214 protein-coding genes, 1 other RNA gene, 39 pseudogenes and 1 riboswitch (1 of these 255 cut by a window edge) are annotated in these 224151 nt (G+C 38.7%); of the genes and pseudogenes, 105 read left to right on the forward strand and 149 right to left on the reverse strand.

The features are described 5' to 3' along the window. The 5 genes and pseudogenes from V8V91_RS26520 to V8V91_RS26540 form a co-directional block, all read left to right on the forward strand. Nucleotides 1–784: pseudogene (locus V8V91_RS26520) on the forward strand (tol-pal system YbgF family protein); it begins 415 nt to the left of the window's first position. A gap of 208 nt (nucleotides 785–992) precedes the next feature. Then, nucleotides 993–1475, forward strand: a complete 483-nt coding sequence (locus tag V8V91_RS26525) for an Lrp/AsnC family transcriptional regulator (RefSeq protein WP_074223680.1) — start codon at nucleotides 993–995, stop codon at nucleotides 1473–1475. Between the two features lie 55 nt (nucleotides 1476–1530). After that, nucleotides 1531–2072: pseudogene (locus V8V91_RS26530) on the forward strand (NUDIX domain-containing protein). Between the two features lie 3 nt (nucleotides 2073–2075). Continuing rightward, on the forward strand, nucleotides 2076–3434 hold the full coding sequence (locus V8V91_RS26535; RefSeq protein ID WP_373398009.1) for an MATE family efflux transporter: 1359 nt from the start codon (nucleotides 2076–2078) through the stop codon (nucleotides 3432–3434). Nucleotides 3435–3502: 68 nt separating this feature from the next. After that, a pseudogene (locus tag V8V91_RS26540) lies at nucleotides 3503–4854 on the forward strand (M24 family metallopeptidase). A gap of 55 nt (nucleotides 4855–4909) precedes the next feature. Here V8V91_RS26540 and V8V91_RS26545 read toward each other — a convergent pair. From V8V91_RS26545 to V8V91_RS26610, 14 genes and pseudogenes are all read right to left on the reverse strand, one after another. Next, nucleotides 4910–5422 (reverse strand): MFS transporter, encoded by a 513-nt coding sequence (locus V8V91_RS26545; RefSeq protein ID WP_373398010.1) that lies wholly within the window; start codon nucleotides 5420–5422, stop codon nucleotides 4910–4912. Beyond that, complete coding sequence (locus V8V91_RS26550) at nucleotides 5374–5970, reverse strand: MFS transporter (RefSeq protein ID WP_373398011.1); 597 nt, start codon at nucleotides 5968–5970, stop codon at nucleotides 5374–5376. The genes V8V91_RS26545 and V8V91_RS26550 overlap by 49 nt, the downstream gene beginning before the upstream one ends. Before the next feature lie 128 nt (nucleotides 5971–6098). Next, a pseudogene (prfB, locus tag V8V91_RS26555) lies at nucleotides 6099–7199 on the reverse strand (peptide chain release factor 2). A 67-nt stretch (nucleotides 7200–7266) separates the two neighbouring features. Continuing rightward, entirely contained in the window at nucleotides 7267–7773 is a 507-nt protein-coding gene (locus V8V91_RS26560) for a hypothetical protein (RefSeq protein WP_373398012.1), read from the reverse strand. 91 nt (nucleotides 7774–7864) lie between these two features. Next, entirely contained in the window at nucleotides 7865–8932 is a 1068-nt protein-coding gene (locus tag V8V91_RS26565) for a branched-chain amino acid aminotransferase (protein ID WP_373398013.1), read from the reverse strand. A gap of 43 nt (nucleotides 8933–8975) precedes the next feature. Next, nucleotides 8976–9523 (reverse strand): annotated as a pseudogene (locus tag V8V91_RS26570) (cob(I)yrinic acid a,c-diamide adenosyltransferase). A 57-nt stretch (nucleotides 9524–9580) separates the two neighbouring features. Beyond that, a complete protein-coding gene (locus V8V91_RS26575) occupies nucleotides 9581–10297 on the reverse strand; it encodes an ABC transporter ATP-binding protein (RefSeq protein ID WP_373398014.1) in 717 nt (238 codons plus the stop codon). A gap of 86 nt (nucleotides 10298–10383) precedes the next feature. Further along, nucleotides 10384–11058: a hypothetical protein gene (locus V8V91_RS26580; protein WP_373398015.1), complete on the reverse strand. Its 675-nt coding sequence runs from the start codon at nucleotides 11056–11058 to the stop codon at nucleotides 10384–10386. Next, nucleotides 11055–11567, reverse strand: a complete 513-nt coding sequence (locus V8V91_RS26585; protein ID WP_373398016.1) for a hypothetical protein — start codon at nucleotides 11565–11567, stop codon at nucleotides 11055–11057. The genes V8V91_RS26580 and V8V91_RS26585 overlap by 4 nt, the downstream gene beginning before the upstream one ends. A gap of 50 nt (nucleotides 11568–11617) precedes the next feature. After that, nucleotides 11618–13162, reverse strand: a complete 1545-nt coding sequence (locus tag V8V91_RS26590; protein WP_373398017.1) for a tetratricopeptide repeat protein — start codon at nucleotides 13160–13162, stop codon at nucleotides 11618–11620. After that, a complete protein-coding gene (gene gatC / locus V8V91_RS26595; protein ID WP_373398018.1) occupies nucleotides 13162–13449 on the reverse strand; it encodes an Asp-tRNA(Asn)/Glu-tRNA(Gln) amidotransferase subunit GatC in 288 nt (95 codons plus the stop codon). Before gatC ends, V8V91_RS26590 begins: the two co-directional genes overlap by 1 nt. Then, entirely contained in the window at nucleotides 13446–14177 is a 732-nt protein-coding gene (locus V8V91_RS26600; RefSeq protein WP_373398019.1) for a lysophospholipid acyltransferase family protein, read from the reverse strand. Before V8V91_RS26600 ends, gatC begins: the two co-directional genes overlap by 4 nt. Next, nucleotides 14170–14424 (reverse strand): hypothetical protein, encoded by a 255-nt coding sequence (locus V8V91_RS26605; RefSeq protein ID WP_373398020.1) that lies wholly within the window; start codon nucleotides 14422–14424, stop codon nucleotides 14170–14172. Before V8V91_RS26605 ends, V8V91_RS26600 begins: the two co-directional genes overlap by 8 nt. Before the next feature lie 150 nt (nucleotides 14425–14574). Next, nucleotides 14575–15923: pseudogene (locus V8V91_RS26610) on the reverse strand (nodulation protein NfeD). Between the two features lie 165 nt (nucleotides 15924–16088). On the opposite strand from V8V91_RS26610, the gene V8V91_RS26615 reads away from it, so the two are divergent. The 4 genes from V8V91_RS26615 (at nucleotide 16089) to V8V91_RS26630 (ending at nucleotide 18759) form a co-directional block, all read left to right on the forward strand. Continuing rightward, nucleotides 16089–16487 carry a LysM peptidoglycan-binding domain-containing protein gene (locus V8V91_RS26615; protein ID WP_373398021.1) on the forward strand — a complete coding sequence of 133 codons (399 nt, stop codon included), beginning with the start codon at nucleotides 16089–16091 and terminating at the stop codon, nucleotides 16485–16487. 14 nt (nucleotides 16488–16501) lie between these two features. After that, a complete protein-coding gene (locus V8V91_RS26620; RefSeq protein ID WP_373400821.1) occupies nucleotides 16502–17320 on the forward strand; it encodes a LysM peptidoglycan-binding domain-containing protein in 819 nt (272 codons plus the stop codon). Nucleotides 17321–17554: 234 nt separating this feature from the next. Continuing rightward, the gene (locus tag V8V91_RS26625; RefSeq protein ID WP_373398022.1) at nucleotides 17555–17992 is read left to right on the forward strand and encodes a hypothetical protein; all 438 of its coding nucleotides are present in this window, start codon (nucleotides 17555–17557) and stop codon (nucleotides 17990–17992) included. Beyond that, nucleotides 17992–18759, forward strand: a complete 768-nt coding sequence (locus V8V91_RS26630) for a TIGR02757 family protein (RefSeq protein WP_373398023.1) — start codon at nucleotides 17992–17994, stop codon at nucleotides 18757–18759. Before V8V91_RS26625 ends, V8V91_RS26630 begins: the two co-directional genes overlap by 1 nt. Here the strand turns inward: V8V91_RS26630 and V8V91_RS26635 are convergent. The 4 genes and pseudogenes from V8V91_RS26635 to V8V91_RS26650 form a co-directional block, all read right to left on the reverse strand. Next, nucleotides 18671–19789, reverse strand: a complete 1119-nt coding sequence (locus V8V91_RS26635) for a M17 family metallopeptidase (RefSeq protein WP_373398024.1) — start codon at nucleotides 19787–19789, stop codon at nucleotides 18671–18673. The two genes, V8V91_RS26630 and V8V91_RS26635, sit on opposite strands and share 89 nt — an antisense overlap. After that, a complete protein-coding gene (locus tag V8V91_RS26640; protein ID WP_373398025.1) occupies nucleotides 19780–20037 on the reverse strand; it encodes a hypothetical protein in 258 nt (85 codons plus the stop codon). Before V8V91_RS26640 ends, V8V91_RS26635 begins: the two co-directional genes overlap by 10 nt. Nucleotides 20038–20219: 182 nt before the next feature. Beyond that, entirely contained in the window at nucleotides 20220–20987 is a 768-nt protein-coding gene (locus tag V8V91_RS26645) for a bifunctional isocitrate dehydrogenase kinase/phosphatase (RefSeq protein ID WP_373398026.1), read from the reverse strand. Nucleotides 20988–21007: 20 nt separating this feature from the next. Further along, a pseudogene (locus V8V91_RS26650) lies at nucleotides 21008–21945 on the reverse strand (isocitrate dehydrogenase kinase/phosphatase AceK regulatory subunit). Nucleotides 21946–22261: 316 nt separating this feature from the next. Here V8V91_RS26650 and V8V91_RS26655 point away from each other — a divergent pair. The 5 genes from V8V91_RS26655 (at nucleotide 22262) to V8V91_RS26675 (ending at nucleotide 25141) form a co-directional block, all read left to right on the forward strand. Beyond that, nucleotides 22262–22945 (forward strand): hypothetical protein, encoded by a 684-nt coding sequence (locus V8V91_RS26655; protein ID WP_373398027.1) that lies wholly within the window; start codon nucleotides 22262–22264, stop codon nucleotides 22943–22945. Nucleotide 22946: 1 nt separating this feature from the next. Further along, nucleotides 22947–23141, forward strand: coding sequence for a hypothetical protein (locus tag V8V91_RS26660; RefSeq protein WP_373398028.1), 195 nt, complete (start codon nucleotides 22947–22949; stop codon nucleotides 23139–23141). Further along, entirely contained in the window at nucleotides 23138–23581 is a 444-nt protein-coding gene (locus tag V8V91_RS26665; RefSeq protein ID WP_373398029.1) for a CoA pyrophosphatase, read from the forward strand. The genes V8V91_RS26660 and V8V91_RS26665 overlap by 4 nt, the downstream gene beginning before the upstream one ends. A gap of 63 nt (nucleotides 23582–23644) precedes the next feature. Next, nucleotides 23645–24898, forward strand: a complete 1254-nt coding sequence (locus V8V91_RS26670; protein WP_373398030.1) for a DUF819 domain-containing protein — start codon at nucleotides 23645–23647, stop codon at nucleotides 24896–24898. Next, nucleotides 24899–25141, forward strand: coding sequence for an NAD(P)H-dependent oxidoreductase subunit E (locus V8V91_RS26675; protein WP_373398031.1), 243 nt, complete (start codon nucleotides 24899–24901; stop codon nucleotides 25139–25141). 17 nt (nucleotides 25142–25158) lie between these two features. Here the strand turns inward: V8V91_RS26675 and V8V91_RS26680 are convergent, their stop codons facing one another. Further along, nucleotides 25159–25479 carry a YbjQ family protein gene (locus V8V91_RS26680; protein ID WP_074223701.1) on the reverse strand — a complete coding sequence of 107 codons (321 nt, stop codon included), beginning with the start codon at nucleotides 25477–25479 and terminating at the stop codon, nucleotides 25159–25161. A 359-nt stretch (nucleotides 25480–25838) separates the two neighbouring features. On the opposite strand from V8V91_RS26680, the gene V8V91_RS26685 reads away from it, so the two are divergent. The 12 genes from V8V91_RS26685 to metF all read left to right on the forward strand — a co-directional run bounded on the left by V8V91_RS26685 (nucleotide 25839) and on the right by metF (nucleotide 36284). Further along, nucleotides 25839–26345 carry a PAS domain S-box protein gene (locus tag V8V91_RS26685; protein WP_373398032.1) on the forward strand — a complete coding sequence of 169 codons (507 nt, stop codon included), beginning with the start codon at nucleotides 25839–25841 and terminating at the stop codon, nucleotides 26343–26345. 44 nt (nucleotides 26346–26389) lie between these two features. Next, a complete protein-coding gene (locus tag V8V91_RS26690; protein ID WP_373398033.1) occupies nucleotides 26390–27172 on the forward strand; it encodes a GAF domain-containing protein in 783 nt (260 codons plus the stop codon). Then, entirely contained in the window at nucleotides 27172–27633 is a 462-nt protein-coding gene (locus V8V91_RS26695) for a PAS domain-containing protein (protein ID WP_373398034.1), read from the forward strand. Before V8V91_RS26690 ends, V8V91_RS26695 begins: the two co-directional genes overlap by 1 nt. Nucleotides 27634–27814: 181 nt before the next feature. Further along, nucleotides 27815–29515, forward strand: coding sequence for a PAS domain S-box protein (locus V8V91_RS26700; RefSeq protein ID WP_373400822.1), 1701 nt, complete (start codon nucleotides 27815–27817; stop codon nucleotides 29513–29515). Nucleotides 29516–29547: 32 nt separating this feature from the next. Then, nucleotides 29548–29973, forward strand: a complete 426-nt coding sequence (locus V8V91_RS26705; protein WP_373398035.1) for a response regulator — start codon at nucleotides 29548–29550, stop codon at nucleotides 29971–29973. A 160-nt stretch (nucleotides 29974–30133) separates the two neighbouring features. After that, nucleotides 30134–30550 carry a hypothetical protein gene (locus V8V91_RS26710; RefSeq protein WP_373398036.1) on the forward strand — a complete coding sequence of 139 codons (417 nt, stop codon included), beginning with the start codon at nucleotides 30134–30136 and terminating at the stop codon, nucleotides 30548–30550. A 65-nt stretch (nucleotides 30551–30615) separates the two neighbouring features. Further along, complete coding sequence (locus V8V91_RS26715; protein WP_373398037.1) at nucleotides 30616–30975, forward strand: hypothetical protein; 360 nt, start codon at nucleotides 30616–30618, stop codon at nucleotides 30973–30975. 29 nt (nucleotides 30976–31004) lie between these two features. Further along, entirely contained in the window at nucleotides 31005–31145 is a 141-nt protein-coding gene (locus tag V8V91_RS26720) for a hypothetical protein (protein WP_373398038.1), read from the forward strand. A gap of 14 nt (nucleotides 31146–31159) precedes the next feature. Continuing rightward, nucleotides 31160–31345, forward strand: coding sequence for a hypothetical protein (locus V8V91_RS26725; protein ID WP_373398039.1), 186 nt, complete (start codon nucleotides 31160–31162; stop codon nucleotides 31343–31345). Nucleotides 31346–31427: 82 nt separating this feature from the next. Next, nucleotides 31428–31525, forward strand: a riboswitch (SAM riboswitch). A 58-nt stretch (nucleotides 31526–31583) separates the two neighbouring features. Beyond that, nucleotides 31584–32633 (forward strand): homocysteine S-methyltransferase family protein, encoded by a 1050-nt coding sequence (locus V8V91_RS26730; RefSeq protein WP_373400824.1) that lies wholly within the window; start codon nucleotides 31584–31586, stop codon nucleotides 32631–32633. Nucleotides 32634–32637: 4 nt separating this feature from the next. Further along, nucleotides 32638–35334 (forward strand): methionine synthase, encoded by a 2697-nt coding sequence (metH, locus tag V8V91_RS26735; RefSeq protein WP_373398040.1) that lies wholly within the window; start codon nucleotides 32638–32640, stop codon nucleotides 35332–35334. After that, nucleotides 35331–36284: a methylenetetrahydrofolate reductase [NAD(P)H] gene (gene metF / locus V8V91_RS26740; protein ID WP_373398041.1), complete on the forward strand. Its 954-nt coding sequence runs from the start codon at nucleotides 35331–35333 to the stop codon at nucleotides 36282–36284. The genes metH and metF overlap by 4 nt, the downstream gene beginning before the upstream one ends. Nucleotides 36285–36372: 88 nt before the next feature. On the opposite strand, the gene V8V91_RS26745 is transcribed toward metF, so the two are convergent. Then, nucleotides 36373–36876 carry a hypothetical protein gene (locus V8V91_RS26745; RefSeq protein ID WP_373398042.1) on the reverse strand — a complete coding sequence of 168 codons (504 nt, stop codon included), beginning with the start codon at nucleotides 36874–36876 and terminating at the stop codon, nucleotides 36373–36375. Between the two features lie 304 nt (nucleotides 36877–37180). Here V8V91_RS26745 and V8V91_RS26750 point away from each other — a divergent pair, with 304 nt between their 5' ends. Beyond that, the gene (locus V8V91_RS26750; protein WP_373398043.1) at nucleotides 37181–38035 is read left to right on the forward strand and encodes a hydroxymethylglutaryl-CoA lyase; all 855 of its coding nucleotides are present in this window, start codon (nucleotides 37181–37183) and stop codon (nucleotides 38033–38035) included. Beyond that, nucleotides 38036–38587, forward strand: a complete 552-nt coding sequence (locus V8V91_RS26755; protein WP_373398044.1) for a PepSY domain-containing protein — start codon at nucleotides 38036–38038, stop codon at nucleotides 38585–38587. On the opposite strand, the gene V8V91_RS26760 is transcribed toward V8V91_RS26755, so the two are convergent. The 4 genes and pseudogenes from V8V91_RS26760 to V8V91_RS26775 form a co-directional block, all read right to left on the reverse strand. Further along, entirely contained in the window at nucleotides 38584–38778 is a 195-nt protein-coding gene (locus V8V91_RS26760; RefSeq protein WP_373398045.1) for a hypothetical protein, read from the reverse strand. The genes V8V91_RS26755 and V8V91_RS26760 overlap by 4 nt on opposite strands. Continuing rightward, a pseudogene (gene dprA, locus V8V91_RS26765) lies at nucleotides 38775–39529 on the reverse strand (DNA-processing protein DprA). The gene V8V91_RS26760 and the pseudogene dprA overlap by 4 nt, the downstream one beginning before the upstream one ends. Nucleotides 39530–39679: 150 nt before the next feature. Beyond that, on the reverse strand, nucleotides 39680–40033 hold the full coding sequence (locus V8V91_RS26770) for a MerR family transcriptional regulator (protein ID WP_205644558.1): 354 nt from the start codon (nucleotides 40031–40033) through the stop codon (nucleotides 39680–39682). Between the two features lie 146 nt (nucleotides 40034–40179). Next, nucleotides 40180–40824, reverse strand: a pseudogene (locus V8V91_RS26775) (16S rRNA (uracil(1498)-N(3))-methyltransferase); the annotation flags it as partial. Nucleotides 40825–41022: 198 nt separating this feature from the next. Between V8V91_RS26775 and V8V91_RS26780 the strand changes: the two are divergent. From V8V91_RS26780 to V8V91_RS26790, 3 genes are all read left to right on the forward strand, one after another. After that, the gene (locus tag V8V91_RS26780) at nucleotides 41023–41361 is read left to right on the forward strand and encodes a PadR family transcriptional regulator (RefSeq protein WP_373398046.1); all 339 of its coding nucleotides are present in this window, start codon (nucleotides 41023–41025) and stop codon (nucleotides 41359–41361) included. Then, nucleotides 41354–41476, forward strand: coding sequence for a permease prefix domain 2-containing transporter (locus V8V91_RS26785; RefSeq protein WP_373398047.1), 123 nt, complete (start codon nucleotides 41354–41356; stop codon nucleotides 41474–41476). Before V8V91_RS26780 ends, V8V91_RS26785 begins: the two co-directional genes overlap by 8 nt. Nucleotides 41477–41565: 89 nt before the next feature. Beyond that, nucleotides 41566–43959: an ABC transporter permease gene (locus V8V91_RS26790; protein ID WP_373398048.1), complete on the forward strand. Its 2394-nt coding sequence runs from the start codon at nucleotides 41566–41568 to the stop codon at nucleotides 43957–43959. 142 nt (nucleotides 43960–44101) lie between these two features. Here V8V91_RS26790 and V8V91_RS26795 read toward each other — a convergent pair whose 3' ends face one another. From V8V91_RS26795 to V8V91_RS26855, 13 genes and pseudogenes are all read right to left on the reverse strand, one after another. Further along, nucleotides 44102–45835, reverse strand: coding sequence for a DEAD/DEAH box helicase (locus V8V91_RS26795; protein WP_373398049.1), 1734 nt, complete (start codon nucleotides 45833–45835; stop codon nucleotides 44102–44104). A gap of 204 nt (nucleotides 45836–46039) precedes the next feature. Next, a pseudogene (locus V8V91_RS26800) lies at nucleotides 46040–46830 on the reverse strand (queuosine precursor transporter). Continuing rightward, the gene (locus V8V91_RS26805) at nucleotides 46827–47213 is read right to left on the reverse strand and encodes a hypothetical protein (RefSeq protein ID WP_373398050.1); all 387 of its coding nucleotides are present in this window, start codon (nucleotides 47211–47213) and stop codon (nucleotides 46827–46829) included. The pseudogene V8V91_RS26800 and the gene V8V91_RS26805 overlap by 4 nt, the downstream one beginning before the upstream one ends. Before the next feature lie 20 nt (nucleotides 47214–47233). Beyond that, nucleotides 47234–47755 carry an MBL fold metallo-hydrolase gene (locus V8V91_RS26810; protein WP_373398051.1) on the reverse strand — a complete coding sequence of 174 codons (522 nt, stop codon included), beginning with the start codon at nucleotides 47753–47755 and terminating at the stop codon, nucleotides 47234–47236. Beyond that, the gene (locus tag V8V91_RS26815) at nucleotides 47752–48132 is read right to left on the reverse strand and encodes an STAS domain-containing protein (protein ID WP_373398052.1); all 381 of its coding nucleotides are present in this window, start codon (nucleotides 48130–48132) and stop codon (nucleotides 47752–47754) included. The genes V8V91_RS26810 and V8V91_RS26815 overlap by 4 nt, the downstream gene beginning before the upstream one ends. Before the next feature lie 13 nt (nucleotides 48133–48145). Next, nucleotides 48146–49084: a phosphoribosylaminoimidazolesuccinocarboxamide synthase gene (locus tag V8V91_RS26820; RefSeq protein WP_373398053.1), complete on the reverse strand. Its 939-nt coding sequence runs from the start codon at nucleotides 49082–49084 to the stop codon at nucleotides 48146–48148. 62 nt (nucleotides 49085–49146) lie between these two features. Next, on the reverse strand, nucleotides 49147–50004 hold the full coding sequence (locus V8V91_RS26825; RefSeq protein ID WP_373398054.1) for a toxin-antitoxin system YwqK family antitoxin: 858 nt from the start codon (nucleotides 50002–50004) through the stop codon (nucleotides 49147–49149). Continuing rightward, nucleotides 49959–50237 carry a hypothetical protein gene (locus tag V8V91_RS26830; RefSeq protein ID WP_373398055.1) on the reverse strand — a complete coding sequence of 93 codons (279 nt, stop codon included), beginning with the start codon at nucleotides 50235–50237 and terminating at the stop codon, nucleotides 49959–49961. Before V8V91_RS26830 ends, V8V91_RS26825 begins: the two co-directional genes overlap by 46 nt. Nucleotides 50238–50279: 42 nt before the next feature. Next, nucleotides 50280–51461: an acetyl-CoA C-acyltransferase gene (locus V8V91_RS26835; protein WP_373398056.1), complete on the reverse strand. Its 1182-nt coding sequence runs from the start codon at nucleotides 51459–51461 to the stop codon at nucleotides 50280–50282. Nucleotides 51462–51627: 166 nt separating this feature from the next. Then, complete coding sequence (locus V8V91_RS26840; protein WP_373398057.1) at nucleotides 51628–52251, reverse strand: hypothetical protein; 624 nt, start codon at nucleotides 52249–52251, stop codon at nucleotides 51628–51630. Further along, nucleotides 52241–52369, reverse strand: a complete 129-nt coding sequence (locus tag V8V91_RS26845; protein WP_373398058.1) for a hypothetical protein — start codon at nucleotides 52367–52369, stop codon at nucleotides 52241–52243. Before V8V91_RS26845 ends, V8V91_RS26840 begins: the two co-directional genes overlap by 11 nt. After that, on the reverse strand, nucleotides 52369–52887 hold the full coding sequence (locus V8V91_RS26850) for a hypothetical protein (protein WP_373398059.1): 519 nt from the start codon (nucleotides 52885–52887) through the stop codon (nucleotides 52369–52371). The genes V8V91_RS26845 and V8V91_RS26850 overlap by 1 nt, the downstream gene beginning before the upstream one ends. Continuing rightward, nucleotides 52887–53852: a VWA domain-containing protein gene (locus V8V91_RS26855; protein WP_373398060.1), complete on the reverse strand. Its 966-nt coding sequence runs from the start codon at nucleotides 53850–53852 to the stop codon at nucleotides 52887–52889. The genes V8V91_RS26850 and V8V91_RS26855 overlap by 1 nt, the downstream gene beginning before the upstream one ends. A gap of 144 nt (nucleotides 53853–53996) precedes the next feature. Between V8V91_RS26855 and V8V91_RS26860 the strand changes: the two genes are divergently transcribed. From V8V91_RS26860 to V8V91_RS26895, 8 genes are all read left to right on the forward strand, one after another. Further along, nucleotides 53997–54626, forward strand: a complete 630-nt coding sequence (locus V8V91_RS26860; protein ID WP_373398061.1) for a carboxypeptidase-like regulatory domain-containing protein — start codon at nucleotides 53997–53999, stop codon at nucleotides 54624–54626. 26 nt (nucleotides 54627–54652) lie between these two features. Then, complete coding sequence (locus tag V8V91_RS26865) at nucleotides 54653–55921, forward strand: TonB-dependent receptor plug domain-containing protein (protein WP_373398062.1); 1269 nt, start codon at nucleotides 54653–54655, stop codon at nucleotides 55919–55921. Nucleotides 55922–55979: 58 nt separating this feature from the next. Continuing rightward, nucleotides 55980–56393, forward strand: coding sequence for a hypothetical protein (locus V8V91_RS26870; protein WP_373398063.1), 414 nt, complete (start codon nucleotides 55980–55982; stop codon nucleotides 56391–56393). 1 nt (nucleotide 56394) lies between these two features. Next, entirely contained in the window at nucleotides 56395–56988 is a 594-nt protein-coding gene (locus V8V91_RS26875; RefSeq protein ID WP_373398064.1) for a DUF4249 family protein, read from the forward strand. Continuing rightward, on the forward strand, nucleotides 56985–57194 hold the full coding sequence (locus V8V91_RS26880) for a hypothetical protein (protein WP_373398065.1): 210 nt from the start codon (nucleotides 56985–56987) through the stop codon (nucleotides 57192–57194). The genes V8V91_RS26875 and V8V91_RS26880 overlap by 4 nt, the downstream gene beginning before the upstream one ends. Before the next feature lie 222 nt (nucleotides 57195–57416). Next, nucleotides 57417–57884 (forward strand): DUF6428 family protein, encoded by a 468-nt coding sequence (locus tag V8V91_RS26885; protein ID WP_373398066.1) that lies wholly within the window; start codon nucleotides 57417–57419, stop codon nucleotides 57882–57884. Nucleotides 57885–57914: 30 nt separating this feature from the next. After that, nucleotides 57915–58145: a hypothetical protein gene (locus V8V91_RS26890; protein ID WP_373398067.1), complete on the forward strand. Its 231-nt coding sequence runs from the start codon at nucleotides 57915–57917 to the stop codon at nucleotides 58143–58145. Continuing rightward, nucleotides 58136–58519: a hypothetical protein gene (locus tag V8V91_RS26895; RefSeq protein ID WP_373398068.1), complete on the forward strand. Its 384-nt coding sequence runs from the start codon at nucleotides 58136–58138 to the stop codon at nucleotides 58517–58519. Before V8V91_RS26890 ends, V8V91_RS26895 begins: the two co-directional genes overlap by 10 nt. A 12-nt stretch (nucleotides 58520–58531) precedes the next feature. Here the strand turns inward: V8V91_RS26895 and V8V91_RS26900 are convergent, their stop codons facing one another. From V8V91_RS26900 to V8V91_RS26935, 8 genes are read right to left on the reverse strand one after another with little or no spacing between them, the layout of a single operon-like run. Beyond that, complete coding sequence (locus V8V91_RS26900) at nucleotides 58532–58903, reverse strand: response regulator (RefSeq protein WP_074223725.1); 372 nt, start codon at nucleotides 58901–58903, stop codon at nucleotides 58532–58534. A 3-nt stretch (nucleotides 58904–58906) separates the two neighbouring features. Next, on the reverse strand, nucleotides 58907–60106 hold the full coding sequence (locus tag V8V91_RS26905; RefSeq protein WP_373398069.1) for an ATP-binding protein: 1200 nt from the start codon (nucleotides 60104–60106) through the stop codon (nucleotides 58907–58909). A gap of 59 nt (nucleotides 60107–60165) precedes the next feature. Beyond that, nucleotides 60166–60390 carry a hypothetical protein gene (locus V8V91_RS26910; protein ID WP_373398070.1) on the reverse strand — a complete coding sequence of 75 codons (225 nt, stop codon included), beginning with the start codon at nucleotides 60388–60390 and terminating at the stop codon, nucleotides 60166–60168. A 34-nt stretch (nucleotides 60391–60424) separates the two neighbouring features. Beyond that, the gene (locus V8V91_RS26915) at nucleotides 60425–61297 is read right to left on the reverse strand and encodes a two-component regulator propeller domain-containing protein (RefSeq protein ID WP_373398071.1); all 873 of its coding nucleotides are present in this window, start codon (nucleotides 61295–61297) and stop codon (nucleotides 60425–60427) included. 8 nt (nucleotides 61298–61305) lie between these two features. Beyond that, nucleotides 61306–61980: a hypothetical protein gene (locus V8V91_RS26920; RefSeq protein WP_373398072.1), complete on the reverse strand. Its 675-nt coding sequence runs from the start codon at nucleotides 61978–61980 to the stop codon at nucleotides 61306–61308. Then, complete coding sequence (locus V8V91_RS26925) at nucleotides 61977–62549, reverse strand: hypothetical protein (RefSeq protein ID WP_373398073.1); 573 nt, start codon at nucleotides 62547–62549, stop codon at nucleotides 61977–61979. The genes V8V91_RS26920 and V8V91_RS26925 overlap by 4 nt, the downstream gene beginning before the upstream one ends. 55 nt (nucleotides 62550–62604) lie before the next feature. Then, nucleotides 62605–63489 (reverse strand): sensor histidine kinase, encoded by an 885-nt coding sequence (locus V8V91_RS26930; protein ID WP_373398074.1) that lies wholly within the window; start codon nucleotides 63487–63489, stop codon nucleotides 62605–62607. Next, the gene (locus V8V91_RS26935) at nucleotides 63486–63947 is read right to left on the reverse strand and encodes a nuclear transport factor 2 family protein (protein WP_373398075.1); all 462 of its coding nucleotides are present in this window, start codon (nucleotides 63945–63947) and stop codon (nucleotides 63486–63488) included. Before V8V91_RS26935 ends, V8V91_RS26930 begins: the two co-directional genes overlap by 4 nt. Nucleotides 63948–64434: 487 nt before the next feature. Between V8V91_RS26935 and V8V91_RS26940 the strand changes: the two genes are divergently transcribed. The 8 genes and pseudogenes from V8V91_RS26940 (at nucleotide 64435) to V8V91_RS26975 (ending at nucleotide 68321) form a co-directional block, all read left to right on the forward strand. Further along, nucleotides 64435–64812 (forward strand): BlaI/MecI/CopY family transcriptional regulator, encoded by a 378-nt coding sequence (locus V8V91_RS26940; protein WP_074223727.1) that lies wholly within the window; start codon nucleotides 64435–64437, stop codon nucleotides 64810–64812. Then, nucleotides 64805–65200 carry a hypothetical protein gene (locus tag V8V91_RS26945; RefSeq protein WP_373398076.1) on the forward strand — a complete coding sequence of 132 codons (396 nt, stop codon included), beginning with the start codon at nucleotides 64805–64807 and terminating at the stop codon, nucleotides 65198–65200. The genes V8V91_RS26940 and V8V91_RS26945 overlap by 8 nt, the downstream gene beginning before the upstream one ends. Continuing rightward, nucleotides 65197–65721: a M56 family metallopeptidase gene (locus V8V91_RS26950; RefSeq protein WP_373398077.1), complete on the forward strand. Its 525-nt coding sequence runs from the start codon at nucleotides 65197–65199 to the stop codon at nucleotides 65719–65721. Before V8V91_RS26945 ends, V8V91_RS26950 begins: the two co-directional genes overlap by 4 nt. A 50-nt stretch (nucleotides 65722–65771) precedes the next feature. Next, nucleotides 65772–66083, forward strand: a pseudogene (locus tag V8V91_RS26955) (energy transducer TonB); the annotation flags it as partial. 165 nt (nucleotides 66084–66248) lie between these two features. Next, the gene (locus V8V91_RS26960) at nucleotides 66249–66593 is read left to right on the forward strand and encodes an energy transducer TonB (protein ID WP_373398078.1); all 345 of its coding nucleotides are present in this window, start codon (nucleotides 66249–66251) and stop codon (nucleotides 66591–66593) included. A gap of 162 nt (nucleotides 66594–66755) precedes the next feature. After that, nucleotides 66756–67087: pseudogene (locus V8V91_RS26965) on the forward strand (BlaI/MecI/CopY family transcriptional regulator). 5 nt (nucleotides 67088–67092) lie between these two features. After that, nucleotides 67093–67590 carry a hypothetical protein gene (locus V8V91_RS26970; protein WP_373398079.1) on the forward strand — a complete coding sequence of 166 codons (498 nt, stop codon included), beginning with the start codon at nucleotides 67093–67095 and terminating at the stop codon, nucleotides 67588–67590. Beyond that, nucleotides 67587–68321, forward strand: a complete 735-nt coding sequence (locus V8V91_RS26975; RefSeq protein WP_373398080.1) for a M56 family metallopeptidase — start codon at nucleotides 67587–67589, stop codon at nucleotides 68319–68321. The genes V8V91_RS26970 and V8V91_RS26975 overlap by 4 nt, the downstream gene beginning before the upstream one ends. 106 nt (nucleotides 68322–68427) lie before the next feature. Here V8V91_RS26975 and V8V91_RS26980 read toward each other — a convergent pair whose 3' ends face one another. Continuing rightward, nucleotides 68428–69402: a hypothetical protein gene (locus V8V91_RS26980; RefSeq protein WP_373398081.1), complete on the reverse strand. Its 975-nt coding sequence runs from the start codon at nucleotides 69400–69402 to the stop codon at nucleotides 68428–68430. After that, nucleotides 69392–70969: a M14 family zinc carboxypeptidase gene (locus tag V8V91_RS26985; RefSeq protein ID WP_373398082.1), complete on the reverse strand. Its 1578-nt coding sequence runs from the start codon at nucleotides 70967–70969 to the stop codon at nucleotides 69392–69394. Before V8V91_RS26985 ends, V8V91_RS26980 begins: the two co-directional genes overlap by 11 nt. A 129-nt stretch (nucleotides 70970–71098) precedes the next feature. On the opposite strand from V8V91_RS26985, the gene V8V91_RS26990 reads away from it, so the two are divergent. Beyond that, nucleotides 71099–71866 carry a DUF1080 domain-containing protein gene (locus V8V91_RS26990; RefSeq protein ID WP_373398083.1) on the forward strand — a complete coding sequence of 256 codons (768 nt, stop codon included), beginning with the start codon at nucleotides 71099–71101 and terminating at the stop codon, nucleotides 71864–71866. A gap of 73 nt (nucleotides 71867–71939) precedes the next feature. Next, nucleotides 71940–73279, forward strand: a pseudogene (locus tag V8V91_RS26995) (Gfo/Idh/MocA family protein). A 51-nt stretch (nucleotides 73280–73330) separates the two neighbouring features. Here the strand turns inward: V8V91_RS26995 and V8V91_RS27000 are convergent. From V8V91_RS27000 to V8V91_RS27015, 4 genes are all read right to left on the reverse strand, one after another. Continuing rightward, on the reverse strand, nucleotides 73331–75175 hold the full coding sequence (locus V8V91_RS27000) for a prolipoprotein diacylglyceryl transferase family protein (RefSeq protein WP_373398084.1): 1845 nt from the start codon (nucleotides 75173–75175) through the stop codon (nucleotides 73331–73333). 257 nt (nucleotides 75176–75432) lie between these two features. Next, nucleotides 75433–75756 (reverse strand): S8 family serine peptidase, encoded by a 324-nt coding sequence (locus V8V91_RS27005; RefSeq protein ID WP_373398085.1) that lies wholly within the window; start codon nucleotides 75754–75756, stop codon nucleotides 75433–75435. Nucleotides 75757–75764: 8 nt separating this feature from the next. Next, complete coding sequence (locus tag V8V91_RS27010) at nucleotides 75765–76127, reverse strand: S8 family serine peptidase (protein ID WP_373398086.1); 363 nt, start codon at nucleotides 76125–76127, stop codon at nucleotides 75765–75767. Further along, the gene (locus V8V91_RS27015) at nucleotides 76103–76969 is read right to left on the reverse strand and encodes a S8 family serine peptidase (protein ID WP_373398087.1); all 867 of its coding nucleotides are present in this window, start codon (nucleotides 76967–76969) and stop codon (nucleotides 76103–76105) included. The genes V8V91_RS27010 and V8V91_RS27015 overlap by 25 nt, the downstream gene beginning before the upstream one ends. Nucleotides 76970–77455: 486 nt before the next feature. Here V8V91_RS27015 and V8V91_RS27020 point away from each other — a divergent pair, with 486 nt between their 5' ends. The 5 genes from V8V91_RS27020 (at nucleotide 77456) to V8V91_RS27040 (ending at nucleotide 80269) form a co-directional block, all read left to right on the forward strand. After that, nucleotides 77456–77581 (forward strand): hypothetical protein, encoded by a 126-nt coding sequence (locus tag V8V91_RS27020; RefSeq protein ID WP_373400826.1) that lies wholly within the window; start codon nucleotides 77456–77458, stop codon nucleotides 77579–77581. A gap of 96 nt (nucleotides 77582–77677) precedes the next feature. Further along, entirely contained in the window at nucleotides 77678–78010 is a 333-nt protein-coding gene (locus V8V91_RS27025; RefSeq protein ID WP_373398088.1) for a hypothetical protein, read from the forward strand. 71 nt (nucleotides 78011–78081) lie between these two features. Further along, complete coding sequence (locus tag V8V91_RS27030; RefSeq protein ID WP_373398089.1) at nucleotides 78082–78429, forward strand: transposase; 348 nt, start codon at nucleotides 78082–78084, stop codon at nucleotides 78427–78429. Nucleotides 78430–79007: 578 nt separating this feature from the next. Further along, complete coding sequence (locus V8V91_RS27035; protein WP_373398090.1) at nucleotides 79008–79466, forward strand: hypothetical protein; 459 nt, start codon at nucleotides 79008–79010, stop codon at nucleotides 79464–79466. A gap of 5 nt (nucleotides 79467–79471) precedes the next feature. Next, nucleotides 79472–80269 carry a M14 family metallopeptidase gene (locus V8V91_RS27040; protein ID WP_373398091.1) on the forward strand — a complete coding sequence of 266 codons (798 nt, stop codon included), beginning with the start codon at nucleotides 79472–79474 and terminating at the stop codon, nucleotides 80267–80269. A gap of 73 nt (nucleotides 80270–80342) precedes the next feature. On the opposite strand, the gene V8V91_RS27045 is transcribed toward V8V91_RS27040, so the two are convergent. The 5 genes from V8V91_RS27045 to V8V91_RS27065 form a co-directional block, all read right to left on the reverse strand. Then, a complete protein-coding gene (locus tag V8V91_RS27045; RefSeq protein WP_373398092.1) occupies nucleotides 80343–80732 on the reverse strand; it encodes a hypothetical protein in 390 nt (129 codons plus the stop codon). Between the two features lie 55 nt (nucleotides 80733–80787). Then, a complete protein-coding gene (locus tag V8V91_RS27050; RefSeq protein WP_373398093.1) occupies nucleotides 80788–81291 on the reverse strand; it encodes a DUF937 domain-containing protein in 504 nt (167 codons plus the stop codon). 334 nt (nucleotides 81292–81625) lie between these two features. After that, a complete protein-coding gene (locus V8V91_RS27055) occupies nucleotides 81626–82516 on the reverse strand; it encodes a metallophosphoesterase (protein WP_373398094.1) in 891 nt (296 codons plus the stop codon). A 14-nt stretch (nucleotides 82517–82530) separates the two neighbouring features. After that, the gene (locus V8V91_RS27060) at nucleotides 82531–83244 is read right to left on the reverse strand and encodes an HAD-IA family hydrolase (protein WP_373398095.1); all 714 of its coding nucleotides are present in this window, start codon (nucleotides 83242–83244) and stop codon (nucleotides 82531–82533) included. 24 nt (nucleotides 83245–83268) lie between these two features. Continuing rightward, nucleotides 83269–84354 carry a zinc-binding dehydrogenase gene (locus V8V91_RS27065; RefSeq protein WP_373398096.1) on the reverse strand — a complete coding sequence of 362 codons (1086 nt, stop codon included), beginning with the start codon at nucleotides 84352–84354 and terminating at the stop codon, nucleotides 83269–83271. Between the two features lie 352 nt (nucleotides 84355–84706). On the opposite strand from V8V91_RS27065, the gene V8V91_RS27070 reads away from it, so the two are divergent. Continuing rightward, nucleotides 84707–85051: a DUF5690 family protein gene (locus tag V8V91_RS27070; protein ID WP_373398097.1), complete on the forward strand. Its 345-nt coding sequence runs from the start codon at nucleotides 84707–84709 to the stop codon at nucleotides 85049–85051. Between the two features lie 28 nt (nucleotides 85052–85079). After that, nucleotides 85080–85893: pseudogene (locus V8V91_RS27075) on the forward strand (DUF5690 family protein). A 69-nt stretch (nucleotides 85894–85962) separates the two neighbouring features. Here the strand turns inward: V8V91_RS27075 and V8V91_RS27080 are convergent. The 5 genes from V8V91_RS27080 to V8V91_RS27100 form a co-directional block, all read right to left on the reverse strand. Next, nucleotides 85963–86547, reverse strand: coding sequence for a helix-turn-helix domain-containing protein (locus V8V91_RS27080; RefSeq protein ID WP_373398098.1), 585 nt, complete (start codon nucleotides 86545–86547; stop codon nucleotides 85963–85965). Nucleotides 86548–86633: 86 nt separating this feature from the next. After that, entirely contained in the window at nucleotides 86634–86801 is a 168-nt protein-coding gene (locus V8V91_RS27085) for a hypothetical protein (RefSeq protein ID WP_373398099.1), read from the reverse strand. Beyond that, nucleotides 86798–87256: a hypothetical protein gene (locus V8V91_RS27090; RefSeq protein ID WP_373398100.1), complete on the reverse strand. Its 459-nt coding sequence runs from the start codon at nucleotides 87254–87256 to the stop codon at nucleotides 86798–86800. Before V8V91_RS27090 ends, V8V91_RS27085 begins: the two co-directional genes overlap by 4 nt. A gap of 11 nt (nucleotides 87257–87267) precedes the next feature. Beyond that, nucleotides 87268–88251, reverse strand: a complete 984-nt coding sequence (locus V8V91_RS27095; RefSeq protein ID WP_373398101.1) for a hypothetical protein — start codon at nucleotides 88249–88251, stop codon at nucleotides 87268–87270. Between the two features lie 62 nt (nucleotides 88252–88313). Then, nucleotides 88314–88844 carry a GNAT family N-acetyltransferase gene (locus V8V91_RS27100; protein ID WP_373398102.1) on the reverse strand — a complete coding sequence of 177 codons (531 nt, stop codon included), beginning with the start codon at nucleotides 88842–88844 and terminating at the stop codon, nucleotides 88314–88316. A 139-nt stretch (nucleotides 88845–88983) separates the two neighbouring features. On the opposite strand from V8V91_RS27100, the gene V8V91_RS27105 reads away from it, so the two are divergent. After that, entirely contained in the window at nucleotides 88984–90099 is a 1116-nt protein-coding gene (locus V8V91_RS27105; protein ID WP_373398103.1) for a pentapeptide repeat-containing protein, read from the forward strand. Nucleotides 90100–90151: 52 nt separating this feature from the next. On the opposite strand, the gene V8V91_RS27110 is transcribed toward V8V91_RS27105, so the two are convergent. From V8V91_RS27110 to V8V91_RS27165, 12 genes and pseudogenes are all read right to left on the reverse strand, one after another. Beyond that, nucleotides 90152–91120: a transketolase family protein gene (locus V8V91_RS27110; RefSeq protein ID WP_373398104.1), complete on the reverse strand. Its 969-nt coding sequence runs from the start codon at nucleotides 91118–91120 to the stop codon at nucleotides 90152–90154. A gap of 34 nt (nucleotides 91121–91154) precedes the next feature. After that, nucleotides 91155–91939, reverse strand: a pseudogene (locus V8V91_RS27115) (transketolase). 74 nt (nucleotides 91940–92013) lie between these two features. Further along, nucleotides 92014–92463: a thioredoxin-dependent thiol peroxidase gene (bcp, locus tag V8V91_RS27120; protein ID WP_373398105.1), complete on the reverse strand. Its 450-nt coding sequence runs from the start codon at nucleotides 92461–92463 to the stop codon at nucleotides 92014–92016. Nucleotides 92464–92493: 30 nt separating this feature from the next. Next, the gene (locus tag V8V91_RS27125; protein ID WP_373398106.1) at nucleotides 92494–94362 is read right to left on the reverse strand and encodes a M23 family metallopeptidase; all 1869 of its coding nucleotides are present in this window, start codon (nucleotides 94360–94362) and stop codon (nucleotides 92494–92496) included. After that, on the reverse strand, nucleotides 94349–94960 hold the full coding sequence (locus V8V91_RS27130; protein ID WP_373398107.1) for a fumarylacetoacetate hydrolase family protein: 612 nt from the start codon (nucleotides 94958–94960) through the stop codon (nucleotides 94349–94351). Before V8V91_RS27130 ends, V8V91_RS27125 begins: the two co-directional genes overlap by 14 nt. Before the next feature lie 300 nt (nucleotides 94961–95260). Beyond that, nucleotides 95261–95596, reverse strand: coding sequence for a DUF4377 domain-containing protein (locus tag V8V91_RS27135; RefSeq protein ID WP_373398108.1), 336 nt, complete (start codon nucleotides 95594–95596; stop codon nucleotides 95261–95263). A 79-nt stretch (nucleotides 95597–95675) separates the two neighbouring features. Further along, on the reverse strand, nucleotides 95676–96299 hold the full coding sequence (locus V8V91_RS27140) for a GDSL-type esterase/lipase family protein (protein ID WP_373398109.1): 624 nt from the start codon (nucleotides 96297–96299) through the stop codon (nucleotides 95676–95678). A gap of 6 nt (nucleotides 96300–96305) precedes the next feature. Beyond that, a pseudogene (locus V8V91_RS27145) lies at nucleotides 96306–97348 on the reverse strand (LD-carboxypeptidase). A gap of 304 nt (nucleotides 97349–97652) precedes the next feature. Next, nucleotides 97653–98174, reverse strand: a complete 522-nt coding sequence (locus V8V91_RS27150) for a D-alanyl-D-alanine carboxypeptidase (RefSeq protein WP_373398110.1) — start codon at nucleotides 98172–98174, stop codon at nucleotides 97653–97655. Between the two features lie 226 nt (nucleotides 98175–98400). Continuing rightward, complete coding sequence (locus V8V91_RS27155) at nucleotides 98401–98961, reverse strand: D-alanyl-D-alanine carboxypeptidase (protein WP_373398111.1); 561 nt, start codon at nucleotides 98959–98961, stop codon at nucleotides 98401–98403. Beyond that, a complete protein-coding gene (locus V8V91_RS27160) occupies nucleotides 98939–99334 on the reverse strand; it encodes a DUF423 domain-containing protein (RefSeq protein WP_373398112.1) in 396 nt (131 codons plus the stop codon). Before V8V91_RS27160 ends, V8V91_RS27155 begins: the two co-directional genes overlap by 23 nt. An 86-nt stretch (nucleotides 99335–99420) precedes the next feature. Then, a pseudogene (locus tag V8V91_RS27165) lies at nucleotides 99421–100093 on the reverse strand (YggS family pyridoxal phosphate-dependent enzyme). A gap of 48 nt (nucleotides 100094–100141) precedes the next feature. Between V8V91_RS27165 and V8V91_RS27170 the strand changes: the two are divergent. Next, nucleotides 100142–101692 (forward strand): GH3 auxin-responsive promoter family protein, encoded by a 1551-nt coding sequence (locus V8V91_RS27170; protein WP_373398113.1) that lies wholly within the window; start codon nucleotides 100142–100144, stop codon nucleotides 101690–101692. Beyond that, nucleotides 101689–102312: a LysE family translocator gene (locus tag V8V91_RS27175; protein ID WP_373398114.1), complete on the forward strand. Its 624-nt coding sequence runs from the start codon at nucleotides 101689–101691 to the stop codon at nucleotides 102310–102312. Before V8V91_RS27170 ends, V8V91_RS27175 begins: the two co-directional genes overlap by 4 nt. 115 nt (nucleotides 102313–102427) lie before the next feature. Here V8V91_RS27175 and V8V91_RS27180 read toward each other — a convergent pair whose 3' ends face one another. Further along, on the reverse strand, nucleotides 102428–102715 hold the full coding sequence (locus V8V91_RS27180) for a DUF302 domain-containing protein (RefSeq protein ID WP_373398115.1): 288 nt from the start codon (nucleotides 102713–102715) through the stop codon (nucleotides 102428–102430). Between the two features lie 139 nt (nucleotides 102716–102854). Between V8V91_RS27180 and V8V91_RS27185 the strand changes: the two genes are divergently transcribed. After that, the gene (locus V8V91_RS27185) at nucleotides 102855–103454 is read left to right on the forward strand and encodes a hypothetical protein (protein ID WP_373398116.1); all 600 of its coding nucleotides are present in this window, start codon (nucleotides 102855–102857) and stop codon (nucleotides 103452–103454) included. Nucleotides 103455–103482: 28 nt separating this feature from the next. Here V8V91_RS27185 and V8V91_RS27190 read toward each other — a convergent pair whose 3' ends face one another. The 3 genes from V8V91_RS27190 to ald all read right to left on the reverse strand — a co-directional run bounded on the left by V8V91_RS27190 (nucleotide 103483) and on the right by ald (nucleotide 105504). Next, a complete protein-coding gene (locus tag V8V91_RS27190) occupies nucleotides 103483–103866 on the reverse strand; it encodes a DUF502 domain-containing protein (RefSeq protein WP_373398117.1) in 384 nt (127 codons plus the stop codon). Further along, nucleotides 103863–104180: a hypothetical protein gene (locus V8V91_RS27195; RefSeq protein ID WP_373398118.1), complete on the reverse strand. Its 318-nt coding sequence runs from the start codon at nucleotides 104178–104180 to the stop codon at nucleotides 103863–103865. Before V8V91_RS27195 ends, V8V91_RS27190 begins: the two co-directional genes overlap by 4 nt. Nucleotides 104181–104385: 205 nt before the next feature. Then, nucleotides 104386–105504 carry an alanine dehydrogenase gene (ald, locus tag V8V91_RS27200; protein WP_074223759.1) on the reverse strand — a complete coding sequence of 373 codons (1119 nt, stop codon included), beginning with the start codon at nucleotides 105502–105504 and terminating at the stop codon, nucleotides 104386–104388. 432 nt (nucleotides 105505–105936) lie between these two features. Here ald and V8V91_RS27205 point away from each other — a divergent pair, with 432 nt between their 5' ends. After that, a complete protein-coding gene (locus V8V91_RS27205; RefSeq protein ID WP_373398119.1) occupies nucleotides 105937–108351 on the forward strand; it encodes a thiamine pyrophosphate-dependent enzyme in 2415 nt (804 codons plus the stop codon). 32 nt (nucleotides 108352–108383) lie between these two features. Here V8V91_RS27205 and V8V91_RS27210 read toward each other — a convergent pair whose 3' ends face one another. Continuing rightward, nucleotides 108384–109055 carry a hypothetical protein gene (locus tag V8V91_RS27210; RefSeq protein WP_373398120.1) on the reverse strand — a complete coding sequence of 224 codons (672 nt, stop codon included), beginning with the start codon at nucleotides 109053–109055 and terminating at the stop codon, nucleotides 108384–108386. A gap of 66 nt (nucleotides 109056–109121) precedes the next feature. Between V8V91_RS27210 and V8V91_RS27215 the strand changes: the two are divergent. Continuing rightward, a pseudogene (locus V8V91_RS27215) lies at nucleotides 109122–110116 on the forward strand (acyl transferase). Between the two features lie 185 nt (nucleotides 110117–110301). Here the strand turns inward: V8V91_RS27215 and V8V91_RS27220 are convergent. Continuing rightward, the gene (locus tag V8V91_RS27220) at nucleotides 110302–111459 is read right to left on the reverse strand and encodes a sigma-54-dependent transcriptional regulator (RefSeq protein ID WP_373398121.1); all 1158 of its coding nucleotides are present in this window, start codon (nucleotides 111457–111459) and stop codon (nucleotides 110302–110304) included. Nucleotides 111460–111476: 17 nt separating this feature from the next. Continuing rightward, nucleotides 111477–111891: RNase P RNA component class A (rnpB, locus tag V8V91_RS27225), an RNA gene on the reverse strand. Between the two features lie 254 nt (nucleotides 111892–112145). On the opposite strand from rnpB, the gene V8V91_RS27230 reads away from it, so the two are divergent. Together V8V91_RS27230 and V8V91_RS27235 are read left to right on the forward strand one after the other, a co-directional pair. Further along, nucleotides 112146–112592 carry a DUF4442 domain-containing protein gene (locus V8V91_RS27230; RefSeq protein WP_373398122.1) on the forward strand — a complete coding sequence of 149 codons (447 nt, stop codon included), beginning with the start codon at nucleotides 112146–112148 and terminating at the stop codon, nucleotides 112590–112592. Nucleotides 112593–112641: 49 nt separating this feature from the next. Beyond that, nucleotides 112642–113205, forward strand: coding sequence for a DUF3109 family protein (locus tag V8V91_RS27235; RefSeq protein ID WP_205644499.1), 564 nt, complete (start codon nucleotides 112642–112644; stop codon nucleotides 113203–113205). 87 nt (nucleotides 113206–113292) lie between these two features. On the opposite strand, the gene V8V91_RS27240 is transcribed toward V8V91_RS27235, so the two are convergent. From V8V91_RS27240 to V8V91_RS27265, 6 genes are all read right to left on the reverse strand, one after another. Continuing rightward, nucleotides 113293–115578, reverse strand: a complete 2286-nt coding sequence (locus tag V8V91_RS27240) for a DPP IV N-terminal domain-containing protein (RefSeq protein WP_373398123.1) — start codon at nucleotides 115576–115578, stop codon at nucleotides 113293–113295. Between the two features lie 96 nt (nucleotides 115579–115674). After that, a complete protein-coding gene (locus V8V91_RS27245) occupies nucleotides 115675–116229 on the reverse strand; it encodes a DUF4287 domain-containing protein (protein WP_373398124.1) in 555 nt (184 codons plus the stop codon). Nucleotides 116230–116240: 11 nt separating this feature from the next. Continuing rightward, nucleotides 116241–117092 (reverse strand): hypothetical protein, encoded by an 852-nt coding sequence (locus V8V91_RS27250; protein ID WP_373398125.1) that lies wholly within the window; start codon nucleotides 117090–117092, stop codon nucleotides 116241–116243. Next, nucleotides 117080–117232: a hypothetical protein gene (locus V8V91_RS27255; protein ID WP_373398126.1), complete on the reverse strand. Its 153-nt coding sequence runs from the start codon at nucleotides 117230–117232 to the stop codon at nucleotides 117080–117082. Before V8V91_RS27255 ends, V8V91_RS27250 begins: the two co-directional genes overlap by 13 nt. Before the next feature lie 331 nt (nucleotides 117233–117563). Beyond that, nucleotides 117564–118235: an acyltransferase family protein gene (locus tag V8V91_RS27260; RefSeq protein ID WP_373398127.1), complete on the reverse strand. Its 672-nt coding sequence runs from the start codon at nucleotides 118233–118235 to the stop codon at nucleotides 117564–117566. A gap of 23 nt (nucleotides 118236–118258) precedes the next feature. Further along, nucleotides 118259–118453, reverse strand: coding sequence for a hypothetical protein (locus tag V8V91_RS27265; RefSeq protein WP_373398128.1), 195 nt, complete (start codon nucleotides 118451–118453; stop codon nucleotides 118259–118261). A 122-nt stretch (nucleotides 118454–118575) separates the two neighbouring features. Here V8V91_RS27265 and V8V91_RS27270 point away from each other — a divergent pair, with 122 nt between their 5' ends. Both V8V91_RS27270 and V8V91_RS27275 read left to right on the forward strand, forming a co-directional pair. Then, nucleotides 118576–119454 carry a PPK2 family polyphosphate kinase gene (locus V8V91_RS27270; RefSeq protein WP_373398129.1) on the forward strand — a complete coding sequence of 293 codons (879 nt, stop codon included), beginning with the start codon at nucleotides 118576–118578 and terminating at the stop codon, nucleotides 119452–119454. Nucleotides 119455–119706: 252 nt separating this feature from the next. Continuing rightward, nucleotides 119707–120990, forward strand: a complete 1284-nt coding sequence (locus V8V91_RS27275) for a S8 family serine peptidase (protein WP_373398130.1) — start codon at nucleotides 119707–119709, stop codon at nucleotides 120988–120990. Here the strand turns inward: V8V91_RS27275 and V8V91_RS27280 are convergent, their stop codons facing one another. Next, nucleotides 120991–123195 carry an adenylate/guanylate cyclase domain-containing protein gene (locus V8V91_RS27280; protein ID WP_373398131.1) on the reverse strand — a complete coding sequence of 735 codons (2205 nt, stop codon included), beginning with the start codon at nucleotides 123193–123195 and terminating at the stop codon, nucleotides 120991–120993. A 319-nt stretch (nucleotides 123196–123514) separates the two neighbouring features. Here V8V91_RS27280 and V8V91_RS27285 point away from each other — a divergent pair, with 319 nt between their 5' ends. Next, nucleotides 123515–124777: a S8 family serine peptidase gene (locus tag V8V91_RS27285; RefSeq protein WP_373398132.1), complete on the forward strand. Its 1263-nt coding sequence runs from the start codon at nucleotides 123515–123517 to the stop codon at nucleotides 124775–124777. A gap of 88 nt (nucleotides 124778–124865) precedes the next feature. On the opposite strand, the gene V8V91_RS27290 is transcribed toward V8V91_RS27285, so the two are convergent. From V8V91_RS27290 to V8V91_RS27305, 4 genes and pseudogenes are all read right to left on the reverse strand, one after another. Then, nucleotides 124866–125189: a hypothetical protein gene (locus V8V91_RS27290; protein ID WP_373398133.1), complete on the reverse strand. Its 324-nt coding sequence runs from the start codon at nucleotides 125187–125189 to the stop codon at nucleotides 124866–124868. 74 nt (nucleotides 125190–125263) lie between these two features. Beyond that, the gene (locus tag V8V91_RS27295) at nucleotides 125264–126937 is read right to left on the reverse strand and encodes a c-type cytochrome domain-containing protein (RefSeq protein WP_373398134.1); all 1674 of its coding nucleotides are present in this window, start codon (nucleotides 126935–126937) and stop codon (nucleotides 125264–125266) included. A gap of 56 nt (nucleotides 126938–126993) precedes the next feature. Next, a pseudogene (locus tag V8V91_RS27300) lies at nucleotides 126994–128445 on the reverse strand (DUF1501 domain-containing protein). Nucleotide 128446: 1 nt separating this feature from the next. After that, nucleotides 128447–130762, reverse strand: coding sequence for a PSD1 and planctomycete cytochrome C domain-containing protein (locus V8V91_RS27305; RefSeq protein WP_373398135.1), 2316 nt, complete (start codon nucleotides 130760–130762; stop codon nucleotides 128447–128449). A 343-nt stretch (nucleotides 130763–131105) separates the two neighbouring features. Here V8V91_RS27305 and V8V91_RS27310 point away from each other — a divergent pair, with 343 nt between their 5' ends. Together V8V91_RS27310 and V8V91_RS27315 are read left to right on the forward strand one after the other, a co-directional pair. After that, nucleotides 131106–131441, forward strand: coding sequence for a hypothetical protein (locus tag V8V91_RS27310; RefSeq protein ID WP_373398136.1), 336 nt, complete (start codon nucleotides 131106–131108; stop codon nucleotides 131439–131441). A 1-nt stretch (nucleotide 131442) separates the two neighbouring features. Beyond that, a complete protein-coding gene (locus V8V91_RS27315; protein WP_373398137.1) occupies nucleotides 131443–131889 on the forward strand; it encodes a hypothetical protein in 447 nt (148 codons plus the stop codon). Nucleotides 131890–131965: 76 nt separating this feature from the next. Here V8V91_RS27315 and accC read toward each other — a convergent pair whose 3' ends face one another. From accC to pdxA, 7 genes are all read right to left on the reverse strand, one after another. Next, nucleotides 131966–133315 carry an acetyl-CoA carboxylase biotin carboxylase subunit gene (gene accC / locus V8V91_RS27320; RefSeq protein WP_373398138.1) on the reverse strand — a complete coding sequence of 450 codons (1350 nt, stop codon included), beginning with the start codon at nucleotides 133313–133315 and terminating at the stop codon, nucleotides 131966–131968. A gap of 27 nt (nucleotides 133316–133342) precedes the next feature. Continuing rightward, a complete protein-coding gene (gene accB, locus V8V91_RS27325; RefSeq protein WP_373398139.1) occupies nucleotides 133343–133816 on the reverse strand; it encodes an acetyl-CoA carboxylase biotin carboxyl carrier protein in 474 nt (157 codons plus the stop codon). 94 nt (nucleotides 133817–133910) lie between these two features. Next, complete coding sequence (gene efp, locus V8V91_RS27330; protein ID WP_373398140.1) at nucleotides 133911–134474, reverse strand: elongation factor P; 564 nt, start codon at nucleotides 134472–134474, stop codon at nucleotides 133911–133913. Between the two features lie 29 nt (nucleotides 134475–134503). Further along, the gene (locus V8V91_RS27335; protein ID WP_373398141.1) at nucleotides 134504–135502 is read right to left on the reverse strand and encodes a beta-ketoacyl-ACP synthase III; all 999 of its coding nucleotides are present in this window, start codon (nucleotides 135500–135502) and stop codon (nucleotides 134504–134506) included. A gap of 230 nt (nucleotides 135503–135732) precedes the next feature. Continuing rightward, a complete protein-coding gene (gene rpmF / locus V8V91_RS27340) occupies nucleotides 135733–135924 on the reverse strand; it encodes a 50S ribosomal protein L32 (protein ID WP_008201274.1) in 192 nt (63 codons plus the stop codon). Nucleotides 135925–136001: 77 nt separating this feature from the next. Then, on the reverse strand, nucleotides 136002–136508 hold the full coding sequence (locus V8V91_RS27345) for a DUF177 domain-containing protein (protein ID WP_373398142.1): 507 nt from the start codon (nucleotides 136506–136508) through the stop codon (nucleotides 136002–136004). Between the two features lie 109 nt (nucleotides 136509–136617). After that, nucleotides 136618–137640, reverse strand: a complete 1023-nt coding sequence (gene pdxA / locus V8V91_RS27350) for a 4-hydroxythreonine-4-phosphate dehydrogenase PdxA (RefSeq protein WP_373398143.1) — start codon at nucleotides 137638–137640, stop codon at nucleotides 136618–136620. Between the two features lie 119 nt (nucleotides 137641–137759). On the opposite strand from pdxA, the pseudogene rsmA reads away from it, so the two are divergent. The 5 genes and pseudogenes from rsmA to V8V91_RS27375 all read left to right on the forward strand — a co-directional run bounded on the left by rsmA (nucleotide 137760) and on the right by V8V91_RS27375 (nucleotide 141903). After that, a pseudogene (gene rsmA, locus V8V91_RS27355) lies at nucleotides 137760–138544 on the forward strand (16S rRNA (adenine(1518)-N(6)/adenine(1519)-N(6))-dimethyltransferase RsmA). After that, nucleotides 138531–139897 (forward strand): annotated as a pseudogene (mgtE, locus tag V8V91_RS27360) (magnesium transporter). The pseudogenes rsmA and mgtE overlap by 14 nt, the downstream one beginning before the upstream one ends. An 8-nt stretch (nucleotides 139898–139905) precedes the next feature. Then, complete coding sequence (locus V8V91_RS27365) at nucleotides 139906–140835, forward strand: 2-hydroxyacid dehydrogenase (RefSeq protein WP_373398144.1); 930 nt, start codon at nucleotides 139906–139908, stop codon at nucleotides 140833–140835. A 162-nt stretch (nucleotides 140836–140997) separates the two neighbouring features. Then, nucleotides 140998–141470, forward strand: a pseudogene (gene greA, locus V8V91_RS27370) (transcription elongation factor GreA). A gap of 40 nt (nucleotides 141471–141510) precedes the next feature. Further along, complete coding sequence (locus V8V91_RS27375) at nucleotides 141511–141903, forward strand: HIT family protein (protein ID WP_373398145.1); 393 nt, start codon at nucleotides 141511–141513, stop codon at nucleotides 141901–141903. A 69-nt stretch (nucleotides 141904–141972) separates the two neighbouring features. On the opposite strand, the gene V8V91_RS27380 is transcribed toward V8V91_RS27375, so the two are convergent. The 3 genes and pseudogenes from V8V91_RS27380 to V8V91_RS27390 form a co-directional block, all read right to left on the reverse strand. Next, nucleotides 141973–142845, reverse strand: coding sequence for a carbohydrate kinase (locus V8V91_RS27380; protein ID WP_373398146.1), 873 nt, complete (start codon nucleotides 142843–142845; stop codon nucleotides 141973–141975). Nucleotides 142846–142848: 3 nt separating this feature from the next. Continuing rightward, nucleotides 142849–144182: pseudogene (locus V8V91_RS27385) on the reverse strand (sugar porter family MFS transporter). Between the two features lie 67 nt (nucleotides 144183–144249). After that, nucleotides 144250–145543: pseudogene (locus tag V8V91_RS27390) on the reverse strand (acetyl-CoA hydrolase/transferase family protein). A gap of 234 nt (nucleotides 145544–145777) precedes the next feature. On the opposite strand from V8V91_RS27390, the pseudogene V8V91_RS27395 reads away from it, so the two are divergent. From V8V91_RS27395 to V8V91_RS27425, 7 genes and pseudogenes are all read left to right on the forward strand, one after another. Continuing rightward, a pseudogene (locus tag V8V91_RS27395) lies at nucleotides 145778–149151 on the forward strand (methylmalonyl-CoA mutase family protein). A gap of 56 nt (nucleotides 149152–149207) precedes the next feature. After that, nucleotides 149208–149623: pseudogene (locus tag V8V91_RS27400) on the forward strand (OsmC family protein). Then, nucleotides 149620–149859: a hypothetical protein gene (locus tag V8V91_RS27405; protein ID WP_373398147.1), complete on the forward strand. Its 240-nt coding sequence runs from the start codon at nucleotides 149620–149622 to the stop codon at nucleotides 149857–149859. Before V8V91_RS27400 ends, V8V91_RS27405 begins: the two are co-directional and overlap by 4 nt. A gap of 23 nt (nucleotides 149860–149882) precedes the next feature. Next, a complete protein-coding gene (locus V8V91_RS27410; protein ID WP_373398148.1) occupies nucleotides 149883–150887 on the forward strand; it encodes a hypothetical protein in 1005 nt (334 codons plus the stop codon). After that, nucleotides 150888–152471 carry a PAS domain-containing protein gene (locus V8V91_RS27415; RefSeq protein ID WP_373398149.1) on the forward strand — a complete coding sequence of 528 codons (1584 nt, stop codon included), beginning with the start codon at nucleotides 150888–150890 and terminating at the stop codon, nucleotides 152469–152471. Further along, nucleotides 152435–152950 carry a histidine kinase dimerization/phospho-acceptor domain-containing protein gene (locus V8V91_RS27420; protein ID WP_373398150.1) on the forward strand — a complete coding sequence of 172 codons (516 nt, stop codon included), beginning with the start codon at nucleotides 152435–152437 and terminating at the stop codon, nucleotides 152948–152950. Before V8V91_RS27415 ends, V8V91_RS27420 begins: the two co-directional genes overlap by 37 nt. A gap of 38 nt (nucleotides 152951–152988) precedes the next feature. After that, nucleotides 152989–153738, forward strand: a complete 750-nt coding sequence (locus V8V91_RS27425; protein ID WP_373398151.1) for a response regulator — start codon at nucleotides 152989–152991, stop codon at nucleotides 153736–153738. Nucleotides 153739–153771: 33 nt separating this feature from the next. Here V8V91_RS27425 and V8V91_RS27430 read toward each other — a convergent pair. From V8V91_RS27430 to V8V91_RS27465, 8 genes and pseudogenes are all read right to left on the reverse strand, one after another. Further along, nucleotides 153772–155070 (reverse strand): annotated as a pseudogene (locus V8V91_RS27430) (dihydrolipoamide acetyltransferase family protein). A 94-nt stretch (nucleotides 155071–155164) separates the two neighbouring features. Then, complete coding sequence (locus V8V91_RS27435) at nucleotides 155165–156415, reverse strand: competence/damage-inducible protein A (RefSeq protein WP_373398152.1); 1251 nt, start codon at nucleotides 156413–156415, stop codon at nucleotides 155165–155167. A gap of 36 nt (nucleotides 156416–156451) precedes the next feature. Continuing rightward, a pseudogene (locus V8V91_RS27440) lies at nucleotides 156452–157023 on the reverse strand (SDR family NAD(P)-dependent oxidoreductase). 65 nt (nucleotides 157024–157088) lie between these two features. Beyond that, nucleotides 157089–157217: an SDR family NAD(P)-dependent oxidoreductase gene (locus tag V8V91_RS27445; protein WP_373398153.1), complete on the reverse strand. Its 129-nt coding sequence runs from the start codon at nucleotides 157215–157217 to the stop codon at nucleotides 157089–157091. Beyond that, the gene (locus tag V8V91_RS27450) at nucleotides 157214–157720 is read right to left on the reverse strand and encodes a dihydrofolate reductase (RefSeq protein ID WP_373398154.1); all 507 of its coding nucleotides are present in this window, start codon (nucleotides 157718–157720) and stop codon (nucleotides 157214–157216) included. Before V8V91_RS27450 ends, V8V91_RS27445 begins: the two co-directional genes overlap by 4 nt. 69 nt (nucleotides 157721–157789) lie before the next feature. After that, a complete protein-coding gene (locus V8V91_RS27455) occupies nucleotides 157790–158572 on the reverse strand; it encodes a DUF4412 domain-containing protein (RefSeq protein WP_373398155.1) in 783 nt (260 codons plus the stop codon). Nucleotides 158573–158812: 240 nt separating this feature from the next. Further along, nucleotides 158813–159737, reverse strand: a pseudogene (fmt, locus tag V8V91_RS27460) (methionyl-tRNA formyltransferase). A 66-nt stretch (nucleotides 159738–159803) separates the two neighbouring features. Continuing rightward, nucleotides 159804–160949 (reverse strand): exo-beta-N-acetylmuramidase NamZ domain-containing protein, encoded by a 1146-nt coding sequence (locus V8V91_RS27465; RefSeq protein ID WP_373398156.1) that lies wholly within the window; start codon nucleotides 160947–160949, stop codon nucleotides 159804–159806. A gap of 84 nt (nucleotides 160950–161033) precedes the next feature. Here V8V91_RS27465 and V8V91_RS27470 point away from each other — a divergent pair, with 84 nt between their 5' ends. Together V8V91_RS27470 and V8V91_RS27475 are read left to right on the forward strand one after the other, a co-directional pair. Beyond that, nucleotides 161034–161732, forward strand: coding sequence for an ABC transporter permease (locus V8V91_RS27470; protein WP_373398157.1), 699 nt, complete (start codon nucleotides 161034–161036; stop codon nucleotides 161730–161732). Then, nucleotides 161711–162250 carry an ABC transporter permease gene (locus tag V8V91_RS27475; protein WP_373398158.1) on the forward strand — a complete coding sequence of 180 codons (540 nt, stop codon included), beginning with the start codon at nucleotides 161711–161713 and terminating at the stop codon, nucleotides 162248–162250. Before V8V91_RS27470 ends, V8V91_RS27475 begins: the two co-directional genes overlap by 22 nt. Here the strand turns inward: V8V91_RS27475 and V8V91_RS27480 are convergent. Then, nucleotides 162228–162977 (reverse strand): polyprenol monophosphomannose synthase, encoded by a 750-nt coding sequence (locus tag V8V91_RS27480; RefSeq protein WP_373400827.1) that lies wholly within the window; start codon nucleotides 162975–162977, stop codon nucleotides 162228–162230. The two genes, V8V91_RS27475 and V8V91_RS27480, sit on opposite strands and share 23 nt — an antisense overlap. Before the next feature lie 105 nt (nucleotides 162978–163082). Between V8V91_RS27480 and V8V91_RS27485 the strand changes: the two genes are divergently transcribed. Together V8V91_RS27485 and V8V91_RS27490 are read left to right on the forward strand one after the other, a co-directional pair. Next, nucleotides 163083–163526 carry a hypothetical protein gene (locus V8V91_RS27485; RefSeq protein ID WP_373398159.1) on the forward strand — a complete coding sequence of 148 codons (444 nt, stop codon included), beginning with the start codon at nucleotides 163083–163085 and terminating at the stop codon, nucleotides 163524–163526. Continuing rightward, nucleotides 163523–163951: a hypothetical protein gene (locus tag V8V91_RS27490; protein WP_373398160.1), complete on the forward strand. Its 429-nt coding sequence runs from the start codon at nucleotides 163523–163525 to the stop codon at nucleotides 163949–163951. The genes V8V91_RS27485 and V8V91_RS27490 overlap by 4 nt, the downstream gene beginning before the upstream one ends. Here the strand turns inward: V8V91_RS27490 and V8V91_RS27495 are convergent. The 6 genes from V8V91_RS27495 to V8V91_RS27520 all read right to left on the reverse strand — a co-directional run bounded on the left by V8V91_RS27495 (nucleotide 163911) and on the right by V8V91_RS27520 (nucleotide 169491). Then, nucleotides 163911–164618 carry a tetratricopeptide repeat protein gene (locus tag V8V91_RS27495; RefSeq protein WP_373398161.1) on the reverse strand — a complete coding sequence of 236 codons (708 nt, stop codon included), beginning with the start codon at nucleotides 164616–164618 and terminating at the stop codon, nucleotides 163911–163913. The genes V8V91_RS27490 and V8V91_RS27495 overlap by 41 nt on opposite strands. Before the next feature lie 218 nt (nucleotides 164619–164836). Continuing rightward, nucleotides 164837–165934 carry a bifunctional histidinol-phosphatase/imidazoleglycerol-phosphate dehydratase HisB gene (gene hisB / locus V8V91_RS27500; RefSeq protein WP_373398162.1) on the reverse strand — a complete coding sequence of 366 codons (1098 nt, stop codon included), beginning with the start codon at nucleotides 165932–165934 and terminating at the stop codon, nucleotides 164837–164839. 17 nt (nucleotides 165935–165951) lie between these two features. Then, nucleotides 165952–167013, reverse strand: a complete 1062-nt coding sequence (gene hisC, locus V8V91_RS27505) for a histidinol-phosphate transaminase (protein WP_373398163.1) — start codon at nucleotides 167011–167013, stop codon at nucleotides 165952–165954. Next, complete coding sequence (gene hisD, locus V8V91_RS27510) at nucleotides 167010–168305, reverse strand: histidinol dehydrogenase (RefSeq protein WP_373398164.1); 1296 nt, start codon at nucleotides 168303–168305, stop codon at nucleotides 167010–167012. The genes hisC and hisD overlap by 4 nt, the downstream gene beginning before the upstream one ends. A 37-nt stretch (nucleotides 168306–168342) precedes the next feature. Next, the gene (gene hisG, locus V8V91_RS27515) at nucleotides 168343–169203 is read right to left on the reverse strand and encodes an ATP phosphoribosyltransferase (RefSeq protein ID WP_074223810.1); all 861 of its coding nucleotides are present in this window, start codon (nucleotides 169201–169203) and stop codon (nucleotides 168343–168345) included. A 96-nt stretch (nucleotides 169204–169299) separates the two neighbouring features. Further along, entirely contained in the window at nucleotides 169300–169491 is a 192-nt protein-coding gene (locus V8V91_RS27520) for a hypothetical protein (RefSeq protein ID WP_373398165.1), read from the reverse strand. A gap of 70 nt (nucleotides 169492–169561) precedes the next feature. Between V8V91_RS27520 and V8V91_RS27525 the strand changes: the two genes are divergently transcribed. Further along, nucleotides 169562–169981: a hypothetical protein gene (locus V8V91_RS27525; RefSeq protein WP_373398166.1), complete on the forward strand. Its 420-nt coding sequence runs from the start codon at nucleotides 169562–169564 to the stop codon at nucleotides 169979–169981. A gap of 55 nt (nucleotides 169982–170036) precedes the next feature. Here V8V91_RS27525 and V8V91_RS27530 read toward each other — a convergent pair whose 3' ends face one another. The 6 genes and pseudogenes from V8V91_RS27530 to V8V91_RS27555 form a co-directional block, all read right to left on the reverse strand. After that, entirely contained in the window at nucleotides 170037–170390 is a 354-nt protein-coding gene (locus V8V91_RS27530; RefSeq protein ID WP_373398167.1) for a translation initiation factor, read from the reverse strand. A 55-nt stretch (nucleotides 170391–170445) separates the two neighbouring features. Continuing rightward, nucleotides 170446–171297 carry a universal stress protein gene (locus V8V91_RS27535; protein ID WP_373398168.1) on the reverse strand — a complete coding sequence of 284 codons (852 nt, stop codon included), beginning with the start codon at nucleotides 171295–171297 and terminating at the stop codon, nucleotides 170446–170448. Between the two features lie 70 nt (nucleotides 171298–171367). After that, nucleotides 171368–172279 (reverse strand): 1,4-dihydroxy-2-naphthoate polyprenyltransferase, encoded by a 912-nt coding sequence (locus V8V91_RS27540; protein WP_373398169.1) that lies wholly within the window; start codon nucleotides 172277–172279, stop codon nucleotides 171368–171370. Between the two features lie 15 nt (nucleotides 172280–172294). Continuing rightward, nucleotides 172295–172884, reverse strand: a pseudogene (locus V8V91_RS27545) (glutathione peroxidase). Nucleotide 172885: 1 nt separating this feature from the next. Then, nucleotides 172886–174674, reverse strand: a pseudogene (gene argS, locus V8V91_RS27550) (arginine--tRNA ligase). 124 nt (nucleotides 174675–174798) lie between these two features. Then, nucleotides 174799–175749 (reverse strand): arginase, encoded by a 951-nt coding sequence (locus tag V8V91_RS27555; protein ID WP_373398170.1) that lies wholly within the window; start codon nucleotides 175747–175749, stop codon nucleotides 174799–174801. Between the two features lie 200 nt (nucleotides 175750–175949). Here V8V91_RS27555 and V8V91_RS27560 point away from each other — a divergent pair, with 200 nt between their 5' ends. The 6 genes and pseudogenes from V8V91_RS27560 (at nucleotide 175950) to V8V91_RS27585 (ending at nucleotide 182045) form a co-directional block, all read left to right on the forward strand. Further along, complete coding sequence (locus V8V91_RS27560) at nucleotides 175950–177101, forward strand: methionine aminotransferase (RefSeq protein WP_373398171.1); 1152 nt, start codon at nucleotides 175950–175952, stop codon at nucleotides 177099–177101. 130 nt (nucleotides 177102–177231) lie between these two features. Beyond that, nucleotides 177232–177666, forward strand: coding sequence for a hypothetical protein (locus tag V8V91_RS27565; RefSeq protein WP_373398172.1), 435 nt, complete (start codon nucleotides 177232–177234; stop codon nucleotides 177664–177666). 127 nt (nucleotides 177667–177793) lie between these two features. Then, nucleotides 177794–179181, forward strand: a pseudogene (locus V8V91_RS27570) (arginine decarboxylase). A gap of 121 nt (nucleotides 179182–179302) precedes the next feature. Beyond that, on the forward strand, nucleotides 179303–181036 hold the full coding sequence (locus tag V8V91_RS27575) for a carboxypeptidase-like regulatory domain-containing protein (protein WP_373398173.1): 1734 nt from the start codon (nucleotides 179303–179305) through the stop codon (nucleotides 181034–181036). Beyond that, complete coding sequence (locus tag V8V91_RS27580) at nucleotides 181033–181320, forward strand: hypothetical protein (RefSeq protein ID WP_373398174.1); 288 nt, start codon at nucleotides 181033–181035, stop codon at nucleotides 181318–181320. The genes V8V91_RS27575 and V8V91_RS27580 overlap by 4 nt, the downstream gene beginning before the upstream one ends. Continuing rightward, nucleotides 181317–182045 (forward strand): hypothetical protein, encoded by a 729-nt coding sequence (locus V8V91_RS27585; protein ID WP_373398175.1) that lies wholly within the window; start codon nucleotides 181317–181319, stop codon nucleotides 182043–182045. The genes V8V91_RS27580 and V8V91_RS27585 overlap by 4 nt, the downstream gene beginning before the upstream one ends. On the opposite strand, the gene V8V91_RS27590 is transcribed toward V8V91_RS27585, so the two are convergent. The 6 genes and pseudogenes from V8V91_RS27590 to V8V91_RS27615 all read right to left on the reverse strand — a co-directional run bounded on the left by V8V91_RS27590 (nucleotide 182046) and on the right by V8V91_RS27615 (nucleotide 188689). Further along, nucleotides 182046–182816 (reverse strand): 3-ketoacyl-ACP reductase, encoded by a 771-nt coding sequence (locus tag V8V91_RS27590; RefSeq protein WP_373398176.1) that lies wholly within the window; start codon nucleotides 182814–182816, stop codon nucleotides 182046–182048. It abuts the gene before it with no gap. Next, nucleotides 182813–184258 (reverse strand): NADH:flavin oxidoreductase, encoded by a 1446-nt coding sequence (locus V8V91_RS27595; protein WP_373398177.1) that lies wholly within the window; start codon nucleotides 184256–184258, stop codon nucleotides 182813–182815. Before V8V91_RS27595 ends, V8V91_RS27590 begins: the two co-directional genes overlap by 4 nt. Then, a pseudogene (locus tag V8V91_RS27600) lies at nucleotides 184255–185634 on the reverse strand (glycosyl hydrolase). Before V8V91_RS27600 ends, V8V91_RS27595 begins: the two are co-directional and overlap by 4 nt. After that, nucleotides 185624–187030: a sodium:solute symporter family protein gene (locus V8V91_RS27605; protein WP_373398178.1), complete on the reverse strand. Its 1407-nt coding sequence runs from the start codon at nucleotides 187028–187030 to the stop codon at nucleotides 185624–185626. The pseudogene V8V91_RS27600 and the gene V8V91_RS27605 overlap by 11 nt, the downstream one beginning before the upstream one ends. Next, nucleotides 187031–187243, reverse strand: coding sequence for a hypothetical protein (locus V8V91_RS27610; RefSeq protein ID WP_373398179.1), 213 nt, complete (start codon nucleotides 187241–187243; stop codon nucleotides 187031–187033). It abuts the gene before it with no gap. Nucleotides 187244–187492: 249 nt separating this feature from the next. Beyond that, on the reverse strand, nucleotides 187493–188689 hold the full coding sequence (locus V8V91_RS27615) for a DUF418 domain-containing protein (RefSeq protein WP_373398180.1): 1197 nt from the start codon (nucleotides 188687–188689) through the stop codon (nucleotides 187493–187495). Nucleotides 188690–189046: 357 nt separating this feature from the next. Here V8V91_RS27615 and V8V91_RS27620 point away from each other — a divergent pair. Together V8V91_RS27620 and V8V91_RS27625 are read left to right on the forward strand one after the other, a co-directional pair. Next, a pseudogene (locus V8V91_RS27620) lies at nucleotides 189047–190131 on the forward strand (DPP IV N-terminal domain-containing protein); the annotation flags it as partial. Nucleotides 190132–190338: 207 nt separating this feature from the next. Continuing rightward, complete coding sequence (locus V8V91_RS27625) at nucleotides 190339–191040, forward strand: alpha/beta hydrolase family protein (protein WP_373400828.1); 702 nt, start codon at nucleotides 190339–190341, stop codon at nucleotides 191038–191040. Between the two features lie 314 nt (nucleotides 191041–191354). Here V8V91_RS27625 and V8V91_RS27630 read toward each other — a convergent pair whose 3' ends face one another. The 7 genes from V8V91_RS27630 to V8V91_RS27660 all read right to left on the reverse strand — a co-directional run bounded on the left by V8V91_RS27630 (nucleotide 191355) and on the right by V8V91_RS27660 (nucleotide 197603). Beyond that, nucleotides 191355–191771 (reverse strand): DinB family protein, encoded by a 417-nt coding sequence (locus V8V91_RS27630; RefSeq protein ID WP_373398181.1) that lies wholly within the window; start codon nucleotides 191769–191771, stop codon nucleotides 191355–191357. 235 nt (nucleotides 191772–192006) lie between these two features. Then, on the reverse strand, nucleotides 192007–192348 hold the full coding sequence (locus V8V91_RS27635) for a hypothetical protein (protein ID WP_373398182.1): 342 nt from the start codon (nucleotides 192346–192348) through the stop codon (nucleotides 192007–192009). A 148-nt stretch (nucleotides 192349–192496) separates the two neighbouring features. Continuing rightward, nucleotides 192497–193378 (reverse strand): MBL fold metallo-hydrolase, encoded by an 882-nt coding sequence (locus tag V8V91_RS27640; RefSeq protein ID WP_373398183.1) that lies wholly within the window; start codon nucleotides 193376–193378, stop codon nucleotides 192497–192499. Nucleotides 193379–193616: 238 nt separating this feature from the next. Continuing rightward, nucleotides 193617–194774 (reverse strand): esterase, encoded by a 1158-nt coding sequence (locus V8V91_RS27645; RefSeq protein WP_373398184.1) that lies wholly within the window; start codon nucleotides 194772–194774, stop codon nucleotides 193617–193619. Between the two features lie 45 nt (nucleotides 194775–194819). Then, complete coding sequence (locus tag V8V91_RS27650; RefSeq protein WP_373398185.1) at nucleotides 194820–195692, reverse strand: alpha/beta hydrolase; 873 nt, start codon at nucleotides 195690–195692, stop codon at nucleotides 194820–194822. Nucleotides 195693–195851: 159 nt separating this feature from the next. Continuing rightward, the gene (locus V8V91_RS27655; RefSeq protein ID WP_373398186.1) at nucleotides 195852–196925 is read right to left on the reverse strand and encodes an esterase; all 1074 of its coding nucleotides are present in this window, start codon (nucleotides 196923–196925) and stop codon (nucleotides 195852–195854) included. Nucleotides 196926–197174: 249 nt separating this feature from the next. Next, on the reverse strand, nucleotides 197175–197603 hold the full coding sequence (locus V8V91_RS27660; protein WP_373398187.1) for a hypothetical protein: 429 nt from the start codon (nucleotides 197601–197603) through the stop codon (nucleotides 197175–197177). Nucleotides 197604–197614: 11 nt separating this feature from the next. Here V8V91_RS27660 and V8V91_RS27665 point away from each other — a divergent pair, with 11 nt between their 5' ends. Continuing rightward, complete coding sequence (locus V8V91_RS27665) at nucleotides 197615–197746, forward strand: hypothetical protein (protein ID WP_373398188.1); 132 nt, start codon at nucleotides 197615–197617, stop codon at nucleotides 197744–197746. 65 nt (nucleotides 197747–197811) lie between these two features. Here the strand turns inward: V8V91_RS27665 and V8V91_RS27670 are convergent, their stop codons facing one another. The 6 genes from V8V91_RS27670 to V8V91_RS27695 all read right to left on the reverse strand — a co-directional run bounded on the left by V8V91_RS27670 (nucleotide 197812) and on the right by V8V91_RS27695 (nucleotide 201372). After that, nucleotides 197812–198441: a DUF2306 domain-containing protein gene (locus V8V91_RS27670; RefSeq protein ID WP_373398189.1), complete on the reverse strand. Its 630-nt coding sequence runs from the start codon at nucleotides 198439–198441 to the stop codon at nucleotides 197812–197814. 74 nt (nucleotides 198442–198515) lie between these two features. Beyond that, on the reverse strand, nucleotides 198516–198764 hold the full coding sequence (locus V8V91_RS27675) for an alpha-ketoglutarate-dependent dioxygenase AlkB (protein ID WP_373398190.1): 249 nt from the start codon (nucleotides 198762–198764) through the stop codon (nucleotides 198516–198518). Nucleotides 198765–198828: 64 nt separating this feature from the next. Beyond that, on the reverse strand, nucleotides 198829–199095 hold the full coding sequence (locus tag V8V91_RS27680) for a hypothetical protein (protein WP_373398191.1): 267 nt from the start codon (nucleotides 199093–199095) through the stop codon (nucleotides 198829–198831). Nucleotides 199096–199127: 32 nt separating this feature from the next. Continuing rightward, complete coding sequence (locus tag V8V91_RS27685; protein ID WP_373398192.1) at nucleotides 199128–199610, reverse strand: SRPBCC domain-containing protein; 483 nt, start codon at nucleotides 199608–199610, stop codon at nucleotides 199128–199130. A 72-nt stretch (nucleotides 199611–199682) separates the two neighbouring features. Further along, on the reverse strand, nucleotides 199683–200261 hold the full coding sequence (nudK, locus tag V8V91_RS27690; RefSeq protein WP_373398193.1) for a GDP-mannose pyrophosphatase NudK: 579 nt from the start codon (nucleotides 200259–200261) through the stop codon (nucleotides 199683–199685). A 79-nt stretch (nucleotides 200262–200340) separates the two neighbouring features. Next, nucleotides 200341–201372, reverse strand: coding sequence for an alanine racemase (locus V8V91_RS27695; RefSeq protein WP_373398194.1), 1032 nt, complete (start codon nucleotides 201370–201372; stop codon nucleotides 200341–200343). A 400-nt stretch (nucleotides 201373–201772) separates the two neighbouring features. Between V8V91_RS27695 and alaS the strand changes: the two are divergent. The 3 genes and pseudogenes from alaS (at nucleotide 201773) to V8V91_RS27710 (ending at nucleotide 206994) form a co-directional block, all read left to right on the forward strand. Then, nucleotides 201773–204396 (forward strand): annotated as a pseudogene (gene alaS, locus V8V91_RS27700) (alanine--tRNA ligase). A gap of 21 nt (nucleotides 204397–204417) precedes the next feature. Beyond that, a complete protein-coding gene (gene gatB, locus V8V91_RS27705; RefSeq protein ID WP_373398195.1) occupies nucleotides 204418–205878 on the forward strand; it encodes an Asp-tRNA(Asn)/Glu-tRNA(Gln) amidotransferase subunit GatB in 1461 nt (486 codons plus the stop codon). 3 nt (nucleotides 205879–205881) lie between these two features. Further along, nucleotides 205882–206994 carry a redoxin domain-containing protein gene (locus tag V8V91_RS27710; RefSeq protein WP_373398196.1) on the forward strand — a complete coding sequence of 371 codons (1113 nt, stop codon included), beginning with the start codon at nucleotides 205882–205884 and terminating at the stop codon, nucleotides 206992–206994. A gap of 246 nt (nucleotides 206995–207240) precedes the next feature. Here the strand turns inward: V8V91_RS27710 and proC are convergent. Next, nucleotides 207241–208082, reverse strand: a pseudogene (gene proC, locus V8V91_RS27715) (pyrroline-5-carboxylate reductase). Between the two features lie 181 nt (nucleotides 208083–208263). Between proC and V8V91_RS27720 the strand changes: the two are divergent. The 5 genes and pseudogenes from V8V91_RS27720 to rfbB all read left to right on the forward strand — a co-directional run bounded on the left by V8V91_RS27720 (nucleotide 208264) and on the right by rfbB (nucleotide 212377). Continuing rightward, nucleotides 208264–208680, forward strand: coding sequence for a hypothetical protein (locus tag V8V91_RS27720; RefSeq protein ID WP_373398197.1), 417 nt, complete (start codon nucleotides 208264–208266; stop codon nucleotides 208678–208680). Between the two features lie 83 nt (nucleotides 208681–208763). Continuing rightward, nucleotides 208764–208964: a helix-turn-helix transcriptional regulator gene (locus tag V8V91_RS27725; RefSeq protein ID WP_074223845.1), complete on the forward strand. Its 201-nt coding sequence runs from the start codon at nucleotides 208764–208766 to the stop codon at nucleotides 208962–208964. A 90-nt stretch (nucleotides 208965–209054) separates the two neighbouring features. Then, a complete protein-coding gene (locus V8V91_RS27730) occupies nucleotides 209055–210221 on the forward strand; it encodes a glycosyltransferase family 4 protein (protein ID WP_373398198.1) in 1167 nt (388 codons plus the stop codon). Nucleotides 210222–210258: 37 nt separating this feature from the next. Next, entirely contained in the window at nucleotides 210259–211311 is a 1053-nt protein-coding gene (locus V8V91_RS27735) for an NAD-dependent epimerase (RefSeq protein WP_373398199.1), read from the forward strand. Nucleotides 211312–211322: 11 nt separating this feature from the next. Further along, nucleotides 211323–212377 (forward strand): annotated as a pseudogene (gene rfbB / locus V8V91_RS27740) (dTDP-glucose 4,6-dehydratase). Nucleotides 212378–212485: 108 nt separating this feature from the next. Here rfbB and V8V91_RS27745 read toward each other — a convergent pair. From V8V91_RS27745 to V8V91_RS27775, 7 genes and pseudogenes are all read right to left on the reverse strand, one after another. Beyond that, nucleotides 212486–213553 carry a DUF4249 family protein gene (locus V8V91_RS27745; RefSeq protein ID WP_373398200.1) on the reverse strand — a complete coding sequence of 356 codons (1068 nt, stop codon included), beginning with the start codon at nucleotides 213551–213553 and terminating at the stop codon, nucleotides 212486–212488. Between the two features lie 36 nt (nucleotides 213554–213589). Beyond that, nucleotides 213590–214558 (reverse strand): annotated as a pseudogene (locus tag V8V91_RS27750) (DUF4249 domain-containing protein); the annotation flags it as partial. A 103-nt stretch (nucleotides 214559–214661) separates the two neighbouring features. Continuing rightward, nucleotides 214662–215123, reverse strand: coding sequence for a hypothetical protein (locus V8V91_RS27755; RefSeq protein ID WP_373398201.1), 462 nt, complete (start codon nucleotides 215121–215123; stop codon nucleotides 214662–214664). Beyond that, nucleotides 215120–217138: a TonB-dependent receptor domain-containing protein gene (locus V8V91_RS27760; protein ID WP_373398202.1), complete on the reverse strand. Its 2019-nt coding sequence runs from the start codon at nucleotides 217136–217138 to the stop codon at nucleotides 215120–215122. The genes V8V91_RS27755 and V8V91_RS27760 overlap by 4 nt, the downstream gene beginning before the upstream one ends. A 446-nt stretch (nucleotides 217139–217584) precedes the next feature. Continuing rightward, nucleotides 217585–218670: an APC family permease gene (locus V8V91_RS27765; RefSeq protein ID WP_373400829.1), complete on the reverse strand. Its 1086-nt coding sequence runs from the start codon at nucleotides 218668–218670 to the stop codon at nucleotides 217585–217587. Continuing rightward, nucleotides 218571–218891 (reverse strand): hypothetical protein, encoded by a 321-nt coding sequence (locus tag V8V91_RS27770; protein ID WP_373400866.1) that lies wholly within the window; start codon nucleotides 218889–218891, stop codon nucleotides 218571–218573. The genes V8V91_RS27765 and V8V91_RS27770 overlap by 100 nt, the downstream gene beginning before the upstream one ends. 91 nt (nucleotides 218892–218982) lie before the next feature. Continuing rightward, nucleotides 218983–222113, reverse strand: a pseudogene (locus V8V91_RS27775) (WD40/YVTN/BNR-like repeat-containing protein). A 56-nt stretch (nucleotides 222114–222169) separates the two neighbouring features. Between V8V91_RS27775 and V8V91_RS27780 the strand changes: the two are divergent. Beyond that, nucleotides 222170–222412, forward strand: coding sequence for a hypothetical protein (locus V8V91_RS27780; RefSeq protein ID WP_373398203.1), 243 nt, complete (start codon nucleotides 222170–222172; stop codon nucleotides 222410–222412). Further along, nucleotides 222397–224130: a M1 family metallopeptidase gene (locus V8V91_RS27785; RefSeq protein WP_373398204.1), complete on the forward strand. Its 1734-nt coding sequence runs from the start codon at nucleotides 222397–222399 to the stop codon at nucleotides 224128–224130. The genes V8V91_RS27780 and V8V91_RS27785 overlap by 16 nt, the downstream gene beginning before the upstream one ends. Nucleotides 224131–224151 lie beyond the last annotated feature (21 nt).

A 224151-nucleotide genomic window follows, 5' to 3' on the forward strand; every position in this document is an offset into this window, starting at 1 on the left:
TTTCCAAAGTAGACTCTATTCTGAAAGAAAGAAATGGACCAAAGCGGCTTGGGGAGGAAAGAACGCGTTGAAATACATGGAATTGAGTAGAGGGGAGGAAGAATTCAACCCAGAGTTGCTATTGGGAGATGCTCTTTTCAATTATTTCTCAGTTTGGATCCCAGAACATTATCCATTGCTTCGACCTGTCATGGCTTTATTCCCAAAAGGAAGTAAAGAATTAGGACTCCAGCAATTGGAGCAAGTGGCGACAAATGCATTTTATACTAGAGTGGAGGCTCAGTATTTTTTATTCAGGCTGTATGCTTCTGAGGAGAAGAAACCTTATGAAGCATTACGGATTTCAGAGTACTTACATTCCAAATTTCCAAATAACCCTTATTTTCATCGTTCCTATGCGAGGCATTTATATACGGTTGGTCGTTGGACTGAATCCTTGGATCAATCCCTGGAAATCCTAGATAGGATTGCTGCCAGGCAAGTGGGGTATGAAGCAAATTCTGGGAGGTACGCATCCTTTTATGCAGCAGAATATTATAGGAGGATTGGAGATATGGCTGAAGCAAAGAAGTATTATTTACAAACCATTTCTTATGGAGAGGAATCTGAGTCACAAGAAAGTGGCTACTATTTGCATGCTTTAGTTCAACTAGGGAAAATGGAGACAGCGGCAGGAAATAAATCTTTAGCTAAAAAATACTTTAAAGAAGTTAAACGTTACGCAAAGCGAAAACACCCCGCTCATCAGGAAGCTAGGGATTTTATAAAAAAGAATAAACTTTAAATTAAATTCTCTCGTAATGTTGTGTGTGATACAGGAGATAATTTGAATTTTTTGAGAGACCGAGGGATTTTGAAAGGATTCTTTGCTTAAACCCACCGATTTCTTAATAAAATTTCGAATTGCGGTATTAAATTATCATAAATCACTTTAAAATTTTAAGCAAATATTATAATTTTGCACAACAGAAAATTTTGTAAAACCAGAGATCATGGATAATAGCGTAAGAATAAAATTTGATAAAATTGATAGAAGAATTTTAGAAATACTTCAGGGGAATGCTAAAATCACAAATGCTCAACTATCAAAAGATATAGGTCTTTCGCCTGCACCAACTTTGGAGCGAGTGAAAAAGTTAGAGCAGTCTGGGATAATTAAAAGCTATCACGCTAAACTTGATCCAGAGAAAATTGGCTTAGGAGTAAGTACCTTCGTTCTTGTTAGTTTGATTGGACATAACAAAGGAAATATTGATGCTTTCATGAGAGAGATCAATGGTATTCCTGAAGTAATTGAGTGTCATCATATTACCGGTACAGGAGACTTTATTTTAAAAATCATTTCTAAAGACATCACAGCCTATCAAAAATTGATGCTTGAAAAAGTTTCTGAGATCAAAGAAGTAGATTCCATGCAGTCTATGGTGATTTTATCTACTTTCAAAGACTCTAAAGTATTGCCAATCCCGGCTTAATTAAATTAAAACGGAAAATTTTGGGGTGGCTTTGGTCACCCTTTTTTTGAATACAATGAAAGGAAACCCTTGGAAAACAGAAGAAGTCAAAGAGATTTATCAAAATCCTTGGATTAAAGTGGAAGAACATCGTGTAATCAATCCAGCAGGGAATTTGGGGATCTATGGAAAAGTGCAGTTTAAAAACAAAGCACTTGGAATTATTCCTTTGGATTCGGAAGGCTATACTTGGATCGTAGGTCAATATCGCTACCCCTTAGAGGAATATTCGTGGGAAATCCCCATGGGTGGGGGACCAATAGGAGTTGATATTTTGGAAAGTGCCAAAAGGGAGTTGAAAGAGGAAACCGGGCTTACTGCCAAAAAATGGACGGAAGTAATGCGTATCCATACTTCCAATTCGGTGACAGATGAAGAAGGGTTTGTTTTTTAGCAGAAGAACTTACTGAGGGGTTAACGGAATTTGAGGAGACGGAAGTGTTGGCGATTAAAAAATTACCATTTAAGGATCTGGTAACCATGGTGATGAATGGTGAAATCACCGATGGGATCAGTATTGCAGGAGTTCTTAAAGTTGCCCGGATTTTGGGATTATAAGCCATGACAATCAAGGATCATTTTAAAATTACATTTAACCTGGCTTTTCCGGTGATGTTGAGTCAGTTGGGACAGGTTTCCGTTGGGGTTGCAGATTCCATGATGGTGGGAAGACTTGGGGCACTACCCTTAGCAGCTGCATCACTTGGAAACAGCATCTTTTTCGTGATTTTGATGTTCGGAATGGGGGTTTCAATGGGAATAACCCCTTTGGTGTCAGTTGCGGAAGGTAAAGGGAAGCCCAACCGAATCTCGCGTTTGTTTCAACATGGGCTTTGGATCAATATTATTGCCAGTTTCTTGTTGACCTCGATCGTCTTGATTCTTGCGCAGGGCTTGCACTTTCTAGATCAACCAGAAGAGGTAGTTTCCTTGACGATTCCTTACCTGTTTGTGATCACCGCATCTCTGTTGCCTTTTATGGTTTTTCAAACCTTTAAACAGTTTGCAGAAGGCTTATCGCAGACTAAGCAGGCGATGTACATCACCATCTTTTGTAACCTTGTCAACGTATTCCTGAACTGGGTATTGATATTCGGTAAGCTTGGTGCTCCGGAAATGGGCTTAATGGGAGCGGGGTGGGCCACCTTACTATCTAGAATATTAATGCCATTGATGATGGGCTGGTATGTATTAAAAGCAAAAAGGTATCAGGTTTTTCAACTTTCCATGAATTTAAAGAAATGGAGTTTACCCATGTTTAGCCGAATTCTAAATGTAGGTATTCCCACAGGCTTTCAATATATTTTTGAGGTAAGTGCTTTTAGTACAGCCGCAATCATGATGGGATGGCTGGGGGTGAATGCACTTGCAGGACATCAGATTGCAATCAATTTGGCCTCTATAAGTTATATGATGGTGGCAGGTTTGTCCACTGCAGGAATGATTCGTGTGAGCAATCAAATCGGAAGGGCAAATTTCAAAGCGATGAAAGAAGCAGGAATGGTGGTATATGCCATGTCTATGATTTTCATGGCTGGTACCGCGATGGTATTTATCACGTTCCGGAATTTCCTTCCTACTCTTTATATTGATGATCCAGCAGTGATTTCCTTGTCCTCTTCCTTATTGGTCATAGCAGGCCTGTTTCAATTATCGGATGGGGCCCAAGTAATTGGTTTAGGGGTATTGAGAGGGATGGAAGATGTGAAAGTTCCCACTTACGTAACCCTGATTGCTTATTGGATTTTGGGTCTGCCTTTAGGCTATTTATTGGCTTTTGAATTTGGATTTGGAGCAAAGGGAATTTGGTATGGACTTTTAATAGGCTTAAGCGTGACCGCATTTTTGCTTTACTTTAGGTTTAGAAAATTAAGCAGAGAAAGATTTCAACTATCAAAACCAACGCTCCCTGTAGTTTGACCATTTACCAAATGAAAGAAGGGTTAAATTGAATAATGAATTATATTCAAGAATTAATAAATCTGAATATGATCAAAAAAATACTCTCTCTTTTACTGGTAGTGATAGGTGCACAAAGTATCTATGCCCAAGATTTTGCTGTTTTAACCCAAAGGGAACAAGCTCAGGTTATTGATAGTTGGTTGGATGATAGAATCACCAATCTATTACCCGAGTTGATGACAGAAACCGGAATAGACATGTGGGTAGTAATATCCCGAGAATACAATGAAGATCCGGTCATTCGAAAATTGCTTCCTGCCACCTGGATGGCTGCGCGTAGAAGAACCATTTTAGTGATGTATCAACCTGAACCAAATGGGTCAGTGGAGACCTATGCTGTTGCCAGATATGATGTGGGAAAAGCATTTAAAAGAGCTTGGGATCCAGAATTCCAACCGGATCAATGGGAGGCTTTGATGGATTTAATCAAAGAGAAAAATCCAAAAGCCATTGGACTGAATTATGCCAAGGATTATGGGCATGCAGATGGGTTGACCATGAATGAATACCAGATCTTCCATGAATATTTGCCGGATAACTTAAAATCAAAGATCGTCTCCGCACAGACATTAGCCGTAAGATGGTTAGAAACGAGAACCCCTGCGGAAATGGCTACCTATCGCCATATTCAAGAAATAGCACATCAAATTGTTCAACAAGGGTTATCTGAGCAAGTGATAACCCCAGGTGTAACCACTACGGATGACGTAGTTTGGTGGTATAGAGAAAAAATCAAATCCATGAAGCTGGACACCTGGTTTCACCCATCTGTAGATATTCAGCGTCCTGACCCTGCTTCTCAGGATGCAAATCGATCTTTTGCCTCGACACCAGCTTCACAGGTCATCATGCCTGGGGATTTGCTCCATATAGATTTTGGGATCACCTATCTACGATTGAATACAGATACGCAGGAGATGGCTTATGTTCTGAAATTGGGAGAAACAGAAGTTCCCGAATATTTGCAGAAGGCATTTGAACAAGGAAACAGGGTGCAGGATTTGTTGACTCAGAATTACGTTTCCGGAAGAACGGGCAATGAAATTTTGAGAGAGACCAGAAAACAGATGGAGGCTGAAGGGATCAAAGGGAGTATTTATACACACCCACTTGGATATTATGGGCATTCGGCAGGCCCTACCATTGGCATGTGGGATAATCAAGGGGATACTCCAGGAGCAGGAGATTTTCCGCTACATGCCAATACAGGCTATGCGATAGAACTCAATGCAGTGGTTTTTGTGAAAGAGTGGAATAAAGAAGTTCGAATCATGCTGGAAGAAGGGGCATTTTTTGATGGAGACAAAGTAAATTATTACAATGGCCGACAAAAAAGATTTTAGCCATTCCAAGACCCACTGGATATCTAGGAAATTAAAACCAAAGAGCCCGAATCTATTCGGGCTCTTTGGTTTGGTAGGTATCCTTTTTAATCAACATGAGATAAAGGAATGCCAAAAAGCCATCCCGGCACTGACTACGAAAACCCATGGAAAGTTTGCCGGATTGTTTCCATAGACCCAACCTGAAACCAAAGCTCCCACGCCAATTCCCGCTTCTAGAAAAATATACATGGTAGCCAGAGCTCGACCTCTATAATGATTCAGTGAAAGATCAACTACCCAAGCAGCTGTAGTGGGACTGTACATTCCAACCGCTGCGCCATATAAAACTCCTGACAGCATTAATACGGCTTTTGACTGCACAAATGCGATGGAAAGCATAGCAACTATTAACAGAAAGCAAGCAACCCGCATCACAGGTATTCTCCCATATTTATCTGAGGCTCTTCCTGCCAAGAGGCGAATTCCCAAAGAGGACAGGGTAAAGACCGCAAAGAATAATCCCTTGTTTTCAATCTGTAGATGACTAGATAAATCTGGGATAATGGTTAATACTACTCCGAAGGAAAAGACAGATAGAAAAAGAATAGTAGAAGGGACCAACACTCGTTTTTCGATGAGTTCATCTTTTTTAAACGGAAAAGGCTGAAGGAGAATTTTTCCTTTTCAGGTAAGGTCTCTTTTAATCTAATCAAGATTAAAATTGAAAAAATAGAAGTAAAGGCAGAGGTATAGAATAACGTATTTAGCTCCCAATGGGTAGCAATCCACCCGCCTATAGCTGGACCAGCAGCCATTCCCAAAGATCCAAATAAGGATTGGATTCCCATCGCCTCTCCTCTTTTTTGAAAAGGTACAATGTCGGCTACATATGCTGAGGTACCTGTTGGTTTGAATCCGGTTGAAAATCCATGGATAAAACGAAGAAATAGAAAGCCAGCTACAAAATTGAGAATGGGATATAATAGGCCAACAATAAAGCAAATGGAGGTCCCAAAAATCATGACTGGAATCCTACCGATTTTGTCGGCAAGTTTCCCACTAAAAGGTCTAGATAGGCCTGCCGAAAGCGTAAATAAGGAGATTATCAATCCTTTGTATTCCTCTCCTCCCAAGGAACTCAGGTAGTTTGGTAGCTCCGGAATGATCATGTTGAATGAGGAGAAAAACAGGAACGAACTCAGGCAAAGGAGAAAAAATGGAGCGTAAAAAAGGAAGGGATTAATTTCATCTAGGTTTTGAAGATCAAAAAAGGCCAGAAATTAATCTGGCCTTTTCATTAGTTTTTATTCGCTTCTTCCTCACTTTGAGCCAGCAGGTAGGCTTTCATGAATTCGTTTAGGCCACCATCCAATACGTGTTGTGTATCTGAGGTTTCATAGCCTGTTCGGGCATCCTTGACAAGTTTGTATGGATGAAGTACATAGTTTCTAATTTGAGAACCAAAGTCAACGCGCAACTTGGAAGATTCGATTTTTGCTATTTCTGCATTTCTTTTCTCCACTTCCAATTGGAACAACCTTGATTTCAACATCTGCATTGCCTTTTCTCTATTGGCTAATTGAGAACGCTCAATTTGACAAACTACGACGATCCCAGTAGGCTTGTGAGTCAGCTGAACTTTGGTTTCCACTTTGTTCACGTTCTGACCTCCAGCTCCTCCTGATCTAGAAGTATGCAATTCAATATCTGCCGGATTGATGTCAATTTCAATGGAATCATCCACTTCAGGATAGGCATATACTGAGGCAAAAGAAGTATGCCTACGTCCTCCTGAATCAAAAGGAGAGATACGTACCAAGCGGTGCACACCAGTTTCTGATTTTAAGAAACCATAGGCAAGCGGTCCCTCAAATTCCAAAGTACAGGATTTAATACCTGCTACGTCGCCTTGTTGTACGTCTACTTCACGGACTTTGTAACCATTTTTCTCTCCCCACATGATGTACATTCTCATGAGGATAGAAGCCCAATCATTACTTTCTGTTCCACCGGCACCAGGATTGATCTCCAATACAGCGTTGAGTTGATCCTCCTCTGAAGAAAGCATTTTCTTCAATTCGAGTTCTTCAACCACATTTTTGGCTTTTTCATACTCTGTTTTGATTTCCTCTTCTGAAACCTCGTCTGCACTATAAAATTCATAGAGCACATCCAGGTCTTCCATTATTTTGTTGAGGTTCTCAAAAGCGGTGGTCCAAGTTTTTCTTGCTTGGATCTGCTTCATGGTTTTTCCGCTTCTTCCGGATTATTCCAAAAGTCGGGTTGGGCTGATACAGCCTCAAAATCTTCTATTTCTGCTTTCTTACGATCGTAGTCAAAGATACCTCCTTAAAGCCGAGGTGCGAGCTTTCAAGTCTTTCAGTTGTTCTGAAGTCATCTGTCTAGGTGTAAAATTTAGGATGCAAAATTCCGAAAAAAAGTCTGTTAATACTAATGGATTTCAATTAATCCATTCGCATCAGGATAATTTGAATATGATTTCTCCCTTGGTGCTTGAAGGTTTTGTATCTCAAGGGCAACATTGCCAGTCCAGTAGCCAGTAAAACACCTGAGGTGATTCCAACTCCTTTGTCCACGGTCACCTCCCCGTCATGGTAAAGGCTGTTGATCATATCTACTGAGATCAAAATGATTCCTGCACCTAGGATCAAGGAATTGAATGCTCTTAATGTCCCATTTCGTTTATCTTTTCTACGGATATCAATCTCTTCTATATCCATGGGAGAGATGATATTTTCGGTCATATAGATATAATCCTGATCGACCTTTTCGATCACATCCGTAATAAAATACCCTATTTTTTTGCTCTTATAGGTGATTTCTTCTCCTGGATAATAACGGATTTGGGATTTCTGATTCGCACCACGTTTCAAAAGGATAAAATCTCTTGACTGAGCTTGGACCAGCAAGGATAAAGTGATCAAGAAAGAAAAAAGTAACAGCTTTTTCATTTAGCCTAAATAACTAATTTACGAAGTCAAAATAGGAACTTTTTAAAGTCTTTTAATAAAAAAAGCGGGAATTAATAATTCCCGCTTTCATTTAAATCTTGATGATCCAATCATGGGGATCTGCTACAGTCCCATATTTAATCCCATCTAATTCTGCGAGCACTTTGTTGGAAAAGGCATCAGAGGATTTTGTAGGTAAAATATAATCAGTTCCGTTCACATTGATTCTTTCAATATGTGCGATCGTTGCGGCAGTACCTGTACCAAAAGCTTCCTCAAGAGTTCCGTCTTTCAAGGCCGTTTCAAGTTCAGATACAGTCAAGAATCTTTCTTCAACAGGCTGACCCCAGTCTTTAGCCAATTGAAGCACTGAATTTCTAGTGATTCCCTTCAAAATGGTGCCTGAGTTAATAGGGGCAGTGATCAAGGTTCCATTGATTTTGAACATGACATTCATGGTGCCACTTTCCTCTATTTTACTATGACTTTTTCCATCCGTCCAAAGTAATTGGTCATAACCGGATTTCTGGGCTTTTTGGGCAGGATATAAAGAAGCAGCATAATTACCAGCTGTTTTTGCAGCACCAGTTCCCCCTTCAGTTGCCCTGGTAAATTGGGTTTCCACTTTGACACTTACCGGCTTGCTATAATAATGGCCTACAGGGCATGTGAAAATGATGAATTTATAGGTGTCGGAAGGCTTTACTCCGATGTAGTCATCTGTGGCAAACATAAAAGGCCTGATATAAAGAGAGGAACCCTTTGCATCCGGAACCCAACCCTTGTCAAGTTCTAATAATTGAATTAAACCTTCCATAAATATATCTTCTGGAATGGCTGGCATGCACATTCTTTCGGCAGATTCATTCATTCTGGACCAGTTTGCATCCGCTCTAAATACCAAGACTTCACCTTTGTCATTTTTGTAAGCTTTTAAACCTTCAAAAATGGACTGTCCATAATGAAGGGTAGCGTTTGCAGGACTCAGGACCAAAGGAGCATAAGGTTCAATTCTTAAATCTGTCCATTCTCCATTTTTGTAATCAGCCACAAACATGTGGTCACTAATTGTTTTACCAAATACCAGATTAGAGAAATCGGTTTTGGGTAAACGAGAGCTGGTGGTAGCTTCTACAGGGATGGCAAGTGATGTTTTCATAAGTTATGCCTTTAACTGGTTCAAACCAGTGTGAAATACAATGTTAAATTCGCGGCTTCCAGGTAATTTCCTCAGCGCCTAATTCCTGACTCATAGCTCTTCCCAACACAAAGAGAAAATCCGAAAGTCTATTTAGATATTGAATTATCAAATCTGAAACTTGTTCGAAAGATGCTAATTCAACGGTGATCCGTTCCGCTCTCCTACAAACTGTTCTCGCCAAATGGCAAAAAGAAACAGCTTGATGTCCTCCCGGTAAGATAAATGCTTTTAAAGGAGGAAGCTCCATTTCCATCAGATCCATCTCTTTTTCCAAAAGAGCAATATCCTCCAGATGAAGGTCCGGTTTTTTTACTTTTTCCTTGCCTGGAACAGTGGCTAAATCTGACCCAATGGTAAATAACCTATCCTGAATTTCTTTTAAAAGATCCCCTCTTTTTTGATTTACGGGTTGATCTCTAACTAATCCAAGGTAAGAATTTAACTCATCGATTGTCCCATAAGCATCTATTCTTAAATCAGATTTTGGGACACGAATACCCCCAATAATGAGGTGATTCCTTTGTCTCCTGTTTTTGTATAGATTTTCATCGGCAATCATTTGATCTTCCGACAAAAATAAGAATCTATTTGTAAAAAAATGGATAATTAGGTGTGCATCGCAACTCCACGTGTAGGATTTGGATTTATTGTGTCAGTTTCTACCAGTCCATCCCTTAATCTCACAATTCTATGCGCATAATGGGCGATATCATCCTCGTGTGTAACCATGATGATGGTATTTCCTTTGGCATGTAACTCATGAAACAATTCCATGATTTCATAAGAGGTTTTGGAATCTAGGTTACCTGTGGGTTCATCCGCTAAAATAATACTTGGATTATTTACCAAAGCTCTAGCGATTGCCACACGTTGGCGTTGACCACCTGAAAGTTCATTAGGTTTATGTTTCGTTCTTTCTCCAAGTCCCACATTGGAAAGTGCTTGAAATGCTAATTCTTCTCTATCTTCTTTGCTATATCCGGCATAGACCAATGGCAAGGCAACGTTTTCTAAACAGGTTGCTCGTGGAAGAAGATTAAAAGTCTGAAATACAAATCCGATTTCTTTGTTTCGAATCTCTGCCAGTTCATTTTCTGTCATATCACTGGCATCTTTATTATTTAAAATATAGGTGCCAGAAGTAGGGGTGTCCAAACATCCAATGATATTCATCAAGGTAGATTTACCCGATCCAGAGGGACCCATAAATGCTACATATTCACCTTTGTCTACTGTAATGGATACAGACTTAAGAGCCTGAATCACTTCAGCTCCCATTTTATAGGTTTTATTTATTTCATGGGTTTCAATTACTCTGCTCATGGATGCTATTTTTTGCTGAAGATAAATTATATGCGTTAAAAAATTAAAAGTAGACTAGTGAAATTACGTGAAATATATGGCTAAGTTCAAAAATTAAGTTTTTCCAGTTCAGAATCAGATACCCATTCTTTCAGTTTTGCTAATGCATCATCCGCGTAATTATCCAGATTAACCCTTCTAGCAGCCTGGATTTTTCGGATCCATAATAAAGGGTCATGATTAAACTGGGACACATCATTCAATAATTCATATTGAGTGAGTGGATCATTAATCCTTTCTGCAGCAGCTAAGACCAAAGGAGTAAAATAAGGATTAGCCGTTAATTCCTCGCCAAGGCCCAGCCAATGAGTGAAAGAGGTTAAGCTTTCCTCCTTTTGCCAATTTGGATCGGTAAGGAATTTTGCTAATTCTTCCGTGTTTTCTAAATGGTCTACTAAATAGGCTCCGACTTCTTGGATTTGATTTACTTCCAAACCATGGGCCTTGTAACTAAGGAGTCTAACAGACAGATCCAATTTTAATTCAGAATCAGGGAATGATTTCCATTCAGAGAATACCTTCTGAGGTAATGATTCATGAAGGTTTTTGATCAAGTCAAAATACGCTTTGCTGATTCCTGCTGATTCTAATAAAAATTCAGGCGAAATAACTTGATATTCATTTTTGATTTCTTCGGCATTCCCACTGTATCCTGAGAGAAGCAAAATCGCAATATGGTGGGGTTGAAATGCCTTGAAGCCTTTTTCTTCCGCCACAATCAACTCTCTAGCTGCTTTTTGAAATCAAGGTTTTGAGCTAATATTTGAGAAGAAAGATTTAAATAATAACCTGCAGAACCTGGGTTTCTAAACGCTAACCCATTTAAATTTTTGACTGCTTCAGAGATTCTTCCCGCACCTAAACTTCTGATGACTGCTGTTTCCTGAATATCCATTAAATAATCTACCATTTCTGGCTGCTTACTGAGGCTATCCAAAAAGGTAAGTTCATGGCCAGGGTCGGATCGGTCTCTATCCGAAAGTAAATTTCTCCAGCCTGCATGGATGAGCATGGGGCTTTGTTCTTTTTCTAATCCGGATTTGATGGCATTTTTTAGCTCATTACCGGATAAATTGGCAGATGCATTGTTTAATGCCAATTGATTGATTTGCCCAATTAAGTCTGTTGGATTTTCATTCATTTCACCCTTATAACCCAATTTTGTCCGCAAAGCCGATAAATTAGATAGCAGGGTAGGATGGTTTTGAGCATGTGTCTCAAGTGTTTGCACAGCTTTTTCTTCCTGCTTTATTTTGACATAGAAAAGCGCGAGATTATTGGCTAAATAAGGATTGGAAGGAAAATGTCCAGCCCTTTTTCTAAGTAAAAGATCGATTCAAACAGTTTGTCTTCCCGATGTAACCGATTACTTAAAAGGATGATATTGTCTACTTGGGGATATTCTGCAAAACTCTCTTCCAAATGTTGCTTCGCCAAAGTAGGTTGGTTTAATTCGAACAGGAGCTGTGCAGTGAGGTGTTTTGCCTTGTTGTTTTTTCTGTATTTAGCCCAGGAGTTTTCATAGAGAATGCTTGCCTCCAGCTGTTGACCTGATTGGTAATAATAATCTCCCATTATATTATTCGTCAGGGCATTCAGCTGCACCGAGATGATCCCTTCTGCGTAGATGGTCAGCACCAAGATAGCCATTAGCCCCCCAATGCGAAGATGATAATAGGGGAGCGAATACGGTTTATAAAGAATTTCATCAATGGCCTTTCCAGAATCCATGATGGACAAAAAGTTACTAAAAAGGTATACGATGAAGAAGAGCGTAAATCCTATCTGGCTATAGAGAAATAAATGCTTTACTAGTTCTTCTCCCGGTTGATTGCCGCTTAAGATAAGTTTCCAGCAAAGCCATAAGGTCAGTCCAAAACCTAAGAGATGGAGCATTTTTAGGGTTTTTCCATCTGCGGCCAAATTCGGAATTTGCTTGATTTTGGAATTGAAAGATACCCATCCCAATGCTCCGACTGGAATCAATAGGTATAGGGGAGAAAACCCGAAAAATGGAGTGACTAAATCTCCTGTCATCTCCATAAACAATAAAAAAAGTGAGGCAAGATATCCTATGGAAATAATTCCCATTTGGTACGAAATTTTCATGCCTAAATCCTTATTCGCTCTTGCCAGAAGAATATAGATTCCCGAAACAAAACTATGTCCATTCCAAAATATCCAGGCAATACATAAACCCAAGGCCATAACCGTTGAATATTCTGATATAAATAGGATTGGTTGGGTAATGGGACTAAGCTTAACCAAGATAAAAATGGCCAGCCCAAAGCTGGTGGTAGTGATACACCATTTAAGGATCAATGATAAATTTTGACCCCAGATATGAAGAATAATCACAGGACCCAAAGAGCCCACTAATACAATAATCAAGGGTAAATTAGCACTTGCTCCCCCGATATTTAACCCATTGAAATTACAAAGTGTAACCAATACGATCCAACCGATCCCTCCAGCTACAATTGCCATTTTATTGAATCCCGAGAGTATGGTTAAAAAAGAGGAGGCAATTAGAAAGACCAATCCAAAAAAGAAATAGGACTCCATTGGATTAATTGCCATGGGTAAGGAATGAAATTCCTGAAAAATCAAAAAGTTGTCAATGTTGATGGGGTAGGCAAGCGGCCCTATTTGAACCCAATCAAATGGCACGGCAATCCTGTCCAAAAATGTTGCGCTTTCTATCACCTCATAAGGCATGGGATCCAATACCAAATAGTAAAGTGCAAAAAGCCCTCCAGCTATCAGAAGTAGGAGGGCAAACAGACTAGTAATTTGATCGCCTTGATTTGAATTTTTTAGACTCATTATTCTAATACTTTCGGAACTCTAAAGTATTCTGCATCTCTTTTTGGAGCATTTTTTAAAGCGGCCTCATGATTTAAATGTGTGCCACTGATATCTTCTCTCATATCATTTACTTCGGAAGACATCGTGGTTAAGGGTTCTATATTGTCAGTGTTTATTTCATTGAGCTGTTCTACCCAGTCCAAAATCTGACTCATGTCACGAGACATTTTTTCAGCACTGTTTTCATCAAATTCCAATCTGGCTAAATGAGAGATTTTTTTGATGGTGGTTTTATCGATTCTCATAAGTTTTCGGCATCTAAATTCAATTGATTCTGAATGACATCAAAACATTTTTGTTTCAAGGTTTCTTCAGTGTCTTCCTCAGTAGGTAAGATCACTTCATGGATCACCATTTTTGCAGGCCTCCAATTTAGCAATAACTTACCGTCATCAGGCAAAATTATATGATTATAAGATAAAGTGACCGGGATAATGGGGATTTGTTTGGATATGGAAATTTTGAATGCTCCGATTTTAAAAGGAATCATCTGAGGTGGGTTTTTAGTGTAAATACCTCCTTCAGGGAAAATGATCAATCCACTTCCTTGTTCAATGGCAGCAATAGATCTTCTCATAGTTTCCGCTCGGCTTTTAAGTCGCTCACGATCCACAGCGATATGTAGCTGTTTGAAGTAATAACCAAATAATGGAGCTTTTCTGATAGAAGCTTTCCCCACAAACTGTACATCTCCGGGAATAAACCCCATCATGGGAATGTCTAAGTAGCTGAAGTGGTTTGCTACGAAGATATAAGGTTGACCCCTTTTTGTTTTAGCTCTATTCTCGATTTTAACAGGCAGAAAAATCAAAGTGAAATATACTCTGGCCCAATATCTATTGATTTTTCTTCCAAATTTTTTAAAACCTGGAATCCAAATACAGATCAGTATAAAAGGGAAAATCAGAATAAAGCTCAGAATAAAAAGAAGCCCTGCATATCCTGAATAAATTCTTCTCAAAATCTTATTCATGATTGATCATGTGGTTGGCCACTTTGATAAAGTATCCCAGCATCAACTCTTTGACATTAGGATCTAGGTCCATTTGATCTAAAGCAGTCATCATGGCATTGAGCCAGTGGTTTCTCATTTTGCTGTCGATCTTCCAATTGAGATGCCTCATCCTCAATCTTGGATGCCCTCTTTGTTCGGAGTAGGTCTGAGGTCCTCCGAAAACCTGAAGTAAAAATAAGAATAGACGGTCTTCGGCAGGAGCCAAATCCTTTTCAGGATACAGGCTTCTTAACGCTTCATTTTTTTAACTTCTAGATAAAATAAGTGGGAGAGATGACGGATTTTTTCTTCTCCTATCTCTTCATAAACAGACTGAAATGGGTTCATGGTGCAAACTTAAGGAATTCCAAAAAGTTTAAGCCTCTGATTTTTTGACTTTCAGAGAAGTTCCTTCTGTCGAAATGACAATGATGGGCTCTCCCTTGTCTATAAATTCCCCTCTGGAATAAGCATCATAAATTTCACCTTCAATTTCCACCCTTCCACTAGGTCGCAGTCTGGAATGTACAATCCCTTTTTGTCCTTGTAAACGCTCTGAATAGAAACTGGAAGTATAACCATCGCTTTTTTGCTGGGTTCCTGCTAGGGAAATGGCACTGAATGCCTTCCATTCATTGACTTTTGGAGTGAGCCAAAAAACGATCCCCACAGATGCAATAGCCGCCAAGATCACCGTCAGTAAGGCGGCAAATAATTCAGAGGCCGGGACAAATTCAAAGTCAAAGTTTTCATTGGGGAGCATGCCCAATACCAATCCGGAAAGGATACAGGTAATCCCCAGAATCCCAAAAATCCCAAAACCAGGAATGACAAAAAGCTCTAGCGCCAAGAGAATAATTCCCGCCACAAAAACGATGATTTCCCAATTGTCGGCCAAGCCATTTAAGTAATAGGGAGTAAAATATAATACGACTGCAATCAAAGATGCTACTAAAGGAAAACCTACTCCAGGTGTTTGCAATTCAAAATAGATTCCACCTATGATGATGAGGATTAAAAAACCACTTACCGCTGGACTAAGAAAAAAGGCAATGATTTTCTCGGTAAAGTCGGTTTGATAGGATATGAGGTTGGCTTCTGAAAGGTTTTGATCTTGTATAAGTTGGTCTATGGAACTATACTCACCATCACAAAACCCATATTTTTTTGCTTCAGAAACAGAAAAAGTAACTACAGAACCAGCCTCACTTATCCCCTCGATTTCTATATTCTCATCTACCATGGCTTCCGCAATTTTTGGATCCCGTCCCTTGGCTTCAGCCGTACTTCTCATCATGGACCGCATGTAGGATTGATATTTGTCTGGTGCAGCGGCTCCATCCATGCCATTTACCACGGTGGCTGCCCCAATACTTCCCCTGGGGCCATAAATATTTTATCACTGGCAATGGAGATTAAAGCTCCAGCTGACGCAGCATCCTTATTGATAAAAACATAAATAGGGATGGAAGATTCCAAGATCATAGTTCTGATATCATCGGCATCATTGACTGCCCCTCCATAGGTATCCATTTCAATGATGATAAGATCTGCAGACGCTTCTTTTGCTTGTTCTAGTGCCAACTTTACTTTTCGATTCATGGCAGGGTCAATATCCTCATCGATTTTAAATGTAAACACGGTATTTACAGCTTGGTCCTGAGCTTTCAAGAGCAAAGGAAAAAACACTAGTAAGGTAAAGAGATGTCTAATTAGGGTCTTCATATAGATTTGTACGCAATTGCAAGGAAAATATACGAAAAGGCAGCGGAAACTGCTGTTTTTAACAACTTTGGTTTAAAAAACTCTCATCTTTGTATTCTCAAGATTAATCACAGGATTATTGTTTTCTAGCATAATTCTTGTTTCTACTGCAAATCGAAATTAATCTTGTATTTAGAATACATCAATTATTCAATCCCAACACGTATTATGATTTTCGGATCTAAATTCCATGTAGCCATATTCTCAGGTTTTCTAATGATTTCAAGTGCTTCCATTGCTTCAGAAATGACAAGTATAGATTCAGTAGGAGTGGAGAGAGTTGGTGATAAGACTTATATCCTTCATGCTGTAGAGCCTAAAGAAACTCTTTTCGGAATTAGTAGACGATATGCAGCTCCGGTAAGTGAAATTATTGAGTCAAATGCGGTCCTTAAACAAGGACTGAAGATTGGTCAGACGATTCGGGTTCCTTTTATTGCTAAATCTGAAATTCCTGATGGGGCAAGTCTTCATAAAGTAGTCCCTGGAGAGACCCTTTTCTCCATTTCAAAAAATATGGAGTGACTGTGAGTGAGGTGATGCAATGGAATGAGTTGAAAGGAAATGACTTAAGCGTGGGGCAAGCGCTTATTATTAAAAAGCCTGTGGCGGCAGCTCAACCCAAAGTTGAACCAGTTGTTCAAGATAGCCCAAAGACGGAAGTTGCAGTAGTCACTACTTCCAACACTACTACTTCTGCTCCCGTGAAAAAAACGGAGTCTGAAAAGCCAAAAGTGGTTGAAAAGGAAGCAGAAAAGCCAGCTCCTGCACCTGAAAAAGTTGAAGTGAAAGAAGTGGCAGAGAAAAAGGCGGAGGAAAATGCAGTGCCTATTGCACCTGGAGAATGGGTGTCCCATGAGGTGAAATCTGGTGAAACCTTATTTTCCATTGCCAATCAATACCAAGCAAGAGTGGAAGATTTGATTACCTGGAATGCATTAACCTCCAATAATGTTAGAGTAGGACAAACCCTGAAGGTGGGTAGAGGAGAGGTAGGTCCTTCTACAGTGCCAATTGTTGGGACACCAAGAGTGGTTTCCGATGCGGATGAAATGAACATCCCTGCCAATCCAGATAATGCTTCCGGAGGTTTTAAAAATATTAAGGAAACTGGACAAGCTGAATTGATCGAAGGGACTGGTGGTCATAAAAAATATTTGGTTCTCCATAGAACGGCTCCTGTTGGGACGATCATGAGAATTAAAAATGAAGAAAACGACGTAACTATTTTTGCCAGAGTGGTGGGTACACTTCCTGAGACGGGAGATAATAGCAAACTTGTGATCAAGTTATCTCAAGCTGCTTATGATCAACTTAAAGCTGTGAATCCAAGATTCCCTGTGGAAGTGATGTACTAATAAGGTCTTTTAGGGAAAGAATTTATCAATGTACCCCGGCCTTGTCGGGGTTTTTAATTTTCCTCATTTGGTCCATATTTTTTGATTATACTTTATAGAGGGCTAATTTTGTGGCTGATGAATAAGGCTCAACTCATTTTCCACCACATATTCCGCTTTATCTGGAATGCCATTTTTGTCATTTCCTATCCAATCTTGGCAAGCTTTGGGTTACTTTTTATTGGACTAACGTATTTGTTTTCACTACTCTCCAGATTCCTTACACGCTTGAAACCAGAAGGATCCAAAGTGGTATTGAAAGAGGAGGAATGGGAAACACTACCTTTTTCCAACGACCTTTTGGAAGCGAAACTCTGCAAACAAATTATGTTCGGACCCTCAGGTTTCAAATTGAGAAGGAAAGATGGGGTGCCTACCGTCTTAAGTGATTATGTGTTTGGAAATAAAGTCAGGATATTAGAAGAAGGTTTTCTTCTTGAAAAATGGAATAGCACGGAATCCAAGAACTTACCGGATTTTGATATTTGTCTTTATAATCCTGATGCAGATTCCTTAAAGCCATTGACGAATATTAAATGTTTTGATTGGCATGTTTCTGAAAAGGTGGACAATGAACTTTCCTTCAAATGGTTTGACGGAACGCAGGGAGGAGAAGTGAAAGTTGCCCTTTGATGCATAATCTGAAAGAATTTTTAGATGAAAAAGTAGTTCAATATAACCAGGCTGGTTTTATTGAAAATGATCCGGTGTCGATTCCCCATCAATATTCCAAAAAGGAGGATATCGAGATCACTGGTTTCTTTGCCGCTATTTTGGCTTGGGGTCAGCGAAAGACCATTATTAATAAGTGTAAGGAGCTGTTTCAGATGATGGATCATGCCCCTTATGACTTTTTAATCCACCATCAGGAACAGGACTTGAAGCCGTTTTTAAACTTTAAACACCGTACCTTCAATGATATTGATACCCTGTATTTCATTCATTTTTTAAGTTGGTTTTATAAAAATCATCGCTCACTCGAAGAAGCATTTTTGTTAGGATGGAAAGAAGGGAATGAGGCTATGGAGCCTATTTTGAAATCATTTCATGACTTTTTCTTCCATCTCCCAGAAGCTCCGCAAAGAACCAGAAAGCATATAGCCACTCCAGCTCGAAAAGCAGCATGTAAAAGGATCAATATGTATTTACGTTGGATGGTTCGGAAGGATGATCTGGGAGTAGATTTCGGGATTTGGAATCGGATTCACCCTTCTCAACTCATATGTCCTTGTGATCTCCACGTAGACCGAGTGGGACGGAAGTTAGGTTTGATTACCAGAAAACAAACCGATTGGTTGACTGCCATAGAGCTTACTGAAAGGTTGAGGGAATTTGATCCAAAGGATCCTGTGAAATATGATTTTGCACTTTTTGGCTTAGGAATAGAAGAGAAATTTTAAGGCGTTTAGATTTCGTTGATCTTTTTTCCACAAAATCTAAAATTAATCCCATTCCGAATGCAGTGCCGGTTTTGGTTTTTGCAAATTCTGAATCTTTAAATGAAACCCCAGGGATATCGATATGGGCCCAGGAAGGGTGCTCGTGAATGAAAGCTTCCAGAAATTTTGCTGCCGTAATAGCTCCTGCATAAGGTTTGCCATGGTAATTTTTAATGTCTGCTATTTCGCTGTCCATTTCAGATCTGTAGGCATCCCAGATGGGAAGAGGCCAAATTTTTTCTCCGCTTCTCAATCCAGATTCCTGAAGGAGAGCAGAGAATTTTTCATTATTGGAAAAAAGTGCCCCGCACTCATATCCAAAAGTTCCTAAGGCACTTCCTGTTAAGGTTGCTAAATCCAATAGATGATCCGGTTGATAAGTTGAAACCATGTAGGATAGACCATCAGCTAGGATCAATCTTCCTTCTGCATCTGTATCTATTACTTCTATGTTTAACCCCGAATGTGAGCCGATGATTTCACTGGGTAGATATGCTTCTTTATCAACTGCATTTTCCACAGATGGAACAATGGTGGTTAGGTTTATTTCAAGCTTTAAATCGGCAATCAGTTGAGAGGCAGCTAAAACTCCTGCAGCTCCTCCCATGTCAGATTTCATATCTACCATTCCAGAGGTTTTGATATTAAGCCCTCCGGTATCAAAGGTGACACCTTTCCCTACTAGCCCTAAGTGAAATTTCGCATTGGGATGACGATATTCCATGATGATGAATTTAGGTGGTTTAGCACTTCCTCTTCCCACTGCTAAAAATGCTTTCAGGCCTCTTTCTTCTGCTTTCTTTTGATCAAAAATGATTGTTTTCGAATTTGGTATGTTAGCCCATTCTTTTGCCCAGGTAGCCAAGTATTCAGGAGTCAGTACATTGGGAGGCAAATCGACCAATTTAAATCCTTCCATTTTTGCCTTGGCAATTTTTCCTGCCCTGGATAAAATTTGTTCAATTTCAGGATGGTTGGTTTTTATTTCCACTTGTAGGTCTTGGTAATCCCTGGGTTTTTCTTTTTATAAAATCCAATGGAATAAGATCCTAGTTGAAAGCCTATCAACGCACTTTCAATTAATTGTTTGGAGCAAGAATCCGGAAATTCTAAAATGATTTGATCCTTTACCAACTCCTTGTTTTTTGTCAAAACTCTTCGAAAACAGGTTTCAACCTCATAGGATTCAGCATGCTTTCCCAAACCGATTAATAGAAGTATATCCTGCTTGGACTCCACTAAAAAGTACTGTCTTTTTTTCCTGAAAATAAGGACGGGTTGACCGGTATTCCTATATTTTCTTGAAGAGTTTGATTCAGCAAGTCTTCTTGGACTGGGATGACTTTTAGACCTTGGCTTTTTGATGAGATGGGTTGAATATGAAAATTCATGGTTAATAGCAATTAGAAGGAGTAGTTAAATTAGATTCTTTGCTCAGGTCTAAAACGGATTTCTTCCGGGTAAGGGAAGGCATGGATCAACTCACCTTTCATGATTCGTTTTTGTACCTCTTGCCAATATTCAGGCGAAAATAAGTCTTCATGGTAGGTTAAAAAATGTTCCTTTAAATCTTTTCTTCCAATCATCCATCTTTTAAAATCTTCAGGGAATACATCATTTTTGGCAATAGAGTACCAGGGTTCAGGAGCATAGATTTGTTCATAAGTTTCCGCTTTCGGCTTGACTCTGAAATTCATGTCCGTCAGAAACTCAATTTCATCGTAATCATAGAAAATAACCCTTTTTTGCCTAGTCAAACCAAAGTTCTTGGTCATCATATCCCCAGGGAAAATATTGGCCTGTGCCAGTTGTAAAATTGCTCTTCCATAATCTTCGACCACTTTTTTACCTTCTTCCGTATCACAATGTTCCAAGTATAGGTTTAAGGGTTCCATTTTTCGCTCCGTGTAGAGATGTTTAAGGACCAAATGGGTGTCCGTAAACTTCAATAAGGAGTTGGTTGTATTTCGAAGTTCAGTAAGCAATTCTGGGCTAATTCGATCTTTGGGTATTTTAAAATATTCAAATTCATGGGTGTCAGCCATTCTTCCGACACGGTCATGAAGGGAAACAAGCTTGTACTTTTCCCTCACTTCTTGACGTGTCATATTTTTAGGAGGCTCAAAATGATCTTTGATCAATTTGAAAACAATGTTTAAGGATGGGAGGGTGAACACCGTCATAACCATTCCTTTGATTCCAGGTGCTATTACAAACTGATCCGTACTATGACCAAGGTGATGTAGAAAATCCCTGTAAAAAGGGTTTTTCCATGTTTGTTAAATCCGATGGCATTATACAATTCATGGATTTTTTTATGGGGAATTACTGAACTTAAAAAAGCAACAATTTCAGAAGGAACTTCTGCCTCTACCATAAAATAGGATCTGGTGAAGCTAAACATATGACTCATAAGGTTTGGGTCAAAAATCAGGGTGTCTACAAACAACCCTTTTTTTCCATTGAGAACTGGAATAATAAAAGGCATCCATTTCTTTCCGACAAAGGTCCTTCCTATTAAATAAGCTGCTTTATTTCTATAGAAAACAGACTTCAGAATTTGGGTCCTGGTTTCGGGATCTATGTTGTAGCGGGTAAGAATTACTTTTTGGACTCCTTCAATCAGGAATTGAATGTCCCTTTCTTTGTCCATAAATGGAGCGCCAAAGTCAAAGTCATCTAATATCTGGCGTATAATTTTATCCAACCCTAACCCTTCAGGGTAATTTCGGATCAAATCTGAGTTTTCTCTTATGCTACAAAAGTCATGGCCTTCCATCACAAACATGAGTTCTTCGTCAATGGAAATATTATCAAAGGTTTTGCGGATCACCGAATTAAAAAAGGTTTCCGCGATTTCCAGTTCGGGCTTGTCAGCGATTAAGGTGGTGTAATGAAACTTGATTGTTGCCCATAGTACTCGGTCTGTACTTTTTCTCCCATTAAGGCTTTACAAGTAGCCGCTAAAGGAAACAGTAAATCCTTATATAAACGAAGTCGCTGTTTATGATTGAGTTGGATTGCTTTCCAATTTCTTTCACTAAAATATGTTGGAGTTAACCTGGTGTAAGCGTTGAAAGAGTGAATGTAAGTATTGAACCCATCTAAAATTTTATGTGCTACCTGTTTAACAAGGTTTTTTGTCATGCTTAAAGAATATTGCCGAAATAGATTTGGACAAGATACTAAGGATAAAAATATTTTAGATTTGAAATAGATTATTTGTCCTGATTTTTAGGCCTTTAACATAAAAAATAGGGGAGGAAATAAAATTTTGAAAATCTTTCGCAATCGATTGTTTGGAGGATATGAAAACATTTTCTACTTTTCGCAAGTATTCATGAATTGAATATCTACAATAGGTTTAATAGGTTTGAGAGCAGGAAAAGGCCAGGATTTTATCCAGGCCTTTTTTGTTTTTTACTAACTCTAGATTAGTTTCAACTTCTGCTACAAGATTTCTATGAAAGTATCCATTTCGTATACACTTCGAATCCTCGCATTATTGGCCTTAACAGGTTTTTTTTATTCCTGCGAAAGTTCTGATTCTGAAACTGAAGGGGCAATACCTGCTATGAGTGTTGATGAGGAGGAATCAAGAAAGTTGAGAAGTTTCTTGGAATTTGGGCTTGGTGAAAAGTCCGACTGGAAAGCTCATTGGATGGAACAAATTGGAAATTTTGAGGGAATTGATTTTTCTTTAATTCAGACAGATTCTATTGATCCAATGGAAATGCCAGAGAAAAATCCAATTTTACCAGGAGACCCTCTTTTTCCTTATCAAATCCCACATCCTGAAGGGAATGGAACGATGGATATATATAGTTACAAAGTGGAAGCCCAAGAAGGATTGGATTCACCATTTTTAAATCCTGATTCCGAAGTAATTTGGTATCGAGAGGACGGGATGAAGGAACGTCTGCTATTTATGGGGCCATCTGGTATGTTTGAGGAAGGGTTGTGGTTAAATAATACCACTTTTGTCGTGTTTGGGTATTTTCAAGAAGAGGCTGGATTTAGACCCATGGCCTGGATTATTGATTTAGATACTCACCAACTCCATCGGTATCAGTTGAACAAGGTGGCATCCGAATATGCTCCTGAGTCCTATATAAATAACAAGATTAAGAAAGTTGACCTGAGTTGAAATGGAGTTTCTCGAAGTCATAGAAATTCTAACATCTGGTTTAAAAAACCCACTTCCAGGAATAGATGCTCATTTGGCCATGTCCCCAAGGCCTATCAATATGGCGCGGTTTAACCCAGAACGACCCAAAAATCACAGGAAAGGTGCTGTACTTCTTCTTTTTTATCCAGATCAAGGAGAAGCTTTTTCCCATTGATCAAAAGGCCTGTCTATGAGGGAGTGCATAGTGGACAGATTGCATTACCTGGGGGTAAAATGGAAGAAGAAGATCCTGATTTGATCCATACCGCTTTGAGAGAAGCATCTGAAGAGGTGGGAGTGAACCCTGAAAAGGTGGAAGTAATCGGGACCATGACAGACCTTTATATAGCTCCTAGTAATTTTTTGGTTACTCCTGTTATTGGATTTTCAACCCTCAAGCCAAATTTTATACCTGAGGAAAAGGAAGTAGAAAGAATTATTCAAACTACGGTGAGGCATTTGACAAGCCCGGTGGTTAAAAAGCAGAAAACCCTTGAAATCAGTAAGTCATTTAGATTAGACACGCCTTATTTTGACATCGATCAAGAGGTGGTTTGGGGAGCTACAGCCATGATTTTAGGGGAATTGCTTCAAATTTTAGAGAAAGGAAAATAGCCTGCCGGTGTTTTTCTCAAATTTATTATAGGTATTATTGAAAATCACTCCGTATTTCGAAGCATGGAAGAACACAGCCCTTTATTTACTAATGATGCAGTAGTTTTTGGAATTTTGATGGCTATTTTGGCTATTGTATTTGCTACATCTGCTAGTGAGAATCGTTTTTTTAGAAAGTTTTATAAAGTAGTCCCTACTGTCTTGCTGTGTTACTTTATACCAGCCTTATTTAATTCATTTGGGTGGATTTCGGGAGAAAGTTCAGGGATTTATAGGGTAGCGAGTAGGTATTTATTACCTGCTTCATTGGTACTTTTTACCATCAGCATTGATTTAAAAAGCATATTAAAGTTAGGGCCAAAGGCTTTGACTATGTTTTTGGCAGGTACATTTGGAATTATGATAGGAGGACCTCTAGCATTGGCAACAGTAGGTTTTATCCAACCAGAATTGTTGGGAGGAAGTGGACCCGATGAGATTTGGCGGGGATTAGCGACCATCGCTGGTTCTTGGATTGGAGGGGGAGCAAACCAGACCGCCATGCTGGAAGTTTTTGGAGCAAGCCCTTCTTTGTTTAGTCAGATGATTGCAGTGGATGTGTTGGTTGCCAACCTATGGATGGCTGTTTTGTTGTATTGGGCTGCTAAACCAGAAGTATTCGACAAAAAGTTTAAAGCGGACAGTTCTGCGATCTATGAGCTTCGAGATAAAATTGCAGAGTTTAGGGCTGGGATCATGAAAATTCCCAATTTGGCTGATACCATGTTGATTCTTGGGGTTGGATTTGGGGTAACTGGTTTCTCCCATTTGATAGCCGATGCCATCGCTCCATTTATAGGAGAAAATTATCCTCAATTGAGCCAATATTCATTGGATTCAGCCTTCTTTTGGATTGTGGTGATTGCCACAACAGTTGGCTTGCTACTTTCTTTCACCAAAGCTAGAAATTTGGAAGGGGCAGGAGCCTCTAGAATGGGCAGTGTTTTATTATACATCTTGGTAGCATCGATTGGGATGCAAATGGATTTGGGAGCAGTCTTGGATTCACCTATTTTATTTTTAATAGGAATTTTATGGATGTTTTTTCATATCCTAATTATGCTGATTGTCGCCTATTTCATCAAAGCCCCCTTTTTTTATGTGGCAGTTGGATCTCAGGCCAATGTGGGAGGAGCAGCTTCAGCTCCGATTGTCGCCTCAGCTTTCGATTCTTCGTTAGCACCAGTAGGAGTATTGCTTGCGGTATTAGGATATGCTGCAGGTACTTATGGCGCTTATTTATGTGGTTTAATGATGCAGGCTGTATCAGGAGGTTAAATGGAATCCAAAAGAAAACTTGTTTTTGTATGCGGGGGATCTGATTGTAAAAAAGCAGGTTCAAAAATTCTGAATAAGGAAATAGCCAAAGAGCTTAAGTCTTCAGAACTGAAAGGTCAATGCAAGTTGATTAAAACCAAATGCATGGATTTTTGCAAATCAGCACCAGTGGTTATTGTGGGTGAATTTGTTTGCAAAAAAGCGAATCTCGAGAAAGTTACCCAGCAAATAAAAAAGTCCTGAAATCTCAGGACTTGATGTTACAATTTTGTGGTTTTTACTGCTGTACCACTGACAGTGACCATGAGCATACCATCCCTGATGGTTTCATAATCCAAGTCGATTCCTACTACTGCATTTGCCCCAAAAGCTCGAGCTTGCATTTCCATTTCTGAAGTTGCAGTAGCTTTTGCTTCACGTAATACTTGCTCGTAGGAAGATGCTCTTCCTCCAACGATGTCAGTAATGCTTGCGAAAAAATCTTTAAAAACATTGGCGCCAATGATTGTTTCCCCAGAAACAATACCTAAATACTCAGTGATTTGATAGCCTTCAAGATTTGGGGTGGTTGAAATGATCATAGATTGAATTTTGATTTATAAACTTATTAATTGTCATTTTATCACGAATTAAATCTGATGGAGGTTTTTCTTTTTGATTTTTTGTTGGAAAAGACTAATTAGTAATAGCCAAAAATTAATAGTTAAATTGAAAGTATGTCATTTAGAGGTTAGTTTGTAAGCCTTCTTTTAGCCATATTAGCTAACATTTTTTGAATTAAGGGGAGCTCTTAATGATAAAATGAGTAGTAGAAAAGTATGACAAAGTTTCAACAATTTGATATTTCCAATTTTTTTGATCAACTAAGGGAGCCGCTTTTTTGATCGATTCGGAGGAAATTATTTTTTTCAATGAGTTCTTTAAATCCAACTTTAATTCGTTGAATGAACATTGGAAGGAATTCGTTCAAGATCCTGAAGTTATTGGGTTATTAAAAAGTTATTTTGATGGGAATGAATTAGAACCTATTACATTTTTAAAGTCTCTTCAAACAAAAAACGATGAAGATCTTCTGTTTGAATGGAGTTTTACTCCGCTTCCGTCCAGCTATCAAGATCGTTTTATAATTGTTAAAGGGGTACGTTCCACTTTTACCCAAGAAACCCAATCTGATTTCAGCTTAAAATACCTGGAGAGCATTCTGACAAATACGCATGATTTAATCACTGTTTTAGACAAGGAGGGGCGATATAAGTTTGTTGGGCCCACGGTCGGTCAAAAACTTGGATTTAATGCAAATGATCTCCTTGGGAAAAATTTTAGGGAACTGATTGATGCAGGGATTATAGAAATTATAAAGGGGAGTTTTGAGGAGGCATTGGAATCAGATCAAGAGGTCAATATTGATTTTTGGGTTCACCAAGGGAATGGTAAAAAGTCTACATAGAAAGTTTTGCCAAAAACCTTCAGCATCATCCTCAGATCAAAGGAGTGCTTTTTAGTGCTAGAGATATTACGGAATATATTCAAACCGACCTATCCCTTCAAAGACGTTTTGAACTAGAAAATATCATCAATAAAATTTCTTCTCGCCTGTTGAATGGAAACCCAAAAGATCTCAGTAAGAACTTTCAGGAGTCCTTGGAGATTTTAAGTCCATTTTTGAACGCTCGAAATTCAACTGTCCTATTTTTAAATTCAGAGGATAAGGGATTCGAAGAATTAAGTAAATGGGAAAAGGAAGGTGAATACTCCATTCCAGATGCCCAATTAGTATCAATAGTTGACTTGGTGAAAGAATCAACAAAATCCGGGGATTTTGGAAAAGTGAAACTCGTTCGATCCACGGAGGAATCTTTTTTCATTTTAGTTCCAATAATTTCCTCTCATAAACTGAAAGGGGTATTAGTTCTTGAGATTGATAATTCAGCCAGTTATTTAGAAGAAAACGAACTTCAAATTTTGAGGCAATTGGGGGATATTCTATCCGGAGCTTATCAGGGAGGCCAATTACTTCGAAAAATAGAAAGAAATGAAACCTTACTTGCTACCACCGAGCTTCTGGCCAAGTCAGGATCCTGGAGGTACATTCCTGCTAGAAAGAGTTTTCATTTCTCAGGAGGTTTAGCCCATATGTTTGGTATGGGGGAAAATCCAACCTATGCAAAATTTTCCAAGTTGATCTACAGCATGGAAAAAGAGTACCGACAGGGGTTTATCCATAATCTGAAAGAAACAGTTGCCACCCATAAATCTACTTCGGGGAATTTGTAATGCTCTCACCTGAAAAGAAGAAGGTGGTGATCCAATACGAAATAGATGCGAGGAAGCACTTTTTCAATCAACGTGTGGAAGTGGTAGGTTTTTGTACAGATATTACCCATAAAAGGGCCTCTGAGGAAAATCTACTGCTTCAATCTCAAATTTTAGCGCAGGTAAGCGACCCCATTGTTGTGACCGATCCAGCCCTTAATTTCATTTATTTAAATGAAGCTGCAAGAGGGTTGTTGGGACAAAGTGGGAAACAAACTATATCAGGAAGCATCAAAGAGTATTTCAAATTCGAGGACAAGGATGCGAGTTTGAATGAATTTTTAACAAAAAAGGGAGAATCTTCCTTATGGAAGAATGAAGTGTTCATTAAAATTCTTGACCGTCCATTAGAACCATTTGATATTTCTATCCAGACTATTTTTCGGAAACAAATGAAAAAATTGGGTTTTCATTTGTCTTAAGAAATCTAACTGAAAAATATGAAACCGAAAAGTTGGCTCGAAGGGCTCAAATGATTGTTGAAAATAGTCCAACCATTCTTTTTAGGACGGACCCCAACAATGATTTTGAATTGGTTTATATCTCAGAAAACATCAGTCGCTTTGGCTATGATTCCAAGACCCTTTTAAAAGAAAAAAGTCTATACTGGATTTATTGTACCCTGAGGATGCACGTCAATTTAGAGAGAAAGCAAAATCGATTAAAACTGAGAAAGGGATCCAATCATTTTCGGGAGCTTATCGGTTTAGGAACGCCAATGGGAAATATACCTGGGTAGAAGATCAGACGCAAGATGTACTAAATGATGCAGGAGAGATTATTTTGCATGAGGGAATTTTTCAAGATATCAATGATCGGAAAAACCTTGAGGTAATCAATGAAGAGCGAGATAGGCAATACCGAATCTTGGCCTCCAACATACCTGGTACCAATATCTTCTTGCTGGATAAAGAGAGAAAATACATCGTGGCAGAAGGAACCAATTTTGAGAATTGGGGAATGTCAAGTGAGGATTTTGAAGGAAAATTTTTATGGGATGTGCAGCTTACTTCTTATGAGGAAGTGAATGAATTGTTGGATAAGGTTTATTATGAAAGAGAGATTATAGAATCTAAACTTCAAATAAACGGTCGGTATTATTCCAGAATATTTAGACCTATCATTATCAGAGATGAGGTGGAATTTGTCTTGAGTATAATTCGGGATATTACGGAGGAACACCAAGCTAAAATTGATCTCTTACAATCGGAAGAAAAGTACAGAACCCTGGTAGAAGAGTCTACTGAAATCATTTTCTCTTTGACCGAGTCATTTGATCTGAAATACGTTTCTCCGAATGTGCAGCAGTTTTTAGGTTACCAGGCAGAGGAGGTAATTGGAAGGTCAATTTTTGAATTTCTGAACCCAGATGACATGGGTAAGTTTCAAGAAATGCTCGAAACCACTGAGGATTTTCTTTCAGTCAATCAATACTTGGAATTTCGTTTGAAGCATAAGAATGGTGAATTCAAAGTTTTCAATTCCAATGGAAAGCTGGTTAAAACCAAAGATGGAAAGGAGAATTATTATACCGGGATTGCGAGAGATATTTCTAAGCTAAAAGAGGCTCAAAAAGAATTGTTAAAAGCCAAGGAAAATGCTGAGCAGGCTTCACAGATCAAGTCTCAATTCTTATCCGTGATGAGCCATGAAATCCGTACCCCAATGAATGCGGTGATCGGACTTTCACATTTGTTAGTGGAAGGAAACCCACGTCCTGATCAATTGGAGAATCTTAAAACCTTGCAATTTTCTGCAGAGAACTTAATGGCTCTGATTAATGATATTTTAGATTACAATAAAATTGATTCCGGTAAAGTGGAGTTGGAGTCAGTTCCTTTTGATCTTCAAAATGTGGTTTCTCGAATTGTACATTCTCATAGTTTTCAAGCCCATGAAAAGTCAGTTACAGTAGAATGTGTATTTGATCCAAACCTTCCAAATCAAGTGGTCAGTGACCCGATCAGGTTAGGTCAAATTATCAATAACCTCTTATCCAATGCCATTAAATTTACCGAACATGGGTTTGTAAAAATAGTGCTTGAAGAAATTCATAAGGACCATGAATTTACAGAGATAGAATTTAGGTTTGAGGATAGTGGGATTGGTATACCTGAAGATAAAAGGGAAAGTATTTTTGAGGCTTTCACACAAGCTTCTTCTTCCACCACTAGAAAATACGGTGGTACTGGTCTGGGATTAGCAATTGTTAAAAGGTTGGTAGAATTATTTGGGGGTGAAATTTCTGTGAGCGCAAGAGAGGGGGAGGAAGTATTTTTAGGTTTACTTCTAAACTACAAATAGGAAAACTACATCAGGTATCAAATAAGGGGTCTTTGGGTGGTTTTGGCAGGACTCTTCAAGAAGCTTCTATTTTAGTAGCAGAAGATAATTATGTCAATCAAATTCTCATTCAAAAATTTCTTAAGAAATGGGATGTTGGGAGGATAGTCATCGTTTCTGATGGGGAAGAAGCTCTCGAAAAATTTAAAGAAGAGGATTTTAATTTGGTCTTATTGGATCTTCAAATGCCGGTGTTGGATGGCTTTGAAGTAGCCCGATCTATACGATCCTATCAGAAAGGAATGAAACGAAAAACTCCGATATTAGCCTTGACAGCGACTTCACTTCAAGAGGTGAAAGATCAGTTAATAGAGATAGGATTTAATGATTTTATTCCAAAGCCATTTGTCCCAGAGATACTCTACGAAAAATTAATTTTGCATCTAAGTGGTAAAGATCACTCTGAAATGTCGGTTTAGCATTACTTTTGCCTAGTAAGGATTCAGGCCAGTTGGCCTATTTCAAATAGCGTGATTAAATGCCTTTTTTTCAAGATTATTTCTGTTAATCCTGTGTTTTGGGATTTCCTTCTATGCTTCCGCCCAAAGACTCGTAACTAAAAGACCCTCTTTTTATTTCATGGTAGGTACTTCTGGGGCGAAGTTGAATCAATTCGATGAATTACTGGAAGAAAGAGGGCTTACAGGCCTTAGAAATAGGTATAATACCATTGGCTTGGGGTATCAGGTCAGGTATAATGATTTTGTCATCGGGATGGAACTATACCATAATAGAGGTTCTAAAAGTGAATTTGATGACTACAAATTATATTATAGAACTTCCAGAGCCTTATTGAATGTGGGATATGCCTTTATAGAAGAGTCAAGATTTCAACTCATTCATTATATGTCGGTGGGAGCAGGTTTCTTGAATTTTCAGATGTTACCTCAACATCCCAGTGAGAATTTAGGAGAGTTTTTGAATGATCCATCCCAGGGATATATCTTAAGAGAAAAGGATATCCAAAAAGGCACCAAGCATTATGGGAATTTTTAACGGAAATAGGTTTTCAGCTGAGTTATGATTTCGATATTCTTGGCAGAAACGAAGCCTTGGAAGTTTTGATGAAATTAGGATATGGATTTAGCCCTTTTGAGGGGAAATGGAACCTTAACGGAATTTCATTTGACAATGCTCAAAGTGGTGCATTTATTAGGGTAGGCGCCGGATTGACCTTACCGGATAGGAATTTCTTTTATAAGGATGCAAGTATTGGAGTCTCTATGATTAGTGGAATTCATTTTACTTCTCCAACAGAATTTAATGAGCAGTTGGAGGCAGCGGGTTTTAATGCCTTGGATGGGACTCCTTCCAATTGGGGACTTCGAATTTTAGGGGAAAGTGGAAATCTGCTTTATGGTTCGGATGTCTATAATTTAGCTATGAATGGGGCAGCGACAATATCAGAAACCATACTTTGAATAGTCTTCGGGTATATGGGAATCTTGGGATGAAATTTATCCAATATAGAAATATGTCTCTAGGGGTATTGGGAGGAATTGGTTATGGAAATATCCGATATACGAATACCCAAAAGGAAAAACCGGATTTTCCAGAACTTTTGAAAAGCCTCGTTTTGATGGATACCTGAAGAATAGTGGTTTGATGGCCAAACCAGAAGTTTTTCTGGAATATGGGGTTCCTATAGGAAAAAGGAATCTATTTGATGTGATTCTTACAAGTTCATTTGGCTATGAGTTGCCACTGGCTAATTACAAACTAGGAGACTTTAACATGTCTGGATATATGTCCGCTCCTTATTTGAGTTTTGGAATTGGGATCAGGCCTTGATAGCAAAGCAATAAAATTTAATCCACCTAGCAAATTTGACCAGACAATCTGTTTTATTGGTAAAATGATATTACCTTTGGTCTGCTTATCGAGAAAGACCGAGGGAAGGGCCCTAAGACGTCTTAGCAACCTGTAGCCAAGGTGCTAACTCCCATCCCGATTTTCGGGAACAGATGAGCGGATAAGTCCAGGTACTTTTTTCCGTGTTTTGCTCGATTAGCTGTATAAAAAAATAATGATGCAAAACAGAACCGAACTTCTACTTCAGCAATTTTCTAAAAGAATTCTAATTCTGGATGGTGCGATGGGGACCATGATCCAACGTTATACCCTTACAGAAGAAGATTTTAGAACACCTGAATTGGCTAATCATCCCAAGGCCTTGAAGGGCAATAATGACTTATTGTCTCTTAGCCGGCCAGATATCATCAAGGCAATTCATGCAGAGTATTTAGATGCTGGTGCAGATATAATAGAAACCAATACCTTTTCAGGGACCACTATTGCGCAAGAAGACTATGATCTTCCTCATTTAGCCTATTCTATCAATTTTGAATCGGCAAAATTGGCCCGTGAAGTTGCTGAAGAATATAGTGCTAAAACTCCTGACAAACCAAGGTTTGTAGCAGGAGCAATCGGCCCTACCAATCGAACCGCCTCGCTATCTCCAGACGTCAATGATCCAGGATATCGAGCCATAACCTTTGACCAGCTTGCGGCAGCCTATGCAGAGCAGGTCAGAGGATTGCTTGATGGAGGTGCTGATATATTATTGGTAGAAACGATTTTTGATACCCTGAATGCGAAAGCCGCACTTTATGCAATCCAGGATGTTTATGAAGAACGTGGAATTCCATTGGATCCTCGGGATGGAGGAATTCCAATCATGATTTCTGGAACGATTACAGATGCTTCCGGGAGAACCCTTTCAGGCCAAACCACCGAGGCATTCTTGATTTCTGTATCCCACGTTCCTTTGCTGTCTGTAGGTTTGAATTGCGCGTTGGGAGCAAAGGAATTAAGACCTTATTTGAAAGTATTAGCCCAAAAGGCGCCATTCTATGTGAGTGCTTATCCCAATGCGGGATTGCCCAATGAATTTGGAGCATATGATCAGGGTGCGAATGAAATGGCTGATCAAGTAAGAGACTTTTTAAAAGAGGGCATGCTCAATGTCTTAGGAGGTTGCTGCGGGACTACTCCTGAGCATATTGCCGCACTGGCAAAGCTTGCAGCAGGCTACGAACCAAGAAAATTACAACAAGAAGTAGAAGAAACCCTGGATTGAGGCGATGGAAACGAATCATTACATGAAATTATCTGGGTTAGAACCATTGGTTTTGACTCCCGAAATCAACTTTGTCAACATAGGTGAAAGAACCAATATTACAGGTTCTAAAAAATTCGCAAGATTGATCTTAAATGGTCAATATGATGAAGCACTTGAAGTAGCATTGGATCAAGTAAGAGGTGGTGCGCAGGTTTTGGATGTCTGTATGGATGAAGGGATGCTTGATGGAGAAATGGCCATGGTCAGATTTTTAAATTTGATAGCCTCCGAACCAGAAATCAGCAGAATTCCCATCATGATTGATAGCTCTAAATGGGCTATTATTTTGGCTGGATTAAAATGTATTCAAGGAAAAGGGATCGTAAACTCTATTTCCCTGAAGAATGGGGAAGAGGAGTTTATCAGCCAAGCAAAAACAATCAAGAAATTTGGAGCGGCAGTGGTGGTCATGGCCTTTGACGAAGATGGTCAGGCTGATACTTATGACCGTAGAATTGAAATTTGCGAACGGAGTTATAAAATCCTGGTGGACCAAGTCAAGTTTAATCCCCAGGACATCATTTTCGATCCTAATATATTTCCAGTAGCAACAGGAATGGAGGAGCATAGAAGAAATGCTTTGGACTTTTTCTTAGCTACTAAATGGATCAAAGAGAACTTACCGGGAGCCAAGGTGAGTGGAGGGGTTAGTAACGTCAGTTTTTCTTTTCGAGGAAATAACCCGGTAAGGGAAGCCATGCATGCGGCCTTTTTGTACCATGCTATCCATCATGGGATGGACATGGGTATTGTCAATCCAACCATGTTGGAAGTCTACGATGATATTCCTAAGGACTTGCTTGAAAAAGTAGAAGATGTTCTTTTTGATCGAAGAGAAGATGCTACTGAGCAATTGTTGGATTTTGCTGAAACTGTAAAAACTTCGGGCAAGAAAGAAGTGGTCAATGAAGCTTGGAGATCTGACCCTGTTGCCAAAAGAATCGAGCATGCATTGGTCAAAGGAATATTAGACTTTATTATCGAGGATACTGAAGCTGCAAGATTGGAATTGACGAACCCATTAAAGGTGATTGAAGGACCATTGATGGATGGAATGAATGTGGTAGGCGATTTATTTGGAGAAGGTAAAATGTTTCTTCCTCAGGTAGTTAAGTCTGCTAGAGTGATGAAAAAGGCAGTTGCTTACTTGGAGCCTTTTATGCCTTTACCAGAAGAGGGGCAAGAAGAAAGCTCCTTGAAGAAAATTTTGATGGCAACAGTCAAAGGAGATGTGCATGATATTGGGAAAAATATCGTTGGTGTTGTCTTAGCTTGTAATAGCTACCAAATCATCGATTTGGGAGTGATGGTGGATGCACAGAAAATCATTGACGAAGCGATCAAAAATAAGGTGGATATCATAGGTTTGAGTGGATTGATTACCCCTTCTTTAGATGAAATGGTCAATGTGGCTTCTGAAATGGAAAGACAAGGGTTGAAAATTCCTTTGTTAATTGGAGGAGCTACGACTTCTAGAATCCATACCGCAGTTAAGATCGATCCGGTATATAGTGGAACTGTTGTTCATGTGACAGACGCTAGTAAATCCGTACCTATTGCGGGGGAAGCAATTTCGGAGGAGACAAAAGAAGCCTACAGATTAAAGATAAAGGAGACATACGCTCAATTGAGAGTAGAGCATGAATCCAAGCAAGCTGTAAAACAGTTGGTTTCTTATGAAGAAGCAAAAGCCAATCCAGTAGAAATAAACTGGGAAAGTTTTGTTCCGGTAGAGCCGAGCCAGCTAGGGAATACTGTTTTAAAAGAATTAGATCTCAATGTTTTGCGAAATTACATTGATTGGACTCCTTTCTTTAGCACTTGGATGCTAAGTGGTAGATACCCGAAGATTTTAGAAGATCCGATAGTGGGAGGAGAAGCCAAAAAGTTATTGGCTGATGCCAACCAAATGTTGGATAAACTAATTGAAGAAAAGTGGCTTTCAGCAAATGCAGTAATTGGGATATATCCTGTAAAACGAACAGGTGATGATATTCAAGTACTCAATAAAGAGGGGCAAAGTATCGGCAAGTTTCATTTTCTTAGACAACAAGGTAAAAAAGGAAAAGGAGTGCCCAATCGTTCCTTAGCAGACTATATCCATCCTGAGAAGACAGATTACTTGGGTTGCTTCGCAGTAACGGCAGGAACAGGAATGGAAGCGAAACTAGCTGAATTTCAGAAAGCTGGAGACGATTATAATGATATTCTGTTTAAAGCTCTAGCTGATCGATTGGCAGAAGCTGGTGCGGAATACCTTCATGAAATAGTAAGAAAAGAGTATTGGGGATATTCGAAAGGAGAAGCGCTTTCCAATGACTCTTTGATTCGAGAAGAATACCAAGGAATACGACCAGCTCCTGGGTACCCTGCATGTCCAGAGCATTCAGAAAAAGAGGAGATTTCCAGATTACTTGAAATGGAGAAAAATGCCGGGATCACACTTACTTCGAGCTATGCAATGTATCCTACTTCTTCAGTTTCTGGATTTTATTTTGCCAACCCGGATAGTAAATATTTTGGATTGGGAAAAATAGGAGAAGATCAAGTAGCCAGTTATGCGCAGAGAAAAGGAATATCCCTGAAAGAAGCAGAAAGTTTACTGTCTCCAAACTTAGCTTATCAACCCAAAACAAATCTTGCCTCACAACCTATATGAAAATAACGGAACACTTGAAAAAAGCAGATCAAACGCTTTTTTCCTTTGAAATATTACCCCCTTTGAAGGGGCAAAGCTTAAAAGAATTGCTGGAGGGAATCGCTCCACTGATGGAGTTTAAGCCTCCATTTGTAGATGTGACCTATCATCGCGAAGAGTATATTTATAAAAAGCATCCCAATGGCTTGTTGGAAAAGATCAGTACGAAAAAGAGACCTGGAACAGTGGGGATCTGTGCTGCGATAATGAATAGATTCCAAGTGGATGCTGTTCCACACTTACTTTGCGGTGGTTTCAATAAGGAAGAGACAGAAAATGCACTGATAGATTTGAATTTTATCGGGGTAGAAAATGTCTTGGCTCTTAGAGGGGATGCCCCAAAGACAGAGGGTAAGTTTATTCCTGAACCAGACGGGCATCACTTTGCCAGTGAATTGGTGGAGCAAATTGTACGAATGAATAATGGGAAGTATTTGCACGAAGAGACTGAAACGAGTTTCCATACTGATTTTTGTGTTGGAGTAGCGGGCTATCCTGAAAAGCATTTTGAGGCACCTTCTATGAAATTTGACTTGAAAAGGTTGAAAGAAAAAGTAGAAAAAGGAGCCGAATACATCGTTACTCAAATGTTTTTTGACAATCAAAAGTATTTTGAGTTTGTGGATCAAGTTCGAGAAGCAGGAATTACCGTGCCGATTATTCCAGGTATTAAACCAATTACGACGGTAGGTCAAATTACCATGTTGCCAAGGACTTTCTTTTTAGACCTTCCTGATCCGCTGATGGATGAACTGGAAAAGTGTAAAACCAATGCGGAAGTGAGGGAGGTAGGAATTGAATGGGCAATTGAACAATGTAAAGAATTAGTAAAAGCAAAGGTGCCTTCCTTGCATTTCTATACCATGAGTAAAGCCGGTACTACTTACGCAATTGCAAAAGAGATTTTTTAATGCTCTTTCACTAAAAATAGAGAACCCTTCCCTATAGTTGGGAAGGGTCTTTTTTTAGAGGGACTTGGTGATTAATCCTTCTCTAATCCTATTCGAATCTCTTCGACTTTTTCTTCGACTCTGTACTTAACTTATCAAAGTCTTTTTCGAGCCAATCCAAACTTTCTTGAGTGGCATCTTCCATATCTTCAATGGTTTTTTCTGTACCTTCTTCCACGTCACTTGTGGTTTTCTCCCACCAGACCTCTATGTTTTTCATATGCATATCGGCAGTTTCTTCAAACATTTCCTGATCAGTTTTACCTTTTTCCACGATGGTTTCATATCGTGTTTCGATCAATTCTATTTGTTGATCATCTGCTTTTAAGTCTTTATAGATAATCTCTGCTTTATGGTCTAGGCTATCATACTTTTGATCGATTGCTGACCAATTGTGAACCGGAACAATTTTGACGGCAGTTTCAATACTATCTACATAATTTTCCAAATTGATGGTGACTTCAATCTTATCTTGTTCATCATATTGTTTTGTTTGACATGCTAAAACAGAAAACAAAATGGATCCAAATAATAAAGTTGATTTAGTTTTCATAGTTAATTGTGGTTGGTTTTGATTAGTTTGAAGCAATCACATGACCAAAAATCAGGTTGGAAGGGAATTGGGCTGTAAATGGCCATTTTAAGGTTTCTTGGGGCCGTTTTTCCGTTTTTTAGTACTGATTATCAATTGGTTGTGAATTATTTTTCATGGAATTATCTCCCCATTTTATCCCTTTCTTCAACATGTTGGAGTGAAAATTTAGTTGAAGGCCATTTTCAGCTACCATCAACTCAAAAGAAAGGGACTTTCAAATAATTTTCACGGTTTGCCTTCTTGAACTTTATTAAATTCACGGATGATTAAATTAATCGAGTGCCCACGTGATGCCATGCAGGGTATCCCTCATTTTATTGATACTGCTATCAAAGCGGCCTATATCAATCAATTATCTGAGGTAGGCTTTGATACCATTGACTTTGGAAGCTTTGTAAATCCCAAGGCAGTTCCTCAAATGAAGGATACCGAGGAGGTATTGAGCCTCTTGGATTTGCATCATTCCAAATCAAAATTATTGGCCATTGTGGCTAATTTAAGAGGAGCGGAAGATGCCGGGCACTTTCCTGAAATAGATTACTTGGGCTTCCCGCTCTCCATTTCTGAGACTTTTCAGCAGAGAAATACCAATAAATCCATATCGGAAGCTTTCAATGAACTGGAGGAAATACAAAATCTTTGTGAGGTAAAAGGGAAAACCCTGGTGACCTATTTAAGTATGGGCTTTGGAAATCCCTATGGAGAGGAGTATTCTCCGGAAATGGTTTTAAACTTCGTTGAACGTCTTGACCAATTAGGGGTAAAAATTATCTCTCTTTCAGATACCATAGGAGTCGCCAATCCGGCATTGATCACGGAGCTATTTGAGACTCAAATTCAGGCTTTTCCTAACATTGAATTTGGTGCGCACTTACATAGTACCAGAGAGACCATTGGTGAAAAAGTATTAGCTGGATTAAAAGGGGGATGTACTCGTTTTGATGGAGCTTTAAATGGTTATGGGGGATGTCCCATGGCAAAGGATGACTTAGTTGGAAATATGGCTACAGAGGTGATGGTAGAAACGCTTGAAAAAGCAGGTCATGATTTAAAATTGAATAAATGGGAGTTGAAAGAAGCCATGAAATTGACTCAATTTGTTTTTACTGAAGTTTAAATGTCGTATAAAATACAATCAAAAGTTAAAGCACTAAGGCTCTACCGGGTTCTTCACCGATGGTTAGGTATACCTTTGATTATCTTCTTTTTTATCATTGGCATCACTTCAATCTTATTAGCCTGGAAGAAGAAAGTAGAGTTATTACCGCCTACCACAAAATCCCAATCTGAACAAAAAGAGAACTGGATCTCGCCTACCGAGATGATTGCAGTGGCACAAACGGTCATGGATAGTTTGGGCGAATCTATCGAGGTGGACCGAATCGATATCAGGCCGGATAAAGGCATTGCTAAGGTGACCTTTAAGACCCATTTTTCAGAAGTGCAGGTAGATGGTTATTCAGGAGCGGTTCTTTCAGTAGATACCAGACATTCTGATTGGATAGAAAAAGTTCATGATGGAAGTATTGTTGATTATTATTGGACCGGGGAGGAGGGAGCCAAACTTACCTATTCCACGTTGACTTCTTTGGGATTGATTTTTATGAGCTTGAGTGGATTTTACCTTTGGTATTTTCCAAAGCGAATACGTAAACTCAAGAATTCTTAGGCAAGGAGTTTATATTTCTTTCCAGGTAGAGACTTGACAATTCCTTCAAACTCTAAAGCAAGTAACTTGGAGGAAAGCATTCCTAGAGGAATTTCAGTTTTCAAGCTGATCAAATCAATTTCTGATTCACCTTGGTCTTTTAATAAATTCAAAATTTTGACTTCTTCCTGATCTCTATCAGAAAAATTCAAGACCACTTTTTTGAAATTTCTTCTCCGGGTTTGGACCAAAACAATGCTTCTGCAATATCATTGGGGCCTGTATAGATGTTGGCCTTCATTTTTTTGATCAATTGATTACAACCTTCACTATAAGGAGATTGTAAATTACCTGGTACAGCGAATACTTCTTTGTCATAAGAGAATGCAATTTCGGCTGTAATCAATGCTCCGCCTCTCTCAGCTGCTTCGACCACAATCAAGGCATCCGAAAGTCCAGCAATGATCCGGTTTCTGGCGGGGAAATTACCAGGCCCCATCGAAGTGCCTGGAGCATATTCACTTACAATTCCTCCTCGATCTAGCATTGCTTCCGCTGTTTTTTGTGAACAGAAGGATAAATTTGATTGATTGGAGATCCCATTATGGCAATGGTTGGAAGATTTGCCTGAAGTGCTGCTCTATGCGCTTCGATGTCTATCCCATATGCCAAACCAGAAATGATAGTGGGTTGATATATCGCCAAGTCTTCAATGATTTTCCGGGTGGCAGTTTTACCATAGGGGGTAGCGCTTCTTGTCCCTACGATACCTACTGACCTTTCAGGGTTGAAGTCGAGCGTTCCTCGTGTGAAAACAAGTGCTGGACAATCTTCATGGAGCTTAAGCCTTTGGGGAAAAGAGGAGTGAAGCAAAGTGTGAATCTGATACCCTTTTTGCTTGCAAAGATTGATCAATTCATCTGCCTTTCGAAGCAGTGATTCCTTCTGATTTCTAATTTCCAACAGTTTTTCACCAACCCTAGGTGTTTTGGCAGCCTTTCCTTTCGGTATTTCAAAAATCGTTTTGCTGAGCCTGAATAGGCTATTATTGCTTTAATTATTCCAGGTCCTATTTTAGGAGCTGACCAAAGGGCTATAAAATACAGTAGCTCTTCATCTGTCGGTTTTTGCATTGAATTCTTCCCTGATATTGATTAAAAAATCTTTGATTTGCTGAAGCTTTTGAACAGCTGCAACCTTATCAAATCCTTGCTCTTTTCCAGATTTTATAACTTCTTGAGCGCCTTGCAGGGTATAGCCTTTTTCCTTGACCAGATGATAGATGTATCTTATTTTCTCGATATCATCTTTGACATATCGGCGATTTCCTTTTTTATCCTTTTTAGGATGAATAATGTCAAATTCACCTTCCCAATAGCGAATAAGCGAAGGGGCCACTTTAAACATTTGGGCTACCTCACCTATGGAATAATACTTCTTTTCTATTTCTCGCTCTTTGTACGGCACAGTAAAAATTTATTTAACACTAAATTAATCAAAATGCGAAACAATGCTCAAGCATTGCTTTAAGGTTTCTAAAAAAAAACGAAAAAATTAACGATTTAGTACTTGTAGCATGTGTACAGCTGCTAAACCGGCGGTCTCAGTCTTTAACCTGCTTTTTCCCAGAGATACTGGTTCAAATCCATGTGTAAATGCATGGTCTATTTCCTTTGGGTCAAAGTCACCTTCCGGCCCGATCAGAATTAAATAATTCCCTTTTGGTTTTGCCAAGTCCATCAAATGATGATCATGATTTTCATCTACATAAGCGATGAGTTTTTGAAAATCATTCCATTCAGGATAGGTTATAAAATCCTTGATATCAATGGTTTGGTTGATTTTTGGTGTGTGATACTTTAAACTTTGTTTGCATGCTGAGATCATCTTTTTTGAAGCCTTTCAGTCTTTAGAAAGCTCCTTTCTGAATTCATGGTCGAAAGCAAAGTCATTTCGTGAAAACCGATTTCCGTAATCTTTTCAATCATCCATTCCATTCGATCAGGACTTTTAGTTGGTGCAACCGCAAGATGAATATAAAAGTCATCCGCAGGAACCTGCTCACTGGAAATCACCTGGAGTATAGATTTTTTGGGATTGGCATCTGTCAACCTGCATTCATACAAATTGCCTTCTCCATCTGTGACATGAACGATATCTCCAACGGATTTTCGAAGTACCCGGGTCAGATGCTTGGATTCATCGGGTTCCAGATATATGGTAGGAGGTAATATATCCTGTTGAAAAAAGAGCTGCATATGACCAAAATTAAAATTTATTAGTTGAGTAAGCACCTATTGAATCAAAGTTAATCGCATATCTATTTAGATAATAAGGTTTCTATGAAAAAGGAAATTCAGAAAGTTAATTTTCTGAGGAAAAAATATTTTCAATTTTAATTTACAAATGTGAATGAAATATATTAGATTCATATTTGTAAATATAATATTCATGATATGAAAGGATATCATTTAGGGGAATTAGAAGAGCTTGTCTTATTGGTTGTAGGTATTTTGGATCAAGAAGCTTATGGAGTTTCTGTAGCTGAGGAAATCAAAAGTCAAACAGGTAGGAAAGTCAATATAAGTGCGATCCATACAGTTTTAAATAGATTGGAGGAAAAGGGTTTCGTGAAATCTCATATGGGAGGAGCTACTGAAGAAAGGGGAGGGAGAAGGAAGCGATTGTTTAGTCTTTCGGCAAATGGTAGAGCTGCCATTAATGAAGTGAAGATGATGAGGAATAGACTGTATGATCAGTTACCACCATTAGCATTAGATTTTTCCCATGGATAAGAAGCGCTACCATTATCCGCCAAAACTAGCAGATAGATTTCTGGAGTTTTATTGTATCCCAAATCGACTGGAGCAGATCCAAGGAGATGCCTATGAGATTTTTATCTGGATTTAGAAGAGAAAGGACTGACCTACGCTCGCTTAAGATTTATTTTCCATGTGTTTAGTTTTTTCAAATGGAGCAATATCGGGTTCAGCAAATTCATGAATTTAAAAACTAATAACACGGTGATGATTAGAAGTTATTTTAAAATCGGTTGGAGAAATATTCTTAAGCAAAAAGGTACCACCTTTATTTCTGTTTTTGGATTGTCCTGTGCAGTGGGTTGCTGTATAGTAGCTTATTTGTTTATTGCAAACATTTGGTTTAAGGGATTGAATCAACCCAACAAAGATGAAATTTATCAGCTGGTATATACTTCAGAAGAAGCTGAAGGACTGGTGACTTATGGAACTGTTGCTGAACCAGTCTCTGAATTAATTCCGAATACGCTAAACCAAGTAAAGAACCAGACGAAGGTATTGTATGAGTTTCCATTAGTGATTCAAGATAATGAGAGCTTTTATCAGCGGTCCATTTACGTGGACCCTTCCTATATGGAAATGTTTAAATACCGAATGGAATACGGGTATCCTGGAGCTTTGAAGGAGCCTGATCAGGTGATTTTAACCCATCAGCTATCGGAAAAATTATTTGGTGATATGCATCCTATTGGTCAGGAACTATCCTTGGTGATCAATGGGCAAGAAAAGCTCTTCAAAGTTGGAGGTGTTTTGGAGGATTTGAAAGACATGGATATGTTTACTTTTGACCTCATTGTCAATTTTGAATCTCATCCTGATACAATCACAGATCTTCCTTTGAAAGATGCTTGGAGCAAAGAACTGTGGACCTTTATTCAATTGGAAGAAGGAGCAGATCTTTCAAGAATTGAGTCCGAGTTGGAGGGTTTCACCCAAATTCAAAATCAAGTGAACCCTGAAAAACCTTATGTCAGTATGGGGTTGATTGCTTACCCGGATATTATTTATCATGTCGGGAAAATAGAAAGAGGAGTGAGGGATTTCTTGGGAATTGGCCCTCAGATTCTATTAGGCACAATTGGACTTTTTATCCTTTTGCTAGCGGTATTTAATTATATTAATTTATCCGTATTAATGGCTTCTAGAAGGCTAAAAGAGATGGGAGTTCGAAAGGTAATTGGAAGCAAGAGAAGTCAATTGGTTTTCCAGTTTCTCAGTGAAAACCTCCTGATCTGCTTTTTTGCAATTTTTCTGGGATGCCTTCTGGCTGGGTTTATTTTTCTACCAGGATTCAATGATATCGCTTCCAAAAACCTCCAAATCGATTTATTTCGAGACAAAAACATCTGGATATTTCTAGGGTCCATGTTGTTAACTATTACTTTAATTACAGGGTTGTATCCAGCCACCTATTTATCCTCATTTAAACCGATCGGTATTTTAAAAGGCAATCAAAAAATTGGGAGCAAAAGTGTATTCACCAGTGTGCTATTATCCTTCCAGTTTACCTTGGCTATTATCAGTATGGTGGCAGCGATAGCCTTTGTGCAAACCAATTATATCAATGCTAATCGAGATTGGGGATACAGTTCTGCGGATAAGATTATTGTCAATGTACCGGAGTCCAAAGATTATGTACCACTTAAGAACAAGCTTTCAGCGCTCTCGGCGGTGTTAGAAGTAAGTGGAAGCCAGGATTACGTGGGAAATTGGATTAGAGAGGAGGAGGTGGAAATAGGAGATGAGAAGTATCATGTCAACTTTCTGAATGCGGAGGCCAATTATCCTGAATTACTGGATTTGGAATTGAAGCAAGGGCGGATGTTTAATCCCGATCTGATTACAGATACTCAGGAATCACTATTGGTAAATCAAACTTTTCTGGACCAGTTTGGATTGGAATTTCCGCTTGATCAAACCGTCGCCATCGATAGTGCTACATACCATGTCATTGGGGTGGTAGCGGATTTTCATACCACATTTTTCAAAAATGCCATTGAACCCATGGCGATTCGCGCTTCCCCTAATTCAGTGTTTAATTACTTGACATTGAAAATGAATCCCGGTTCAGCGGAAGGTTCTATGGAATCGGTTAAGAAAATTTGGCATGAAACGGTGCCGTTAGGCCTATTTGAAGGGAAGTTGCAGACCGAGGTATTCGAGCGAGAAATTGCAGATGTGAATGGGGTTGCGAAGTTAATTTCCTTTTCAGCCACACTTTCTGTCATCCTAGCGCTATTGGGTCTTTTCGGTTTGGTATCCCTGAATATGACTGCCCATATCAAAGATTATTGTATCCGAAAGGTTTTTGGAGCAAATATAGAGGACCTATCCAAGAAATTACTGAAGCGATATTTGATTATATGGGGTATTGCCGCAGTGATTGGAAGCGTTTTCTCTGTCTTCTTCATTTCATCTTTCTTGGATAGTTTTTTTGCTTTCCATGCTGGAGTGGGGATTATACCTCTAGGGTTTGCCCTAATCATTTTATTGGCCGTGATCTTTACTACTGTTGCTTCGCAAATTTGGAAAGTGGTCAAAGCAAACCCGGCAGTGATTCTTAAGTCTGAGTAGATTCGACGCTGGTTTTTTCTGAAAGAAGCATTTATAGCGTTCAACTTGTAAAGGGTTGAACGCTTTTTTATGATGGCAATGAACAAAAAAAGCACATTTCTTATTAGAAATGTGCTTTAAACCAAATAACCTTATAACCAATTTACCCTTTTGAAATTTCCATATTGACGTTCTTGCCTTTGATGGTATTGTGCTTCATTACTTTGATCACGTGATCAGCATCTTTTTGAGGCACATCCACAAAGGAGAAGTTGTCATATATATCGATGCCTCCAATAGATCTTCCTGGAACGCCGGCTTCACCAGCAATTGCTCCTACGATATCATTTGGACGGATTCTATCTCTTTTACCTAAATTGATGAATAAACGAGCCATGTTGGCATCTCTAACTCTTTCAGGCCTTCTTCCACCTTCTCTTCTTCCGCCTCTTTCTCCTCTTTCGCCACCGCGTCTATCACCTCTTTCGCCACGTCCGAATCTATCTCTTCCTCCATCACGACCACCTTCACGGCCGCCTTCCCTTCTTCTGTCTCCATAGGAGCTTAAGCTGAAGTCCTGGTCTCTCATTTCTTTCACTACATCTCCCATCTGAAGTTTCATCAAACCAAGGGCAATCTGTTCGATAGAAAGTCCTTCTGTCAATAGTTGACCTACAGTAGCTTCGAAGATTTGATTATCCTCTTCTTTGCTCAATATTTTATGCACGTCTTTTACAAATTGAGCCTTCTTCAACTCAATCAATTCAGCAACAGACGGAGGAGTCATCTTGGTGATCGTAGCTTTGGTAAATCTTTCCAAATCTCTGATCTTTCCAAAATCTCTTCTTCCAGTAACAAAATTGATGGCAATACCTGATTTTCCAGCACGTCCAGTTCTTCCGATACGGTGTACATAAGACTCATCGTCCAATGGCAAATCGTAATTGAAAACCGCTTCCACATTGTCAACATCAATTCCTCTTGCAGCAACATCAGTTGCAACTAGAACGGTACATAGACCTTTACGGAATTTGTTCATTACTTTATCTCTTTGTGCTTGAGATAAATCTCCATGAAGTGCTTCAGCAAGGATACCTTTTGAACCAAGAGATTCAGTAGCCTCATCTGTCATTCTTTTGGTATTACAGAATACTACGCTCAATGCATAGTTATTTACGGTCATCAATCGAGCCATCAATTCCAATTTCAATGAAGGTTTCACTTCATAGAACACTTGCTCGATACGATCTACCGTCAATTCTTTCTTAGCAACCTTGATGATTTCAGGGTTGTTTTGATATTTTCTTGTTAAATCTAGAATAGGCTTTGCCATGGTAGCGGAGAAGAAAACAGTTTGTCTTTCTTCAGGCATTTCCTGCAAAATTGCTTCAATATCATCTCTGAAGCCCATATCTAACATTTCATCCGCTTCATCCAATACGATGATTCCGGCGTTATCCAATTTCAAAGTACCACGGTTGATGTGATCTTGTACACGACCTGGAGTACCTACTACGATCTGAACTCCTTTTCTAAGGGTTCTGATTTGCTTGTCAATTGATTCACCTCCATAGATCGCCACAGAATTGATCCTTCTATGGAATTTAGCCAACTTCTGGATTTCACCTTCTACTTGAACTGCAAGTTCACGAGTAGGGCAAAGGATGATAGCCTGTGGGTGATTTAGATCTGGATCTACCAAATCAATAATTGGAATAGCAAAAGCTGCAGTCTTTCCAGTACCGGTTTGAGCTTGTCCGATGACATCTCTACCTTCTAGTACGAAAGGAATAGCTTGTGATTGAATTTGGGAAGGTTGGGTATAGCCCATCTCTTCCACGGACTTAAGAATTTCGTCAGAAATTCCCAAGTCAGAGAACTTGAGTGTATTTTCCATGATGTTTCCTTACTTTTCTTGCCATGTACTCCTAGTGATTATCCCAGACAAGCGACAGTAAGGATTTCACGGCTCAGAAAAATTGTTCTTCGTCTTATTGACGGTGCAAAAGTAGAGTAAATTATTTTGAAAACAAAGCTTTCTTCAAAAATTTCTATAAATACAGCTATAGGATCAAGCTTTAGAGCAAAATAAATTTGGTTTTTAGATAAATGACTTGTCTTTTGCTGCCTCAGTGGTCATTTCCTCAGCTAATTCTTTTCCTAAATAATTATCAATCAAACTGTGTCCCAAATACAGTAGGGAGTCAAAACCAAGGCAACTACGAATTTGTAGATGTAATTCATGATGCCTACAGCAATAATTTGACTTAAACTCCAATTTCCAAAGACATAAAATGCGATGCCAAGAACTACAAATGAGTCAATAAACTGAGAGACAAAGGTAGAACCTGTTGCTCGCAGCCAAATCATTTTTTCACCAGTAATAGCTCTTAATTTTTGAAATACATAAACGTCGATTAATTGACCCAATAAGAATGCGGTCAATGACCCGATGATAATTCCTCCTCCCTGCCTGAATAGGGTATTGAAGGCATAATCAATGTTAAAAGGAACCCCTGAAGGCGTTTCTGAATTTACTTCTAACCAAAAATCCGCGGGTACTAATCTTGTAACGACCATGATGACTAAAAATGCATATCCTATCAGTCCTGCTGTTAAAAAACTGATTTTTCTTACTCCTTTCTTTCCAAAATATTCATTGATGATGTCCGTGGTGATAAATACCACTGGCCATATAATCGCTCCAGCTGTCAAGTTAAAGTCAAGGACAAATTCCCCAAAAAAGGTCCAGTTAACTGGTTCAAAACCAAGTGTTTTTTCACCGGAAAAAATCTTTACCCCGATAATTTCAGCCAAAATGGCGTTTGTCAAAAAGATACCTCCTAAGATGATAAATAGGTTGGTTTTTCTAGAGTTTTGAGATTTATTCATACGTCTGGGTTCACAGGATAAGTTTGACCTTCTTCACTAATGATACTGTTTGGAAAAACTTGTATCGCCTCTTGATGCATTTGACCCAACTCTTTATATCTGGAAGAAAAGTGTCCTAATAATAAGCGCTTTACACCGGATAAAGAAGCAATTTGAGCAGCTTGAGCGCTTGTACTATGGAATGTTTCAGCAGCGCGAGCTACCTCTGCGGTCAAAAATGTGGATTCATGGTAAAGCAAATCCACCTGATTCAGGAATTTGGTAATACTTGGATCAAAAATAGTATCGGAACAAAATGCATATTTCCTCATCGAATGCAAGGGGTAAGTATATTCCGAAACTTGGATGAGGTTCCCGTTTTCCATCATAAAGTCATTTCCCAATCTAAGGGATTGGATTGCCTCTACAGGAATGGGATTTTCTTCCAGTTTTTCTTGATTAAACTTCTAAGACCGGGTTTTTCAGTAATTAAAAATCCTGTAGTGGGAAGACGATGTTTTAATGGGAAGCTTGATACGGTAAATAATGGGGTATCCAGCAAGATATTACTTCCTCCAGTTGAGGTCTGGACAAATGTTAAAGGGTATCCTAATTTGGTATTATTCCAACGGAAATGAGTTGTAATAATCTCGTTTAGTCCTTTAGGCCCATAAATGGTCAATGGACTGGTTCTTTTCGAAAGATTATAGGAGGAGATTAGGCCTATTAAGCCCAAATAATGATCGCCATGCAGGTGGCTAATAAAAATGTGATTAATGCGGGAAGTTTTGATTTTGTACTTCCTGAGTTGCATTTGGGTTCCCTCTCCGCAATCCAGGAGCAAAAGCTCCTGGCCAAAACGGATTACTTGAGAGGTATGATTTCTTCCATGTACAGGAATGGAAGAAGTGTTTCCTAGTATGGTGACATCAAAGTCTGGAATCAATCTTCCTCCTCTTCTTCTTCACCACTTTCAATCTCATGCATGAAGATCGCTTCACCAGCTTCTTCCAATGTGCTTACTAAGTTGAGCTTTTTATCAAGCATAGAAATTTTCAACAATTTCATGACATGGTCCTGGATTCCGGAGATAACGAAAATTCCTCCGTTTCTTCCAAATTCACGATCCCCTACAAGTAGAGCACTTAATCCACTGGAGTCTACGTATTTAACCTCGCTGAGATCAAGCACCATGTGGGGATAGCCTTCCGCATGGATGGTTAAAATCTCAGATTTTAATGCAGGAGCAAGCAAGGAATCGATCTTCTCTTCTTGTGGGGAAAAGACAACGTATTGTTTTTTTTTATCTATTGAGTATTTCATAACATTTATAATATTAACCCAAATGGGCAAGTATTGCTTTTTCTATTCTTTTAGAAATTTGACTGGTCTCAGCTTTTTGGAATGATTCGCCGGTGATTTTTTCAAACAGCTCAATATAGCGATCAGAGATGCTATCTACAATTTCATCTGTCATTTCGGGAACAGTTTGTCCTTCTTTGCCTTGAAATCCGTTAGAAATCAACCATTGTCTCACAAATTCTTTAGACAATTGTTTCTGTGGAAGTCCTTTTTCCTGATTCTCTTCATAGCCTTCTGCGTAGAAATATCTGGAAGAATCGGGGGTGTGAATTTCATCAATCAGTAAAATTTCGTCTCCAAACTTTCCAAATTCATACTTGGTGTCTACTAAAATCAATCCCATGGCATTGGCCATTTCTTGACCTCTTTTGAAAAGTGCTCGCGTATATTTTTCAAGTACCGCATAATCCTCTGGACTCACGATTCCTTGTTCCAGAATAGCCTCTTTAGAAATATCCTCGTCATGACCTTCAGAAGCTTTGGTAGTTGGAGTAATTATGGGTTCCGGAAAAGGATCGTTTTCACGCATATTTTCTGGTAGCTCTACTCCACATAGTGTTCTTTTTCCAGCTTTGTATTCCCTAGCTGCATGTCCTGCCATGTATCCTCTGATTACCATCTCCACTTTGAATGGCTCACATTTTTTACCAATCGTCACATTAGGATCTGGGGTAGCAGTTACCCAATTAGGAACGATATCAGAGGTAGCTTTTAGGAATTTTGCGGCAATTTGGTTTAATACCTGACCTTTGAAAGGGATGGGTTTAGGCAACACTACGTCGAAGGCCGAAATTCTATCGGATGCTACGACTACAAGTTTTTTTTCAAAAATATATACATCACGTACTTTTCCCTTGTAAAATCCAATCTGTCCTGGAAATTTAAATTGAGTTTCTTTGATAGCGTTGCTCATGCGAATTCAGTTTTGGCAAAAATAGAAAAGCTTTTGCTTTCTTCTCTTTCGATTTCTATTATTTATGATCTTTGGTTTCTATTTTCATGAACCTCAGTCCGGATTAAATTTCCATTTTCATCAAAAAACTCCTGCTTGCCTGAAAGTAATCCCTTTTGATATCGTCGAATTTCTTCGAGTGAGCCATCCTCTCTAAATATTTTTACTTCACCTTCTAGATTTCCATTGAGGTAGTTCAGCTCAAAGTTTACCTGTCCATTTTCATGATAGGTGACCTCTTTGATGATATTTCCCTGTGAATCAAAATTCTTTTGTGCTTTGAGTTTCCCAGATGGATAGTATTCTTTATAGGGTTCTAAAGCGACACCTTTTTTGAAAATTCCTTTTTCCTTGATTTCACCTGATTGATAATAAATGACAAGTTCGCCTTCTGAAAGTCCTTTTTTATAGGTGCTTCTTCGCAAAGGCTCTCCGGTTTCATAGTTGAGATCATAGGAACCATGGAGCTCTCCTCTTTTATAATCTCGGATGGCTTCAATTTCTCCATTTGGAAAATAGACGGTTTCACGGCCATCCAAATCTCCTTCAATATAATAGGCAGTAATCTGAGGTGTTCCATCCTCGTAAAATGCCTCATAGGTACCATCGAGTGTTCCGTCCTGGTAATATATTCTTGAGGCTAAAACCCCAGATTCATAGTATTTTTCACTTAAACCATTGGGTTTATTGTTCATGAATACCGTTTTGTCCTGAACTTGACCATTTTCAAAATAGGAAGTCACTAAACCTTCAATTTGATTCCCTTCAAAAGTCAATTCCTGACGGATTTGTCCATTAAGATAAAAGCTTTTGCTTGGGCCTGATCGCTCATTATCTACAAATTGAGTGATTCGGGTAGTGTCACCTGTTCTTGGGTCCAAATCGTAAAAAGTCCCTCTTTTTTATCATCCTTTAGATGTCCTATTAAAATCAGGTTGCGCTCTTCATCGTATCGTTTGACGACACCTTGAGCTACTCCATTGACTTTAATATAGACTTCTTTAAGAGTAGGGAAGTCCCCACTGTAATAAGTCCTTACTGTGTCTTGTCCAAAAACGGAACTATTGATGAGTAATGATAAAAAGAAGAAGATGACTGGAAATTTCTTTCCCATATTCAATTATTCCGATTAGATGTCTAGGACTAATTCCAACGATTAGAGTTTTTCAATAACGATTGCTGATGCTCCTCCGCCTCCGTTGCATATTCCTGCTACTCCGATTTTCCCCGCTTTTTGGTGTAATACAGAGTTTAAGGTAGCAATAATTCTAGCACCGGAAGCACCCAGTGGATGACCTAATGAAACTGCCCCACCAAAAACATTCAGTCGATCATTGTTAAGGTTCAATTCTTTTTGATTTGCCAATGCCACTGCTGAGAAGGCTTCATTAATTTCATAATAATCTACTTCCTCTTCTGAGACACCAGCATGTTTGAGCGCCTTTGGTATAGCCAAAGCTGGTGCAGTGGTGAACCAAAGTGGGTCTTTGGCAGCATCTGCAAAACCTCGGATCTTAGCAATAGGAGTAAGGCCAAGCGTTTCTAATTTTTCTTTACTTACTAAAATCAATGCGGATGCTCCATCATTCATAGTACTGGCATTTGCTGCTGTGACGGTGCCTTCTTTATCAAATACAGGGCGCAGAGAAGGGATTTTGTCAAACATGACATTTTTATATTCCTCGTCTTCGTCTATGACGATTGTCTCACCCTTGCGACCTTTCATCTCTACAGGAACCACTTCCTCTTTGAAATAACCTTTTGCCCAAGCGTCTGCAGATCGTTGATAGGATTGAATTGCATAGGCATCTTGTTCTTCCCTGCTGATATTCATTTCACGCGCAGTATTATCAGCACAATTGCCCATTGGGAACTTATGGTAAACCTCGAAAAGTCCGTCTTTAACCAAGCCATCTACGAATTCGGCATTTCCATATTTGTATCCAAAACGAGCTTTAGGAACATAAAAAGGAACATTAGACATGCTTTCCATTCCTCCAGTTACTACTACATCATTGATTCCAAGCATAATGGACTGCGCTCCAAACATGACGGCTTTCATTCCTGAAGCGCAGACTTTATTGACCGTGGTGCAAGGAACATCATACCCAATTCCAGCCCCTATTGCTGCTTGCCGCGCAGGAGCCTGTCCTAAATTAGCAGAAATCACATTTCCCATAAACACCTCATTTACCTCCTCGGAACTTACCCCTGATTTGGCCAAAGCGCCTTTAATAGCTGTACTACCTAATTCAATTGCGGTTAAACCTGCTAATTTGCCACCAAAACTTCCTAAAGGAGTTCGAACTGCGGCAACTATAAATACTTCTTTAAACATGCTATTTGGGTTTTAATAAATCTAAGAATAAACTGAGGAAATTGGACGAATAAGAATGATTCGAATGGCCTAATTAATTGGAATTGAAAGTCAATTAAAATCTGCAAATCGGAAACGAAAGATCAGTTCCAAGGATTGAAATATTAGGTCTATGCCATTAGTCGATTTACCAATCCGGAATTCCTCTTTTTGGTCTTTGAGTTGGCTTTTTCTTATTCTGCTGAATGTAACGCAATTCTGCAGCATTCATACTTTCCAAAATTTGGGCAGCTTGTTCGGGAGTCAAATTCATGGCTTTAAGTTTTTCTTTAAACTCTTCCATGGCCTTTTGTCTATCCTCTAAATTGGCGTCCATTTGATCGTTGGCATTTTCGCCTACCTCATCTTCTGTTTGCTCGGATGGCTCTCCTTCCTGTCCCTCTTTTGCTTGATCTTCCTGGGTCTTTTCTCCTTGATCTTTTTGCTGTTGCTGTTCAGATTGTTCTCCTTCTCCCTGCTGATTATCATCTTTTTGCTGTTGATCCTGATTTTGCTGAGGGTCTTGGTTTTGTTGTTGTTTATCCTGTTCTTCCTCTTGTTCTTTTTCCAGTTTTTCTTTCAAAGCCTGAAGCTTTGTGTCTCCTGGATACTTACCAAGTCCTTCATTTACAGTGTTTAAGGCTTGTTTTTTTTCCGTTTTCACATAAGACCTTGCCGCTCTATTGAAATAATCACCAGAAGTCTGTGCACTTACTGGAAACCATGTAAGCATGAAGATTAATCCAAGAAATGTTAGTATTCTAGTTTTCATCGATTTCCGTGACTTCAGTTAAGGTACTAATAAACTCTTGATAGGCTGCAACAGTTTCATCTTGCTGTAATGCCTCGTTCATTAAGTTCAACGCATCTTTAAATCTAAATTGTTCCACTAAGCGATCGGCTTCTGCTTTTTGCGTTTGGCAAACTCGGATGGCTCGGGCTTATTTTGATCTTCATTTTTGCGCTCCTCATCTCTCTGCAACCAGCGAGCCAACATTTCATAATTATAACGGGCCACTTCATTGGTGGGGTCTTTGATCAATGCAGACTGAAATTTATTTAATGCAGCCTCATATTCCTGCTTATTTCCAAGTAGCACTCCGGATTGATTGAAGGAAAACGAAGAAATGGTTTTATCGGGAGAGATTGAAGCCTTGTCAAAAGAGGCAGCCGCTTCATCCGGCTTCTCAGAATATTGATAACTTAATCCAAGATCAAAATCCAAATTTGGGGAAGCATATTGAAAGTTTTCAATCAAAGCCAAATGCTTTTCAACAGAAAGTTCATACTCCGTCTTTGAGTAACTTTCTTCCGCTTCCTCAATAGCAGTATTGAGGCGTGAAACCCGAGTCCAGGAGGCAGGAATTAGCATCAAGGTTGCCAATAAAACTTTGCTCCAACTCATCATTATAACTTAATGGTTTTTATGGGTAAAATCATATCTATTAAAGATAGGGCTAATGCAGCAAGAAGAAAATAGAAATACTTATTTGCTGAGGCTTCCACAATTCTGGAGCCTGTCACTCCACCTTCTAATCTCTCTAAACTGTTAATCAATTCACCGATCTCCTGAACTTGATCAGAAATCTCAAAATACTGACCGTTTGTTTCAGCAGCAATTTGTTGGAGAGGAGTTCTCTCGAGGACGGACCTGGCAGGTTCTCCGGTCTGTGGATCGATTACCACGCCATTTCCTCTTGGGATGGTGCTTCCTGCTTCCGTTCCTATGCCCAGGGAAAATACCTTCACTCCTAGGTCATTCAATTGACTGCCTATGCCTTCCAATTCATCACCAAAGTTTTCACCGTCTGAAATCAAAATGACTGATTTGGATTTTACCTCTTGACTTTCATCTTTTTCAAAACGATCCAAGGCAATTCGAAGTGGGGAGTTTAGGTCTGTTCCAAAATTAGGAACCAAGCCGGTATTCAATCCATCAATATAAAGTTGGAGTACGCTTTGGTCAAAGGTCAAAGGGCATTGTAAAAATGCCTCTGAGCTAAATATAATCAATCCTATTCGGTCTGAAGGAAAGCTTTTGGTAAGTTCTTTTAATTCAAATTTCACTCGCTGAAGTCTACTAGGCCCGATGTCAGTGGCATTCATGGATTGAGAAAGGTCCACCGCAATGAATATATCTTTGCCTTCTTCCTTTATCTCTTTGGTAGAAGTACCAATGGAGGGCCCTGCAAATGCAATAAGAAATAAAACAAAATAAGTAGTCCTAAGTACCATTTTGGTAAATAGTCTTCTTTTTTCTACTTCTAGCCGCTTATTGATTGACCAATACCTAGTTAGGTAAACGAAATATAACAAGCCAAAAATACCGGCTAATAAGAGTGTGAGTTTTACGTCGGGATATGCCCAAATCATGGCCTGAAATTATAAAATAAACCTTACTTTAAAAGCGGCTAATAAACGAGTGGTCGGATGCATGCCTAAAGAATTGAGAAAATTAACAAACATTAATTTTAATTATTAGTATAAGAATGAAGTTAATGCACTAAAGATCGAAGAATGCAGCTTTTCCGTAAGGATTTCATTTTTTTATTTGTCTGGGTACTATTTGGGATATCAGGTACGCTTTCGGCTCAAAACAATTCTATACTAATTGGAGAAGTCCTGGACGCGAGTAATTCAGAGCCATTAATTGGAGCAAGCGTATATTGGGAAGAAGATGTTTCTTCTGGGGTAGTAACTGATTTAAATGGAAAATTCCGACTAAAAAGCCGGGAATTACCTTCAAGATTAGTGGTGTCCTATGTTGGATATGAACAGTCAATCCGAACTATTTCGAAAATTGAAGAAGGGAAAGATGTTCGATTTTTCTTAAAACCTTCAGAGCTTTCTTTGGATGAAATCATCATTCAAGAAAGAAGGCCTGATGAACAGGTCCGAAACTTGGAAACAGGGAAATCAAGGATTCCTATTGAAACCATCAAGAACATCCCTGCATTATTCGGAGAAGTGGATTTGCTCAGGAGTTTGCAACTTCTTCCAGGAATCCAGACTGCCGGTGAAGGAACCACGGGATTATTTGTACGTGGTGGATCTGCAGACCAAAACTTGGTTCAGGTGGATGGTGCCCCAGTTTATAACCCTTCCCACTTTTTGGTTTCTTTTCAGTCTTTAGTCCGGATGCGTTAGATCAGGTAGATTTATACAAAGGCAATATGCCTGCTAGTTATGGAGGGCGTCTTTCCGCTTTGGTGGATGTTTCTTTAAAAGAAGGGAATAATGATCAAATTCACGGGCAGGGAGGAATTGGAACGATTTCTTCTCGATTGATGCTGGATGGTCCACTTTTTTCTGAGAATTCGACTTTTGCGATATCGGGAAGGAGAACTTATGCGGACCTATTTTTAAAACTCTCTAATAATGAGGATGTAAGGAATAATAAATTAAACTTTCATGATTTAAGTGCCAAATTCGCCTTTCGCTTAGGTGACAAAGATAAACTGACGCTTTCCAGCTATGAAGGAAGTGATTTTTTAGGGTTGGATGACCAGTTCGGGTTAGGCTGGAGAAATTGGGTGAGTTCGGCTGCCTGGGGACATATCATTTCTGAGAATTCTTTCTTTGATTTAGAAGCATACCACTCCAGATATAATTATCAAGTAGATTTTGAAGATCCCGATAATGGTTTTAGTTGGAGGAATAAGCTTTCGGAATCTGGGATGAAAGGACAATGGAGTTGGAACAAAACAGACCGATTCCAATCCTATTGGGGATTTCAAAGTCAATATTACCATTTTGCACCCATCGGTTTAGATCCAAAAGGTGGGAGTGCCATTGAACCAATCACCACCAATCCGAAAAACGGAATTCTAACTAGTGTCTTTGCAGGAATGACAAAGGAGTTAAGCCCTAAATTAAGTGCTGAATTGGGATTGAGATGGGGATTTTACCATCAGATAGGAAAGGGGGTAGATTACTTCTATGAAGGTGGAATTCCAGATGAAGAAGCTGAAGTGGACAGTATTGGATATGCTAGTTTTAAACCCATGCATTTCTATCAAGGACTAGAGCCAAGAATAGCCTTTAGGTATTTGGTAAACGATGAATTTTCAATCAAAGCTGCCTACAACCGAAATTTTCAATACGTACAAATTGCGACCAATAGTTCAGCTGGGCTTCCTATTGACCGATGGATATTAGCTGGGAAATATATGGCTCCTTTGAGATCAGATCAGGTGTCTATTGGGTTTTACAGGAATTTCTTAGACAACAAATGGGAGGTTTCAGTAGAAACCTATGCCAAGGATATCAGAAATATTATTGACCTAAAAAATGGGGCCTCTGTGCTTTTTACAGATCAGGTTGAGACGGAGATTCTGACAGGAGATGGCTATGCTTATGGAGTGGAATTTTTAGTAAGAAAAATTAGGAAAGACCACAGGTTGGCTTTCATATACTTATTCAAGGACCTGGAGGAAGATTGATGGAATAAGTTTAGGGGAGCGATATAACCCGCGATATGATAGACCGAATGATGTTACTTTGGTATTGAATCATGAGTTTTCTCCTGCATGGTCTGCAGGCTTAACTTTTGTGTATACTACTGGACAAGCGGTTTCATTTCCTATAGGGACCTATGAGGTAGACAATCAAGTGATTCCTCTATATTCTGAATACCGAAATAAAGATCGTTTTCCTGATTATCATCGAATGGATGCTTCTATCACGTGGAAAAACCCGGATAAAGGGAGGAAATGGAAAGGGAGTTGGAATTTTAGTATCTATAATTTGTATGGAAGAAAGAATCCTTTTGCCTATGAATTCAGAGAGCTATTTAATGGCCAAATAAATTATGATCCTGATGTGGATGGCCCCGTAGTGTCCAAAGAGCAAGGGATTGTCATGACTTATTTATTCACTTTTTTACCATCCATCACCTATAACTTTCAATTTTAAGATGAAAAAGTTAGGCTACTTACTAGTATTAATTGGACTTTTTTCTTGTCAAGAAGAGGTTACACTTCCTTTAACTACCTTGGATGAGCTTGTGCCTGTGATCGAAGCAACTTGGACTGATAGACCATTTTTTAATGAAGTGAAAGTTTCCTTGGCTGAAAACTATTTTGATACGACAGATATAACCATCATTTCTGAAGCAGAGGTATCCATATTGGTGCCTGGAACCCAAGAGCGGATTCCCTTTCGGTTTAATAATGAAACCAAAAGTTATAAACCTATTTCAGATAATTATGTGGCAAAAGTTGGAGTGACCTATGAAGTACAAGTGAGATGGAAAGATGAATTGTATTCCGCAAGAGGGTTGATGCTAGAAGCGCCAACTTTAGATAGTTTGACCTATAGCTACCAAGAAGAACGATTGTTCAGGGATGAGGGATATTATATCAAAGTTTATGGGAAGATCCCTTTTGAAGAAGATAATTTTTATAGGATTCGGGTAATTGAAAACGACACTTTAAGAAATGATCGGGATGATTACCTATTGTTTGACGATACCTTTGGATTGAAGTTTTTGAAGAAGGCTTGGAGTTGAATTATCCTTTTGAAGAAGGGGATAGGGTGAGACTTGAATTGTTCCGTATGAATAAAGACACCTATGATTATTTCACGCAATTGGTAGGGTTGTTATTCAATGACGGAGGATTGTTTAGCCCCCTCCACAAAATCCTGAAACCAATTTTAAGGTGGATTCGGGCAAAGGAAAAGTATTGGGTTATTTTCTTGTTTCTCCGGTATTAAACGAATCTATTTTTATAAAAAAGGAATAATCCTTTTTTTATTTATCGTTTAATCGTAATATTACGATGTATTAAAAAGCCACGTCCATGTATTCCTTTTTTAATGAACTATTTTCAAAACCATGTTCGCCCAAAAGATAGTGTGCAGAGGTGGTGTTAGTTAGTTTTTATTGAGAGAGAAAAAAATTTGAATTTATTTATCGTAATATTACAATTAATAGCTATGAAACTATCAGAGTTAACCGCAGAATTGAAAGGATTGGAAGAGTTAAGGTTTGTTCTTCCGAATGGTGAGCTGATTCCTTCCCATTTTCATGTAACTGAAATTGGCCAAATCAATAAGAAATTTATTGATTGTGGTGGAAAAATCAGGGAGGAGAAATCAGTATCATTCCAGCTTTGGGAAGATGGGGATTTTAATCATAGATTAGGGGCCAAGAAGCTTTTACATATCATTGATTTGTCCATACAAGCTTTGGGCTTAGAGGATCATGAGATTGAGGTAGAATACCAAGGCGATACCATCGGTAAATATGGTGTTCAAGTCAGGGATGAAAACATATATTTGACTAGTAAACAGACCACCTGTCTAGCCAAAGAAACGTGTGGAGCTCCAAAATCAAGTACCGAATTATCAATAAAAGACATAGAGGCAGCAATTTCTTGTTCACCAGAAGGAAGCTGTTGTTAAATTAAGGTCATGGAGGTTTATCCAAAACTAGTGCAAACCCTTACTGAGGTTCAACAAACTCCTATTCATGAGAACCGAAAACTGGAGTTAGCTCCTTTGATCCAGTATATCACTCAGAAGCTGAATAATGGAGATCCGGTCAATTTGAACTTTATATGTACTCATAATAGCCGGAGGAGTCAGTTCTCTCAAGTTTGGGCTCAGGTGGCTTCAGATTATTATGGGATTGATATTGGAAGTTATTCAGGGGTGTGGAAATAACCGCATTTAATCCAAGGGCTATTAACTCTTTAAAAGAAATGGGCTTTGAAATTCAATCAAGTCCTGGATCAAATCCTACTTACGAGATTAAATATGCCAAGGACCGGTCTGCTATCATTGCGTTTTCGAAAATTTTCTCTGATGAAATCAACCCAAAGATTGATTTTGCAGCCGTAATGACCTGTGACCATGCGGATAAAAATTGTCCATTCATACCTGGGGCAGAAGTTAGGCTTCCTTTGAAATATGAGGACCCAAAATTATTTGACGACACTGAACTAGAGCGTCAAAAGTATAGGGAACGATCCATTCAGATTTCCTCTGAGCTATTTTATGTTTTTGGGATGGTTCAAAAACAAGTAGCCCAAACATGAAGGAACCAGGTTTTAATTTAATTGAAGTTTTTCTTTCAATAGTTTAAAATCTACAGGTTTAGTCAAAAACTCATCAGCCCCCAAACTTTTGGCGGTATTGTAATTTTGCTCGTCTCCATAAGCTGATATCATCATGACGATGGGCTTTGGGACGAGCTCTTTTTGCTTAATCTCTTTCAAAAGCTCCAAGCCGCTCATGCCGGGCATGTTGATATCAGAGAGAATTAGAATTGCTTCGTGATTCAATTGATCAATGTACTGCAATGCCTCTTTTCCTGAAAAAGCGAAGACAAAGTCTACTGCTTTAGAACGAATTTCCTTTCTGAACCGCTGTTCAAATAAGGTTTTCACGTCTACTTCATCGTCTACAACAAGAATTTTCATAATCTAAAGTTTTGGAATAATAAGTTTGAATTGTGCTCCTGAACCAAGTTCCGAATCCACTTGAATTTCCCCTCCATGAAATTTAATGATATCATAGCTGAGAGATAGTCCCAGGCCTGTACCTTGGCCTGTAGGTTTAGTCGTGAAAAATGGTTGGAAAATCTTTTGTTTAACTGAATCGGAAATACCATTTCCATTGTCTTTGATCAAGATCTCGATATGGTCCTGATAATTTTTGGTAGTCACTTTTACAGTGGGAATGAATTCGCTGCCATTTAACTTTTGCTTCTTTTCGGAAGCTGCATGGAAGGCATTGGTGATGAGGTTGAGGATTACTCGCCCTACATCCTGAGCAACCACATTAATTTTAGGCAAAGTTGGGTCAAAATCCGTTTCCATATTTGCATTGAAGGATTTGTCTTTTGCTCTTAATCCATGGTAGGAAAGCCTTAGGTATTCATCCGCCAAAGCATTGATATCCGTAGGGTCCTTCTGTCCATTACTGGATCGGCTATGTTGAAGCATGCCTTTTACAATGGCATCGGCCCTTTTGCCATGTAAGTTTATTTTTTCTTCGTTATCAATGATGTCTTTGATGAGTTCCGCAACTTCCTCTTGGTTGCCAGCATCCATTTCTTCTTTTAATTCAACCAATAACTCAGCATTTACCTCTGAGAAATTATTTACAAAGTTCAGTGGGTTTTGTATTTCATGCGCTATACCAGCTGTCAATTCACCCAGTGAGGCCATTTTCTCAGACTGGATTAATTGGGTTTGTGTGTTTTTAAGTTCCTCGATTTTTTCTTTCAGCTGAATAGTCCGATGATTTACCTTTTCCTCTAAAATTCTATTCTCTTTTTGAAGCCATTGCGAACGTAAATACACGATGGTATATGTCAAGCCTGAGAATATTGTGAAAAATAGGAGATAAGCCCACCAGGTTTGCCACCAAGGAGGAAGAATGGTGAACTCAAAGGATGCCGGATCACTCCAAACTCCATTGAATCCGCTTGTTGCAACTTTAAATTTATATTCTCCAGGAACTAAATTATAATAGTTTTTGGAGTTGCTGATAGGAGATGGGGAAGACCAAGAATCATCTGCTCCTTCCAATACATAGCGGTATAGAATTTTATCCCGGCCCTTGATGGCAGGATTGTTGAATGAAAAATTAAAGGAGTTTTGGTCATAGGGCACTTTCATGCCAATTGGTAAACCACTTGCCAGGTTTAAGCTGTCCCATTTTATTTTTTCATGGTTAATTAGTCCTGAGTCCAAAGGCAAGGTGCTTTTGGTATATAGAATAGATTGATCGGGACTATAAATTGAATCTGTGTCGGAAAGCTGGTTTTTAAATAGGAAGAGTTTACAAATTTGGGACTTTCCCCCATCACATTAACCGAAGAGATACTCACAGTCGGTTTGATGGTATCTATTTCAGCATTTTGTTCTATCACGGAAAGAATAGGCGCTGCTGCCCACCACATTTGTCCGGTAGAGGTGTAAATGGCAGTTGACTGGTTATAATCGTTGAAAACCTTCTTCGGGTTTACCGAACCTAGTAAATTTCCATGGTTTATCCGGGTTTGTGGAAGTTGGTCTAACCACTTTTACAATTCCATTTTCAGACCCTACATAAATATCTTCACCTACGGCAAGCATATCATACATAATAGGAGGTACCATTCCGTTTTCAGGAAGAACATTGGTGATTCTCATGGAGTCCAGATTAAGGATTGAAAATCCATTGTCACCTCCAAAAACCAATTCCTTTTGTGGCGTTTGAAGAAGCATGGATACATAATCACTCGTTAAACCATTGAACCTCCCTAAATAAGTAACGGTATTATTTGAGGGATCCAATACATTGATTCCTAAGTCATTTCCTAACCAGAGTTTCCCGTTTTTATCTTCTTCAATGAGCCAAATTCTACTGGAAGAAAGCCCTGAGAATTCATCTATTTTGTAAAAACTATTTTCAGCCGGTTCATATTTGATCAATCCATCGAGAGTTCCCATCCAAATAGATCCATCATTTTTTTCATGAGCCTTCCAGAATATTCTAGAAACCTCCGCTTTAAATTGAAATAGTTCTGCACTATTTTGTTCTAAATCAATAATTACATATCCTCTAATTCCTCCTATAAACAATCTGTCGTTTTTGAGTTTACTTATTGATCTGTAATTGTTTACGAGTAAGTCATTTGGGAATTTTATTAAGTAAAGTTTTTCTAGGTCAGGATCATATACATTGATTCCTTCATAAGTAGCCAGCCAGATTTTTCCGTTTTTATCTTCTGCCATACCCCAGGTGTCATTGCTGGCCAGACCATTTGATTTATCAAAATGCTCTGCAAGAATACCTGTAGGATTGATTAATAAGGTTCCAACCAACGTAGTTCCTACCCAGAGATTTCCTTTTGAATCCAGTAAAGAAGCACTAGGAATTCCAGCACCTCTAACTTCTGCTCCTGTTGGAATTTTTTCATCAGGTTTTTATGGGGGTCATATAAGGTAATGGTGTCATTGTCTACTATCCACAACCTTTCTTTTGAGTCAATTTGAAAAGACTTCCCTTGTCCAAAATACCCTTGTTTGTTGCCCAATGTCCATAACTCTTCACTTTCTAAAGAGATTCCTTTGGCTTCATCAGAAAAATTCCCAATCCAAACCACTCCATTGGAATCTTCTTTGAAATTGGCAGCAACTGATTTTATATCATATCCGCTTTGTTCGTCCAGTATTCTAATGACGTTTCTTTGAGGGTTTAGTATGCCGATTTTTCCAATGAAACCTATCCAAATATTTCGATTTGAATCCATAAATAGACCTGCCGAAAAAATCCCGGTCTTTTCTGTCAAGGCAGTTAAAAACTTGATCGTTTTGGTTTTTCTATCAATGAATGAAACTCCCCTTTGGGTATTGGAAAACCAAATAAGTCCTTTTTCATCTTCCATTAACCTAATGAAATCGGAGCCGATTTTATATTGTTCAACCAGTTTGATTTGTATATCCAACAGATACAATCCTGTTCCATTGGCTATCATGGCAATTTTTCCATCAGAAAGTAAAATCATTTCTGAAATTGATCCTGATTTCCATCCAATGTTCTTTGGGTGAAATTATAGTTTTCAAACTGGTCTCCAGTAAACCGATGAATTCCTTTCTCTGTGGAAAACCAAATGGATCCTTGGAGATCGTCAAGTATGGCATATACCGAGTTTCCCAAAAGTCCTTCTGATTGTCCGATTCTTAAAATTCCTGAAGTTGTGTTTTCCCATTTTGTCAAGGAGCCTAGCTTGGTGATGGTGGGCTCCTCTAACAAATACCTGATATGGGGAACGGTTTCTGTTTGAATAGTATCTAGGTTGATTTGAATTTCTTCAGGGTTTTTCCAATTAATTGGACTCTTGGAAATAGGGGCTAGAAGGGGTTTGAAATCATGGATGGAAAAGTGTTGGGAAGGGTAATTACTTAAGCTGAAATTTATTTTTGAGATTTTAGGAAGGTTCTCCTGTTCGATTTTTTCCCATTCAAAAGGTGCGAATTCAGGAAAGGAAAAAGGCTTGGTGACAGGCGTGGAAAGTCCTGATGGATTATCTGGAAAAGGAACTTCTGAACTTTGCTTGCATGATGCGAAAAACAACAGCAAACAGCAAGTTGACAAAAAGTTTATATAGGATTGATGATTCATCTTCATTTCATTCCTTCTTTTGTGAAATTTCAATTAAGATGGAGGTTCCTTCACCTATTTTGCTCTCTACCTTGATAGTACCTCCATGCGCTTTAATTATATCATAACTTAGACTTAGGCCTAAACCAGTTCCTTGTCCAGTTTCTTTAGTAGTAAAGAAAGGCTGGAAGATTTTATGTCTTATTTCTTCAGGAATTCCATTTCCATTATCGCTGATTTTCAATTGAATTTGATCGCCCACTTTTTGTGTGGAAACGGATACGACAGGTTGGAATGATTCTCCGAGTTGTGATTTTTTTTCATTAACTGAATAAAAAGAGTTATTAATCATATTTAATAACACTCTTCCAAAGTCCTGGGCTACGATTTCTACTTTAGGCAAATTAGGATCAAGGTCCATCTTCAATTCAGAATTGAAGGATTTGTCTTTGGCCCGTAAACCATGGTATGCCAGTCTTAAATATTCATCGGCTAAGCCATTAAGGTCGGTCCATTCTTTTTGACCTGTACTTGCTCGGGAATGTTGTAGCATTCCTTTGACAATGGAGTCGGCTCTTTTGCCATGATGGTTGATTTTTTCCAAGTTTCCTTTCAGGTCCTGACATATGGCCTTTACTACTTCAAAGTCTTGATTTTCGATTTCTTCCACAATTTCCTCAAGTAATTCATTACTTAATTCTGAGAAGTTGTTGACGAAATTGAGAGGATTTTGGATCTCATGGGCAATCCCAGCGGTCAACTCTCCCAGTGAGGCCATTTTTTCTGATTGAATCAGAAGGTCCTGCGTTTCTTTTAGCTCTTTTAAGGTGTCCTCGATCTGTTCTTTTGCTTTTTGGAGTTGCTCATTCTTCAACATTAAGTCTTGTGTTTGCTCGGCGACTTTTTGTTTCAACTCATCGTTTTTTTCTGCAACTCCGTCATATGCCAGGCATCTTTTTCTACATTGACAGGGGTGCTTCCATGCCAATGGATGAGTTTCCAGGAATCCTGTTTCCATTCAAAAAGACTACTCAACCTAAAGTCAATAGTATTCACTCCTACCTTACTTTTGACAGTTAAATCAAATTCCTGAACTAAAAGCGCAAGATCTTTAGAAGGATTTTGCCAATGGTGAAAAGGCTTTTCTACAAAAGAAACTTCTATCCCCATTTCTTGGGATTGTTGGTATTGCAACACCAACATGTTCATGAATTCTTGAAAATTATGGGCTCGTTCATCTTGTGTAGTGCCAAAACCACTTACTTCTTCCGCGATAAACTCAGGAATCTTTTCCAAAGGGTACTCAGAAGTGAATATCTTGAGTATTTCTTCCTTTGATTTTTGAAGTAAGTATTCTTTATCTACACTCATCTCTTATCAATTGAATGGTCTTGATTCGTTGAAGAATAAGGATCTATTCAGTGTTTGTAGTGCGTATCTAAAAATGGCCGCCCTCACCCTTGCATGAAGTAAACCAATAAACTTTTTCAGCCGACGGATTCAAGAAATAAAATGGAGTCAGTTTCTGGTTTTTGCTTCATGAAGAATTTTTTGAAGTAGAGTCCCCCAAGTATGGATGGGATGGATAAACTGCTGTGACTATCCATACTAAAGGCTCTTACCTTCAGATAATTTAACAGAAAATATTGGTAAATAATATTTTATAGGGATTAACTACAAAAAATTAGATTTTAAATTTGATAGAGGCTTGTTTTAACTCATACATATATTGAAGAATAATCTTTTCAGGCATAGAAAATTCCGATTAAAAAAGATTTTTAAATGGATTTCAACAAAAAAATCGTAGATATATGAAAATTTCGTAGGGTTTTTAAAAAATTCATTTTAGATTAGTTGCATGAATGAATTAAACCACAACGAAGAATTGATCATGGGCATCTTTTGGAAGCTTGAAAATGCCTTGGTCAGAGATGTTTTGGAGGAATTGCCTGAACCAAAACCGCCTTACACTACTTTGGCTTCTTCCATCAGATTATTGGAAAAGAAGGGGTATCTCAGTCATAAGACCTATGGAACCACCCATTTGTTTTTTCCAATCATCTCTCAAGCTGAGTATAGTAAAAAGAGTATCAATAGAATTGTCAAGAATTTCTTCGAAGGTTCGGTTAGTAACTTTCTTTCCTTTATGGTGAAGGAAAAGAATATCTCTGATGATGAGATTCAAGATTTGCAAAAGCTAATTGAGGACTACGAAAACCCTAAGAAAAATGAATGATTTATTAACCTATTTAATCGAAGCGAGTATTTGTCTTTCTGCTTCATTGGTCTTTTATAGATTGGTGTTGAGTGAATTGACGTTCTTTTCTTTGAATAGAGGTTTTCTTCTTTCAATGTTGGCGATTTCGTTGATGATCCCAGCTATTTCCATTGATTTTGCTCTGTTTCAAAACAACGGTGTGATACAAGAGGTAACCCTTCCCTTGGTTTGGGTAGGAGATCAGGTAGCCAATAATCAAAGTGTTTTTGATCTAAATTGGCTTCAATTAATAGGTGGGATTTATTTACTAGGTGTATTATTTACTGCATCTAGATTGATTTTGGGATTTTTTCAGTCGTTCAATTTACTGGGTAAATCCAACTTACTTTTTATCAGGATCAAATGATCGCAGTGCACCCAGATTTCAGCCCAGCCTCCTTTTTTCAATACATTTTGCTGCCTGAGTTTCATATGGATGATGAAGATCAGCAACGGATTATTCTTCATGAATCGGTTCATGTCAAGAAGAAGCATAGTTGGGATTTACTTTTTCTACAGCTAGCAAAAACTGTTTTCTGGTTCAATCCTTTGATATACATATATGAAAATTCTATCAGGGAAGTACACGAATTTCAGGCCGATCAAGGAGTGACTGAGTCCTATTCCCAATCTGATTATTCAAGGCTTCTTTTGAGATTGTTAACAGCCGGTAGGGGGTGGCAATTCATGAATAACTTTAACCAATTTCAAACCAAAAAGAGAATTATCATGATGAACAAAACCAAATCCCAAAGCAAGGAGAAAAGTCGTTTTTTATGGGCAGTGCCGGTGTTGGGGCTATTGTTTTTTGCATTTTCCTGTGATCTCGCCAAAGTAGATGAGGAATTGGAAGGGCCTGTCCTAAATGGAGAAAAAAAGCAGCGGTAGGCATTACAGATTTAAAGGCAAGAATCACTGATGTGGGAAAAGATGGAGGAGAGATTTTTGATATCGTTGAAACCATGCCAAATCCTCCAGGAGGTATGGAAGGTTGGAATGAGTACTTGGCCAATAATTTATCCTACCCAGAACAGGCACGAAGAATGGGAGTGGAGGGTACTGTGATCGTAAGGTTTGTGGTGAATAAGGATGGATCTGTCTCCAATGCAGAAATTTTAAGAGGTATTGGTGCAGGTGCAGATGAGGAAGCGATGCGTGTAGTCCAAAACTGTCCAGATTGGACCCCAGGAAATCAGAGAGGCAGAGCTGTCAATACCAGAATGAGATTACCGATCCGGTTTATGCTAGGCAATGGTGAAGTCTCTAAAGAACCATCCCAAGTAAAATTGGATTCTCCGGAAGCAATTGAGATTCCAATCTCTAATTAATTATGTAAAACCCTTAAATAGTATTACAATGAAAACTAACGCAAAACCAATTATTATGACTACCCTGATGATGTTCATGATTTTTTCATGAGTGTGCAGGAAGGGACGGCTCAAACTCAAGAAGTTCATCAGGAGGTAGATGTGATGCCTCAACCCCCTGGTGGGATGTCTGGCTTGATGGCATTTATGATGGAGAATTTGAAATATCCAGAGCAAGCAAAGGAAAAAGGAGTGGAAGGAGTAGTGATCGTTTCTTTTGTGGTGCAACAGGATGGTTCTATTTCCAATACAGAAATATTGAAAGGTATAGGAGCTGGCTGTGATGAAGAAGCAATTCGGGTTGTCAAAGCATTTCCAAGCTGGACGCCTGGTGAGAAAGATGGGAAAAAAGTAAATACACAAATTCAACTGCCAGTGAAATACAAGCTTTAGTTGATGGTTCTTATTTGATGAAAAGCCTCTAAATCAATCTAGAGGCTTTTTTTGTTAAAAATTACGAATATGTCGTGATATTACGAAATAATCGTAGGTTTTGTGAAAAAACTTTTCTACTTTGGAATCATGGAAGAATTAACCGCCAACGAAGAGCAGATTATGCGTATTTTCTGGAAGCTAGAGCGAGCTATTGTTCGAGATGTTTTGGATCAGCTTCCTGAGCCCAAACCTCCATATACCACCTTAGCATCTTCAGTAAAGGTCCTGGAAAAGAAGGGGTATCTAGGACATAAATCTTATGGTAAAACCAATGAGTACTTTATTTTGATTCCTGAAAGTGATTATCGGAAGAAGAGTTTTAATACGTTGTTGAAAAACTTTTTGGAGGATCTGTGGAAAACGTGCTTTCTTTTTTAGTCAAGGAAAAGAAGGTGTCTGAAAAAGAGCTGGAAGAGCTCCAAAAAATGATTGATGGCTACGAGAAAAAATAATAGTTATGGAATTTCTATTTACCTATTTATTGAAAGGAAGCATTGGTATTGCATTGATTGTGCTGTTCTACAAAGTGTTGATTGAAGACCTTACGTTCTTTTCTTTGGGAAGAATTACGGTATTGACTCTTTTGGTTGCGGCGGTAGTTTTACCTTTACTTTCTTTTGATTTTCAATTTTTGGGTACGTCCACCTTGATTCCACTCAATTCATCTTTGACTTGGCTGGAAGGTCAAGCGAATGGAGTAATTCCTGTGGAGGAATCCTCTGCTTTTGATTGGAAAATCATTCCTTTTATCATTTTTCTGATCGGTGTTTTATTTAGACTCCTTCAACTATTTTCTGGCATTTTAAGTACGCTATTAATAATCGCTAGTTCAAAGAAAGTAGTAGTGGGAAAAATGACTCTCGTGATCAATTCACAGTTTATCCCTGCATCTTTCTTTAATTATATCATGCTGCCAGAATACTCAGAAAGAGATGAGAAATCAATCAGATTTTGATCCATGAATCTGTACATGTTCAACAAGGTCATACTTGGGATGTATTATTTCTTCAGTTGATCAAAGCGGTATTTTGGTTTAATCCCGCCATTTATTTGTTAGAAAAACAACTTCGTGAAATTCATGAATTCCAAGCGGATCGAGCTGTAACTACCAATTACTCTACGATTGCCTATTCTAGACTGTTAGTGAAACAGCTGAGTAAAGATTGTGGGCTTCAATTCATGAATAACTTTAATCAATTTCAAACCAAAAAAAGAATAATGATGATGAACAAAACAAAATCGAAATCCAATCAAAAGATGAGATTCTTCTTAGGGCTACCTTTACTGGTGCTTATGGTAGGTCTTTTCTCCTGTGATTTGGCCATGAGTCAAACAGACTTAATGGGCGTATGGAAAGGTACTGAATTTCAGTTTGAGCAAACGGAAGGCCCTGATATGACCGCTATGATAGAAGGTGGTAGGGCACTTCATGAAGGAGGTAGGTTAATCCTTAATGAGGACGGAAACTTTGAAATATTTGCCGGGCAAGGTGATATGAATGGATCTGGTACTTGGAAGTTATCTGAAGATGAAGACCTGCTTATCCTGACTATGAATGGAGATGAGGAAACCAAGTATAGTATTGTTTCTTTATCTGATGAGGAATTAGTAACCAAGCATGAGGTGGAGTTTGATTCTCCTATGGGAAAATTGGCAGGTATCATTACACTGACGTATATCCGTTAAAAAATTTAATCGTATCTACGATTAGTTCGTAGATTTTTCATGTGATTTTAAATGAAAAAGCCACCTTGATGTTCAAGGTGGCTTTTTATTGGTGTAGACGATGGTGTTAATCCATCTTGTCTCCGAAGAAAATTGCATTTAAAAAGAGCTTGTTAGTACCAAACCAAGTGCCTCTGAAATTAGGGGAATCAAAGAAATTGATCACTCGACCTCTTCCAACTGGAGAAATTATCAAACTTGCACTTTGCTTTAACAACTCCAAGTTTTTATCAGATATATACCCGCCAAGTAATGGGTTTTCGGTATATCGAACAGGAGTGAGGTACTTGTCTTTGCTAGGCTGAACAAAGATGGAATTATTTCTATATACAGGAAGCGTTTCTCTATTGTAGCCATATGTGATGGGATGGGTAAGATCCAACCTGGCCATGTAGATACTTCCACCCACTTGTTTTGCTCCTTCAAATGCAGACCTTTCAGCAAATGGAAGCTCTTTTGGGTCCGTGCTTTCTCCACGGGCTACCATACTTTCTTTGATAATTTCCTTTTGATTTAACCAAAGACTGGCGGTTTTCATGGAAATCACGGTTCCTCCACGATTAATCCAGTCTTTTAGATGGTTTACTACTGATTCTGAGAAAGAATTGTAATTGCCAGATGGAAGGATAAGCGTATTGTAATCAAATAGATTTACTCTTCCCATCTGATCTGAATTGACTTTGGTGATCGGCATTCCTAGCTCAGAGTCCAATAAATACCAGATTTCACCAGCCTCATAACTGGAAACTCCATCTCCCACCACCATGATGACTTTTGGTTGGGTGACTGCACCCACTAAATTGGAACCAAGATCAATTCCTTCCAGATTAAAACCAGTGCTCGTGGCATAAACCTGCTGATGATTTACCACGGATAAAGTTTTCAATTCGTCTGTTACATTACTTTCACTTAAACTTTGGAATCCCATGGGAATCATTAAAGTGCCAGCTCCAAATTCTCTTGGACCATTTTGGGTCTGGGAAGTAAAAGGTCTATTCACAATTTCAACATGGACACCTGCTTTTTGTAAGTCAAAAAGCATTTTTGGGCGCGTAATAGTCAGACCAATCAATTAAATAGGCATAAGCTTTTCCTTCTGGAAATTCATAAGGAGTAGGGGTATTGTTAGTTACTTGTTCCCCTAGCTTCACCGAAGGCCCTGCAGCGTAAGGCATTCCATAGGCATGGGCCATGGTCCAAGTAGATGCATCATAAAAAACAGAATCGGCAAACTCGGTGACTTCTTCAAACATAGTTCTTACCATTCTATACTGTGGTTGTGAAGTAGGAACGACCCAGGATTTACCTTTCTTGAAATCATAGCCGCCCAAACTTAGGTCATCAGTGTTTTCATAGACTTTAATTTGATGATCCATTAAGAATTGGACAAACATTCTGTTTCTATTCTCGTCAAATTCATCTCCAAAAACATAATTCTTGGCAGGGTCTTTCGCTCCTTCAGAAACTGCAGTTTCGAAGAACTCCCTTAAATAATCATGCATGAAATCTTTGTTGTCCAATGCAGCTTCCATAGTGGCCAGGGAACTTCTCACATGGTTTCGAATTGTAAATTCAAAGCTAATGTCACCTCTTTGACTACTTTGCAAATGACCACGGCTACTTGCTTGCTCAAACACTAGTCCCAAACCTCCATGGATATCAGGGTAGGTACTTCCATAACCTGGGTAGCTGTTGTCAAAGACTTCTTTGGTCCAATAAAGGCTACCGATTTCATCTAGGTATTTTGAAAAATACTTCGCAAATCTCGTATTGATGTCATCGTAATTTTTTCTGGGTACCACAGGGTTTTCGCTTCCATAGGGTTTGGTAGGTTCAAAGAAATAGGTGCTATTTGTTCCCATTTCATGAAAATCCGTGGTCACATTAGGATACCAAGTATGATACCAGGCAATTTTGGCCTGAGATTCTGGGTGCGCCAATGGAAGCCAATCACGGTTCAAGTCAAACCAATAGTGATTGGTTCTGCCTCCAGGCCAAACTTCATTATGTTCTCTATCCATTGGATCAGCTACAGGAGGGAAGCCTTTATTGGTATTGGCCCAATGGCTATGACGATCTCTACCATCCGGATTTACGGTCGGGTCAAAATGGACCACTGCATTATCCCTCAAGTTTTTCGCTAAATCTGATTGAGAGGCTAATAGCCAGTAGGCGGTTAGCATCGCAGCTTCCGCAGAAGAAGGTTCATTTCCATGTACTCCATATCCTTGGTGTATAATGGATGGCATGGAACTGACATCTGGTTTCGGTTGTGAAGGGTCAGCTAATTGTAATTGGGTTAACCTAATTTCTTCCAGGTTAGCCATATTGGCTTTCGAAGCAATGGTTAATATGATTTTAGGGCGCAACTCATGCGTATAACCGATGGTTTTTAGGGAAGCCATCTCCGAGAGTTCGTCGAGCTTTTCGAAATATTTGACTATTAGGTCATACCTCGTATGCCAATCACCGATTTTATAGCCAAGGAATTCAGAAGGGGATGGAACATTCGGATCAAATGTCTCACCGGGAAAGAAGTAATTTTCTTGTGCCTGACTGGTCAAACACATAAATATCCCGAGAAATAAAGAAAGTAGTGGTTTTTTCATAGGTCCAATTTATTTTAAAATCGAATAGAATTTCAGGGAAAATGGTAAAAATCCATCAATGGTTTTTTGTTTGCTGTCAATTTGAAGTAAATTATCCTCCTTAGTATTTATCCTAAAATAATCTATTGTATGAAAAAGACATCGCTGACCCTGGCGCTTACCTTATCAGCATTTAGTATCAGCTTTTTAGCTTGTGCTCAAGAGAAAACCCCGCCTCCAATGAGACCAGAGGCAACTGAATTTTACACTCCAGTACCTCCAAGAGTTACTCCTGGAGCCAATAACACTGCACCACCATCTGATGCCATCGTTTTGTTTGATGGAACGAGCTTGAATGGTTTTGTAAGCGCAAAAGATGGGACCAGTCCGGCAGAATGGACCATCGAAAATGGTGAGTTGGTAGTTACTCGCGGAAAAGGTGATATTCAATCCAAACTTGCTTTTGGAGATGCACAATATCATGTAGAATGGTCAGCACCTACCGAAATTGTTGGGGAAGGTCAAGGCCGTGGTAATTCAGGCTTCTTTTTGATGGGATTGTATGAAGTTCAAGTATTGGATAGCTACGAAAGTAAAACCTATACCAATGGTCAAGCAGGTAGTATTTACAAGCAGTTTGCTCCTTTGGCAATGGCTTTAAGACCTCCTGGTGAATGGAATTACTATGACATCATCTTTAAAGCACCTCGCTTTAACAAAGATGGGATCGTCACTTCTCCAGCTACTGTTACCGTGTTAATGAATGGAGTTTTGGTTCAAAACCATGTTACCTTAAAAGGTCCAACTGAATACATTGGTATTCCAAATTATAAAGCACATCCAGAGGAATTGCCAATCAAATTGCAAGACCATGGAAATCCAGTAAGATTTAGAAATATCTGGGTTCGTAAGCTTTAATTATTCATTTTAAAGGAGCAGCATATTTTTATGTTGCTCCTTTTTTTGTCCAAACTCAATAAACCAAATAACCATGTCATCTAGAAGACGATTTATTCAAAATTCCATTCTGGTAGGTGCAGGATTAAGCATGCCTACGATCTTGACCGCAGCAGATTTTGGAAGATATACTCGAAAAGTAAAACCATCAGATCAATTGAACTATGGATTGATCGGTGCCAATGGAATGGGCTGGTCCAATATGAACGCCCATCTCAAATTACCTGAAGTCAATTGCGTGGCAATTGCTGATGTGGATCAAAGTGTGCTGGACCGAAGAAGTGAAGATGTTTTTAAACTTCGTGGAACCCGTCCGAAGCTTTATAAGGATTATCGAAAGTTGCTAGAAGATCCAGATATAGATATTGTCATCATTGGGACTCCAGACCATTGGCATTGCCTGAATATGGTGGATGCCGTTTCTGCCGGAAAGAATGTATATGTAGAGAAACCTATCGCGAATACCATCGAAGAGTGTCAACTGATGGTAAAAGCTCAGGAGCGTTATGGAAAAGTGGTGCAAGTAGGACAGTGGCAGCGATCCGGAACACAATATGCACAAGCAATAGATTATGTAAAGTCAGGCCAGTTGGGCCAAATTCGATTGGTTAAATGTTGGGCCTACCAGGGTTGGATGAAACCTGTTCCAGTGTTGCCAAATGGAACTGCCCCTGCTGGGGTGGATTATAAGATGTGGTTGGGGCCTGCACCAGATCGACCTTTCAATCCCAATAGATTCCATTTCAATTTCCGTTGGTTTTGGGACTATGCAGGTGGCTTGATGACAGATTGGGGGTACATGAAATTGATATTGCTCTTTACGCGATGGGAGTGAGTGCACCTAAATCGGTGATGGCTTCTGGAGGGAAATTTGCATACCCAGATGATGCTTCTGAAACCCCTGACACCCTGCAAACGGTATATGAATACGATGGATTCAATATGCTTTGGGAACATGCCACAGGTATTGATGGAGGTAATTATGGCACTACTGAGGGCATTGCTTTTATTGGAAACAATGCAACTTTGGTGGTGAATAGGGGAGGATGGAAAGTGATTCCTGAAACGGAGAATAAAGATGGACAGCGTGTTCCAAAAGTGGCTGAGGTTCCTCATACTCGAGGAGAAGGAAATGCCTTGGATCATCATGCTGTCAATTTTGTGGAAGCGGTGAAGGCGAATGATCCGAGTTTGTTGCATTGTGCCATTCAAACAGGAAGTGTGGCCGCGATCAATGCGCAGATGGGAAATATTGCCTATAAGACCGGTAAGAAAGTGTATTGGGATGCTACCAAAAATCAGTTCACGGATTCAGAAGCAAATCAATTGATCAAGGCGCATTACCACAATGGATGGGAACTGCCGAAAGTGTAAAATTTAAAGAAGTTAAACTTAGAAATGACCCTCCAATTTATTGGAGGGTTTTTATTTTCTAAAATTAAAGCGGTATTCGAAGTTCAATAAAATCTGGCTGTTTCGAGGGTTGTTGTATCCTGGATATCCTCCATTGGTGACATCTGAAAATTGATAAGTCAGATTGAACAAATACTTTCTTTCGATGATCGCCTGAGCTTGGATGAAAGTTCCCAGGTCACTTGTTCCAATTCTAAATTTATTTCCCGCGGGCAACCCGAATCCTGATCCGATTGCTCCTTCAAACCGCATCCCGGGAAAGGGGCTAGGAAGACTATTGGAAACTCCTCCATCAATGAATAGAATCCGTTCTGGTCCAATTCTCATATAGGATTGGATAAATACTGGTGTGTTTACTATAAGGGTGGAAGGATCGGGTCTCTCAACTTCCTTTTCTGTAAAGGCATTCCATCCTATACTTCCTAGGTGAAGCCCAGCTCCCAATCCTACCCATTTCCAATCTTTCTTTACGTAAGGGTTTACTGAGAAAAGTGTTTTGCTTTTAGAGCTAATGGGATCGGCATCCAGTTTCTTTTCTGTAAGCTGCCCATAGGATAGGTTAATGCCATAAGTCAATATTCCATTATCACTGATTTTTGCTCTTCCTATTCCAAGGCCTCCTGTGGAATAAGTAGATTCAAATGCTGAATATTGATAGTTATTTGCACACCCAGAATTGCCACCAGAGGAACCTTTATAAACTGAGGTTGAAAAATAATCTCCGGATGAATAGCCTCCTTTAATAAAATCATAGCTTTTTACCTGAGTACTGTCTTCAGGTAATATGTTCCAAGTTTGACTCATTAAAAAAATAGGTAATACCATACTTGCAATCACTCCCCAACGAAATTGGGGAACCGTATTTACTTTAAAATAATGAACGGAAGCGAGGGCCATACTGGGAAAAAGCATGAGGTTCATGGCTAGCATTTCAGCGAAACTCATCCAGAATCTTAAGGACCAGGTCATGACTACCGTCATCCCTAAAAAAATGACAGCGGTAAAAAAACTGGAATAGTAGCTTTTTGTGAGCAAGTTCAAATGCTCGGGTTTTCTTTCCCTATATATAATGATGAGTGTTGTGAAAATAGAGATGAAAAGTAAAACCCACTGCATGGTTTTCAGCCCATAAACTAGTGTTCCACCCATGGCGTGGGCACTAGGATCCCTAAAAAACTCTGTAAACAACCTGATTAAAGCCCAGGTACTCAAAGAAATCAAAAATAAATTTCCGGGCTTCTTTATTTTCCTTTTTAAATAAACTAAAACTAGGATTACTACGATCCCATTTATGATTTCATAGAACTGAAAAGGGTGAAGGCTAGGAGTAGGGGAGTTTAGTCCTTCAATAATTTGCAGATTAAAATAATGTGCATGTGGAGGGCTATCAAATCCATACTTTTTCCCCGGTAATGCAGTGGGAGTACCATAGCAACATCCTAATAGCAGACATCCAAACCGTTGTAAAGCCAACCCAACTGGAAAGGCAAAAGCAAAGGAATCAATACTTGAAAAAGGGATTTTAAATAGCTTAATCCCAATTATAAAGCTGATCAGCCCCAAAAGTACTCCTCCCAAAAGAACCTTTCCTTCCGCTTCAGGTAGGGCTAGATTTTGAAAAAAGAGAATCCATTCAGAAGGTCCATATGAATTGACTTTAGTACCAATGATGAAAAAAAGCCTCGAGAATGCTAACACAATTAACCAACTAACAAGAGGTATTTTTATTTTAATCCCTTCTAAAATCAGTATAGCGGTTACAGCTAAGAAAGCCATGATATAGAAGATGTTAAAAAAAGAAGAGAGGTAATCTCCCCCTAAAACCATGGTCAGATCTATTCGAAAAAGTAATTTCATCTCCTTTTGATAAATAGTACTTACAATTTAGCTATAAACGATCATTCAAAATTTTCTAGAATGAATTAAAATTTGTAGTAAATGCAAAAAAGTAAATTAATATTTTGCATAATATCATTTTTAGGGAAGTAAAGTGTGTTTATGAGTCTTTTTAAGAATTGGTAAGTTGATGGAATGGAGGGTAAAAAATAGGAATGAATACCAAAAAAAGCACTGAGATGGCTCTCAGTGCTTCAAATGTCAATTTTAATTTTTTACTATTCTAATCCCAAGGCTTTGGCAGCATTGACATACCCTGCTCCATAATATTCATCATTTCCTGGCTTACCAAGGTCTGTTGAAGAGCTGAATAGGGTGGTCTTCACTTGTCCAGGTTTCATGGCTCCACCATTTGATTCCATAATGAGTGCAACTACTCCAGCTACTGCAGGAGCTGCCATAGAAGTACCTTGTGCCCAACCGTAAGATCCATTGGAAGTTCCTCTGACAGTACTAAATACCATATCGAATACATAGCAAGGTCTACCAAGAGATAGATAAGTGCCGTCCAATTGACAATTCGAAAAATTCCCGTCAATCAAAGCAAGACCTACAGTACCCCTGGAGCAGCAATGTCCACTCCAGATTTACCGGAATTGGTATAATAAGCTGGATCTGTAAAATTGGATTCTCCTAATTGCCAACCAGTAGGTCCGGTAGAACCTACAGAAATGATATGTTGATTTTGTGCTGGGATCACAGTGAATTCATTATTGTCATCTAAGTTTAATCCATCATTTCCTGCAGCTACAATAATGGTTACACCAAGTTGATAAGCATAACGGCTCACACGATCAAAAATCTTTTGTAACTCTGTAATGGCATCTCTGAATTCCTTATCCTTCCAATCAGTTCTATAATCGATGGTAGCTCCAAGACTCATATTTATTACCTGAGCTCCTGCTCCCCCCAAGATTGAGGAGTAGCTGCATAAACCATTCCTTCGAGAATCCATTCAAATGCTCCAGAACCACTGTGAAGGGATTTAACCCCGATAAGAGTTGCTTTTGGTGCAATTCCGACAGTAGCTAACCCTGAAGAAGCTACAATCCCAGCCACGTGGGTTCCATGCCAAAAAGTTCCAGTATCAAAGTTCCAAGGTTGTCCTGGAACAGTTGAAGCAGAACTAGCCATGTCCAGATTAGGGGCAAGATCTTGATGGGATGAATGGATACCTCCATCGATAATAGCAACTCTAACACCTTCACCTGTATAGCCATTGTCCCAGGCGGTAGGAGCGTTGATTGATGCAGGTGCCCATTGGAAACCATCGAAAAATGCACTTTGGTAATCAAAGGGATCGCCTTGTGCTACAGGTCCTTCTAGTTCATTTACCTCTTCAGGATCTTTGGTGTACTGCAAAATAAAGTCCGGTGTTACCGATTCAACACTGCTAATCTTTCGTGCTTTGATAAGAAATTCCGAAGATTTGGATATTGCCACCGCAACCCCAATTTCAGGGTAAGACTTCACAATCTCTCCTCCTGCATCAGCAATACTTTTCCCGATGTTTTTAGGTAGATGATCTCCTTTCGTTAAGATAAGATACCTGCCTGTATAGTCGCCTACTCTTAAGTTAGAAAAATCTGTGACTACAGGTAATTCATTTAGATTAAAACGACTGGTGTTTAATTCATCTTCAGAAGCCATGGTATTTACATGTTCATCTTCAATGATGATGCTTTCGCAAGCATTAAATAAAAAGCCCAAAGCAATTAAAAAGGGCAGGAATCTGGATTTTTTAAGTTTTTTCATAAAGTTAATTGGTTGATGAAAAATTGTTGAAATGGTGGTTTAATGTTTGACTGAAAAGAGGCTACATGCTTAAAATATGATTGATAATTGCAGCTTTTCTTCACCTCCTTAATATATAATTAAAACTTCTAATAATATAAAAATAATTTAATTACTTTCTGATAATTAAGGATTTAGGACAAATATCACAAAACAACTAAAGTATCTAGTATTTAATAAATTAGTATTCCAATCTTGATTAAAAAGCCTGTCCGAGAAACGTTTTTAAAATTTAGAATTGCTTCTGCCAAAGCCTACCCTTTGCTGTATTTCAGGTTTACGACAACTTCAAACAACAGCGGGTGAAAAAATACACATTTCTTCGGACGGCCGATTTTTCTCAACTTCTTTCTTTGATCGATCGGAGCCTTGTTGCAAAAATTGTTTCCAAAAACCAATCGGATCGGTACTACAAAAAGCTTTGACACCTGGCAACATTTGGTCACGATGTTGTATTGTTCTTTTCAGTGGCGCCACTTCGCTCAGGGAGCTTTCACGGGTCTTTTGGCCTGGCAGAACAAGTTGATACATATCGGCATACCCAAGAGCTCCCCGCAGATCCACCATCTCTGACGGGAACAAGCGAAGACCAAGTGAGGTGTTCAAAGCGCTCTATCTTTCCTCTTTTTGAAAAATACAGAGGTGTTTTGCGGGACAGCCGACTCCAAGATGGAAGTGATCCAGAAGCTGTTTATTGTCGATTCGACTGTCATCAGCCTGTTCAAAGACATCCTCAAGGTGGCCGGAAGACCCCGAAAGGACGGCAGGAGCAAAGGCGGTATCAAAGCCCATGTGATGATTCATGCGGCTGAACTGATGCCCTGCCTGGTCGATTTACGACAACCGCCACGATCACACCTTTTGAAGTATCTCCAGCTGCGGTTCTTATCTGGTCATGGACAAGGGGTACAGACTACCATCAATATACTTGTCTCTCTGGACGGCGGACCAGGGATTTTCTTTGTGTCCAGGATGAAGAATAATGCAAAGTTCGAAAACTGAAGGAAAATGGGCTGCCCGAGAACCGAAACCATGAAATCCTCAGGGACGAAACCATCACGGTCCAATACACCGTGGACAAGGAAAAACATCCGCTCAAACTCCGAAGAATCGCCTACTGGGACCAGAAAAACCAAAAACTGCTCATCTTCCCTGACCAACAACCTGGAGCCAAGGATGCGGCCCCAGCCGTAGCGGCTATTTACAGGCACCGATGGCAAATCGAGCTGCTGTTCAAAAAACTCAAACAAAACTTTCCGCTCAAATACTTCTTGAAGACAACCCAAAGCACGATCGAAATCCAAATCTGGTGCGCGCTGATCTCCTTGCTACTGATGGAAGTTGTCCGTAAACAGCTCAAAAGGAACTGGGCTTTCTCAACATGGTGGCAATCGAATTCCACCTGCCCAATGTGCACCTGACAAACTACTCAACAACCCTGAAAAAGAACTCGGGGAAAGCCTTGCTAAATCCACCCAAATGAACCTGTTTCCAACCTAGGGGGCTTCACTTTTCAAAATCAACCAAAAACCCCAAATTAGAGCATAAGAAAAACAAATGTCCGATTATTCTATTTTAGTCGGACAGTAGTGATTTAAAAAGTTACATTTTAACTGCCCGAAGTTTAATTGTACAATCCGTTTAGGAAAAAAATCTAGTGAAAATTAATTTTAGTGATAGGAAGGCATGTAACTAAAAAATATTAAAAAAGGAAAAGAGATTATCTCATCCAAGAATCAAGATTTAAGAAGTTGAAAAAATTGCCTTCCAGCTCCCCATAATTTTCTTTTGATAATATTACAGTGCTTTTTTAAAATTGGCTCAAGGTCCAAAAAGTAAAAAATTTCAATTCTTGCCAATCTCAAAATTTGTTTTGGTAAAAATCAATTGTAGGTCATCTGAAGGAGGTTTTACTTTCTTTAATTCTCTTTGGAACCGAATAGTTTTCAACAAGGAAATTCTATCTTCAAAACCTAATTGTATTCATTTAGCTAATCCCATGAAAACTATCAAATTTAGTGGCCTTATTAGTCTAATTACTTTGGGACTTCTTTTCTCTTGTAAAACTGTTTCTCAATGGGAGGGACAAGGGCCTATTCAGATAATTGAAACCACTGATCAACCGATCACCTTCCAGACCAAACAAAAATTTGAGGCAGGAGAAGGGGTATATTTCTCCAATGAACTGGAAGGAGCAAGGCTAAATGGAGTTACGAGAATAAATGATACGTTAATTCAAGTGACGATTTTACCGGAAAACCAGCCGATCAATCCTAGCCCTTGGTATGGGTTCAAACTATGGTCAAAAGAGTCCAAGGAATTTTGGATCCAGTTTACCTATGGAGGAATTGGGTTTCACCGTTATTTTCCAAAATTCAGTAGGGATGGAGTTAGTTTTGCCAACGTAGATTCTACTGATTTTTTCTACCTGAAACAGACGAAAGGAGACCAGAACTAGGATTCTTGAAAGTTAGAAGCTCCCCAGATACTTTGTGGATTGCCGCTCAGGACAGAATGGGGACTGGTCATGTGCAAGAATGGAAAGAGGACCTTTTACAAAAAGAATTTGTTTCTAAGATTACAATTGGGAAAAGCAAAGAAGGAAGGACTTTGGAAGTATTGAAGATCGGGGAAGCGGATGACATGGAAATGTTAATGGTCATTTCTATGCAACACCCTCCTGAATTGACAGGATTTCTAGCGATGCAAGCTTTTATCGAAGAACTGGTCAAGGATAGTCCCCAAGCCAGAAAGTTTCGAAGAAAATACAATTTATATGTGATGCCCCAGATGAATCCAGATGGGGTGGCCAATGGTCATTGGAGACATAATTTAGGGGGAATCGATTTAAATAGGGACTGGGTGAATTTCAATCAACCTGAAACAAAGGCCTTATCGGATTTTATGGATAATAAAGTGAAAGAAACGGGAGGGAAGTTTGTTTTTGCTGCAGATTTTCATTCCACTTGGGAAGATATTTTTTATACCAATAATGAGGAGTTGGAAGGAAATTTCCCAGGATTAATCCCTAAAGTGATCAAAAAATCATCCAAGAGAATTCCTGGTTATATACCCAATATCCGTCCCAATGAAGGAAATCAAAGAAGCGTAACTTCCAATTCCTATTTCTTTTTCGTCCATCAAGCCGAATCCATGACCTTTGAAGTAGGTGATAATACCCCCAGAGAAACCATCCAAATGAAAGGACAATTTTTAGCAGAGGAATTGATGAAAATCCTAAATAAAAAGAAATGGAATTAAGATGGAGATGGAATTATAGTAAAGAGGCTAGGATGTTTAATTGATACCTAGCCTCTTTTTCTTTTGAGTTTACCTAAAATGCCAATGCTGCCAATCCTAATTTAGGTTTGAGTGGATTGATAGATTGGAGTATTTTACCTGAATATTTTTTAAATAAATCACTCCCTAGTAGATCAGTCAAAAATTTGGTTCGGCTATTCTTAAGATTGAGAAAGCTTGCCTTTTTATCATCATCAGATGCTGAACTTCCATTTATTTTCATTAAGTCATCTACAAAGCTTTTATTGTTGACCTCCAGTTTATTTTGCTGGTCTGAGCTTAAATCGAGCCCCTTGGTGTCATTTAAAATGCCTAAAACTTGGGAAGCCATATCCATTTTTGGGATTTTTAGCCCTTGTGCCTGAGCACTCAAGCCAACAAAGGCTACCATTGCAAAGGCAATTAATAATTTGTTCAAATTCATAGTTATAAAGTTTGATGTTTAACCTTGATAGAAATCCGTATAGTTTTGATTTTTTTTAGTTAAAAAGGCCTTTGCCTAAGTCCATGAGTCCTCCTAGATCCATGCCACCTCCATTTTTGCTTCCTCCCATTAATGATCCCAAAAGTTCAGTAGGATTGACTTTTCCTGAATTTCCTTGAAGTGAAGCCAATACTGAAGACATAATATCCTGATTGTCCTGAGGGGCATCATTTACTCTTTTATTGAAAAAGTTTAATATCATTGGTAAGGCTGCAGCTGCAATGCTCATTGCTTGCTCTTTAGAAATTCCAAGTTTCTCAATTAATCCTTCGGTGACATTTCCTTTCAGCTGATTGACTATTGGAGAAGAAGGAGCTGTTTCTTGTCCAGAAAACATTTCTTTAACTGCGTCGAGGTCACCGGAAGCCACCTGTTTTTGAAGACTTGACAAAACAGAATCTTTTAGTGCACTAGCTGAAGATTTTGGGTCAGGTTGATTCATTCCTGCCAACATTTCCTCTAATGGGCCTTCAGCTAAATTTAATAATTGATCTAACATGTTTTTAGTAATTGATAGACAATAAAGTTTAGTAATTTCTACTTATAATCCAATAAATTAAGTTTTTAATACCTGTGTTTATGAAGTTCCAACCTAAAAAAGCTGAGTGGATTTAAGGTCAATTCTTGGATATAACTTCACTTTTTTTCAAAAAGTTAGACTGAGTGTGATTTAAATTGTTTTCAATTCAACCAATTGGAGTTTTTGAATCAAGATGAAAAATAAAAAAGCCTCCTTGAATTTGATCAAAGAGGCCTTCATTATTGAATTTTTCTGTTTTGAATTTTTGGCATGATCCACTCATTCAACTCAGGGTTTTCTTCGATTTTAAAATCTAAGTCATCCGGTGATTTCCCAACCCATTTGGTTTTTTTCCTTCAATCATCACTTTTTTGTTCCCAATATCAATGGTCAAAAAAGCGAAAAGACTGTGCTCGTAAGGACAAGTGGAAGAAATATAAGGGTGTTCTTGATGAATGGATTCGGAGTAGCTATCATGTTTGTATTTTCCTCCTACCCAATAGTAAGATGCAGAATTAATATGTACATAATTAACTCCTTCAATTTCAAGATGCTGGTCAATATGCGAATGCCCATTGATGCAAAGAAGAATTTTTTCAGAATAGTTGGAAAGGATGGATTGAATCTCTATTTCATTATCTACTGCTATTACTCCAGCTAGTGGTTGGTGAGATACAATTAAAACTGGATAGGGGCTTTTTTCCAATTCTTGTTGAAGCCATTCCAATTGTTGCGATCCAATAAAAGATGGATAGCCGCCTGTATGACTTGGAGAACCTTTTTCATTTCCATCCAGCACAATGAGCAATATACCATTTATCACTTTCGAATAATAAGGAGATGGCATATCCCAAACCTCTAAACATTGCTCTTTTGTGAAGCCTCCATCTGTATCATGATTACCAATCACATGCAAAGAGGAGGAATGAGCCTTGTTAAAGAGTTGTATAACCTCGATATTTTCTTTTGAAGGATAGGCAAAATCTCCCATTTGGATGATCGCTGCCAAATCCTTTTTCTTAGATGCCTCTAAAAACTCCAAAAGCCGTTCTTCACCATTATGCATAATGTCATGATGTAAATCACTGATGACCCCAATTTGGGTTTTCCCCTTCACTTGTTTTGCAAAAACTTGAGATAGGTTTGGTAGAAACAGGCTTACGGTGGTGATTCCGGCAGTATGAATAAACTCTCTTCTTTTCATTTTTTCGGATCTCCCTACTTATGAGTTGGATTTTTGAGCGATATATATTCTTTGATTTCCAATAAAGAGTTAATGATGTAATCGGGATTGCCTGTTTCCAATTGAATTGCTGTCTGAGCTCCCGTAGTTACTCCAAATGTAAGTCCACATCCCGCAGATTTTCCCTCTTCAATATCCACAATAGAATCTCCGATTTTGGCAACTTTATTTGCATCCTCAATTCCCATCTTTTCCATCGCCACAAAGATCATATCCGGTGCAGGTCTGCTGTTTTGTACATCATCAGCGGTAACTAAAAGATCATAGGTTTCTCCCTCTTTCCATTGAAGTTTATCTAACAATGAAGTAGCTGTTTTCTCATTGTACCCTGTATTCAACACCACTTTGATATCATTAGATCGAAGATCTTCAAAGAGGGCTTCAGTCCCTTCATAAGTGCTTACTTCCAAATCAGCATATGCTTGTTTAAGAATCTCGAGAAATTCAGCAAATGCGATTTGGGCATCCTTTTCTAGCTCCTCTTGAGAACTATAAGCTGGTTTCATAATGTCTTTCACAGCTTGAAGCTTTTCTTTACCTCCTCCATTTAATAAGACCGTATCCAATGAAAAATTATGTCCAAGGTTGTTGATGGCCTTTTGAAGTGATTTGTATACTACATTATCTTCGTTGACAGTGGTTCCTGCCATATCGAAAATGACCATGTGGATTTCAGGTTTGTTATTCATTTTACTTTTTTTAAATGATCTTATTTACATGGGTTTAATTCCTACTCTATAGTTTCCCTCCGAATTGGCAATCTCAAATGCTTTATCCAATTGAGTTAAGGGGAAATCTTTGGATACCAAAGACTCAAAAGGATATTTTTTATTGGTTTCACTTAGAAACTGAATGGCATAGGCCAAGTCTTCTGGTTTATAATTATGTAAACCTTTGATTGATAAAAGGTTTCGAACAATATGTTCTGCGCTAAAGGATAGGTTTCTTTGAGTATACACTGCTCCAACCCAAATTGAAATACCTCCAATGTTTAACATACTCAACCCTTTTTCCATTGCTTCCGCAGAGCCGCTGGTATCTATCACCACATCAATTCCACCATAAGGTTTTATGTGATGTATCATTTCCTCTTTGGAAAAGTGAGCATATAAGCCGTGATCACAGCCAAATTGAAATGTGTTTTCCACTCGGTCTGTATGGATATCCATAGAAAAAACCTGCTTGGCACCTGCGTATTTTGACATAGCACAAGCAGAGATTCCCAACATTCCAGCTCCAATCACCAATACATTTTTGTGGTGTAAATCTCCAGCAAGCCTAATTGCACCTGCTATAGTGGCGTGTGTACAATTTAAAGGAGTAGCTTCTTTTGGAGATATTTCCTTAGGAATTCTAAAAATATCTGTTCCAGCTCTTAAATGGCAATGGCTAGCAAACCCACCGCTCAATACGTTCTCCCCTTTGATTTCTTCATGGCCATATTTGAAAAGACCTTCTGACTTTTGAGGAAAACCTTTTTGGGCCATTTTACCATCGTGATCATGTGCGTATACTGACCAGGTAACCAAATCATTCAACTGAAGCAGTGCTCCACTATAATCCCTGACTCCTCCTTGAGCGATGTCGATCACTTTTCCAATTACTTCATGTCCCAAAACACTGGGAGTATGCGATTTTCTTCTACCATAATAGGTATGAAGATCACTGGTACAAATGGTGGCATAGGTGATTTGAATTAATACTTCCCCCTTTTTAAGTTCAGGAAACTTCACTGGTTGAGCATGGAAAGGTTTTTCAATTTCTTGAAATACCATGGCGAGGGCCTCTTGGTTACACATGTTTTAAACTTTACAGAAAATGGATTCTTTACTTTTTTGGAAGTGTATTAATTCTAGAACAAAGAAAATCAATTATTTTCCAAATAAGAAAATTAATTTCTGTTTCAGAAAAATTAATAATCAAATAATATTAGAATTTAATTATTCTTAAATGACCCGATTACATTTGTTGCTTCGCATGACCTATGCCTATTTTGGCTTCTAAATATAAAATGAACATACTTTTCAGCTGTATATAAAGAATTCGGTCGTAGTTTCTTATACTTCCGATAAAATTGGATTGAATTTTAAATGGAGTCCAGGAATTCGGAATAATCAGTTATTATTTTCTTGAAATGAAAAAAATACATCCTTGAACCTTCCTTCCACCAGCCGTTACTCCACATTTTGGCTCATGTTGGGTGCTTTTTTATGTTATACTGGGATGTATGCAGTACGTAAGTCATTTTTAGCAGGGCAATATGCTGAGGTGGATTTTTATGGATTTGACTTCAAAACAATTTTGGTGATTAGTCAGGTATTGGGCTACATGTTGTCAAAATTTTTGGGTATTAAACTCGTTTCGGAGATGAAAAGCGAAAAGCGCTCCCAATTCCTTTTTGGCTTGGTAAGTTTTGGGGTAGCCATGCTTTTGTTATTCGCTATTTTACCAATGAATCTGAAGCCAATTGCGCTTTTTTTAATGGGCTGCCTTTAGGAATTGTGTTTGGTCTTGTTTTTCCTATTTGGAAGGAAGGAAAAATACGGAGCTGCTTGCTGCAGCTTTAAGTGCAACCTTTATTTTTTCTACTGGATTTGTAAAATCAGTTGGATTATGGTTAATGCAATTGACAGGAGTAGGAGAGTTTATCATGCCGTTCTTGACTGCATTTTTGTTTTTTCCGGTCTTCTTGATTTCCATCAAAATGCTCAATAAGGCGCAGGTCAGGACTCCAGAAGATTTGGAATTACGTTCTGAGCGAGTTCCTATGGAAAGAAAACAGCGATTGGATTTCCTAAAGAAACATGGATTGGTTTTTCTGGCCTGGTAGTAGTATATGTGCTGTTGACGGTAGTCAGGGACTTTAGGGACAATTTTATGGTAGAATTTTGGGCTGAATTAGGTGCCGAAGGCCAACCAGAATTGATTACACTTACAGAAATACCAGTAGCGATCATTGTTTTGATAATCGCAGCAGTGGGTTTTTTGATTCAGGATAATAAAAAGCCTTTAAATGGGGGATGTATCTATGCATGAGCTGTTGTGTTACAATTGTTGTGGTAACCTGGTTGTTTGAAGCAGCGGTGATCTCCCCAATTTGGTGGATGATTATCAATGGAATTGGGCTGTACCTACCTTACATCCTCTTCCACTGTATGATTTTTGAACGGTTTTTGGCTCTTTTAAAATTTAAAGGAAATGTAGGCTTTCTGTTTTATACCGCAGATGCCTTAGGGTATACAGGAAGTGTAGGCGTGTTATTATTTAAGGAATTCAGTAACTCTCAAGTAACTTGGGTTAATTTTTGGGAGACCTCAACCAATTTGCAGGTATCATGATGCTGCTTGTATGTATCATTACCTTAGGCCTACTTCAAAGGAAGACAAAATTGGCAACTGAATTGGCGGTTAATTCATAGTGATAAAATACACCACCAAAAGAACTGCCTCATTTGGTTGTTCATTTTTAGGAACATGTGGGATATTCCCATCAAAAAATAGGGAGTCTCCTTCTTCCATATGAAAAACCTCTTTGCCGAGTTCGAATTTTAAACTTCCCTTGATTAAATAAATATATTCAAACCCCGAGGTGGAAACACTGCTTCTCTTGGCTTGACTATTCAATGTCAATAAGGAGATTTCCATAGAAGATTTCTCAATCGGATAGTTGAGGATCAATTGGTAATTGTATCCAATAGACTCCTCTTCTTTATTGACTGAGGTATATTCTGAATGTTTGCGAAAAATATACCCTTTAAATTCTTCATTTGATTTCAAATCAGAAAAGAACTCTGCTACATTCAGATTTAGCGTTTGAATAATCTGCAATAAGGAAGGGATGGTAGGTATGACACGACCATTCTCAATTTTTGATAGCATGGCGATACTTAGGCCGGATTTTTCGGCAAACTCACCAAGTTTCCATCCATTTTCTTTCCGGATGCTTTTGATTTTATTTCCTATTTGAATGGTCAGGTAGTCGGGGTTGGTCATACTTCTTTTGTCAAAAATCAAATCAAATGATTTTCATGATAGGAAAAAAATTAATTATTTGATTTATTTAAATCTATTGATTGGTATTATTTATCCATTTTATTGAAAAATGAGATGGAAGGATTTTCATTTAGGGAAATGAATAGGTTATTTTTTCCAAACACTTCTTGAATGGACTCCAGGTAATCAAATCCATGTCCTTCGGTGGGTTCAATGTAATTCCCCTCTAAATATTCATTCCAGCAGCATATCATAACAGTATTCCCATTAGTGGACCGGTATTTTTTGAAACTTTTTGAGCATCCATGAGTTTTGCCAAAAATGATTTTTTATCGCTGTGGACTTGATCCTTTATAGGTTCACTGGGAATACCAATTTGTTGAGGCCAGGTGCCTCCTGCAGGCCTCATATCCCATCCCATAGCTACCGGAACTTGGTATTCGAAATCTGGGTCTGCCTTAAATTTCTCGCTCCACATGTTCCAATGTCCTTTGTAGGTCTCTCGCATATCAGCATAGGATTTATTATCCTTCTCCATAAAGTTATGATAAACATAGGCCGTCATTCCCTCAAACCCCATACTTTTAAGCCTTGGGACATATTCTTGTAGTAACTGTTTGTTTTGGTAGGATCCTCCTTCCCAAGGTTTTGAGGGGTTTTTAGCTACCCATTTGGTAGGAAGCCCATAGGCCCTTTCGCGTTCCAGCATAGGTCCCGCAGTTACAGCGATGAATTTGATGCCTGGAAAACCTGCTTTTTGGCGGTGGCTTGAGACAAATCCAATAGATCCTTCAATTTTAATCCATAAAAAGCTGCCCTAGATTCTGCGTCCTGAGGAAAATAGAAATACACAATGGGTCTCCCGTCTTTTTCTTTTAGATAATCACCACGCTTGAAATATTCATCGATCCAAAGCTGTGTGATCTTTTCATGAACCTTTAAATAAAGTTCTTTATCGGGTTTTTCGCCTTCATAATTTGCCTTTCGAGCTCGGGCATCCGGAGAACCAATTTCCAACCAATGCATCCATCGTTCGTGGCTGTCATCACACCAGTTGATCGCCCATTTCATTTGTTTTTCCTTTGGAAGTTTCGCGTTTACTTCCAGCATTATTTTCAATTGATCACCCCATTCAACCAATCCCGGAACGGCCACTCGTCCATCTCTGTTGGTGTCAATTTTCCAACCTTTAGGGTAATATATTTTTGATTGGGGACCAAAATAGAGGTGGTAATAATAATGGCGGCCGTAAAACCAATCGTAGGCAAAAAAGTCAATCCCATAGCTCTTCATATATTCCAATTGCTTTTTAATCACTTCTGGATCATCTCGTTTGTAAAATCCTTTCAGTTCAGCAATGGGTTTTCTGTCCAGATAGGGACCTTCATAAGGATATTTTTTATTGTAAATTCTACCTTTTGGACCCCAAATTCCTGGGTTTTGTAAGCTAGAACAATTTTCTTTGCCCGTAATACAGGACCAAAAACTATCCCGGTCTGTAGATGGATCAGGCGAAGTATTCCATGAGGGCATATAATAAACACCGACCAATTCTTCTCCTTCTTCCTGTTGCATTGCAAACTGAAAGTTGTTCATTCCTGCTGTTAAAATAGGTTCGTTGACAGTGGTTTTCTTTTGACAAGAAGCCATCATAAACATGGATAGGAAAAAGGAGAGGATTTCAAAATACAAGGGTCTTTTCATAAAAATAAAGTTGGTTTTTGTTCTGCTGGCAAAGGCTTATGTTGTCCTACTTACTTTCTTTTTCATGATTTGAATACCTCTAAATTCGGAAGTAATCGTTCAAATTCCAATTGATAGGTCAATACTTCTTTAAAACCCATTTTTTCATAAAATCGTTTTGCTTGGGGTTTTTCTATCATAGCTTCCAACCAGATGTAATCGAGTCCGTTTTCCAATGCGATTTTTTCAACATGAGTTAGGAGCATTGGAGCAATTCCTTTGCCATGTACGGACTGATCCAGATAAAGTCGGTGTAATTTCAACGCATTTGGAATGTCAATTTCTCTAGGAGAAAAAGGATAGTCATACTTCAGAATACCGACTGATTTCCCATTCCACTCTACAAAAAAGTAATGACTCCTTGACCTGGACAGTTCTTTTTGAAGGTTGTCTTGATTATAACATAATTCTACATACCAGTTGCCATGGTCTATCCAGAAATGCTGATAAGCTTCTTTATACACCTTCTGGATTAAATTAAAAAGCTTCCTTTGATCCGAGATCAGAATGGGGGTAAGCTTAATCCCATCCGTGATAATTGTAGAAATTTTCATATTTAGCTTCAAGACTAGGAAAAAAACAGCTTTATCAAAAATGTGTTCTCGGTATAGCCTGCTTCTTTTTTAACGATACTTTAAATTTCAAAAGGATGGATTATTTAGTAATTTTAATAACAACCAATTTTTCAAACTGATGGCAAATAAAGAACACTATGAGACTTTTCTACAAGGTCCAAGGGTTTGGAATAAATGGAGAGCGGATAATCCTTTGATTCAACCTGATCTTGATGGAGAATTTATTTTTCCATTTTTCGCCAGAAAAGACCCAGACATAGTATTGACCAAGGGTGAACGTGCTACTTCAGATCAGAATCTGCCATTTAATTTTTCAAACACTTCCTTTCATAAAGCTACTTTTGAAGGAGCCGGATTTCCCAATGCTGATATGACAAACTGCTACATTTATGAAGCAGATTTAAGTTATGCTCGATTTCCTGGGGCAGATTTTTCTGGGAGTATGATCAGAAAAGCGTATTGCTCTGGGACAGACTTTTCCAATGCCCAATTCAAAGACTGTGTGTTAAACAATTCCACTTTTATTGGCTCTGATTTCTCAGGAGCAAGGATAGAAGGTTGTAATGTATATGGGGTGTCCGCTTGGGAAGTTGGTATCAGTGATGAGACAGTGCAGAAAGAACTTTTCCTTCACAGAGATAATTTTTCAAGAAAAGATTTGAATGGCAATAGCCAAGTTGCCTTTGTGGATGACATCGCGCTAGCTCAATTTATCTATTTTATTCAGCAGGATGGTGGTTTTGGCAAATCCTTAAAGCAACTGAATCAAAAGTCCGTCTTGCTACTTGGTAAGTTCAGAGACGGTGGATTGGAATTGCTTAGGGATGTAGCCGATAAACTTCGGAAAAGAAATTTTATCCCAGTCATTTTTGATTTTAACCCTTCCGAAAATACAAGTATTATAGAAAATGTGGTGACAATGGCTGGCTTAAGCAAGTTTGTTATTGCCAATTTAGAAGGGAGTTCAGTACCTGCCGAACTTGCAAAAATTACCTCAAATTTCAGAAATCCGGTAATAGCTTGGATTCATGATGATAAACACGATTCCATTTATGCCATGTTCCATGACGTCTTAGCCTTGGAGCATGTGCAGTATTTTACCTATACAAATTCGCATAATTTAGAAACGCAGTTGGATAAAGCCCTCCAAAAGGCAGAAGCTTATATGGAAGAGCTTTCAAAGCATAAAACAGTTGCCAAGGGAAAAATGGAAGAAGGAAGAATCAAAGAATAAAAAAACCACAGTCAAATGACTGTGGTTTTCAAAGCAACAATTGCTTTTCTTCTTATTTTCTTGCTAACGCTTTTTTTGCGGCTTTCACAATATTATCGGCATTCAAACCATATTTTTCAAGTAGCTGAGTAGGAGTGCCTGATTCACCAAAACTATCATCCACACCCACATACTCCAAAGGAGCAGGATTGTTTCTGATTAAGGTTTGTGCGATGCTGTCACCTAAACCACCATTGTATTGATGTTCTTCAGCTGAAACGGCACAACCTGTTTTTGCTACAGAATCTAGAATTGCCTCTTCGTCCAAAGGCTTGATTGTATGAATGTTGATTACCTCAGCAGAAATGCCTTCTTCACGAAGCATTGCTTCAGCGATGACTGCTTCCCATACCAAATGTCCTGTTGCAAAGATGGTCACATCTTTCCCATCGATCATTTTCCAAGCTTTACCAATTTCAAATTTTTGATCAGCAGGGGTGAAAATTGGCCATACAGGGCGTCCAAATCTCAAATAAACCGGCCCTTCATGCTCAGCAATCGCCATGGTGGCAGCTTTTGTCTGATTGTAATCACATGGGTTAATCACCGTCATATTTGGAAGCATTTTCATCATTCCCAAATCTTCTAAAATCTGGTGCGTTGCTCCGTCTTCTCCTAAGGTTAAACCGGCATGAGAAGCACAGATTTTTACATTCTTCTCAGAATAGGCGATAGATTGACGAATCTGATCATAGACTCTTCCTGTAGAGAAGTTAGCGAATGTTCCCGTAAAAGGAATTTTTCCACTAATACTTAGCCCTGCAGCAATGCCCATCATATTGGCTTCCGCAATTCCCGTTTGGAAGAATCTCTCAGGGAATTCCTTCTGAAAGGCTCCCATTTTTAAGGAACCGATTAAGTCAGCACAAAGGCCCACTACGTTCGGGTTTTTGCGACCAACTTCCAATAAGCCATCACCAAATCCAGAACGTGTATCTTTTTTATCTGTATAGTTGAATTTTAAATCCAATGTCTTTTCCATTTTTCTATGAATTGAAGGTCAAAAATTGCTTTGATTAATAATCTCCCAGGGTTTCTGGAAGCTGGGCCAAAGCATCTGCAAGCTGTTCGTCATTCGGAGCAATACCATGCCATTTGTGTGTACCCACCATAAAGTCTACTCCAAATCCCATCTCCGTATGAAGTAGGTTTAATACTGGTTTTCCCTGTCCTGTCAGACTTTTTGCTTTCTCTAATCCTTCTACTACAGACTTCATGTCATTCCCATTTTCGGTATCGATTACAGTCCATCCAAAAGATTCATATTTTGCTCTTAGATCGATCAAATTCATGATTTTCTCTGTAGGACCGTCAATTTGTTGTCTGTTGAGATCAATTGTAGCAATCATATTGTCAACTTTCCAGTGAGCTGCATACATGGCTGCTTCCCAGATTTGACCTTCTTCCTGCTCGCCGTCCCCCATTAAGACATAGACTAATCTATCATCTCCGTCAATTTTTTTGCTTGAGCAGCACCAATGGCAACTGAAAGACCTTGACCTAATGAACCAGAGGCGATTCTGACTCCAGGAAGGTGTTCCTCAGTAGCAGGATGTCCTTGTAATCTGGAATTCAATTTTCTAAAGGTGCTTAGTTCAGATACTGGGAAATAACCAGATCTAGAAAGTACACTGTACCATACTGGTGAAATGTGACCGTTGGATAAGAAGAATAAATCTTCATTTTTTCCTTCCATCTTGAAACTGTTGTCATGTTTCATTTGGTCAAAATATAAGGCTGTAAAAAACTCAGTGCAGCCTAATGATGCTCCTGGGTGCCCAGATTGTACTTGATGGACCATGCGTAGGATATCCCTTCTCACCTGGGAAGCTACTTCTTGAAGCTGTTCGGTTGATTTTTTTCCATTACGGAGGTTTATTTTAAGATTTGAGCTGTGTGATCTTTTGTTTTTACTTTATCAATGATTTCGGCAATTTTTCCTTCTTCATCTATGATGAAGGTAGTTCGGGCTGTGCCCATGTAGTTTCTGCCGTACATTGATTTTTCTACCCAAGTTCCATAAGCTTCATGAACAGTTTTGTCCGGGTCAGCGATTAAGGAAAATGGGAGAGATTGTTTTTCTATGAATTTTGCATGAGATTTTTCAGCATCCGAACTGATACCCAAGACGACATAGCCTGCTTTCTGTAAGGCTTCGTAATTGTCTCTTAAATTACATGCCTGTGCAGTACATCCAGGAGTATTGTCTTTTGGATAAAAATAGAGAACTACTTTTTTACCTCTATAATCAGAGAGTTTGATCGTTTCTCCTGTTTCTATTTTTGCTTCAAAATCGGGTGCCATTTGGCCTACTTCTAAACTCATATTTTCTTCTTTTTGAATGAAACAATTAACTTATAAAGTACCTTTCCATTCGGATACATTTCCTGCCTGGTCCTTCACTTTTAAAATAACCGGACCTTTTAAAGCTTCATTGGTAAGCTTTTCCGACCAGATGACTGCTTGTTTGTATTCGTAGCGCATCAATAGCCATTCGCCATTGACATGGGCCTCAAAGCTGTCAATTCCAGAATTATTGTCTCGAATTGTAAATCGCAATCCAGAAGAATTGACTCTTATCGGTGTGATTGTAGGTTTTTCTTCGTCGGTGGCTAGAACAAAAGTACCAAAATTTCTGGTTTTAAAACGGATTGATTGACCTTCCCAAACTCCTCCTACAAATGACTTCTTCCCATTGGAAGATTGCAAGTATACATGTACTCGCTCTTTATCTCCAGTATAGCCCGGTACATTCCAAGTAACTTCCATATCACTCCATAAATATTCTGAAGGTTCGTTGATTTCAAGCTTCGGAGAAGAAGGGCTTCCGGTTTGGTTGATTCGAAGGAATAGATCGTCTAGCAAGGTTCTTTCTGTGAATCGTATTTTTACATTTTTATCCGCAAAAAGCTGTTCTGAATCCGCTGGTATTTTTGCATTAATTCCCACATTTACCACTTCTGAGCAAACATCGATTTCCTCTGGAATTCCAAAATTCATATCCCATAAATAGGTCCTGCTTTGGGAGTCCTGGTAAGCAGGGAGCATTTCAAAAATATGTGCGCCAACATAAAATTTGGCAAGTCCACCATTTGGAGAAATGGGCGCTTTTATCTTGAGGATGTTCCCAAAATAGGAAACTACTGCCCTTGAAGGAGCCGGACCATCATTGACATTATGTTCTAAATCTTGGCCTTGAAGAGGGATGGAAATTTTCCGAGTATTCCCATAAGCATCTGTCAATGCCAGTTCATAGGTTTTCTTAACACCTGGTTCTAATTCCAAATGTCCTGTCTCTGGATCTTTAGAACTAAAAAAGTCAAATTTCAACTCATCCTGTTTGTACAGCCTGGTGAATTTGTTTTGGTGGGTATGTAGCAAAAATTGTCGGGTGTAATTGAAGTCTACCTTGTCTACTACCAATGAATACACCAATCCCGATTCATCTGAAATGTCAAAATTCGCAAAGCCATTCCGGTTACTAGCCCCATCTAAACGGTCGTAACTTTGAATTTCCAATCCTACTTTACCAGTTATTTTAACAGTAGAAGGCAAGGAATATGATCCATCTGAATACACAGGTGTGACTTCAATTCGCTGAAATTTTCCATTCACTCGTGAGTCTACGTTTAATGGGACGATTGCGATTTTTTGTGGGGTAGGAGGAGTGTTATCTTCGATTTCAGGAAAACCAAAGAGTAATGGATCCATGGCTCTGTCCAAGCTATCTCTAATTTCAAAATGGAGGTGAGGGCCACCTGATCCCCCTGTGTTTCCACTATCTGCAATTCGTTCTCCTTTTTTGACAGGAAGTTCTCCAGGTTCGGGATAAACCTCCAATTCATTTACTTGAGCCTCATACATTTTTTGTCTCATGTAATCGCTCAGTTCTTTATTGAAATTCCTTAAATGGCCATAAAGTGTGATTTTGCCATTTGGATGCTTGAGGTAAATCACGTTGCCGTATCCAAATGAAGAAACTTTAATTCTATGCACCCATCCATCAGCTGCGGCAAGAATGGGCTCACCCTCCTGGCCTCCGGTTTTAAAGTCAAGCCCAGTGTGAAAGTGATTTGGTCTCAACTCTGCAAAGTTTCCGGCAAGGTAATTTCTAACTCCAGGTTTAATGGGAGATATAAAATATCCTTTGTCAATCTCTTGAGAATAAACAGAGATGGATTGAACTACTAAAAGAAGAAGTATGAGGTACTTATTTAACTTCAAAATCAAGCAATTTTTTTGTTCCAATAAACCCTTCCAATCGATCACCTGGTTTGACAGGTCCAACTCCAGCAGGTGTGCCTGTATAAATGAGGTCACCTTTCTTTAACATAAAGAATTTAGAAACATACTCTATGATCGTTCCAAAGTCAAAAAGCAATAAGCTGGTATTTCCTTTTTGGCGTACCTCTCCATTGATGGTAAGGTGGAAATCAATATTGTTTAAATCAGGAAGTTCAGAGACTGGGATAAAATCTCCAATTGGGGCAGATCCGTTGAAAGCTTTAGAGATTTCCCAAGGCAAGCCCTTTGCTTTGCATTGATCCTGTAAGTCTCGTGCAGTAAAGTCAATTCCAAAACCAATCTCATCAAAGTATCGGTGAGCAAACTTTTTCTGAATATACTTTCCCTCTTTATTTATTTTCAAAACCAATTCTCCTTCATGGTGAATGTTTTGGGAAAAATCTGGATAAAAGAAAGGTGCACCTTTTTTTAATATTGCCGTCTCTGGCTTTAGAAACACCACCGGATTGGTTGGTCTTTCATTTTGTAACTCTTCTATATGGGCCACATAATTTCGGCCAATGCAAATAATCTTCATAGGGTATTAATCTACAACTTGAATAGAGAAAGAGCATTTCTCCGGGTTCATCAAGCAAAGAAAGCTGATTCTCTGGAATTTGGTAAGTTTTTGTTTCTGTAATTCTATGTAATGGGAATTGTCTAATCTTATATTCTGTAACAAACCAATTCAGTCCAAGTTCCAGAATTAAAACCAATGAATGCAATTTTGGTTTTTTACCTCCAATCGCATCATCACTCTAAATGCTTAGTTTGGTAATCATTCAAATAGAAGGGATCTAGTTGATTTTTCGTTTTGGGGGTATTAAAAGTCCGGTTTTTAGGAGTCTTTTTCCTTTGAAATCACTTTGATTAATTCATATTGGAGTGAAGAAGCATCAGCTGGAATAGGGGCTGATTTTTCAGAGACTTTGACTTGCAATTGATATAGGTAGCCCGGTTCATACTCAAATCCTTCTACTTGATCATAAAATAACTTCCAAGCTTCCGGGTCTACAGTACTTCCCTTTTGAATTTGAAGGCATTTCATAGGCCCAACTCCCATACAGTCTACTTTTGAAGAATTGACCCACCACAACTCAACCTGATCATCTTCAGGTTGGCATCCAGCAATACTCAAAAGGATGGTCGACCATAGGATTAGTGATTTCATCATAAACTATTGGATATAGAATGGTATAGTTTTTCTGCCCAGCTTTGGTAAACCAATCCACTGGGATGCAATTGATCCCCTGCTAACATCTCGGGTTTTCCTCCGATTTGACGGTATTCTTCGGTGATATCAATGTAGTTAACGCCATATTTTTCACAGACTTGTTTTTTGGCCGAGTTAAATTCGTCAATTTCCTGTGCCACTTTCTTGGAGTCCTTGTCATTGGCACTTGCAAAGGGGTAACTCCCCAATCTGGAATAGAAAGTACCCAGACATGATTTGGAAGATTTCCCGCAAAACCAATCGCTTTTAAAAGCATCTGTTCAAATTCCTTTTTATATTCCGTGACCGACCTTCCTCTATATTGATTGTTGACACCAATGGAAAGTGTAACCAGGTCGTACATTTGACCTTCAATAAATTCGTTTTTTATTCCTGCTTCCAACTCATCCACTGTCCAACCGGTTTTGGCAATGATCTTTGGCTTGGAGTAGGTGTTTTCGGTATTTTCATTTAATAAGTCGACCAACTGATTGGGATATCTGTCTTTTTCTTCCACACCTTCCCCGATGGTATAACTATCACCTAAGGCCAAATACGTAAGAGGTTCTTTTGTAGTCATTTGAATTTCATTTTCAGGCGATTTCGCACCCATTTTGCATGCCAAGAGTCCACTCATGAAAAGAGCTATTATTAAGAGCTTCATAGGATATTAATTTTCAAATATATTCTCCAATAGCTTAAAAGTACCTTGATCGGCATTCATAGATACTTTTGCTCCCACTGGGACAATGAATTGCTTGGATATATGGCCAATCATTGCACCTGTGTAAGCAGGAATGTCTAAGGGGAGGATGTAATCATCCAGCACTTGGTCTAGGGTTAGGGATCCGTAACCTCCACCAGGCTCGCAATCCGAGCATTGGCCAAAAATGAAGCCTTTTATTTTATCTAAGGTTCCATTCAATTTTAAGGTACTCATCATTCTATCCATTCTGTAGGGATCTTCTCCAACATCTTCGATAAACAGGATGGCATCCTTGAAGTCAGGATAATAATCAGAACCAGAAATTGCAGTCAAAACGGTAAGGTTTCCGCCTAAGATTCTGCCTTCTGCTATGCCGCCTTTTAGTGTTTGTGTTCTATTGGATTTTACCACTAAGTCATCGGTCTCAGGATGGATATTTTCAAAAGTCATTTGTTCCCGTTCAAAGAATAACTTTTGAAACTGCTCTACATTAAAACTATTCCAGCTTCCAGACCCCATTGGGCCATGAAATGTGATTAACCCTGTTTGGGAGTGAATGGCACAGTGCAAAGCAGTAATATCAGAATATCCCAAAAGTGGTTTTGGATGACGGGAAATCTGCTTATAATCGATTAGTGGTAATATTCTAGCTGCACCAGAGCCTCCTCTAATGCTAACTATGGCTTTTATGTGATCATCTGCAAACATCTCATTTAGATCATCCGCCCGCTCTTGATCTGTGCCTGCAAGATGTCCTCTTCGGTTCATCAAATTTTTCCAAATTTGACTTGAAAGCCTAATCCTTCCAGGGCTTCTTTAGCGAAAGTAAATTGCATCCTGTCAGCTGTGGCGGCAGAAGGGGAAATCAAGCCCACTGTGTCTCCTTTTTTTATCGCTTTTGGAAGAATAATCTTCGCGAACTCTTTATCTGATGGGGATGAAAATGAAAACGCGGAAAATGAACCCGCAAGTAGTCCAAGTGATTTGAGAAATTCTCGTTTTTGCATTCGATAAGTGTTATATCCGAAGTGTGAAAATACGGTTTTTTATTTGCTGAGTAGCGCTGCAAGTTAGTTTTCAAGCATTCTAGTACACTACCCGTTTTACAAGAATAATACCCAAATTCTCATCATGCGCTTTGATTACGAAAGAAAACCCCAATGGAATGAGATATTAGAACTTCAGCTTAAAATATGATTTTGAAACAGGAGTTTCGGTGGCCTTTGGGGTTAAAATGAAAAAACCTTTGAGAAAGAAATAGACCTCAAAGGGTACTAATCCTGCTAGTTACCCTCTGAATCTGCCTACTAACTAAAGCATGTCTCTCACCATCACCATTACTTTTTCCATTTCTCTTCTTACTACAGAGGCTTTATAAGGATAATTGGAGTTCATGAAAGCAAAACAGTACAGTTTTCCACTTTTAGTCTTAATAAGTCCTACCAGACTATGATGGTTGCTCATGGTGCCTGTTTTGGCAAAAATATAGGGTGTTTGGGCTTGATAGCTTGTTTTGATCGTTCCGGAAACTCCACCTGTAGGCAACAAGTCAAATAACTGTTCATCAGGGACCATTCTATAGATTTTCTCAAAGAGCGCCACCATAGATCGAGGGGTCACCAAATTGTGTCTACTTAATCCACTTCCATCTACCCATTGAGGTTCGTCTGGTAAATCATTAAGATAGGTTTTCAAGATATACTCAATCGCTCTTTCTGTATCCAATCTTTGGAAAAGTCGGTCAGAAACCATCCACATCAGTTGCTCGGCCAAAAAATTATCACTTTCCAACATCATCTCCTCCAATATTGGGAATAGGGGGCAGCTCTCCATTCTGAATGGTCTTTAGGTAATGAATCAGGCTGATAAATCCAGGTTTTTCCAGTAGCCTCAGAAGCTAACTCCACAAACAATTCTGGCGAAGATATAAATGGAATAAATTCTTCCGAACCCCTAAAGTTATTGGGATTGTAAAAGAATTTATTGGAATGAAAATCTCTTTCTAGTTCCCGAATTGTTTTATTGGTAGAATGGACTGCCGATTGAAATCTTCTTGGTGTTACAATAGGCCGATTTCCTGACTTTTTACTTGAACCAGATTGCCATAGATAGGAAGAGGACTGCGCTCAGCAGAATAGTCATAATAGTAATCATCCCATTGCCAACCATAGCCAAAAGCAGGGGAATCTTGGTTTGCATCAGAAAAAAGCACCGTGTTGAAAGGTGCAATGAATGATCGGATGTCTGGTTGGTATAATTCTTTGTAGTTCCAACTCGGGTCTCCGGATCCCCAAATCCGAATGGTATCGTTACTGGTAGTGTATCTTAACGTTTGTGTGGAGTCATTTAAAATGATGAGGCTAGAGAATAAGGTCAATAATTTGGCAGTAGAGGCAGGAATAAATCGCTGTTCGCTATTTCTTTCATACAGTACGATTTGGCTGTCCAAATCATATAATTCAAACCCTGATAAATGATTGGCAAAGAAGCTTTGATCTCCAACAGCTTCTTCGAGTTTTAGGTATTGGTCTCTGTTTAGTTGTGCATAGGATGAATTAAAACCAAAACAGAAGAATGCAAAGACGAGGCTTAAATAGTTAATCAACAACAATTTGGTCATTTCTAAGTGCTGAATAAAAGAGGCCTAACCAACCTAAAATAAAAAAGACTCCACCTAAAGGAGTGATTGCTCCCCACCAAGTGATTCCAGTTAAGGATAAAATATAAAGTGAACCAGGAAATATAATGATCCCTAAAATCATACTCCAAATACTGAAAGTGAGACTTTTCCAATTGGGTTTAACCATCAAAATCAACCCCATAAATGCTAGAGAAAGCGTATGGTAAAAATGATATTTTACAGCAGTTTCAAAGGTGGCACTTCTTCCGTTATTTACTAAAGTTTCCTGCAGAGCGTGTGCTCCGAAAGCACCTATTCCTACAGCAAGTGCTCCAGAAAGTGCAGCGATCATAATTATTTGTCTTCCGTTCATTGTATTGAAAATTCCACTTTTTCTTGATTGAAATCCCCTCTATTGTGGTTCTCCAAAAAGGGAAGGGGATAACTTGAGTTCACTTTTTAATGAGGATAATTTCTCGCTCCAAATATCGCTGACCCGATTACCATCGTACTTCCTTCTTCTTGTGCAATTAAATAATCTCCGCTCATTCCCATGGAAATTTCTTCCATTTGAACAAAATCAGGAAGGGATTCATTTTTTAACTCTTCAAAAAGGTTCTTCAGCCCTTTGAATTCTTTTCTGATTTGGGATTCATCTTCAGTAAACGTAGCCATTCCCATCAAGCCTTTTATTTGTACGTGAGTGAGCTCCTTAAAATTGGGATCTTGAAACATTTCCAATAATTCGGTTTTGTCAAAACCAAACTTAGACTCTTCATCCGCAATATGGACCTGAAGTAATACCGGGATGATTCGGTCTATTTTTTTCCTTGTTTGTTGATTTCTTTCAAAAGTTTAAAGGAATCCACTCCATGGATTAGGTATACATAGGGAGCGATGTATTTTACTTTATTGCTTTGAAGGTGGCCAATCATATGCCATCGAGTGTCCTCTGGCATTTCCGGTTGTTTGGCTTGAAGCTCCTGTACTTTATTTTCTCCAAAATCCCTGATACCACAATCATATGCCTTTTTCAAGTCTTCTAGTGGCTTGGTTTTGCTGACTGCTACCAATAAGCAATCAGGGTTTTTAAAAGTTTTTTTACTGTTTCGAGATTGGCTTTAATGTCCATTTTCTATTTTTATACTTCACTTTTTTGCCCTAGGCCTAAAACAAAGATATGGCGATCATCAGTACTTTACTAAAACGAGGCATTCGTCTGAGAGAAAGTTTGGAACAAGAATATTCCAAACCTCTTGAATTACAGAAAAATACACTTCGAAAACTTTTGATAAAAGCGAATCATACTCTGATTTCTTCGAAATATGATTTCCCCTCTATTTTGAAAAGCTTCAAAAAAGGAGAGGATGAGTTTTACCAGTTATACAAAGCTCAAGTTCCTATTTATGATTACAATAAAATTCATGCCGAGTGGTGGCATTTGTTGCAGGAAGGAAAGCTGAATGTTACTTGGCCTGGAAAAGTTAAATACTTCGCCTTGAGTAGTGGCACTTCTGGAGCTACTTCTAAGTTTATTCCTGTGACCAGAGATATGGTAAAAGCAATTCGTAAAACTGGAGTCAGACAAATTTTATCTTTATCCAAATATGATCTTCCAGATGCTTTGTTCTCCAAAGGGATTTTGATGTTGGGAGGAAGCACGGATCTTGAATTCAATGGTACTTATTTTTCAGGAGATTTAAGTGGGATTACTGCCGGTAAACTTCCGATTTGGTTTCAGCGCTTTTATAGACCGGGAAAAGAAATTTCCAGAAATAAAAATTGGGGGGACAAGTTGGATCAAATCGTTGAGAAAGCTCCTAATTGGGACATAGGGATCATTGTAGGGGTGCCAGCTTGGTTACAAATCCTACTTGAAAAAATAATAGAGCGGTATCAACTGAAGTCTATTCATGATATATGGCCCAATCTGCAGATTTTTGTCCATGGAGGAGTATCGTTCGAACCATTTAAGAAAGGTTTTGAGAAGCTTTTAGCTAAGCCTATCATTTACATTGAAACTTATTTGGCATCTGAAGGTTTCATTGCCTTTCAAGCATTGCCAAACAGAAAATCCATGAGGTTGGTGTTGAATAATGGTATATTCCATGAGTTTGTGCCTTTTACTGAGGATAATTTTGATGAGGAAGGAACTATCAAAGAACATGCAATGACATTGAAAATTGACGAGGTGGAAGAAGGAAAAGATTATGCTTTATTAATCAGTACCTGTGCTGGAGCTTGGCGTTACTTAATTGGAGATGTGGTGAGGTTTGTTTCCAAAGAAGAATCTGAAATCATAATTACTGGAAGAACGAAGCATTATTTAAGCCTTTGCGGAGAACACTTGTCTGTAGATAATATGAACAAAGCAATTGAATTAGCTTCTGAGGATTTGAATATCAATGTAAGAGAGTTTACAGTCTTAGGAGTTCCTCATGATAATTTATTTGGTCATCATTGGTTTATAGGAAGTAGTGAGGAAAGTGATCCTGCTGCTTTTAGGGAAGCACTTGATTCACATTTAAAGAAATTGAATGATGATTATGCTGTGGAAAGAAGGCATGCACTCAAAGAAGTGATAGTAGATATTTTGCCATCTACTTTATTCTATGAATGGATGAAAGAACAAGGAAAAGAAGGTGGACAGAATAAATTTCCAAGGGTATTGAAAGGGGAGAAGGCTTCTAGTTGGCTAGAATTTCTAAAATCTAAAAATGCCATTTCATGATTGCATCATTGATGGAGGGAATCAGTATGGGATTACTCCTTTCCGTCATGGTGGGGCCTGTGTTTTTTACGCTTATCCAAAGTAGTTTAACTCATGGGTTCCGATACGCATCTGTTCTTGCTTTCGGGATTTTATGTAGTGATACCTTTTATGTAGTGATCACTTACCTTGGTATCAAGTTTTTAGCAAAAGCTACTTATTTTGAAGAAGTATTAGGATACGTGGGAGGGTTGATTTTAATAGGATTTGGGTTGTCTTCATTGATTCGGAAAAATACAAACCGTCCCAACTCAGGAGGGATAAACATTCCTGAAGTGAAAAAGAGATCAGCATTTATTAAAGGGTTTAGCATTAATGGGGTTAACCCATTTGTCTTATTGTTTTGGATTTCAATTGCAAGCATTGTTCAATTGAAGGAAAACGTTTCTACCTGGGATATTTGGCTTTATTATTCCGGAATCTTAGGCACAGTTTTCCTGATTGATTTATTAAAATCTTTTATCGCTAAAAAGATTTCCCATTTGGTGACCCCAAACATGATGCGAATCATGAATAAGGCAGTCGGAGTGATCATGATTGGCTTTGGACTACGAATGTTGGTCTATGCCTGGAATGTCTGATAAACTCAAAATTAGCTCAGGCCATTTAAGGCACGCATTAATTTTTCCCTTACCTCTTCGGCAAATCCTTCTATTTCTGGATTTTTCACCACGCTCATAGCAGTTGATGGATCCATCAGAGATACATCGAATATATTTTTTCTACTTCTCGGATGACCACATTGCAGGGTAGTAATGTGGCGATTTGGGGTTCAATAGACAGGACTTTATCTGCAAAAACAGGATTACATGCTCCTAGAATTATGAAAGGTGGGTAGGACTTATCCAATTTCTTTTTCATGGTAGCCTGGATGTCGATCTCTGTCAAAATCCCAAACCCCTCATTTTTAAGTTTTTCTTCAACTTGTTCTCGAACTTCCTGAATGGATTTCGCTACTACTTGTTTGGATTGATAATAATTCATGATGATTTAATTTTAATTCCTTAAGTTAAGTTGAGTCTTCCTTCCAGTCTGTGCTTATGATCACATAAAGGTCTAGGGGTGGACTTGGGATTTATTGTGTATTTAATGAACAACTACTTTATTCTACTGTTTATTTACCATGAAAAACATCTACTTTTTTTGCCTGGCTTCGATGGTATTGTTAATTCATTCAGAAGCATTTTCTCAGGAAATCCCCGCCTTAGGTTTGTATAATGAAACTAGGATTCAATACAATGAATCAGGAATGATCATTCTGGGAGCATGGGCTTTAGGCAACATGGTATGGGGAGGAATAGGAGCCAGTCATACATCCGGTCAGACGAAAGCATTTCACCAGATGAATCTATATTGGAATTCGGTCAATTTAATCATAGCGGGTATTGGGTATTGGCAGGCAACACGAGAAGTACCAAGTACCGATTTATTTGAAACCATGAAATCACAGGCAAGTATAGAAAAGATTCTATTGGTAAATGCCGCATTGGATATTGCGTATATGGCAGGAGGGATGTATTTGAAAGAACGTGGGTTCAGGCTTTCAAAAGATAAATTCGTGGGCTTCGGAAAATCAATTATACTTCAAGGTGCTTTCCTATTTACCTTTGATGCTTTGATGTATACATTTCATGCCACTCATTCCAAAGAGTTGCCAGCATTTTTTGAACAAGTATCGTTTCAGCCTTCTGGACTAACCCTCTCTATTCCTTTGGCTAAATAAATTCAACTATTTAGGTCTGCAAAAGGGTTCAATCAGTCGGTAAATCCGGATCCAACTGTTTTTTGGATTCTTCAGAACAGGAGCTGACAAAGCTTTTTCCAGCGGAGGCAATCAGGTCACAAGTCCCTGTTCCCATTCCCATGATTGTACGCATCGCATCTTGAGTACTTGAATTCAAGAAAGTGATTTTTGATTTCGGAACATGGTATATATTTCCGTTGGTAGGGTTGGGGGCAGTCGGTACAAAAATCGTATATAACTCATCATTGATTTGATCAGTTATGAATCCGGTCATCATCGTTCCTGAATTGAAAGGATCTATTAATACGACTTCAGAAAATGGGAGTTTTTTAAGTCCCACAAATTGATAGACTGTCTGATGGATTAGGCTATACAGGGGTACTTTGGTCAAGTATTTTTTTCAAAGCGGGCAAAATAAACCTTTCCTACTTTGTTACGAATCAACGCTCCTATGATAAATATAAAAAGCACCAATATCCCAATAGATAGAAAGTTTATCAACCAATGAGGTTCATCCGTACCAGGATCAAGAATAGAGCTAATTGGGGCAACTATCTTGAAAATAAAATTGAATGAGAAAGAAAGTAGGATCAATACGATCGATAAAGGAAGCAAAATCAGAAAGCCTTGGAATAAGGTGTCTATTAGGTAACCTCTTTCAGGTTTGTGGCTGATGTTTTCTGATGAATTGATTGCGGAGTCCATTTTTGAGATAGGTTATTACTTGTTATTAGTCAATGAATTAACCTTTAAATTCATGCCATCTCCTCATGGAGCGAAAGGAAGAGGTTTTCAATTAAATTCCTGTGTAGCCCATGGACATAAATGGGGATTTTTTGCCTCCATTAATTTTTTGATAAAAAAATCCCTCCTGTTTTCACAAGAGGGATTCATTGGATATAGGTAAGAGTTAATCAGCCAAGTATTTAACTACTGGAGTATAATCCATATCGAATGCTTCTGCTACTGCCTGATAAACAATATCGCCATTGATCACATTTAGGCCAGGAACCAATTCTGGGTTTTCCTGAGCTGCTTTTTTCCATCCTTTATCTGCAAGTTGAATGGCATAAGGAAGTGTAGCATTGGTCAATGCAAGAGTAGAGGTATAAGGTACAGCTCCTGGCATGTTTGCTACACAATAATGAACAACATCATCAATGATATAAGTTGGATCTTGGTGAGTAGTAGGCTTACAAGTTTCAATACATCCACCTTGATCTACAGCCACGTCAACAAGTACAGTGCCTGGTTGCATTTCTTTTAGCATGTCTTTGGTGATCAAATGAGGAGCTTTAGCACCAGGGATCAACACAGCACCAATGATCAAATCATGATTTTTGATCATTTTTCTAATGTTGTATTCATTCGACATCATGGTCTTAACATTCGCTGGCATTACATCAGCAAGATATCTCATTCTAGGAAGTGATACATCCATGATCGTGACATCAGCTCCTAATCCTGCAGCCATCCAAGCCGCTTGAGTACCCACGATTCCGCCACCTAAAATCAAGACCTTAGCGGGTAAAACTCCAGGAACGCCACCTAATAGGATGCCTCTTCCTTTCAAAGGTTTTTCAAGGTAATTTGCTCCTTTTTGAACAGCCATTCTGCCTGCCACCTCTGACATCGGAATTAATAGCGGTAAGCTTCTATCTGCTTTTTCTACTGTTTCATAAGCAAGACAAACAGAACCACTTTCAACCATTGCTTTGGTTAAAGGCTCGTAAGATGCAAAGTGGAAATAGGTAAATAATAATTGATCCTTTTTGATAAGCTTATATTCAGGTTCAATAGGCTCTTTTACCTTCATGATCATTTCGGCAATTTCATACGTTGCCTCGATGGTAGGAAGTATGTTTGCTCCTGCTTCAACATAGGATTCATCTGAAAAACCAGATCCTTCACCAGCTGTATGTTGTACGTATACAGTGTGGCCTCTTTTAACCAATTCTTTTGCACCTGCAGGAGTGAGTGCTACTCGATTTTCGTTGTTTTTAATTTCCTTTGGAACACCTATAATCATGATAGATATATTTGGATTTGTATATATTACCACAAAGATACTAAGCAAAAACAAACTGAAAAGTCCTCCAGCAAATAGTATTTGGTGTGATTTGGAAAATTTTAAAAAATCAGAACATTGTATTGTTAATAATTTTTATCGTTAGAATAATTTTAAAGAAAAGCGTTTAGACAAGTTTAATTTGGAAAATTTTTTTCAGGTTCCTCATTTGCTATATTCTAGAACTTAAACTGTTGAAAAACAGATTTTTGAATTGTTATTTTTTTAGGAATAGAATAATATTTTGTTTTTTATTAATTAAACAGGTTTGATCCAAATTTTTGTTGGAAAAATAATGTCTTAGAAATTTGGAAAAAATATGGAATTGGCTATTTTTGGAGTATCCTTATTAGAAGTAAAACTGTGCCCAAAATAATTTTAGATAAATAGTTTATGCCTGAAGTACAACCCATAAGAAAAACCGAAATATCTCCAGACTTATCGAAAGATGCTATCCTTGAGGACTTTAGGGTTGCACTTTTGAGTAGGCAAGCCTCTCTGGTAGGGAGGAAAGAAGTATTTATGGGGAAAGCTAAGTTTGGGATTTTTGGAGATGGTAAAGAGTTGGCTCAAATTGCCATGGCTCGGGCTTTCCAAATTGGCGATTTCCGATCTGGTTATTATAGGGATCAGACCTTTATGATGGCAATTGGTGAATTGACTGTTCAGCAGTACTTTTCACAGTTATATGCCCATACAAATGTTGAAATGGAACCTGCTAGTGCAGGCAGGTTAATGAATGGTCATTTTGCGACTCGTTCCCTTCATGAAGATGGAAGCTGGAAGGAGTTGACCAAGATGTATAATTCTGCTGCAGATATTTCTCCAACAGCAGCCCAAATGCCAAAACTTTTAGGATTAGCCTATGCATCCAAATTATTTAGAGAAAATAAAGGTTTAAAAAACTTTACTGATTTATCCATCAATGGGAATGAGGTGGCTTGGGGTTCAATAGGTAACGCATCTACATCCGAGGGAATTTTCTTTGAAGCGATTAATGCTGCCGGTGTGATGCAAGTTCCCATGGTAATTTCTATTTGGGATGATGCTTACGGAATTTCCGTGCCACAAGAATATCATACCACGAAAGGCAGTATTTCAGAAGCACTGTCTGGTTTTGAAAGAACTGATTCACAGAAAGGCTTTGAGATAATTAATGTGAAGGGATGGGATTACGAAGGGTTGATGCAAGCATTTTTCAATGCGGGCAAAATTGCAAGAGAGGATCATGTTCCCGTGTTGATTCATGTTGAAGAAATGACTCAACCTCAAGGACACTCTACCTCGGGATCCCATGAGCGATACAAATCTGCCGAGCGATTGAAATGGGAAAAGGAATGGGATTGTATTGATAAATTCAGAGAGTATATCCTTTCTTCAAAAATCGCCACTCCTGAAACCTTGGATAAGATTGAAGCTCAGGTAAAAGCAGATGTTAAAAAACAAAAAGAAACTGCATGGCAGGAATTTTCTAAAGAGATCAAGGCAGAACTTCAAGAAGCAATCTCATTAATTAAAGGAGCTGCAGCGCATAGTACTAGAAAAGTGATTTTAACCCAGATGGCAGATGAGCTTTCTAGGACGATTAACCCAATCAGAAAAGACGTTATTTCCACTGTAAGAAAAGCGCTTTTAACACTGCGTTTTGATTCCAATGAATCCAAGAATGAGTTAAAATCTTGGTATAAGGAACAAACAAAAAAGAATCATGATCGATACAATAGTCATTTGTATAGTGAGTCAAAATGGAGTGTCCAGAATATAGTGGAGATTAAACCAGCCTACGATGAAAAATCTATTCTGGTAGATGGAAGAGAAGTACTTCAAAAGTTTTTTGATTATACACTTGAACATAACCCTAAGTTTTTTGCCTTTGGAGAAGATGTAGGAAAAATAGGAGATGTAAACCAGGCTTTTGCGGGATTGCAAGCCAAGCATGGTGAATTAAGAGTGTCCGATACCAGTATTAGAGAGGCAACGATTGTAGGCCAAGGTATTGGTACGGCATTAAGAGGATTAAGACCAGTAGCAGAAATTCAGTATATCGATTATTTGTTATATGGTCTACAAATGCTTTCTGATGATTTGGCTTGTCTTCAATATCGAACCAAAGGAGGTCAAAAAGCACCATTAATCATTAGAACAAGAGGGCATCGTTTAGAGGGAGTTTGGCATTCTGGTTCTCCAATGGGAATGATATTGTCAACACTTCGGGGAATGGTGGTATGTGTTCCAAGAGACATGACCCAAGCAGCTGGAATGTACGCTACTTTATTGAAGTCTGATGAGCCAGCTATTGTGGTAGAATGTCTCAATGGCTATCGATTAAAAGAGAAATTGCCTTCCAATTTAGGGGAGTATACCGTGCCTTTGGGTAAACCTGAGGTTCTCAGAGAAGGAAAAGATATTACGATTGTTACCTATGGTTCGATGTGTAGAATTGTACTCGAGGCCGCCAGTGAGTTAATAGAACTTGGAATAGATGTAGAAGTGATTGATGTGCAGACGCTTTTACCATTTGATACCCATGGGGTAATAGGTGATTCCATTAAGAAAACTAATCGAGTGATTTTTGCTGATGAGGATGTACCAGGAGGTGCTTCAGCTTATATGATGCAGCAAGTTATTGAAGGACAAGAGGTATTTCGTTATTTGGATTCAGAGCCATTGACCATAGCGGCAAAAGCACATAGGCCTGCTTATTCTTCGGATGGAGATTATTTTTCAAAACCAAGTTTAGAGGATATAGTCGAAAAAGTTTATGCAGTCATGAATGAGGTAGATCCGAAATCATTCCCTGCACTATAAAAAATGAAGCCCTTCGATCTGAAGGGCTTTTTTTAATCTTTTGTGATGGTGCTTAACGTGACATCGGGACTCGTGACTTCATTACTTTTATTCAACGCTCTGTCCTGAATCTGAAGTTCTACCCTTAAAGTATCCGTTCGGAAGATGGATTGCCAACCGGAGGAAAGCATGGCATACCGAATATTTCCCTCAATAGCCTGAGTTTGATCATTATTCAATATCCTTGGGAAGCGACCATTAAACGTAGTATAGAAAGGAGGGTCTTGCCATTTAAACTCTGTGTATTGTCCATTTCTTTTCACAAAGAACTTTACGTAAATATTGTATTGATTTGGGTTTTGAACTACCCAAATGGTGTCTTTGACAATAGCATTATTGATAATTGGATCAATCACCCAATCAATTGGGTTATAAGTGGGAGCTTCGGGAGGCCGTGTAGAGTATGTGATTAATTCTCCTACATTGTTTCGTTGGTATTCCACTGCATTAAAGGGCGGATTGATTTCTGTAGCTCCAAGTCCTAAGTCTCCTTCAGCATCTTTAAAGTTGACGGAAACGATCAGAGAATCTGGCCCAGCAGTAGGGATATATTCAATGGAGGAAAATTCGATTTCAGGTGTACTTGGGAAATTATCAGGTGAGTTGACACAAGAAAAACTTGCTACAGCTAAAAAGAATATTCCTGAATAGTTTTTGAAACGCATAGGGCGAAAGTAAATTTACATCCAAGTTGAACAGTTCCATTATTGGACTTTGCAAAATATAAAACGATGCAGGATTTTAAAAGTTTTTCAGAAGTCATAAAGAATTTAAAATCTGAGGACTTTGATTCTACAGCATTAGCGCTTTTTCGGTTTCAGGCATCGGAAAACCAAATCTATAAAAAATACCTTGATGCGCGTCACATCAAAGTTAAAGACGTGAGTCAAGTGGAAGATATTCCTTTTTTACCTATCCGGTTTTTCAAAGATCATCCCATTGTTTCAGGAGATTTAGCTCGGTTTTTTGGCTTTTTTTCTAGTAGTGGAACAACAGGTATGATTACCAGTAAACATTATTTTTGGTCCGAGTCTTGGTATTTGAATCATGCCCAATCAATTTTTGAAAAGGAATATGGGGATTTGAGCAATTTTCATGTCTTGGCGTTGCTTCCCGCTTATTTGGAAAGAAAAGGTAGTAGTTTGGTCAGTATGGCCAATTTCTTTATTGAACAAAGCGGATCTGAGCATTCTGGTTTTTATTTATATAATCAAGATGAATTGTTGGACAAGCTAAGATTTCTTCAACATTCCCATAAAAAAGTATTGCTTTTGGGAGTGACCTTCGCACTCCTGGATTTGGCTGAATCTGAGAAGGAGTTTCCAAGAATGGAAAATTTGATTGTTATGGAAACTGGGGGAATGAAAGGAAGAAGAAAGGAAATGATAAGGGAGGAAGTTCATGAGTTATTGAAGCCCTATTTTGGAGTAAAAATGATTCACTCTGAATATGGAATGACCGAATTGATGTCTCAGGCTTATTCAAAAGGGGAGGGAAATATACCTTGCCCACCTCCATGCGCGTTATGTTAAGGGATGTGAATGATCCGTATTCTTGGAGTTCAAAAAGTCAAGGAGGGATAAATGTCATTGATTTGGCAAATTTCCATTCTTGTGCATTTTTGGAAACCCAAGATTTGGGGAGTTTTGATGAAAATGGATACCTCCAAGTATTGGGGAGGTTTGATAATAGTGAAATCAGGGGATGTAATCTTCTGGTTCAGTAATTGCTATCTTAAGAATAATTAAACATATTTGACCAGCATAAAATCTCAACTATGAAAAAATTAGCAACAATCGCATTATTGGTAGGAGTATTGGCCCTTGGAGCATGTGCCTCAAGTAAACCTTGTCCAGCTTACGCAAAAGCTCCTACTACTGAAAAACCGAATAGTTAAAAAAAATGCTGACCCTAATAGTCAGCATATTTTTTTATATCCTCCAGGCTTATCTCGGGTTCACCCAGAATTACAAGCCTTTCAATCACATTTCTAAGTTCTCTGATATTCCCTGTCCAAGGGAATTCCTGTAATTTTTTCAGGGCACTATCAGAAATAGTTTTACTTGCATCCCCATTTTCTGAGGCAATATCACCGAGGAATTTCTCAACAAGTAGTGGAATATCTTCTTTTCTATCTTTCAAGGCAGGAACTTGAATCAGAATTACACTTAATCGATGGTATAAATCTTCCCTGAATTTACCTTCCTTGATTTCCTGTTTTAAATCCTTATTGGTTGCTGCTAATACTCGCACATCCACTTTAATGTCCTTGTCACTACCTACTCGGTTGATCAGGTTTTCTTGAAGGGCCCTTAAAACTTTGGATTGAGCGGAGAGGGACATGTCTCCAATTTCATCTAAAAATAAAGTGCCACCTTGAGCCTGTTCAAATTTACCTTGTCGCTGTTTATGTGCAGAAGTAAAAGCTCCTTTCTCGTGACCAAATAGTTCGCTTTCAATTAATTCTGAGGGAATAGCAGCACAGTTAACTGCCACAAATGGATTGGAAGATCTGTTGCTCTTCGCATGTACCCAATGTGCCACTAATTCTTTTCCAGTCCCATTTGGTCCTGTAATCAAAACCCTAGCATCGGTCGGTGCTACTTTTTCAATGGTTTCTTTTACCAGTTTAATGGCGGGGGATTCTCCCACCATATCCAGTTTTTTGGAAAGTTTCTTTTTTAAGACTTTGGTTTCTGTGACAAGATTCTTTTTATCCAGCGCATTACGGACAGTAAGTAATAGTCTGTTTAAATCAGGGGGTTTTGGAATGAAGTCAAAGGCACCTTTTTTAGTGGCTTCTACTGCAGTTTCAATACTTCCGTGTGCAGAAATCATTATAAACTGAGGAGCTTTGTCCAAAGCTTTTGCTTGATCCAGCACTTCTATACCATCCATTTTTGGCATTTTGACATCACAAAGCACCAAATCAAAGTCTTCCTCAGTTAATTTTTTAAGTCCTTCTGCACCATCTTGTGCTTCAGATACATCAAACTTTTCGTATTCTAGAATTTCGCGCAATGTAGCGCGGATGACTTTTTCGTCATCAATAATCAAGATTTTTGACATGTCTCTAATATAAAAGAAAAAAGTGCAAGTCTATAAGCCGGGTTCTGTTTCCTTTTGATTAAAATCAGAAAGAATTCTTGTCATTTATCTAGCCCTGACCTTGCGGTCAGGATCAATCGATCTACCCACCTCGGAATCCCGTAAATACGAGAATCGTACGAGCAGCACTTTGCCCGAGGCCTATTTGATCTTTCAACCCATAAGGTTTGCCATGCCCTTGACATCACTGCCAAGGCGGTGGGCTCTTACTCCACCTTTTCACCCTTACCCAATCCGACGAATCGGAAATAGGCGGTATACTTTCTGCGGCACTTTCTGTAAACTGACTGTCTCCAGTCAGCTTCCTTCCCGTTAGGAAGTATGGAGCTCTACGTTGCCCGGACTTTCCTCTTCCCTGATATTAATCAAGGCAGCGACAAGACGACTTGCACGACGTAAAGTACGGAATTTTATACCAGAAGGGTTTCATCTCTTTGTTAAATGGTTGGTAATAAAATTTTCATTGAAGAAACATCTTCTATTTTAAATAATTGTTGAACAATTCAAGATCTTGATGGTTTGTAGATTGATAAGCTATAAAATAGCTGATTTTCATAGTGCTGGGTTGAACCGCTCAAATTTGAGCGGTTCTTTTCGTTTATATTCCTGTAACTTTTAGGAATGAACTCAAGCTATGGATTTAAAAATTGATTCGTGCCATCAATTGGTATCCTCCCTATCTTTTTTCAGGCATCCAAGTGGTCGACTATGCTCCGGATTTCCGAATGTTTAAGGTGAGATTGAAACTTACTTGGTATAATAGAAATTTAATTGGGACGGCATTTGGAGGCTCCTTATACTCCATGTGCGACCCATTCTTTATGTTTATTTTACTGACCAATCTTGGGAAAGAATATATTGTTTGGGATAAATATGCTCATATAGAATTTGTTAAACCAGGTAAGGGGACAGTATTTGCAATATTTTCAATGAGGGAGGAAGAGATTAATCATGTGAGGAATATTGTCGATGAGCAGGGAAAACATGTTTTCGAGTTTCCTTGTGAAGTAAAAGATGCCCATGGAAATTTAATAGCAAGATTGAAAAAAGGCGTGTATGTGAAAAAGAAGGAAGTTCAAAAGCCAAATTCCTAAACTCATTTTCCATTGCATTGCTTACCTTTGATGAGAAAATTTACCAGTTATGATTTTAGTAGGAAATGCAGTTCTTTCTGATGATATAAAAGAGAACTTTTTTGTCTGTGACTTGGAAGCTTGTAAAGGTGCATGTTGTGTGGAAGGAGATGCAGGAGCTCCATTAGAAGATGAGGAAACTAAAATCATTGAGGATATTTATCCTATTGTCAAAGATTATATCACAGAAGAGGGGAGAAAGGTCATTGAAGCCCAGGGAACTTGGGTGATAGATAAAGATGGCGATAAAGGAACCCCTACTATTGGAGATAATAGAGAGTGCGCTTATGCATTATATGATGAGCGAGGGATTTTAAAATGCGGGATCGAACAGGCATATTTGGATGGAAAAATATCCTGGAAAAAGCCGATTAGTTGCCATATGTATCCCATTCGCGTAACCAAATACGATGAGTTTGATGCACTTAATTACGACCGTTGGCATATTTGTGACCCTGCTTGCCAATTGGGGTCAAGTTTAAAAGTGCCTATCTATAAATTCTTAAAAGATGCGTTGATCCGAAAATATGGAGAAGCATGGTATGAGGAATTGGTAAAAGAAATCGAAGGATAATCAGACTTTACATCATTTAATGAGAGTTCGAATTGGAAACCATGGAATCACCCATCATTCCAATTCGAAACCTCAGGTGGTTGAACTCTAATCAGTTTTTATTTGGTAATGCCTGATAGGTTCCTCTCCTAGTAAGTGCTCAATAAAATAATCCCAGCGTTTTTTCGTGAAATAATCTCCGCTTGTTCTACCGAAGCTGTGATTTCTGCTCGGCCAAATGAACAGATCAAAATCCTTTCCTGCATTGATTAAGGCCTCCGCAAGTTTAAAGGTTGCAGAAGGGTTGACGTTTTCATCGATTCCTCCATGTGCAAGTAATAAATGACCTTTCAAATTTGCTGCATTGGTCACGTTGGATTGCTCGTGGTAGAAATCCCCAATTGGATATCCCATATACATTTCAGGCCACCAGGCCTTTTCCATTCGATGATCATGGTCTCCTGCGGAAGCAACCCCAACTTTATAGAAATCAGGATGTAATAACATGGCTCTTCCAGCATCATAACCTCCTGCTGAATGACCAAATATTCCCACCTTTTCTATATCCATAAATGAATTTTTACTAGCCAACTCTTTAATGGCCAATACATGGTCTGTCGTGCCATCCCCGAGATTATTATAAGAAACATCGTTGAAGGCTTTTCCTCTTCCATGGGTTCCAAGTCCGTCTACAGTGACCACAATAAATCCAAGTTCAGCCATGGGTTGTTGAAGCCCTATGAGACCTGCTCTAAAGGTTTTCGGGGTAATATCAGTATGTGGGCCGGTGTAGGTATAATCTACAATTGGATATTTTTTCTTCGCTGAAAAGGTGGTAGGCAAATAATAGATCCCATAAATGGTAGTTTTGCCATCCTTGGCAGTGGCGGTAAACTGTTTAGGGCTTTGATAGCCCCTTTTTAAAAGGTTCGAGATATCCGCTTTTGAAATCTCATGGATGATTTTACCGGTTTCTAATTCCCTTACAACCGAAACAGTAGGCTGATTTACTGTAGAATAATTATCTACAAAGTATTTACTTCCGCCAGCGTATGAGATGTCATGGAATGAATTCTCAGGCGTTAAAAGTTGCAGGCCAGTTCCGTCAAAATTGACCTTATAAGCAAAGGAATAGTAAGGGTTTACGTCTTTATCTACACCTGCTGCTTCAAAATAGATAACCTTGTTTTCTTCATCAATTGAAAGTAGATTTTTTACTACATAGTCCCCATTGGTAATTCTATTGACCAACTTTCCAGATTCCCAATCCATTAAGTATAGCTGGTTCCAGCCTGATTTTTCTGTTCCTAGAATGAATTGCCCATTATCCAATCTTCGGAAGATATTGTTATTGTTGATATGTGTTGGTGAGGATTCAGAATATACTTTTCGGGTTTCAGCTGTTTCTGCATTGATCTCAATCAAGTCAAAAGCTTTGAAGCCCCGATGTAAATAAGTCCCAAATAATTCCTTGCCATCCGGGTTCCAATTGAAGTACATTCCAATAAAATGAGGAGAGGTGAATTCTGTGAATTTGGTGGATTTTCTAGTTTCTAAATCAAATAGAACAGGTGTATAGGTGACCACAGTCGTGTCCCCTGGGGATCCTCGATAATAACCTTTTAACTGAGGACGAAACTTATCATCCTGGCTATTGTCCAAAAGCAACATTTTCTCAGCTAATCTCAGGTCTACTATTCGAGTTTGTATTCTTTTTGAATCAGGAGACCAGTTGACCGTAAAGTGTTCAGGTCTTTCTCCATCTTCTCCATAGATCATATCAGACCATCCCCAAAAGGAAGCATATTCATAATCTTTCTTACCATCAAAGCTTAATTGTATCTCTTCTCCGGTTTCTAGATTTTCGACAAATAAGTTGAAATTTTTGGTATATGCTTTCCAATTTCCATCTGGAGAAATGGAACGGTCCCTAGTTGGTTGCTCTTCTATTCTTTTAAAATCGAGATTTTCGTTTTGGTAGGTCCAAGTTTTGTTTTGCCATTGAAAACTCAAGGAATTGTCTTTATTAAAAGAGATCCGATTAAAAGGGAGGTTGCGACCATCAATGGGTTCACCAGATTTCTCTTCAAGTAACGCTGCAAGCTTTGAATGATCAAAGGCCTCAACTGTCTTTTTTTCTAATATATCTGTCAAGAAAAACCTTTTTCCATCTTGGGTATGGGTTAAATGCCAAAAGCTGGTTTTTCCCTCCAGCCAATTTGGGTTTACATCCAAGTGGTAAACCTCCCTTTGAATATTGTTACTTAGAAAGTATTCGGCTTTGTGGTAGGTTTCTTCGGTGATTTGAGAATATGCACTATTACTAAGCAAAGCCCCAAAAGCCAGCAAGAATAAATACTTTTTAATGGGATTTGGATGAGATGAGGAAAGCATGAATTAAGCGTGTTTTGTAGATATCAAGGTAGGACCTAAATTCTAGAGAAACCCTTCAGAAATTGATAAATAGTAATCTTATTTTATAAATGGTTTTTAACCAGCTGCATCGTAAGCCTTTTTTAACCAGTTAATTACTTCTTTTGAATATTGCTCTTCCGGATTGACTATGATTCTATGGCTTACCATTCCACTAGATTTAGTGTCTAATTCAAGCATGCCTGTGGGTTCTTGGCCTTTTAAATTGATTCCAATGTCAAACCGGGTTTTTGTAGCAGGAATTAGCATAGCAAATTGTTTCTTCCTCCTGACGCTCACATAGGCATTCTTTGGTGCAAATTCTAGGTCATTGCCAAAGGTTTTAATTTCTGCCTTTAATTTTTCATAAAGCGGTAATAGATGCTCTTTTCCTTTGTATTGTTTGGAAATCAGTTCATCCAGTCCACTGGCAGATCCTGCATCGGATTTCAATGTTTTGTGGGCGACTAGGTTGGCAAAACCATGTGTAAATCCATGATTACTTTTTAAGAACTTTAGGATTTCACCATGTTTGGAAAAATTTTCCTTTTTAACAATTGATACCCATTCTTCCAGGCTTTTTCCTGTGTTTTTTTGAAGGTTATCAATCATAGTTTGTGCTGCTTGGTCCATTTTACTTGGTTTTAAAATTCTATTTCAGATACTATTGGAAAGTGATCAGAAGCATTTTTCAATTGAGTTTTCACACTTTGAATCAGACTGTCTTCTTTTTCCAGGTAGGGATTCCATACTTTTCCATGGAGCACCTGGATTCCTTGACTGACTAAAATGTGGTCAATCAGTACATTGACTTGGTCTCCCGTAATTCGGTCTTTGAATCTACTCGAATTGGGGGTCCATCCATATGAATTTAATTTGGGTTTTCGCAAAACAGATTTTAGGATGAATTCTGGATGCCAGGTATCTCCAAGTAGGAGTTCCACCGCTGATTTGCTGAACTTATTTTCGTAAAAGTCCAGTTCAAATCCATCATTAATATCTCCCATGACCATGACTTGCTGTCCTTTCTCCAAATACTCATCACAGCGCTGGCGAATGGACATGCATTCTGCAAATAACTTGAGGCGATCCCGCTGGGAAATTTGTTCAAACCTTGCATAGTCTACCATATCAAAGATTCCTTTAGATTTAGTATGAGCAATAATTACCCTCGTAAATAGCCTGTCATCTAATCCTAAAATGCTAAGCTCTAACGGGGGTCTATAGTGCTTATACTGCTCTTTGATTAGTCTATTTAGGGTGTCCATTATGAAGGGTTCATCAAATCTCTTTCCTTCTTTCACCTCCGGGGTAAACAGTACGTTTATTTTGTCTGGATTATATAATGCACATAATTCCTGTTGACCAGGTGAGGGGAATCCGTGTATTCCTTTTAGGTTTTTTTGAGGAAGAAACTCTTGAACCCAAGCCTCCAATTGGAGGCTAGCTGTTTTGGAAAGGTTGACTAAGGTGTTTGGCCCTTCTACAATACCCAAAAATCAGGGTTCATGGCTTCTATTACCTCTGCTAACTGCTGACTTCGTTCTCCCTCTTTTCCTGTGGTGGTTGGATTTCCTTCAGGGTCAAAGAGTTCCCTCATCCATTCCACATTGTAAACTCCAATTTTTAATTTCATAAAAAATCCCTGTTTAATAAAAAAGCAGGGATAATTTACAAAATTCAGAATATAGAATACAAATTCGTTGCAATTACTTTAAACCTTGATATAAATACGTTTCTTGTCCATCCAGAGGCCTAGAAGCCAAATCAAGAGCATGTAACTGAATGCAAAAAAAGACGAGGCATTTTTAGGGCTTAACCAACTGGTATACAAATTTTGATAAATAGTGGCTCTTAAACTGACTTCCCCAATAGGGATCATTCCAAATAGAGTGATTACTAATCCGGATGCGACATACAATATCAATGGGTTCCTTCCAAAAACTTCAAAAAGTAAGTCCAGTTATTTACTTTTTCAACTCGATCATGTATACCAATACAGCCAAAATCAACATGTCAATTCCCACGGTCAATAATACATAGGAGCTGGTCCAAATCTTTTTGTTGATCGGGAAAACAAGGTCCCAGATATATGCTGCAGCTATCAGTACCGCTCCACCAATCAGTAGTTTTTTGATGGTTTCCATGCTATTTCCCAGTTTCTGGATCAACTTCCCAACGAGGTAACCAGCGATCACATTCACGATGGCTGGAAGCGTACTTAAAATTCCTTCCGGGTCGAATGGAATTCCTTCTCCACCATACATTCTCTCCGCACCAATCCAAGATAGGTCCAATTGGATGGCAGCATTTCCTGTCAATCCATAGGGATCTGCTGGATCCCCGAAAATATACATGATGGCCCAATAGCCCAGTAAGGCAATTGCGCTAAAAATCCAGCCTAGCCTAATTCCTCCAATATATAAGACGATGGCCGCAAAGAAATAGCTAAGGGCAATTCTCTGAAGAACCCCAAATAATCTCACTTCGGTAAGCTTGATAAAATTGAACCCACCGTTCTCTGTTAGTTCATAAAAAGGGAATGCATTTAATAGCCAGCCTATTAAAAAGATCAAAAGCGCCCGCTTTCCTACTTTTTTAAAGAAATTCTTGGCAGACATGTCCTGTAGTTTTTTCATGGAAAAGCTCATGGCATTACCTACTACAAATAGAAATGTTGGGAAAACCAGGTCGGTAGGGTGAAACCATGCCATTTGGCATGTGCTAATGGAGCATACAAATTTGACCAATCACCGGCGGTGTTTACAATGATCATAAAGGCGATGGTCATGCCACGTAAAACATCTAATGCTAGATACCGATTGCTTAAGATTCCTGTATCTTGTTTTAAAGTCATAATTAAGGTTTGGTCGTTTGGGTTTAAACTTAAAAAATGGAGGAAGTATTCCTGCCTCAATTTAAAATATTATCTTGGATTAAGGCCTTCAGCCAATTTTTTATTGAATTAAAATTCTCCTTATGAAAAATATAGATTCCGAAAAGTTTAAAGTGGTTACTCCTATTGAGCTTCATAAAATTTCAACATCATATGATTTGGAAACTTCAGAGAAGAAGAAATCAAAAAAGCTGAATGAGTTTAGAGAGGAGTTAAGTGAACATCAAGACATCATGTATGCACACAGCAAGTATTCGGTATTGATCTGTTTGCAGGGGATGGACACCGCTGGGAAGGATAGTTTAATCAGAGAGGTTTTTAAAGAATTCAATCCTCGTGGAGTAGTAGTTCACAGTTTTAAAACACCTACTTCCAATGAATTAAAGCATGATTATTTGTGGAGACATTATATCGCCTTACCAGATCGGGGGAAATATGCTGTATTTAATCGAACGCATTATGAAAACGTATTGGTAACCCGAGTGCATCCTGAATACATTCTGGGAGAGAATATCCCCGGCATAAACTCAGTGGAAGACATTACCCCGGATTTTTGGGAAAATAGATTTGAGCAAATCAATAATTTTGAAAATCATATTAGCCAAAATGGAGTGATCATCTTAAAGTTTTTCTTGCACTTAGGTAAAGAGGAGCAAAGGCAACGATTGCTTCGGAGACTAGATAAGAAGAAACATAATTGGAAATTCTCGCCGGGAGATTTGAAAGAAAGAGGTTATTGGGAGAAATATCAAGAGTATTACCAAGAAGCGATCAATAGGACTTCCAAGCCCCATGCCCCATGGTATGTTATTCCTGCTGATAATAAAGAAACTGCCAGAGTATTGGTTGCCAAGACTATTTTAGATGAAGTGACCCGATATAGGGATATTAAAGAGCCTGAATTAGAAGATTCCATTGAAGAAAATATCCATTTATATAGGGAAGAACTTCAGAAAGAATAAGGTTTTGTAGTCCGTAAAATGCTGTTTAAATACTTGTAATTGTGATATTTAAATAGGATTATTTTTAAATAACGTTGATTTTTTTAACTTAAAATACTTTTAATGAGTTGATTTTTAATAGGTTAAATTTTTGTTGTTATGAGATGGTATTCATTTTTATTGTTTTCCCTTTTTCTAATAGTAGGATCATGCCAAAAAGATCCAAAGATTACTCAGGGTTTTGAGGTAGAGAATACTCTAAATCCCATTGGAGTGGATGTTTCACAATATATAGAAGGAAGCTACTTGTTTTATTTGGATGAGGACCACTTCCGACCAATTATACCTGAGAATTCCTTAAAATTATCGGAAATTGAAATTACCCCAGATCTTATTGGTCTGAAGAAGGGAGAAATAATGAATTTTTTTTCAGAAACCTTTAACCTAAAAATTACTCCTGAGGATGTTTTTGTGCTAAGCTTTTCTGCGGCAAGAGTCAGTGAAATTACAGAAGAACAGGCATTGCAAATTCTAAATGATCCTAAGGTAAAATCAGCTCAGAATGATTTTACTATCCAAAACATTAGGCCTAAAATGCAAGGGGAAGGGCCCGTAGAGCAAAATATCAGGCCAAAGATGCAAGAGGAATGGCAATACGATTCCATCAAGCATTCAAGTACCAATGTAGAGTTCGTAAATCCAGAGGGGAAAGTTGGAAATACAACTAACAAAATTTGGATTGTAGATACTGGAGTAGATGGGAATCACCAAGATCTAAATGTGATCACGGATCCTGAATATTCAAAATCTTTTGTAGATACTGAAACAAACCCATTGATGGATATTTTGGGACATGGGACCCACTGTGCCGGTATCGCAGCAGGTTTAGCACATCATCAGTCAGATCCGAATGTTTTGGGAATGAATGGGGTTTCACCTGGGGCTCCAATCGTTTCAGTAAAAGTAATCAATTGGTACGGAGAAGGGGTTTGGTCAAAAGTATTGGATGCAATGGAGCACGTCATTTTAAAATCAAGCCCTGGAGATATAATTTCAATGAGTTTTGGTGATAAGTTACCTGGAAATGCTAACCCAAATAAGTGTTTGCCTATGCCTACCAGCAGTACGAATAATAAAAGGTATTTATTGAATCAAATTGAAATTCTAGCTTCGAATGGTGTATATGTAGTTATGGCATCTGGAAATACCGGGGAAAGTTCAGAAGGATTTTTTCCAGGATGTTTTGATTTCAATGATATGGTGATGACTGTTGGGTCCATTAAAACTACCTATGATTTTACGACGGGTGACTACAATTCCTCATTTTCTGTTTTTTCAAGCCGAGGGATTCCTTCAATTGATTTTGTTGCACCAGGAGAGTTTATGTTTTCAACTTTTCCCCATAATCTATATGCTGTTCTTTCTGGAACTTCCATGTCCACTGCAATGGTAGCGGGAATCATCCATGCTAACGGGGACTTCCGGATGATACTGATAAAATTGTTGGGCCTCCATCCAGCAACACCTATTCGATTGCTAAAGCGCAATAACCAATAATTAGCGTGTTCTATCTAAAGTAGCTGCTTTCAATGAGGTGTTTTCTCGCTCGATGGCTGATTTTACCTGGCTGATAATTTTGTTGTAAGTTGAGTCGCCCTTTAAATGAAAAAATATGGGGTTGTCTTCGACGAAGAATAAATCCCTCCAACCTAAGTCATATGCTTTTTGTAAATATTCCAATGCTCTCAAGTTTTGTTTTTTTACCGCCATTGCTGATGCAAGTTCAATCATGATGTTATTATCTTCCTCCCCATTTTTTAAGGCCTTTTCCCTTATCGATATGGCATTAGTCAATAAACTGTCAGCAGCTTGATTTTCACCATCTCGTAATAAAAGAAATGAATAATTGATTGGAACTATATAGTAATGGTCATTATAAAAATGATCATAGGAGTTGATGGATTTTTCATAGAAAATTTTTGCATTGTCGAAATCTTTTGAAAAAAATGATATGAATCCGGCTGATTCATAATTCGCATAATTCGGAGATCCCGTAAGGGTTTGTGCAATCAGCTTTTTAGCTTCATTAATGTTGTTTTCATCAATGTAAACGGAGGCCAATAAGCTGAAAGAGGAAGGATCATTTGAAACATTAATCGCTTTCATTAACCATTTTTTAGCTTCAGTGAAGTTGCCTAAAATTTTATAGGTCCATCCAGCCATTTGGAATGAAATAGGGTTCAATGGGTTTAATGAGGCCGATTTTATTTGACCAATCAATGCCTTTTCAAGATTCCCTTGGCTAAAATTTATGGTAGCTAAATTCCCAATTGCCTCACTGTAATTTGGTTTGATTGAAATAGCAGCTTCAAATGAACGTTTTGCATTTCTAATCTGTCCTAAATAATAATATAAATTCCCTCTGTTTTTATATAATTCTGCTGAGTTAGGCTCTATCTGTAGTCCTATTTCACTAACTGCAAAACTGGAGTCATACCAAGATTTGTCTTTTCCGAATGCAGGGTATTGTGCATAGGTGTCTGCTAATCCAGCATAAGCCATGGTAAAATTAGGATCAATTTCGATGGCTTTTTTATAGTAATCAGCAGCCATTTCAAAGTTTTCTAATTTGTATTGCGAGTATTGTTCTTTTGCTTTTAAAAACCATTCATAGGCATCAGGGCTTGAAGTCAATACTTTCCCTATTTCGGCTTCTTCCCTTGCTGAAAGTGAAATACCTAAGACTCTCGAAATTTCCTTAGCGATGACACTTTGAATTTGAAGAAGATTTTCACCTGTTCTGGAAAATGAATCCGTCCATAAATTCTTATTTTCCTCTACATCTATCAACTGAACATTTACCTTGGTGTTATCTCCTAAATATTGGATGGATCCCTTTAAAATGGTGGTTACTTCTAGCTTTTTTGCGAGAGAGTCTAAATCCAAATTGGGATTGGTAATGTTTTCAATAGATTGGTAGGAGATGACTTTTATGTCATTTATTTCCGAAACCTGACTGATGATTTCTTGGGTAATATCTTTGGAAAAAACATCCTCAGGGGTTCGGGGGTCTACGTTCGTAAATGGCAAAACCGCCACTGACTTTTCTTTTTCCCAGGTATAATTATTCCACAATAGGGAATAAATTAAAAATAAAAGAATGGTGAGGGTAGAGGCCAAGGCTACCCAGAATTTCCAGGGTTCCCGCTCTTGAATCTTTACCTTCTTAATCATATCCGCCCTTTTTGGGGTTGCCAAAGGTGGATTTGTCAACGCATGGAGCTCCAGTTCTTTCGCGACATTTTTTAGTCGGAATAAGCCTAAATTAACATGGGTAAATTTGTTTTGTTCCGGGAGGTTGGCCAATACATCTGAGGAGAATAAAACGCAGGAGGGTACCCCAATGCTTTGAATTCTGGACGCAATATTGACTGCATCTCCATAGACGTCTCCATGGTCAAGGATAATACCTCCGCAATGAAGACCAATTCTAAGTTCTAGTTCACTTGATTTACTCCATTCTTTGTGTATTTCCAGACTGGCTTCTAATGCTTCCTCAGCATTTTCAAAAATTGCCAAAATCCCATCACCTAATTCTTTGATGATTTTACCCCCATGCTTTTCGAAGACCTCTGAGTGAAGAACCAAATTTTGCTTCATTAATTCGAAGGCATGATCTTCATCTTGCCCCATCAAAAGGGTGTATCCGACAATATCAGAAAAGTAGACGATTGAATGTTTCCTATTTAAAACTTGATCCATAAAAAATTATAGAAGTCGGGGGCTTTTCAGTTTGCTTTTTCCCAGCTAATTAAACTAAGCGAAATAAAGTGGTATTTGAAATAATAATACGTGATTTATATGGGCTTGTTAAAAGATTTTTTAAAACATTCTTTAGATAGTTTCATAAATATCAATTTCTGTTGAATCAAATCAGAATTTGTCAATCAATTTATTCTGATTCTTGATATTATTCAAGGTACACTAATTTATTTACCATAAAAATGTATTTTGAACAATAAAAAGAGTATTTTGGCATTACTCAATGGAGCCGATTTTGTATTGTTTTAACATCTACCTTATGAAAAAGTTATTGATTTCATTACTATTTTTTATGATTTGCCTAACAGGTTATTGTCAAAAAACCTATGTGGTGACGATGAAAGCTTCTTTTGAAGTTCCAGTTTTTGAAAACCGCGCAACCAATTCGGATAGAATCAGGCAATCTGATTTAAACAAAGACAAGAGAAATCAGAAAAAAATAAGGCTTCAGGAATTCCTTAATAGGAAAGGAATCAGAAATGTGAAAAACCAATTTTTTGACCTAAAAGTAGGCTTTGTTGCACCCTTGACAGACCAAGAGCGAGAGAGTCTATTAAATGATCCACAAGTAGAAAGCGTAGACGAAGACATTGAGATTCAAGGTAGACCGATTATGCAAAGCACTCCTGATTCTCAGGGTAGACCAATTATGCAAGGTAGGCCTATCATGCAGTCAAACGATATAGAATCTTCCTGGCTGTATGATGAAGGAAATAAAGCTAGTTGTGCCATCGCCCTAGTGAATGGTTCAACCGATAGTAATAACCGAAAAGAAAGTATTTGGGTGGTAGATACAGGAGTGGATGCCAACCATAGAGATTTGAATGTAAATCAATCTTCCAGACTTGCAACAAGCTTTGTAGATAGTCAACCATTTAATGATATTTTGGGACACGGAACGCATGTTGCTGGTTTGGCTGCAGGTAAAGGTTCAGGAAGCTTATCTGCAACTGGAGTATCTTCAGGAGCAGAAATCATCCCAATTAAAGTGTTTGATAATAATGGAGTAAGTAGCTGGGCTAAGATCCTTTTAGCTCTGGATCATATTGCAAACTTTGGTCAACCTGGTGATGTGGTATTAATGAGTTTGGGTAGTTTTGATGTATCTAACTGTGCTACCTCTAACCCAGCATTAACATCGGCTATTATGACAATTGCTGATAGCGGAATGTTTGTGGTAATGTCTGCAGGTAATAACAATGGAAATGCCACTCAAAATTTACCAGGATGCATCAATGGACCTAATATCTTTACAGTAGGAGCGTTGGATTTCAGCTGTGGTGCTTTAGGAGGAAAGTATGCGGCATCTAACTTTGGTTCTGGCGTTGATTATTTTGTGCCAGGAGCAAATATCTTTTCAGCTTGGCCAAATCAAAATGGGCAGAATGCCTATCAAATCATGTCTGGAACCTCTATGTCAGCAGGAATCATGGCAGGAATTGTACATGCTACCCGAGGTGCTCCAAGATCTTCAGGAACCATTACCATCAATGGAATCAGCTATAAAATAGCTTCTCGATAAAAAGGACCCGAGTTATAAAAACGAAACCCCCAGTAAATAGCTGGGGGTTTCGTTTTTTTGAAACTGGAGGAGATGCCTTTTTTTGATTTTATTCTTCCAATAATACCTCATCAATGAACACCCAACCTTTTTCTCCTGCCCCTGGATGCCATTTAGGAAGCCTTGAAATAGGGGTGAGCCTTACTCGGATTTCTTCAAATGATTCTTTTGGAAGGTCAAAAGCAAGAGCTTCTAATCTAGGTAACTTAATTTCTTCGCTTTGAGTGGGAACCTCCTTTTCTACTAACGTCCAATTGTCTCCTTTTTTTACCCATATTTCTGCCAAGCTTGGAGGAAATATATAGGCACTTTCGTTATAAAGAAGACTTAGAACAATTCTAGAAATCTTTTTGTCATTTGGAAATTTGACCACAAAATCTGCAGGATTATCCTGATACCCGAGCCATTCTCCTGTAGTATGGTTGTTTTTTCCTTTGATTTGATCTTTTAAAGTCGCCCCACCATTTGCGCTATATTTTTTTCAGGGTTCTTCAACAATACGATTTCTGATGGATGAACTCCAGATTTGAAGAGGAGGATACTTTCCGTGTCACTTCCTTTCCAGTCATTGGCAAATACTCTTGCTGAAATTTTTGAGGTATTGCTGATCCAAAGCGGTTCGGTATATTTTGGACTTTGGATACTATCAGGCTCGGAACCATCTAAGGAATATCGAATGTCGACTGTTCCTATAGGATGTTTGATTTCCAGCAAAGTGCTATCCTGAAATAGGACTTCATCAAATACCAATTTGGGAGCATTCAATTCATACACAAGGCCTGTTGCATCAAAACCAAAATCGATGGAGACATCCTTTAACTGATCCATCAACTGCCTTTTCCCATCTTCGCTAAAATCTGTTTGCCAAGCATAAATGCTTCTCAAGTTTTTGAATTTCAACAAACTAGGAATGACTTCATCTCCCACACGGTTCCCGGAGATGGCTAAACTTTGAAGGTTTTCTGCCTTTGTCAGACTTTCGATTTGTGAATTGGAAATGTCCGCGAAATTCAATTGGATTTCTTCAAGGTTTTTGAAGTCACTTAAAAATGAAAAGTCTACATTTTCCAAAGGCATTTTATTCAAGTTGAGCTTTACCACTTGTTCTTTTACCTTTTTTAAATCTAAGAGTGATTCTGGATCAAATGCTGAAATTCCAAAATAGGATACTTCCAATGCCGGGGATTCTGGATAAATTGGATTTACTTTCCTGAAAAAGTTATTGAGTTCCCCAATCAGTTCAGGGTCTGCTGCTTTGAAGGAATAAGTTTTTGTATTACTGAATTTTTCTGAAGCAAAGACAAATAGCTCGTTTTCTGGAGCTAATTCCACTACTTTTTTATCAAAATCAGCTCCATGAAGTACCCAGGCTGTAAGAATTTCAATCTCTTCCTCAGTAAGTTGTTCCTTGTTTTTAGGAGGCATATGCTCTTCTTCCTCTTTGGGAAGGTGAATTCGTTGGGTCAACATGGATTCATTCACGTCACCGGGTAATATGAATGGGCCGGATTTTCCACCTTTTTGAATCCCCTCCAGATGATCCAAGCGTAGTTCTCCTTTTATTTTTCCTTCTTTATGACAGCTTTGACATTTGGCCTCCAATATGGGCTGAACCATGTCCCTAAAGACTTGGGCATCCGCTAATTGAACTTGAGGGACTTCGTCAGTTTTGATAGGGGCCAGGAGGAAATCACTACCATGAGTTAAATTGGCTCCAAAATGTCCCGTCAGCACCACTGTTCCCGCTAATAAGAAAGAAAGCGGTTTGAAAATTGGACCTTTCTTTTGGCTCAGAAAATAGATAAATACTGAAAGGATATAAGCAGCAATACCCATCCATTGGTGCCAGTTGAGTTCAGCGCCTTCATAATCTTCTTGTGCTAGAATGAGACCCGCGATTACTGTAATGCCTGCAAAATTACTACCTATTAACAAGCAATAAGTCCCGACTTTTTTGACTTCCTCTTTTATATTGGGAATCCAGAAAACACGATACCCATCAGGATCAAAACAATGGGAAAGTGGAGTAAAAGCGGATGAGCTCTTCCAATTACCTGAAGCCAGTCGGGAATCAATAAATGGGTGCCTGCAATTGATAATATCAATGCCAACCCTAACCAAACGAAAAGAGCGTTTTCGAGTAGTTGTTGAAATCGTTTTGTTTGAAGCATATGGGTTTAGGCAAGTAAATCTTTGACAACCTTTCCAGAAACATCCGTCAATCGATATCTCCTTCCCAAGTGTTTGTAAGTAAGCCTTTCATGGTCTATCCCCATTAAATGGAGCATGGTAGCTTGAAAGTCATGTACATGAACGGGGTTTTCCGTAATGTTATAACCAAATTCATCCGTTTCCCCATATACCATTCCTGACTTAACTCCGCCGCCAGCCATCCAGATGGAAAAGGCCCTAGGGTGATGGTCCCTGCCATAATTGTTTGGCTGTATTTTACCTTGGCAATAATTGGTTCTTCCAAATTCACCTCCCCAGATCACCAGTGTTTCATCTAACAAACCACGTTGCTTGAGATCCTTGATGAGTGCAGCTGAAGCCTGGTCTACATCTTTGGCCTGCATGGCCATTTGGTCTGGTAAGTCCCCATGTTGGTCCCAGCCTTGATGATATAATTGTACAAACCGAACGCCACTTTCGGATAGTTTTCTTGCCAAAAGACAGTTGGCTGCGTAGGTACCCGGACTAAGCAATCTGGCCCGTACATTTTAATGATGCTGTCAGGTTCTTTGGAAACATCTGTCATTTCAGGTACGGCTGTTTGCATTCTGAACGCCATCTCATACTGTTGGATTTTCGCACTGATGGCAGGATCGTTAAATTCTCTATAACTTAAATCATTCATGGCAGAGATTTGATCGAGCATTTTTCTACGCTCATCTCGGGACATGGATTTGGGGTCTTTTAAATACAATACAGGATCTTCTGAATTTGAAAATTGGACCCCTGATGAGTGGCATCTAAAAATCCATTACTCCAAAGTTTAGAATATACTCCTTGACCATTTCCTTTTCCTCTACTAAGTAGTACACAAAAGGCGGGTAGATTGCTATTTTCACTTCCTAATCCATAGCTCAACCAAGAGCCCATACTAGGTCTATTCCCTACCTGAGCTCCAGTTTGAAAAAAGGTCAGAGCGGGATCGTGGTTGATGGCTTCGGTATGCATGGATTTGACGATACAAATATCATCTACCACACTTGCTGTATGGGGGAATATTTCAGAAATCCAGGCCCTGGATTCACCGTATTGATTGAATTTGAAATAAGAACCGACTAAAGGGAAAGAACTTTGCCCAGCGGTCATTCCTGTCAATCGTTGCCCTTTCCGAATGGACTCAGGAAGTTCCTGACCCATATTTTTGTTTAGAAGTGGTTTGTAGTCAAAAGATTCCAATTGGCTAGGAGCCCCATTTTGGAATAAATAAATAACCCGTTTTGCTTTTGGTGCAAAATGGGGAGGGCAGCCATAATTGCCTCCTCGTCAGGACTTCCTCCTTTGAATAAATCCGGTATCAGAAGTGATCCTAATGCCGCACTTCCTACTCCCAAGCTTAACTTGGACAAAAATTTTCTTCTATTAAGATTTAATCCTTGCTCTAATAGTTCCTTTTCCATCTTAAATCTTTGTAATCGTTTCTTCCAAATTATATAAGCTGACTATCACTTGCATTAAGGCAGCATTTCTAGCGGTTTCCTGACTTGGGTCAATAGGATATTCCCCAACTTCCAAGGTGGGTTTTATCTGGTCTTTGTTATTCTCAAATCGCTCCAATTGATCTTCAAAATAAGCTTCCAATAAATCCTGTTCCTCGGGTTTCATCTCTCTACAGAGGATTCTTTTAAAGGCATGTTCTATGGCCTCTGAGTCCTCGTTAAATTGAGTTCCAAGATTCATCGCAAGTACTCTCGATGCCTCCAAAACCATTGGGTCATTGAGCATCACCAAGGCTTGTAATGGAGTATTGGTCCTTCCTCTTCCCACCTCGCATTGGTCTCGATTACTTGCATCAAAAATGATCGCTTTTGGAGGAGGAACAGTTAGTTTGATAAAGTTGTAAAGGCCTCTTCTATAAAGGCTCTTACCGGTATCTTGGACATAGGTTGCCAAGACACCTCTTCCGGAAGATGCTGCTTCCCATACACCCTCAGGTTGGTATGGTTTGACGCTTGGTCCTCCGAGTTCCTGATGCAAGAGGCCGCTACTTGCCAACACCAAATCTTGAATATTTTCTGCAGTAAGCCGTAGTCTTGGAGCCCGAGCCAAATAGATGTTTTCAGGGTCAACGGCTAAATGTTCTTTTGTGATTTCAGCAGATTGCTGATAGGTGGCAGAACTTAAAATTTGTTTGAGTAACCGCTTGATATCCCAACCATTTTCCATAAAGTCCACCGCCAACCAGTCGAGCAGTTCAGGGTGACTTGGTAAATCCCCTTGCATTCCAAAATCACCGGCAGATTTTACGATTCCCGTCCCAAAGATTTCTTGCCAAATAAGATTGACAAAAACTCTGGCAGTCAAAGGATTGTCTCGATTTACGGTCCATTTTGCCAATCCAAGTCTATTGGCCTCTAAATCCTCAGGAAATTCCAGTATTGAGGAGGGAGTAGAGGCAGAAACTGGAAGGGATGGAGCATCATAAACTCCTCTATCCAAAATATAAGTGGTTCTTTTTTCCTCTCCTTCCAATTCACCCATCACAGAAACACTAAGTTTTGAGGTGTCTTGGTAATTAATAAAGTCCATGATCCCAGAAAGGTCCTCATGATCCATCCATAAAATAGGAGTTTTGGCAGGTTTGGAAACCGAAACATCCCCTTCATATCCCTTTTCAGGAGTATTGTTGAAGAAGGCAAAAAACTCGTAATAATCCTTCTGTGAGAAAGGGTCGTATTTATGGTCATGGCATTGGGCACATTCCATGGTAATCCCTAAAATCCCCTTACTGAAGGTATTGGTTTTATCTAACACGTATTCTATTCTATACTCCTCGTCGATTACGCCACCTTCTTCGGTGTATTTATGATTTCGGTTAAATGCCGTTGCAAGAATTTGTTCCTTGTTGGCATTGGGCAATAGATCACCGGCTAGTTGCCAAGTGATAAAATCATCATAGGGAAGGTTTTCATTGAATGCATGGATCACCCAATCCCGATAAGGCCATTGGGTTCGAATATTATCATCTTGGTACCCATAACTATCTGCATATCTGGAAATATCCATCCAAAGTACGGCAAGTTTTTCCCCATAGGAAGGATCGGATAAGAGTCCATCTATTAAATCTTCGTAAGTATACTCCCCTGAAAAATCCTTAAAACGATCCAATATTTCTGGGCTAGGAGGTAAACCTGTCAGATCCAAACTTGCTCTTTTGATCAATTCAAAGGGTTCTGCCTTAGGATTCGGGTCCAACCCTTTCTCGAGCAATTTATGGTAAATGAATTGGTCTATTTCATTGTTGGCCCATTCAGTTTCTTCTGGAACTACAGGTTTTTCTGCCCTTGTAAAGGCCCAATGTGGTTCGTATTGAGCTCCTTGTTCAATCCATTTTTTAATGAGCGCAATTTCATTTTCAGTCAATGCTAGGTTAGACTCTGGAGGAGGCATCAGTTCACCTGGATCTTCAGAAGTGATCCGGTGATACACTTCGGATTCTTCAATTTTTCCTGAAACAAGAGCGAATTTGCCCGGGCTTTCTTTTAAAGCTGCAAACGCTCCTTCTTCTGTATCCAATCGTAAATCTGCCTCCCTTTTGTTTGCATCGGGGCCGTGGCAAGCAAAACACTTATCTGAAAGGATGGGACGGATATGGAAATTGTAACTGACTTGATCAATTTTAGCCAAAGAGTTAGTCTCCTTATTCTTTTCCTGACAGGAAAAAAACACTGCGAAAACCGGCAATAAGGCCAAAATATGTAACTTCTTAAAGGTCATTTGGGATAGTTTAACGGCATTAAGTTATAAAAAATTTTTATAAAAGTCCGATGATTTTTAATAAAAAAAAGATTAATTGAATCCATTTTTTTATTGTCTAATGTATTGGAAATTAGTGTTTTTGCCTAATAAAAAACCTGTTTTTAGTAAGAATTACAAAAATATCAAATCTAGAAATTTCAGGTATTTGAGACATTTTTCGAGCTTTATTCAAAGGAAAAATATGCGGCCTATATTTTCAAAATATTGTATGTTCATTCTTTTGGTGTTTTGCTTTTCTAATTGCAAGACGTATCAGAATATTGATTGGATCAAACCCAAGCTTCAAAAAGAAGAAAGGAGTGTGTTTTTTGAACCTAGACAGATTTCAAGAATCAAAGAAGGAGATAGCTTAATGGTGATAGCCAGTAATTCTAAAAAATACTATTTGATCTATTCTGAATCGGTAAATGATTCCATTCAAGGATTATTTTGGAAGTTTGAAAATCAAACTTTTGAATTTCCGAGCTCCAGAAGGATTGCATTTTCGGAAATAGAAGAGTTAAGAGTTAGAAAATTTAATTTGGGGACAACTTTGGGAGTAGGTATTGGGGTGCCAGTGATGTCTTTGGTTATTTATTGGGGAGTGATAGTTCACCAAGCTGTATCTGATCTAGAAGATTATTTAGATGACAACTAATATGAAGGAATCTCGATTTGGACAATTTTTTGTTAGGAGCCCAATTGGGATATTTTTGTTGGTGTTTTTAGTTGGAACCTCATGTAAAACGTATCAGAAGGTAGATTGGATCAAGCCAAATCTACCCGTAGAAGAAAGGAGCAAGTATTTTGAACCAAGACAACTTTCGCGATTATCTGAGGGCGATCATTTGTCTGTTTTAACCACGGATAGTACTGCTTATGAAATTACTTTTAAAGAAATCAGAAATGATTCAATTCAAGGATCTTTTACTCGGAAAAATAGTTTAAGGATAAGAGTCCCTTTTGAATCAGGAATTCCAATTTCTGATATATCTGTCCTCAAAGTAAAAGAGGTCAATGGTTGGCTTACTTTTGCAGTTTTTATTGCAATACCAGGAACTTTTTTGTTGGTGGCCTTGAGACATTTAAATACACACGGTTTTTAATCGCTCTTTGTTCATTGTTGAAAATAAAAAAAGCTGCCCATTTACAGGACAGCTTTTTAATTGGTATAAGGTTGGATTATTTTTTAATCACAGAGAAATCAAATGTTTCCAGGAATTTAGTGGTAAAATTACCTGCTTTGAACTCAGGGTCTTCCAATAGGGCCAAGTGGAATGGGATGGTGGTTTTAATGCCATCGATGACAAATTCCTCCAAAGCTCTTTTCATCCTTACAATTACCTCTTCTCTGGACTGACCGCTTACAATAAGTTTTGCAATCATGGAATCATAGTTAGGAGGGATTACATATCCAGCATATACATGTGAATCCACTCTTACGCCTCGGCCTCCAGGGATATGTAAGTTTTGGATTCTACCCGGGCTAGGTCTGAATCCATTTGCAGGATCTTCTGCATTGATTCTACATTCCATGGCATAAAGTTTAGGAATGTAGTTTTTGCCACTGATGACGTCTCCAGCAGCCACCTTGATTTGTTCTTTGATCAAATCAAAATCAGTTACTTCTTCAGTAATTGGGTGTTCTACTTGAATCCTGGTGTTCATCTCCATGAAGTAGAAGTTGCGGTTTTTGTCCACCAAAAATTCGATGGTTCCAGCTCCTTCATAACCAATTGCTTCGGCTCCTTTGATCGCCGCTTCACCCATGGCTTTCCGTAATTCATCAGTAATAAATGGAGAAGGAGTTTCTTCTACCAGTTTTTGATGCCTTCTTTGAATTGAACAATCTCTTTCGGAAAGGTGACAAGCTCTTCCATTTTTATCACCGATCACCTGAATTTCAATATGTCTTGGTTCTTCTACGAATTTTTCCAAGTAAAGACCGTCATTTCCGAAGGCAGCACCTGATTCCATTCTTGCATCATCCCAAGCTTTTTTAAATCCGCTTTCTTCTTTGACGATTCTCATTCCTCTTCCACCACCACCGGCAGTAGCTTTCAGAATTACTGGGTAACCCATTTCATTTGCAAGCTTGATTCCTTGCTCTATGGAATCCAATAGTCCTTCAGATCCTGGAACAGTTGGTACCCCTGCTTCTCTCATGGTGGCTTTAGCAGTTGCCTTGTCACCCATTTTGCCAATCATTTCAGGGCTGGCACCGATGAACTTAATGCCATATTCTTCACAAATTCTGGAAAACTCAGCATTTTCCGAAAGGAATCCATAGCCTGGATGAATGGCATCTGCATTGGTGATTTCTGCAGCAGCAATGATTCTTGGTATGTTCAAATAAGAATCCCGACTAGGAGCAGGGCCTATGCAAACCGCTTCGTCAGCAAATCTTACATGAAGACTGTCTTTGTCAGCAGTAGAATAAACAGCAACCGTTTTGATCCCCATTTCCTTGCAAGTTCGGATCACTCGTAATGCTATTTCACCTCTATTGGCGATAAGTATCTTGTTAAACACGGTTTTATAGTTTAGTTGGAAAAATTATTAACCAGCAGGATCTACTAGGAATAAAGGTTGATCATACTCTACCGGAGTAGAATTAGTAACCAAGATTTTTACAATTTTTCCTGAAACTTCAGATTCAATTTCATTGAAAAGTTTCATTGCTTCGATAATACAAACTGTTTGTCCAGGCTTTACAGTGTCACCCACATTGACAAAAGCAGGTGAATCTGGATTAGGAGTCAAATAAAATGTACCAATCATGGGCGATTTTATTTCAACTAAATTAGAGTTTTCTGCAGGAGCTGGAGCTGGAGCAGCAGGAGCCGGTGCAGCAGCAGGAGCCGGCGTAGGCGCAGCAGCCACAGGTGCAGGTGCTGGAGCAGCCTCGACTACACGTACATTGGATGAATCTTTTTTAATAGACAACTCAAACTCATCCGTTTTAATTTTTACTTCAGCTAAGCCTGAATTTGAGATATAATCGATTAGCTCTTGAATCTCTTTAGGTTTCATAGTCTCGTTTTTTAAAGAATGTCCTTAGACAGTTCAGAATTGGGTTTAAATAAAAATAGCTGAATTCAATCAGTATTGATTTCAGCTAAGTTAATTATTTTACTCTTTCAGAATAAGATCCATCTCTGGTATCCACTTTAATCATGATATCCTGTTCTACAAACAAAGGAACCATTACAGTTGCTCCAGTTTCCAGAGTAGCCGGTTTTAGTGCATTGGTTGCAGTATCTCCTTTAATTCCTGGCTCTGTATAAGTAATCATTAATTCCACGAATGGAGGTAATTCCACAGAAATAGGAGTTTCAGTTTCATCATGAACAAGGATATCAACCATTTGTCCGTCCTTCAATAAATCTGGTCTTTCGATCAATTTCTCTTCAATAGGAATTTGCTCGAAGGTGTTGGTGTCCATAAAATGGTACCCCATATCATCCTTATATAAGAATTGATGAGGTCTTTTTTCAACTCTTGCAGTTTCTACTTTTTCACCAGCATTAAAAGTCTTATCCAAGGTTTTGCCATTGGTCAATCCTTTCAATTTTGTTCTCACAAAAGCAGCACCTTTTCCAGGTTTTACGTGTTGGAAATCAACAATGGAATAAATCTCATTGTTCATCACCAGGCAAAGCCCATTTTTAAAATCTGCAGTACTAGCCATATATTCAATTATTATATTAATTAATCAATTTACTTAGGGTCGTAAGCCCATTTCAAATAAAGTGCACCCCAGGTAAAACCACCGCCAAATGCAGCAAGAATTAAATTGTCTCCTTTTTTCAATTGGCTTTCGTAGTCCCAAAGACACAGTGGAAGGGTTGCAGCAGTAGTGTTGCCATACTTTTCTATGTTCATCATCACTTTGTCAGATCCGATGCCCATTCTGCTGGAGGTTGCATCAATGATTCGCTTGTTGGCCTGGTGGGGTACCAACCATGCAACATCATCACTGGTAAGGTTATTTCTCTCCATCACTTCTGCACTGACATCAGCCATGTTTGTTACTGCAAATTTGAACACCGTAGACCCTTCTTGGGCTGCAAAATGCTCTCTTGCGTCTACAGTTTCATGGGTGGCAGGTTTCATACTTCCTCCTGCTTTCATATTGAGGTACGGAGCTCCCGATCCATCAGCGTGAAGCAAAGCATCCATTATTCCAAGTTCATCAGTAGTCGGCTCCAGTAAAATAGCTCCAGCACCATCACCAAAAAGAATACAGGTAGTTCTGTCTTCGTAATTCACTATAGAGGACATTTTATCAGCCCCTACCACGATTACTTTTTTATGTTGACCAGTTTGGATAAACTGACTTCCTACTTGCATGGCATACAGGAAACCGGAACAAGCGGCTGAAATATCAAAGCTAAAACTGTTTTTTGCCCCGACTTTGTCGGCAATGATATTGGCTGTTGCCGGGAAAGGCATATCAGGAGTAACGGTAGCGCAAATGATCAAATCTATATCAAGAGGGTCGGTTTGGGTTTTTTCCAGCAAACCTTTGATTGCTTCTACTGCCATGACAGAAGTACCCTGGTTTTCACCTTTAAGGATTCTTCTCTCTTTAATGCCTGTTCTTGTGTAAATCCACTCGTCGTTGGTATCTACCAGAGTTTCAAGTTCTTTATTGGTTAAACGGTATTCAGGAACATATCCTTGAACTCCGGTTACCATGGCTCTGATTTTGTCCATTATTTTTTGGTTATAGTAAGGAGCCCCAAATATAAAACTCCTTAAAATGGGTTGAAAGGTTGGTGTACTTCCTTTGGGGATTGCCAAAAATATTATAATTGTCTCTGACCACCAAAACAAAAACTACCAACGGTTATCAATATACTGAAAGACAGGGAATTGAATTCCTATTAAAACAAAAAATCCATTCTTAAATCAAGAATGGATTTTAATATTACTAAAATAGCTAATTAAGCTAGTACCTCTTTTTCAATGATAACTTGTCCTTTGTAGTACAATTTACCGTCCAACCAGAATGCTCTGTGTGGCAAGTGCATTTCGCCAGTAGTTGGGCATTTAGCCAAACCAGGAGCCTCTAATTTATAATGAGTTCTTCTTTTATCTCTTCTGGTTTTCGAAATTTTTCGTTTAGGATGTGCCATTTTATATGTGGTTTATGATTATTCCTTGTTTTTTAAATTTTTTAATGATGCCCAGCGGGGATCAATTTCTTTTGTTTCTACTTCTGAGTTGTCCTCAAGTTCATCTTCGTCAAAATCATCATCCAAATAGACAATTCCACCTTCTCCTTCAAAATCATCATCATCCAGTTCATTACGGTAATCAGGATGGATTTTTTTGCAGGAAGGTTGATCAAAATGAATTCATAGATCAATTGAGCCACATTGACTGAAGGAGTGTCCCTCGTAATCATAATGACATCTTCATTGATTTCTACTTCTTCACTGCCATATTTATAGATCATGGTTTCATGAATATCTAAGGGCTGGTCATACTCCTCAAGACTTCTGTCACAGGTAAGTCTGAATTTTCCTTGGATATGGAAATCCATTTCTATCAAATTGGCACCTTTTTTCATATTGACCCGTACGGTCAAATTGCCTTTTTCGACAAGATGATTGTCCTCAAAATGTTGAAAGAACGAATCGTCGATTTCGAAGTCGATTTCGTGTCTCCCCTCAACGAACTTAATTACCTCAATATCAAAGGTTCTCCAGAATTTCACGATTCCTCCTCTCGATTTAAGACCGCAAATTTAGGGAATTATTTAAATAGGATAAAATAGATTGTAAAATAATATTTGGTTAGCTGCGGAAATCTAGCCAATTTTTTATCTAACCCTCTTGATTTTCCTGTTCATGCTGGGAAATAATGTCCGATGCAAGGAAAATTGCCGCTCTCATCGAACCTTCATCCGCCACATTTTTGCCTGCTATATTATAGGCAGTCCCGTGATCAGGAGAAGTTCTTATAATCGGTAAGCCAGAAGTGAAATTCACTCCAGAACTGAATGCAATAGATTTGAAAGGAATTAAGCCTTGATCGTGGTACATGGCCAAAACCCCGTCAAATTTGGATTGGTGCATCATTCCAAAGAATCCATCTGAAGGATAAGGCCCAAACACCATTTTATTTTGGTCTTTCAATTCACGTATCGCAGGCTTGATGATTTCTTCCTCTTCTTTTCCCAGTAAACCATCCTCACCAGCATGAGGATTCAATCCTAGAATTGCAATTTTTGGTTTAGTGATCCCGAAATCCTTTACCAAGGTGTTTAACAGCAAGTTCGATTTTTGAATGATCTTTTCTTTGGTCACTGCTTGGGGTACTTGGGCCAACGGAATATGTCCTGTAACCAATCCCACTCGAAGGGTGTCCGAAACCATTAACATCAAACTTTCTTTCGCTCCAACAGAAGCTGTAATGAATTCAGTATGTCCCACAAAATGCAATTCCTCTGAATTGATATTGTTTTTATTGACTGGAGCAGTTACCAAAGCTTGAATATGACCATTTTTAAGATCCTCCAAGGCTTGAGAAATCGCCTCTATAGCCATCTTTCCAGCTTCTTGCGTTTCCACTCCAGGGATCACTTCTGGGCATTCCTCCATGACATTGATGACATTGACACGCTTATGCTGAATCTCATTCAAGGATTTAATCTGAACAAAATTAAAATCATCTATACTCAGGATCTTCTTATAGAATGAGATTGCTTTGCCATGCCCATAAATGAGTGGGGTAAAGTTTTTGAAGATACGGTTATCAGATAAGGCCTTGATCGTTACTTCAATCCCGACTCCGTTTATATCTCCGATACTAATCCCTATGATGGGTTTGCTCTTTCTTATGTTCATATAATTTTGGGCTTTGCGATAATTGGCTTTTAATTGCATGCCAAAGTACACTGTAGTCCTTTAGGAATATTATCTTATTTTTGAAGCTGCAATTTATAAAAAATAATCAGAGCTAACCGATGGAAAAAGTCAGAGCCAAAAAACATCTTGGCCAGCACTTTTTGACCGATTTAATTATAGCAGAGCGAATAGCTTTGGCGGTCAAAGGGCATGGAGGAGTGACCAAGGTCTTGGAAATCGGACCTGGAATGGGTGTGCTCACAGATTATTTACTAAAATCAGATCTGGAGTTGTACCTAATTGATATTGATAAAGAGTCAATAGAGTACTTAAATAAGAAATATCCTGAGCTTGGCGATAGAATTATTTATGGAGATTATTTGAAGTACAATTTCAAAAAGTAATTCCGGATCAATATGCCATAGCAGGAAACTTTCCTTATAATATTTCATCCCAGATTTTCTTTAAAGTTCTGGAAGTAAGAGATCAGGTGACAGAAGTTGTTTGTATGCTCCAAAAAGAAGTAGCAGAAAGAATTGCATCTCCAAAAGGGAATAAAGATTACGGAATTTTGTCTGTGCTTCTTCAGGCATATTATGATATAGAATACCTTTTTTCTGTTCCTCCTGAAGTTTTTGATCCTCCGCCGAGAGTGAACTCAGGTGTGATCCGTTTGGTTAGAAATGAAGTGGAAAGCCTGGACTGTAATGAAAAATTATTTTTTCAGGTGGTAAAAGGAGGTTTTGGAAATAGAAGGAAGACACTGAGGAATTCATTGAAATCCTTCCAGCTTCCGGAAGATTTAAAGACCAACCCTTTAATGGATAAGCGTGCCGAGCAATTGGACGTGGCAGATTTTGTTTTTATCGCACAACAAATAGAAGCTTCCCGTGGAAATCATTAAGCAATTTGAACTTTCGAAAGAGTATTTAGAAAGCCTCAGACAGGGGATAGAGGAGGAGAATAATGCCTTTATCCAAGATTCTTTGGAAGGAGCAAATGTGGCTGATGTGGCTGCCATTTTGGAGGAACTTTCCATGGAGGAGTCCATCTATGTGCTTCGCCTTTTGGATAATCAGTTTTCTGCAGATATTCTTATTGAGCTGGATGAAGATACCTTGACCAGAGTATTGAAGGAAATGGAAGTTCCTGAGATAGCCAGCTTAATCGAATGCATGGACTCTGATGATGGGGCAGATATATTGAATTTGCTTTCTCTTCGGGAAAGGGAAGAGGTCATCGGATATTTTACAGATCGACAAAAATCCGAGCAGATTCTAGAGCTTTTGCGCTATGAAGAGGATACTGCAGGTGGTATTATGGCAAAGGAATACATTCGAGCTAATAAAAACTGGAATGTGGTTCAGACCATCAATGAAATCAGAAGACAAGCGGAAAATGTGGATAAAATCTTCTCCATTTATGTGGTTGATAATAAGCAGCAGCTACTAGGAAGGGTTTCTTTGAAAAGAATTGTCCTGGCATCAGAACAGACTAAAATTGAGGATATTTACGAGGATGAGGTAATTTCTGTGCCCACTTACATGGACCAAGAGGAAGTGGCAGAAATCATGCGAAGGTATGACTTGGAAGCAGTTCCCGTTGTCAATGTGAAGAACAAGCTCGTGGGAAGAATTACCTTTGATGATATTTTGGATATTATCAGGGAAGAAGCAGAAGAGGATATCCAGGCGATGACAGGTATTTCTGATACGGTAGATGAATATGATAGTGTGATCCGTTTGACCAAAGCGAGATTGCCCTGGCTGCTAATTGGGATTGTAGGAGGGCTATTTGGAGCTGGATTTATAGGTTTTTTGAAGAAGGTTTGAATAAAGTGACGGCCTTGGCATTTTTCATTCCTCTGATCACCGCGACAGGAGGAAATGTTGGAATTCAATCCTCTTCTTTGGTAGTTCAATCCCTCGCTAGTAAATCAGCTTTTGATGATTCTTTTACTAAGCGATTTCTAAAAGTGCTTTCGGTTGCGATTATCAACGGTTTGATTTTGGCCACTTTTGTCTTTGCAGTGGTTGTTTTATTTTATCAAAATGAAGTTTCATTTGCTTTGGTTGTATCCATAGCCCTATTCTCTGTGGTTTTATTGGCGTCTTTTATGGGGACAATTACCCCAATCCTTCTGGATAAAGTTGGAATAAATCCTGCCTTGGCTTCAGGGCCTTTTATCACCACAGCCAATGACTTACTGGGACTTGCCGTATATTTTTTAGTAGCAATGTCTCTACTACATATTTAATACTACCCATGAAAATATTGATAATTGACAAAATGCATAAGAGTATTGTCTCTATGCTGGAAAAGAAAGGTCATCAGGTTACTTATTCTCCAAAAATTACCAGAGAGGAAATACTGGATCAAGTGTCAGCATATGACGGGTTGATTATCCGATCTAAAACACCAATGGATCAACCACTTTTGAAGAAAGCAGTCAATTTAAAATTCATTGGAAGGGCAGGGGCAGGGCTTGACCAGATTGATTTGGATTACTTGGTCAACAGAGGAATCAAACTGTTTCATGCAGCCAAAGGGAATCGAGATGCTGTGGCTGAACATGCCTTGGCCATGTTGTTGGCTCTTTTTAATAATATTAAAAAATCAGATGCTGAGGTCAGAAAAGGTATTTGGGATCGTGAAGGAAATCGAGGTCATGAGTTGATGGGGAAAACTGTCGGGATCATGGGTTACGGCAATATGGGGAAATCTTTTGCTAAAAGACTTAGAGGTTTTGGAGTGGATATCTATGCTTACGATAAGTATAAATTGAACTTCGGAACTAATGAAGTGAAAGAGGTGATTTGGGAAAAGTTAAAGGCTGAAGCGGATATCTTAAGTATTCATGTTCCTTTGACTCCAGAGACCAGGAATTTCCTGACCCTGCAAGAGTTGGAAAGTTTTGCACGTCCTTTTTGGCTGATCAACACAGCAAGGGGTGAAGTAATCAGTTTTAAGACCTTGAATGAAGCTTTGGACCGCGGCATCTTGTTGGGAGCAGTGTTGGATGTTTTGGAAAATGAAAAATTTCAAAAGTTCACCGAGGAGCAGAAAGAAGAGTTTGAAAAGCTTGCTTCTAGAGAAAATGTGCTCTTTAGTCCTCATGTAGCTGGCTGGACATTTGAGTCTTATAAAAAAATAAATAAAGTCTTAGTAAAGAAGATAACAAAAGCGTTTAAATAGCTGTTTAAAGACTCTATAAGATATTTTTGGCCAATGCTTGTAATTGTTTTGTAGCAATTGGTTTATTATCTTTGAGCATCAAATAAAGACATCTGACAAAGTAACGGTCACCAAAACGCGACCGTTACTTTGTTTTTGGTGCCTTTCTAATTGAGTAAAATTATGGGAAAAGTACAATACTACACAGAAGAAGGATTGAAGAAATTGAAGGATGAACTTCAAGATCTTAAGACTAGAGGTCGTACCGATATTGCTAAGCAAATTGCTGAAGCAAGAGATAAAGGTGATTTGAGTGAAAATGCAGAGTATGATGCTGCCAAAGATGCGCAAGGTCATTTGGAATTGAAGATTGCTAAGCTGGAAGCAGTAGTAGGAAATGCACGCGTATTCGATAATTCTCAAATGGATACATCCAAAGTGGGAATACTTAGTACTGTAAAAATTAAAAATGTGAAAAACGGAATGACCGTTTCTTATACTTTAGTATCTGAAGAAGAGGCTGATTTGAAAGCTGGGAAAATTTCTTTGGGTTCTCCGTTCGGAAAAGGATTGGTTGGGAAGAAAAAGGAGAGGTAGCAGAAATCAATGCACCAGCAGGAATACTCCAATTTGAAATTTTAGATATTACTTATTAACTATTTATCCCGGTAATCCGGGATTTTTTTGTTCAATACTATGGCTTCAATTTTCACCAAGATTATAAATAGAGAAATTCCCGCTCATATTGTAGCTGAGGATGAGAATTACATTGCTTTTCTGGATATTATGCCTTTGGTTAGGGGACATGTTCTGGTGATTCCAAAACAGGAAGTAGATTATATTTTTGATTTGGACCCTGAAGTGTTGGCGGGCTTACATGTCTTTGCGCAAAAAGTAGCCAAGGCCATAGATAAAACCATTAAATGTACTAGAGTAGGAGTAGCGGTTATTGGTTTGGAAGTGCCTCACGTTCACGTTCACTTGGTTCCTTTAAGAACTATGGATGACATTAATTTTGGCAGACCAAAATTAAAACTCACTCCTGAAGAACTGGCAGAAATTGCAGAGGTGATCAAAAGTGGTTTGTAAATTAAAACCTCAAAAAAAGTAAAGCTGACTTGTGAGAGCCAGCTTTTTTTGTGACTAGAAGATTATCCCTCACATCACATCAAGATCTGAAATGGAGTAATTGGGAGTTCCTCCTTTTTTGGAGGCTACGAAAGCCCCTAATTTACAAGCAAAATCAAGTGTTTCAGCCAGCGTTTTAGGTTCAAGGTAGCCTTTGATAAATCCACTTAAAAATGCATCACCGGCCCCAATACTATCTGCAACTTTTACTTGGTAGCCTGCATGTTCAATGATTTCACCCTTTTTATATATTAAGGCACCTGCTGATCCTTTAGTCACACATATTAAATCCATTGGGAAATGCTGGTCTAAATGTTGACAGACCGCTTTAATGGTAGGTTTGACATTGAAAAAGTCCGCGAAAATCACCATCTCATCTTCATTGATTTTTAATACATCGGCAAAACCCAATAGCGTCTCAATGATTTCAAAATCATAATATGGTGAACGTAAATTAGCATCAAAAAAACGCAACGTTTCATGGTGGAGAAGCTTCAAGAGCGTAGTAAGGCTTTCGGGATTTCTTACTCCCAGTGTGCCAAAGACAAAAGCATCTGATGCTGCTACAGCTTTGTCCATATTTTTATTCCACTTAATAAAGTCCCAGGCAACAGGTGATACGATATCGTATTTGATGTTTTCAAGATCACTATCATCCACCAGCACTTTGGATGTTTCATATTCTTCAATTTGCTGGATAAGGCCAGTCTGAAACTGAAAAGAATTCAGAAAATCGAGTAGTTTCTCTCCGTCAGCATCTTTTCCTACCGCAGAGATCAGCTTGGAATCAAGACCTAATTGATGAAGGTTAAGCGCCACGTTCATGGGGGCACCGCCTGGAACTGCTCCTTGGGGAAGGCAATCCCAAAGCATTTCTCCAAATACTACTACTTTATTGATCATACCTTAGTGAATGTTTTGATGAATTTCTTCTAATGATCTTCCTTTTGTTTCAGGCATCTTAAATCTTACCCACAATAATTGCCATACCATCATGACAGCAAAAAATGAGAAGATATATCCAGGACCAAATTGATTTGCAAAAAACGGAAATACATTGGCAATTACGGCGGCCAAGATCCAATGGGTAAATGATCCAGTTGATTGGCCATAAGCTCTTAAATCATTGGGGAACATTTCCGAAATAAACACCCAAATGACGGATCCTTGCCCGACTGCATGCGAAGCGATGAAGGCAAATACAAATATCGGTAACCAAAATGTAGGAATTCCGGGGCCAAGAAAGTTATATGCCATTAAAGAAAGTGACACTATATAGCCCACAGAACCAATGTACATCAACTTTTTCTACCTATTCTATCTATCAAATAAAGTCCTAGAAAGGTTGCTATTAGATTTACTACTCCGATTCCAATGGTAGAAATTAAAGCGGACTCTGTTGAAATTCCAGCCATTTCAAATATCCTGGGAGCGAAATAGATGATTGCATTAATTCCCGACACTTGGTTGAAAAAGGCAATCATAATTGCCATCAGTGTGGTAGGCAAAAAACGTTTTTTGAAGATGGCTGAAAAGCTTCCTTTTTGTTTGATTTTCTGTTCTTCCTCTAAGGCAAGCCGGATCGCTTCATCCACTCCTTCAGGATCTGTTCTTGTCAAAATTTCTCTGGCTTGAACTTCATCATTTCTTTTACCAATTAACCACCTTGGGCTTTCTGGAATTCTGAAAATCAAAATGGAATAAAGTAATGCAGGAATTGCTTCCGCACTCAACATCCATCGCCAGTCCTGTGCTAGCTCTGCCGTACCGATCAGGTAATTGGAGACATAGGCCATGACGATTCCAAAGACAATATTAAACTGGTATAGAGCCACCAATAAACCTCGGTTCTTGGCAGGTGCGATTTCAGAGATATACATTGGGGCAACCACGGAGGAGGCGCCAACTCCCAATCCACCTAAAAATCGGAAAAAGGTAAAAGAAGTAACATCCCATGCTAAACCAGAACCCACTGCTGAAATCAGGTAAAATAGACCGATCCAAAGCAAGCTTTTTTGTCTACCAAATTTATCAGCGGGAATTCCTCCAAATAAGGCTCCTATTACGGTCCCGTAGAGAGCGGAAGCAATTGCTAATCCATGCATCCAATCACTTAATTTCCAGGTTTCTTGAATAGCTCTCTCGGCTCCGGAAATTACAGCCGTGTCAAATCCAAATAAAAATCCACCTAAAGCAGCAGTAATGGAGACAAAGAATGCATAGTTTTTGAAGACATGAATAGTTTGGGTTATTGCTAAGCTAAACTAACCATAAGGCGAAGAAATAAAAATGAAATTTTTTCTCTTGTTACCGGAAAGGGTAAATGTAGCTCCCAAACCTTTCAACGATCGCTTTTTCCAGCGATTCCTGATGGTCAGGGTGTGCAATTCGCATTAACTCATAGGCTCTTTGCCTCAAGTTTTTGCCATAGAGGTTGGCAATTCCAAATTCTGTGACCACGTATTGCATATGTGCACGGGTGGTAACGACTCCTGCTCCTTCTTTCAAAAACGGGACAATTTTGGAATCCCCTTTTTTGGTGGTTGAAGGTAAGGCCATGATAGGTTTTCCACCTACAGAAAGTGCCGCTCCTCTCATAAAATCCATTTGACCACCGACTCCTGAATAATGGTAACTTCCAATAGAATCCGCGCAAACCTGTCCTGTTAAATCCAATTCAACACAACTATTGATGGAAATGACCTTTGGGTTTTTTCGAATGACAGCAGTATCATTTACATATGCAGCTTCATGGAAAGAAAATTCAGGGTTGTCATTTACGGCATCATATAGCTCTCTGGTTCCTGCGGCAAAGGAGGAAACTACTTTTCCAGGATGTTTTTCTTAAATGAATTGGTGACAGCTCCCGACTTCATTAATTCCAAAATTCCATTAGAAAACATCTCGGTATGTACCCCCAAATCTTTATGGTGGTGTAATGAATTCAATACGGCATCAGGAATCGCACCTATCCCCATTTGAAGGGTAGACCGGTCTTCAATTAGGGAAGAAATATGGTGCCCTATCTGAATCTCCCTTTCCGTGATTTTTTTTGCATAATTGATTTCCGGCAAATCATCATCTACGTGAATGGCTGCTGAGAATTTTGAGATATGAATATGCCCATCTCCATGGGTCCTTGGCATTTTTTATTGACTTGGGCAATAATTATCCTGGCAGTTTCTATGGCTGGTTTTGCTATATCTACTGAAGTGCCAAGGGTACAGAATCCATGAGCATCAGGTTCCGAAACTTGAATTAATGCCACATCAATTCCTAGGATTTTATTTCTGAAAAGATGTCCAATTTCGCTTAAAAAAATAGGGACATATCCTCCATGATCAGAATTGACTGCCTTTCTGATGTTTTCGGATACAAAAAGGGAATTCATGTAAAAAGCCTTATGGCATTCGGGCCTTACCAATGGCATTTCCCCAAGTGTCGTAATGGCAACGATCTCAACATTCCTTAATTCATTTCCTCGCTCTGCCAATGCTTTTAACAAACGAGTGGGGGTAGCAGCACTACCATGAACAAATACACGCTGATGGCTTTCTATTAAGCTTACAGCCTGTTCAGGGCTTATATAGGAAAGAGACATATATTCTGGTTTTAGGTTCAGGCAAATTTAGATTTCAATGGTTTTAAAAAAGATGATATAGGTCAGTTTGCAATAGATTATTCATCATAGGTGACCAAATAATATTTTGTTTATGATCCTTTAATTGAAGGTCATCTTGGGGCTTTTACGTATATTCGCAGGCATAAAAAGAAAAGCTATTTGTTTAAAGAAATAGCCTTTTTCATTAGTAAAATAAGAATTAAACCCGATTTTATGACTGGATCCATCGAGATTTATAAACCCAAAAACCATATTCGAATAGTTACTGCCGCATCTTTGTTTGATGGTCATGACGCAGCCATCAATATCATGAGGAGAATCATTCAATCTACTGGATGTGAAGTGATTCATTTAGGGCATAATAGGTCGGTTCAGGAGATAGTGGATTGTGCCATCCAAGAAGATGTGCAAGCAATTGCTATTACCTCTTATCAAGGAGGGCATGTGGAATTTTTTAAATACATGTATGATTTAATTCATGAAAAGGGAGCTGGTCATATTAAGATTTTTGGAGGGGGAGGAGGGACGATCCTTCCAGAAGAGATCCAAGAACTTCATGCTTATGGAATTACAAGAATTTATGCGCCTGATGATGGACGGGCTATGGGTCTCCAGGGGATGATCAATGATTTAGTAGAAAAGTCCGATTTTCCAATTGGGAATAGCTTTCAAGAGGGTTTTGATTTAGACAAAACCTATAAAGCTTTCATAGGTAGGGCCATTTCTGCCTTTGAGAATTTTCCTGAAAAGTCACAGTCCTTATTAAAACAGGTAAGAGCTGAAAGTCAAAATTCCAAAACTCCTGTTTTGGGAATTACAGGAACAGGTGGCGCGGGTAAGTCTTCTTTAGTAGATGAGCTGGTAAGGAGGTTTTTGATCGATTTTGAAGACAAAACATTAGCCATTATTTCAGTTGATCCATCCAAAAGAAAAACTGGCGGAGCCTTACTAGGTGATCGGATCCGTATGAATGCCATTCATCACCCAAGAGTGTATATGCGATCCTTGGCTACCAGACAATCTAATCTGGCACTATCAAAATATGTTCAGGATGCAGTCGATACGGTAAAGGCAGCAGGATTTGATTTAGTGATTCTGGAAACTTCTGGAATTGGGCAATCAGATACCGAAATTATTGAGCATTCAGATTTGTCTCTGTATGTGATGACTCCAGAATATGGAGCTGCTTCCCAATTGGAGAAAATTGATATGCTGGATTTTGCAGATGTAATCGCGCTCAACAAATTTGATAAGAGAGGGGCATTGGATGCTATCCGTGATGTAAAGAAACAATTCAAAAGGAATCATAACCTATGGGACATCCAGGATGAAGATATTCCTGTTTTTGGAACCATTGCATCCCAATTTAATGACCCAGGAATGAATCAACTGTACAAATCGTTGATTTCCAAGATTAATGAGGATCATTCAGGCTGGGAAAGCAATTTTGAATTATCTGCTGGTACCTCCGAAAAAATCTATATTATTCCACCGGCAAGGACCCGCTACTTATCAGAGATTTCGGAAACAAATCGAAACTATGATTCCTGGGTAGAAGAACAAAAGAGATTGCCCAACAGCTTTTTAGTATCAAAAAATCCATGGAGGCAATTCAATCCCTTCAGGTAGCGGATCAGGATCGTTTGTTAAAGGAACTTGAAGAAGTATATGCACAGGTAGAATTAAACTTAGATCCAAAAAACAAAAAGTGGATAGAAGAGTGGCCTCAGGAAGCAGCAAGGTATGGGGAGGACTTTTATGTATTTAAAGTCAGAGATAAAGAAATTAAGGTAAAGACTTTTTATACCTCACTTTCAGAATCAAAGATTCCTAAAATTTCACTTCCAAAATATGAAGCCTGGGGAGATTTGTTGAAGTGGGGATTACGTGAAAATGTGCCAGGTAAATTTCCCTACACTGCTGGAGTTTTTCCTTTTAAACGAGAAGGGAAGACCCGACCAGGATGTTTGCAGGGGAAGGAAGCCCTGAAAGAACCAATAAAAGGTTTCACTATGTGTCAAAGGATATGCCTGCCAAGAGGCTTTCAACAGCGTTTGATTCGGTAACCTTGTATGGAGAAGATCCTGATTATCGACCAGATATTTATGGGAAAATTGGTAATTCCGGAGTAAATGTATGTTGTCTGGATGATGCTAAGAAACTTTACTCGGGTTTTAATTTGGTAGACCCCATGACTTCGGTGTCAATGACCATCAATGGTCCTGCAGCAACCATGACTGCCTTTTTCATGAATGCTGCGATCGATCAACAGTGTGAGGTATATATCAAAGAAAATGGACTTGAGAAGGAAGTCAATCAAAAGATTGAGAAAATCTACCAGAAAAAGGCTTAGAAAGACCCTCTTATAAAGGAAAAATTCCAGACGGTAACGACGGACTCGGTTTGATGCTTTTGGGTGTTACTGGTGATCAGGTACTTCCACAACAGGTATATGCTACAATCAAAGCTGATACAGTTGCCAGAGTTCGAGGTACTGTTCAGGCAGATATTCTGAAAGAAGACCAAGCTCAAAATACCTGTATATTCTCCACTGAGTTCTCCCTCAGGTTGATGGGCGATGTACAGCAGTATTTTATTGAAAATAGTATCCGAAATTTCTATTCAGTTTCTATATCAGGTTATCATATCGCTGAAGCAGGGGCCAACCCGATCACCCAATTAGCACTGACCCTTTCCAATGGATTTACCTATGTAGAATATTATGTGAGTAGGGGGATGGATATAAATAAATTTGCTCCCAATTTATCCTTCTTCTTTTCCAATGGGATAGATCCTGAATATGCGGTCATAGGAAGAGTGGCTCGAAGAGTATGGGCGAAGGCGATGAAATTGAAATATGGAGCAAATGAGCGTTCTCAAATGCTCAAATATCATATACAAACTTCAGGTAGGTCTTTGCATGCTCAAGAAATTGACTTTAACGATATCCGAACCACGCTCCAAGCCCTATATGCGATCTACGATAACTGTAATTCATTGCATACCAATGCTTATGATGAAGCCATTACTACTCCTACTGAGGCCTCTGTAAGAAGAGCTATGGCGATCCAGTTGATCATCAATAAAGAACTAGGTCTGGCCAAAAATGAAAATCCATTACAGGGAGCTTTTATCATTGAAGAATTAACAGATTTGGTGGAAGAGGCGATTTATCTTGAATTTGACAGAATTACCGAGCGTGGAGGGGTATTGGGAGCCATGGAAACGATGTATCAGCGAGGTAAGATTCAGGAGGAAAGTCTTCATTACGAAATGTTGAAGCATACAGGGGAGTATCCAATTATTGGAGTGAACACCTTCTTATCAGCGGAAGGTTCTCCAACAGTTACTCCGGAGAGGTGATTCGAGCTACAAAAGAGGAAAAAGAATCACAGATTACAACATTGAAAAATTTGAATCAATCTCATCCGAAACTTGTTGAAGAGCATCTTCAATCGTTAAAAAGAGTGGCTGTGAAAAATGAGAATATTTTTGCAGAACTGATGGAAGCGGTCAAATACTGTTCGTTAGGTCAAATAACCCATGCTTTGTATGAAGTAGGAGGACAATATAGAAGAAACATGTAAATCAATTCTTCAAGGAAAAGATAATAGGAAAGCAAGAAAAGTTTAATAAAAAAACCATGTCAAAAAGAAATGTAACTGTTCGCATGAAAGCGGACTATGAGTACGAAGCAGTTAATCCGCAGGGAAATGTAGTACAGATTGATATGTATGATGCACCTGAAAAACAAGCTCAGTCTCCTATGGATCTAATTCTTTCTGCATTAGGGGGATGTGCTTCAGTAGATGCGGTGCTCATGATGAAGAAAAAAGAAAAACCATCGAATCATTTACAGTAGATGTAGAAGGGTTAAGGAATGATGGGGTTCCTGCTTTTTACACGGATATCCATTTGTCTTTTACCTTGGTTTCTCCTGATGCCAATGAATTGGAATTCGGAAAAGTGGTAGCGCTCTCAGTGGATAAATATTGCTCGGTAGCCTCTTCACTCAACCCTAAAATTACTTACTCTTATATTGTCAAAAGACCATCATGAGGGTTGTAAATGAATTTGTTCAGGAGGAAATACGCATCAGTGTTTTCTCCTGGAACAATAAATATATCATCAAGTATGAACTCGGGCCTCTGGAGCAAACCTTCAAGGTGAGTGAAATGGATATTTTGGAGGAAACTGAGTTAGAAGCCTTCTGGAAAGGTGATTTTTTTGAAAAAGTTAGAATTAGATTTGAAGAAATGGGTAAAACCTTTCGTGCACAGTTGGAAAATTTATAATTTCCGTACTAAGTGTATTACCTATGAAAATTGGAATAAGATTCTTTTTAATCATCTGCCTGTCATTTTTTTCCTGTGAAGGGCAAAGAGCTTCGGATAAAATTTCAGTCGACGAGAGGCTAACCCAATTGGTTAATAACATGGAGGAGGAATTTCTGACCTTGAATGAAGAAATCATTCGTCTTGGAGATTTTTACCAGTATGTTTTGGCTAATAGGGATTCTCTTTTGAAAACTGCAGATAGATCCAGGTATACTTTTGAAGGCTCTTTTTCTAATAATTTACCTGTTCAGGGCGAAGAACTTAGTAAGTTGATACTATCTACCAAATCTCCTGATCCGGAGAAGTCCATGGAGGAGGTGTTGTTTACGAATATTCTAGATTCTGCTTTTAAAGCAGTGTATGAAAAGCACCCAATTATTGCGCAAGTATATACTAATTCCCCTATGCAGGTTTCGAGGGTTTACCCTCCATATGATGCGCAAAATTTAATGGATCCAGATATTGATTTGGTTACCTTTAATTTTTATTACGAGGGAGACTTGGAGCACAATCCCGAAAAAGAACCAATTTGGCTCCCTGAAGTATATGTTGATCCAGCAGGAAAAGGCTGGATTATGTCTCTAGTTTACCCGGTTTATGATGGAGATGATTTATTTGCTGTCTTGGGTATTGATATTACCGTGGAGGAGTTGTTACATCGTTTTTTGGAACGGGAAGATGGAAACCTATTGATAGTCAATGGAATAGGGGATATTGTTTCAGGCAAATCCACTGCTATTGAAGCATTAAGTTTTCCGCCATTAAAAAATCACGTGTATACAGAAACGATTAAGTCTGACAATTTCCGAATTTCTGATTTTAATCTATTTAATAGTAAGAGTAGGCAAGTGCGGGAAATGGGACAAGAATTTTTATTTAAAAAAGAAAAGACATTTTTGTTTGAAAACGAAAATGACCTAAAAGAGGCAATAGCAATTCCATTTAATTTTACAGATTGGTATTTGATAGAAATAAACCCATACTAAATGTGGACTAGGAAGATAAATAACCTTAGTTTTTTACTTACAACTGCTCTAGGTATTTTTCTAGTCCTATTAGTCATTGCGTTAGGCGTTAGTTTTTATTTTGCTATTTCGGACGCTCAATTAGCATCTAGGAAAGTATTCCTAACCAAACAAACGGAGTTAGCTGCAAGAGAACTCGAATTAGAAATCTTTCGATTTGAAGAAGATGCAAGTAGCCTTTTTTCTTTTCTGGAAGATGAAGATTTGGATGAGGAAGATTTTCAATTAGATCTTCCAATGGCAATTAGAAAATTAATGAATAATTATCCAGAGTTAGTGGATACGGTTTGGGTAAACTTTCCAGAGTCCACTTCATTTTTTACGATGACGGATAGGAATGATTTTATTTCTCAGCCTTTTGATGGGTTTATAAGAAGTAAGTTTCAAGAAAATTCTAGTCTATATAGGAGTAATTCAGAGGGCTTAGAAATGCTTTTCCTCCTAAACTTGGAGGATTTTAGCCGTCGCTTTGTTACAAATTATTATTTAAATGCAGAAGGAGGAAAATTTTTACTAATAGGTGATCAATTGATTGATATAGGTCCCAGTGCTCTTAACACTCCTATTGAATTTCAAGATAAAGATATTCTGGCTATAAAAAATGATATAGCCATAGGTTTAAAGGGGATTTATGAGGTGACTTTGAATCAGGAAGGCAAACCTTTCAATGGAGTGTTAGTCCAATACCCATTTGATTTTGGAGGTATCCTTGAAAATGCCTCCATGTTATTTTTTATTGAAACAGAGGAACTGACGGAAGGCGTCTATAATACCTATTTATGGCTGTTTTTTGTTTTGATACTATTGTTATTAGGGACTATCGTATTTTTTATTCTTTCCTTGAATAACAACTTAAAATCTCAGCATCAACTTGAAAAAAGCTCTCAAGAAATTTCAGAACTATTTGATCAGCAGAATCTACTATTAAAAGAACTAAAAGGCTTCGTCTATTTCCATAATCATAAAGGGGAAATGACCAGGGTCAGTGATGAAGTGGAGGAAATCCTAGGTAGTCCCAAAGAAGAATTTATTAAGGCATTTTTGCCGAATAGTTCCATCCGGGAGGTAAATGAACTTCAAGAAATAGTAAGCCATGTTTTGGATTCCAAGAAGTCGGTACTGGATTTTGAGTATGATTACATCAGACCAGATCAGAAAAAGATTCGTCTAAAAATATTTGAAAAGTTGATTTTTGATGAGAACGGTAGATTTAATGGCGGCTTGGGAATTTGTACTGATATAACTTCCCAATTTGAAGCAAGTCAGGAATTAGTCCAAAGTGAAAATCGACTTAGAACCGTATTGGAAAATATTCCTGATATCATTTTTATTTATGACAATAAAGGGAAGGTCATCGACTTTCACGTCAAGGATAAAATCCCAGGGTGGGATGGTACTGCATTAGGAAAATATTTGGCTGATTTGATTCCAGAGGATCAAAAGAAGAGACACTTCAAGCTTTTGATACCGCAAGAAATACAGGTACTATTCAATCTGTCAATAGGAAGTTGGAGCTTCCGAATGGTTCCAAGTATTTTGAATTGAGGTATTTCCCCTTAGACGAAAATAGAATGATGTCTGTGGCAAAAGATATCACCAGTCAAAAGATTTGGGAAAAAGGCCTAATTGAAGCTATGAGTGCTGCGGATGAAGCTAGCCGAGCCAAATCAGAATTCTTAGCCAACATGAGTCACGAGATCAGGACTCCTATGAATGGATTGTTGGGAATCATTGATTTATTGGAGTTGACTCAACTCAACAAGGACCAAAAAGAGTATTTGGAGATCATCAAGAATTCGGGGAATTCTTTGTTGGGAATAATCAAGGACATTCTGGATTATTCTAAAATTGAAGCTGGTAAAATTGATATCAATCTTTTTCCGGCCAAACCAGCCGAGGAACTTGAGAAACAAATCCAAATTTTTTATGGACTGGCCCAAAAGAAAAATATTAAACTTCATAAGCACATCAGTTCTGAGGCATACGAGCGGTTTGAATCCGATTATGTCGAATTAATCAGGTGATTATCAATCTCGTCGGAAATGCCGTTAAGTTTACACCTGTGGGAGGAATAGTATCTGTGTCCATGGATGTTGAGCAAATTGAGGGAGATCTTTATTATTTGAAAACTGAAGTGAAGGACAGCGGAATAGGTATTCCGGAAGAATTAATTCCTTCGTTGACTGATCCTTTTTTTCAGGTAGAAAGCTCAAGCACCAGAAGTTTTCAAGGTACAGGATTGGGATTGGCAATCGCAAAGAAAATCATTGAATTGATGGGAGGAGAACTCAACATTACCAGCAAAGTAGGTGAGGGCTCCACTTTCTCTTTCTCCGTTTTACTTAATAAAGTAGATGCTGAATTCACAGAGGAAATCAAACTATCAACTGATGAAAGAGAAAACTGGTTCGGAATGGGGGAAGAGTATCCATTAAGAATCTTACTGGCGGAGGATAATGACTTAAATCTTCAATTGATGAAATTGATGTTGGATCAGTTGGGCTACCCATTTGAAATTGCAAGAAACGGTTTAGATGCCTTAGATATGGTCATGAATCATGAATTTGATCTAGTCCTGATGGATGTTCAAATGCCTGTAATGAATGGTCTAGAAGCTACCAAGAGGATCAGAGAGACTCCTGATAAAGAAAATCTTTTTATTATAGGGTTATCTGCAAATGTCTTTGATGAAGATCAAAAGAAAGCTTTAGAAAGTGGAATGGATGATTACTTGACCAAACCGATTCGTCTAATGGCTTTGGCAAAAAAATTGGAACTATTTTATACTAAAAAGGCTAATCTTAAGGCATAAAAAAACCAGGTTCATTACCTGGTTTTCTTAGTTTTATAATGATGTGTTAAGATCAAAGTCTGCTAAATAGTCAGCTACTCGTTTGACAAACATTCCTCCTAAAGAACCATCAACTACACGATGATCATAGGAGTGGGATAAAAACATTTTGTGTCGTATTGCAATTACATCACCGGTTGGGGTTTCTACTACTGCAGGTTTTTTGACGATGGCTCCCACTGCCATGATTGCTACTTGAGGTTGCATAATGATAGGAGTTCCCATTACATTTCCAAAAGAGCCCACATTTGATACCGTATAGGTTCCTCCACTTAAGTCATCTGCATTCAATTTGTTGTTACGGGCTCTATTCGCCAAGTCATTAACCTGTTTGGAGATTCCGACCAAGTTTAATTGGTCTGCCTTCTTAATTACCGGTACAATTAAATTACCACTTGGTAATGCTACTGCCATCCCGATATTGATGTCTTTCTTCTTGATTATTTTATCACCTTCAATAGAAATATTAATCATTGGGAAATCCCTAATCGCTTTGGATATAGCCTCAATAAAGAATGGTGTGTAAGTGATAGACTCTCCAAATTTGGCTTTGTAAGCCATTTTATTTTTCACGCCAAAGGACTATGTTGGTCATGTCCGCTTCTACAAATGAAGTTACATGGGCAGAAATTCTTTTGGAATCGACCATTCTTTGAGCGATCATCTTCCTCATTCGGTCCATTTCGATGATTTCATCGGAGGCAGAAATACTTACTTGGGCTTTCGGTTGGGAAATAGAAGGTACTTCTTGCGTGGAAGCTTTTCCGTTATCACTTCTTTTCTCAAGGTAGTGGAGCATGTCATTTTTAGTGACACGACCATCTTTTCCTGTGCCAGGGACTGTAGCTAATTCCTCTTTGGAAATTCCTTCCTCTTTTGCGATGCTCTGAACAAGAGGGGAATAGAATCGATCATCCGATATTCCCTCCTGAGAATTAGTGGCAGCCGCAGGAGAAATTAAAGAAGCGGTATTCTCAGGTGCTGCTGCAAGTAATTCTTCTTTAGAGGTGACTTCCTTAGGTTTTTTTCTTTAGCAACGTTTTCTACTTCTCCTTCAGTATCAATCACAGCAATTGGAGCCCCTACTGCTACGACATCTCCTTCTTTAACCAAGATTTTTTTCAATACTCCTGCATGCGTAGAAGGGACCTCGGTATCTACTTTATCAGTGGCTACCTCTAAAACAGATTCATCCTGTTCTATTTTTTCGCCTTCTTTTTTAAGCCAATTCAGGATGGTTCCCTCTATGATACTTTCGCCCATTTTGGGCATTAGCATTTCTACACTTGCCATAATCTTCAAAATAATTAAATTGGGTATATATTCGACTTTTAAAATTAAATTTTATTGTCAATCAACCCAAGTCTTTTGATTAAAATTTTATTTGCTATTTCTTAGAAAAACAAACTCTCAGTAAATTCAGTACAGCTACAGCAGTCAATTGGACATTAAGTAACCTGTCTTGTGTAAGTTGTAATTTTTTGGTTTCTACAAATCCATCTCCTGCGCAAGCAATCCATATGGTTCCTACAGGCTTTGCCTCAGTTCCTCCATTTGGCCCGGCAATTCCACTACTAGCTAGGCCAAAGTCAGATTGGAATAACTTTTTAATTCCTTTGGACATCTCAATAACTGTTTGCTCACTTACAGCACCAAATTCTTCAAGAGTGGTATTACTTACTCCTAATATCTCATGCTTGAACTGATTGTGATAGGGGACCAGTGCACCTTGAAAATAGGCACTACTTCCTGAAATACTTGTCACTAAATGCGAAATATATCCACCAGTACAGCTCTCAGCCAAAGCTAGGGTTTTATTGCTTTTCTTCAAAAGCTTACCAATTGCCGATTCTAAGGTTTCATCATTGTAACCATAGATATAGTCTTTGATTTGTGGATAAACCAGGTCAATTTGATGTTGGATTTCATTCTTAAGTTGAATTTGATCATCACCGAATCCAGTCAGCCTTAGTTTGACATGACCCAAAGAAGGCAAATAGGCTAATCTGATATGGGATGGCAAGGCATTTTCCCAATCCCTGATCAAGTCCGCCAACCAGCTTTCACCTATTCCCACGGTTTTAATCACTTGGTGCACAATTACTGGAAGTTCGAAGAGATCTGCGAGCTTAGGAATGACGAAATCCGTCATCAGTTTTTTCATCTCATGTGGAACCCCAGGCATTGACATCCAGTAAGTATGGTTTTCTTCAAACCACATTCCCGGTGCTGTTCCTACTTCATTAGGCACGTAGGTACAACAAGAGGGGAGGTGTCCTTGTAAAATATTCAAAGGGGTAATTTCTCTGCCTCTTCGTTGGAAGAAGCTAGTAACTGCTGTTACGGCTTCAGGAAACTCTACAATGGGGCAATTGAAATATTCAGCCATCAATGGCTTCGTAAGATCATCCTGAGTAGGGCCAAGTCCTCCTGTGATCAATACAATATCTGCTCGCTGTTCGGCCTTAGAAAATGCTTCTAAAATATCATCTCTATTATCACCTACAGTGGTTCGCCTGACTACTCTCACACCGATTAAATCTAACTCCTGACTAATCCAGTGGCTATTCGTATCAACTATTTGACCATATAGCAATTCATCTCCAATTGCTATAATTTCTGCTTTTACAGTCTTCATTCGAGGTGGTTTGCTGGGTTTATCTGACTTTGGCTTTTAGAAGTATTTTTGAAAATATTCCTGGAACAAATCTTTTGAGGTAGATGGCCATGACCTCTTTGCCTCCAATATATAGCTCTTCTTTTCTTTTTTGATTCCCTTAAATATTTTTGAGGCACATGCTTCAGCGCTCATCCCATTGGCTTGGGCATCATCCATTTGGTTCAACGGTTTTCCATCTGCAGTTATCGCGTTAACTGAGACATTTGTTTTTATGAATCCTGGGCAAATGATAGTAACGGTGATATGATCATCATGGTGTTCTGCCCGTAAAGAATCAAAATAGCCATGAAGGGCATGTTTGGAAGCAGAATAAGATGATCTATAGGGAGATCCAATGATTCCTACCAAAGAGCTTGTGATCGCAAAATGCCCTGATTTTTGACTTTTGAAATAAGGTAAGATTGCTTTGGTCAATGCGATGGTCCCAAAAAGTTTACTTCCATGATTTGACGATCTACCTCAAGCTTGGTTTCCATGGCAAGGGATCTTTGACTGATCCCTCCATTATGGAATAGGATATCTATAGCCCCGAAACATTGAATCGCTTTTTCTACTTTTGATCCCATGCTATCAGGATCTGCAAGGTCCAACGGTAAAATGGCACAATCTTCAGGGTAGTCACATTCACGTTTTACTTTTTTAAATCCTCTTCTTTTCTAGAGGAAAGAATGACGGAATACCCTTCTTTTGAAAATTTTTTGGCAGTGGCAGCTCCTATTCCTGCAGATGCTCCTGTAATCCAAATGACAGGCTTTGTCATATCAGTGGTTTTATTCTTTCGTAATCAATAAATGAAAAAGGATATTCATTCTTTTCATCTGCAGGGTGGTCTTCCTTGCTGACAATTTTCCATATTTCAGGGTCGATTCTTGGAAAATAAGTGTCTCCTTCGGGACTTGCATCTACCTCAGTAATGACCAACTCATCAGCTAATGAAATGGTTTGTTTATAGATTTCTCCACCACCTATGATATATAATTTACTCACTCCGATTTTGTTACAATAGGTAAAGGTATCTTCCACATTTTTAAACACATGATGCCCTTCTGGAACGGTATAATGAGGGTTTCTGGTAATTACCAAATGGGTCCTATTCGGAAGTGGTTTTCCTAAAGATTCAAAGGTTTTTCTTCCCATCAGAATATAATTTTCTGAGGTGAGTGCTTTAAATCGCTTGAAATCTGTGGGTATCCTCCAGACTAAGTCGTTTTCTTTGCCGATTACTCCATTTTTAGCAACAGCAGCTATTAATAGTATCCTCATAGATCAATTCATCAATTCCTTGAAGATACTAGGCTTTGGCATGAGAAAAAACAAAAAATAAGGCCAAACTTAATTTTGAGATGCTTGGGTCATCACATTTGGGTAATCACTCATCAGGAATGATTTTGATTCTGAGTCATTTATCTCGATTACTTTTAATTCCACTTTCGTGCCGTCATCTTCAGAAATAAATGTCATTTCCATAAAATTTCCCTGTGGAAAATCATTGAAGTATTCAGCATATTTACTCTGGTCTTTTCCTGAGGCAAAAGGACTGTTGGTACCCCAAAAGGAAGTATAGCCTCCAATTGGTTCTTCAGTTACCCAATAGGTGCCCTCTCCATCTTTACTTTTTACATGGTATTCATCGCACTGGTACCCAAGTATGTCTTTGGTGTTGCCAGTCTTTTCTATCACCAACTCCGAATCTTCCATTGGGTCTTCCATGTCCTCCATGGATTCATTGACCACTTCATTGATATCAATTTTATAAGCAAAACTGTTTTTGGATCCATCATTATCCATGAGCAATATGGATGCTTGGTTAGGGATATCATACACCATGGTCATGACCGACTTTTCATTTTTGGGGTCAGTTATTTCCATTCCAGTGTAATCAGAGGTCTTAGCCAGATAGGACTTCAGTAGGGTGGGGTCCTGTTCTTTTCCTTTCTTATCGGTGGCTTTCATTTCCATGACCACATGCCCAAAGAAATCATATCGTTCTGCGGTTGAGACTTCTTCCCCCAATCCTTTCATGATTTCATTCATGTCGATGGAAACAGGGCTACTAGATTCGCCGTCCTCGCCAAAAATGCCTTCAAATTGCTTCTCTAGCTGTTTTTGGACCATTTTGTTGGCCTCCTCTTCGACTTTTTCTCAATTGCTTTTTCAGCCCCTCTGCTGGCAGCTTTTTTAATTTTATTGATGAATTGTCCTTGACTTGAAGTGGATACCAAGAAAAGTAGAATGCAGAAGAAAATAGATTTTATAAAATATTTCATGGTTTAGCATTTAAAAATTGTACTTCATAATATTTTAATTCAATTTCCTAAAAATCAAAGGGATATGAAAAGAATTAAGCTTTTAATTTTAGGAGAGCTTATATCCTCTTAAGAAATCTTCCGTTTTCATTCTTTTTTCCTTCTAATTGCAGCTCTAAAACCTCCAGTACACCATTCCCTGTATGAAATTTCAAATAGGTTTTGCCATCTGAAAGAAGGGTTCCAGGTGATTGATTTTGGGAATTGCTGTCTTCCACATGTGTTTTGTAAATTTTGCAATTTTTTCCATCTAATTCGGTCCAAGCCCCAGGGTAGGGAGATAATCCTCTTACCAAATTATGAATAGTAATAGCAGGTTGATTCCAGTCGATCTTACCGGTTTCTTTGAAAATTTTAGGTGCGTGATGCTTGGCAAGTGATTCATCTTGAGGTAAAGGAGTAACCTCATCCTTAGAAATCGCCTCTACTGTTTTAAGCACTAATTCGGATCCTATATTCATTAATTTCTCATAAACCGACCCGAGGTCATCCTCCTCAAGTATTGGAACCTTCTCCTGGAAAATGATGCTACCGGTATCAATTTCATGCTTTAAGAAAAATGTAGTAACCCCTGTTTCTTTTTCTCCATTGATGATCGCCCAGTTAATAGGAGCTGCACCTCTATAATTAGGCAATAAGGAGGCATGTAAATTAAATGTACCTATAGGAGGCATATCCCAGACAGATTCGGGAAGCATTCTAAAAGCAACTACAATTTGAAGGTCCGCTTGATAGCTTCTTAATTCCTCCTGAAAAGAAGGGTCCTTTAAGTTGGTAGGTTGAAGCACTGGGATGTTATATTTCAAAGCAGACTCCTTTACCGGAGAAGGAATAAGCTTTTGACCCCTTCCTTTTGGTTTGTCAGGAGCAGTGATCACAGCCACTACATTCCATCCATTATCTACTAGTTTTTCTAATGCCGGAACTGCAAATTCCGGGGTACCCATGTAAATTATTCTTAGGTTCTTATTCATTTCAAAAAAGGGACTCAACTTTTATTTTCTATTTCAAATCAATTTTTAATAAGATTTCCAGGCGATCTAATCTTCGTAAATCAAATAGTTGGATCTTTTTATTTTATAACTATTCAAGTCTTCTTGCCAGCTTTCTTTGATTTCTTCTTCACTTTTCCCAGCAAGTAATTGTTTCTTCAATTCATCAGTTCCAGCAAGTGTGTTGAAATACCCTTTGAAAAAGGATTCGCCTTTTCCGGATTTGGCTAAGGCATCGATGATGTACTGAAGGGTAAACTGATGAGACATAGATTCATTTCTAAGATCTACTCCATAACATACCTGATCTTTATAGGGAGGATTCGTAGACATACCAGGGATGCTTACCGGGGTAAAACTGAATGTTCCTATCTTTTTATCTGGATATCCATACACCTGAAAAGGGAATTCTGTTCCTCTTCCCAAGGAGAAAATCGAGCCTTCAAAAAAACAGGTACTTGGATAGAGTCGAATTGAGAGGTCATTTGGTAAATTGGGTGAGGGTTTGACCGGTAATTTGTAAGGTGTTTGATGGTTCCAGTTTGCAACCGGAATCACTTCAAGATCACATATCAACCCACCTTTCAGCCATTTTTCTCCATTGATCATTTGAGCTAATTCCCCAACAGTTAGACCGTGAACCACAGGGATAGGATGCATTCCCACGAAGCTTTCAAAGCCTTTTTTGAGAACAGGTCCATCAATGTAATCTCCATTAGGATTGGGGCGATCAAAAATGACCACCTGTTTTCCGTTTTCAGCAGCTGCTTCCATCACATAATGCATGGTGCTGATATAGGTGTAAAACCGAACTCCCACATCCTGTAAATCAAAAATAATGAGATCTAAGTCGGAAATCTGCTGGGCGGTGGGCTTTTTGTTGTTTCCATACAAGGATACGATGGGTAAGCCTGTTTTGGAATCCACAGAACTATTCACTTTGGCACCAGCATCCACATCGCCACGAAATCCATGTTCAGGCACAAATACTTTCTTTACGGATACTCCTTGTTCCAACAAGTAATCCACTACGTGCTTATTCCCTTCTTGAGGCAAGATACTCGTTTGATTGGCTACAATTCCCACTGATTTTCCTTTCAAAAGCTCTAAATACAATTCAGGTCGTTCAGCACCTGGAAGTATAGGAGAAGGCTGGGCACTTAATTGGAAGGGTGCCAAGAAAAAAATGAGCATTATGCTCAAAATATGACTAAAGGATAAGAGATTCGTTTGGTTCATGCTATTTTGCGGTCAATTACAACAAATTAAAGCAGTCCATTGAACCTTTCCTATTTCATTGCTAAAAGAATCAGCTTTAAAAGAGCTGGAGGATTCTCAGCAACTATCCATAAAATAGCAGTGGGTAGTTTAGCAATTGGCTTGGCTGTTTCTTTGCTTTCCTTTATGGTTCTGGGAGGTTTTCAACAAACTGTCTCAGATAAAGTATATGGGTTTACGGGGCATTACCAGGTGCAACGTTTTACAATGAGCAATGCCTTTGAGGAGGCCCCCTTTTCTCTGAATAGTGAGTTTGCACAAGAATACGGCCAGTTACCTTTCGTTCAGAGAATTGAATCTTTTGCACATAAAGCTGCGCTGATCAAAGGAGAAAATGAAGTAGAGGGAATTCTGGTAAAAGGAGTGGGGCAGGATTTTGATACGCTTTCCTTTAAGAAATATTTGAAAGAAGGACGAATGCTGCGTATTCCTGAAGAGGGGACCAGTAATGAGGTGATTCTGAGTAAAGTAATTGCAAATAAGCTATTACTCAAAGTTGGAGATAAAGTGACGCTGTATTTTGTCCAGGATCCTCCAAGGTTTAGAAGGGTAGAGGTTGTGGGTATTTTTGAAACCTATTTAGAGAATTTTGACGATAAGATAATTATTGGAGAATTGCAGACCATCAGAAACCTGAATGGTTGGGAGAAAGATCAAGTGGGGGACTTGAGGTTTTTGTGGATGATTCAAAAAATATAGATCAGTATACTCCAGAGCTGGAACAGATCATGGATTTTGATTTGAAGCTGATAGCAAGCAAAAATAAATTCTTAGAGATTTTTGATTGGTTGACCCTTCTGGACACCAATGTCTACGTCTTTGTAGGATTGATAGCCTTTGTGGCAATATTCAATATGGGTGCAATCCTTTTTATTTTGATCATGGAGCGAACCCAGATGATAGGCTTGTTGAAAGCAATTGGAGCGGCAAATAAGCAGATTCAACGAATCTTTTTCTGGAATGGGATTAACATCCTTTTGAGAGGATTATTTATTGGAAATGCAATAGGCTTAGGCTTTGGGGTATTACAGGATAAATTCAAATTAATTCCCCTTGACCCTGCCAGTTATTACATGTCCTATGTGCCCATAGAATGGAATTGGCCTTTATTTTTATTGATCAATTTGGGTATTACGGTGCTCACCGCTGTGGTACTCTTTATTCCAGTGATGGTTATTTCGAGGGTTGACCCGATCAAATCGATTCGCTTTGATTAAGGCGGTAGGGAGAAAAAATACTTTTAATCTTCATCCAAATTACTCCAAAAACAGCTTCTTTAAAGATTCCTGAGCTCATTTTGGAAGTGCCTTTGGTACGATCCGTGAAGATGATCGGCACTTCAATGAGTTTGAAGCCTAGTTTCCAGGCGGTAAATTTCATTTCAATTTGGAAGGCATATCCAATGAATTTCACCTCTTTTAAATTCATGCCTTCCAATACGGATCTGTGGTAACATTTAAAACCGGCAGTGGCATCTTTGATCGGCAAACCTGTAATGAATTTAACATAAACACTGGCAAAATAGGACATCAAAACTCTTCCTATAGGCCAATTGACCACATTCACTCCGGTAATATACCTGGATCCTATGGCCATATCAAATTCTCTGTTTTGGCAGGCTAGATACAAGCGAATTAAATCATAGGGATTATGCGAAAAATCACAATCCATCTCAAAAATAAAATCGAAGTCATTCGAAAGAGCCCATTCGAAACCTTTTAAATAAGCTGTACCTAAGCCTAATTTCCCCTTTCTCTCGATCAGATGTAATCTTTTTGGGTAATTGATTTGATTGATTTTGACCACTTTGGCTGTACCATCGGGCGAGCCATCATCAATAATCAATAACTCAAAATCCCCTTCCAGACCCATGATAGAATGGATCATTTCCTGGATATTTTCAATCTCATTATAGGTTGGGATAATTACTAGTTTCCGGTGCATCGTTGGGGTAATAAAGCTCAAAAGTAAGGTTTAGGCTTGATTTAAGAAGAAATGAACTAAATAATTTTGGTTTAAGTGTATTTTCGTGAAAAATATTACTATTCCATGATCGCTATTGTTAGTTACGTCTCCATTGGTTCTTATGATTCCAATACAGTTGATGAGGATAAGATCCTTTCCTCTATTTTAACTGAGTTGAAAATGCAACATGAGATCGTTCCTTGGTCAGATAAACAAGTAGATTGGAGTAAATATGAGACCCTTTTAATCAAATCCACCTGGGATTATTTTGATTATTATCCTGAGTTTTTGAATTGGGTTAATCATATTAAAAAACTGAATATCAATGTGTTAAATGATTTAGATACGGTTTTATGGAATTCCAACAAAGGTTATTTAGCACAGATAAAGGAGAAAGGGTTTCCTGTTATTTCAGGATTTACTTTGAAAAAAGGAACGAAGATTTCATTTGATGAAATTCATAAATCTTTGGGGGCAGGAGATTGGGTAGTCAAACCCATGGTAAGTGGGGGGCAAAAAACACCATGAAAATTCCTAGTTCTCAATGGGATATGTTTGAAGGAAAAATCCAACAATTAACCCAAGATGAGGATTTCTTGATTCAACCCTATGTCAAAGAAGTGGCAGAGGTAGGAGAGTATTCTTTGTTGTTTTTTAATGGGGAGTTTTCACATGCCGTACTGAAAACTCCAGCTTCAGGAGATTTTCGGGTGCAGCATTATTTTGGAGGAGCAATAAAATCCATCACACCAGGTAGCAACATGAGAAAGGCAGCAAAGACTCTGGTAGATCAATTTGCATCAGATAGTCTCTATGCAAGAGTGGATGGAGTAGAAATCAATGGTGAATTTTATTTAATGGAGCTAGAATTGATTGAACCCTATTTGTTTTTGGATTCCAATCCTTCGGCCATTACAAACTATAAAAATGCCTTGATCCAAAGGTTGGGTTAAACACAAACTTCTTGTTGATTCTGCGCATACTCACTTCCCTTGAAGGCGGCTTCCTGTAAAAGTTGGCAGCCTTCAGGATTTCCCATTTTTGCCAAGCAGTATCCTTTTTCGCCAGGGCTTCCACATGATTGGGGTTTGTCCTCAATATTTCTTCAAAGTCTTCGAGTGCATATCCTATATATCCGGCTCTCATCAACGCAAATCCTCTATTATATCTTCCTACAATTTGGTCTGGTTCGTACTGAACATACTTATTGAAGGAAACTGCGCAGCCTAACACATCTCCTCGCATCGCACGAGCCATTCCCTCGTAGAAATAGACCTTGGGGAATTCAGGATTGAGTTCAATTGCCATTTTAAAGAAATTTTCTGCAGACGCATACTTTTCTGTCATCAGCTGTGCCCTTCCCAACAAATAGATAATGTCAAAGTCCTTGGGATCTAAGGAGGCTGCACGAAGTAAATAAGACTCTGCTAAGTCATAATTCCCTTCTTCAAATATTAATTTCCCCAGACCAGCATAGGCTTGGGCATATTCATCATCCATGGCTATGATTCGCTCATAATCTTTTTTTGCCATGGGGATATTGCCCAATTCCTCGTAGCTTCTCGCTCTTAAATGAAAGGCCTTCAGGTCGGTGACATGGAAGAAAAGATAACTATCCAACTCTTCTATTGCTGCTTCATAATCCTCGTCTTGATATAAATTTTCAATTTTTGAAAATCACTGGAACAGGAACTGAGCGTATTTATTACTAATAAAATAGTCAAAATATGTAAATATCGTTTCATAACTAAATGAAACAAAAAATAGGATTAGAAAAAATTTTTAGTGTGAATTTTTCCTAATCCTTTGAAATAAAGTTTGACCTAAATGCTTGAGTATTAAAGAACTCCTTTGGTGCTTGGCAATTGATTGATGTTTCGAGCATCTCTGGTGACTGCCATTTTGATTGCTCTTGCCATCGCTTTAAAAATCGCCTCAATCTTATGGTGTTCGTTATTCCCCTCCGCTTTTATATTCAAGTTACATTTGGAGGTGTCAGAAAAGGATTTAAAGAAATGATAGACCATTTCTGTGGGCATGTCACCCACTTTTTCTCGTTTAAACTCAACATCCCAAACGATCCATGGTCTTCCGCCGAAGTCAATGGCTACTTGTGCAAGTACATCATCCATGGGAAGAAGAAAACCATATCTGTATATTCCTTTTTTATCGCCCAGTGCTTTCAAATAGGCTTCCCCAAGTGCTAAAGCGGTATCTTCTATCGTATGATGCTCATCGATATGAAGATCACCTTTCACTTTTATTTCTAAGTCGGTACTTCCATGTTTTCCCAGTTGTTCCAGCATGTGGTCAAAAAAATGTAAGCCAGTAGAAATATCACATTGACCTGATCCATCAAGATTAAGTTTGATATGGATATCAGTTTCAGAGGTGGTTCTTCTAATTTCTGCAGTTCTGGGAGGCATTTTAAGGAAAGCATAAATTTGATCCCAATCCTTGGTGCTTAAGGCTGCTTGTTCATGGTTTTCGCCTATATAAATAGCTTTTGCTCCCAAATTAACCGCCAATTGAATATCTGTGATCCGATCTCCTATCACATAACTGTTTGCCAAGTCATATTCTTCCGAAAAATACTCTTGAAGCAGGCCAGTTCTTGGCTTTCTTGTCTCTGCATTTTCATGTTCGAAAGTTCGGTCCACGTGGATTGCAGAAAAGAAGATGTTTTCTTGCTCCAAGGTTTTCAACATCTTGTATTGTGCAGGCCAAAAGGTGTTTTCAGGAAATGAGTCCGTACCTAAGCCATCTTGATTGGTGACCATCACCAATTCATAGTCCGTTTCTTCAGCAATTTTCCTAAGATTAGAAATGGATTTTGGTAAAAATTCAAGCTTTTCTAAACTGTCAACTTGAAAATCGGTTGGTGGTTCTTTGATGATCGTTCCGTCTCGATCTATAAATAATACTTTCTTTTTCATGAAAGGAATAAATAGGTTTAAACTGTTTTTGATGCCACCTTTTTCAAGGCCTGTATAAAAGCTTCATTTTCACTTCTGGTTCCTACCGATATTCTCAAGCAATCTTCGCACAATAGAACCTTAGACCGGTTTCTGACAATCACTTTTTGCTCAATTAACTCATTGTAAACTTCGGTGGCATGAGGCATTTTTACCAATAAGAAATTGGCATGAGAGGGGAAAATGTGTTGGATGAAGGGAAGTTGCCCCAATTCTTCCTTTAGAAATTCGCGTTCGCTAAGAATCTCTTGAATCATTTTTTGGACTTTCCCATACTTATCCATTGCCTTCAACACTGTTTCTTGGGTAAGGCCAGAAATATTATATGGAGGCTTAATGCGGTTGAGTATCCGGATGATTTCTTTTGAACCAAAGGCCATCCCTAAACGCAGAGAAGCAAGTCCCCAAGCTTTGGAGAAAGTTTGGATAACCAAGAGATTTGGGAATTCTTCTAATTCTGTTGTAAAGCTTGGATCGTCATTGAAATCGATATAGGCTTCGTCGACGACCACAATTCCATTAAAATTTTTCAGCAAGAATTGAATTTCCTCCCTTTTTACTTTATTTCCACTGGGATTATTAGGAGAGCACACAAAAATAATTTTGCTGTGTTCGTCCGTAGCTCCAATAATCTTTTCAGGTTGAAGTTGAAAATCAGAGGTAAGAGCAACTTTCCTAGTTTCGATATCATTAATAGATGCGCTTACCTCATACATTCCATAGGTTGGAGGAAGCAGGATCACATTATCTTTTCCAGGGTTGCAAAATGCCCTAAACAATAGGTCAATCGCTTCATCAGAACCATTTCCCAAGAAAATCTGGGAGGGATCTACTTTCTTAATTTCTGAAATTTTCTCTTTTAACTCTTGCTGGTAAGGGTCAGGATATCGGTTATAGTCTTGATCCGTGATAGAGCCATATGGATTTTCATTGGCATCCAAAAACACGCCAATCTTCCCAGTATACTCATCCCGGGCAGAGGTATAAGGCTGTAATTCAGCAATATGAGGCCTAAGTAGTTTAGTTAGGTCAAAGTTCATATTTTCTTGCTTTTCAGGTAATTAAGACGGATGGAAACCGCATTTTTGTGGGCATCTAACAATTCATTTTCAGCCATCACTTCAATGGTAGGACCTAATTTTTTGAGACCTTCCTCCGTGATCTTCTGGTAGGTCATCTTTTTGATGAAACTATCAAGAGATACTCCACTATAGTTTCTTGCAAAACCATAGGTGGGCAAGGTGTGATTGGTGCCCGAAGCATAATCGCCTGCAGATTCAGGAGTGAAATTTCCGATGAATATTGAGCCAGCATTGTAAATGGCATCCACTACTTCCTCTTCATTGGCAATAGATATGATCAAGTGCTCTGGAGCATATTCATTGATCAGTTCCACTGCCTCAGATTGATCCTTTAAAATGACCGCTCTTGAATTTTTCAGCGCTTTCAAGGCAATGTCTTTTCTGGGTAATTCTTCCACTTGTACCTCAATTTCTTTCAGGACTTTATGGGCAAATTTCTCGGAACTGGTTACCAAGACCACTTGGCTATCTACCCCGTGTTCCGCTTGGGAAAGTAAATCTGCTGCGACGAAGGAGGGAACCGCTGTTTTATCTGCATAAACAAGTACTTCTGAAGGTCCAGCAGGCATGTCAATTGCTACTCCATATTTGGTAGCCAATTGTTTGGCTGCTGTGACATACTGGTTCCCAGGTCCGAAAATCTTATCGACTTTAGGCACTGAATGGGTACCAAAGGTCATGGCAGCTACAGCCTGTGCACCTCCTGCCTTGATAATTTTGGTAATTCCAATCAAGTCTGCTGTATAAAGGATGGCGGGATGGATTTCTCCATGACGATCCGGTGGAGTACATAAAACGATTTCTTTGCAACCAGCAATAACGGCAGGGACTCCTAGCATTAAAACGGTACTAAATAGGGGAGCTGTACCGCCAGGAATATATAACCCCACTTTTTGAATAGGCATGCTTTTTCGTTTGCATACCACTCCTGGCATTACTTCCTCAACTAATTCTTCACTTTTCTGTGCCTGGTGAAATCGTTCAATATTTCCTTTCGCCACTTGAATAGCTTCCTTCAGTTCTGCTGAAAGGAGTAATTCAGCAGCTTTAATTTCTTCTTGAGAGGCAAGCAGTTGATCTAGGTGCACATGATCATACTCTAAGGCAAATTTTATAAGCGCTTTATCCCCATTACGCTTAACCTTTCTAAAAATAGGTTTTACCGTTTTATTGATATGCTTCGTTTTCTGAACGGGGCGAGCCAGCTCTTTCGACCAAGTTTCCGGATCTGGATTTTTAAGAATTTTCATGAATTGGAATTTCTTTTTGGAAAGTTCTTTACCTGTTTTAGAGAATCATTTTTTCTATAGGAACCACTAGGATTCCTTCTGCACCTGCCGCCCTTAATTCTTCAATATGTTCCCAAAATGTGTCTTCATTCAATACAGAATGTACTGATGACCATCCCTCTTGTGCCAATGGTAATATGGTAGGACTTCTCATCCCAGGGATCAATTTAATGATTTTATCAATTGACTCATTGGGAACATTCATCAGTACGTACTTGCTGATTTTACCTTTCTGGACAGCATTCATTCTAAACAATAGTTTATCTACTATTGCCTTTTTTGCTTCACTTAACTCATGATTAGAAATTAGAACGGCTTCAGATTTGAAAATTTCTTCTACCTCTTTTAGTCCATTCATCATCAAAGTGGATCCTGAGCTTACGATATCGCAAATACCTTCTGCTAGACCTATACTCGGTGCAATTTCAACTGAACCACTGATCTCGTGGATGTCTGCCTTAATTCCTTTAGAGGTCAAATAGTCGCCAAGAATCTTAGGGTAGGAGGTAGCTATATTTTTACCCTCGAAAAATTCCAGTCCAGGATAATCCTGCCCTTTTGGAATTGCCAGTGATAGTCTGCATTTGGAAAAGCCTAGCTTTTTTAAAGTGAGCACATCTTTGTCCTTTTCGACCAGCTCATTTTCTCCCACAATTCCTAGATCAGCGACCCCATCGGCGACATAGCCTGGGATGTCATCATCTCTAAGAAAAAGGAATTCTATAGGAAAGTTGGTGGAAGTGGATTTTAACTTTCCAGTTCCATTATAAAATTTGATTCCACACTCTTTGATAAGTGCTAAAGAGTCATCTGATAGTCTGCCGCTTTTCTGCACGGCAATACGGATAATTTGTTCCATGTTGGCAAGTTACGCTAAGAAATAAAAGGTTGAAATAATTTTTGGTGAAAAGCGGAATCCCTATCATCGGCTTCACCGGGTATGTAAAAATATTCCTCAGGAGGAATGATGGAAATGATGCTGCACGGCATGCGCAGTAGTAGAAAAAGCGATATTTTGAGAGGTGTTTTTCATTTCCGTTGGCAAATATAGGAATGGAATTGAAACTGACAAATTGTAAAACAGTTTTTGAAAGTGAAACACCACTTTCCCAAATAATAAAAAATAAATGATGGAAGTCTCATTCATCTTCACTGTATTTCCTTATAACTTTCAATAGATAATTGCCTTGGGCGGCATGGTAAAACCCGGTAATAAAATGGAAAACAGACGAACGCCAATATTTTTTGGCACCATCGTTTCATGGATGTTATTTGCCATGATAGGTTTTGGGATGTGGGGTTGTCCCACGTATAATGTTTGGCAACAGGAAATGAGTGGAAGGGCAGAATTTGCCAAAGCTGAGCAAAACAGACGGATTTTGATTGAAGAGGCTGCGGCTAACTTAGAGGCTGAAAAGCTGAATGCCCAAGCAGAAATAGAGCGGGCCAAGGGAGCTGCTGAAGCTATCAAAATTGAAAATGGTTCAATTTCAGAAAAATACATCCAATATTTATGGGTGAGGCAACAAAAGAATTTGGGAGATAAAACGGTGATATATATTCCTACAGAAGCCAATTTACCCATTCTGGAGGCAGGTAGAATTCCTAAGATTCCAAGTTATTCACCTAATGAGTAAAACTAGAAAAGCCCCGATCATTCGGGGCTTTGTTCCTTATAGCGGAATCGTTTGATCATCCACCAGACTTTTTGGCTTTATAACCTGAGGATTGAAGAATCTGGACTACTTTGTCCCGGTGATCGCCCTGAATCAGAATTTCCCCATCTTTTGCAGATCCACCCACTCCACATTTATTCTTCAACATCTTTCCGAGTTCTTTCAAATCATCTTCTGTTCCAATAAATCCATCTACCAACGTTACCTTTTTACCTGCTCTAGCTTTCTTGTCCAGCATTACTTTGAGGTTTTGCTGAGCAGGAGCCAGGGTGTCCATTTCCCCATTTCCTTCCTCTTGGTATTCAAACTCATCTGATGTAGAGTATACTACTCCATCTCTTTTCTTCCAGTCGTTATTTCGCTTTGCCATAGGTACATGAAAAAGCCCGCCCATTAGGACAGGCTACAATTTAAATTTTGGCTACTTATTTTACTTTTAACGTCCAAACAGGGCGTTTAGCATGGTTTACCACATCTTCTGCGATGCTACCGGTAATCAAGTGTAAGAATCCAGTGCGGCCATGGGTAGCCATTGCGATCAAATCAGCATCAATATCTTCTGCAAATTCAATGATACCGGATTCCTCCGAAAGTGAGTTATAGATTTCCGCTTTGGCACCTTCAAACCCATATTTATTGGCAAACATTTTAATGCGTTTGATGGAATCTCTGGTAGTTTCAAAATCCGCAGGAGTGTTTACAATCACAAAATATAGTTCAGCATCGAATAATGTCTTCAAGTTTTTCATTCTTCGAGCAATTTCATCGGTATCTTCTTTGAAATCACTGGCAAAGACTACTTTCTTGAAAGAAGAGGGGTCAATAGGGGATTTTATGGTGATGACAGGACAGGTAGCCGTACGTACTACTTTTTCAGTATTGCTTCCTATCAGTACCTCTTCCACTCCAGAAGAGCCTTTTGATCCCATTACTACAAGATCAGGGTTTTCCTCAAGGATGGATTCAGAAATACTTTTGAAGGCATTTCCAAGTTTGAGTTTTGCGTCAAATCCAAAATTTTTGCCGCCATACTTTTCCTTTAATTCAGCGATTTGTTTCTTCCTTCTCTCCATCAATTCAATGAAGAAAATTTGATTTTCCATTTCAGGAATCACTTCTCCTCCTCCCATGGTACCGATACTAGATACATAAGGAACTTCTAAAACATGGAGGACTTCAACATGAACTCCTTCAATTTTATCTGCGAGTCCAGTAGTGAAATTCAGGGCATTTTCAGCCTGTTCTGAAAAATCATAAGGTACGAGTACTTTGATCATAGTGGAAAGTGATAATGTTTACCCAAATTAGCTAAAAAATCAGAAGGGGATAAGGAAAATCCATTCCTTTTCATAAAAAAAGTAAGCCAATCCCGAACAGGATTACCCAAAGTAAGGTTCCTAAAGCCATTTTCTTCAAATTGGGGTCAGTTTCCTCGGAACTTTTAGCACTTGCCACATTCATTCCGATTTTAAACATCAAAGGGAAGGCTACAAAAGCCAAACAGCTTCCCCAACTATTAGTAGATATGCAAAACCCAAGAAGAGATATATATCCAGCGATGATCAAGACCCAGTTGTAGATGACAGCTGCTTTTCTACCGATTCGTACTGGAATGGACTTTTTACCCGCTTTCTGGTCGGATTCAATATCTCTAATGTTATTGATATTAAGTACTGTAGTACTGAAAAACCCTAAGGATAGCCCAATCCAAATCGAATGGGCATCAAAGTTTATACTATGCAGAAAATAAGTGCCTATTACTCCTAATAAACCAAAAAACAGAAAGACTGAAATATCCCCTAAACCCAAATAGCCATAAGGCTTGCTTCCTGAAGTGTATGAAATAGCAGCCCAAATGGAAGCCAATCCCAAGCCTAGAAATACGAAGAATAAGGTCCAGCTCTGAACAGCAAAAAATAATAGGAGGAGGCCTGAAAGTAAAGACAATACCCCAAACAGATACATTGCCGTTTTCATTTCTGCCAAAGAAATGATTCCAGACTGTACGGCCCGGACTGGTCCTTGTCTCTCATGATGATCAGCCCCATTGACCGTGTCACCATAATCATTGGCCAAGTTTGAGAGGATTTGAAGGAATATGGTGGTAAAAGAAGCCAAAACAAAAATTTCCCATCGGAAAACTTCCATGTATTCGGCGATAATCGATCCAGCAAAGATGCTGGCAAGTGCTAATGGCAAAGTACGAAGCCTGACTGCGTGCAGCCAGGCTTCTTTTTTTGTTTGTATTGCTGTTTTCACTAAACTAAATTCAAATTAAGCTCCAATAGCTGTTAGAATTTCTTCGTCCAAAGGTGTTACGGCTGAAGGAAAGAATTTAAGAAGTTCGCCTTTCTCATCGATTAGGTATTTGCAAAAATTCCAGGTAGGCTCTTGGTTGTTCCAACCATTCATTTTCTCATCACTCAACCAACGGTACAAAGGATGCTTGTCAAATCCTTTTACCGAAATTTTCTCAAATACCGGGAAAGTAACGCCATAATTTTCAGAGCAAAAACTCTTTATTTCTTCATTGGAACCAGGTTCTGACCACCGAAGTTGTTGGCAGGAAAGCCTAACACCTGGACCTTGTCCCCATATTTCTCATTTAATTCCTGAAGTGCAGCATATTGAGGCGTATAGCCGCATTTAGAGGCTACATTGACAATCAATAGCTTCTTACCTTTGTATTGGCTAAAGTCAATTTCCTTGCCATCAAGATTTTTCATTTTAAAGTCGTAAAATGTACTTTCCATAGTCTTAGAGGTAGTAGTAAAAAAACCAGCCTGCAGGACTTCAGGTCTTTCAAGGGTCTTTTGACAAGAGAAAAGAGTGACAAGTGCGAATAAAAATACTAGTTTTTTCATATTACATTCTTTCTGGTACATTGATACCTAATAAACTCATTCCTTTCTTGATTGTTGCAGCAGTTAATGCTGATAATGCTACACGGAAGGCAAGAATGGAATGATTGTTTTCATGAAATATAGGAAGGTCTGCGTAAAAACGATTGTATTCCTTCGCTAAATCAAATAAATACTGGGCAATCACGGCAGGGGAGTACTCTTCTCCCGCCATTTTTATTTTCTTATGGAATTCTCCCAATAAAAATATCAAACTTGATTCTGATTCTTCTAAAGAGGTTATGTCAGAAAAATCCGGATTTTGGTAGTCCACCCCAATTTGCTCAGCTTTTCTTAATATAGATTTGATCCTTGCATGAGAATATTGAATGAATGGTCCGGTATTTCCTTGAAATTCAATGGATTCCTGTGGGTTGAAAAGCATCCTTTTCTTAGGGTCTACTTTCAATAAGAAATATTTCAAAGCTCCTAAACCCAAGGTCTCATAAAGTTCCTCTGCTTGCTGCTCATTGAACCCATCGATTTTTCCAAGTTCTTTGGTATGATGTGCAGCTGTATCCACCATTTCCTGCATTAAATCATCTGCGTCTACAACAGTCCCTTCTCTGGATTTCATTTTTCCAGAAGGTAGATCTACCATTCCATAGGACAAGTGATATAATCCATCACCATAAGGACGCCCTAGTTTTCTCATGATTTTGAAGAGCACATCAAAATGGTAATCTTGTTCATTTCCTACCACATAGACTGATTTGTCCAACTTGAAATCATTGTACTTCAAATCAGCAGTTCCCATGTCTTGGGTGATGTACACAGAAGTTCCGTCACCTCTTAGGACTAATTTTTCATCTAAGCCCTCCTCCGTAAGGTCTACCCAAACTGAACCATTCTCTTTTTTGAAAAAGACTCTTTTTTCAAGGCCTTCTTCCACAATGTCTTTCCCTAAAAGGTAGGTATCGGATTCGTAATAAAATTTATCAAAATCGACGCCCATTTTTTCATAGGTCTTGGCAAAGCCATCATAAACCCAGGAGTTCATTTGTTTCCAAAGAGCTACTACCTCTTCGTCATTCGCTTCCCATTTTCTAAGCATCTCCTGAGCTTCTAAAAGTAAGGGGGCATTTTTTTTGCATCCTCCGGAGATTGGCCGGAAGCAACTAATCCTTCTATTTCTTTTTTGTATTCTTTGTCAAAAATCACATAGTATTTACCTGCCAAGTGATCACCCTTTAATCCAGAAGAGTCTGGAGTCTCTCCATTCCCCCAGTGCTGATAAGCGACCATGGATTTACAGATATGGATGCCACGATCATTGACCAAGTTGGCTTTGGTGACTTCATAGCCATTTGCTTTTAGGATTTCTGCTACTGAAAACCCTAAAAATTATTTCTTAAATGCCCTAAATGCAACGGTTTATTCGTGTTGGGCGAGGAATATTCGACCATCACTTTCTGTCCATTGGCAGGTAATTGCCCAAGGTCTTTATTGTCATATAATTCCTTGAATACTTCCAGCCAGATTAACTGATTCAATTCAAGATTCAAGAATCCTTTGACCACATTGAAGCCAGAAACTACCGCAACATTTGCTTTTAAATATTCTCCTATCTGATTTGCGGTAGCTTCAGGAGTTGATTGAGTAACTTTTAAATAGGGAAATACCACAAACGTATAAGTTCCTTTAAACTCTTTCCTGGTGGGAGCCAAACTTAATTGCTCCGTTGAAACATCATGATTGTAAATATTCTGAAAAGCTAGCTGAATGCCGCTAATAATTGATTCCTGTATATTCATTTTTAATAATAACCACTGAGGTTACTCCATTACACAAAGTTAACATAGGATGAGAACTGTTCTTATGAAGGAAATTCCATCATCCTATCTCGAGTTTTTTAACATTATAAATTCTATCGCAAATCTAGAAATTATCCACCAAAGACTTGGTAGTAGTTTCTAAGACTTCAAAAGCATTTTCGGCCATTCTATTTTCAGAGTCTAGGGTAGGGTTTACCTCTACAATTTCCCAACAGCAAACTCTTTTGTCTTTTATTAATTCGGCATTCAATTGAATAGCCTCTTCCACAGTGAGACCATCCGCTACCGGAGTCCCTGTTCCCACAGAAATAGAACTGTCCAAGCTATCCACATCGAAAGAGATATAAATCTGATCACAATCTTTTAAAACATCCAAAGCTTGCTTGGCAATGGCAGCTACTCCTTGCTCTCTGACTTCCCTTGTCTTAAAGTTTTTGATTCCATATTCTTGGATCAGATGATCTTCAGGTTTTTCTGTGTCCCTGACAGAGATAAATACGATATCCTGGAGATCGATTTTCGGGAATTCTCCCCCAATATTTTTTATTTTATTCCAATAAACTAAGGTTTCTTCTGAGGGTTCGTTGACCTGGCATTCTTTATTGTCAATCCTCGCGCACATTGCCAAAGGCATCCCATGCATGTTTCCTGATGGGGTAGTGAATGGCGTGTGAAGATCTGCATGTGCGTCAATCCAAATAACACCCAATCTTTTGCTTGGGTCAGCAGCTTTGATTCCCATAATGGTGCCTGCAGCCGTACTATGATCACCGGCAAGAACGATAGGGAATTTTTTCTCCATTCTAAGAGATTCAATGGTGCTGTATACATTTTTTAAAACCTGATACACACCATCAGCATATTTGGCATGTGGAAATTTATTTCCTTTCCAAAGGTAATTATTGGCGTCAGGAACGTTAATGGGATCAAATTGAGTGAAAAAGTCTGATTTTAAGTCTAGGCTAGCCACTTTTAAGGCATCTATTCCCATACTTGCACCTCGGGTTCCTGCAGCAAGTTCTGACCTAACTTCTACTAATTTAATATCTCTCATTTACTTTTAATTTCAAGTTATTTGGGGATTTCAAGCCCGTAAAACTAGTGAAAATTGGGATAAAAATTTTTGACCTTTTTGAATTCAACTTTAAAAAGCTAGAATGTGAAACTTTAGAAAATAAGCTTAATTAAATAGATTGACTTTTCATCTCGCACAATATCACGATATTGAGAAATCCTGAAACAATAAACCATCTCATGCCTATACAATCCAAGCTTCCAGAAGTTGGTACTACGATTTTTACCATTATGTCCAAAATGGCATCGGACTATCAAGCCATTAATTTATCCCAAGGTTATCCTGGCTTCAATTGTGATCCACATTTAATTGAATTGGTTTACAAATACATGAAGGAAGGAAAAAACCAATATGCTCCTATGAGTGGCGTACCCGTATTGAGAGAGCGGTTGGCGGAGAAAACGAAGAAAGTTTATGGGGTTGACTATGATTCAGAATCGGAGGTAACTATTGTTTCTGGAGCAACTGACGCCATTTATTCTGCAGTTACCTCAATCGTAAAACCTGGAGATGAAGTAATCCTGTTGGAACCTGCTTATGATTGTTATGCACCAGCCATAGAATTATGTGGTGGAATTCCAGTGTATGTCCCCTTAAATCTTCCTGATTTTTCGATCCATTGGAATTCTGTGAAAGATGCGCTCTCTGATAAAACAAGATTGATCATGGTCAATACTCCCCATAATCCCTCTGGGTACATGTGGACCAAGGAAGATTTAGAAAATTTAGCCCAGCTTATTGTAGATAAGGATATCTATGTAATAAGTGATGAGGTGTATGAGCATATTACATTTGATGGTAGGAAGCATTTGTCCATGATGACACATCCGGTACTTAAAGAGCGAACTTTTGTTTGCGGGTCATTTGGAAAGACCTTTCATGTGACGGGTTGGAAAATAGGCTATTGCCTGGCTCCTGAGGAAATGACTAGAGAATTTAGAAAAGTACACCAGTTTGTTACTTTTAGTACAGCAACCCCTATGCAATATGCCCTTGCTGAATATTTAGAGAATGAACATCACTATTTAGATCTTCCAGATTTTTATCAAAAGAAGCGAGACTTGTTTTGTGAAGGCTTAAAGGAAACTGAACTCTTTTTTACTCCTGCGCAAGGCAGTTTCTTTCAACAGGTTTCCTATGGTCATTTAAGTAAGGAAAGTGATTTTGAATTGGCTGTTCGATGGACCAAAGAGATTGGAGTAGCCAGTATTCCTATTTCTGTCTTTTTTAAAAATAAAAATGATCATAAGATCCTTCGGTTTTGCTTTGCAAAATCTGATGAGGAATTAGAAAAGGCGATAAAAATTATTCAAAAGTCCAAATTATTTTAAATTTAAATAACTGTAAAACAGTTATTTGTGATTTTTAACCATATAAACCCTATAAAAATAATAGGGATTATAGGATTATAATAAAAAAGCTTTTACATTTGAAGCATTAGAAATTAAAACTGACAAACAAATGAGTGCAGTATCCTATCAACCATTAGTTCCCTCTAGCCCAGTGTCGGTTACGTTGGGAAGCAGATCAAAATTTTCAGAAATTTCCGTTGGACATCAGGAAATGGTCAAGATCTTTAATCAAAGATCGGGAAATAGGATTCAGGGTATGTGCAAATTGGAAAAGGGCTTTGATTCTTTGTATCCACTTTTCAAAGGAATATTCAGTTTAGGAAAACCAAATGGACTGGAAATTTCTCATTCCAATGAAGAAAAATCTATTTTCTTCTCATTCGATTCAAAGCAGGAAATTGAGGTGGGAAAGTTTATTTCCAATGTGCTTTCTCTACTTAGAAAAGAAGTGAGGTTCAAAAAGGTTTTGAAAGAAATAATCGAAAATAGACAAAGGTTTAGAGCAGAACAAAGCTTGCTTCATTCGTCACTTTTGGCAGATTAAAAACATTAAATACAGGATTTTATAAATTTAAGGGACATTTCCATCTGGATTTGTCCCTTTATCATTTGAATATCTCCAAGAAAGAACAATTTTTGTACTCGACTAAAACGGTTTAAATGCGTCAAGAATGAATAGATACATTGATTTAATTCAACAGACTTTTGATTTTCCTACCAAAGAGTTCCATGTTGAAAACAATGAATTATTTTTTAATGGAGTAAATATGATGGATATCATCAATGAATATGGTACCCCTCTTAAGCTCACTTATCTTCCGAAAATTTCTGAAAACATTCAGAAAGCGAAGACCTATTTTAATAATGCGATTAAGGCGCATGATTACCAAGGGAAATATACCTATTGCTACTGTACCAAGTCCTCTCATTTTAGTTTCGTATTGGATGAGGCCTTAAAGAATGATATTCATATAGAAACTTCTTCGACTTTTGATATCCCTTTGGTAAGAAGCTTATATGCAAAAGGTAAAATCACCAAGGACACCTATATCATATGCAATGGCTTTAAAAGAGAATTATATAAACAATACATTTCTGAATTGCTCAATGATGGCTTTGTGAATTGTGTTCCAATTCTCGACAATTTAAGTGAGATTGATTATTACTTAGAACACGTCAAAGTCCCATTCCAAGTGGGGATCAGAATAGCCGCTGATGAGGAACCCAAGTTTGGATTTTATACTTCTAGATTAGGGGTGAGGTACAATGATATTATTCGATTGTATGAAGAAAAGATCAAGGATCATCCCTTGGTTAGCTTGAAAATGCTTCATTTTTTCATCAATTCGGGAATTAAGGATACTGCCTATTATTGGTCGGAATTGACACGATTTATCCAAAAATATGTGGATTTGAAAAAAGTGGCGCCTACTTTGGATACCATGGATATTGGTGGCGGTTGGCCTATTAAGACCAATGTGTTTTTCGATTACGATTACCAATACATGGCTGATCAAATTGTCAAAAACATCAAATGGATGTGTGCCAAAAACAATACTACAGAGCCAAATATTTTTACTGAGTTTGGTTCATTTACAGTAGGAGAGAGTGGTGCTGTTCTATATTCTGTTTTGGACGAAAAACTCCAAAATGATAAGGAACTCTGGTACATGATCGATGGCTCTTTCATTACTCAATTGCCAGACAGTTGGGGTTTGAATCAAAAATACATCATGCTAGCGATCAATAACTGGGATGAAACCTATCATAATATCAACTTGGGTGGATTGACTTGTGATAGTATGGATTATTATAATTCTGAAGCGCATCAATTCAATATTTATCTTCCGAAACCAGATAATGGTAAGAAACAATATTTGGGTTTCTTCCACACTGGAGCATATCAGGAATCTCTCGGAGGTTATGGGGAATTCAACATTGCTTGATTCCTGCTCCGAAACATGTGTTAATCGATCGGGATGAACAAGGAAATGTCACCCACAGACTCTTTAGAGAGGATCAAACAGAGGAGAGTATGTTGAAAACCTTAGGATACTAACAATCAAAACCGCCATTTACGGCGGTTTTTTTTATGCTTTAAAAATAAATTTGAAATGCTATATTGGAATTAGTTAAATCCAAAAAAATTCATGTTTTTCAGGCCTTTACAGGTTTTATTTTTGTTTTTTCTAGCCTTGTTGATGGTGCGGGTGAATGCCCAAACAATCAAGGGGAAAGTAATTGATTCAAGGACTCAAGAACCACTTCAGTTTACGAATGTTTTTATCAATAATACCACGATTGGTACCACAACCAATGAGGATGGGAGTTACACTTTGAGCAGACCTGATTTGCCCGGTACCTTTCAATTAGTTGCTTCATTTGTTGGCTATTCCACAAGTAGTATTGAGGTTTCTATAGGAGAAGGAGAAACAAAAAATGTAGATTTTGCTTTGGATCCATTAGCATCCGTATTATCTGAAATTGAGCTTAAAAGTCGTAGAGATAAACCCTGGGAAAGAAATTTAAAGCGATTCCAAGATGTCTTTTTAGCATTACCTGATGATCCGATTGCTGGGAAATTAGAAATTACCAATCCTTGGGTTTTGGAATTTGAAAAAGTTAAACCCGACAAAGGTCCAAATTACATTCGGGCTACAGCTCAGGAACCCTTGGTATTGGAAAATAATGCATTGGGATATAGGGTGACTTACTATTTGCAGGATTATAAGTTTTACAATTTTAAGTCAACGTATTTTGGTCTTGCATTTTTTGAAAATAAAACTCCAAAAGATAGTGCCCAATCAGCTGAATATCTTGTAAATAAACAAACCAGCTATCTGGGATCGATTAAGCATTTAATGAGAGCTGTTTTGCTACAGCAAGTACCCGAACAAGGATTTAATCTTTACGAAACCTTTCCTGAGCAAATGAATCGTCGACGCACCAATACTTACACCATAGAATTAGGTGAATCCATTGTGCCTATTTCCCAAGATTCCATAAGAAGAATACCCCTTCGAAATGGGAATTTCAGAATCATTTGGCCAAAAAGAGTGGAGGTCCATTTTTTGAAAAAGAATTATAGAAACGATTATTATCTGGACGTCTATCATCCAGTTGGGTGGGTAGAAGCCCCTTTGGGGTATTTTGATATTGATAGGAATGGAGTTCCAATCCATCCTACTCAGGTTGTTCTTTCGGGCTATATTGGTCGTCCTAGAATGGGAAGGTCTCTTCCACATGATTATTTTCCTCCTGAAACTTTTGAAAATCTTGCCGCTGAAGTGGATTTGCTCAAAAGTCTGATTAACAAATGGGAAAATTTAAGAGAGTCTCCCTATCTGATGACCAATAAACCCTATTATTATCCGGGAGAAACCGTTTGGTTTGGAGGAAAGATGCTTTATAAAAACCAGTTTTATCAGGATACCCTTAGCAGAGTGTTACATGTTGATCTTATCAGCGAAGGATCTGAAATGGTTTTATCAAATCAATATCCAATAGAAGAGGGTGGGTTTTCAGGTTCAATTTCCTTACCAGATTCCTTGCCACAAGGAGATTATTTCATTAGGGCATATACTGAATGGATGAGGAATTATCCTGAAAGAGATTTTTATTTGAGGGCTTTTCCTGTTTTAAGCAAAGGTCTTAATATTGAAAGTCAAGATGTCGAACAGTTTGATTTTTTGGGTGATCTGGAATTTCAAATGAAGGATTCCACCTACTTTGAGTCGAATCAACAAGTTTTGGAGGTGGAGCTTTCGATGAAAGATGCCCTTGATGAACTAGTAAATGCTGAAATGATGATTTCTGCAACCAACCCAGAACTTGTTTCAGATATGAAAGGACAATCGAATTTCATTGAAGCTTATGATTGGTTGAACCAAGAAGAAAAGAACCCCTTTCAGTGATTCCAAAATTCGACATAGAATATGGAATTTCAATTTCCGGGAATTTTGAAAAAGATAAAAAACGTCAACCGGATATCAATCCTATTACCATTGTAAGAGGTGATTTGGCAGATTATGGGGTAGTAAAAACAGATTCTACCGGATTTTTTAGAGCCACTGGATTGTATTTTTTGAAATGGATACCCTTTCGTTCGCAGCTCTTGATGATAGGGGTAAGGCGTATGGAAGCATTCATCTTAAAGAAAAAACCAGCCCCCTTTTTCGAGGGTCTTTCCCAAGATTGAGGTATAGCATCTATCAGGTGAATGATCGTCGAATGTATTATGATTCTTACGAAGACTATATTCTCCTTGAGGAGTTTGTCGCCGAGGATGAGAAAATCGAATCCCTTGCGGATCGATTCTATGGATATGGGGAGCCAGACCAGGTTTATTCTCGAGAGGACTTAGACAATTGGCCTGGCAATACCTTAGATCAAGTAATTGGCATGCGGTTCGGAAATGGTGCTATGGGGAATTATAATTATGGACTGGAGGAAGGTGAGCCACTGATAATTTTAGATGGTGCAAGATATGCTTATAATGAAGATGAAACTGCCAAAGATGTGCTTCAAAATATCATCACTGATGAAGTCATATCCATGGCAGTTTATACGCTCAATGCCAATTCTTTTGGTTTGGCTGGATTTGCTGGGGTCATCATGATTGAAACAAAAAGAGGAGAAAGGTTTTCAGCGACAAGTGATAAGAAATTTAATGGTACCGGCTTTCAGAAATTTCTTGTACGTGGTTTTGCTGAAGTTAATTCATTTTTGAATGAGCCCTCATTAAATAGTTCTGTTGTACCCAAACCATCTTTGTATTGGAACCCTAATTTCAAACTAGAAGGTACTAGCTCAAGCTTTAAAATCTATGTTCCAACTGGGGTGAGTAAGATCAAAATAAGAATAGAAGGGGTGACTGAAGAAGGAATTCCATTTTGGAAAACCTTCCCCATAAATTTAAATTGATTACATTCTTTCGATTGTTAAGCCTCCATCCACATTGATGATTTGCCCTGTTGAATAAGGGAGTCCTCCTTTCACCAAAGATGCTACTACTTTCCCTATATCTTCTGGTTTGCCAATTCTAGGTTCAAGGGTTGCGCCGGTCTTAACCAACTCCAAATAAGTGGCACGGACTTTTTCAATCATGTCTGTATCCACGAATCCAGGTCGGATTTCATAAACTGAAATTCCATGAGGTGCCATTCGAACTGCCATGGTTTTGGAAAACATGGATAAACTGGCTTTGGACATGCAATATGCAGCCCTTGTAGGGGATGCCAATTCTGCTGAGACCGAGGTGATATTGATGATATATCCTTCCCAATCTGGATGAGAGCCTTTCAGTTCCAACATCCATTTGGCAATTTCTTGTGTCAAGAAAAAGGTGCCTTTTTCATTGATGTTCATTAAATGATCGTAATCCTCTTCGGTTACCTCCAAAACATCACATCGGTTTCTGGGGGCTACTCCGGCATTGTTGACTAGTACATCAATTTTACCGAAATTATTTTTCATTCCTTGGACAATGGCCTCCCGATCGGATTTCTCTGCAATATTTCCTTGTAGATATACCACATTTGAACCCAGAGATTTTAAAGTATCTAAGTTTTCTTTGGCATCAGACTCTGGTCTTACACCATTGATTCCCAAGTCATATCCAGCTTCAGCCAGTTTTTTGGCAATGCCTAACCCAATTCCTCGGGAACCTCCTGTAATTAATGCAACTGGTTTCATTTGTTTTTTGCAGCTTTAAGTTGATCATGTTCTTCCATCTTTTTGTAAAACGGATCTAGTGGGTAGCAGCCTGAAATGATCCCATTTCTTGGGGCTGTGGTACAATCTGAGAACGTTCTACAAATCTTGGGTCGTTTCATGTTATTTCCCGCCAAAATATCTGCTGGTAAATCGGGATAGCTTAACACCATCCTTCCTAATCCAATGGAATCAGCCATTTTAGCATTTAAAACAAACTCTCCCACATTTGGGAGCCATTCCTGAAGGTAGGAATATGCGGATCCAATGACATAAAATTCAGGGTAAGCCTTTTTGATTGCAGCTGTTGCTTTAATTTGTCTTGCTACTCCATGTAACGGATCCTCGGGAGGATTGTACCCATCGGATGGAGGGAAGATCGCAGGTCTTTGAATATGGGGGTTGTAATAGGGGCTTCCTGCTGTAGTACATACTAATTCTATTCCCAAATTTTTTAATTCATCCAGAAACTCAAATGTCTCACTTAAATCTTCATGAATTCCTGAGGAATCACCGCCAAAGGCATATGCATAATTCCCTTGGCTGGAAGGAATTCCTTTTCCATCGGGCCCTACTTGAAAAGGAACCCAGTCAAAAATGCTCATTCTGACTCCGATTTCAAGTCCAGGAGCCTCAGAACGAATTCCTGCGACGATTTCTCTTAAAAATCGAGTTCTGTTTTCGATAGATTTTCCATAAATCCCTTCACGATCATAAGCACTTAAAAACTCATGTCCTAAATACCCATGGCAATGCTTGATATCCACGAACTTAAATCCAGCTTTTTGCGCCCTAACAGATGCGCTGATATAATCGTCAATCAAGGAGGAAATATCATCATCTGTCATTACTGGATAGTCATCTGGCAACCCAAATTTCTTATTTAAAATAGGGTGTGAATAGAGAATTTTTGGTTCCATCTTGGTTTTGCTGTTAGGCTTGCAAAACCTCCCACTGTGAGTTAATTGAAGGCCAGTCAATAAATCGTTGGTGTTACCAAATGCTCCTTGATGCTCTTTTTCAACCATTTGGTACAGCTCTTCAAACTCACCTAGATTTTGATCATTCAAAAGTAGTTGGTTAGGGTTGGCTCTTCCTTCATGTCTAACAGCTACTGCTTCGCATCCCCAAAGTAATTTAGCCCCACTGATCGCAAAGTTTTTCCATCTTCTTTTGGTCAATTCAGAGGGTTTTCCATCCGTGGTACCATCCCAACCTTCCATGGGCAGGATACAGAATGCATTGCCTATGGAATTCCCTGCCTTTGTTTGGTAAGGCTTGGTAAAAGGTGAGCTATTTCCCTGACTTAACTCCTCTACAAAATCGAGGTCTATATTTTCTTTTTTAAGATAATCCCGGAAAATTTCAGCTGTTTTCAGTTGAGCAACTCTCGGATATTCTGGTTTGTATTTTCCTTCACTCATATTGTTTGAATACAGTTGAAAAAGCTATAATACGTTTCCTGATTCAAAGTCCTTTGAATCAATAATGCAAGTTCTCTGGCATGGTAATCCCCCACATACATGATTCGCCATAGGGAGCTTTATTCTTATCAGGTCGGTAATCCCATCCATTCGGTTGATGGTAAATGCTATGTAAAATCAATCCCTGATGAGATTTTTCTTCAGACAAATAGGGAGACTGAAAGAGAGATTGAGATACTTGAAGTCCTGCTTTCGTATATTTGTCATATAGTTCAGGTTCTGAGTCTTTTATAAAATTTCCAATACGGATAAGACCTTGCGCTGCAATGCAGGCAGCAGAGCTATCAATAGGTTCAAATTCGTTGAAAGGATTGGAAGGTTGATTTAAATAATCGCCCATATGCACCAATCCAGGGGCACCCGTATCCCAGTAGGGAATTCCATCAGTGGGGGTATTTTTAGGTAAAATTCAGCGGTAACTTTTGCCGCTTCCAATAACTCTTCCACGAGCGCCTTTTTAGAAATAATGATTGCATAATCGCTCTCATCAATCAGATCTAGAATTTCTAAGGTCTCTCCAAGTCCGCAAATAGCCCAGGCCAATCCTCTGGTCCAGGTACTGAACCCTGTGTATCCTTGCTGGGAGTTGGGACACCTGAAATTTCCATCGTTGGTATTGAAAATGATCTCATGGGCAGTTCTGCCGGCAACATCATAAGAATCTCTTCCTTTCCCATAAAAGATAGAGTAGTTGATGGTACTCAGGATGTGTTGAATGGCACGCTGAATCAGAGAGATTCTCCGATCATTTCACCTTGCAATACATGTCCCAAAGCATGGGACACCACCAAAGCTCTGCAAGAGCGAATGGTATCTACAAATAATGAATGAGGGCCGTTAAAAGAGTAGATAAAACCTCCACCGGGAATAGTGGTCCAGCGCATGGCTTGGACTGCACCACTGGCTTTTAAAGCTAATTCATAGAAATTCTGCTCCCAATCATTTTGAGGGATTTTACCTTCCTTCATCAACCTCAATAAGTTTCCATAAGTACTGACATTATTGAAACCATGATCATGAACCCCAGTATGGGTCAAGTGTGGAGCCATTTTATGAAGGGTATTCTCCCTTCCAATTTTCAGGAACTTTTCATCTCTAGTGGCATCGAATTGTAAAATTGCTGAACCATATTGAAATCCTTGGGTCCATTCAGTCCATCCTCTGGTCACATACTGTCCTTTTTCTGTAAAGACCGGTGCTCCTTTGGCTGGATCAAAGGACTTTTCAATCAATTCGATTTTTTCACCAGAAAGCTTCCAAAATTTTTCTAAAGGAGCTTTTAGGTTTTGTATTTGAATTTCTGAATCAAGCTTCATTTTGTTGTTTTAGGTTTTTTTTGTGACTCACCATGAGGGTTGTGGTAAACACAAACAGGATAATATACATCAGAAAATCTAATGGATAGCCGAAATAGTTGTCTGGGACAATTCTTACTATAGACAAGATGAAAAAGATCAGTGCTACTGTAGAAAGTCCAATCAGTGCTTTGGGAGGTTGGCTGAAAATCACAGCTCCTAATACCACAGGTGCGATCATGGAAGTCCCTGCAAAACTCACTCTTGCCAAGAGAACCAATTCATCACTCATATAGGTGGAAAATACCAGGACAATTAATGAAAAAGCCAATATGGACAATTTTGTTATTCGCATGTTGGCCTGATCGGTTCCATTCAATAGGCTTCTCAATTCCGTGCCTAATGCAAAAATTTGGGCATTGGTTGTAGAAAGACAAGCAGCGAATAAACCTACAACGGCAAGTGCTGCAACTGGAACTGCCTGATCGAATAACAATGCCTGGCTTAGGAAATCAGCGGTACTTGCATCAGGATAGTTGATGGCTCCATATAGGCCAATAAATGCAGTAGGTAGGATCACCAAAATAGCAAAGATTCCTACTGCATAGGCCATTCTATGGACAGATTTTAAACTTTTCATAACCACCAATCTCGTGGTGAATTGAGGTTGTGAAACTGGAATTAGAACAATGGCGATGGCTGATGCTATTAGAAATGGACTGGAAAAAAGGCCATTGGGTCCCGGTAAGGATAACAGTTCTTGGTTGCTCGCACTCACTTTTGCGATCCCGTCTTCCAATCCTCCTGCTAAACTCAAACAGGTCAAACCAATGATCCATATTACGGCCAACATGATCACTCCTTGGATTGCATCACTGTATACAATAGCTTTTAGTCCACCTATTTCTGAATAAATCAACATGATAAAAACTAAGACAGCCGACCAGGACCAATAGGGAAGCATATCTGGAAAAGCAGCGTCCAGAAATATTGAGATTCCCCTGATTTGGATAGATACATAAGGGATTAGAAATAGGAAGGCACTCGCAAAGACAAGATATCCGGCAAATGAATTTTCATAACAAGATTTTATCAACCCAGCCACTCCTTTATACCCCTTGATGGTGGCTCTCTTTCGCAAAGCATAACCAAACCAAATCAAGAAAAACACCATTAAAGCATCCGAAAGGGCCAGAAAAATCCAAGCGCCTACTCCATGAGTTCGGAAGAAGTCAGGCATACCCATAAAGGTAAATGCCGAAAATAAGGCTGCCGAAAAGGTCAAAAAGCCTAAAATGGTACCAATGTTAGATCCTGCGAAAATAAAATCATCCGAGGTTCTATTTTTCCTATATGACCTGTAGGAAGCATATCCCAACATGGCTAGGAAAATCCCAAAAGAAAACCAACCATCCAATCATGGTTTCTTAGGGTCTTCGTGCGGAAATAATTTTGAGCCTAAAAAGGTGGCAAAAACAATCAGGATAGTCACCAACAAGCCAGTCCAAAATACATAGGGGACAGATCCCAAACTAGGTTCGATTTGATGTTCTGAAAATAAAAGAAGGTAGGAAGCAACCGTTAAGGCCACTATCACAATAACTAATAGGTTCCAATACTTGGATTTCATCTTGTTGGGTTTATGGTAATTTGGTTTAATTGATCTTACACAAACTATTCGTGCAAAGAAGGCTTAAAATAGCAATTATAGTTTTAATAGCTAACCTGAACTGGTAGACAATCATCTGCTTATGTATAAGAATTCACGGAATCGATTTCTATAAAAAAATAAAGCCTAGGGGACAAATAGCGCATTGAGACTTGCCCTGTGAATGTATTGTATGACACCTAAAGAAGTAGCAAATATCCTGCTATTGGATTACTTTTTTAATCGAAAGATTTTTCCATAGGCAAAGCACCTCCAAAGCCATTCAAATGGACCAAAATGGTAATACGTTAACCAGATTTTACTGTATATCAGCTGAGTGATGAATAGAGTGGTAGCTATCAAAAAAGTCTGTGACGGGCTCAATTTTTCATACCAACCTAATCCAATATTTGAAAAGAGTATTAAACCAAACACACTCTGCATCAGGTAATTGGTTAAGGCCATTTTTCCAGCATATTGAAAAGGTCTAATCAGTTTTTTCCAAGGCGTTTTGTACCAGATAAAGGCAAGTAACCAAAGGTAAAATAACCCAAAAGCCAAGTCGGATAAGTACATGGTTTTGAAAAAGAAAGGCCTGATTAGTTCATTCCTATAAACTTCAGTATTAGGCAGGATGAAAAGGAAGGTTAACCGATAAATGTTACTCAATACAATCACCCAAAAAACTGGTTTTTGAGATTGATCAATGAAGTTCTCAAGCCGATTCTGAAGATTGTTTTTTCCAAAATAAGCTCCCAATAAAAACATGGAAAATGCCAATGGTCCCAAATAAGCAAATAACAAAGGAAGGTTTGCTAGGTAATTATGGATTCGAAAAACAATGCTTTCTGAATAAGGACCTTTTCTTAAAATGGAAGTGATTTTCTCAGAGGTATATCCTTGTAAAAAACTTTCTGGGTCAAAATGAGTCAAATCCATTAGCCAAACTGCGACTGGATCATAATAGGGAAATAGCAAAACCAATACACTCAAAGCCAAAATCCAGGAGTTTTTCAAAGGAATGACTCCTACGATCAATAATCCTAGCAAGGCGTAAAGATGGATGACATCTCCATCCCAAAGGAATAGCATATGAGCAATTCCGAGCAGAAATAGAAACAACATTCTTTTTGCAAAAAAGCGAAATTTCAAGTTGTCGTTTTTCTTGAGTTTGATGGCTTGCATCGAGATACCTAAGCCAAAAAGAAAAGTGAAAATTGGAAAGAATTTACTATAAAAAAATAGCTGAAGTATTCGGATTGTCCATTCGTCCAGAGGAGAGGTCCATTGAGCACTGAATGTTTCCTGGTTGGGGAATGCACAATTCATGATTTCGATGTTGACCACAAAGATTCCAAAAACTGCAAAACCACGAAAAATATCTAATAATTCTATTCTTTGATTTATTGGAGTTTTTAGATCCATCATGCGATTTTGTTTCAAGAGCTAAAAATGGGGAATTTTATTTGAATCCTTTGGTTCGCTCATAAATTGGAGAAAATGGACTTCCTCTTTTGGAGGGGTATAATAGACCAATTTTTGTCTACTGATTGAGCAACTTTTAAAAATCAGTAGTGCTTCCAAGGTTTTATTTTAAAAATGATCTATTTGATCAGGAACTGATTCCGTTGATCATTATGGATCCTATTTTAGGATAAAAATAGTAACATTGGGGTTGAAATATTTAACCCAAATTATTTTATGAAGAATAAGTTCTTCCTGGGAATGGCAGTAGCAATTGCTACTACTATTTCGATGACACAGGCGCAGGATAAATTGAAAAGCATGCCTGGCTATGAGCAATACCAAAAAGTTGCTCCCCAAATTTATAGCTCCGTAAAATCTGGTGCCTTTAATGCAGATTGGAACGAGGAAGGAAATGCATTTGAATATACCTTAGAGGGCAAACGCTTCTCGTACTCCATCAAATCTAAAACTTCCACTGAACTAGGGGAAGCCACACCTACCCCAAGAAGACGATATAATGGTCCAGCTAGAGGGAGACAATATGATTCGGCCGAATCACCAGATGGTCAATTGAAAGCCTTTACCAAGGACAGAAACATGTACATCAGCAATCCTGATGGTAGCAATGTAATGGCTATTACGACTGATGGCAATGAAGAAAATCAGGTAAAATATGGAATTGCTACCTGGGTTTATGGAGAAGAGTTGGGACAGAACACGGCTATGTGGTGGTCTCCAGATAGCAAAAAATCGCTTTCTACAGATTTGTAGAAAAAGATGTGAAAAAATATTATGTGCTCTTGGATCAATTGAGCCTATATGATTCTTTGGAAATAGAAGCTTATCCTAAAGTAGGCGAACCAAATCTTCCAGTTGATTTGATGGTTTATGATTTGGAGACAAAAGAAATCACAGAATTGGATATTAGAGATGGAAAGCCTTTCAATGATGGTGATTTAGGAACATACATCTATGGAATGTCCTGGACTCCAGATGGGAAAGAGTTGCTTTTCCATTCTACCAACAGGCTTCAAAATATCATGGAGCTTCGGGCTGCAGATCCTGAGACGGGAAAAAGCAGAACTGTGATTCGTGAAGAGTGGTTGCCAAGTTTTGTGGTCAATACCCCTGAAATGGTAGTGTTGGAAGATGGGGAACATTTTATTTGGGCTTCCGAAAGATCAGGTTTTAAAAACTACTACCTGTATAATTTTGACGGAACTTTGGTAAATGAGATCACTTCCCATCCATTTGAGGTCGCAACTATCGTTCAGGTAGATGAGGAGAAAGGGCTTCTATATTATATGGCCCGTTCCGGTGAAAACCATATGTTGATGCAATTGCATCGAGTAAAGCTCGATGGAACCAAAGATATCCGCTTGACAGATCCAACTCTTAACCACACTGTATCGATTGCTCCAGGAGGAAAGTACTTTGTGGATGTCGCCCAAGCGCATGATGTAGCACCTTTTACCAATTTAGTAGATGCCAAAGGAAAAGTAGTGGCAGAATTGGCAAAGAGTGACATGAGTAGGTTTGAAGAATTGGGGTTGAAAAAAGTAGAAGTGTATACTTTTACCTCCGCAGACGGTGTGACTGAACTCCACGGAATGATTCATTTCCCTTCTGACTTTGATCCTTCCAAAAAATATCCGGTCATCTTAAGTAATTATGGAGGTCCTGCGACTAACGCATTTAGAGAGACTTTTGTATACCCTGATCCATTGACTGAATATGGTTTCTTGGTATTGAATATCGATGGAAGAAACGTTAGAGGTAGAGGAAAGAAATTGTTAGACCAATTATATGGCAACTTGGGCCTGGTAGAAATGGATGATTTTGCGGAGGGTATCAAAGCACTTCATGACAGACCTTACTTTGATAAAGATAGAGTAGGGGTTTATGGAACTTCCTACGGAGGGACTACCTCTGCTACCATGCTACTCAGATTCCCTGAACTGATTCATGCTGCAGTTGCAAACTCTTCTGTAACGGATTGGAGAAATTATGACAACATCTACACCGAACGTTTTATGGGTACATTAGAGACGAACTTGGAAGGTTACAATAGATTTAGTCTGATGGATATGGCAGATCAGCTACAAGGTGAGTTGCTATTGTTCTATGGAACAGCAGACAACAATGTACATCCATCCAACACACTCCAACTGATTAAAGCATTCCAAAATGCCGGAAAAAGTATTGAAGTTCAAATTGCCCCTGACGGAGGCCATACTGCCCTCAACCGGGATAGAATGATGGAGTTTTTCATTGAACACCTTGTGACGGATTATCAAAAAGTAGTGAGATAATCTTTGTTTCTCAGGTAATTGAGCCCTAATCAGAATTCTGGTTAGGGTTTTTTTTGATCTATAAATTACAATGATTGAGGTGGTTAAAAAGCTGAACATATTGGGAATGACCAAAAAAAGCACTTCAATCAAAGATCATGCTTTTTCATGAAACTGATAGGTAGGGCATTACGGGAATAATTCCGAGGAACTAATTGCTTTGGGATGGTGTAGGTAGTAGTTTTTTTAATTATAAAAGACTACTAATCAATTGATTAAATCAGTTATGTTAAACTGATTTTTAAATTTGGTGTGTTCAAAAATTGAGAAAGGAATTAGTTATTGGTCTCATTAAACAACCGGATCAATAATGAAATTTGACCTAAGTGGTAGATGTCATGGTGAAGGATTCCCATAATGAGTTCATAATGGTTGAATTGTTTGTCACCAAATGGCCGTTCAAAAATTGATTTTTCAAGATTTTTTAAGAATTCCAACCAATCTTCCTGCGAATCTTTCAAACGTACCAAAGTATGTTCCCATTCCAAGGCTGTGGGATTTTCCACCGGGTAAAGGTAATTATGATCTGGACTTATATATCCATTTTGAGGAATCCCTTGAAGGATTACTTCTCTCCAACCTATGATATGATTCAAAATTTCCCAGATGGAATTGGACCTAGGAGAAAATTTATAAGCAGCCATTTCAGGAGTTAGTTGCTGTAGCTTTTTGTAAAATTTACTCCCAACCAAGGGTTTCCATCGTACTGTTTTTCAAAAAGACTCCTGATTCTCAAAGTTTCTTTCATAGGTCACGATGGGTTTGACTTTAAAATACAAAATGAACATGAAATAGCCATGTTCTAGGTATGGAATTAACCCAGAATTTAAAAAATGGTTTACCGCAAAGTAGAAAGGGGGATAGAATCAAACTAGAGGTCGAGATGGAAGAAAATTCAAATTTTAACAACAGATTTGTTTCAAGCTTTTATTTCAATGGTTTAATCAATAGGGTATAGTTAATATCTGACTCTACATACTTCATTGGCATGGGGTCATTGGACTCCATCTCTGCCATTGGCATCCTTCTTTCAGGAAATGGGGATCCTTGAATCAGATTCAATTCACGGTTTAAAGGAATAACTCTTCCATTTTTTTCTTCAAGAGATTTTAATTGGGAATAGGGAGTTTGGTTTTCAAAAGGGTTGATAGATTTTCCTTTAAAATCATACAAAGGAGTTCCAATTTTGAACTCTTTGCCTATTTCTTGAGCTTTGGCTTGAAAAATTGCAATAGCAAGAAAAAATCCAGTTAAGTAGAACAGTTTCATTTGTTTATAATTTTAGACAAATATAAAATACGATAAAAGGTAAAATTAGTTATTGGTAATTCAAGGTTAAAAAAATTTAAAACCTCTTTTAACAAAAAAGCATCGCCATCCGACAATGCTTTATAACTATCTACCCTTTTAAATTTTTTTAATCCACCGTTTTAAATACGGATTCAATAAATCGCTCAGAATTAATAAAACCCTTTCCAAACGCTTCATCCCATTCCTTTGAAAGTCCCATTTTCTGAATTTCATCAAGATCTTTACCAGCGTCTTTTTGAGCTTTTACTCGTTCTCTTACGGTATCAATCATATCTCTATATGCTTTTAAGGTAGCTCGATCTGAGACTTTTCCATGACCAGGAATGATTTTGGTACGATCATTTACTATAAAAAGAGCCCTGTTTAAATTGGTGATCAAACCTTCAATATCACCATTTGAATTGATGTCAATAAAAGGATACCCACCGTTTGGAAAATTGTCTCCTAAATGAATGACATTGCTTTCAGGAAAGTAGATGAAAGAATCTCCATCCGTGTGCGCATTTTCCATGTGGAAGATCATCATGGTATTATTTGGATCAAGATGGATGGTCATTTCATCAGTAAAGGTAATTTCAGGAAGTGCTTGGTAAGGAGTGGTTGAAACCGTCTCTCCTGCTCTAGGTTGACTCATTCTTCTTCTTACAGCCTCATTTGCGATCACAATCGCTCCTTGTTTGGCCATATTTTCATTCCCTCCGGTATGATCTCCATGCCAATGTGTATTGACCACATACTTGAGCGGTTTATCTGTGATGCCTCTAACCGCAGTCAGAATTTTTTCTGAAAGTTGTCCAAATTGATCATCGATCATATAGGCATAATCTTCACCGACTGCTAGTCCTATATTTCCTCCAGACCCAAATAACACATAAATATTTGGAGCTAATTGTTCTGAGGTGATGGTGACATTCTCCATTCCAGATTGTGCTTTTAATAAACCCGAGAAGGAGAGGCATACGAGCATAATGAAGGTAAATTTTTTCATAGGATAGTTTTTTATTTAAGGCTAAAAAGGTGAGTGAATTTTATTTCAATCCTGAAGCGAAATGATTCAAATCCATTACTAAATATAGCAAATAAGGGGCTTGATAGTTAGAATAATACAACACCAATAGTTGGAAAGTGTTAAGGCCTGGATATTTAATTTTTTGGAAAAGACTAACTCTTAACTAATCATTATTTCAAAAAAGCGAAGCCGAAGCTTCGCTTTTTCAATGAATTATTTAAAATAACATGGGAGCAAACATACTTAAGTAATCTCTCCAGTTTGCCCAGGTGTGACCACCCTCGCTTTCATGATATTCATGTTCGAAGCCAGTTTTATCCAAGATGGACAGCAACCTCTTGTTTGAATCCATTACAAAATCTGTTTTTCCACATCCAACCCAATATTTCGATACTCCGCTTTCCTTTAGGGCTAAGAATTTCTTCTCTAACGCCTCCATATCGGCATTTGCATCAAAGATTCCACTGCTAAATACCCCAATGTATCCAAAGGTTCCTGAGTACTCAATAGAAGCGGTAATGGTGTGACCACCACCCATAGATAACCCTGCTAAAGCTCTACCTTCCTTACTTTTGATTACTCTGTAGTGCTTTTCAATGTAAGGGACAACATCTTCCACTAAGCTTTTTTCAAATTTCCCTTGAAACTGCATGTAGTTTTCTCTAGTTACAGATTCAATTCCTGGCCTGTTCCTTAAGGTACTTGTTTGCCAAGCATTGCCATTTGTCATGACAATTAACATGGGTTTGGCTTTACCCTCCGCAATTAAATTGTCTAAAATTTCGTTTGCCCTTCCCAGTGCTGACCATGCATCTTCATCACCTCCAGCGCCATGAAGTAAATATAGAACCGGATAGTTTTCGTTGCTAGATTCGTACCCGGGAGGAGTATAAACATACATTCTTCTATTGCTTTCCAAGGTAGGAGAAGAGTACCAAACCTTTGATAAAGATCCATGAGGAACATCATTTAATTCAAAAACTTCTGCCCCTGAACCTGGCACCATTAACAGACTTGCATATCGGGTTCCATCTCTTAAGGCATGGGGATTGGTCGGGTCTATGGCAGAAACTCCGTCAATGAAGAAATTATAGTGATACATGGTGGACTCAAGGGGATCAATTGTGACTGACCACACGCCATTTTCTCCTTTAGTCAGGGCTAACCTTTCTCCAAATCCCATCCAACTTCCATAGACAGTTACAGCATTGGCTTCTGGAGAAAATACACGAAAACTAACCGAATTATCCCTTGCCACTTCAGGAGAAACGACTTTTGGGGCTTGCATGGCACTGATTTCTTGAGCTCTTGTGGAGTATAGACTACCCAGGAACAGGAGGGCAGCTAAGACCGGTTTAAAATAGCGATGTTTCATTGTTTGAGTTTTTATGGTTGTAATGAGTTGTTTATCAATGTTAGGTTAATAGGAAGCCATACTACTGGCTTCTCTGAAAATGTTGGTCACGAAAGGTAAAGCCAGGTACAGAGCAGAATGCCAGTATTCCCAGGTATGCCCTCCATCTCGCACCCGGAGCTGATAGGGGATTCCTTTCGCATTTAAGGCAGCTACAAATTCCATGTTTGGAGTAAATGTGAAATCATCATCTCCACAATCAATAAACCAAGCCACTGTTTTCAATTTGTGTACTTGCTCCTCGGAGGATCCCAAAAGCAATTTGACTGTATTGTTTTCCTCTACCAGGGATTGTAGCCTTTCTACCGCTGGGTCATTTGGATCGACAAAGGATAAATCCATTCTATACAAGTAGCCGCCCATGGCATAGGCTGCAGCGAACATTTCCGGGTGGTGTTGGGCATAAACCAAAGTGCCTCCACCTCCCATGGATAAACCTGCGATGGCTCTATGATTCTTATCTCCAATCACCCGATAGGTACTTTCTATATAGGGGATTAATTCTTGAAAGAAATAATCCTCGTATTTCCACTCCGGATGGTTAAAATAATTCATGTGGTCTTTACCTGCTTCCGGGCAGACTATAATCATTTCAGCGGCATCTTTGAAATCAATGATTTGATTGGCCACCTCAGCTAAATTTGCCTTTTCTGGCCAATCGATATGTGCACCACCCCCACCATGCAATAGGTAGAGTACCGGATAAGCCTTATCTGGATCAGTGGAATAGCTTTTAGGAAGATAGATGGCAAATTCCCGATCCTTTCCCAGAATTTCACTTGGCATACTTGCATATTCAACCTTGCCCATTGCAGGCATTTGCGCAAAGGATTGAACCGTATAAAGGCCAACTAAGAAAATGAAAGAAATGATTTTCATGGGTCCATTCATGATTAAATAGAAAAAAACAGCCTAGCGAAATTTAATTCCACTAGGCTATTGATTATTTAAATAATTGAGGGGCAAACTGCGTTAAATACACTCTCCAGTTTCTCCAAATATGACCACCTTCGGACTCTACATATTCATAAGGCATATTCATGGAATCAAGTTTTGCTCTAAATTCTTTATTGGCATCATACAGGAAATCAGTTTTACCAATGGCAATCCAATATAATTCGTATCCATTATCCATTTGGTTTTTAGAGTTTCATCGAAATTTGAATAAACTCTTCCTGTAGCATCTTCCCGGGGCATGATGGCCGCAGAGAATAACCCTATGTAATCAAACATATTTGGGTAATGTCTTGAAATATGCAAAGTATGGAACCCACCCATTGAAAGGCCAGCAATTGCTCTATTGGCTTTATTTGCTTTTACCTGGTAATTGGCTTCCACAAACTTGATGATGTCCATAAAGTTGTCTTCATAAGTTCCATCCATAGTTTTTGGAACCATAAACTGCGGTTTGTAGAAACCGTCACTTCCTTCCCCTGAAGCTCCGTCTTGAATGACATTTCCATTAGGCATCACCACGATCATGGGTTTAGCTTTTCCTTGTGCAATCAAATTATCCATGATTTGGGCGGTTCTTCCCAATGAGACCCAAGCTTCTTCATCTCCTCCAGCACCATGTAGTAAATAAAGTACTGGGAATTGCTCGTTTGACTGTTCATATCCTGGAGGGGTATAAATCGTGATTCTTCTATCCATTCCCAATCCAGGTGAGTCGTACCACCTTTTTGCAACCGTACCATGAGGAATGTCATTAACTCTATAGAAGGAAGCTTGTCCTTCACCCACGATAAAAATATTGGTGATGGAAGCAACGTCTCGAATTAAAAATGGATTATTAGGGTCTGTCGATCTTAAACCATCGATGATGAATGAGTAATTGTAAAGCTCCGGTGATAGGGGTTGGGAGGTAAAAGACCAAACACCTTTATCATCTTTTAGCAATTCCGCTTTACCGGGTGCATCCATCATGCCTCTCGGCGTTTCGACTTTGACTGTAGGAAGAAAGTCCCCCGTTACTTCTATTTTCTCTGCTTCTGGGGCAAAGAATCTAAATGTGACGGATCCATCTTCGTGGATTTCTGGAGAAGTAATCTGCTGAGTTCCAAATAAGGCTTCTTGTGCATAGGACTGCGTTCCTAATAAAAGGGTAAACAAAATCGCAATCCAAAGATTTTTTTCATTGGAATAAATGGTTTCAGGTTATAAAAAGGGTTTGAATCAAAATGATTTTCAGGTTTAAATCTATTGTTTCAAAATGAAAAATACTAAAAAAGAGACATAAATTTCTCTCAAACAGCTTATTAAAACTATTTCTATGGGTTTGCCCCATGTTTTCAATAGGAGGTAAAGGAGTAGATTGAATCAGTTGAAAAAAATGAGCAATGATTATTACAGGATACTCAGTTAATTGCCTTGTTTCAGTTGGGTCTGGACTACTTCCAATGCTTCCTCCAACACCATCTTAACTTCTTCAAAAGTGGTGTTGGGGTGATTGTTCCAGTCCATTAAACGATGGGAAGTTACTCTGCCATCCTCGTACTTTTCCAAGGTAAACCGAACCTGTTGCATCCCCGCTCTACGGTGCACATATTCACCAGTAACGTCCATAGAGGCTTTAAAAAGGGCACAAAATAGACTGTAGCTTTTGTTTTCAATATCATCCTCACATTCCCGGTCATCATTTTTATTCCAGACAGAAGAATCCTGAAGGATCAAGCTCGCGTGTTGGATGATTTTAAAATCTAAGGAGTCAAATGTTAGGTTTCTTTCTTCTGATTGCGAAAAAGAAATGTAGGGGAGCAGGAGAAAGAAAATGAGCAGGGCATTTTTCATATTGAATCAATTTGGTAGGTACTCGCTTCGAGGAATTACCAGTGGCAACCATCGAGACTTCCTGCACCTTAGGAGAAATTCAAAACTCTTTCCGCACCTCAAAGGAAGTTGGGGCATTCCCTGTTGGGGTTCCAGCAGCTTGAGATTTTCAATTAATATAAGAATAAATAAAATATTGAACTGCAATGATTTGCATATAGAAAATCCATTATGCTATACCCGGCTTTTTATTTCTGCTACGAACGATCCAATAGGCAACCAGCATATTTGGAACCCAGCAAAGCCATGCGACAATTCTATAGGCTGGGATAAATTCTCCAAAGATGCTTTCTAAAATAGGTAAATAAATACGCAATGTCACAGCGGCGAAACATGCCGCATAGCTAAAAATCATCCAGTCTTCATGTGCATCAAAATTTTTGGTTTTGGCAGTTTTCCAACCCATTAGACTGGTTGTTAACCAAGTGAATCCTAAAGCCAAAAATCCCCCACTTGCTACCATTCCCCCAGCAGTATATATGGCTACATAAATCCCGCTAAGACTTGATATAAAAGCTGCAGTAACATAAGCCATCCCGATCCTTTTATGGAGTTTTCGGTTTTTATCCCGCAATTTTTGATTGAATTGAATCCATCCGATGGCAAGGGCTATCCCTCCAAAAACGATATGGGAATAGAAATTTCCATTCCAGAAAAGGCTGTGTAATTGTTCCGGGGCTTTGGTGTTTAATATTCCAAATTGACGCCCGAAAACGAAATAAAGGATAGGGTAGATGCCAATTACCAAACAGAGAATGGCAAATAGCCACCAAGTAAATTTATATTGGAATAATTTCATCCTTTATTCAGGAATAAGGTCAGCGATGTAAATTACTAAATTGTAGTCATTAAAAATGGACAAAAGCGGACTCTTTAAGCGCCAAATTTTCTGAACGTCAAATTGATCCGGGCGTTTGTATACTTAGGGTTCTCCGGAAGGGCATGTTCATATAATTCCTGGCAGTTATTACCCATAATAACCAAACTTCCATCTTCTAATTCTATGCTTTTCTTCTGACCATCCATTTTATTTCGAAGAACAAATTCACGCGCTTCTCCCAGACTAAGGGAAGGGATATAATTCGTGTTCCCAAAGGCCACAAAATCAGAATGGAAACCCACACCAGAGTTTCCATCTGGGTAATAGATGCAAACACATACCTGAAATTGATGGCCTGTAAATAATTCAATTTTTCTTTAAGGCATGCATTTCTTTTGACCAGACTGCTATGTTGCCCCAAATGTGGGAGGGAAGTTTGTTTTCGTTAAAAAGGTTCTGATCCATGAACATGACTTTCCCGAAATTCACTGGGAGGGACACTCCACTTGCCAGTTTTACAATTCTATTGGTTAGGTCAAAGTTTTGGATAAGGTGCTTAAAAATTGCAGTTGATTCTTCTTTACTGATAAAGTCCGGGTAATATGCTGCCTCACAGGATAAGCCTAAATCCATTTTTCGGTTAATTTCTAAAGCTTAAGTGGTTTTTAAATGATTTTCCAGCTGGTCAAAAGTACCATTGAATCCCTCTTGCATCTGGGAGATACTCTCAGAAAAATTTTATTTCCTGCATCAGTTGCATTGTGTGGAAAGGAAACCAAATCAATTCGGGTTTTCCCTTCTTGTTCATAGAATTCTAAATCCATGATCATTTCCAAAGGCCAATCAGGTCCAAAAGGTATTTCGGGAGCCTTTACAGTTTCACCTGCTTCATTTGAAAAACAATTAATAACCTGAAGTTTAAATGGTTCTTTAATGTTTAAAAAGGTCCATTTTGCCCAAATGTCAAAGGCATCACTTTTCAATACGAAATGAAAAACTCCTTCCGGATGAAATTCGAATTTTTTTACTTCCATTTCAAATCCGGATGGACCCCACCATTTCATTAAATTGTCGGAAGAAGTAAAGGTTTCGTATACTTTTTTGATAGAATGAGGAAATGTTCTTGATAGGGTTAGTTGCTTGTACATAGTTAATTGGTCAAGGTTTTCTTGTAATAGAAAGGAGAGGATATCCACTACGAGTTGTTGGATTAATTCTGCTTAGAGGATCTGTTGTAGTTTCAGGTATTGAAGGAGCATGATGGTTTTGGCATCTTTTATTTCTCCTAAATTAACCATATTCATGGCTTGATCGAAAGGAATTTCAAGGACTTCAATGTTTTCTTCCTCATGATCTACTCCTCCACCTTCACTCACCTTCATGTCCTTGGTATAGGCTGCAATAAAAAAGTATAAAATTTCAGTGACGGATCCTGGGGACATGTAGGCCTCAAAGACCTTTTGAACATCTTGGATTAGGTATCCAGTTTCTTCCTCCGTTTCTCTTTTAATACAATCCTCTGGATTTTCCTGATCCAATAATCCCGCGCAAGCTTCTATCATCATTCCTGTTGCATTGCCATTGATGTAGGTAGGAAGTCTAAATTGCCTGGTCAAAATCACCGTTTTTTGCGCTTGATTATATAATAAAATAGTGGCTCCATTGCCTCGGTCATAGGCTTCACGGTTTTGGGTGATGACCGTACCATCTTTCTTGGTGAATTGGAAGGTTATTTTTTGAAGTTTGTACCAATTATCAGAGAGGATTTCTGTTTTTAATAATTTGATATGGTGGATCATGGATAGGGAATATTTGCTAAAAATGAAGCCCGAGAAATTCCCGGGCTCTAATTACTCGAAGTTCTTAAATTTAAGATTTTTATTCATGAACTCCTTCAGCATGGTCTACGGTTTTTCCCTCCAGACTCAAATATTCACCCATGGCATCAGCAGTCATACAGGAATGGACAGGAAGAATACCAAGGAGATCTCCAACCTTGACCTTGCTCAATAATTCGTCAGAGGCCTTGATGATGCCATGTTCCTGGGAGATACTTTTTAAGTAAGACCTGTCTTCAGGAATCGTCCATCCATCTTCGTTTAAGTAAACTACCTCACCAAAGTTTTTATTTCCGTCCTGATCGATCAAAACATCTTTTGCCAAATGAACTCCTCCTCCGTGTACCAAAATCTCCTTCCTGTCCTTTTTGATATCCACTACAGGGACGGCCAGACAAACAGCAATATCTTCCTTGTCACAACCTCCAAGATTAGCCTGCATTAAATCGTAAAACACAAAATTCCCCGGTCCCATTTCATCAATATCACCAAAGTCTTCCATCACGGCACAGCCAGGTGTATCTCCTATGCGTGTAACCAAGTCAGGGTACTCTGTGCTGTATTTGGTTTTTAGCATGGAAAGGGCATTCCTTGATTCCTCATAAATAGCTGAAATGTCTGGCATGTAGTAACTATGGCCAGGGTGAAGGTAAAATCCTTTAAAATTCAGTTGATCCGATTTTTTGGCAATCAACAAAATTTCTTCGATCAGACCGAAATCAGTCACTTCTACACCTGTTCTACCATAACCAGCATCAATTTCAATGAAAAAACCAACAGGATGATGGAGTTGCTCAGAAAGAATCTGAGCCGTTTTTGCGTTGATGATTTGTACTGAAATGGATTGATTTTCGGCGATTTCATCAAGCTTAGGGGTTTCCAGTGGATTAAATGGGAAGGCAATATGTATGTTTTCCCAGCCTTCTCCACTCAGATATTCAGCCATTTTTATGGAAGAAACCGTCACTTCAGTGATTCCATAATCCTTGGCCCATTTTCCGATTTCTTTGGATTGTGCAGTTTTAAAATGCGGCACTAGTTTCATGTGATGACGGGCTGCCTTATCTGCCATTTTTTAATATTGGCACGGCAAATTTTTTCATCCAATAAAAGAGTTGGGGAGGTGATTAATTGGAGGTAGCTCATAATTAAAATAAAAGTGGTCCCAGAATTTTGTCTGAGATGGATTTGGAATTGAGTTTATTGATTTTTTTATGAAAGTAACTTCGGAAATGGAGAATTGAAAATTAAATCAAATGTTTCCATTGAAATCAAATCCTCGGTTTCTATTCCTAAAAATGGGAAAAAGTTGGTTTAAACACCTAATTTTTGAACTCTACCAAAGATGCATAGTGAATTCATAAGATTTTGAGGCCAGATGCAGGTAACACCACCAATTCTATTAATTTTGTCACCCGATAAAATGGTTATTATTTAGCCAGATAGAGTTATAAATTGCCTCAAAATCTTTCATGGAAGCAAAGAAAATACGGAGTACCTTTATTGAGTTTTTCCAATCCAAGCAACATCATTACGTTCCTTCATCCCCGATTGTAGTTAAAAACGATCCTACGTTGATGTTTACCAATGCCGGGATGAACCAGTTTAAAGATGCTTTTTTAGGCAATGAAGTTGCCAACTATTCCCGTGTGGCCAATTCTCAGAAATGTCTTCGCGTCAGCGGAAAACATAATGATTTGGAAGAAGTGGGGGTGGACACCTACCATCATACCATGTTTGAGATGTTGGGAAACTGGTCTTTTGGAGATTATTTCAAAAAAGAAGCAATTGCTTGGGCATGGGAACTGTTGACAGAGGTGTACCAACTTCCCAAAGACCGCTTATATGTTTCCGTTTTTGAGGGAGATCAAGGAGATAACTTGGGCTTGGACCAAGAGGCTTTTGATTTTTGGAAAGAAATTGTACCTGAAGATCGAATCATCATGGGCTCCAAAAAGATAATTTTTGGGAAATGGGAGATACAGGTCCATGTGGTCCTTGCTCCGAAATCCATATTGATTTAAGACCTGATGCGGAACGTGCCGCCATTGCAGGTAAGGATTTGGTCAACAATGATCATGAACAAGTCATTGAAATCTGGAATTTGGTTTTCATGCAATTCAATAGATTGGCTGATGGTAGTTTAAAAGAACTTCCTGCCAAGCATGTAGATACAGGAATGGGTTTTGAACGATTAGTGAGAGCCATTCAACAAAAATCTTCCAATTATGACACCGATTTGTTTGCACCATTTTTGGCTGCATTGGAAAAGAAATCGGGAAAAGTGTATGGTAAAGATGAACAAACTGACATTGCATTTCGGGTAATTGTCGATCATATCCGGGCAATCGCCTTTACGATTGCAGATGGTCAATTACCATCCAATAATAAGGCAGGTTATGTGATTCGTAGAATTTTAAGGAGAGCGGTCCGCTATGGATATACCTTTTTGGGATTCCATGAACCTTTCTTATACGAGTTAACCACCCTAATTTCTGAAAACTTTGGAGAGATTTTCCCTGAAGTAAAACAGCAACAAGAATTCATTTCTAAAGTGATCTACGAAGAAGAAGCTTCTTTCCTTCGCACTTTGGATAATGGCCTGAAGATCCTAGACCAAATTAAAGCGGAGTTAAAGGAGAAGAATGAGCATGTGATCCCTGGAAAAACGGCATTCGAACTATATGATACCTTTGGATTTCCTTTGGATTTAACCTCGTTGATTGCTCGGGAAAATGGGTTGTCTTTGGATGAAAAGGGATTCAATGAGGAAATGGAAAAGCAAAAGTCCAGATCCCGTGCAGCTTCAGAATCTGAAACAGGAGATTGGGTGCTAGTTCATGAGGATTCCGGTGTTGAGTTTGTAGGATATGATTTTCTGGAAACCTATTCACATATTATTAAATACAGAGTCGTTTCGGATAAGAAGGGAGATAAGTACCAAATCGTATTAGACAAAACGCCATTTTACGCCGAAAGTGGAGGGCAGGTAGGTGATACAGGTTGGTTGGTTTCTGAAGAAGAGAAGATCAGAGTGATTGATACGAAGAAAGAGAATGACTTGATTGTTCATTTCGTTGAAAAATTACCTACTAATCCAAGCATTAAATTTTCAGCTGAAGTAAATCGTGAAAAGCGAACACTCAGCATGAATAACCATACCGCAACCCACTTACTTCAATCTGCATTAAAGCAAGTTCTTGGGGATCATATTCAACAAAGGGGATCTTTGGTAAATGACCAATTACTGAGATTTGACTTTTCCCATTTCGGTAAAGTAACCGAAGAGGAGCTAGCTCAAGTGGAGGAAATCGTAAACGCCAAGATTCGGGAGAATATTCCCTTGGTAGAGCAGCGAAATGTACCGATTGAGGAAGCCAAGAAAATGGGAGCTACGGCACTATTTGGTGAAAAATATGGAGACTTTGTAAGAGTAATCACATTTGATCCAAGCTATTCTGTGGAACTTTGTGGTGGAACACATGTTCCATATACAAGTCAAATCGGCTTGTTTAAGATTGTTTCTGAAGGCTCTAGTGCTTCTGGTGTCCGTAGGATAGAAGCAATAACCGCAAAGGCTGCAGAAGCAAATTTGAGACAGCAGGATCATCTGATGAAGGAACTTCAGGAGCTTTTGAAAAACCCAAAAGATTTGAAGAAAGCATTGGAATCCTTGATCCAAGAGAGACATGAATTGAAGAAAGAGGTAGAAAGTTTGCAGCAAGAAAAAGCTGGTGCGGTAAAAGGTGAACTATTGAAGCAATTTACAGAAGTGGATGGAGTTAATACCCTGATCGCTAAAGTTACTTTACCGAATGCTGACTCCTTGAAAAAGCTGGTGTACGAACTGAAAAATGAAGTAGAAAATGCATTCGTTATTCTGGCAGCTGACATCGATGGAAAACCACAGATAGCGGTAATGATAGAAGATTCTTTGGTGAAAGAAAAAGATCTGAATGCAGGTCAAATTGTAAGAGAACTTGCAAAAGAGATCAAAGGAGGAGGCGGTGGCCAGCCGTTTTTTGCCACTGCAGGAGGAAAAGATCTCACTGGTCTAGAAAACGTAGTGAGCAAGGCCAAAGAATTGTACCTTTAAAAGACAGTAAAAAACGCTCGAATGGTTAGCGAAGAAATAAAGAATAAATATCAATTAGTCATCGGTCTGGAGGTACATTCCCAGCTTCTTACGAATAGCAAAATGTTTGCTTCTGATGCCTCTGAATATGGGAAAGCTCCAAATACACAGGTATCCGTGATTACCTTAGGCCATCCTGGTACTTTGCCGAAAGTAAATAAGAAGGCCATTGAATTTGCCATCAAAATGGGATTGGCCTGTAATTGTGAAATTACCAGACATAATGTTTTTGCCAGAAAAAATTATTTCTATCCAGATCTTCCAAAAGGTTTCCAGATCACCCAGGACAAAGGCCCTATTTGTGTAGGAGGGACTGTTCCGATCAAATTGGAGGATGGAAGAACCAAAGAGGTTTTATTGAACCGAATCCATTTGGAGGAAGATGCTGGTAAGTCTATCCACTTGGCAGGTGAACCTGATACATTGGTGGATTTTAACCGAGCAGGTACTCCGCTGATTGAGATCGTTTCAGAACCCGATTTAAGAAGCCCGGAAGAAGCTTATGCTTTTTTGTCAGAGATCAAGAAGTTGGTAAAATATCTTGAAATCTGTGATGGGAATATGGAAGAGGGATCACTTCGCTGTGATGCCAATGTTTCCGTGATGCTAAAAGGGGCCAAAGAATATGGAAAGAAAGTTGAAGTGAAAAACATGAACTCTTTCAGAAATGTGGTCCGGGCCATAGAACATGAGCATAATCGTATCATTGAGTTACTGGAAGCAGGGGAGGAGGTTATTTCTGAGACCAGAACATTTGATGCCGCTACCGGTACAACGGCGAGTATGCGGACCAAAGAGGACTTGAATGATTATCGATATTTTCCTGAACCGGATTTAAGCCCAGTGGTAGTTTCTGAAGAATGGTTGAGTTCCATCAAAGAAAGTATGCCTGACCTTCCTAGGGAATTACACCAGCGATTTGTAGAGCAATTTGGTTTGCCTGAATACGATGCGAGTTTCTTGACAGAGTCGAAAGAAATGGCACTATGGTTTAATGAACTGTGTAGTAAAACAAAAAATTATAAATCTGCGTCTAACTGGATGATGGGACCGATAAAGTCCTATTTGAATGAAGGGTCAGTACAGATAAAAGACTTTCCAATTAGTACTGATTCACTTGCTGAACTCATTGCATTGATCGATGCAGGCAAGGTGAGTTTCACAGTAGCTTCTCAAAAGATATACCCTGAGATGCTTAAATCCTCAGAGGAAAATCCGATCGAGATTGCTCAAAAGTTAAACTTAATTCAGGAAAGTGATGAATCCTCCTTATTGCCAATAGTAGAGGCTGTATTAGCAGAAAATTCGGGTAAAGTAGCAGAATTTAGGTCCGGTAAAAAAGGGCTGATGGGCATGTTTATGGGACAAGTAATGAAAAAGTCCCAAGGCAAGGCCGATCCAAAAGTTGCTACCAAGCTATTGACTAAATTATTACAAAAATAAAACATGAAATATACCTCAATCTTAGTTGCCTTTGTTCTAGGTGTCACCATGCTTTCTTGCGGAAGTGCTGAAGAAGAAAATGACGGCAAAGTAGCACTTGAAGGAAAAGTGGAAAATGCTCCGGAGGGTTTGATTATTCTTTCCCGCTTTACCGAAAGTCGACCTGTGGTGGTAGATACCTTAACGCTCCAATCAGATGGATCTTTCGAATACACAGTGGACGTGGAAGTTCCCACCTTTTTCGCATTGAATTTATTTGACCAGAGAACGGTAAGACTGGCGTTGTACAAGGAGGATGTACAAGTAAATTATGACTTTTCAGATGCTGAAAGTTTGCAAATTTCAGGTTCAAAGGACAGTCAGGAAATGCAGAAAATTGATGGATTGATCGCTGATTATCAGAATAAAGTAAATGAGCTGAATGAGGCTTATTATGAAGCCATGAGTAATAATGATACGGAAACAATCAAAAGAATCCAGTCAGATGCATTGCTGTTGGAAGATAACCAAGCCAAACAGGTGAAAGATGTGATCAATAGCATGGGGGATAGTTTTGCTTCATTAGCTGCTATTGGTCTTTTGAATTCCAAAAATGAGTTTCAGTTTTTGGATAGTCTGGTAGCTGAATTGGATAAAAAGTATCCAGAGACCAAAATGATCATTCAATTAAAACAGCAATTGGATGAGATGAGGGCGCTTTCTATGGGCCAAATTGCTCCAGAAATAGAATTGCCTAACCCAGAAGGTCAGATAGTCAAATTATCTGATTTTAGAGGGAAATATGTGATGATTGATTTTTGGGCTGGATGGTGTAAACCATGTCGTGAAGAAAACCCAAATGTGGTCAGACTATATAATGAATACAAGGATCAAGGATTTGAGGTTTTTGGAGTTTCTCTTGATAGAACCCGTGAAGCTTGGGTAGATGCTATTTTTGAAGATGGATTAACTTGGACACAAGTTTCCGATTTAAAATACTTCAACTCTGTAGCTGCAGAATTGTATCAGATCAACGCTATTCCAGCGACGTATTTAATTGACCCAGATGGTAAAATTATTGGGAAGGATTTAAGAGGTCCAAGTCTTGAAAGCAAGCTGAAAGAGATTTTCGAATAATAAAATCAAGTTTAAAAACTAAAATGCCTTCTGATTAAAAATCAGAAGGCATTTTTTTAAATTTTAACTAAAACAAAAGGAAGGAGGAAAAAATTACCAAACAGTCCTTCCTTGAAAAATCGTGTCACTTAAAAAGGAATAGCAAAAGTTGTTTATCACCCGAGACAAAACTAGTAAAAAGATTTAAAAGAAAAACAAAAATTAAATTATTCTTTTTGAAGTAATTGGGTTTTTGAGTGATTTAACTTAACTATTCCGTGAATTTTTCTTAATATGAAAAAAGAAGCTATTTTTTTCGATTTTTTCAAAACTAGCAATGACCCCTCTTACCATTGCTGAACTAAAACCTTGATGTTCCATTTCATTTAGTCCTACGATGGTACAGCCTTTTGGAGTAGTGACTTTATCAATGGCTTCCTCCGGATGAATATTTTGTTGAATCATCAATTCAGCTGCTCCTTTTACTGTTTGATTAACGATCCTGCTGGCAGTTTTGGAATCAAATCCAATCTGAATTCCACCCTGAATCATAGCGCGCATGAACCGTAAAACATAAGCAATACCACAGGCTCCTAATACAGTGGAAGCTTCCATCAGTGATTCATCGATATCGATGGTAATACCAATGGAGTTAAATAATTCTTTTACCAATGCTATTTGATCAGAACTGGCACCTTTTTGACAAACGCAGGTAATGGATTCCTGAATGTCTGCAGCAATATTTGGCATGGCTCTAAATGCCACCATCTTTGGATCAAGCTCCTGATACATTTCGTCCAAACTAATTCCGGTGGCCAAAGAGATAATTATTTGCTTCTTTGGATTTAAAACTTCTTTGATCTCACGTAGAATAGGGCGGACATTATAAGGCTTCACGCCTAATAAAATGATGTCCGCATATTTAGCTGCGGTAAAATTGTCTGAATGAACATGAGATCCTCTTGCCTCAAAGTCAGATAAACTGATGGTATTTCGTTTGGTAAGAGTTAGGTTTTTGCATCAAAGCTATCTTTTTCAAGCAGTCCATTGGCAATGGATGAACCAAGATTACCACAGCCTATGATGGCAATTTTTTGAGTAGAAATCATAAGAATTCAAATAAGTAAGAAGTAATGAGGATTAAAGTTAATTAAAAGGCATGTTTTATCCCCAGCGATAAAATTTTATTGGGAAGAATATTTATCTCTTAAACTTTACCCAAATGAAAAAGTTAATTTTATTTGACATAATGTAAAGTTTATTTTACATTTGGTAAAAAATAGTTGACTTATGAAAGAGAAATCCATCTTACATGTTCCATTACTTTCTCCAGCATGGAAGAAAGTGGCATTTATATTTTTCCCATTACCAGTCATTTTAGTAATTGGAATGGCTTTATCACGAATGGACATCAGTCCGGATGATTCGTCACAAATCATCTATGGTTTTTGGGCCATAGGATTTGGATTATTGAACCTATCACGCGAAAAAGAAGAAGATGAAATGATTAAATCTTTTAGGTTGCAAGCATTTCAAACTGGCTTTTACTGGCTGATATGGGGATTAGGGGCATTGATGTTAATCAATTATCTGCGGTATGATAGGATTACCTCCGAAATATTTACGGCTTATTTGGTGCTGTTTCTTTTAAATGCCTATGTATATGCCGCTTTTCAATATCAAAAATACATGGCCTCAAAAGATTGATGCTTTATAGTATAACTCATGAAATGTACAGAGCTCTTAATGCCGCATTATTTTGAAAACAACAGATTTGTAGGGTTCGCAAGATGAAAAACACAATCAAAGTAGAGCGGGCAAGAAATAATATGACCCAACAGGATTTGGCAGACCGGGTTAATGTATCAAGGCAAACCATTAACAGCATCGAGGCTGGTAAATATGTTCCATCTACGGTCCTGTCCCTGAAAATTGCCAAAGTTTTTGTGGTACCAATAGAAGAATTATTTGAACTAGAAGAAGGAGATTAGGAGGATGTGTATTTCTTGGAATACCATTTGCGTTTTTTAAGGCACAAAAGACTAGAATATCTTACCTTTGCGCCTTTACAAATCTTTTTCATGACCAAGCTGATTCGAATCACCACTGTACCAATTTCACTTAAACTATTGCTCTCCGGGCAAATGAAGTTTATGAAGGAGAAGGGCTTAGATGTAGTAATGGTGAGTAGTGATGGGAGGGAAGTTGCACAGGTACTTAAGAATGAAGGAGTCAGGCATGAAGTGATTCCATTTACCAGGAAAATCACCCCCATTCACGATCTCAAATGCTTGTGGCAATTGTATCAGTTGTTTAAGGTTGAAAAACCGGATATCGTTCACACTCATACTCCTAAGGCAGGTATTTTGGGAATGATTGCAGCCAAATTAGCAGGGGTCAAAGTGCGAATCCATACTTTGGCTGGAATTCCATTCATGTCTGCAGAGGGAGGAAAAAAAGGTCTTCTGGAAAAAGTGGAAAAATACACGTACCAATATGCCACCGAAGTTTGGCCCAATTCCAATGGATTAAAGAAATTCATTTTAAAGGAAAACCTATGTGATGAGGATAAAATACACATCATTGGTAAGGGTTCATCAAATGGAGTAGACCTGACTAAATTCAGTCGGAATTCCTTAAAGGAAAACCATTTAGTGGCTGCTACCATGAGAATTCTTCCTGGAGAAAATGAATTTGTGATCTTGTCTGTTGGAAGGTTGGTCAAAGATAAAGGGATCGAAGAATTAGTCGCTGCTTTTACGAATTCAAAAATTGTCAATCAATCAAAATTAGTGCTGCTTGGAAGTTATGAGCAAGAACTGGATCCATTATCACCTGAAACCATTCAGACGATCACGGACCATCCAAGAATAGTGCAGATTGACTGGTCAGATCATGTAGCCCATTATATGGCACTGGCAGATGTTTTAGTACATCCATCTCATAGGGAAGGATTTCCAAATGTGTTATTGGAAGCTGGTGCAATGCAACTACCCGTAATCTGTTCTGGAATAATTGGAAATACTGATTTGATCACGCAGCAAAAGACAGGATTAATTTTTCCTGTAAAAGATGCGGCTGTTTTAAAAGAGGCTTTGGAATTTGCGTTTGTGAAAAGAGAAAAAATGACCCAACTGGGGATCGCTCTTTATGAGGAAGTTAAGGCCAACTATAATAGACCCAATGTTCATCAAGAAATTTTTGATCGATACCAGCAGTTGCTAGGGGCGGTCAGTCCATCAGAATGACGTATATTTAGGCCTTAATCACGTAATACACTCTTTTATGAAGTACCTGGTAACCGGAACTGCAGGATTTATTGGATTTCATGTTGCAAAAAAATTGTTGGAGAGAGGGGATGAAGTTGTGGGGCTTGATGTCATCAATGACTATTATGACATAAATCTGAAGTATGCGCGATTAGCTTCTATGGGGGTTGAAAAAGAAGAAATTTCAAATAATAAATTGGTTCAATCTTCGGATATACCTACCTATAGATTTATCAAATTAGACTTATCTAAAAAAGAAGATCTACTTCAGCTCTTTGCTCAGGAAAAGTTTGATGTGGTGATTCATTTGGCTGCCCAAGCAGGAGTGAGGTATTCCCTGACACATCCTGAGGTATACATAGAGAGTAATATCATTGCTTTCCTTAATATTTTGGAGTCTTGCCGTTTTCATCCTGTCAAGCATTTGGTTTATGCGTCATCAAGTTCGGTATATGGGGCCAATGAAAAACTTCCTTTTTCAACTTCTGATTCTGTTGATCATCCCATCAGTTTATATGCTGCTTCCAAGAAATCCAATGAATTGATGGCTCATACCTACAGTCATTTATTTAATATTCCAACCACAGGTTTGCGATTCTTTACAGTGTATGGACCTTGGGGACGACCTGATATGGCCCTATTTCTATTTACTGAGGCAATTCTAAAAGGAGAGCCTATTAAGGTCTTTAATTTTGGAAAAATGAAGCGGGATTTTACCTATATAGATGATATTGTAGAAGGAGTAATCCGGGTGGCCGATAGACCTGCTTCACCAAATGCGGACTTTGATCCTCAAAATCCCGATCCAGGAAGTGGCAGAGCGCCTTTCAAAGTATATAATATCGGAAATTCCTCTCCTGTGCTCTTGATGGACTATATCCATGCGATTGAAGATGGACTGGGTAAGAAGGCCGAAATGGAATTATTGCCTTTACAACCCGGGGATGTTCCTGCCTCTCATGCAGATGTATCCGATTTAGTGAGAGATACTGGGTACAAGCCAGAAACCTCTATTACGGATGGAGTCAATGCATTTACAAAATGGTATCTAGATTATTATAAGAAATAACATTCTTAATCATGAAAAAATCAATTTTGATCACTGGCGGTGCTGGTTTTATAGGAAGTCATGTGGTTAAACTTTTTGTCTCGAAGTATCCCGAATACACTATTGTAAATTTGGATGCTTTGACCTATGCTGGAAATCTCGAAAACCTGAAAGAAATAGAAGGGGCTTCCAATTACTTTTTGAAAAAGTAAATATCCAAGATGCTGCTACCCTTGACGAAGTTTTTTCAAAACATGGGATTACCGATGTAATTCACTTAGCTGCTGAATCTCATGTAGATCGTTCTATCTCTGATCCTTTGGCCTTTGTGAAAACCAATGTGTTCGGAACAGTGAATTTGCTGAACTCTGCCAAGAAAGCCTGGGCTGGAGAATTAGCAAATCACTTATTTTACCATGTTTCCACTGATGAGGTTTATGGTTCCTTGGAAGACGGTGGGTTCTTTTTGGAATCTACTCCCTACGATCCTCAATCTCCTTATTCTGCGTCAAAAGCTTCTTCAGACCATTTTGTAAGGGCCTACGCCAATACTTATCAAATGAATACGGTAATCTCCAATTGCTCCAATAATTATGGTCCGAATCACTTTCCGGAGAAATTGATCCCATTGGTTATTCATAATATCAAGAACAACAAGCCTCTTCCGGTGTATGGAAAGGGAGAAAATATCAGGGACTGGTTATTTGTAATTGACCATGCAAGAGCAATTGATACCGTTTTTCATCAGGGTAAACCTGGAGAAACCTATAATATCGGTGGTTTCAACGAATGGAAAAATATTGACATTGTCAGATTGCTTTGTCAAAAAATGGATGAAAAATTAGGAAGAGAGAAGGGTACCTCTGAAAAACTAATCACCTTTGTAAAAGATCGGGCGGGCCATGATCATCGTTATGCCATAGATGCCACCAAAATCAAAGAAGAATTAGGATGGGAGCCTAGTTTGCAATTCGAAGAAGGGATAGAGATTACCATTGATTGGTACCTGAATAATCAAGAGTGGTTGGATCATGTCACTTCAGGAGCCTATCAGGATTACTATACAGAATTGTATGAAAATAGATAAGAATCTGTATTCCGTTAAAAAGTACTTGTACTACCTCCAAAATTTCTTCGGATTAAGTAATGGATAAATTGAGTGACCTAGCATAGTATTACGTTTTTCACCCTGGGATCAATCATAAACCCACCAGTCAGGTGTAATACTTGTCCATTCGCGGCCTCCAGCACGCGCTTCACAGGAAAGGCATTCAGACGGATATTGATTGGTGGGTTTTCCGGGGATAAAATTGCAGATAGGCTGCAAGTAAATAGGAGAAATCTCAGAGGTCACGTAGAACCTCGATATGGATGATTTTGCAACTTCAAAAAAGCCAAGAATAAGCTCATTTGGATTTTCAGTATTTACGATGTTTCCCACTACCGGAGCAGGAGGTATATCAAAAAGAGATCCTTGGTTGTTGATGACAATATTTATTTTTTCCCAATACTGAAATGCCTCTCTGTTAATGCTGAGCTGTTTGACAGTCACAAAATATGGGAACAAAAAGGCATTGTCAATTTTCCTGGTAGCCAATAAACGCTCAGTTTGACGATTTGAAGTAACTGTTCCGTCAAATAAATTGACCCGTGAAGGATCCATCACGTCAAAAATAAAGCAAGGTGGAGGAGGAGGGGTAGCAGGAGGAATCCAGAGTAACTGCCAATAGTGTGCTTCCTCTACGACCCACCTAATGAATAGTTGGTCTTTTGTTTCCGGTAACTCTGATTTGGTAAAAACTTTAAAAACATACTCATCCTCTGAAGATCTAAAGGGTTCATATGCAACTTCATAACTGAGATCGTCTTTCCCAACAGCTGAAGGCAATTCTTGAAATGATGACCTGTAAGTCGTTCCATTCAAAATCACTTCAACTGCATAACTTTTTCCTTCTGCTGCATATATGCCTTGCAATTCATAAACACCATTCCCTTTGTTAAGATAGGCTATTTTTTCCTCGTCCTCCGTCAGTAAATAAACGGCTGCATTTGAAACACCTTTCGGACGAAAACTTAATGGTGCCGTGGTACTGATATTGACCAAATGCTTGTCTTCAATATCAGTAAACAATCCATAAATAATTAATTGTCCCTCTTGAGTTTCTTGCCAAAAATCAAGTCTGTCAATGCAAGAAACTGTTACCAAAATCAAAGAAAATAGGCAAGTAAGTCGCTTAAATATTGAATAAAGGTTCTTTTTCATCTTCAGATACGGTGGTACTATGCCAACCCTAAAATTTCAATCAAACTTCCACCAATCAGGAGGAGTGTTTGTCCATCTTCTTCCTTGAGCCCGCGCATCACAGGACTTGCATTCAGAGGGATAAGAATTTTCGGGTATACTTGGGAAATACTGACATGGGTCGACCAGAGAAAAGGGTACATCTGCCCGTGTGGTATAAATCCTAGTCACTTTGGTCTTGGCGACTTCAAAAAATCCTAAGACTATTTCATTCTGATCTTCAACATTGGAAATGTTTCCAATTACTTGAGCAGGGGGGATATCAAATAAGGATCCTTGATTATTAATCACGATTTTTATTTTTTCCCAATATTCATAGGCTTCCCGATTGATGCTAAGTTGCCTAACGGACACAAAGAAAGGGTATAGGAAGGAATTGTCTACCAACCTTTTCCCCAATACAAAATTCCCTTTACGTGAACTTGAACCTGATCCATCAAACAAATTAATTCTATTGGGTTCGATCACATCCGATATAAAACAAGGTGGTGGAGGAGGAGGCGGAAATCCTGTTCCTGGAAAATATAACAAAGGCCAAAAATAAGTTTCTTCAACCGTCCACCTAAGATAGATCGGATCAGAGGAACTAGGCAGCGTCGTTTCTGAAATAACCGTAAAAACAGATTCTGGAGTTTCCGTCCTAAATGGTTCTTTGTTAAATTCAAAACTGATAGTATCATCTGCAAGAAGATCAGGCATCTTCTCATATTTTGAGATATAGACTATATCCTCTAGAATCACCTCAAGGGCATAACTTTCTCCTTCTATTGCAGCAAATCCTTCTAATATATACTCCCCTGATCCGGTAGAATTGTATCTATACCTATCTCCTGATGCTGTTAATAGTGAAACCCTAGCATCCCTAACACCCATTGGTGCAAGTCCTACAGCAGATGTTTTTGATACTGAAACTATTTGTCTTTCATAGTTATCGGTCAAAAGCCCATAAATTACTAATTGCACTTCTTGATTTTCGTCGAAAAAATAAGTTTTTCAATACAGGAAGACAGCAGAAAGAAGATCAGTGAAAACACCACTAGGGGTCGGACGTATTTAGTTGTGCGTGAGGTCATTTGCCAAAGGAAACAGTGTAGGTAAATGATGGGAAAACTGAACCCAAGATTGAAACCTGAAAAGGAATCAACCTTTGTGATCTTCCTTCTCGTTGGAAAAATACCGAATAGGCATTCCTTCTACCTGTAAGGTTGTAGACACTAAAATTGATCTTGTCATCCCATTTTCTTACAAATCCATTGGTTAGGTAAGAAAAGTCAATTCTAAAGTAGTTTGGGATCCTAAATTCATTTCTATTCCCAAAATTGGGAACAAAAATCCCTCCTACTACATAGTTAGAGGTAAGTCCAGTAACCGGCCTACCCGATGAAAAATTGAAATTCATATTGAAAGTTTTCCCCTTTCTGAAATGGATGTTGGTAACTAGTGAAACGGTATGAGGCTTGTCAAAATTGGTAGCAAACCAGTTGCCCTGATTGACTTGAATTTGAGGAAATTCGGAGGTGGTTCTGATCAAGGATCTAGTATAGGTGTAAGCAAGCCAACCTGTGATACCACCACTGTTTTTTGGATCAATACTTCAGCACCATAGGCTCTGCCTTCTCCTTGGATCAATTCGGTTTCCAAGTGCGGATTTACAAACAAATCAGCAAAATCCCGGTATTCCAATTGATTGTCTGTCGTCCGGTAAAATCCCTCAAGAGAGGTTGACCACATATCTTCTTTGAAGTTTCGGAAGTATCCCAAAGAAACATTATAGGATCGTTGTGGAAGGATATAAGTTGTACTCAGCTGCCAAAGGTCTATTGGTGTTGGACCCGTAGCATTGGAGATGGTCTGTAGGTATTGGTTCAAAACCGAATATCCGCCTTTTATAGAACTAGAATTTCCTAAAGTCCAACGGAAGGAAAGCCTTGGTTCAAGACCATTGTACTTCACTACTTGTCCACTTTCTATGAAATCAACTCCATCAATCGTCAACCTTGATCTTGGAACTCCCTCTTGATATCTATAGACTGAGTCGGGCCCTTGTTGAATATAATTTGAATATCTGACTCCGCCTGAAACAGAAAAGTTTTCTGATGGATTCCATTCAGCAGATACAAATGGAGCAAATTCCAATCCTCTCTCTTTCTGATTGTATTCTGCCACTATCCCTGATTCTGGTGTAAGTGGATTAAGAGTTTCTGGTCTCATGGTGTATTGGATTGCCTCAGCACCAAAGTTAATGTCCACCTTTTCGAGCGTTAAAAACCCGGTTATTTTTCCTTGGTAGTAGTAAAGACCATTTTCAATTTTTGAGGGGTCTATTTGAGAGGGTTCAAAAAAACTATTGTTGAATGAACCAAAAGCTGCCATTCCTATCAGAGAGAAGTTGTCGGTCAAAAGATTGCGGCTGGTCAATGATCCCACGAGATTATCCCATTCAAAACCAAACTGGTTGGAAAACCTGAAATAATCTCCAGTATTTAGCAAGTTAAAATCAAGGCTGTTATTCTCAGAAAATTGGTGATTAATTCCCAAATAAAAATCGTGGAAGTTAATCTTACTATTTTTTACATCCACTTCATTTACTTTGTTCAAAATCCAATTGGTGTTGGATAACCTGGAGGCAAAAATTAGAGAGGTCTTTTCTGGGACGATAGGCCCTTCTATCAGGAATTTGCTGATCGAGGTTCCTAAGGAAACATTTCCTTTCCAGTTTTCTCTGCTACCTTTTCTCATTTCAATGTTCAATGCTGACGCACTCCTTCCTCCAAAGTAGCTTGGGACTGTTCCTTTAAACAGCGTAAAGTTTTGAAGTACATCACCATTAAATGAGGATAGGAAGCCCAAAGCATGACTGTTACTAAGCACTATCGCTTCATTCATCATGATCAGATTTTGATCCGCTTGACCACCCCTAATATTCATGCCTGCAGAACCTTCACCTACAGAATTCACTCCCGGCATGGATTGAAGCACATTAAATACATCAGACTCGCCTAAAAATGCCGGGACTAATTTTATTTCATCGATGTTCATTTTGGTAACACCGGTAATAGCTCCCCGGATGTTTCTATCTCGCTCCTCTGCTTGTACCGTAAATACCTCCAATTCAAAATCTTGATCGGTGAGCGCTAAGTCCAATTGGCCATCTCCATATAGAAAAACGATGTATCGAGCTGGTCTTTTTCCAAATTGCCGAAAAACGATTCGGTGTTTTCCTGAATCAAGTGAAATTGAATATTGCCCCTTCGAATCAGTATTGTTTCCACCAAAGATTCCGTCGATATGAATGGAAACACCTTCCAATGGCTCGGATGTCTCATTTTGAGTGATCGTTCCTTTTAATAAATATTTCGATCTTTTGGATTCATCTTTCTGTTCAAATCTGACTTCTGTAAATTCATTCTGTGCATAGCTAGATCGGAAACGAAAAGCCAATAATGGCATCAACATCAGAAATAAAAGTTGAGGATTGAATGTGATATTCCTATGGAATAGACTTTCCTTTAATGATCTAAAAAATAGTAGGTGCTTGATTTTCAATGTGTTGATTTTGGGTTGTTAATTGAATGGGCACTTCATTTATTTTAATTTCTTCATTCGCTAAAACAAATACCGAGAATGAAGAATTTTGCCATGGAATATTAATTATTCTGATAATGAATTGAAGTATTTTTAAGATTTCTTTAATAACTAGTTGTTTTTCAATTACAAGAGTCAGTATACCAGTAAATTATATAATTCGGACAGAGATAAAAAGGAATTTATTATCTTAATTATTTCTCATCCTGAGCGGATGGTAGCACCATGGGTTCAAACTATCAAGAACAATCCTATTCAGGTGTATGGAATGTGAGAGAATACCGAGGGCAGGTTGTTGGTCGGCGACCATTCAAAAGCAATTAATTCCGTTTTCACTTGCGTAAACCTGGAGATACCTGGGCTTATCGCGGCTTCATGGAAAGAAAATTGTTGACATCTATGGTTTGTTAGGTACCTCTACCTACTTGTTTGACTCTTGAAGCCGGGCTTTTTTTATCAAGTAAATAAAGGAATAACCCCAAACCCATTATTCCAAGTCCTGCCAAACTCTCCCAAGGCCTGTCCCAAAATAGGTAGCAACTAATAGCAAGACTAAAGACGATGTATACCCATTGCAATAGCGGTTTGAAGGGGGTTCGAAAACCAGAACCTTCCTGAATTTTAAGGGAAGAATAAACAGTAATTGTCCCCATCAATTGAAGCACAAAACCAGCATAAATCAATACCTGTTCGAAAGAACCAGATAAAAATAAAAGTAGGCTAATGAGTGTATTTAATCCAATTGCAATAATGGGAATCCCATTTTTATTTTCTTTAGCTAGGGGTTTCCAAAGCCTGAAATCTTTAGCCATGGCGTGGGTAATCCTCGGGCCTACCCAAGTATATCCACTGATGGTGGCTATTAATTGAATTGCAATAAAAAAGCTGATCCAAATAGCGCCTAAAGGCCCCAATAAATTTTCAAAAGAGATCGTAGCTACTTCCACGTTTCCTTTCAAATCAGAAAGCGAAGCATGTTTTAGCAATACAAATTGGAACAAAACATACAAGATCAAAACCAAGATAGTCGAGGTGATCAAAGCCTTTGGTAGATTCTTTTTGGGACTTTGGACTTCTTCAATAATATAGGCAGCAGAATTCCAACCTGTATAGGCATAGAATACATAAACTAAAGAGACTGCAAAACCAGGACTGAAAATCTCCGAGCTCCATGAGTTGGAAAAATCAAGAGAAGAGGAAAGACTTTTGGAGGGTAAAGTGAAGCCGATCAGAATTAATGAAACAATGAATAAAATTTTAATTAAAGTAAGCACGTTTTGAACTTGACCGCTTCTTTTGATGGAAGTGACATGGGCAATTGGAATTAATAATATAGTCAATAAACCAGGTAGGTTGCTATTTCCTGAGAAAGGACGCAAGTAGTCGTTCATAGCTATTCCTGCAATGGCAATTGGTGCAGAAAACCCAACTGTAAGCGAAACCCAAGCATATAAATAGCCGATAGATGGATGGATTGTTTCCGAAAGAAAAATATAATCGCCTCCTGACTTTTGAAGTGGGTTCCTAATTCGGAATACACCAATGCTCCAATGAGTGCCATGATGCCGCCAAATACCCAAAGGATGAAAATAGACCACGTGTTTTGGACTTCATTCAATTGAAAACCCAAACTGGTAAAAACTCCCGTGCCGATCATATTGGCAATGACTAATCCTGCGGCCGTTTTCCATCCAATTTTATGGTGATCAAGCATGAGCTGAAAGGAGTTGAAAATCTAAAATATCTGATTCTATTTCATAAAAAAAGCCAACCTAGTTTAGGTTGGCTTTTTTGGCTTCATGAATTTATTTCATGTTTTCGAATAAATCGATTTGAGTGTTTTTCACTTTTTCTTCAAAGGCTTTCCAATCCCCATTGATAAATTCATCTACGATGGATTTGGCCTCAGCAGCAGCTTCAACACCTTGTAGGTACAATCGTTCCTCTGTGGCGCCTGGTGCAGAATAGGAAGATCCAACATACCTTCTCGGTGCAAATACCATGGTCATAGTAGTAGGGTATAGGTTTCTAATAATTCCCTGACCTTCTCGGGTGGGACCATTGTAGGCCTCTCTTGCAGTATCAAGCTTTTTCTTAATTTCTTTGGCCGCTTTGGCTAACTCTTTTGCTTCTTCTGTATCAACATCCTTGGTGAGAGTCATGACTTTATCGATAACCTTTTGGGCTTCATCTAATCTCTTGGATGATTCAGAAACCTCATTGGTTAAAGCTTCCAATTTTTAAGGAATTCATCCTTGGCTTTCAGGTCGGCAAGGTTCATGTCTATTCTAGGGTCAGAATACACCTTGATACTGGTTTCATCTTCTTGATCTCCATAGGTGAATACTACTTTGTAAGTCCCAGGAAGTGCTTCTCCTCCTGAAGCTTCGTAAAATCCACTTCTATTGCCTCTACGACCTCCAAAGCCACCTTGGTTTTCTACAGAAGATTTTCTATCCAAATTCCAAATAATTCGATTGACTCCATTTTTTGGAACTGTTTTTAAAGTCCTGATTTGCTCACCCGCTTCATTAAAAATTGACACAGTTACGGTGTCCAATTTTTCTTTATCGTCTTGAATAATAAAGCTCAAACGTCCACCGGTTTCTCTGTTTTCTCCTGCAAAAATCCCGTCCGCGGGGAATCGTTCACCTGCTGGCTGCTGGATTTCTACTTGATAAGCATCTGGAGCTGGAACAGCGGTAATTTTGGCTTCGGGTGCAGATCCCCCATTGGCAGCAAAAATCCGCAGTGGCCTGATATCATCCAAAACATAAAAAGCTCTACCAAATGTGCCGATTACCAAATCAGCTTCTCTTTCTTGAATGGCCATATCGTAAGTTGAAACAGCTTTAGGATAACCATGCTCCCATTTATTCCATGATTTTGCCTGGTCAAAGCTGACATATAGTCCTAGTTCAGTTCCTAAGAATACCAAGTTGGGTTCCACAGGATCTTGGATAATTGAGAGGGCATATCCAGAGACTTTGGAATCATCAGCAATTCTGGTGAAAGAGCTTCCGCCATTTGATGTATGGTAGGCATAAGCTGAAAAGTCATTATTCCTGTAATTATTGGCAATTACCCAAGCTTCGTCGGCATCATAGGAAGAAGCTTGAATTTGAGGAATCCAAGAGGCTTTTGGAAGTCCGGTTAATTTACTGGCAACATTGGTCCAGGTAGCCCCACCATCCTTGGTGACCTGTACATTGCCGTCATCCGTTCCTACCCAGATCACGTTTGGATCCACCGGGCTAGGAGCAATTGCAATGATAGTCGTATGGTTTTCAGCGCCTGTGATATCATAAGTTAATCCACCGGTTTCCTGCTGTCTTTGCTTGGTGCTATCATTGGTTGTTAAATCAGGTGAGATGATTTCCCAAGTATCCCCACTATCCGTTGATTTATGTAAAAATTGAGATCCATAATAGACAGTGTTTTCATCATGTGGATCCTGTGCAATGGCTGCATTCCAATTGAATCGAAGGAAAACTTCCTTATCGGGATGAGTAGGTCTAATGGTTTTATTGTGCCCGGTTTCCTTATCGAATCTGGAAACATTACCTGCTTGCGACATAGTGTATCCAAATCTAGAATTTGCAGGATGCGGAACTACATCAAACCCATCTCCAAATGAAACTTCTTGCCAATAGCTATTTCTAATACCATCTCTTCTCCAAACATAGGCAGGACCGGTCCAAGATCCATTATCTTGCATTCCTCCATAGATATAATAAGGCAACTCATTGTCAACATTCACATGGTAAAATTGACCTACTGGAAGATTGTCAGCAAAAAACCAAGTTTTGCCCCCATCCCTTGAAATGTTTAGCCCACCGTCATTTCCATCAATAAGAATCTTGGGATCATTCGGGTTGATGTACCAAGCATGGTGATCTGGATGGACTCCTTGGTATTGAAGTAATTGGGTAAATGATTTACCTCCATCTTCCGTGATTCCCACCCTTGAATACAAGGTGTATAGCCTATTCTCATTTTTTGGATCCGCGTGAATATCAAAATAATAAAAAGGTCTATCCCCGATAGAACCATCCGAATTGATCATTTTAAAATTTTCACCACCATCTTCTGAAACATAAAGAGCATTTTTGGAGGACTCCACCAAAGCATACACCTTACTACTATTGGCAGCTGAAATGGCGAGCCCCATTCTTCCTAAATCACCTTTGGGTAAGCCATTGCTTTCATCTAGTTCCTTCCAATTATCTCCTCCGTCATACGTAACGAAAAGCCCAGAAGAAGGACCTCCAGATTCAAAGAAATAAGGGTATCTTCTGTGTTGCCACATATTGACAAAAATCTTATTTGGATTATTCGGATCCATGATCATTTCACCGACACCCGTCTTGGTATCTATGTATAGAATTTTTTCCCAAGTTTTACCTCCATCAGTAGTCCTGTATAGTCCTCTGTCTTCTTGCTCTCCCCAAGGAGATCCAATGGCTCCGACGTAAACGGTGTTGGGGTCATCTGGATGTACAATGATCCGGTGAATGGCTTTGGTGTTTTCCAGTCCCATAAGCTCCCATGTGGCACCTGCATCCATAGAGCGATAAACTCCACCTCCTAGACTTAAAGAGTTTCTGGGGTTCCCTTCTCCAGTACCTACCCAAATGATATTTGGATTTTTCTGATAAATGGAAATGGAACCAATAGAATGTACTTTTTGATCGTCAAAAATTGGCTTCCAAGTCACGCCTCCCGAAGTGCTTTTCCATAGCCCTCCTGAGGCAGATCCAGCGTAAATAACGGAAGGATTGTCATCAATGGCATCGATGGCTGTAATTCTTCCACTCATGGCTGCTGGTCCAATGCTTCTTGCTTTCATAGACTTAAACAAGTCCATATCTACTTCTTGAGCATGAGCTGAAAGACTCAGCAAAATCGCCAAAGTCAAAAGGTAAATTTTTCTCATGTTTGGTTTTTGGTTTATATCGATAATAAATAAAGTAAAATCCCAAATAACATCCATTGATTATTATAGTATCGGTTTTAAACTCATGGGGATTTAAAGAAACAAAAGGTCAATTTTTTACCGGTGGTTTGTGGCTGGTATGCATTTTGATTTTATTTGTGATAAAAAATAATCCTATGCTTAACATTGTGAATAAGCCTTTCATAGGGCTTTTTCTTTTTGTATTACAGGAACTGCTGCATTTGCCCAAACAGGAAGATTTCAGCAGTCGGTTGATTACAAAATGGAAGTGGATATGAATGTCACTACCAATCAGTACTCAGGAACCCAAATTCTCAAGTACACCAACAATTCACCAGATACCCTTTACAAAGTATTCTACCACTTGTACTTTAATGCTTTCCAGCCTGGAAGTATGATGGATGAAAGATCAAGATCAATTTCTGATCCTGATAGAAGAGTGGGGGATAGAATCAATGCGCTCTCTCCAAGTGAAATTGGATACCTTCATGTCAATTCATTGACCATGGATGGCATGAAAGTAGATTTTGAGGAAGTGGAAACCATTCTGGAAGTGACGCTTCCAAAACCCATTTTACCCCATTCAGAAGTAGAGTTCAATATGTCATTTGTAGGTCAGGTACCAATTCAAATTAGACGTTCTGGAAGAGATAGCAGTGAAGGCGTAAGGTATTCCATGTCACAATGGTACCCTAAAATGGCTAATTATGACGAGCAAGGCTGGCACTCCAATCCTTATATAGGTAGAGAATTTTATGGGATTTGGGGAGATTTTGACGTGAAAATCACGATTGATAAATCTTACACCCTTGGAGGAACCGGTTATCTTCAAAATCCAAATCAAATCGGACATGGATATGAGGATAAGGGCGTAACTGTACCAAAGCCTACAGGAGAAACACTTACTTGGCATTTCAAAGCGCCAATGGTTCATGATTTCATGTGGGCTGCCGACCCAAAATATAGACATGAAAAAGTAGAAATGGAAAATGGGATCACTGTTCACCATTTATTTATCCCAACTGAAGAGACTACAGAGAACTGGGAAAAGCTAAAGGAATATACTCCAAAGGCAATTAACTTTTTATCTGAGCATTTTGGTCAGTATCCTTATAAGCAATTTTCTGTGATCCAAGGTGGAGACGGAGGGATGGAGTATGCCATGTCTACTTTAATCACTGGAGGAAGAAATTTAAGAGGCTTGGTTGGAGTAATGGCGCATGAGTTAGCACATAGCTGGTTTCATGGCGTTTTGGCTACAAACGAATCCTTATACCCATGGATGGATGAAGGTTTTACCAGTTATGCATCTAGTTTAACGATGTCAGAAATCTATAGCCCTTCCGAAAAACCTCTTGCAGGTTCTTATTCTGGCTATTATAGACTAGTGAAATCTGGTAAGGAAGAGCCTATGAGTACACATTCAGATCACTATCATACAAATTCAGCCTATAGTTCTGCAGCTTATAGTAAAGGTGCCGTATTCCTGGAGCAAATGGGCTATATCATAGGAGCTGATGTGCGAGATAGAGGAATGCACCGGTATTGGAATACCTGGAAGTTTAAGCATCCAAATGCGAATGATTTGATCAGGGTGATGGAGAAAGAGAGTGGTTTGGAACTGGATTGGTATAAAGAATACTTTGTTTATACGACCAAAACCATCAATTACGGGATCAAAGAAGTGAATCCACAAGGAGATCAAACAGACATTATTTTAGAAAGAATCGGTTTGATGCCAATGCCTATTGACTTGGTGATTACCTATAAGGATGGAAGCCAGGAAATGGTTTATTTACCATTAGCGATCATGAGAGGAGAAAAAGCACCTGAAGCAGGGGCTCCAAATAGGATCTTAACAGAGGATTGGCCTTGGACTAATATTTCCAAGAAAATTACCATTGATAGAAAAATGAATTCCATTAAATCTATTGAAATTGATCCGAGTAAAAGGTTAGCTGATGTTGAACAAGAAAATAATAAAGTGGAGTTTTAATGCTCCCTTTTATTTGCTATA

Source organism: Algoriphagus halophilus, from assembly GCF_041729275.1.
In the GTDB taxonomy this organism is placed as follows: Bacteria; Bacteroidota; Bacteroidia; order Cytophagales; family Cyclobacteriaceae; genus Algoriphagus; species Algoriphagus halophilus_A.

What these genes read in the sequence shown, in the direction of transcription:
- V8V91_RS26525 (WP_074223680.1), top strand. Translation starts at nt 993, where the DNA reads ATGGATAATAGCGTAAGAATAAAATTTGATAAAATTGATAGAAGAATT.
- V8V91_RS26535 (WP_373398009.1), top strand. Translation starts at nt 2,076, where the DNA reads ATGACAATCAAGGATCATTTTAAAATTACATTTAACCTGGCTTTTCCG.
- V8V91_RS26550 (WP_373398011.1), bottom strand. Translation starts at nt 5,970, where the DNA reads ATGATCATTCCGGAGCTACCAAACTACCTGAGTTCCTTGGGAGGAGAG.
- V8V91_RS26560 (WP_373398012.1), bottom strand. Translation starts at nt 7,773, where the DNA reads ATGAAAAAGCTGTTACTTTTTTCTTTCTTGATCACTTTATCCTTGCTG.
- V8V91_RS26565 (WP_373398013.1), bottom strand. Translation starts at nt 8,932, where the DNA reads ATGAAAACATCACTTGCCATCCCTGTAGAAGCTACCACCAGCTCTCGT.
- V8V91_RS26575 (WP_373398014.1), bottom strand. Translation starts at nt 10,297, where the DNA reads ATGAGCAGAGTAATTGAAACCCATGAAATAAATAAAACCTATAAAATG.
- V8V91_RS26590 (WP_373398017.1), bottom strand. Translation starts at nt 13,162, where the DNA reads ATGAGTCTAAAAAATTCAAATCAAGGCGATCAAATTACTAGTCTGTTT.
- gatC (WP_373398018.1), bottom strand. Translation starts at nt 13,449, where the DNA reads ATGAGAATCGATAAAACCACCATCAAAAAAATCTCTCATTTAGCCAGA.
- V8V91_RS26600 (WP_373398019.1), bottom strand. Translation starts at nt 14,177, where the DNA reads ATGAATAAGATTTTGAGAAGAATTTATTCAGGATATGCAGGGCTTCTT.
- V8V91_RS26620 (WP_373400821.1), top strand. Translation starts at nt 16,502, where the DNA reads ATGCAATGGAATGAGTTGAAAGGAAATGACTTAAGCGTGGGGCAAGCG.
- V8V91_RS26630 (WP_373398023.1), top strand. Translation starts at nt 17,992, where the DNA reads ATGCATAATCTGAAAGAATTTTTAGATGAAAAAGTAGTTCAATATAAC.
- V8V91_RS26645 (WP_373398026.1), bottom strand. Translation starts at nt 20,987, where the DNA reads ATGGTTATGACGGTGTTCACCCTCCCATCCTTAAACATTGTTTTCAAA.
- V8V91_RS26655 (WP_373398027.1), top strand. Translation starts at nt 22,262, where the DNA reads ATGAAAGTATCCATTTCGTATACACTTCGAATCCTCGCATTATTGGCC.
- V8V91_RS26660 (WP_373398028.1), top strand. Translation starts at nt 22,947, where the DNA reads ATGGAGTTTCTCGAAGTCATAGAAATTCTAACATCTGGTTTAAAAAAC.
- V8V91_RS26670 (WP_373398030.1), top strand. Translation starts at nt 23,645, where the DNA reads ATGGAAGAACACAGCCCTTTATTTACTAATGATGCAGTAGTTTTTGGA.
- V8V91_RS26675 (WP_373398031.1), top strand. Translation starts at nt 24,899, where the DNA reads ATGGAATCCAAAAGAAAACTTGTTTTTGTATGCGGGGGATCTGATTGT.
- V8V91_RS26680 (WP_074223701.1), bottom strand. Translation starts at nt 25,479, where the DNA reads ATGATCATTTCAACCACCCCAAATCTTGAAGGCTATCAAATCACTGAG.
- V8V91_RS26695 (WP_373398034.1), top strand. Translation starts at nt 27,172, where the DNA reads ATGCTCTCACCTGAAAAGAAGAAGGTGGTGATCCAATACGAAATAGAT.
- V8V91_RS26710 (WP_373398036.1), top strand. Translation starts at nt 30,134, where the DNA reads ATGGTAGGTACTTCTGGGGCGAAGTTGAATCAATTCGATGAATTACTG.
- V8V91_RS26720 (WP_373398038.1), top strand. Translation starts at nt 31,005, where the DNA reads ATGAAATTTATCCAATATAGAAATATGTCTCTAGGGGTATTGGGAGGA.
- V8V91_RS26725 (WP_373398039.1), top strand. Translation starts at nt 31,160, where the DNA reads ATGGCCAAACCAGAAGTTTTTCTGGAATATGGGGTTCCTATAGGAAAA.
- V8V91_RS26730 (WP_373400824.1), top strand. Translation starts at nt 31,584, where the DNA reads ATGCAAAACAGAACCGAACTTCTACTTCAGCAATTTTCTAAAAGAATT.
- metH (WP_373398040.1), top strand. Translation starts at nt 32,638, where the DNA reads ATGGAAACGAATCATTACATGAAATTATCTGGGTTAGAACCATTGGTT.
- metF (WP_373398041.1), top strand. Translation starts at nt 35,331, where the DNA reads ATGAAAATAACGGAACACTTGAAAAAAGCAGATCAAACGCTTTTTTCC.
- V8V91_RS26745 (WP_373398042.1), bottom strand. Translation starts at nt 36,876, where the DNA reads ATGAAAACTAAATCAACTTTATTATTTGGATCCATTTTGTTTTCTGTT.
- V8V91_RS26750 (WP_373398043.1), top strand. Translation starts at nt 37,181, where the DNA reads ATGATTAAATTAATCGAGTGCCCACGTGATGCCATGCAGGGTATCCCT.
- V8V91_RS26755 (WP_373398044.1), top strand. Translation starts at nt 38,036, where the DNA reads ATGTCGTATAAAATACAATCAAAAGTTAAAGCACTAAGGCTCTACCGG.
- V8V91_RS26780 (WP_373398046.1), top strand. Translation starts at nt 41,023, where the DNA reads ATGAAAGGATATCATTTAGGGGAATTAGAAGAGCTTGTCTTATTGGTT.
- V8V91_RS26785 (WP_373398047.1), top strand. Translation starts at nt 41,354, where the DNA reads ATGGATAAGAAGCGCTACCATTATCCGCCAAAACTAGCAGATAGATTT.
- V8V91_RS26790 (WP_373398048.1), top strand. Translation starts at nt 41,566, where the DNA reads ATGAATTTAAAAACTAATAACACGGTGATGATTAGAAGTTATTTTAAA.
- V8V91_RS26795 (WP_373398049.1), bottom strand. Translation starts at nt 45,835, where the DNA reads ATGGAAAATACACTCAAGTTCTCTGACTTGGGAATTTCTGACGAAATT.
- V8V91_RS26815 (WP_373398052.1), bottom strand. Translation starts at nt 48,132, where the DNA reads ATGAAATACTCAATAGATAAAAAAAAACAATACGTTGTCTTTTCCCCA.
- V8V91_RS26820 (WP_373398053.1), bottom strand. Translation starts at nt 49,084, where the DNA reads ATGAGCAACGCTATCAAAGAAACTCAATTTAAATTTCCAGGACAGATT.
- V8V91_RS26830 (WP_373398055.1), bottom strand. Translation starts at nt 50,237, where the DNA reads ATGGGAAAGAAATTTCCAGTCATCTTCTTCTTTTTATCATTACTCATC.
- V8V91_RS26835 (WP_373398056.1), bottom strand. Translation starts at nt 51,461, where the DNA reads ATGTTTAAAGAAGTATTTATAGTTGCCGCAGTTCGAACTCCTTTAGGA.
- V8V91_RS26840 (WP_373398057.1), bottom strand. Translation starts at nt 52,251, where the DNA reads ATGAAAACTAGAATACTAACATTTCTTGGATTAATCTTCATGCTTACA.
- V8V91_RS26850 (WP_373398059.1), bottom strand. Translation starts at nt 52,887, where the DNA reads ATGATGAGTTGGAGCAAAGTTTTATTGGCAACCTTGATGCTAATTCCT.
- V8V91_RS26855 (WP_373398060.1), bottom strand. Translation starts at nt 53,852, where the DNA reads ATGATTTGGGCATATCCCGACGTAAAACTCACACTCTTATTAGCCGGT.
- V8V91_RS26860 (WP_373398061.1), top strand. Translation starts at nt 53,997, where the DNA reads ATGCAGCTTTTCCGTAAGGATTTCATTTTTTTATTTGTCTGGGTACTA.
- V8V91_RS26865 (WP_373398062.1), top strand. Translation starts at nt 54,653, where the DNA reads ATGCCTGCTAGTTATGGAGGGCGTCTTTCCGCTTTGGTGGATGTTTCT.
- V8V91_RS26875 (WP_373398064.1), top strand. Translation starts at nt 56,395, where the DNA reads ATGAAAAAGTTAGGCTACTTACTAGTATTAATTGGACTTTTTTCTTGT.
- V8V91_RS26885 (WP_373398066.1), top strand. Translation starts at nt 57,417, where the DNA reads ATGAAACTATCAGAGTTAACCGCAGAATTGAAAGGATTGGAAGAGTTA.
- V8V91_RS26900 (WP_074223725.1), bottom strand. Translation starts at nt 58,903, where the DNA reads ATGAAAATTCTTGTTGTAGACGATGAAGTAGACGTGAAAACCTTATTT.
- V8V91_RS26905 (WP_373398069.1), bottom strand. Translation starts at nt 60,106, where the DNA reads ATGAAAGTGCCCTATGACCAAAACTCCTTTAATTTTTCATTCAACAAT.
- V8V91_RS26910 (WP_373398070.1), bottom strand. Translation starts at nt 60,390, where the DNA reads ATGTGGTGGGCAGCAGCGCCTATTCTTTCCGTGATAGAACAAAATGCT.
- V8V91_RS26920 (WP_373398072.1), bottom strand. Translation starts at nt 61,980, where the DNA reads ATGATTTTACTTTCTGATGGAAAAATTGCCATGATAGCCAATGGAACA.
- V8V91_RS26935 (WP_373398075.1), bottom strand. Translation starts at nt 63,947, where the DNA reads ATGAGTGTAGATAAAGAATACTTACTTCAAAAATCAAAGGAAGAAATA.
- V8V91_RS26940 (WP_074223727.1), top strand. Translation starts at nt 64,435, where the DNA reads ATGAATGAATTAAACCACAACGAAGAATTGATCATGGGCATCTTTTGG.
- V8V91_RS26945 (WP_373398076.1), top strand. Translation starts at nt 64,805, where the DNA reads ATGAATGATTTATTAACCTATTTAATCGAAGCGAGTATTTGTCTTTCT.
- V8V91_RS26950 (WP_373398077.1), top strand. Translation starts at nt 65,197, where the DNA reads ATGATCGCAGTGCACCCAGATTTCAGCCCAGCCTCCTTTTTTCAATAC.
- V8V91_RS26960 (WP_373398078.1), top strand. Translation starts at nt 66,249, where the DNA reads ATGAGTGTGCAGGAAGGGACGGCTCAAACTCAAGAAGTTCATCAGGAG.
- V8V91_RS26970 (WP_373398079.1), top strand. Translation starts at nt 67,093, where the DNA reads ATGGAATTTCTATTTACCTATTTATTGAAAGGAAGCATTGGTATTGCA.
- V8V91_RS26980 (WP_373398081.1), bottom strand. Translation starts at nt 69,402, where the DNA reads ATGCTTTTTGACTTACAAAAAGCAGGTGTCCATGTTGAAATTGTGAAT.
- V8V91_RS26985 (WP_373398082.1), bottom strand. Translation starts at nt 70,969, where the DNA reads ATGAAAAAACCACTACTTTCTTTATTTCTCGGGATATTTATGTGTTTG.
- V8V91_RS26990 (WP_373398083.1), top strand. Translation starts at nt 71,099, where the DNA reads ATGAAAAAGACATCGCTGACCCTGGCGCTTACCTTATCAGCATTTAGT.
- V8V91_RS27000 (WP_373398084.1), bottom strand. Translation starts at nt 75,175, where the DNA reads ATGAAATTACTTTTTCGAATAGATCTGACCATGGTTTTAGGGGGAGAT.
- V8V91_RS27015 (WP_373398087.1), bottom strand. Translation starts at nt 76,969, where the DNA reads ATGAAAAAACTTAAAAAATCCAGATTCCTGCCCTTTTTAATTGCTTTG.
- V8V91_RS27020 (WP_373400826.1), top strand. Translation starts at nt 77,456, where the DNA reads ATGTTGTATTGTTCTTTTCAGTGGCGCCACTTCGCTCAGGGAGCTTTC.
- V8V91_RS27025 (WP_373398088.1), top strand. Translation starts at nt 77,678, where the DNA reads ATGGAAGTGATCCAGAAGCTGTTTATTGTCGATTCGACTGTCATCAGC.
- V8V91_RS27035 (WP_373398090.1), top strand. Translation starts at nt 79,008, where the DNA reads ATGAAAACTATCAAATTTAGTGGCCTTATTAGTCTAATTACTTTGGGA.
- V8V91_RS27045 (WP_373398092.1), bottom strand. Translation starts at nt 80,732, where the DNA reads ATGAATTTGAACAAATTATTAATTGCCTTTGCAATGGTAGCCTTTGTT.
- V8V91_RS27050 (WP_373398093.1), bottom strand. Translation starts at nt 81,291, where the DNA reads ATGTTAGATCAATTATTAAATTTAGCTGAAGGCCCATTAGAGGAAATG.
- V8V91_RS27055 (WP_373398094.1), bottom strand. Translation starts at nt 82,516, where the DNA reads ATGAAAAGAAGAGAGTTTATTCATACTGCCGGAATCACCACCGTAAGC.
- V8V91_RS27060 (WP_373398095.1), bottom strand. Translation starts at nt 83,244, where the DNA reads ATGAATAACAAACCTGAAATCCACATGGTCATTTTCGATATGGCAGGA.
- V8V91_RS27065 (WP_373398096.1), bottom strand. Translation starts at nt 84,354, where the DNA reads ATGTGTAACCAAGAGGCCCTCGCCATGGTATTTCAAGAAATTGAAAAA.
- V8V91_RS27080 (WP_373398098.1), bottom strand. Translation starts at nt 86,547, where the DNA reads ATGACCAACCCCGACTACCTGACCATTCAAATAGGAAATAAAATCAAA.
- V8V91_RS27085 (WP_373398099.1), bottom strand. Translation starts at nt 86,801, where the DNA reads ATGATATGCTGCTGGAATGAATATTTAGAGGGGAATTACATTGAACCC.
- V8V91_RS27090 (WP_373398100.1), bottom strand. Translation starts at nt 87,256, where the DNA reads ATGCTGGAACGCGAAAGGGCCTATGGGCTTCCTACCAAATGGGTAGCT.
- V8V91_RS27095 (WP_373398101.1), bottom strand. Translation starts at nt 88,251, where the DNA reads ATGAAAAGACCCTTGTATTTTGAAATCCTCTCCTTTTTCCTATCCATG.
- V8V91_RS27100 (WP_373398102.1), bottom strand. Translation starts at nt 88,844, where the DNA reads ATGAAAATTTCTACAATTATCACGGATGGGATTAAGCTTACCCCCATT.
- V8V91_RS27105 (WP_373398103.1), top strand. Translation starts at nt 88,984, where the DNA reads ATGGCAAATAAAGAACACTATGAGACTTTTCTACAAGGTCCAAGGGTT.
- V8V91_RS27110 (WP_373398104.1), bottom strand. Translation starts at nt 91,120, where the DNA reads ATGGAAAAGACATTGGATTTAAAATTCAACTATACAGATAAAAAAGAT.
- bcp (WP_373398105.1), bottom strand. Translation starts at nt 92,463, where the DNA reads ATGAGTTTAGAAGTAGGCCAAATGGCACCCGATTTTGAAGCAAAAATA.
- V8V91_RS27130 (WP_373398107.1), bottom strand. Translation starts at nt 94,960, where the DNA reads ATGAAGATTATTTGCATTGGCCGAAATTATGTGGCCCATATAGAAGAG.
- V8V91_RS27135 (WP_373398108.1), bottom strand. Translation starts at nt 95,596, where the DNA reads ATGATGAAATCACTAATCCTATGGTCGACCATCCTTTTGAGTATTGCT.
- V8V91_RS27140 (WP_373398109.1), bottom strand. Translation starts at nt 96,299, where the DNA reads ATGAAGCTCTTAATAATAGCTCTTTTCATGAGTGGACTCTTGGCATGC.
- V8V91_RS27150 (WP_373398110.1), bottom strand. Translation starts at nt 98,174, where the DNA reads ATGGAGAGCTGCCCCCTATTCCCAATATTGGAGGAGATGATGTTGGAA.
- V8V91_RS27155 (WP_373398111.1), bottom strand. Translation starts at nt 98,961, where the DNA reads ATGACCAAATTGTTGTTGATTAACTATTTAAGCCTCGTCTTTGCATTC.
- V8V91_RS27160 (WP_373398112.1), bottom strand. Translation starts at nt 99,334, where the DNA reads ATGAACGGAAGACAAATAATTATGATCGCTGCACTTTCTGGAGCACTT.
- V8V91_RS27170 (WP_373398113.1), top strand. Translation starts at nt 100,142, where the DNA reads ATGGCGATCATCAGTACTTTACTAAAACGAGGCATTCGTCTGAGAGAA.
- V8V91_RS27175 (WP_373398114.1), top strand. Translation starts at nt 101,689, where the DNA reads ATGATTGCATCATTGATGGAGGGAATCAGTATGGGATTACTCCTTTCC.
- V8V91_RS27180 (WP_373398115.1), bottom strand. Translation starts at nt 102,715, where the DNA reads ATGAATTATTATCAATCCAAACAAGTAGTAGCGAAATCCATTCAGGAA.
- V8V91_RS27185 (WP_373398116.1), top strand. Translation starts at nt 102,855, where the DNA reads ATGAAAAACATCTACTTTTTTTGCCTGGCTTCGATGGTATTGTTAATT.
- V8V91_RS27195 (WP_373398118.1), bottom strand. Translation starts at nt 104,180, where the DNA reads ATGGACTCCGCAATCAATTCATCAGAAAACATCAGCCACAAACCTGAA.
- ald (WP_074223759.1), bottom strand. Translation starts at nt 105,504, where the DNA reads ATGATTATAGGTGTTCCAAAGGAAATTAAAAACAACGAAAATCGAGTA.
- V8V91_RS27205 (WP_373398119.1), top strand. Translation starts at nt 105,937, where the DNA reads ATGCCTGAAGTACAACCCATAAGAAAAACCGAAATATCTCCAGACTTA.
- V8V91_RS27210 (WP_373398120.1), bottom strand. Translation starts at nt 109,055, where the DNA reads ATGCGTTTCAAAAACTATTCAGGAATATTCTTTTTAGCTGTAGCAAGT.
- V8V91_RS27220 (WP_373398121.1), bottom strand. Translation starts at nt 111,459, where the DNA reads ATGTCAAAAATCTTGATTATTGATGACGAAAAAGTCATCCGCGCTACA.
- V8V91_RS27235 (WP_205644499.1), top strand. Translation starts at nt 112,642, where the DNA reads ATGATTTTAGTAGGAAATGCAGTTCTTTCTGATGATATAAAAGAGAAC.
- V8V91_RS27240 (WP_373398123.1), bottom strand. Translation starts at nt 115,578, where the DNA reads ATGCTTTCCTCATCTCATCCAAATCCCATTAAAAAGTATTTATTCTTG.
- V8V91_RS27245 (WP_373398124.1), bottom strand. Translation starts at nt 116,229, where the DNA reads ATGGACCAAGCAGCACAAACTATGATTGATAACCTTCAAAAAAACACA.
- V8V91_RS27255 (WP_373398126.1), bottom strand. Translation starts at nt 117,232, where the DNA reads ATGAAATTAAAAATTGGAGTTTACAATGTGGAATGGATGAGGGAACTC.
- V8V91_RS27260 (WP_373398127.1), bottom strand. Translation starts at nt 118,235, where the DNA reads ATGAAAAAACTACAGGACATGTCTGCCAAGAATTTCTTTAAAAAAGTA.
- V8V91_RS27265 (WP_373398128.1), bottom strand. Translation starts at nt 118,453, where the DNA reads ATGACTTTAAAACAAGATACAGGAATCTTAAGCAATCGGTATCTAGCA.
- V8V91_RS27270 (WP_373398129.1), top strand. Translation starts at nt 118,576, where the DNA reads ATGAAAAATATAGATTCCGAAAAGTTTAAAGTGGTTACTCCTATTGAG.
- V8V91_RS27280 (WP_373398131.1), bottom strand. Translation starts at nt 123,195, where the DNA reads ATGGATCAAGTTTTAAATAGGAAACATTCAATCGTCTACTTTTCTGAT.
- V8V91_RS27285 (WP_373398132.1), top strand. Translation starts at nt 123,515, where the DNA reads ATGAAAAAGTTATTGATTTCATTACTATTTTTTATGATTTGCCTAACA.
- V8V91_RS27305 (WP_373398135.1), bottom strand. Translation starts at nt 130,762, where the DNA reads ATGACCTTTAAGAAGTTACATATTTTGGCCTTATTGCCGGTTTTCGCA.
- V8V91_RS27315 (WP_373398137.1), top strand. Translation starts at nt 131,443, where the DNA reads ATGAAGGAATCTCGATTTGGACAATTTTTTGTTAGGAGCCCAATTGGG.
- accB (WP_373398139.1), bottom strand. Translation starts at nt 133,816, where the DNA reads ATGAAACCTAAAGAGATTCAAGAGCTAATCGATTATATCTCAAATTCA.
- efp (WP_373398140.1), bottom strand. Translation starts at nt 134,474, where the DNA reads ATGGCTAGTACTGCAGATTTTAAAAATGGGCTTTGCCTGGTGATGAAC.
- V8V91_RS27335 (WP_373398141.1), bottom strand. Translation starts at nt 135,502, where the DNA reads ATGGACAAAATCAGAGCCATGGTAACCGGAGTTCAAGGATATGTTCCT.
- rpmF (WP_008201274.1), bottom strand. Translation starts at nt 135,924, where the DNA reads ATGGCACATCCTAAACGAAAAATTTCGAAAACCAGAAGAGATAAAAGA.
- pdxA (WP_373398143.1), bottom strand. Translation starts at nt 137,640, where the DNA reads ATGAACATAAGAAAGAGCAAACCCATCATAGGGATTAGTATCGGAGAT.
- V8V91_RS27365 (WP_373398144.1), top strand. Translation starts at nt 139,906, where the DNA reads ATGAAAATATTGATAATTGACAAAATGCATAAGAGTATTGTCTCTATG.
- V8V91_RS27375 (WP_373398145.1), top strand. Translation starts at nt 141,511, where the DNA reads ATGGCTTCAATTTTCACCAAGATTATAAATAGAGAAATTCCCGCTCAT.
- V8V91_RS27380 (WP_373398146.1), bottom strand. Translation starts at nt 142,845, where the DNA reads ATGATCAATAAAGTAGTAGTATTTGGAGAAATGCTTTGGGATTGCCTT.
- V8V91_RS27405 (WP_373398147.1), top strand. Translation starts at nt 149,620, where the DNA reads ATGAGGGTTGTAAATGAATTTGTTCAGGAGGAAATACGCATCAGTGTT.
- V8V91_RS27410 (WP_373398148.1), top strand. Translation starts at nt 149,883, where the DNA reads ATGAAAATTGGAATAAGATTCTTTTTAATCATCTGCCTGTCATTTTTT.
- V8V91_RS27415 (WP_373398149.1), top strand. Translation starts at nt 150,888, where the DNA reads ATGTGGACTAGGAAGATAAATAACCTTAGTTTTTTACTTACAACTGCT.
- V8V91_RS27435 (WP_373398152.1), bottom strand. Translation starts at nt 156,415, where the DNA reads ATGAAGACTGTAAAAGCAGAAATTATAGCAATTGGAGATGAATTGCTA.
- V8V91_RS27445 (WP_373398153.1), bottom strand. Translation starts at nt 157,217, where the DNA reads ATGACAAAGCCTGTCATTTGGATTACAGGAGCATCTGCAGGAATAGGA.
- V8V91_RS27450 (WP_373398154.1), bottom strand. Translation starts at nt 157,720, where the DNA reads ATGAGGATACTATTAATAGCTGCTGTTGCTAAAAATGGAGTAATCGGC.
- V8V91_RS27455 (WP_373398155.1), bottom strand. Translation starts at nt 158,572, where the DNA reads ATGGTCCAAAAACAGCTAGAGAAGCAATTTGAAGGCATTTTTGGCGAG.
- V8V91_RS27465 (WP_373398156.1), bottom strand. Translation starts at nt 160,949, where the DNA reads ATGCTCATTTTTTTCTTGGCACCCTTCCAATTAAGTGCCCAGCCTTCT.
- V8V91_RS27480 (WP_373400827.1), bottom strand. Translation starts at nt 162,977, where the DNA reads ATGCACCGGAAACTAGTAATTATCCCAACCTATAATGAGATTGAAAAT.
- V8V91_RS27485 (WP_373398159.1), top strand. Translation starts at nt 163,083, where the DNA reads ATGATCGCTATTGTTAGTTACGTCTCCATTGGTTCTTATGATTCCAAT.
- V8V91_RS27490 (WP_373398160.1), top strand. Translation starts at nt 163,523, where the DNA reads ATGAAAATTCCTAGTTCTCAATGGGATATGTTTGAAGGAAAAATCCAA.
- hisB (WP_373398162.1), bottom strand. Translation starts at nt 165,934, where the DNA reads ATGAAAAAGAAAGTATTATTTATAGATCGAGACGGAACGATCATCAAA.
- hisC (WP_373398163.1), bottom strand. Translation starts at nt 167,013, where the DNA reads ATGAACTTTGACCTAACTAAACTACTTAGGCCTCATATTGCTGAATTA.
- hisD (WP_373398164.1), bottom strand. Translation starts at nt 168,305, where the DNA reads ATGAAAATTCTTAAAAATCCAGATCCGGAAACTTGGTCGAAAGAGCTG.
- hisG (WP_074223810.1), bottom strand. Translation starts at nt 169,203, where the DNA reads ATGGAACAAATTATCCGTATTGCCGTGCAGAAAAGCGGCAGACTATCA.
- V8V91_RS27520 (WP_373398165.1), bottom strand. Translation starts at nt 169,491, where the DNA reads ATGAATGAGACTTCCATCATTTATTTTTTATTATTTGGGAAAGTGGTG.
- V8V91_RS27525 (WP_373398166.1), top strand. Translation starts at nt 169,562, where the DNA reads ATGGAAAACAGACGAACGCCAATATTTTTTGGCACCATCGTTTCATGG.
- V8V91_RS27530 (WP_373398167.1), bottom strand. Translation starts at nt 170,390, where the DNA reads ATGGCAAAGCGAAATAACGACTGGAAGAAAAGAGATGGAGTAGTATAC.
- V8V91_RS27535 (WP_373398168.1), bottom strand. Translation starts at nt 171,297, where the DNA reads ATGATCAAAGTACTCGTACCTTATGATTTTTCAGAACAGGCTGAAAAT.
- V8V91_RS27555 (WP_373398170.1), bottom strand. Translation starts at nt 175,749, where the DNA reads ATGAGAGATATTAAATTAGTAGAAGTTAGGTCAGAACTTGCTGCAGGA.
- V8V91_RS27560 (WP_373398171.1), top strand. Translation starts at nt 175,950, where the DNA reads ATGCCTATACAATCCAAGCTTCCAGAAGTTGGTACTACGATTTTTACC.
- V8V91_RS27565 (WP_373398172.1), top strand. Translation starts at nt 177,232, where the DNA reads ATGAGTGCAGTATCCTATCAACCATTAGTTCCCTCTAGCCCAGTGTCG.
- V8V91_RS27590 (WP_373398176.1), bottom strand. Translation starts at nt 182,816, where the DNA reads ATGAAACCAGTTGCATTAATTACAGGAGGTTCCCGAGGAATTGGGTTA.
- V8V91_RS27595 (WP_373398177.1), bottom strand. Translation starts at nt 184,258, where the DNA reads ATGAGTGAAGGAAAATACAAACCAGAATATCCGAGAGTTGCTCAACTG.
- V8V91_RS27610 (WP_373398179.1), bottom strand. Translation starts at nt 187,243, where the DNA reads ATGAAATCCAAGTATTGGAACCTATTAGTTATTGTGATAGTGGCCTTA.
- V8V91_RS27615 (WP_373398180.1), bottom strand. Translation starts at nt 188,689, where the DNA reads ATGATGGATCTAAAAACTCCAATAAATCAAAGAATAGAATTATTAGAT.
- V8V91_RS27625 (WP_373400828.1), top strand. Translation starts at nt 190,339, where the DNA reads ATGATTCATTTCCCTTCTGACTTTGATCCTTCCAAAAAATATCCGGTC.
- V8V91_RS27635 (WP_373398182.1), bottom strand. Translation starts at nt 192,348, where the DNA reads ATGAAACTGTTCTACTTAACTGGATTTTTTCTTGCTATTGCAATTTTT.
- V8V91_RS27640 (WP_373398183.1), bottom strand. Translation starts at nt 193,378, where the DNA reads ATGAAAAAATTTACCTTCATTATGCTCGTATGCCTCTCCTTCTCGGGT.
- V8V91_RS27645 (WP_373398184.1), bottom strand. Translation starts at nt 194,774, where the DNA reads ATGAAACATCGCTATTTTAAACCGGTCTTAGCTGCCCTCCTGTTCCTG.
- V8V91_RS27650 (WP_373398185.1), bottom strand. Translation starts at nt 195,692, where the DNA reads ATGAAAATCATTTCTTTCATTTTCTTAGTTGGCCTTTATACGGTTCAA.
- V8V91_RS27660 (WP_373398187.1), bottom strand. Translation starts at nt 197,603, where the DNA reads ATGAAAAATGCCCTGCTCATTTTCTTTCTCCTGCTCCCCTACATTTCT.
- V8V91_RS27670 (WP_373398189.1), bottom strand. Translation starts at nt 198,441, where the DNA reads ATGAAATTATTCCAATATAAATTTACTTGGTGGCTATTTGCCATTCTC.
- V8V91_RS27680 (WP_373398191.1), bottom strand. Translation starts at nt 199,095, where the DNA reads ATGGATTTAGGCTTATCCTGTGAGGCAGCATATTACCCGGACTTTATC.
- V8V91_RS27685 (WP_373398192.1), bottom strand. Translation starts at nt 199,610, where the DNA reads ATGTACAAGCAACTAACCCTATCAAGAACATTTCCTCATTCTATCAAA.
- nudK (WP_373398193.1), bottom strand. Translation starts at nt 200,261, where the DNA reads ATGATCCACCATATCAAATTATTAAAAACAGAAATCCTCTCTGATAAT.
- V8V91_RS27695 (WP_373398194.1), bottom strand. Translation starts at nt 201,372, where the DNA reads ATGGCAGATAAGGCAGCCCGTCATCACATGAAACTAGTGCCGCATTTT.
- gatB (WP_373398195.1), top strand. Translation starts at nt 204,418, where the DNA reads ATGGTTAGCGAAGAAATAAAGAATAAATATCAATTAGTCATCGGTCTG.
- V8V91_RS27710 (WP_373398196.1), top strand. Translation starts at nt 205,882, where the DNA reads ATGAAATATACCTCAATCTTAGTTGCCTTTGTTCTAGGTGTCACCATG.
- V8V91_RS27720 (WP_373398197.1), top strand. Translation starts at nt 208,264, where the DNA reads ATGAAAGAGAAATCCATCTTACATGTTCCATTACTTTCTCCAGCATGG.
- V8V91_RS27725 (WP_074223845.1), top strand. Translation starts at nt 208,764, where the DNA reads ATGAAAAACACAATCAAAGTAGAGCGGGCAAGAAATAATATGACCCAA.
- V8V91_RS27730 (WP_373398198.1), top strand. Translation starts at nt 209,055, where the DNA reads ATGACCAAGCTGATTCGAATCACCACTGTACCAATTTCACTTAAACTA.
- V8V91_RS27735 (WP_373398199.1), top strand. Translation starts at nt 210,259, where the DNA reads ATGAAGTACCTGGTAACCGGAACTGCAGGATTTATTGGATTTCATGTT.
- V8V91_RS27745 (WP_373398200.1), bottom strand. Translation starts at nt 213,553, where the DNA reads ATGAAAAAGAACCTTTATTCAATATTTAAGCGACTTACTTGCCTATTT.
- V8V91_RS27770 (WP_373400866.1), bottom strand. Translation starts at nt 218,891, where the DNA reads ATGCTTGATCACCATAAAATTGGATGGAAAACGGCCGCAGGATTAGTC.
- V8V91_RS27785 (WP_373398204.1), top strand. Translation starts at nt 222,397, where the DNA reads ATGGAAGTGGATATGAATGTCACTACCAATCAGTACTCAGGAACCCAA.